Here is a 230,686-nt window from a genome sequence, read left to right as displayed (position 1 = left end):
CCTGCTGGGGATCGCACATATCCAGCGCCGGACGCACATGCAGGACGCCGGCGTCCACATGACCGAACATGCCGTAGGCAAGATTGTGGCTATCGAGCAACGCGCGGAATTCGGCGATGTAATCCGCCAGATGCTGCGGCGGTACGCAGGTATCCTCGGCGAACGGGATCGGCTTGGCCTGACCTTTACTGTTTCCCAGCAGGCCGACCGCTTTTTTGCGCATACCGTAAATGCGTTCAATTCCGTCCAGATCGTTACAGGTCTGATAACCGATAACGCCCGTTTGCCCCTCGGCCATCAATACATCCAGCCGTTCACACAGCGTACTCACCTGCTCGTTGATCAAGGCCTCGTCATTGCCGGCGAACTCGACAATGTTCAGCCCCAGCATATCCCGATCGGGTACATCGGTAATCAGCTCGCTGACCGAATGCCAGACAATATCCTCGCGCGCCAGATTCAATACCCGTGAGTCGACGGTTTCGACCGACAGCGCCTGCGCTTCCACCATAAACGGCGCATTGCGCAAGGCGGAATTGAACGAGTCGTACTTAACGTTCACCAAACGCCGCACTTTCGGCAGCGGCGTGATGTCGAGTTTGGCTTCGGTAATAAACGCCAGCGTCCCTTCGGCGCCGGTCAGAATACGCGTCAGGTCGAAAGTTTGCAGATCGTCGCTGAATACATGACGCAAATCATAACCGGTCAGAAAACGGTTAAGTTTCGGGAAATGGTCAATAATCAACTGTCGCTGCTCGCGACAACGGTTTAGCACCGTCTGGTAAATTCGCCCGACCGTGGATTCTTCCTGCGCCATCCGCTCCGCCAACGCCACGGGCATAGCCTGAGTATCCAGCATCTCGCCGCCGATCAGCAGCGCGCGCAGGCCCAGTACGTGATCGGAGGTTTTGCCGTATACCAGCGAGCCCTGCCCTGAGGCGTCGGTGTTGATCATGCCGCCCAGCGTCGCGCGATTGCTGGTGGACAATTCAGGCGCGAAAAAATAGCCGAAGGGCTTAAGGTACTGGTTCAGTTGATCTTTGATCACGCCGGCCTCGACCCTGACCCAGCCCTGTTCCGGATTGATTTCCAGAATACGGTTCATATAGCGGGACATATCAACCACAATGCCCCGATTCAGCGCCTGACCGTTAGTACCGGTGCCGCCGCCTCGAGGCGTGAATGTCAGGCTGTTAAACTGTTCGTTCGCGGCCAGGCGAGTCAAAATCGCCACATCCGCGGTGGAACGGGGGAAAACGACGGCATCCGGCAATAGCTGATAAATGCTGTTATCTGTCGCCATCGTCAGACGATCGGCGTAGTTTGTCGCCGTATCGCCCGTAAAACCATGTTGTTTTAATGCTTCCAAAAAATTAAGCACCGGCTGAACGAGGCCGGGTGACTGAGAGATCTGTGGGATCATTATGTTTTGACCCTGTATGTACAAGATGTGTTTGCCAATATCAATATGACGTCAGGTGTCTGTGAGTGAAGGGATTTATGCCCTATACCTTGAAATATATGGCGAATAATTCATCAGTTTTCCGTTTATCCAACCATCAGACTCATCACGTTTTATCACATTTTCCGCGACCGTGCCGCCGAATCGGGAAAAAACGCATTGAGTATGGGCTTTACGCGGTTTACGCCAACAAAATGTTTAACAGGCTGTCAAAAACCACAGAAATATCTCATGATAAATCATCGCCGTTTCATCGCCTTGCTAAAACGGCGCAGCTTTCCGACAAGGTGTCTACTGATATAGAGGTAATCTTCGTTGATAAAAAAAATCCAACAACAGCATTTTGACCCGGCCAGAACATTATTCAGCCTGCTGTTCATCATCATAATGATCATCGCCTGTTTTTGGGTAGTTCAGCCTTTTATTCTGGGATTCGCCTGGGCCAGCATGGTTGTGATCGCGACCTGGCCTTTGTTGATCAAGATTCAGCATTTGTTGTGGGGACGCCGTTCACTGGCCGTGCTCGCCATGACGCTGCTGCTGATCCTGCTATTCGTCATGCCGATCGCCATACTGGTCAGCAGCGCCATTGATAACAGCTCGGCGTTAATGAGTTGGGGAGCCAGTCAGGAGAATTTCTCTCCGCCCAGACTGGAATGGTTAACGTCTATTCCGGTCGTCGGAGACAAATTATTCAACAGTTGGCAAACCCTGCTGCAAAGCGGCGGCAGCGGTCTGTTCGCCAAAGTTCAACCCTACGTGGGGAAAACCGCGACCTGGCTGGTGGCGCAGGCGGCGCACGTTGGGCGCTTCCTGATGCACTGCGCCTTGATGCTGGTATTCAGCGCGCTGCTCTACTACAAGGGCGAATCGGTCGCTAAAGCGGTGCGTCATTTCGCTATCCGTCTCGGTCGTGAACGCGGCGATACCGCCGTCATTCTGGCGGCGCAATCCATTCGGGCGGTGGCGCTGGGCGTGGTGGTGACCGCCATCGTTCAGTCGCTGCTGGGCGGCATCGGCCTGTTCATTTCCGGCATCCCCTACACCACTTTATTGACGGTGCTGATGTTTTTGTGCTGCCTGGTGCAATTGGGGCCGCTTCCTGTGTTGATCCCCGCCATTATCTGGCTTTACTGGACTGGCGACACCACCTGGGGAACGGTGCTGGTGGTGTTCAGCTGCGTAGCGGGAACGCTGGATAACTTCATCCGTCCCGTCCTGATCCGTTTAGGCGCCGATCTGCCGCTGCTGCTCATTCTGTGCGGCGTTATCGGCGGATTGCTGGCTTTCGGCATGATCGGCCTGTTTATCGGGCCGGTCGTGCTGGCGGTATCCTATCGCCTGCTTTTTGCCTGGATGGAAGAAATTCCTGAGCCGCAGGCCATCACGGAAGACCCTTTAAACCCGCAGGCGGGCAAAGACTGATCGCCGTCAAGCGCAATCATCGCCGCGGGAGAAACGTCTCGCGGCAATCAAATGATAAACAATGCTAATGTTTGGTTTCACTTTTGAGGGATTATTCCTAAAAAATCTGCTTATTTAAGTTTATTTGGTTAATTTCATTGAAACCCCGATTGCTTTCGCCAATAAACTCTTTAAAAACAATTAACTATTAGGATGATTCCTAATGACTGTCCGCGGCGTTCTCTTTAGCATGTGTCACGGAGCTAGTTTTAACCTTCTGTTAGTCAACAAGGTTTCCTCCTCGTCAGAGTTAGTAACGAATTGCTGTGTGTAGTCTTTGCCCATCCCCTGAGATGGGCTTTTTTTTAGTTTCCCCGCCATAAATTGCGGTCGGCCATGTTTTTGTTAATCTCCTGTTTGTATTTCTTCTGCTTTGCTTTATATCTTTCTTCTTTCAGATTTCAGCCGGTCGAATGCCCCGCCCGTTGAAATCTATTGATTATATTGGCTTCATTCTCAGGAGTTTTTCATGGCTAATCTCGCCAGGGGATTAATAGTTGGTTTATTGTTCAGCCTGCTTACAGGTTGTGATAACGCTCCCCACACCGACCTTCGTCCGCTGATGGCCATCGAGGGAAAAACGATGGGGACGTTTTACAGCGTAAAAATCAGCGGTGAACAGCAAGAAAGCAAAGAACGGCTTCAGCAGGAGATTGATGCTCTGCTGGAGCAGGCGAACAACGAGATTTCAACCTATCGTCAAGACTCAACGCTATCGAGGTTCAACCAATACCGCGGCAATGAACCGCAACCCATCGGCAATGGCATGGCGGATATCATACTGGCGGCGCAGCGTATCGGGCGGGCCACCGGCGGCGCGATGGACATCACCGTGGGGCCGCTGGTCAATCTGTGGGGATTCGGTCCGCAGAAACAGCCGACGCAAATCCCCAGCCAGCAGCAAATTGACGCCGTGCGGCAAAAAATCGGGCTCAGCCATCTGAAATTGCTGAGCGACGATCGGGGGGAATGGATTCAGAAAGACTTGCCCGACCTGTATGTCGACCTGTCGACCCTCGGCGAAGGTTATGGCGCCGACCTGCTGGCGCAACTGATGGCGCGCAAGGGCATCACCAACTATCTGGTTTCGGTCGGCGGCGCGATATCCAGTCGGGGGGTAAATGCGCAAGGGATACCGTGGCGCGTGGCGATCCAGAAGCCGACCGATCGGGAAAACGCCATGCAGACGGCGGTCAATTTGCAGGGATACGCCATCAGCACCTCCGGCAGCTACCGCAACTACTTTGAACAAAACGGTCAACGCTATTCCCATGTGATCGACCCCGCGACCGGAAAACCCATCACGCACCAGTTGGTTTCGGCCACCGTTATCGCGCCTACCGCGCTTGAGGCCGACGGCTGGGACACCGGGTTAATGGTGCTGGGACGTGAAAAAGCCTTAGAACTGGCGCAACAGCAGGGGTTGGCCGTTTACCTGATTAGCAAGACCGAGAATGGCTTTCAGGCGGAGATGACGCCGCAGTTTAGCGCCTTCCTGATTGCGCAGTGAAGCATGCCGTCGGGCGTCAGAGCATCAATAACGTCGCCTTCGTAATATCAAACCCAAATCGGCCATTCCCGCGTTGGCGGGAATGGCCGATGACTATGTGCGGTTTCAGCCAGCGATCCCCGCCTACTGACGCGGGGATGACAGTGTAAGCTGCGGGGATGACGATGTAAGCAGCGGGGATGACGGTGTCGGCTGCGGGGATAACGATGGAAATGTGAGGCTACTGATGTTCAGCCAGATTCAACCAGGTTTGCACCACGGTATCCGGATTGAGCGACAAACTATCAATCCCCTGCTCCATCAGCCAGAGCGCGAAATCCTCATGGTCCGACGGCCCCTGACCGCAGATGCCGACGTATTTCCCCTGTTTTTTGGCGGCCTTGATCGCCATAGAGAGTAATGCTTTCACGGCATCATTGCGCTCATCGAACAGTTCGGAAACCACGCCGGAATCCCGATCCAGCCCCAACGCCAACTGCGTCATATCATTCGAGCCGATGGAGAAACCGTCGAAGTACGCCAAAAACTCCTCCGCCAGCAGGGCATTCGAAGGGATCTCGCACATCATGATGATTTTCAGGCCGTCTTCGCCGCGCCGCAGCCCCTGACGAGCCAGCTCATCAATCACCGCCTTCGCCTGCGCGACGGTACGAACGAACGGGATCATAATCTCGACATTCTTCAGTCCCATGTCGTTACGAACACGTTTAATCGCCTCGCACTCCAAAGCGAAACACGCTTTAAAGTCCGGGGAGACGTAACGCCCCGCGCCGCGGAAGCCCAGCATCGGATTTTCTTCATCCGGTTCGTAACGCTCGCCGCCCACCAGATTGGCGTACTCGTTAGATTTAAAATCGGATAAGCGGACAATGACCCGCTTGGGTGAGAAAGCCGCCCCCAGCGTGGCGATGCCTTCCGTCAATCGGCCGATATAGAACTCGACCGGATCGTCATACCCTTGCATCAACGCCTTGATTTCGCGCTGTAGCGCCGGCGTTTGCTGCTCAAACTCCAGCAACGCGCGCGGATGAACGCCGATCATGCGGTTGATGATAAACTCCAACCGGGCCAGTCCGACGCCATCGTTCGGCAGGCAGGCGAAATCGAAAGCGCGATCGGGATTGCCGACATTCATCATGATCTTCAGCGGCAACCCCGGCATGGCGTCAATCTGCGAGCTTTTTACCGTGAAATCCAGCAGGTCATGATAGACATAGCCGGTGTCGCCTTCGGCGCAGGATACCGTCACCTTCTGTCCGTTATGCAGACGTTCCGTGGCATCGCCGCAGCCGACCACGGCGGGGATGCCCAACTCGCGGGCGATAATCGCCGCGTGACAGGTGCGGCCGCCGCGATTCGTCACGATGGCGGCCGCTTTTTTCATGATCGGCTCCCAGTCAGGGTCAGTCATGTCGGTCACCAGCACGTCGCCCGCGTTAATCAGGTGCATTTCGCTGATATCCTGAATCACTTTCACTTCGCCCGCGCCGATACGATGACCGATGGATCGGCCTTCAACCAGCACTTCTCCGCGCGACGGCAGATGATAGCGCTCCATAACCTGACCGTTGGAGCGAACGGTTTCCGGACGCGCCTGCACGATGTACAGTTTGCCGTTGTGGCCGTCTTTCGCCCATTCGATATCCATCGGCCGGCCGTAGTGTTTTTCAATCAGCAGCGCCTGACGAGCCAGCGCCTGCACTTCATCATCGCTCAGGCTGAAACGCGCGCGCTGCTCTTCCGGCACATCCTCAATCTGAACCTGCTTACCGTGCTCCTGGCTGGCCGCGTACACCATGCGGATTTTTTTCGATCCCATATTGCGACGCACGATCGCCGGCTTATCGGCGAGCAAGGTGGGTTTGTGTACATAAAACTCGTCGGGGTTTACCGCGCCCTGCACCACCATCTCGCCCAACCCGTACGCCGAGGTAATGAACACCACCTGATCAAAACCGGATTCCGTATCGATGGTAAACATCACGCCGGCCGCCGCCAGATCGGAACGCACCATGCGCTGCACCCCGGCCGACAACGCGACGCCGCGGTGGTCGTATCCCTGATGGACGCGATAGGAAATGGCGCGATCGTTGAACAGGGAGGCAAACACGTGTTTCACCGCCACCATCACCGCCTCGATGCCCTGAACATTCAGGAAAGTTTCCTGTTGCCCGGCAAACGACGCATCCGGCATATCTTCGGCGGTAGCGGAAGAGCGCACGGCGAAGGAGGCATCTTTCTCGCCGTCGGCCAGTTGTTGATACGCTTCGCGGATCGCCTGTTCCAGCGCGGGCTGGAAGGGGGTATCGATAATCCACTGGCGGATTTGCGCCCCGGCTTGCGCCAGTTGGTTCACATCATCAATATCGGTGCGATCCAACAAATCATAGATACGCTGGTTGATACCGCTTTGATTAAGAAAATCATTAAACGCCTGTGCCGTCGTCGCAAAACCATTCGGTACCGCTACGCCCAGTTCCGACAGGTTGGTGATCATCTCGCCCAGAGAGGCGTTTTTGCCTCCCACCCGTTCAACGTCGTGCATACCAAGCTGGTTATACCAGAGGACATTCCGCAAATCAGAGCCGTTATTGGACATCGAAAAAAATCCTTTCTGCATACAAGATACAAGTAGGGTATGGAAATAGCCGGTTGAGAATTCATCTCAACATAATCAGCGTAGCATAGCGTTTTATAAAGTATGGAAAGGTGAATCGATCAACCTATGAAAAAAAACTCATTTCACCGGGCAAAATCGATAAATGCGGTAAAAATAAAATATTGCGGAAGATTATTATCGTTATCATATTGATAATGAAATCGCGTTTTAATAAAAGTATTCATTAAATCCATTTTTTGATGAAGTTAATGCATTTTTGCTGAAAAAAACGATAAGGGGCGGATGTGGAAAGAAGCGTATTTTATGTCTCGGATGGGACGGCAATCACGGCTGAAGTGCTGGGCCACGCGGTGCTGTCGCAATTTCCTGTCAGCACGGTGAGCTATACGCTGCCCTTCGTCGAAAATGAAGCGCGCGCCAAAGCCGTCTGCGAGCAGATCAATACCGCCTACCGGCACAGCGGACTGCGTCCGCTGGTTTTTTATTCCATCGTGACGCCAACCGTGCGCGATATCATCATCAGCAGCGAGGGATTTTGTCAGGATATCGTGCAGGCGCTGGTGGCGCCGTTACAGCAGGAGCTCAACATTTCCCCCGCGCCGATCGCCAATCGCACGCACGGGCTGACCGCCAACAATCTGGGTAAATATGACGCGCGTATTGCCGCCATCGACTATACGCTGGCGCACGACGACGGCATTTCGCTGCGTAATCTCGATCAGGCTCAGGTCATCCTGCTTGGCGTTTCGCGCTGCGGCAAAACCCCGACCAGCCTCTATCTGGCGATGCAATTCGGGATTCGCGCCGCCAACTACCCCTTCATCGCGGACGATATGGATAACCTGCGTTTGCCTGACGCGTTAAAACCTTTCCAGCACAAGTTATTCGGGCTGACCATTGATGCGGAACGGCTGGCCGCCATCCGCGAAGAGCGCAGAGGGAATAGCCGCTATGCGTCTCTGCGCCAATGCCGTATGGAACTGAACGAGGTTGAAGCGCTGTTCCGTAAACACCAGATCAAATACATCAACACCACCAACTACTCGGTGGAGGAGATCTCCGCCAAGATCATTGACATTCTCGGCATGAGTCGACGCATGTACTAGTACATGATAGATTTTTTAACGCCGGACGATTGAAATACGCCGGGTTTGGTTTATGGTAATCGCCATCACTTCCCGGCAATTCGCCGTTGCGAAGAAAATCCTTTGGCTGAGGAACATTCTCCGACAGAGATAGAGAGGCGTTCTTAGCCGACAGCACTCAGAGACACATTATGCATCAAACAGATGAACTGCGAAGTACGCGCATCGACAGCCTGGCCGCCCCCCAAACGCTGATGGACGAATTACCGGTTTCACCCGCCGTTGCCGAGACGGTGACGGCGTCACGAAAAAATTGCGAACAGATTCTTAGCGGCCAAAACCGCCGTCTGTTGGTGGTTATCGGCCCCTGCTCCCTCCACGACACGGCCGCTGCGATCGAGTATGCCGACCGTTTGGCGGCATTGCGAACTCAGTATCGGGAACGGCTGGAAATCGTTATGCGCGCCTATTTTGAAAAGCCGCGCACCGTCGTGGGCTGGAAGGGGTTGATTTCGGATCCGCGACTGGATGGCTCGTACCGGGTAAATGAAGGGCTGGCGCTGGCGCGTCGTTTACTGCTGGACATCAATAGCACTGGCTTACCCACCGCCACGGAATTTCTGGATATGGTGGTCGGTCAGTACATCGCCGACCTGATTAGCTGGGGAGCCATCGGCGCGCGCACCACCGAAAGCCAGATCCATCGTGAAATGGCGTCGGCGCTCTCCTGCCCGGTCGGTTTTAAAAACGGGACGGACGGCAACACGCGCATCGCCATCGACGCCATTCGCGCCGCCCGCGCGCAGCACATGTTTCTCTCCCCCGATAAACAGGGACGCATGACGGTTTATCAAACGCACGGCAACCCGTTCGGCCATATTATTATGCGCGGCGGCAAGCAGCCGAACTATTATGCCGACGATATTGCCGCGGCCTGCGCGCAGTTGCGCGAACACCACTTGCCTGAACGGCTGGTGGTCGATTTCAGCCATGGTAACTGTCAGAAACAGCACCGCCGCCAACTGGACGTCGCTGATGATATCTGCCGGCAAATACGCGCGGGGTCATCGGCCATTGCCGGCGTGATGGTGGAAAGTTTTCTGCTGGAAGGCAATCAGCCGGCGCGCAACCCGCAAACGCTGACCTATGGGCAGTCAATCACCGATCCCTGCCTGGGCTGGCAGGACACGGAAAACCTGCTCGCCCGCCTGGCCGACGCGGTCGATAGCCGCTTCTGAGCGGCCAGCCTTCGCCGGTTAAACATGAGATAGCGGCAAAACGGCTATCTCATGTTTGCCGCAGTCCGCGCGACATTGAGCATCTGCCATCCCGCCATCCGCGTAAGCCGCGATCGTCTATAACGTGAGTTTATTGCGCTGCATATAAAAGCTCACCTGATAGTCATGGGCATTGATCATGATGGAAAAATCAATATATTCACCCCCGGTCGTCTTCGCCAGCGATGTCATCTGCAACAGCGGCGTGCCTTCATTCACCTTCAATAAGCCGGCAACGACGCTATCCGCCAGTATCGGGGAAAAGATCTCATAACAGCCGGCAATCTCGACGTGCTTTTCATCTTCGATGTAGGCGAACTTCGAGCCCTGCAAATGCTGAATGGAGAGATCGGGAAAAGGCGCGATGGGCAGATAACTGTCTTCCAGCATGCAGGCTTTGCCATCCACGTAGCGTATACGGCGGGCGAAGTAAATTCTTTCGTCGGCGCGCAGCCGCAGTTGGCGGGCAATCGCCGGCGGCGCGGGAATGGTTCGAAAATCAATCACCTCATTGTTGGACGTGCGGCCAATCAGACGCATATGCTCGGCGAAACTGTTCAACGCATGCCCCTCGTGCTGAACATCCTTCTGCAAGATATAGGTTCCGCTGCCGTGGCGGCGTTGCAGCAATCCCTCCTTAATCAACTGCTCGATGGCGCGACGGATGGTCATGCGCGAAACGGAAAATTCAGCCACCAGACTTTTTTCCGACGGCAAGGTTTCGCCAATGCGAAATTCGGCGGAATTGATACGCGAACGGATCTGTTCCGCGATAGATTTGTAGATCACTTTCAGACCTCCCGCCCGGCGTAAATCCGTCTCATTTCCACCCCCGCGTCGTTTGAATTTCATTAGTTATCATCATATTACCGTGGTTCCTGCCCGACGGCGGCGACCGCCTGCGCCAAGACGTCTGTGAAAAGCCCAAAAGGTATACCTCTTTAGCGATCGCTAAATCATGATTCACTTCACACATCTCAGGTTAAATGACGACCTGCCTTATTCAATCTTTATATTCTCGCTGCACAAGAAAATATTAGACGTACAAAAAAAAAGCCTCTCCCTACAAAATTTAAAATGAAGGAAAACACGATGCTAAGTCAAATCCAACGATTTGGTGGAGCGATGTTTACTCCCGTACTGTTATTCCCATTCTCAGGAATTATCGTCGGCATCGCAATTATGCTGACCAATCCCATGTTTGTCGGCGAATTAGCGAATCCGGATAGTTTATTTTTTCAGATTATTAATATTATTGAAGAAGGCGGCTGGACCCTATTTCGCAATATGCCGTTAGTCTTCGCCGTCAGCCTGCCGATAGGCCTGGCGCATCAGGCGCCGGCTCGGGCCTGCCTGGCCTCACTGGTGTCTTACCTGACGTTCAATTACCTTATTCAGGCTATGGCGACGCAATGGGGCGGATATTTTAATGTTGATTTCACCGCCGATGCCGGGGGCGTAAGCGGATTAGCCATAATTGCCGGAATAAAAACGCTGGATACCAGTATTATTGGCGCCATTGCGATTGCCGGTTTGGTTACCGCGATTCATAACCGTTTTTACGATAAAACCTTGCCGGTTTATATTGGTATATTTCAGGGAACGGCCTATGTCGTTATCATCAGCTTTTTCATTATGCTGCCCGCCGCCTGGTTAACGCTGCTTATTTGGCCGAAAATTCAAATGGGCATTTCTTCGCTGCAAGATTTAATGTTGGCATCCGGCGCATTAGGCGTATGGATCTATACCTTTTTGGAACGCATTCTGATCCCAACGGGTTTGCACCATTTTATTTACGGACCGTTCATCTTCGGCCCGGTTGCGGTGGAAGGCGGGATTCAGGTGAACTGGATTGAGAATATTCAGGCCTTCAGCCAGTCAACCCTGCCGTTAAAAGAGCTGTTTCCCCAGGGCGGTTTCGCGCTGTTCGGCAATACCAAAATGTTCGGCTCCATCGGTATTGCCGCCGCCATGTACGCCACCGCCAACGCGGAAAATAAACGCAAGGTGGCCGGCCTGCTCATCCCGGCCGTGATGACCGCGGTGCTGGTGGGAATAACCGAACCGCTGGAGTTTACCTTCCTGTTCATCGCGCCATTCCTGTTCGCCGTTCACGCCCTGCTGTCCGCCACCATGGCGACGGTGATGTACGCGCTGGGCGTGGTCGGCAACATGGGCGGCGGGCTGATTGAAATCGCCACGCAAAACTGGATGCCGATGTTTCACCACCACGCGATGAACATGGTGATCCAGATCGGCGTCGGCACCGCGTTTTCATTCATCTACTTCTTTGTTTTCCGCGCCCTGATTTTACGCTTCGACGTCAAAACGCCGGGCCGGGAAAACAGCGAGATCAGGCTGTACACCAAAACAGACCTGCGCGGCAAGCCAGCCGAGCAGCCGACAGGCCAGTTGGAACAGGCTCAGGCCTATCTGGATGCCCTGGGCGGCACGGCGAATATCGTCAACCTGACTAACTGCGCCACACGTTTACGTATCACGCTCGCCGATCCGGCGCTGATGCAGCCGGACGACATATTCCGTCAGCTCGGCGCTCACGGCGTGGTGCATAACGACAACGCGATTCAAATCATCGTCGGCCTGTCGGTTCCGCAGGTTCGCGATCGTCTGGAAAATTTGATGCAACACTCACGCTACACGGAGATTCACCCATGAAAAAATTCTCAATCGTCATTGCCGGCGGCGGCAGCACCTTCACCCCGGGAATCGTTCTGATGCTGTTACAAAACCGCGATCGTTTCCCGATCGGCACGCTGAAGTTTTATGACAACGACAGCGCAAGGCAGGAAACCATCGCCGAGGCTTGTAAAATCCTGCTGAAGGAGCAGGCGCCGGAAATCGCGTTCAGCTATACCACCGACCCGGAAGAGGCGTTCACCGACGTGGACTTTGTGATGGCGCATATCCGCGTCGGCAAATATCCGATGCGCGAACTGGATGAAAAAATTCCGTTGCGCCACGGCGTGGTGGGGCAGGAAACCTGCGGCCCCGGCGGTATCGCTTACGGCATGCGCTCTATCGGCGGGGTGCTGGAACTGGTGGATTTCATGGAGCGATATTCGCCGCAGGCCTGGATGCTGAACTATTCCAACCCGGCGGCGATTGTCGCGGAAGCCACGCGCAAATTGCGCCCGCAGGCAAAAATTCTCAATATCTGCGATATGCCTATCGGTATCGAAGGGCGGATGGCGGAAATCATCGGCCTGACATCACGCAAAGAGATGAAAGTCCGCTACTACGGGCTGAACCACTTTGGCTGGTGGACCTCGATTCAGGACAAAGACGGCAACGAACTGCTGCCGACCATTCGTGAACATGTGGCGAAATACGGCTATATTCCGCAAACGAACGAGACCAACGTCGAACCGAGCTGGAATGATACCTTCGCCAAGGCCAAAGACGTGTGCGCGCTCGACCCGCAAACGCTGCCGAATACTTACCTGAAATACTATTTCTTCCCGGACTATGTGGTGGCGCATTCCAACCCGGAATATACCCGCGCTAATGAGGTGATGGCCGGTCGCGAGAAACACGTATTCGGTTCCTGTCACGCCATTATCAACGCCAAATCCGGCGCGGCCGGCGATCTGGAAATCGATGAACATGCCTCCTATATCGTCGACCTGGCGCGGGCCATCGCCTTTAATACGCAGGAAAGGATGTTGCTGATCGTAGAAAACAACGGCGCAATCAATAACTTTGATGACGATGCGATGGTGGAGATTCCCTGTCTGGTGGGCAGTCATGGGCCGGAACCGTTGCAGGTCGGCAATATTCCGACCTTCCAGAAAGGCTTGATGAGTCAGCAGGTGGCGGTGGAAAAACTGGTGGTTGAAGCCTGGACGGAACACTCCTACCAGAAGCTGTGGCAAGCCATCAGCTTGTCTAAAACCGTGCCCAGCGCCAGCGTGGCGAAAGCCATTCTTGATGATTTGATCGAGGCGAACCGCGACTACTGGCCTGAATTGAAATAATCGCCGCATCCCTCCTCTGCCTAGTCTTCGGGCCGCCATGGTTGATAGCGACCCGAAGACAGTATCGTTTCCCCGCCGCGCCCGTGGCTCCGATCTAATGGATTAAGAAAATTTCACTTGATGTAACTTTTTTGTTACATGAAAATGATTCTCATTAGATTCTGGCTAGGCTGTGACGATGACAAAGAATAAGGAAGCGACAATGCAGACTGCAATATATCAACAATACCTTCAGGCGAAAATCGCGCACCCGCGTAAATATGCCCGCGATCTGGCCGACCTGCTCGGCATTAGCGAAGCCGAATTGACGCGCGCGCGCGTTGGCCACGATGCCCGCCGCCTACAGGGCGATGCCAAAAGCTGGCTGACCGCCCTGGAACGGGTGGGCAATACCAAGTCCATCACCCGCAATCACTATGCCGTTCACGAGCACGTCGGTTACTACCGCAACCAGCACCTGGACGGTCATGCCGGTTTGATTCTCAATCCGCGCGAGCTGGATCTGCGCCTGTTCCTGCATCAATGGGCGTCCGCCTTCTCGCTGGTGGAAAGCACGCCGCGCGGCGAACGCCAGAGCATTCAGTTTTTCGACCATCAGGGCGATGCCATTCTGAAGGTGTATGCGACCGACGCCACCGATATGCCGGCCTGGCAACAGGTCGTCGCCCAATTCGCCGACAGCGAAAATCCGGCGTTGTCCCTCCGTCCGCAAGCCGCCGTCCTCGCCGAAGCCGTAGAAGCGGAACATAACCCGGTGCTGGAAGCCGAGTGGCGCGCCATGACCGATGTTCATCAGTTTTTCATTCTGCTGAAGCGTTACAACCTCACCCGCCAGCAGGCTTTCCGCGCCGTCAGCGACGATCTGGCCTATCAGGTTGATAACGCGGCGCTATCGCAGATTCTGTTCGCCGCCAAAGACGCGCAAAATGAAATCATGGTATTCGTCGGCAACCGCGGCTGCGTGCAGATTTTTACCGGCCAAATCGAACGCGTGGAACGCATAGCGCAGCATGCCGAATGGATCAATATTTTTAATCCGGACTTTACGCTGCATCTGATTGAAAACGCCATCGCCGAAAGTTGGATCACGCGCAAACCGACGGCCGACGGCATCGTCACCAGTCTGGAGCTGTACGCCGCGGACGGCACGCAAATTGCGCAGTTATTCGGGCAGCGCACCGAAGGCACGCCTGAACAACAGCAATGGCGCGACCAGATCGGCGCGCTGAAACCGCTTAAGGATCTTGCCGCATGAAAAACTGGCTCATTCCATTAGTGTTGGTTCTGCCGTTGGGCGTTTCGGCCGCGGAGCGCATTGTCTCCATCGGCGGTGATGTTACGGAAATCATCTATGCGTTGGGCGCGGAGAAAGATCTGGTGGCCAGAGACAGCACCAGTCTTCATCCCGACGCCGCGACCAAACTGCCCGATGTGGGTTACATGCGCCAGCTCAATGCCGAAGGCATTCTGGCGATGAAACCTTCGCTGGTGATCGCCAGCGACCTGTCGCAACCGTCGTTGGTATTGCAACAGGTCGCGGACAGCGGCACCAAAGTTATCAACGTGCCGGCCAAACCGACGCCGGAAACCGTCGCGCAAAAGATCGGCGTGATTTCTCAGGCGCTGCATAAAGAAGCGGAAGGCAAGAAACTGACGGAAACCTACCAGCAACAGTTAGCCGGCGTCGCCGGCTCGCCGTTGCCGGTGAAGGCGCTGTTCGTACTCAGCCACGGCGGTATGACCGCAATGGCCGCCGGCAAGCATACCCCGGCAGATACCATCCTCCGCCGGGTCGGCCTGACTAACGCCATGCAGGATATTGAGCGCTATCAGCCCTTGTCGCAGGAAGGGGTGGTCGCCAGCGCGCCGGATCTGGTGCTGATCTCCACTCAGGGACTAAAGAGCCTGGGCGGCGAAGCGCAAATCTGGCAATTGCCGGGCCTGGCGTTGACCCCGGCGGGGAAAAACCAGCGCCTGCTGGTGGTTGATGATATGGCGATGCTCGGCTTTACGCTGGAGACGCCGGCCCTGATGGCCGCCATCCGTCAGGCCGCAGAACAAATAAAATGACGCGACGGTTTCATCCACGCTATGTACTGATCGCCCTGCTGTTGTTGCTATTGGCGCTGATGTTATGCGCGGCCAATCTCGGCGCGCTCGCCCTGTCGTTCAAAACGCTGTGGCAGACGCCGTTTACCGATCCGCTGTGGCATATCTGGTTGAATATCCGCCTGCCCCGCGTACTGCTGGCCGTACTGGTCGGCAGCGCGCTGGCCTGTTCCGGCGCCATCATGCAGGGATTATTCCGCAACCCGTTGGCCGATCCCGGCCTGTTGGGGATCAGCAGCGGCGGCGCGCTTTGCGTGGCGCTGACGATTGTGCTGCCGCTCGGCCTGCCCCCGCTGCTATCTCTCTATAGCCCGATGCTGGCGGCTTTTGTCGGCAGTCTGGCGATTACCGCGGTGATTTTTATGCTGAGTCGCGCCGAACAAGGGGGATTGACCCGGCTGCTATTGGCGGGCATTGCGCTTAACGCCCTGTGCATGGCCGCTGTCGGCGTGCTGACCTACGTCAGCACCGACCAGCAACTGCGTCAGTTTTCCCTCTGGGGTATGGGAAGCTTAGGTCAGGCGCAGTGGCCGATGCTGATCGGCGCCGCCACGCTGGCGCTGCCGGCGATTATCGTGACTCTGTATCAGGCCCGTCGTTTGAATCTGCTGCAACTGGGCGACGAAGAGGCCCATTATCTGGGAGTCAACGTCAAGCGCACCAAACACACCCTTTTGCTGCTCAGCGCGCTGCTGGTGGGCGTCGCCGTCGCCGTCAGCGGCGTAATCGGTTTTATCGGACTGGTGATCCCCCATTTGATCCGTATGCATCTGGGAGCCGACCACCGCTTGCTTATTCCCGGCGCGGCGCTGGGCGGCGCCTGTCTGCTGTTGATCGCCGATACGCTGGCGCGCACGCTGTTATCGCCGGCCGAGATGCCCGTCGGGCTGTTGACCAGCCTGATCGGCGGTCCCTATTTCTTATGGCTGATCGTGCAGCATAAAGGACGTGGAAATGAGTAACGCCGTTGCGAATAACGCGCTGGTGGCCCGCAACCTGCGTTTCCACACCGGCGGACGCGACCTGACGCAGGATGTCTCGCTGGAGGTGCATTGCGGCGAGATCGTGGCGATTATCGGCCCCAACGGCGCGGGAAAATCCACGCTGTTGCGCCTGCTGACCGGCTACCTGACGCCGAATCAGGGAGAATGCTGGTTGGCCGGTAAGCCATTCGCCCAATGGGCGCCGACCGCGCTGGCGAAAACGCGGGCGGTGATGCGTCAGCACAGCGGACTGGCTTTCGCTTTCAGCGTGCAGGAGGTTGTGGCGATGGGCCGCGCCCCTTATGGACGCGACCGGCAAAACGACGACATCGTCCGGCGGGTGATGGCGCAAACCGGCTGTTCAGATCTGGCGCAGCGCGATTATCGGCACCTCTCCGGCGGCGAACAGCAGCGCGTGCAGTTAGCCCGCGTGCTGGCCCAGCTCTGGCATCCGCAGCCGACGCCGGGATGGCTGTTTCTCGACGAACCCACCTCGGCGCTGGATCTCTATCATCAGCAGCATTTGTTGCGGCTGCTGAAACAACTGACCCGCCAGCAGCCGCTGGCCGTGTGTTGCGTCCTGCACGATCTCAATCTGGCCGCCCTGTATGCCGACCGGATTTTGCTGTTGCACGCCGGAAAGCTGGTGGCGCAAGGCACGCCGGAACAGGTGTTGCAGGCGGATATTCTTACCCGCTGGTATCAGGCCGACCTGAGCGTCGGCCCGCATCCCGAATACCCGATCCCACAGGTCTATCTGCGCCGCTGAAACGCTTCAACTGGAGCAGGATACGGTCAGATGCTTACCCCATTCCGGCGGCAGCGCCGCCAGTTCCTCCCTCTCCGGCTGGTCGGCGTAAGGCTGGCAAAGCGTCTGATGCAGCCGGCTCAATGCGCCGATATCATCCTTTCCCGCCTGCTCGATGGCCTGCTGCGCCAGATAGTTGCGCAGCACATATTTCGGATTGGCCGCGTTCATGTACCGCCGACGTTCGGCATCGTCCTGCGGTTCCTGCAACAGACGTCGACGATAGGCGTTAAACCAGCGGTCGAATGCCGGTCGATCGATAAACTCATCGCGCAGCGGGCTGACGGGGTCGTTTTTCTCGACCGCGGACAACAGGCGAAACGTTCGGGTATAGTCGCGGCGCTCCCGCCGCATCAGGTCTAACAGACCGACCAGAATATCGTTATCGGCGGCGTCGGCGGTGAACAGCCCCAGCCTGGCGCGCATCAGCTCGCCGAATTGCCGCATCAGCGCCGGCTCATAGCGGGCCAACGCGCTCTCCAGCTCATCCGTGGTCATCAGTCCCGACAGCGACTGCGCCAGACGATGTAAATTCCACAGCCCGACCGCGGGTTGGTTATCAAAGGCGTAACGCCCCTGATGATCGGAATGATTACAGATGTAGTCCGGCTGATAATCATCCATAAAACCGAACGGCCCGTAATCAATGGTTAACCCGAGGATCGACATATTGTCGGTATTCATCACGCCGTGCGAAAAACCGACGGCCTGCCAGCGGGCGATCAGCCGCGCGGTTCGTTCAACCACATCGCCGAACCACAGCGTGTAGCGCCGCTCCTCATCCTGCCACTGAGGCCAGTGACGGGCGATGACGAAATCCGCCAATTGACGCACCTTTTCCGGCTCTCGGCGATAATAAAAATGTTCAAAGTGGCCGAACCGCACATGGCTTTCCGCCACGCGCAGCAACATTGCGCCGGGTTCTTCCCGTTCGCGCCGGATCAGTTGCTCGCTGGTGACCACCGTCAACGCCCGCGTCGTCGGGATGCCCAGATGATGCATCGCCTCGGAAGCCAGAAACTCGCGGATCGCCGAGCGCAGCACCGCCCGCCCGTCGCCCATGCGGGAATAAGGCGTCAGGCCCGCGCCTTTAAGATGCCAATCCATGCTGCGGCCGTCCGCCAACTGCTGCTCGCCCAGCAGAATGCCGCGGCCATCGCCCAGTTGTCCGGCCCACGCGCCGAACTGATGGCCGCTGTACACCTGCGCCAACGGCGCCATGCCGGGCAGCAGCGCTTCGCCGCGCCAAACCGCGTCATGCGGGCGCGTAAACCACGCGGGCGACAGACCGAGCTCATCCGCCAGCCCCTGACTGTGATAAAGCAGGCGCGCGCCCTGAAGCGGCGTCGGTTTCAGCTCGGTATAAAAACCCGGCAACTGTTGATGGTAGTGATTGATGAACGATAGTTTCTGCGGCATGTTGTCTCCCCTGTAAGGGAAAGTGTAGAACGGCTGCCATAAAACTAACACGGAGCGAGTATGGGGGTATTACGCCGTAGACCGGCAAGCGGGAAGGAAAGGGAAAGAATCGTTATCTTATATCCCATAAAAAATCGGTTTGTGTTTCCAGTTCATCAAAATGAACCGCCGGACAAAGCCCGCCTTGCAACGCATCGATATTTAGCTTTCTGGCTTTTTCCAGATGTTCAAGGGTATCGATGCCTTTTGCGATAATCCTGACGCCTTGATAATTATTCCTGATAACCCGCAACAGCGGATCCATAATCGAGCTTTGCGTCGGTCGGGATAAAAGATACCAGACCAGATTCTGATCCATCTTCACCGCGCTGATGCATCCGTCATTCAACGGCTTCAGATTCACTTTTCCCGAACCAAAATTATCCAGCCATAAGTTAAACGACTCGCTCAGTTTAAGAATACGTTCGTTTCCTCTGCCCTGGGATAAGTTTGGAAAGAGTTCATTAATCTCCAATTCAATGAAAAGCAGACTTTTAATTTCATTATATAATGATGTCGATTCCAGTAAAAAATCCGCTATTTCATGATCGACTTTCAGCAGCAGACGCACATCATGTTGGGTAAACCAGGGGGCAATTCGCTTAATGAAATCGACCTGCTCCCTAATTAAATCATGCTGTTGAGTTTTTGTTAACATACTGAAAATGATATCCGGTAAAATACTCGCATTGCCAAACAAACTATTAAAACGGATTACCATTTCAGCAGCCAATAACTTCCCTTCCATGCTATAAACTGGCCAGAAAACAGAATCACTCACATAGTCCACATCTAACCGAATAAGCATGTTATATCATCTACTTCAGGTGATAATTAATCACCATTTGCTTGTGTTTTATACTAAATACGTAAAAAACAATCCGTATCCAGCGCTGTTTTCCAAACGCCATCCGCTATCCTGGTCAGAGGGTCAGATTAATCACTAATGGCAGGCTGTATAAAGCGATCGGATTGCAGCCCATAAAAAAGCACGCTACTAGCTTTATTTATAGAGCAGAACACTGCATTTTTCATATGAACACAATAAGAATAGGCCGATTCGGATATTGGCGGGCGCTTTCAGATAAAAAACGGCGTCGGAACAAGAAAACATTATCAAATCGTATTCTTTCTCTCGTAGCACTTTTTATACTCTCGAGGGCTGATGCCGTAATGATGGCGGAATAGCCGAGAAAAATAGCGCGAGTCCGGATAACCGACCGCCTGCGCGATCTGCGCGATGGGCAAAGAGGTGCTTTGCAGCAGGCTTCTTGCCCGGCTGATACGCTGTTTCTCGCGCCAGGCGAAAACCGTCTGATTCATCTCTCGCTTAAATAGATGGGCCACGCGCGAAGGGGAAAGGAAGATCTGTCTGGCCAGCGTCTCTATATTGATATCCTCGGCGATATGCTGATCAATGTACTTGCATAGCGCATTAATGCGCGGATCCAAGGCGTGGCGGTTGCTGATTGGTTGAGCCTGGAAACAGGTTAAAATCACCCTTTCGAGCGCGTTCATGGCCATCGCCTCCGCCAGCGGTTCGGTGGCGGCATGGTGATGAATCACTTCAGAGAACAGGGATTGCATATTCTCGATGGCAGCGGGCGCGTCAAGCCGCATTTTGCCGATTTCCTTGTCGGTGACGTCCCAGCGCAGCCAATCCACCCAGTAGGGCCTGGGGATAAAATAAATCCACAAATGATCCCAGAATTCACTACTCTCCGCGCGCCCATAGTGATGCGGCACGCCCGGCGGAAAAAGCACCAGTTCGTTTTCCTGACAATGAATATCGTGCTCCCCGGCCTTCACCCGCCCTTCCCCTCGCAGCGTCAGGTTGATGATGTAGCCTTTCATTCCTTGTGGACGGTTGATGTAATAATCCAGTTTACTGCCTCGCGAAATCGGGGTGAAGCCGGCGACCAGATAGGCATTGAAGGTGAAACTTTTTATCAGCGGCGAAAAGTTCACCATCTCATCGGAATTAAACGCCATTGTCCTCTCTCTCCGGTGCCGGAAGGATAAATCAATCATCCTGCAATATGCGTAATCCCCAGGGTTCCAGCGTCACTTCCGACGCCGCAGGCAACGCCTGGTCGTTTATCAGGCAATGAGACGGAACCGGGATTCGGATGGGATGCGCCGTTGCCGAGTAGTTAAACATAAAGCGAATGGTGTTCCCCGCCCGATTTTTTCCGCGGCGCACGATCAGCGGAAAAACGCTATCCGCCGTGCGCGACGCCAACTGACAATCCCGGCATAAATAATTGAATAATTTGCTGATAAAAGATTTCTGCGGCAGAAACCCCACATACATCGCCCGCCCGTCGCCGTAATCCGTTTCAGTTACGGCGGCATATTTTTGCCAGACCGGATGTTGATATTTAGCGACGACGCGCGTTCCCTCGCCATCCGGCGTTAACAGTTCCATCCATAATTCAGCGGGTTCATCCGCCAGAGCGGCGACGTCCTCAACCAGCGACTCGATGGCGACCGACTCCGGTAAGACAAATTGGCTATAGGAGACCCCGCAACTCTGACTCAAGATGCCGGGTTGTTTTGCGCTGCGCACTTTCACATTTTCGTCGCAAAAACCTGATTTAAAACCGATCAGCGCGCGACCGCCGTTTTCGATATAGCGGTTGATGCGGGCCAGCAGCGCATCGTCGGCCGCATACAACGCCGGGATGATGATGGCCTGATATTGGTGACAGCCATCATCGACGTCATTGATGATATCCAGCGCAATGTTGTGGTCGTACAACGCGTCATAAAAGCGCCGCACAATATCGTTATAGACATTGCCTTGCGTTTCTCCGGGCTTAAACCAGTTCAGCGCTTCCATCGCTTCATTGTTCACCAGCAGCGCGACGTCATGCTGAAAAGCCAGATCGGCCAGCGCATCGGAAAGGCGGGCAAAATCAGCGCCGATAGTCTGCGCTTCACGATAAGTCGCGTTAGGCAGGAAATCGTGACTCAACAAGCCTTTCCAATAGGTTTCAAACGCGTTATGGATCGAGTGCCAGTGCCAGTACGACACCATTTTAGCGCCGTGGGCGACATGGCTGAAAGCCTGAAGACGCAACTGTCCCGGATAAGGCGTCCACTGCGCAAACCCCTGCGCCTGCGTTTCCAGCACAAAATAGTTAGCGCCCTGTTTCAGATTGCGGGCGATATCGCCGCCAAACGCGATCTCCCGCCCGGTGAGATGATCCTGTGAGGGGTGATAAATATCTACGCCGGCGACCGTCAGCGCTTGCGCGGCGGCGAAATGGTTCACGCGCGGCTGTATGCCGTAAGAGTGACCGCGCCACTCAAAATCGAAATTATGGGTAATAAACTGATCGTCCCGGACATATTCAGCGACGAGACCGGCCTGCCACATCAGATATTCAGTCACCATCTGGCGCTGAAATTTGGCGAACGCGCTGCCCAGGCTGGCATTAATGGTGCTCTCCACCGGGGGAAAATCGTCCCAGTCGTCAATCCGGTTGCTCCAGTAATCCAGTCCGAAATCACGGTTCATCCGCCTGATATCCGGGTAACGGGACTTCAGCGCATCAACAAAACGCCGCTGCATATCCGGCCCGACGTTATCGTAATGCTTGGTTTCGTTATCCAGTTGATAGCCAATGACGGCCGGGTGACGGGATACATGCGTCATCAGTACGCGAATGATATTTTCGGCATAATGCAGAAACGTCGGATTTACAATATCCATGATCTGACGGCGGCCGTATTTTTCCCGCCCCTGCGCCGTCGTCACCATCACCTCCGGGTGTTTTCTCGCCAGCCAGCCGGGAATGGCGTAGGTCGGCGTACCGATAATGACGGCTATCCCGGCGGCATGCATGGCATCCAGCACGCGGTCCAAATGGGTGAAATTATACTCGCCCTCCTGCGGCTCCAGCGTACTCCAGGTCGATTCAGCGATACGAACCACATTAATGCCCGCGGACAACATCAATTCAATATCTTCTCCCAGCCTGTCCGCCGGCATATATTCATCATAATAAGCGACGCCATAATATAAATCAGTCATTGTATCTCCCAGATTTATTTTTCCAACACGGTGCGATTGAGTAATACACGAGATGAGTCAAGTGTAATAAATGAAATAACGGTAAAGAATAATGCGATACTTCCCAGCACCAGATAACTTTCAACAAACCCCATATGTTGGTACATATAGCCAATTCCGCCGGACAGGAAAATGGTGCTAAAACTTTTTGAGAACTGGAATCCAATTAAATAAACCGTTGCCGACAGCCACGGATTAAAATTAGCAGCGATATATTTTAAGCCGGCGACTAAGAGAATTGAACTTTCAAAACCATGAAGCATCTTGATGGCGCTGATTGAAATCGGTCCGACGGCCCAGGCCGAACCAATAATACGGAAGCTCATGATTAACCCGCAATACAACAGGGCATTCTTCGGTCCGATTTTATTGACAAACCAGGGCGCCATAAACATGACCGCCGCATCCAGAAATATTTGCGCCGTCGTCAGATAACCAAATACTTCCGCGCCGCGCGCTTTACTGGCAAAGAAATGGCTATAATAAATGGCGAATTGCTGATCATAAGTTTCATAGATCGCCCCCACGCCCACCATATACATGGCAAAGAACCAGAACTTCTTCAATTTTATCAGGCTTCGCACATCGGCCAAGGAGATAGGTGCCGTTTTAGGCAAACGTTCCTTTGACGCCGTCGCGGAGCCGGGATGCGTTTTCCACACGATAAACAACAAGGCGATCCCCGCCAGACTGGCCAGCCAGAAAATATAATCCTGATTGATGCCGTAAAGTTTGCCGGCGACGAAAGTACCGATCGCCGCCCCAATCCCCCCGAACATGCGCGCCCGGCCGAATTCAAATCCCGACAGGCGGCTGACTTTATCGATATAGGCTTCACACACGCCGCAGCCCGCGCCAAATGCCATGCCGATATAAAATCCGCCGGCCAGCGCCCCCAGAATAACATTGAATCGCAATAGCGGCGCGAATACATAGATCCAGTACGGCGCAAAGAGCGTAATAATAATGGCCAGCATCCACATAAGGTGTTTTCTGAAAATCAACTTATCGGAAATAAAGCCAAATAGAGGCTGTACGCAAACGGAAAAAACAGCGGTAAAAGAATAAACCAGGCCGACATCCGCATAATCAATGCCGATGGTTTCCGTCAGCCATAATGAAAGATAGGGATAACAACATCCCCAGCCGATAAAGAAGAAGAGAAAGAACAGACAGCACATTAAGTAGTTTTTTTCTGTATGAGACATATACCTTGCCCCGCTGAAAGTTGATATTCATGCATTTCCATGAGGCAACTAACTTAACGCCAAATTTATATCTCGATCAGGAATGTCCTGCTGTCAAAGGGTAGAAATCTGCTGCGCGAATGCTATTTGTGAGCAACTTCACGCATCGGCTTTATTGCGTGCCGATACGCGATAACGTGATGAAATAATAGGGGAAGACCGGATTAGGCCGCAGGCGATTAATCAGCGGATGCTTTGCGCCAGCCAGGCGGCCATTTGCTGTAGTTCATTTTGCTGTTGCGGGAATGTCGCTATCAGTTGCCCACAGACGACGGCCATGCTTTCCGGCCGATAGGGCGTATTACTCAGGGCGAGGGCCAGCGCCTCCAGCGGCGCGGGATTCAGGCTATCGGTAAAGACCTGTGTGCGGGTAATGACGCCATGCTCAACGTCAAAATGCAACTCAACGCCTCCCCAGGCAAAGCGGTTATCCAAAAGATGAGTGAAAGCCGGCGCCTGGCCGAAATTCCACTCCCAACTGCTCTGGCGGGCAAACTGTTCGCTGAAGCCCGGCAAATCCGGAAAGGCGGCGGGGGAAATGATTTCCGGCTCGCAGCGTTCGCCGTAATATTCAAAAAAGGCCTGCGTCGCCGACTGACAGATTTGCTGATGATCGATAGCGGGCAATAACTCAACCAGATTCGCGACCCGGGAGCGTACCGACGTAATGCCCTTGGCCTGCAATTTTTTCACATCGGGGTTGAGATAATCCGCTAACCGGCTCAGATCGGCGTTTAATAGCAACGTGCCGTGATGGAAACCGCGATCTTTGGTTTCCCGGTATGCGGAACCCGATATTTTTCGGCTGCCGTCAGGCGTATCAATCACCAGATCGTTACGGCCGGAAGCGCTGGCGTTAATCCCGAGCTGCGCCAGCGCGTCGAGGATAATTTGGGTTGAAACGCTTTTATCGTATTCAGGCTTTCCCGCCATAAAGGTAAAGCAGGTATTGCCGAGATCGTGAAACACCGCGCCGCCGCCGCTGCTGCGTCGAGCCAGTTTGATGCCGTCTTCTTCCATCCGACGCGTATTACACTCTTTCCACGGATTCTGCGCCCGACCGATGACCACCGTTTCGGCGTTGCGCCACAAAAACAATACCCGTTGCGTGGTCGGCATTTGCCGAAATATGCACTCCTCAACGGCCAGGTTGAACCAGGGGTCGAAAGAGTCGGAGAGTAACAGACGCAGCGAAGACATAAGGCTCCATAGACGCGCAAAGGCGCATCAGATACGGCGGGCCTGCCAGTAAGCCCGCTTCCAATAGACGTTATCCAGCGATGAGCGAATCACGCCCTGACTGGTGGAGGCGTGGATAAACTTGTCGTCTTTATCGTAGATTCCCACGTGCAGCCCGTTGCCGCCGCTGCCGGTTTTGAAAAACACCAGATCGCCCGGCATCAGGCTGTCGCGATCCACGCGTTCGCCCAATTCCGTTTGCGCATCGGTGCTGCGCGGTAAACGAATGCCGAAACGGTCGCGAAAGGTCAGATAGACAAAGCCGGAACAATCAATACCGTTGCGATCCAGACCGCCATAGCGGTATGGCGTACGATGCCATTGATGCAGTTGATCGTTTAATTGCGCCACCACCATTATCGAATCGCTCAGGCGCGCATCCGGCGGTGGATTGCGGTGACTGCTGCACCCCGCCAAGATCAGGCTTGCCAACACCAACACATGTTTTAAACGCATCATGTTTTTTTACCCGAAATCGCCGGTTAATCGCTATCAGAATGATATATCTGCTTAATCTAGCGTTGAAAGGGTATGGCTGGCAAGTAAAGCCGATTCTTCCTAATTTTCGTCGCCGCGGCGGGTTATCAGCCAGTCGCGGCCGTCGACGCGACAACGCTGGAAATCGACGCCGAAAACCGGTGATAAGATTTCAGGCTGCATCACGTCGGCGGTATCGCCATGCGCCGCCAGTCGTCCGCCGGACATCAGCCAGACGCCGTCGGCGTGTTGCAGGCTGTGGTTCAGATCATGAGCGCAGACGATAACCGTTACGCCGGACCGACATAGCGTATGAAGCAATTCATCCAGCGCCGCCTGTTGCGCGACATCCAGACTGTTGGCCGGTTCATCCAGCAGCAGTAAACGACCATAGGGATTGGCCGCCGGCCAAATCTGCAACAGCGCGGCGGCAAGCCTGACCCGTTGCCACTCCCCGCCGGACAATCGGGTTAACGCGCGCGATAGCTTGTCGGCCAGCATCAGCTTTTGCGCCAGAAAACCGACGACATCGTCGTTTATCGCCTCGCCGGCCGCCGGCGGCTGATGCAAACGCAAATACTGAAACACCGGCATCATCGCCGTCGGGGGCTGTTGCTGCGCCAGATACGCCCGATGCCACGCCAACTCCCGCGCGGGCCAGTCCGCCAGCCGTCGGCCGGACAGACAGACATCGCCCTCGCCGTCCAGCATGCCGGCGATTCTGGCCAGCAGGGTGCTTTTCCCCGCGCCATTCGGGCCGATGACATGCAACAGCCGACCGCTCCCGCACGCGACGTTGACCGGAGACAAGCGGGGCGAAACGCCGGCCTGCCTCAGTTGCAACAAGGGAGAGGATTGCCGCGCCAATTACTTCGCCAGCGCCGCTTTGACGGCGTCGACCACCGCCGGATCGTCGGGGGTAAAATCGGGGGCGAAACGCTGAATCACCTGACCCTCGCGGGAAATCAGGAACTTCTCAAAATTCCACAAGATATCTTCCGGGTGAGCGGGCTTACGTCCTTTGTTGACCAGCCGGGCGTAAAACCCGCTCAGCAAAGAACCGGTTGCTTTAGGCTGCTCGCGGATCAATAGCTGGTACAACGGGTGACGGTTCGCGCCGTTGACTTCGATCTTGCTGAACAGCGGAAACTGAACGCCAAACGTGGTGCGGCAAAATTCCTGGATCTCCGCCTCGCTGCCCGGCTCCTGTCCGGCAAACTCATTCGATGGAAATCCGAGCACCACAAAACCCTTATCGCGATAGGTTTCGTAGATTTTTTCCAATGCATCATACTGCTTGGTCAGGCCGCATTTCGACGCCACATTGACGATTAACGCCACCTTACCCTGATAGGGTTCGAGCGTGGTGTCTTGTCCGTCGATGGTTTTCAGGGGAATGCTATAGATTTCATTACTCATCGTCTTGATCCTTTTTATCCTGTGGGGATGATGGCCGTCAGCCATTGCTGGCTACGCGGTGAGCTAAATCCTGTTACGTAACAACAACCAGATAAACCAGGGTGCGCCCAGCGTAGCGGTAACGACGCCAATCGGCAACTCGGACGACGCTAACGCCACCCGGGCCAGCGTATCGGCCAGCATCAGAATCGAGCCGCCGGCCAACGCGCAACCGGTTAATAAATAACGATGATCGGTTAGGCCGCCCAGCCGCAGCATATGCGGAATAATCAAGCCGACAAAACCGATCACGCCCGCCAGCGCCACGCTTACCCCGACCAACACGCCGACCACCAGCACCAGCACATTGCGCCAGACGTAAACCGATACGCCCAGTTGGCGGGCCTGGATCTCCCCCAGCGCCAGCCGGTTCAACACATGCCCCTGCGCGCTCAGCCACAGAATAAACGGCGCCAGCGCCAGCATCAGCCAGCCATAGCGCCAGTCGATTCCGCTGAATCCGCCCATCATCCAGTACATCAACTGGCGCAAATCCAGACTGGTGCTGAAATAGACCGCCCAGGTCATGACCGCGCTACAGATAATCCCCAGCGATACGCCGATCAGCAGCAGACGCGCGTTGGAAACCTGTTTGCGGGCAAAGCGCAGCAGCAGAAAGGTGATCAACAGCGCGCCGGCGATGGCGCTCAGGCTTAAAACCCAGACGGGCAGCGCGCCCTGCCCGATTAACACCGTGAGCACCAGCGCGACGCCCGCGCCGTTGGCGACGCCCAGCAGTCCCGGTTCGGCCAGCGGGTTATCAAATATCGACTGCATCACCGCGCCGCACATCGCCAGGCTGGCGCCCACCAGCAGCACCGCCAGGGTTCTGGGGAAACGCAACTGCCAGACAAAGATGCGCTGCGCGTCGTCCAGCCAATGTAGCGGCCAAATCCAGCGGTCGCCCGCGCACAGCCCTATCGTCAGCGCCGTCAGGGTCAGAAGAAACAGCAGAGCCAACCGCTGACGATCCCGCACGCGCCGCCGCTGTTTTAACTGGGTATATCCCGAATTCAAAGGCTGCATAATCCAATCCGCGAAAAAAGGAAAGGCGCCTGTCCCGACAGGCGCTGGCGCTATGGTAACCGATTTTGGCCGTCGCTTCCGCGCCCGCTGCGATGAATATAAGTTCTGCCTCTTTAATCACGCGGCGATGTTCGCCGTTGATCAGATCAATGAATGTGCGGATGGTACAGCGGCGCAACCCTCCCCTTCTCAGGGGAAGGCGCAAAGACGGGATTATTAATTTACCGGGATGACCGCGCCGGCATATTTCTGGTTGATAAAGTCCTGGATCGCCTTGGAGTGCAGAACCTCAACCAGCGCTTTAATCTCCGGTTTGTTTTCATCGCCGCGACGAACGGTGATGATGTTGGCATACGGATTATCTTCGCCGCTCTCTACCGCAATCGGATCTTTAGTCGGATTCAGACCGGCATCGATGGCGTAGTTGGCGTTGATCACCACCGCATCCCCTTCGTTATTGGCATAAACCTGCGGCAACAGGCCGCGCTCTACGCTCGGCAGGAATTGCAGCTTTTTCGGGTTTTCGACGATATCGCTGATACGGGCGTCAACGCGCTTGACCTCCGGTTTCAGTTTAATGACGCCGGCCTTTTCGAAAATGGACAGGATACGCCCCTCTTCTGCCACCGCGTCGCCGAGAATGATCTTGCCGTTTTCCGGCAAATCTTGCAGGCTCTTGTGCTTTTTGGAGTAAATGCCGATCGGTTCGATATGGATCGCCCCTGCATTGACGAAATCATAACTCTTATCGCCGGCGTGATCTTTCAGCACGCTTTCCAGATAGGGAACATGCTGGAAATAGTTGGCGTCGATATCACGGCTGGCTAACGCCGTATTGGGCAGAATATAGTCCTGAAAGCGCTGGATCTGGAGGTCAACGCCCTCTTTCGCCAGAATCGGTTTCGCCTGCTCAAGAATTTCGGCGTGCGGAACGTTCGACGCCCCCACCACCAGTTTGCTGTCCGCGACCGCAGAAAACGCGGTCAGACTCAGTGCGGTCAGAGAGGCATAAGCCAGCATTAAAATTTTACGCGTCTTCATCATCATCATTCCTTTATCATATTAACGTTTATCAAGAATTGCCGTAACGGTATCGCCAATAAACTGGATAATGAAAACCAGCAGCAGGATCATTATCGTCGCCACCAGCGTCACATCGCCGTGATTGCGTTGAAAACCTTCCAGATAGGCCAGATTGCCCAGCCCTCCGGCCCCAATGACGCCCGCCATAGCGGTATAACTCACCAGCGCGATTAGCGTGACCGTAATCCCGGAAACCAGCGCCGGTGAAGACTCGGGCAATAGCACCCTGAAAATGATGGTACTGATTCTGGCCCCCATCGAGCGGGCCGCCTCAATCACCCCTTTATCCACTTCGCGCAGGCCGATTTCCACCAGCCGGGCGTAAAACGGCGCCGCGCCGATAATCAACGCCGGCAGGGCCGCATTGGCGCCTAAGATGGTGCCGACGATGACCCGGGTAAACGGGATCAGCAGCACGATCAAAATAATAAACGGAATGGAGCGGAAGACGTTGACCACTACCGAAACCAGCGTATACACCAGCCGGTTTTGCAATAGCTGCCCGCGGGAGGTGAGAAATAACAGCACGCCCAGTATCACCCCCAGCACAAAAGTCGCCAGCCCGGCGATGGCCGTCATGTAAATCGTTTCATAGGTCGCATCAAGCAGACGGTCGACCTGTAGGTGAGGGAACAGTGTCTCAAGCATGTTTAATCACCTCGGCCGTAATGTTCTTTTCCTGTACCAATGCCAGCATGTCTGCCAACTGCCGTTCATTTCCCTCTACGTGAACATAGATCTCGCCAAATGCGCCATTTAACGTCTGGGTTATTTTGCCGTGCAAAATATTGATGGTCAGACCGTAACGCTGGATTAATTCCGAAATCACCGGCTGCTGGGTCTGTACGCCGACAAAGGTCAGTTTGACCACCGCGCCGGACAGCGACTCGACCAGCAGCGGATTGAAGCTCTCCTGCGTCTCTTCATACTGCGTCACCTGCCTGACAAACTGCTGGGTAATCGCCTGCTGAGGATGGGTAAAGACATCCAGCACCGCGCCCTCCTCGACGATGCGGCCGTTTTCCATCACCGCCACGCGCTGACAAATTTTGCGCACCACGTGCATCTCATGGGTGATCAGCACGATGGTCAGATTCAGCTTGCGGTTGATATCCAGCAGCAAATCAAGAATAGCGTCGGTGGTTTGCGGATCGAGCGCGGACGTCGCTTCGTCGCACAGCAACACCACCGGATTGTTCGCCAATGCGCGGGCGATCCCCACCCGCTGCTTTTGTCCGCCGCTTAGCTGGGAAGGATAGGCGTTTTCCCGTCCCTGCAACCCCACCAGCGCGATCAGTTCCGCCACTCTGGTCTTGATATGCGCTTTTTTGACCCCGGCGATCTGCATCGAAAAGGCTATATTTTCACTCACCGTTCGCGACCACAGCAAATTGAAGTGCTGGAAAACCATGCTGATGCGCAAACGCGCCGCGCGCAGCTGTGCGCCGTTGGCTTTGGCGATATCCTGCCCGTCAACCACAATCGAACCGCTGGTAGGGGTTTCAAGGCCGTTCAACAGGCGGATCAGGGTACTTTTCCCGGCGCCGCTGTAACCGATGATGCCGTAAATCTGCCCGGTTTCAACACTCAGGCTAACGTCTTCAACCGCGCGAATAGAGCCAGAGGAACTATCGAATACTTTCGAGACATTCGAGAGAGTAATCATTATGAAGCACATCCCATTATTATCTTTTATTCCTTAATTATTAAGGAGTTAAATCACGCATTACAATAAACTCGATGCGCCGATATCGTCACATAATCCTATCCGGCCGCAAAAGAATGTGTTAATGACCTGGCTCGGGAGGATCCTACCGAGCCAGTCAATATAAGGAAAGAATATAAAGTTTATTAGTTATTCGCTAATCGAATAAAAAGCGGAGTAACGGTAGAAAAATCATCGACATGACGTTGCCGACAAACTCGCCGGTAGGCGTGCTATACCAAAACGAAGCGCGACAGCCCCTCGCTGCGCGCTACTGGCGAACTGTCTTTGTTAACGGCCTGATCAAAATGCGATATTTTTTCGCCGCGTCAGCCAGGCGCCGACGAATTCGGGTACTACCGCGCCGGCCGGGCCATAGATTTTTTCGTCAAACTGACTTTCCACCTGACTGGGTTCAAGATTCAGTTCGATGGTATAGGCGCCATGCGCATGCGCTTCCTGCACGAAGCCGGCGGCGGGATAAACATGGCCGGAGGTGCCGATGGCGATAAAATAATCGGCCTGTGACAGCGCCTGATAAATTCTATCCATTTCCAGCGGCATTTCGCCGAACCATACGATATGCGGACGTAACGGCGCGGGAAACTGGCAGCAGTGGCAGCGATCTTCAACCGACAGATCGCCTGTCCAGTCGAATACCTGACCGCTGCGGCAACAGCGTACCTTCAGTAATTCGCCGTGCATATGCACAACGCGTTGGCTGCCGGCCCGCTCGTGCAGGTTATCGATATTCTGCGTGATAAGTAAAAAATTGTCGCCCAGCGACGCCTCCAGTTCGGCCAGCGCCAGATGCGCCGCGTTGGGCTTGATTTCAGGCTGCTGCAACTGGCGACGGCGGGCATTATAAAACGCCTGCACCAGTTGCGGGTCGCGCTGGAAACCCTCCGGGGTCGCAACATCTTCGACCCGGTGCTCTTCCCACAGGCCATCGGCGGCACGAAAGGTTCGAATGCCTGACTCCGCGGAAACGCCCGCGCCGGTTAAAACAACAACTCGTGGTTTCTTCACTTCAGTTACCGCCAGATAATCTCTGTGGAAAATACGTGCCCGCAGACGCTGCTGACGCATTCGTTTCCCTTTGTGAAAACGTCCTAACCGTTGATGCGAATGCATAACTGCTCCTGCTATTTGTCCATTAAGTGTAGCAAAGCCGCGCCGCGAATGCCGCCGGCATCGCCATACCGCGCCTTGGCGATACGCGGCAGTTTGGCAATCGGCAATAAACGCGGGGGTAAACGGGTGGGTAATATTTGATAAATTTCATCAAAATTCGACAATCCCCCGCCCAGCACCAGCAGGTGGGGATCGATAAGGGTTAACAGATTGCCCAGGCAGGCCGCCAGCAAATCCATAAAGCGGTCGACGAACGCCAGCGCATTGGCATCGCCTGCGCGATAGTGTCTGATGATGGTGACGGCCGGCAACGTCTGTTGATAAAAATGCGCATACAGCCACTCAAATCCGCGCCCTGAAATGTAATTTTCAATACAGCCGCTTTGTCCGCAGCCGCATTTTACACGGGGAATATCGTCCCCCAGCACAGCCAGCGCGTCGGACGGTAAACGCAGGTGGCCTATCTCGCCCGCCATGCCGTTGCGGCCATCCACCGGGCGGCCGTTAATCACCAGCCCGCCGCCCACGCCGGTGCCGAGGATCATGCCCAGCACCACCGGGTAACGGCGGAACTCCGCATTCCAGGCTTCCGACAGAACAAAACAGTTAGCGTCGTTGTTGATACGGATTTCGCGATGCAGCAACTGCCCCAGATCCTGAGCCAGCGGCCGCCCCATGGTCGCGGGTAAATTCGCGGTAAACAACGCGCCATTCTCCCCCGTCTGGACACCCGGCACGCCGATGCCGATTTTTCCGGCCATCCCCGTCTGCGCATCGGCTTCCCGGGTCAGATCGACCAGCGTGTTCAGCAGCGCCTCATAGCTATTGCGCGGCGTGGGAACCCGCTTCTGCCAGACTTTATTCAGTTCGGCGTCGAATACGCCCAGCTCGATTTTCGTGCCGCCCATATCAAAACCGTAATACATGACCGCCCCTCGATAAATAATCCGCCCATCATTAAAGATAAGCGGAGGGTGAAAAGGTCACTGCCCGCTTAATACGCGCGCAGGGTCAATCCGGCTGGCGCGGCGCGCCGGATACCAACTGGCTATCAGACTCAGCACCAGCGCCGTCGCCAGTACGCTGATGACATCGATCGCATGTAACTCCGATGGCAGAAAATCAATGAAATAAATATCGCCCGATAAAAAACGATGACCGGTTATCGATTCAATGCCGCGAATAATATTGGTCAGTTGCAGGGTGGCTATCACCCCGACGATGACGCCGATCACGCTGCCCAGCAAGCCGGCCAGCAAACCGTACCAGACGAATATCGCGCGGATCAGTCCATCCGTGGCGCCCAACGTACGCAACACCGCAATGTCGCCGCTTTTATCTTTAACCGCCATCACCAGCGTAGAAACAATATTAAAACAGGCCACGCCGATCACCAGTATCATCGCCAGATACATAATAGTGCGCACCATCTGGATATCCCGATACATATAGCCATAGGTGCCGATCCAACTGCGAATGTATACATAGGCGTTGGTCACCTCGCCGGCGCTGCGCACCAGTTTATTGGCGCTGAAGACGTCGGCAGCCTTAATCGCAATTCCCGACACGCTGTCGCCCATATCCAGGTATTGCTGCGCGTCCGCCAGCGGCACCAGCGCCAGACTGTGGTCGAGCTGACCGCTGAGCTGCAAAATACCGCTGACGTGAAGACGGATGCGCTTCGGCTGCATCAGTTTCATCTGCGGATCGTTATTGGGGATCATCACCGTGACCCAATCGCCTTCATTCACGTTCAGCGCTTTTGCCACGCCCTGACCGATAATCACCTGCTGTTCGCCGGCATGAAAATTTTTCCAGCCGTCATTCAGCACAAAACGCGGCAACGCGCTGAGCTCGCTCTCTTGCTGCGGATCGACGCCTTTCATTTGAATGGCCCGCAGATTGGCGCCGTTCTCCAGCAGCCCGGTGAAATTGATATAGGGCGCGGCGGCCGCGACGCCCGGCACCTGCTCAATTTTAGGCAGAATATTGCGCCAGCCGTCAAACGGCTGGTCCACCGGCTCGATTTCCCCGTGGGGAACCACCGCCAGAATGCGATTATTCAACTCGCGTTCAAAACCATTCATCGCGCTTAAGCCGACGATCAGCACCGCGACGCCCAGCGCGATACCCGCCGTCGAGATAACCGAGATCAGTGAAACCATGCCGCCGCGCCGACGGCCGCGACTAAAGCGCAGACCTATCAGCAGGGAGAGCGGAGGAAATCTCATTGCGGCACTCCCGTTAACGTCAGTTCCTGCTGTAACTGACCATCGCGCATTTCCAACTGACGGCTCAGGCGGCCGGCCAGTTGCAAATCATGGGTAACCACCAGAAACGCCGTACCCTGCCGAACATTCAACTCGCCCAGCAGTTCAAAAATCGTATCCGCCGTGCGCTGGTCCAGATTCCCGGTCGGTTCATCCGCCAGCACCAGAGAAGGACTGTTCACCAACGCGCGGGCAATGGCGACGCGCTGGCGCTCCCCGCCGGAAAGCTCCGCCGACCGGTGATGGCTGCGCGTTTCCAGCCCGACCGCCGCCAGCATTTCCCGCGCCTTTTCCTGCGCCTGCGCCGCCGGCACATGGCCGATCAACAGCGGCATAGCGACATTTTCCAGCGCGGTAAAATCCGGCAGCAGATGGTGGAACTGATAAATAAAGCCCAGTTCGCGGTTGCGCAACGCGGATTTATCCGCCGCGGAGAGCCGGCTCATCTGTTGACCTTTAAAGATCACCTCGCCGGAGGTCGGCGAATCCAGACCGCCTAATAAATGCAATAAGGTACTTTTACCCGACCCCGAACTGCCGACAATCGCCATCATTTCCCCGCAGCGCATCTCAAAAGAGACGTTGCGCAGGACATCCGTCGACAATTTGCCTTCCTGATAACGCTTGCACAGGTTATTGCACTGCAATAACAGTAAATCACTCATAACGTAAAGCCTCGGCTGGTTGAACGGCGGCGGCGCGCCATGACGGATACAGCGTGGATAACAGGGCAATCGCCATCGCCGCGACGGCGATGACGATCACCTGCAACGGCGCTATCGCCACCGGCAGCGCGGCGCCGTCAAGCAATAATCCCAACGCCGGCATCAGCGTATTCAACTGACTGGCCAACAGCGTTCCCAATAGCGCGCCCAATAAGGCGCCGATAATCCCGGCGCTTCCGCCCTGCACCATAAACACCGCCATAATCTGACGTTGGGTCAGTCCCTGCGTTTGCAGAATGGCGACCTCGCCCTGTTTCTCCATCACCAGCAGCCCCAGCGACGTAATAATATTGAAGGCCGCAACCGCAACGATCAGGCTCAACAACAGCCCCATCATATTTTTTTCCATCCGCACCGCCTGGAATAACTCGCCCTTGCGCTCGCGCCAGTCTTTCCACACCAGCCCTTCCGGCAGCGTCTGGCCGCTCAGCTCATCGACCGTCAGCGGTTGATCGAGCCACAGGCGCCAGCCGGTGATATTGCCGAGCGGATAACGCATCAGCCGTGAAGCATCCTGCTGATTGACCAACAGCTGGTAGCCGTCAACCTCGCTGTTGGCGGCGAATGTCCCGGCGACGGTGAAGATGCGCTGGCTGGGAATGCGGCCCATCGGCGTGAGCTGGCTGGCGCTGGGCACCATCAGACGCAGCGGATCGCCGCGCTTTACCCCCAGTTGCGAAGCCAGTTGCTCGCCGAGGATGACCTGATATTGTCCCGGCTGAAGCTGCTGCTGGCGCACATTCACCAGATAGCGCGCCAGCGGGTCCGGCTGGTCCGGATTGACCCCCAGCATCACGCCGACCGCGACGCTGCGGGCGCTTTGCAGCACCACCTCGCCGGTGGTCAGCGGCGCCAGGCGGTTAACGCCCTGTAGCGCCTCCAGCGACGAGGCGGGATAAGTTTGCGGATCGAGCGATCCCTGCGTGGTGGCGATCAACGCCTGCGGCATCAGCCCCAGGATATTGTTCTCCAGTTCACGCTCAAAACCGTTCATAACCGACAGTACGGTAACCAGCGCCATCACGCCGAGCGTGATGCCAATAGCCGATAACCAAGAGACAAACCGCCCGAAGCGGTCTGATGCCCGGCCGCGCATATAACGCAAGCCGATGAATAATGCGACAGGTTGATACATGAAATCCGTCTGGATGAGGTTGCCAAAGCAAAGTGTTCAAGGATAATAAAGGGTAGTACCGCTTTATGGAACCCTAACACCCTCACTCTCCGGCTTTTTCTTAGCGGATACCGGGGTCGAGACCTGATAATCAGATTATGCCTGAAAAATATCGTTATTCGTTGCCGCTTAAATCGGGCGAGCAACGCCTGCTGGGAGAATTGACCGGCGCGGCCTGCGCCGTGGAATGTGCGGAGATTATCGACCGCCATGCCGGACTGGTTATTCTTATCGCCCCGGATATGCAGAACGCCTTGCGCCTTCGCGATGAAATTCAGCAATTTACCGAACAACCCGTCACCACATTGTCGGACTGGGAAACGCTGCCTTACGACAGTTTCTCGCCGCATCAGGAAATCATTTCCAACCGGCTCGCGACCCTGTATCAGTTGCCGCTGATGGAACGCGGCGTGTTGATTCTGCCGATCAACACGCTGATGCAGCGCGTCTGTCCGCATAATTTTTTGCACGGCCACGCCCTGATGCTGAAAAAAGGTCAGCGTTTATCGCGCGACAAATTGCGTACCCAACTGGAGCAGGCCGGTTATCGCAGCGTCGATCAGGTCATGGAGCACGGGGAATACGCCACGCGCGGCGCGCTGCTGGACCTGTTCCCCATGGGAAGCGAAGAGCCTTACCGGATCGACTTCTTTGACGATGAAATTGACAGCCTGCGGCTGTTTGACGTGGATACCCAGCGCACGTTAAATGAAGTGCCGCTGATCAATTTGCTGCCCGCCCACGAGTTTCCAACCGATAAAAACGCCATCGAGCTGTTCCGCAGTCAGTGGCGCGAACGCTTTGAAGTCCGACGGGATGCCGAACACCTGTATCAGCAGGTCAGCAAAAGCGCCTGGCCCGCGGGTATTGAATACTGGCAGCCACTGTTTTTTGATCAACCGCTGCCCTCGCTGTTCAGCTATTTTCCCGACCATACGCTGGTGGTGAATACCGGCGATATCGAACAGAGCGCCGAACGTTTCTGGCAGGATATTCAGCAACGCTTCGAGAGCCGCCGGGTCGATCCCATGCGTCCGCTGTTGCCGCCGGAATCGCTATGGCTGCGGGTCGACAGCCTGTTCTCCGAGCTGAAGGCGTGGCCGCGCGTCCAACTGCGCACCGATACCCTGCCGGCAAAGGCCGCCAACAAAAATCTGGGCTACCAGCCGTTGCCCGATCTGGCCGTCCAACCCCAGTTGAAGTCGCCGTTGGATCCCCTGCGCCGTTTTCTCGAACAGTTTGACGGTCAGGTGATTTTTTCCGTCGAAAGCGAAGGCCGGCGCGAAACGCTGCAAGAGTTGCTGGCGCGCATCAAATTGAAGCCGGCGACGATTAACCGTCTGGATCAGGCGCCACAAGGCGCCGCTTGCCTGATGATCGGCGCCAGCGAGCACGGCTTTATCGATACGCTGCGTCAGCGGGCGCTGATTTGCGAAAGCGATTTATTAGGCGAACGCGTAAGCCGGCGGCGACAGGATAACCGGCGGGCGATTAACACCGACACCCTGATTCGTAACCTGGCGGAGCTGCGGCCGGGCCAGCCGGTGGTGCATCTGGAACACGGCGTCGGGCGCTACGCCGGCATGACCACTCTGGAAGCGGGCGGCATCAAAGCCGAGTACCTGATTCTGACCTATGCCGGGGAAGATAAACTTTATGTGCCGGTCTCCTCGCTGCATCTGATCAGCCGTTATGCCGGCGGCGCGGACGAAAGCGCCCCGCTGCACAAATTGGGCGGCGACGCCTGGTCGCGCGCGCGGCAGAAAGCCGCCGAGAAAGTGCGCGATGTGGCGGCCGAACTGCTGGATGTTTATGCGCAGCGCGCCGCCAAAAGCGGCTTCGCCTTCAAACACGACAAAGCGCAGTACCAGCTTTTCTGCGAGAGTTTCCCGTTTGAAACCACGCCCGACCAGGCGCAGGCGATCAACGCCGTGCTGAGCGACATGTGTCAACCGCTGGCGATGGATCGCCTGGTGTGCGGCGACGTGGGCTTTGGTAAAACCGAAGTCGCGATGCGCGCCGCGTTCCTCGCGGTGGAAAACCATAAGCAGGTGGCGGTGCTGGTGCCGACCACCCTGCTGGCGCAGCAGCATTACGACAACTTCCGCGATCGTTTCGCCAACTGGCCGATCAAAATCGAAATGATCTCCCGCTTTCGCAGCGCGCGCGAACAAACGCAGATCATGACGGAAACCCAGGAAGGCAAGATCGATATTCTTATCGGTACGCACAAACTGTTGCAGAGCGATGTGCGCTGGCGCGATCTGGGCCTGCTGATTGTCGATGAAGAGCATCGCTTCGGCGTACGCCATAAAGAGCGGATCAAAGCCATGCGCGCCGACGTGGATATCCTCACCCTGACCGCTACGCCGATCCCGCGCACCTTGAACATGGCGATGAGCGGCATGCGCGACCTGTCGATTATCGCCACGCCGCCCGCCCGCCGTCTGGCGGTGAAAACCTTTGTGCGCGAATATGACGATCTGGTGGTGCGCGAGGCCATCCTGCGTGAAATCCTGCGCGGCGGTCAGGTGTACTATCTCTACAACGATGTGGAAAACATCGAAAAAGCCACCCAGCGACTGGCCGAGCTGGTGCCGGAGGCGCGCTTTACCATCGGCCACGGCCAGATGCGCGAGCGCGATCTGGAACGGGTGATGAATGATTTCCATCACCAGCGTTTCAATGTGCTGGTCTGCACCACCATTATCGAAACCGGCATCGATATTCCCAGCGCCAATACCATCATCATTGAACGGGCCGACCATTTCGGGCTGGCGCAGTTGCACCAGCTGCGCGGCCGCGTCGGGCGCTCGCACCATCAGGCCTACGCCTACCTGCTGACGCCGCATCCCAAAGCGATGAGCGGCGATGCGCACAAACGGCTGGAGGCGATCGCCTCGCTGGAGGATTTAGGCGCGGGCTTTGCGCTGGCCACGCACGATCTGGAAATTCGCGGGGCGGGCGAACTGCTGGGCGAAGACCAGAGCGGACAGATGACCAGCGTAGGTTTCTCGCTGTATATGGAACTGCTGGAAAGCGCGGTGGACGCGCTGAAGGCCGGTCGCGAGCCGTCGCTGGAAGATCTGATCAGCAGCCAGACCGAGGTGGAGTTGCGCCTGCCCGCGCTGCTGCCGGAAGATTTTATTCCCGACGTCAATACCCGCCTCTCTTTCTACAAACGCATCGCCAGCGCTAAGCAGCCGCAGGAGCTGGATGAGCTCAAAGTCGAGCTTATCGATCGTTTCGGCCTGTTGCCGGATGCCACGCGGCATCTGTTGCAGGTGGCGGCGCTGCGCCAGCAGGCGCAATTGCTGGGGATCAAACGCATCGAAGGCCATGAAAAAGGCGGGTTTATCGAATTCAGCGAACAAAACCGCGTCGATCCGACGCATTTGATCGGGCTGCTTCAGCATAACCCCGGCGTTTACCGTCTGGACGGCCCGACGCGGCTGAAATTCATCAAGGATCTCACGTCACGGCCGCAGCGCATCGAGTTTATCCAGACGCTGTTAACCAATATGGCGCAGCATACGCTGGCGGCATAGCCCTCTATCTTCCCTTCTGCGGCATTGGGCGGCGACGCCCAATGCCGACAATCAGATAGTCCTGCTCTGCGGGAAAAATTTGAACTGCGCCTCACTTTTACCGCCGTCAACGGCAAACGCCCTCGCTGACGGACTACGCTTATTCACTCAGCCATTTCCATTGCGCGGTCAGTCCGGCTCGCCGCATGCATTGTTCCGCCTTATCGGCAACGTTCGGGCTTTACCGGTCTTACATAAGGAGATTTGCGCATGTTTTCCGCTTCCCTGCATGGAATAAAAACCTCGCTGGCGCCTCTTGCGCTGGCGTTCAGCCTCGGCATTGCCTTTTCCTCGCTGGCCGCCGCCGCGACGGAACCCGCGACGGCAATCCCCCCGCCCGACACGGCGGTCGCGGCGCCTCAGCCGCCCGATGTATTGCTGGGGCCGCTGTTCACCGACGTGCAAACGGCCAGGCTATTCCCCGACCAGAAAACCTTCGCCGACGCCGTGCCGAAAGAAGATCCGGCCGTTATCCTGGATCGCTATATGCGGCAAAAACCGTCGCCCGGCTTCGATTTGCAGCGCTTCGTCGAGCGCTATTTCACCCTGCCGCAAGAAGGCGAGGCTTACGTCCCTCCCGCCGGACAGACGTTGCGCCAGCATATTGACGGCCTGTGGCCGGTGCTGACGCGCGCCACCGCCCAGGTGTCGCCGTACGACTCGCTGCTGCCGCTGCCCCATAGCTACGTGGTGCCGGGCGGCCGTTTTCGCGAAATTTACTACTGGGACAGCTATTTCACCATGCTGGGTCTGGCGGAAAGCGGCAACTGGACGCTGGTGCGCAATATGACGGATAACTTCGCCCACGAAATCGACCGCTACGGTCATATTCCCAACGGCAACCGCACCTACTACCTCAGTCGTTCGCAGCCGCCCTTCTTCTCGTTTATGGTGGAACTGCTGGCGCAACATCAGGGAGAGAAGATCTATGCGCATTATCTGCCGCAGTTGAAAAAAGAGTACCACTACTGGATGCGCGGCAGCGTGGGACTGCCGAACGGGCAGGCCGGCGATCGCGTGGTGCGCCTTGACGACGGCAGCGTGCTGAACCGTTACTGGGACGAACGCAATACGCCGCGCACCGAATCCTATCTGGAAGATAGGACCACCGCCGCTCAGGCCAACGGTCGAGCTGCCGCCGAGGTGTATCGCGATCTGCGCGCCGGCGCCGCCTCAGGCTGGGATTTCAGTTCGCGCTGGCTGCGCGATCCCCGCGATCTTTCCAGCATCCGCACCACCGACATTATTCCGGTGGACCTGAATTCGTTGCTGTTTCATCTCGAACTGACGCTGGCGCGCGGCGCCGAAGCCGCCGGCAATCAAACGGAAGCGGCGCACTTCCAACGCGTCGCCGATGAACGCAAACAGGCCGTCAACCGCTATCTGTGGAATCAACAGGACGGTTACTATAGCGACTATGACTGGCGTCGGCAGGCGATAACGCAGCCGATCACCGCGGCCGCGGTATTCCCGCTGTATGTCGGCATCGCGCCGCGCGATCGGGCGACGGCCACCGGCGACGCGGTGCGCAGACAGTTGCTGAAAGAAGGCGGGCTGACCACCACCACCATCAACACCGGCCAGCAGTGGGATGCGCCGAACGGTTGGGCGCCGCTGCAATGGGTCGCGGTAGAGGGCTTCAACCGTTACGGTCAGGACGCGCTGGCGCAGGCTATCGGCACCCGCTTCCTGGCCAATGTGCAAAAACTGTATGACGCCGAGCATAAGCTGGTGGAGAAATATGTGGTGGAAGGCGCGGGATTCGGCAGCGGCGGAGGCGGCGGCGAATATGCGCTGCAAGACGGCTTCGGCTGGACCAACGGCGTCACGCTGAAGCTGATGGCGCGCTACTGCGACGCCGTGCCGACCTGCCGGCGCGAGGAACGGGCTGCCGCGCAGTAACCCTGTTCAGATCTGTGGAATAAAAAGGATTACGACGTTATCGTTGTAATCCTTGATGTGTTTATGATTGACGGGGTTTATATAGCTTGAAATATTAATCACTACCGCATAGGTAATTACAGTAACTATCAAATTGATGCATGTATGTGCAACCATATAAACCATTGCATAATCATGCGCACCTATTTTTCTTGAGAATGCTATAAGTACTTGCTGTTGTTCAGTTGTCGATAAATCTGGATAGGGCAGTGTCCATGCCGCAAGAAAAAAGATGGCGATGAATATCACTGCCTTACCTATTTTATACATCACCTGTTTTACCATGCGTAATTACCATAGCCGGACCTCCGCCAGAGGAATCGCGCATGCGCGAAGAACATATGGAAGGTACTGAAATGCGAAAGCGTATACGATCTAATTTCGATACCTTATTTCTTTAGGAACGCAACAATAGTCCGCCTAACAAAGAATACTGATAAAAAGGCCAGTAAAATTGATAACGCACCCAGGAAAATGAGAAGTGAAAGAAGCGGACTGAACAATCCCCCTATGCTTAACGCTTCACTAAGCTGCGCCAAACGCTCAGAAGATATTGAACGAATAATGGCATCAGGAATTATTAGAAAGTAAACAATTGCGATAAGAATGTATATAAGGGCAATTTTTACTCTGAACATGTTTGAGCTTATCCTTTGAGGTCGCTATAATCGATCGCTGTTTTAGTCGAATGATACAAGGAACCGTGCGATTTTCCTCATGGTTTGTTACAGGGACAAATATTTACGCTAACGCTCAGGTAGCGGCAGCTGCAGCAAGAAAACGTCAGTATCAGGATGCTGATTATTACCAGACTCTCTACAAAGAAAACATTGAAATGATCTATTTTCTAATCGAACCTTATATATCTAAAATTATTTATCAAATAAAATTCAGCGATAATAATGAAGAAAAAATCATGGACGCTCTATATGAGATTTTGAAAAAATGAAACGTGTCATATTATGGGTATTGCAATCTTTTATATCTCTAGTTCCTGTTGCATTTATAGTCCTTGGCGCTTATTTTTTTATTAATTTCATTCCTACCTATTCAGCCCCACTTATCATCATCTGGATTATAATTGTTTCTTTTTTTTACATAAAATATAATCGATGGTATTAAAATTTTTGCTTCTATAACGATTGTTTCCTTTCTTTAAATCTGACCGCCGATGGGCGATTGCGCATATTTCCCCTTTACAACCCGGAGAGTAACGCAGTAAAGTCCCCACCCTTTTTTCACGGCGTGGAGTATGCAGGATGTTTATCGGTTTTGACTATGGCACGGCCAACTGTTCCGTCGCGGTGATGAATGCCGGTACGCCGCAGCTCGTGCCGCTGGAAAACGACTCGCCGTATTTATCCTCCCTGCTGTGCGCGCCGGTGCGCGAAGCCGTCAGCGAATGGCTGTGGCGTCACCATCAGGTGGAAGCCGGCGGTGAAAACGCGCTGTTGCTTCGTCGTTCCATCAACTATAACCAGGATGAGGATATCCGCGTTCTGGCAGACAGCGTGAAGTTCGGGCAGTCGGCGTTGCAGCAATATATCGCCGATCCGGAAGAAACCTGGTTCGTGAAATCGCCCAAGTCCTTCCTTGGCGCCGTCGGTCTCCAGCCTCAGCAGATCGCGCTGTTTGAGGATCTGGTCTGCGCCATGATGCTGCATATTCGCAAGCAGGCCGAGCGACAGCTTGCTCAGCCCATCACCCAGGCCGTTATCGGTCGGCCGATTAATTTCCAGAGTATCGGCGGCGAGGAAGCCAACCAGCAGGCTCAGGGCATTCTGGCGCGAGCCGCGGCGCGCGCCGGTTTCCAACGCGTCGCGTTTCAGTTCGAGCCGGTCGCCGCCGGTCTGGACTTTGAAGCGACGCTGGTTAAAGAAACCCGCGTACTGGTGGTGGATATCGGCGGCGGCACCACCGACTGCTCGATGCTGCTGATGGGGCCGGACTGGCATCATCAGCGCGAACGCCAGCAAAGCCTGTTGGGACACAGCGGCTGCCGGGTCGGCGGCAACGATCTGGATATCATTCTGGCTTTCAAACAGTTAATGCCGGTGCTGGGTATGAACGGCATGACGGAAAAAGGCATCACGCTGCCCAGTCAGCCATGGTGGAATGCGGTGGCGATTAACGATATCCCGGCGCAGAAAGCGTTCTACAGCACGGCGTGCCGAACGCTAATCAATGAAATGATACGCGACGCCCAACAGCCCGAAGCGGTAAAACGCCTGCTTACCGTCTGGCGCCAACGGTTGGGCTATCGTCTGGTGCAACTGGCGGAGGCATGCAAAATCACGCTGTCCGATGAAGCGCTCGCCGCGGCGGATCTGCACTTTGTCGAGCCCGGTTTGACGACCGCCGTCAGCCATAGCGAACTGAATGCCGCGATAGAACAGCCGCTGCTGCGTATTCAGCAACAAATCGAGCTGGCGCTGAAAACCAGCCAAACCCTGCCCGACGTCATCTATCTGACCGGCGGCAGCGCCCGCTCTCCGCTGTTGCGTCAGGCCATTGAGCGACTGTTGCCGGACATTCCTATCGCCGGCGGCAATGACTTCGGCTCCGTTACCGCCGGTCTGGCCCGCTGGGCGGATGTTTTATTCCGCGACTGATTCGCGCCAACGCCCTCCGCCCGGTTCCGCCGGGATGATTCACATCCGATCCCGGCGGGCCGCTGACGCACTAAAATAGTGCCTCCCGCCGCCTGTCGTGTTCCATTGCAAAGAGACCGCCGCCGCGCCCTCCCCTCCGACGCCGGTATCGGCTTGCCGACCGCAAGATTCACTGATGGCATCGATATTGCTTGGTATCGGAAGGCGACAAGCGGAATACCCTAATTCCTAATGCTGTTTTTCCGCAGCATCTATACTGACAACGAGTCGGCGCTGGCGTCACTCGCTGTCGCGACAGCTCACAGAACACAACGGAACCCCTGAATGAAAAAACAAACACTTGTCTCAATACTGTTGATTGGCGTGGCCTGCAATGCGGCCAATGCCGAGGATACCGGCGCCGCGCCGGCCGAGACGCTTAAAAAAATACAGCAAACCGGCATTATCGTCGTCGGACACCGCGAATCCTCCGTACCCTTTTCCTATTATGACAATAACCAGAAGGTGGTCGGCTATTCGCAGGAATACTCAAATGCGATCGTCGAGGCAGTGAAAAAGCAGTTGGGAATGCCCAACCTGACGGTAAAATTGCTGCCGATTACCTCACAGGCGCGAATTCCATTATTGCAAAACGGAACCATTGATTTTGAATGCGGCTCCACCACCAATAATGCGGAGCGCCAGCAACAGGTGGCCTTTTCCAACTCTATTTTTATCGTCGGGGGACGATTATTGGTCAAGAAAGGCGGCGGCATTAAAGACTTCGCGGATCTGGCGGGGAAACCGGTCGTCACCACCGCCGGCACCACCAACGAAATTCTGCTTAACCAGTTGAATGATAAAGATAATATGAAGATGCGCATCATCTCCGCCAAAGATCACAGCGATGCCTTCCGCACATTGGAAAGCGGGCGCGCGGTCGCATTCTACATGGACGATCCGCTACTGGCCGGCGAGCGCGCCAAGGCGAAGAAACCGGATCAGTGGGATATCGTCGGCACCCCGCAATCTCACGAAGCCTATGGCTGCATGCTGCGTAAGCACGATCCCGAGTTTAAGCGACTGATGGATAATATCATCGCCCAGGCGCAGACCAGCGGCGAAGCGGAAAAATGGTATCAGCGCTGGTTCACCCAACCGATTCCGCCCAAGAACATCAACATGAATTTTGCCATTTCCGACGATATGCAGGCGCTGTTTAAAGCGCCGAACGATCGTATTCTGTAACCGGCTTACAAGACAGGAAACGCTTAGAGGACGTTGCCCGGCGTACCGGGCAACGTAATGGAGAGCGTTCAGGCTGAAGCGTATCAGCTCTGTTGGTTAAGGATCAGCTGGCCGTTTTTATCGACCGGGATCTGTGTTCCGGGATCGCGGTCCATACGAATTTTCCCCTGCTGGTCGCCGATTTTATAGGTGACGTCATAGCCCAGAACTTTTTGTGATTTGTCATATACCGTCTGGCAGCGTTGCTGCGTCGTGGTGTAAGTGTCGTTCTCCTGCATACTGCCCTGCACTTTATTCCCGGCATAGCCGCCCGCCAGCGCGCCCGCCACCGTCGCCACATCCTGACCGCGACCGCCGCCGATCTGATGGCCTAATACGCCGCCTGCCACCGCGCCCAGTACCGAACCCGCGATTTTATGCTCGTCCTGAACCGGACGACGCTGGGTGACATTAACGCTACGGCACTCCTGACGAGGCGTCTTGATCGTCTCTTTGATGGGTGTTGCCGTCAGCACCTGCGCAAACTGCGGTTTAGATGAAAAAACATCCATACTCGCCACCGTGGCCACGCCCAATGCCGCAGCCACGCCGATACCAACACCCGCTAACATTGATTTGTTCACAGGATACCTCCCGAATATATTGCTACGCATCGCGTCTGCCGCGATGATTCCGCAGGTTTATCTGAATGTGTCACTTCAGAATAGGCGACGTCCTACGTCGCCAATAAACAGTGGGAAGTCTGCACAATGATCGTGATTCCCGCAATAAGACTAATTAACCAAATATGTTATTTTCATAATGTAAAAACACAAATTGGGATTTTTCTTAACGAGAAGCTCTAATGAAACGATATTTTATTCTGAATGATGCGGAAACGGCCGTGCGGAATCACATCGTCGCGCCATGAAATCGGATAACGGAAGACGGGGCAAGGTTCGGCTTCAGGCCGCCTTACCCCGGGGAGAGGCCGGTATCCCGGCGCGGCATTAATGTAGTTTAAGGCGGGGACGAATAACCCGGTTGATACCGCCGACCAACATCATCAGACCGGTTTTTATATAGCCGTGCAGCGCAATCTGGTGCATACGATACAGCGAAATATAAACAAAACGCGCAATGCGCCCTTCCACCATCACCGAGCCGCGCATCAGGTTGCCCATCAAGCTGCCGACCGTACTGAATTTGGATAATGAAACCAGCGAGCCGTGATCTTTATACACATACGGCTTCAACGTCTGTCCGTTCAATAACGCCAGAATGTTGGCGTAGCAGCGTGACGCCATCTGGTGTGCGGCCTGCGCGCGCGGAGGAACAAAACCGCCGCCTTCCTGCGGGCAGGAAGCGCAATCGCCAATCGCGAAAATATTGGCATCGCGAGTGGTCTGCAACGTCGGCTCGACGACCAGTTGGTTAATGCGATTGGTTTCCAGACCGGCAATATCCTTCATGGCATCCGGCGCCTTAATCCCGGCCGCCCACACCATCAGATCGGCTTCAATGAACTCGCCGTCTTTGGTGTTCAAGCCGCCGGCTTCCGCGCTGGTGACCATTGTTTTGGTCAGGACTCTCACGCCGATATTCGTCAGTTCCTGATGCGCCGCGGCAGAAATGCGCGGCGGCAGCGCCGGCAGAATACGCTCGCCGGCTTCAACCAGCGTGACGTTCAACGTCTCATTGTCCAGACCGTCAAAACCGTAGCTGTGCAGCTGTTTCACCGCATTATGCAGTTCCGCCGACAATTCGACTCCGGTGGCGCCGCCGCCGACGATGGCGATATTTACCCGCTCTTTTTCTTCCGTATTGGCGGTGAATTTCAGGAACAGGTTCAGCATTTCGTTATGGAAACGTCGCGCCTGTTTCGGGTTGTCCAGGAATATACAGTGGTCTTTGACCCCTGGCGTACCGAAATCATTGGAGGTGCTGCCAAGCGCGACGACCAGGATGTCATAAGCGACTTTGCGGGCCGCGACCAGCAGTTCGCCTGCCTCATCACGGATTTCGGCCAGTTGAATAGTCTGCTCCTCACGGTTGATATCCGTCAGCATACCCAACTGGAACTGAAAGTGATGGTTACGAGCATGAGCCAGATAGCTCAGCGCATCCATATCGTCATCCAGCGATCCGGTTGCCACTTCATGCAGCAGCGGCTTCCACAGATGGCTGTGATTACGATCCACCAGCGTGATTTCCGCCTTTTTCTTACGACCCAGTTTGTGACCCAGACTGGTTGCCAGTTCAAGTCCACCGGCTCCCCCACCGACAATAACAATTTTTTTAATTGGTGATGTCAAAATGACCCCCCTGAATTGTGAACCGTTAGTTAATATAGGGTTAACTATAATATCCTTATATTACATAGGGTTCGCGTAAGTTAAACTCAATATCTGCGGCAAGAATATCATGTCAGGTCATTTGGTCATACCAAAATTGATATATATCAATTTATTTTCATACTCATGCTGAGAGCGTTAGAATTTTTCTTTTTATTTCAGAGGATTATAAGGATTTACCTGCCGACAAAAAGTGACGCCGTCACCGGCGATAATCTTGTCGCGACGACTAACGGAAGATGACGGTTTGACGGTCAGTCAGGCGATTTAAATGCCTTTATGCGCTGTAAATGCGTCGAGATGCTTTTGAATTTATGCGTTTGTTCATCATCCCACACAATCGGATAATAGTTCCCCAGCAGCTGCGCGCTGCGCTGGCTATCCAGCATTTCATCCTCACGCGACAGCATCACCAGGCAGCGATCGCGATTCTTCTCGCGGAAATCGGCGACGCATTTCGTCGCGATGTCCAGATACTCTTCGGGCCGATCGATCTTACCGTGCATATTCTCATGCGGGAAAAGGTTGGGATTGAAAATCACCTGCCGGATAGCACACAGGAAACCAACCCGTTCGGCCCAAAAACCGCCCAGCCCGACGCCGCATATCAGCGGAGAGTCGTCATCGGCCTGCTGAATCATTTTATCGACCTGTTTCAACAGGTGTTGCATATCATGACGCGGATGCAGCGTGCTGTAGCTTAACAGCCGCACGTCATCATCAATGAACTCAAGCTGCAACACTTTTTCATGGTTGCCGGGACTGGTCGAATCAAAACCATGCAAGTAGATAATCATCTGAATCCTCACCACTATTTTGGCTACACCGCGCCGCGGGCGGTGTAGCGGAAGATCTTATTTCCTCTCGTCCTTGTATGCCTGCCAACGCTCGCTTAGCGCCGTAAGCGTCTGATTGGCCTGCTTCCAGCGCGACGAATCCAACAGTTGTCGACGGGAGAACGAACCCCGATGATATAGGCTGGTCAGTTGCTCCGCTTTGACCGGGGACAGATTATCCAAAACACTTACCGCGCCTTGCCGGTTGTTGCAAGCCAAAATCATGTCGCATCCGGCGTCCAGCGAGGCCTGCGCCCGCTCAGGATAGCTCCCCATCACCGCCGCGCCCTCCATCGACAGGTCATCGGAAAAGATGATGCCGTTAAAGCCCAATTCCTGACGCAATATCTGCTTTAACCAAAACGGCGATCCGCTGGCGGGACGCGGATCGGCGGCGGTATAGATCACATGGGCCGGCATAATCGCATCCAACTGCCGCTGTTGAATCAACGTCTTGAAAATCAGCATATCATGCGACCGGATTTCCTCCAGCGGGCGGGGATCCACCGGCGTCTCTTTATGGGAATCCGCGCTGACCGCGCCATGACCAGGAAAATGTTTACCCGTCGCTTTCATACCGGCGCTGTGCATGCCGCTGATAAAACTGTTCGCCACCGCCAACGCGGTTTCCGGCCGTTCATGAAACGAACGTTCGCCGATGGCGGCGCTGTTGTGGCCGATGTCCAGCACCGGCGCAAAACTGATATCAATATCCATCGAGATCATTTCCGCCGCCATCAACCAGCCGGCCTCCTGCGCCAGCCGGCAGGCTTCGCCTTCGGCGTTCAACGCGGCAAACGCCTGCGCGGCCGGCAACCGGGTAAACCCTTCGCGGAAGCGCTGCACCCGGCCGCCTTCCTGATCGACCGCCACCACCAAGCGCTCGCGCGATGCCGAACGAATCTGGCGCACCAGTTCGCGCAGCTGTTCCGCATCATGAAAATTGCGGGTAAACAGAATCAAACCGCCCACCAGCGGATGGGCTAATATTTCTCTATCTTCCGCATCCAGCTCATAGCTGGCGACATCTAACATTACCGGGCCCACGAAAACCTCATTCATTGTTTACGTCGTTGATACTTGTACGAGCGCGGCTACTCATTTAGCCCCAGTTGTCGACGCAGCGGCACCAGCGCTCGCAGAAATTTGTCCTGTCTGGTTTGCCGCCAGCGTATTTCGTGCCACATCAACACCAGATAATCGACCCACGGCAACCAGCGTTCAGTCTGTCGTTGAAGGTCCGCGAGGGAAAAACCTGGACGCTGTTGGCGGTAGCGTTGTAAAAAACGCCGTTGCGTTGCGGCGTCCAGTTGATTGGCGCGCGCAATAAACGCCAATTCCAGCGCAATATCGCCGTCCGCCGCATACTCCCAGTCGATGAGCATGATTTTTTCACCCGTCAGCAACAGATTTTCCGCGTGAACATCCAGGTGCAACGGCGCAACGCCCAGCGGTTTCGGCGGCGCCTGCCGCTGGAAATGTTGGTGAAGCCGCAACAGCGCCGGTGAACGCCGGCCAGCGTCCATCCTTTGCCAATAAAGGGCGAACAGGGGCGGCAACGTTAACGGATAACCGCTGCGCGGCCGTTGATGAATAACGGCAAGATAACGCGCCAGCTCGCCGTTATTCAGCAATGCGGAAAACTCCGCCGCCGTGGCGACGCGCCCCGGCACCCACTCGACAATTAACCAGCCCTTCTCCCACAGTAGCGGACGAGGCGCTAATCCCGCCGCCGCCATCTGCCGCAACAGGTGAAACTCCCGCTGACGATCGACGCCGGACAGACGACCGGACGCCGACTGCGGTCGCGCCAGTCCATCGAATCCCGGCGCGCTTACTCGCCAGCTTTCACTGCTTAGTCCGCTAATGGGTTCAAAACGAAAACCGGCGGACTCTGCCGCCGGAAAACGTCTGCCAAGAACATCGGCAATCTGCTGTTTACTGTTGTACCGCACCGCTGCCCGACCAAACAATTTCCCCGGTCTGCACCAGCATCAGTTGCATATCCAGCACCGGTGATTTCACATCGCCGCTCACGTCGCTGTACAGCACATACTGCGCGCTAACATAGCGAGCCAGCCCAATCGCCTTACTGCGTGATCCCAGACTGTCGTCAACCGATAGCCCTAAGGTTTGTTTCGCCGTGGCGACCTGCTCCCGCGGCACCAGCGTAAAGGTCTGACTGGACGACAGCGCATTGTACAGCGCATTGGTGGCTTTCGCCGTCTGCAACGCGCCGTTGGTGTTATTTTTCACGCTGTCCAGCAGCAGAATACTGCCCTGCGTCACGCCGTCGGCTTTCAGCATCCGGGCGACCAGCGGCTCGATACTGGCGCCCCAATTCAACGTCTGAATTTTAGGCGGCGTCGGAACCTGTTCGCTCGGCGGCGGCGTCGACGGCGGCGGCGGCTCGACCGGTTCAATCGTCGCTGGCGGCTCCGTGGGTTCCGGCGGTCGGCTAGGACACCCCGTCAGCACCAGCGCAGCCAATATCACCCATAGATACTTTTTCATGTTTCTTCTTTACCCCCTGGCTCCCGGCATCCGTCGGCACGCCCATGTTCAACATGGTCGACGAATATTGGCCTGCCGAATTAGACGCGATCTGAAAGTAATGGCCCTAATACCTGACCGCCGAGCAAATGCATGTGAATATGGTAAACCTCTTGCCCGCCGTGTCGGTTGCAGTTGATGATCAGACGATAACCGTCGTCCGCAATCCCTTCCTGCCGCGCGATTTTCCCGGCCACCGTAATCATCCGTCCCAATGCGGCTTCATGCTCGGCCGTCGTATCGTTAACCGTAGGGATCAAGACATTGGGTACGATCAGAACATGCGTCGGCGTACGCGGCGCGATATCACGAAAAGCGGTGACCAGTTCATCCTGATACAGGATGTCGGCAGGAATTTCCCGGCGGATAATTTTACTAAAAATAGTCTCTTCAGCCATGATTGATTTCCTTTTAAAACAGACTCGGATGAGATTGTACAGGCAGTATGAGTGAGATATTCCGTTTCTTTCAACCTTCTTCGACGATTTCTGTGGCAAATGGATATTTCGCCAGCGACGCCATAAAAAAGGCTCATGAAAGTCATGAACCTTTTTACATACACACTTCGTCGACTCATCGCCCTTAGACGATCGGTATTGGCCGCTTATTTATCGCGATAATATTTACCCAGCGAGTCTGCAATCTTCATGGCGTCATAGACATCGTTCGCCGTGACTTTTTTTACCATGTTGGTCATCGTGTCGCCTTCTGCGCAGGCGACTTCAGCAACGGCGCGCCAATCTTTTTCTTTCCACTGCGTCAGACCAAAATCTTCCAGGCACAGCGGCAGTTTGGCGAGTTTGATAATCTGGATGACTTCTCCCAGCTCCGCTTGCGGCGCATTTTCCAGCACCAACTGCGTTAAAAGACCGAAAACCACTTTTTCGCCGTGCTGCGCCCTATGCAGTTCCGGCACCACGGACATGCCGTTGTTCACCGCATGAGCCGCCGCCAAACCGCCGGACTCCGCGCCCACGCCGCTGTTGTAAATAGTGGCCTCCAGGCAGGCTTCAAAAGCGGGCGAGCTGACTTTATTTTCCACGCAAATCATCGCCTGCTCGACGTTGGCTTTCAGTTGCTCGAAGCACAGTTTGGCGATGGCCATACCGGTTATCGAAGGTTTTCTTAAAATCAGATTCAGACCGTCGGCGGCGTAGCAGGCGCGGGCTTCAAAATAGGTGGCTAACGCATCGCCGATGCCCGCGGAGAAAAAACGCGCCGGCGCTTTCACCAAAACGTTTGGATCGGCTAAGACGGTATCCGGATTTTCCGGCAGGAACAGGTACTTATCAAATTCGCCGTTTTCTTTGTAGAGAACAGACAGGGCGGTACAGGGAGCGTCGGTGGACGCAATGGTTGGAACAATGACGACAGGTTTTTTATGTTGGTAGGCAACGGCTTTCGCCGCATCCAATGTTTTCCCGCCGCCGATGCCGACGATGACGTCGCAACCGTTTTTTTCTCTTATTGCACACAGGCGGTCGACTTCTTTTTGCGTGCATTCGCCCGCGAATTTCTCTATAACGCCGGCGACATCATTTTTTTGCAGGTTAAATTTAGTGGTTGAATTGACCGTCTCCAGAAAAAAAACGTCGCAGATAATAAGGGCCTGATGACCAAAGTCTTTAATATATGCGCTGGGGTCCAACAGCAGATCTTTTGCGATGATGAATTTTTTCGGTGAAGATATTGAGCGATGACTAGACATAAATAATTCCCTTTTTTGTAAAAAATTTTTAAAAAAACTATAGATATTTGAATCCGGTTGAATCAAATGGAAGCTCTCCCTGAATTGATCTGGATCAACCCAGACGAAAACTTAAGTATTATTGATATGAATAGCTGAATGCATATAGCATCATGAAAGGGAATGATCCTGGAACGAGCCGCATTTTCGTTCAACTATCGCGCTATACCGACGATACAGACAGTTCATCGAGCGACTGAGAGGGAATTTTTTCTGCCGGCCGCCATCGAATAACATTAAATAACCTAATAAATCAATCAGGCTTTTCTTCGGTTAAGGCGGAAAATGGCGCGTCTGGAACGGTGAGCGTTGCTGCCGGGTATTCACGCGGCGGCGGGCAGGGAATGATCGCAGAGAAATCAAGGTGGGTGTTCGGCATATCCATTAAAAAAAATGCCGGACACCTTAAGTGACCGGCATTAGCCGTGTTGAATCTCCCCAACTAACTAATTAGCTATTACGGATGAAATCGTCCATATCGGTCTTCAGGTTGTCGGACTTGGTGCCGAAAATGGCCTGAACGCCTGAACCCGCAACAACGACGCCGGCAGCACCCAACTGTTTCAAACCAGCCTGATCGACTTTTGACACATCGGCTACGCTCACACGCAAACGGGTAATACAGGCATCCAGATTGGTGATGTTATCTTTACCGCCGAAGGCGTTAACCAGCGCGCCAGCCATTTCAGAACCGCCTGTCACTACCTGCTCGGCGGAGGTATCTTCGCGACCGGGGGTTTTCAGGTTCAGTTTGACGATCAACAAACGGAAAATCGCATAGTAGACAAGTGCATAACCCAGACCGACGATCGGGAAATACCACAGATTATGACCGTTGCCGCTCAACACGATAAAGTCAATCAGACCGTGAGAGAAACTGGTGCCGTCGCGCATATCCAGCAGGATACAGATCGGGAACGCCAGACCGGCCAGAATCGCATGGATCACATACAGAATCGGCGCAACGAACAGGAACGAGAATTCGATAGGTTCGGTGATACCGGTCAGGAATGCCGTCAGCGCCGCGGAGATCATGATCCCGCCCACTTTGGCGCGATTTTCCGGTTTGGCTGAGTGCCAGATAGCAATAGCCGCGGCAGGTAAGCCATACATTTTGAACAGGAAGCCGCCGGACAATTTACCCGCGGTCGGGTCGCCCGCCATGTAACGCGGGATATCGCCGTGGAACACCTGACCGGCCGCGTTGGTATATTCGCCGATTTGCATCTGGAAAGGCACGTTCCAGATATGGTGCAGACCGAACGGCACCAGGGAACGTTCAACCAGGCCATACAGACCAAACGCCACCACCGGGTTCTGATACGCGCCCCATTGAGAGAACGTCTGGATAGCGCGACCAATCGGCGGCCAGACGAATGACAGGACAACGCCCAGGAAAATCGCCGCCAGACCGGAAATGATCGGAACGAAACGCTTGCCGGCAAAGAAGCCAAGATATTCAGGCAGTTTAATACGGTAGAAACGATTAAACATGTACGCCGCGACCGAGCCCGCGATAATACCGCCTAACACCCCGGTATCAGCAAGGTGCTGAGCCTGAATCTCTTGCGCAGGTAAATGCAGAACCAGCGGCGCGACCACCGCCATGGTTTTCACCATAATGCCGTACGCCACAACGGCAGCCAGAGCAGACACGCCATCATTGTTGGTGAAGCCCAACGCCACGCCGATAGCAAAAATCAACGGCATGTTGGCGAAAACAGACCCGCCGGCCTCCGCCATAACATGAGAAACAATGGCTGGCAGCCAACTAAAATTTGCCGACCCGACGCCCAGCAGAATACCTGCGATAGGCAATACGGATACCGGCAGCATTAGCGACTTACCTACTTTTTGCAGGTTTGCGAATGCATTCTTGAACATAATTGAGTGTGCTCCTGAGTAATGGTGCTTTTACTTCTGATGCTTATATGTACATAAAGGTGGGGAGGATACCCTTTACAAGTGAGGGGTGTCATAGCCCCCTTTTAATTTTTACGCAGAGTAAAATAAATAGCGTGATCAATGTTTGACAGCTATCACGTTTCAACAATCCAACAAGTGAAAACAGGTCACAATTTAAGCGCATACATAACGCTTTACTAAAAAACGCACAATCCTGGCGACGTAAAAGCCAGTCAGATTGTGCATTCGTCTCGATTAATTACACGGTCCAAAAAAACTCGGCTATTCTCAACCACTATCGCGCAGTGGTCAACCTTGCGGGATCAATGTGAAACAGCTGGCAGAAATTCGCGGTAGTGGCTTGCGCCAGTTTTTCCAACTCAACGCCTTTCAATATGGCTAAATACTCCGCCACGTCACGTACGTTGGCGGGCTGATTTTCCTGCCCGCGGAAAGGCACGGGCGCGAGCCAGGGTGAGTCGGTTTCGACCAGCATGCGATCCAACGGCACGTAGCGCGCGACATCACGCAATTCCTCCGCATTACGGAAGGTGACGATACCGGAAAATGAAATATAGAATCCCATATCCAACAGGGTTCTGGCGGTGGCTAAATCTTCGGTAAAACAATGCAGGACGCCGCCGCACCGCTCTACCTGCTCTTCCTTTAAAATAGCCAGCGTGTCGGCGCGCGCAGACCGGGTATGGACAATCACCGGTTTGTTCAACTGGTTGCCGATGCGGATATGTTCACGAAAAGACGCCTGCTGTTGCGCTTTCGTCTCTGCCTGATAGTGATAATCCAGCCCCGTCTCTCCCAGCGCCACAACCTGGCTGGACGCCGCAAGCTGACGTAACTCGGCGTAATCATAGGGCTCATCCTGATTTAACGGATGAACGCCGCACGAAAAAGCGACATTGTCCCGCTCGCCGATCAGATCGGTCATGGCGCGGAAACCTGGCAACGTCGTCGCCACCGCCAAAATGAAGCCGACGTCGCGACGTCTGGCTTTATCCACTACATCAGACACATCTTTATGTAGGGACTGGTAATCCAGTCCGTCAAGATGACAGTGAGAATCAACTAACAACATGATATTTACTCGAAATCAATTAAGCGGAAAATGGATGGAAGTCGCGTTGGCCAGGCGCGGACAGGCTGCGCTCGCCATCAAGCAAGCGTTCCGTCAACAGTAACTCCCGGTTCACGCCCGTGACCGTCAGCAGTTGTTGTCGGCAGGCCAGCCACTGATGCAGCTCATACTGTAACTGAGAATTCTCAACGCCAGTGGCCAAATGCGCCACCAGTTCGGTTTGATCCTGATTGACCAGATACTCGCCCGCCCCTTGCTGCCATTTCATCGCATCCAGCAGCAACGACGTCAGCCAGTGAATACGCTCGGCGGCATCATCATGGTGGAGCTGCGGCAGTAAAGAAAGCAGGTCGCGCGAAGTCAGCGCGGCGGAGAACGTCTGGCACAATACGATTCGCTGCTTCCAACGCTCTGGCTGCAAAAGCTTTTCCGCGGCCAGCGGCGCGCCCGCCTGCAACCTTAATGCGGTTCGCAACGCCTGCGCGTCGTTCTTATGGCGGGAATTCAGCCATAGCACGCTCTGCGTTTCGCCCGGCACATCCAGATAGTGATACAGACAACGGCTGCGCAGCGTCGCCAACAAGCGGGCGGGTTCCCGACAACCAAACAGAAAGTAGGTACCCTGCGGCGGCTCTTCCAGCGTTTTCAGCAACGCATTGGCGGCCGCCTCCGTGAGTTGCTCGGCCGACGGCAGCCAGACCACTTTGGCGCCGCCCTGCCGGGCATGCTGATACAGCTTATCCAGCACGTCGCGCAATGGGTCGACCCCCAGGCTGTGCTTACCCTTCTCCGGATTCAGCACGTACCAGTCTGGATGGGTTCCCGCCATCATTAAATTGCAGGCATGGCACTTACCGCAGCTTTTCATGCCCTCGGGGTGCTGACACATCAGCCAGCGGCTCAGCGCATAAACCAGCGAATCATCCCCCATGCCCGGCAAGGCATGCAGCAAGATGGCATGATGCCCCCTTCCCGCCTGATATTGCCCGATCAGTTGGCGATAAGAGGTATTAAGCCACGGATACCAATCCATCAGTCCTGACCCTGCGTCAACGTCTGCAAAGTCAATCCCTGCCGCTGCAACCAGCGCCGCAACTCGGCCTGTATATCGACGCCGACTTTTTCTATCGGCTGTGATGCGTCAATCGTCACAATGCTGTCGTCCTGTGCGGCCAGCGCCTGATAACGCGCGCGGGTACGTTCAAAAAAGGCGAATGACTCCTGCTCAATGCGATCCAGCTCGCCGCGCTGACGAGCGCGTTGCAAACCGACGGCGGGCGGTAAATCAAGATAAAGCGTCAGATCGGGGCGAAAATCGCCCAATACGGTATCACGCAACGACTGCAACAACAGCCGATCGATCTCGCGCCCGCCGCCCTGGTATGCCTGGGATGAGAGGTCGTGTCGGTCGCCGATCACCCAACTCCCGCGCGCCAACGCCGGCTTAATCACGTTTTCGACCAGTTGGACGCGCGCCGCGTAAAGCATCAGAATTTCCGCTTTATCCGTTACTTTTTCATCCGCAATGCCCTGCTTGATCAATTCACGCAGTTTTTCGGCCAACGGCGTGCCGCCCGGCTCACGCGTGAATACCACGTCATGGACGCCGTATGCGCGCAACGTGTCAACCACGACATTCCTGGCGCTGGTTTTCCCCGCGCCTTCCAGACCTTCCAACACGATAAATTTACTGTTGCTCATTCCGATCCTTTACCGCTGAGCGGTATAGCCTTACAGCGCGATTATGGTCTGCAAGGTTAGTGGTAAAACTATGACCGCCCTTACCATCCGCCACAAAGTAGAGATATGACGTTTTAGCCGGGTGCGCGGCCGCATCCAGAGACGCTTTTCCCGGCATCGCGATCGGCGTTGGCGGTAAACCGGAAATAACGTAGGTATTGTACGGCGTCGGCGTATCCAGCGCCTTGCGGGTAATCACCCCCGTATACGCGTCACCCATGCCATAAATAACGGTTGGATCGGTTTGCAAACGCATGCCGACGCGCAGGCGGTTGATGAAAACAGACGCCACCTGAGTACGCTCTTGCGCGATCGCCGTCTCTTTCTCAACGATCGAAGCCATGGTTAACAGCTCATCCGCCGTTTTATACGGTAATCCTTCCTCACGTCCCTGCCATACTTCATCAACGGTTTTTTTCATGCGCAGGTGAGCGCGTTGCAGCAACGCGAGGTCGGTCGTATTGGCCGTGTACAGATAGGTGTCGGGATAAAACCATCCTTCCGGATTGGGTTTATCTTTCATCCCGAGCTGCTCGGCAATCTCCCGCACGCTCTTATCCGTCAGCGTATGTTTAATATAGGATGACTGATGCAACGTTTCGAGCCATTCCTTCAGGCGCGAGCCCTCCACAAACCGAATGGAGAACTGCGCCTCTTTACCGCTGGACAATAAGGCCAACATTTGCCGAACCGTCATTCCAGCGGTAAAACGGTATGTACCGGCCTTAAATTTCGCTAATTCCGGCTCAGCCTTCAGCAACCATGGCAAAAAGGTACCGTCGGAAATGACTTTCTGATCCAGTAATAATGTTTCCAATCCATCACGACCCGTGCCGGCCGGGAGAGTAAAGATGGTTTCCTGCTTGATAGCGAGCGGCGAGCTGGCGAAATTCCGGACTTTCTGCCACAAAAAGAACAGTGCCAGCAGCAGTGCGACGATCAGCACAGCAATCTTTTTTCTCTTCATAAATCAACCAACGACTAACAGTTAGGGCTCAGGAACCGATAGAGTTCTCTTGAGCGATAACACCAGGACTGCGCCTGGTTTACGGGAATAATCGGCATTAATGCGTTGCTAATGAACACCTCATCCGCATCGGCCAGCGTCTCTACCGGTTCGGTAACAATATGCAGATCAAACTCAGACCCCGCCAGCAGTGAAATGATGTGTTGTCTGGCTACGCCATCCACGCCGGCATAGGACAAATCCGGCGTATAGACGCGCTTCCCCTTACGCCAGAACAAATTAGCCGCGCAGCATTCCACTAGCGACCCGGCGGTATCAAGCACCAAGACCTCATCGGCCGCGCGCCGTTCAAGATCGATACGAATCAGGATCTGTTCCAGGCGATTCAGATGCTTTATACCCGCCAGCAGCCGACTTCGGGCTAATGCGACCGAACTGAGACGCAGGCTGACGCCCTGCTCGCGCCAACGGGCATAATGAGCGGGATAGTCCGCCTGCATCACAATCCGCGTCGGGCTATCGCAGCCCTGAATGCCATATCCTCGTCCGCCCGATCCCCGGGTAAGAATAACTTTAACGATGCCTTCGCTGCGACCTCGCGCCGCCAGATTCATCTCCTGGCGTAATGACGACCAGTCAATGGCGGGCAGCATCAAACGCTCCGCCGCCTGCTGCAACCGAGCCAGATGCCGGTCAAGCCAGACGATCTCGGCATCTCGCACTCTGGCCGTGGTAAAACATCCATCGCCAAACTGGGTGCCGCGATCCGATACCGCGAGTTGTTTCTGCAACTGACCATTTATCCAGAGCATCCGTATCTTCCTTTCAACCACGTTTCATCAGCTTGCCAGCAAACCGCAGGTTCATACAAGTCGCACAATCCGATTTGCGCCGGCCCGCAAGGGTGACGGCCACGGATGGCCCGTCACAAAAAACTTTCAGGAAAAGTTTTTGACGTCGCGACAGCGACGGCCCGCAAGGGTGACGGCCACGGATGGCCCGTCACAAAAAAAAACCCGGAAACCGGGTTTTTTGAGGTTGCAGACAAACCTCGTGGCCAAGCCCCCGCCCCGCCCCTCACAGCGGAGGGAGCAGACTAGCTCCTCCCCCTGCCAAGGGGGAGGCCGGGAGGGGGTCATTTGACGATCACACCTTACGGAATAACAACGAACCGTTGGTGCCGCCGAAACCGAAAGAGTTACACAACGTATACTCAAGGTTGCTGACCTGGCGCGCTTCGTGAGGCACGAAGTCCAGATCGCATTCATCATCCGGATTATCCAGATTGATTGTCGGCGGAACGACCTGGTCGCGCAGCGCAAGGATACTGAAAATCGACTCGATCGCCCCGGCCGCGCCCAATAAGTGTCCGGTCATCGATTTCGTCGAACTGACTAATACACGACCGGCATCCGCGCCAAACACCGACTTCACCGCCTGCGTTTCAGCCCGGTCGCCTGCGGCGGTGGACGTGCCGTGCGCATTGATATAACCGATTTGGGATGCGGAAATACCCGCATCGCGCAGCGTATTTTCCATCGCCAACGCGGCCCCGGCGCCATTTGCCGGCGGCGACGTCATATGGTAGGCATCGCTGCTCATACCAAAACCGACGATTTCCGCATAAATTTTCGCGCCGCGTTTTTTGGCGTGTTCGTACTCTTCCAGCACCATGATACCGGCGCCGTCACCCAGTACGAAACCGTCACGATCCTTATCCCACGGACGACTTGCCGCCTGAGGGTTATCGTTACGGGTTGATAATGCGCGCGCCGCGCCGAAACCGCCGACGCCCAGCGGCGTACTGGCTTTTTCCGCACCGCCGGCAACCATGACGTCGGCATCATTGTAAGCGATGATGCGCGCGGCGTGACCGATGTTATGCACGCCGGACGTACAGGCGGTGGCGATGGAAATACTTGGGCCGCGCAATCCGTACATGATGGTGAGATGCCCGGCAACCATATTAACAATGGTTGAAGGCACGAAGAACGGACTGATTTTACGCGGACCGCCCTTCACCAGCGAACTGTGGTTCTCTTCGATGAGACCCAGACCGCCGATGCCGGAACCGATCGCCGCACCAATACGCGGTGCATTTTCTTCCGTTACTTCAAGACCGGAATCCTGCATGGCTTGAATGCCGGCGACGATCCCGTATTGAATAAAGGCATCCATTTTGCGGGCTTCTTTGCGCGAAATGAATTCCTCACAATTAAAATCCTTTACTAAGCCAGCAAAACGCGTTGCATAGGCACTAGTATCGAAATGGTCGATCAGGCTGATACCACTCTGACCGGCAAGAAGAGCACTCCAGGTAGACTCAACTGTATTGCCGACAGGAGATAACATGCCCAGTCCGGTAACAACTACTCGACGCTTAGACACGCTTGTCCTCCAGGGAGGGAAAAATATGACACTGCGGGACAAAAAAACTTAGGCGGTCGAATGACCGCCTAGATATGTTCGCTTACTGCTGATTAGCCTGAATGAAATCAATGGCTGCCTGAACAGTCGTGATTTTTTCGGCTTCTTCGTCTGGAATCTCAGTATCAAATTCTTCTTCCAGAGCCATTACCAGCTCAACAGTGTCAAGAGAATCAGCGCCGAGGTCGTCAACGAAAGAAGCATTGTTTACGACTTCTTCCTGCTTAACACCAAGCTGTTCAACGATGATTTTCTTAACGCGTTCTTCGATAGTGCTCATACTCTTAAATTTCCTATCAAAACTCGCTTTCGCGATGGTTTTCGTAGTGTATAAAATGTTGAAAAAGATGCAACAAAATCCCGGCTGGTCGAACCACGATTTTGTGCTATTTTGCGGTTATCGCCGCAAATAACGCAAATAGTTTTCGTACTTTTTAGATCATATACATGCCGCCGTTGACATGCAATGTTTCACCGGTAATGTAGCCCGCCTCATCAGAGGCTAAAAATGCAACAGCACTGGCGATTTCTTTCGCATCACCAAGCCGGTTAGCGGGAACCTGGCTCAAAATGCCTGCTCGCTGTTCTTCTGTCAATGCCTGAGTCATATCTGTTTCAATAAAACCCGGCGCGACAACGTTAACCGTAATACCACGGGAAGCCACTTCGCGCGCAAGAGATTTGCTGAAACCAATCAGACCCGCCTTTGCCGCCGCGTAGTTCGCCTGCCCGGCATTACCCATGGTTCCAACCACGGAGCCAATGGTAATGATACGGCCAAAACGTTTTTTCATCATAGCGCGCAGAACGGCTTTGGACAGACGGAATACCGATGTTAGGTTGGTATCCAGAATATCCTGCCATTCATCTTCTTTCATTCTCATCAGCAGATTATCGCGCGTAATGCCGGCGTTATTGATCAAAATATCAATCTCGCCAAACTCGGCGCGAATGTCCGCCAACGTTTTTTCTACTGAAGCCTCATCAGCGACGTTCAGCACATAACCTTTACCGTTTTCGCCCAGCCAGGCGCTAATCGCTTCAGCGCCCTTTTCACTGGTTGCAGTACCAATGACTTTTGCACCGCGGGCAACCAGTTTTTCAGCGATCGCCCGGCCTATTCCGCGGCTTGCGCCGGTTACCAACGCAATTTTTCCTTCAAAGCTCATTGTCTTCTCCGTTTTATTTTTCAAGCGCCACTGACAGAGAAGCAGGATCGTTCACCGCGGCAGCTGTCAGGGTAGCAACGATTCGTTTGGTTAAGCCAGTCAGGACTTTGCCCGGCCCGACTTCCAACAGTGATTCAACCCCTTGCGAGGCAATGAATTCCACACATTCCGTCCAGCGCACCGGACGGTAAAGCTGACGCACCAGCGCGCTGCGGATGGCTTCCGGCGAGGTTTCAATCCGCGCGTCGACGTTATTGACCACGGGGATTTTCGGCTCATTAAAATCAACGGACTCAAGCGCGACCGCCAGTTTTTTCGCCGCCGGCTCCATCAATGCGCAGTGCGAAGGCACACTAACGGGCAGCGGCAGCGCACGTTTGGCGCCCGCCGCTTTACAGGCCGCGCCGGCGCGTTCCACCGCTTCCTTGTTCCCGGCAATCACGACCTGTCCCGGCGAGTTAAAGTTCACCGGCGAGACCACCTGCCCTTGCGCGGATTCTTCGCATGCTTTAGCGATGGCGTCATTATCAAGGCCAATGATGGCATACATGGCGCCAGCGCCTTCCGGCACGGCTTCCTGCATAAGCTTGCCGCGCAATTCAACCAGACGCACCGCCTGCTGGAAATCAATGACGCCGGCGCAAACCAGCGCAGAGTATTCGCCTAGGCTATGACCGGCCATCAGCGCTGGCGTTTTCCCGCCCTGCTGTTGCCAGACGCGCCAGATAGCAACAGACGCCGTCAACAGAGCCGGCTGGGTTTGCCAGGTTTTATTCAGTTCTTCAGCCGGTCCTTGCTGGGCAAGCTGCCACAAGTCATAACCTAAAACGGCGGAAGCCTGAGCAAATGTTTCAGTAACAATCGGATATTCCGCCGCCAGTTCCGCCAGCATACCAACGGATTGCGATCCCTGACCGGGGAATACCATTGCAAATTGCGTCATAGTAAAAATCCTGTTTAATCAAAAACGAACCAGCGCAGAACCCCAGGTAAAGCCGCCGCCGAAAGCTTCAAGCAGTACCAGCTGACCTGGTTTTATCCGTCCGTCGCGCACGGCTTCATCCAAAGCCGAGGGTACGGAGGCCGCGGATGTGTTGCCGTGACGATCCAGCGTCACCACAACTTTGTCCATTCCCATACCTAATTTTTTTGCCGTCGCGCTGATAATACGCAAATTGGCCTGGTGGGGTACCAGCCAATCCAACTCGCTTTTATCCAGTTGCGACGCGCGCAGCGTTTCTTCGACAATGTGCGCCAGTTCGGTCACGGCGACTTTAAACACTTCATTGCCGGCCATGGTCAGGTAGGCCGGTTTTTCAGGATGGTCGCGTTCCGGATGCGGCAACGTCAACAGCTCGCCGTAGCGCCCATCGGCATGCAGATGCGTGGACAGGATGCCGGGTTGTTCTGACGCTGACAGTAAAACGGCGCCGGCGCCGTCGCCGAACAGAATCAGCGTACCGCGATCTTCCGGATCCAGGGTGCGCGACAAGGTATCAGAACCGATAACCAGGGCATAATCCACCGCGCCATTTTTAATGTACTGATCGGCGACGCTAAGCGCATAGGTAAATCCCGCACAGGCCGCAGCCAGATCAAAGGCGATGGTATCTTTAATCTCCAACAAGTGCTGAATCTGGCAGGCGGCGCTGGGAAAAGCATGGCTTGAGGAGGTCGTCGCAACAATCAATAAACCCACCTGCGATTTATCAATGCCCGCCATTTCCAGCGCTTTTTGCGCGGCATGATAGCCCATCGTGGCAACATTTTCATCTGGCGCGGCGATGCGACGTTCACGAATTCCGGTACGCGTGACGATCCATTCGTCAGACGTATCCACCATCTTCTCTAAATCCGCGTTCGTCCTGATTTTCTCAGGCAGAAAACTGCCCGTTCCGATTATTTTTGTATACATGTACGCTTAATCACTCTTGGGTAATACAGCTTCTAGACGGGCGGCAATCCGCTCTGGAAGTTGCCGTTGCACCGCCTGCGTTGCCTGCTCGATAGCGACCGCAAACGCTCGCTGGTTCGCTGCGCCGTGACTTTTGATTACGGATCCCCGTAGTCCCAACAGACACGCGCCATTATATTGGTCAGGATTCAAATGCCCGAAACGTTTGGCCAAACGTTTTTGTAACAAACGTCCCAGCCATCGTAACCACCATGACTGTTTTTGCCTGCGTTCCGTACCGGAAGATGAAGATTTCAGCAACGAAAGGAACATCCTTACCACGCCTTCCATTGTCTTCAACGTGACATTACCCACAAACCCGTCACAGACCATCACATCCGTCTTCCCGGTCAACAATTCGTTACCTTCAAGATAACCAATATAGTTAATCGAAGGCGTATTTCTTAATTTGGCCGCCGCATCGCGGATGTTGTCCAAGCCTTTGCTCTCTTCCTCACCGATATTCAGCAGCGCCACTCGCGGATTTTTCAACCCAAGAACTTCTTCCGCCATCACCGACCCCATGACCGCGAACTGAACCAGCATCGTGCTATCGCATTCGACGTTGGCGCCCAGATCCAGCACCACGGTTTTCCCATGCTGCTGATGAGGCAACACGGAGACCAATGCAGGACGCTCGATGCCATCAAGCGGTTTTATCAGGAGCTTCGCCAGTCCCATCAGCGCACCGGTGTTGCCCGCGCTGACGCAAGCCTGGGCTCTTCCATCTTTAATCAGCTCTAGCGCAATTCGCATTGAGGTTCCGCGACTCGCGCGGATAGCCTGCGACGGTCTTGCATCACTGGCAATAACCGATTCAGCCGGAACAACTTCCAACCGGGACAGTAAATCAGAATCGACTTTGGCTAGTAATGGAGTAATCGCAGCAGGATCGCCAACTAATATCAGGTTGAGACTTGAATTAGAAGCCAGTGCCTGCAATGCAGCAGGCACTGTTACGCAGGGACCGAAGTCCCCGCCCATCGCATCTAACGCCAGAGTTAGGCGTGTCAAAGTATTGCCTTGCTAATAATTCGCGAGAATTACTTGGCAATAACCTTGCGACCGCGGTAGTAACCGTCCGCAGTGATGTGGTGACGCAGGTGAGTTTCGCCGGAAACTTTATCTACGGATACGGAAGACGTGGTCAGCGCATCGTGAGCGCGACGCATACCACGTTTGGAACGAGTGGGTTTGTTCTGTTGTACGGCCATGGACCTTACTCCTTAATTACTTACGCTTTAAACTGGCTAATACGGCAAACGGGTTCGGTTTTTCCGCCTCGGTAGGCAGTTTGCCGAACACCATGTCCGCTTCGGACACTTCACAGTGTTCAGAATCATGTACCGGCGCGATAGGCAGAGTCAGAATAATTTCATCTTCAACCATTGCCAGCAGATCGACCTCGCCAAACTCATCAACTTCGATCGGCTCGTACGCCTCCGGTAAAGCTTCGGCCTGTTCATCATTGATGACCGGGCTAAAACAAAACGTCGCATGAACCTGATGTTCAAATGGCTTTCCGCAGCGCTGGCACATTAATGTGACCGACACATCCGCACTACCGTTAATCACCGCCAGGCGCTGGTTATCGATATTGAAAGACAAAGAAGCCTGAACATCACCGTCCACACTCACCACTGATTCGGCAACTCGCGTTACCTGCTCAGGCGCATAAATACCAATGTAATCTAAACGCTTTTGAGCAGTACGAACCGCATCAAGGGTTAAGGGTAATTTTACCTTTTGCATAGGGCGCGCATATTAACGTCGTAACGACATAGAGTCAAAGAAAAAGGCTGTGAAGCACAACCTTTCACCAATATTCGCTTCCAGAGCGGCACACAGTTTAAAATGCCTTTTATTATTACGCTACGGTTTATAAAAAAATTATGCATCAGATCGTTCTCGCTTCAACGTCGCCCTATCGCAAATCGCTGCTGGAAAAACTTAACCTGCCCTTTACCTGCGCCGCCCCTGACGTGGATGAGACGCCCCTGCCAGGCGAAGAGGCGACGGCATTAGTGGCAAGGCTGGCTGAAAGCAAAGCACGCGCGCTGGCGGCGAGCTATCCCCGACACTTGATTATCGGCGGCGACCAAGTCTGCGTATTGAACGGCGTCATTACCGGGAAACCGCATGATAAGGCAAATGCGGTGCGGCAATTGCGGCAGGCGAGTGGACAATGCGTCACTTTTTTTACCGGTTTGGCGCTGTTTAATAGCGCCAGCCAGCGGCTGCAATGTCTCGTCGAGCCATTCGACGTCCATTTTCGCCAACTGACGCAAGCGGAAATTGAGGGATATCTGGCCAAGGAGCAACCCTGGAACTGCGCCGGCAGTTTTAAAAGCGAGGGATTGGGAATTACGCTATTTGACCGATTGTCCGGGCGGGATCCCAATACGCTGGTCGGTCTGCCTTTAATTGCGCTGGCGCAAATGCTGCGAGCGGAACAAATCAATCCGCTGACGACTATATAATGAAAAGCGGGATACCGGATCCCGCCATCGGCAATCGATTTACCCTTTCGCGTTGCGCAGTATTTTCAGACAATGCCGCAGTTGGTCGTCCAGGGGGGCTTCCACCCGCAGCGTTTCCCCGGTATTGGGGTGGGCGAACCGCAGTGCCTGCGCGTGCAAAAACAGACGATTCAGTCCGGTTTGCGCCAGTTGGCGATCGAAGTCGCGATCGCCGTAGCGGTCGTCAAACGCGATCGGATGGCCGGCATGTAGCGTATGAACACGGATCTGATGCGTTCGACCGGTTACCGGGCTGGCGCGAACCAGCGTCGCCGCCTCAAAACGTTCTTCTACTTTAAAGCGCGTTTCTGAAGGCTTGCCTTCGCTATTTACCCGAACGATGCGCTCGCCGCTCTGCAAAATATTTTTCAGCAACGGCGCTTGCACCGATTTGCAATGCGACGGCCAGTTTCCCCGCACCAGCGCCAGGTAATCTTTCTGCATGCCTTTGAGACGTAATTGCTCATGCAGAGAACGCAGCGCCGAACGTTTCTTGGCCACCAGCAGCACGCCGGACGTATCACGATCGAGGCGATGCACCAGTTCCAGAAAACGCGCTTCAGGCCGCAGCGCGCGCAGCCCTTCGATAACGCCGAAACTCAGTCCGCTGCCGCCGTGAACCGCCGTACCCGAAGGTTTGTTCAGCACCAGAATATAATCGTCTTCATAGATAATGCATTCCGCAAGCGCGGCGACTTTGCCCAGGCTGGCGGAAACCGGCGGCGCATCGCGCTCGGCCTGTCGAACCGGCGGGATACGCACTTCATCATTGTCGAGCAGCTTATATTCCGGCTTTACCCGCTTTTTATTTACCCTTACCTCGCCCTTGCGCAAGATGCGATAAACCAGGCTTTTAGGCACGCCCTTCAATCGGGCATGCAAAAAATTATCAATGCGTTGTCCGGCCTCATCGGCGGAGATTGTTACAAATTGTACTGAAGGATTGTCTGTTTTCATGATGCGCGATTCTAAATAGAGAGGTTGGATAGCGCCACTTCTTTTTCTGTGCTTAACTGTGAGTCTGACTTATGAAGATAGGGTTACACCAACAGGTTTGGTTGAGTTTAGCCTCAATCACCGACAGTTTGGTGAACGGCAGCACAACTATCTTTAGATGACAGGCAAAGTAACCTTGCTATAACAGTGTCAGCAATGGAATAATGCTTTTCGTGTTTTCCGCGCTGATTTCCGTTAAAACAAGGGAAATTGCGGAATTATTAAGTTTGCCTGATGACACACAAACGCAGCAATGGCGTAAGACGTAATGTGATATCAAGCAGTTAGCGGGCTGCGGATTGCAGCTTGGCCGGCAAATGGAATCAGATCTGGCAACATTATTCAGAAGCTGTTCCCTCAGTAAATGCGCTGTTTTCCATCAGGAAACACAGGCTACCGAAACATGCGTCTCTATGCAGGCGACAACCGGGAGGTTGACGTCCCTGCGATAAGCCACGAGGCCATCGGTTCACTCCGGTCATGCGGTTCTTTTGTCCGCAGCTCTATCAATAATGTAAGTAAAAATAACGAGTAAGTTAAAGATGAAGAGAATGTTGATTAACGCGACTCAACAGGAAGAGTTGCGTGTTGCCTTGGTCGATGGTCAACGGCTGTATGATCTGGATATCGAAAGTCCGGGCCATGAGCAGAAGAAAGCAAATATCTACAAAGGTAAAATCACTCGCATTGAACCCAGTCTGGAAGCCGCTTTTGTTGATTATGGCGCTGAAAGACATGGTTTTCTCCCTCTCAAAGAAATCGCTCGCGAATACTTCCCCAGCAACTATTCCTCCCATGGCCGTCCCAACATCAAAGATGTGTTGCGCGAAGGCCAGGAAGTCATTGTTCAGGTTGATAAGGAAGAACGTGGCAATAAAGGCGCAGCGCTGACAACGTTTATCAGTCTGGCCGGCAGTTATCTGGTTCTCATGCCGAACAATCCCCGCGCCGGCGGTATTTCACGCCGTATCGAAGGTGATGATCGAACCGAACTGAAAGAAGCGTTAGCCTCTTTACAGTTGCCCGACGGCATGGGCCTTATTGTCCGCACTGCGGGCGTCGGCAAATCCGCCGAAGCATTGCAGTGGGATTTGGCTTTTCGCCTGAAACACTGGGAAGCCATCAAGAAAGCGGCTGAAGGTCGCCCGGCGCCTTTCCTGATCCATCAGGAAAGCAACGTCATTGTTCGCGCTTTCCGTGATTATTTACGGCCGGATATCGGTGAAATCCTGATCGACAACCCCAAGATCCTCGATCTGGCGAAAGAGCACATCTCCGCGCTCGGCCGCCCGGATTTCAACAGCAAAATCAAACTTTACAGCGGCGAAATTCCCCTGTTCAGTCATTATCAGATTGAATCGCAGATTGAATCCGCCTTCCAACGCGAAGTGCGCCTGCCTTCCGGCGGTTCTATCGTGATTGATACCACGGAAGCCCTGACGGCGATTGATATCAACTCGGCGCGCGCGACCCGCGGCGGCGATATTGAAGAAACCGCGTTCAATACCAACCTGGAAGCGGCCGACGAAATAGCCCGCCAGCTGCGGCTGCGCGATCTGGGCGGCCTGATCGTAATCGATTTTATCGACATGACGCCGGTGCGCCACCAGCGCGAGGTGGAAAACCGACTGCGTGATTCCGTTCGTCAGGATCGCGCCCGCATTCAGATTGGTCGGATTTCTCGTTTCGGCCTGCTGGAAATGTCCCGCCAGCGCCTGAGCCCGTCGCTGGGCGAGTCAAGCCACCATGTTTGCCCTCGCTGCGGCGGCACCGGCACCGTACGCGACAATGAATCGCTTTCGCTGTCTATTCTGCGCCTCATCGAAGAAGAAGCGCTGAAAGAGAACACCAAAGAAGTTCATGCCATCGTTCCTGTTCAGATCGCCTCTTATTTGCTGAACGAAAAACGCGACTCGGTCAATGCCATCGAGACGCGTCAGGGCGGCGTTCGCGCCATCATCGTCCCTCACGACGGAATGCAGACGCCGCACTACTCCGTCGTGCGCGTGCGCAAGGGCGAAGAAAAACCGACGCTCAGCTATCTGTTGCCGCAGATGCTGGAAACCGAAGCCCAGCAATTGCAGGAAGAGCAGGTTGCCGAACGTAAGCAGCCGGAACAGCCCGCGTTAGCCACGTTCAGCATGCCGACCATGCCGACGGAAGACAAAGCGCCGGCAGCGGAAAAAGCGGCGCCGGTCGCCGCGGCGATAGCGGCGCAGCCAGGCCTCGTCAGCCGTTTCCTGGGCGCGCTGAAAGGTATTTTCGCTTCTGAGCCGTCTACCGCGACGGCAGAAACGATAGCGGAAAAGCAAGCCGAGCCTGACAATGCCAGTGAAGGTGAAGCGCAGCGTCAAGAGCGCCGTAATACTCGTCGTCAGAATAACAACCGCCGCGATCGTAATTCACGCGACAATCGGGAAGCGCGTGAAGATCAGCGTCGCAACAAGCGTCAGAATACGGAAGTCGCGCCTGAAATCCGCGTAGTCGAGGATAGCGAAAAAACCGCTGTCGACGACCAACCGCGTCGCGAACCGCGCGCAGAGCGTCAGCGTCGTCGTCAGGACGATAAACGCCAGCCTGCGCAAGAGCCGAAAGCACAAAACACCGTGGTGGCCGAAGCGGAAGACAACGTTGCCGAACAGGAGAAACCGACTCCGGTAACCCAGCGTCGTCAGCGTCGCCAACTGACGCAGAAAGTTCGCGTACAGTCTGAAAGCGCCCAGCAGGACGCCGTTGACGCACAGGCAGCGGTAACGGAAACGACGCCTGCGCGGGTTAAACCGGTGGACGAGGTTGCCCTTGCGCCGGTTGACAATAGCGAAACGGAAAATGCGCAAGCTGCCGATGCAAACAAGGGGGCGAATGGCGAAAATGCCGGTATGCCGCGTCGTTCCCGTCGTTCACCTCGCCATCTGCGCGTTAGCGGTCAGCGCCGTCGCCGCTATCGTGACGAACGTTATCCGTCTCAGTCGCCAATGCCGGTGGAATATGCCGCTGCCGCGCCGGAAATGGCGTCAGGTAAAGTTTGGATAAACTACCCTGTCGCTCAATACCAATCGCTGGAGCAGCTTGAAGAGCAGCAGCAGGCGGAAAACAACGCGGCGATGGCAACACCGAGTCTGCCAGCCGTAGTGGAAGCCGCGCCGGTTATCGCAGCCGCAGCTCAGGATAATGCAGCGACCAGCGTTGCCGAACCCGTACAGCAGGCACCTGCGGCCAATGCGACCATTGTTGCAGAGGAAGTTACCCCGGCGGCGTCTGACGAGATTATCGAGACGAAAACCGATGCTGACGCCATTCCGCCGATCCTCGTAGAGGAAAGAGCCTATGGCGAGGATGATGAGGTTGCCGAAGAAAACAATGACGTAGTTGAAGAAAAGCAGTTCGTTGAAGCAAATGAGCCTGCTAATGAAAACCCGGTCATTGAAGAACACGAACCTGTTAAAGAAAACGAGGTCGTTGCAGCAAGCCAACCTGTTGAAGAAAACGAGGTCGTTGCAGAAAGCCAACCCGTTGAAGAAAACGAGGCGGTTGCAGAAAGCCAACCCGTTGAAGAAAACGAGGTCGTTGCAGAAAGCCAACCCGTTGAAGAAAATGAGGCGGTTGCAGAAAGCCAACCCGTTGAAGAAAACAGGGCCGTTGCAGAAAGCGAACCTGTTGAAGAAAACGAGGCGGTTGTCGAGGAAAGCGAGAAGGCAGTTGAAGAAATCGCCCCTCAACCGGTAAACGCCTCGCCGAGCGCGCCAGTGCAAAAACCGGCAACGCCGGTTCAACCGACAGCAACGGAAGCGGCGGCGCCGACGCGCTATAAGTTCCACGCCACAGCGCCGATGACGAAAGCGCCAGCGCCGGATTACCAACCAGAGCCGGTACGTCAAAGCGACTGGAAGCGTCCTGCCTATCAGTTCGACGGCAAAGGATCCGCCGGCGGCCACGCAGCCGTTAATCAGGCGACGGCGCCGGCCACCAGACCGACGCAGATCAGCGAATAATCTCAGCGCCGTCTGCAACAAAAACACCCGCCAGTTGGCGGGTGTTTTTTTATGGCGGGCTATCCATGCCCGCCCCTTTCCAAGCCGTCGCTAGCGACGTTGAAAATCGCTCCCGGCGATTTTCTATCAGTCCAGATAATTCAGCAATTTGATCGTCGACGCGTCGGTCTTGCCTTCAAGGCTGGAGATCAAACGCTTGAAGTGCGCTGACTGCTCATGTTCCGTCACGGCAGCCTGATTTTTCCAACGCTCGAAAAAAACAAAAGCGCCGGGCTTATCGATTTCTTGGTGCAGATCGTACTGCAAATTTCCCGCTTCCTGACGGCTTGGCGCCACCGCAGCCTTCACCGCAGCAGTCACGTCGTCAATAAATTCAGCTTTTGCCTGTAAGCTGGCAACGATACGAATTTCCATTTTAGTCCTTCTATAATTTACAGTTAAAGATCAAAAGATAAGGCATGGGATGCCAATAATCGTAGTAGCTATACTAGTTAATTTGACGCATTCATCAACTAACGGATGCATTCACAAGGCTTTGCACTTATTCTTATTCCCCGCCGTATTAGTCCCAACCAACAGACAGATGATGTTTTTCTACTGACCGCTGGAGCACATTCAATGACCGCATTGCCAGACATTCTAACTATCCGCCGCCCTGACGATTGGCACATCCATTTACGTGACGATCAGATGCTTGAAACCGTCCTGCCGTACACCAGCCGTTTTTTTGGTCGGGCGATCATCATGCCGAATCTGACGCCGCCGATCACCAGCGTGACAAGCGCGAAGGCTTATCGTCAGCGCATTCTGGCCGCGATCCCCGCAGGGGATGATTTTCAACCGTTGATGACCTGCTATCTGACCGACACGCTGGACGCCGCGGAGATTGTCAGCGGCTTTGAGCAAGGCGTCTTCACGGCCGCCAAGTTATACCCGGCGAATGCGACGACCAACTCCAGCCACGGCGTCACAGACATCGCCAACATCTATCCGGTACTGGAAAAAATGCAGGAAATTGGGATGCCGCTGTTAGTGCATGGCGAAGTGACCAGCCCAGAAATCGATATTTTCGATCGGGAAGCCCGGTTCATTGAGTCGGTTATGGAACCCTTGCGTCAACGGTTCCCCGAACTGAAAGTGGTATTCGAGCACATCACCACCAAAGAGGCGGCGGACTATATTGTATCAGGTAATGAGTATCTTGCTGCGACTATTACCCCACAACATTTAATGTTTAATCGCAATCATATGCTGGTCGGCGGCATTCGTCCGCATTTGTACTGCCTGCCTATCCTCAAAAGGAATATTCATCAGCAGGCGCTGCGCGAGGCGGTTGCCAGCGGCTGTAACCGGCTTTTCCTCGGTACCGACTCAGCACCGCACGTTAAGCACAGAAAAGAATCCGACTGCGGCTGCGCGGGGGTATTTAATGCCCAGGCGGCCTTGAGCGCCTACGCGACGGTATTTGAGGAGTTGGACGCGCTGGATAAACTTGAAGCATTCTGTTCATTAAACGGTCCGCATTTTTATGGCTTGCCGGTTAATGAAGGCCTGATTGAACTGCATCGTACACCGGTGACGTTCCCGCAAGAAATTTCAATGGGTGATGAGTCAGTAATCCCCTTCCTGGCGGGACAACGTCTTAACTGGTCCGTTCGATAACATATCGGCCCATCATAGCCTCTCTTTGTGATGGGCGCCGCTCAGCGGCAAACCGTTCATCGCTGATCCCCCGGACGGAAGTTTTTACACCGTGGCTTCAGGCTGCGATTTTTTCTTCAGCGCTTGTTCTTTTTCATTGATAACTGTATAAATAAACAGTTATCAATGGAGGCAATTATGCGTGTCGAAATTACCATAGCAAAGTCATCCCCTCTCCCCGCGGGCGCACTGGAAGCACTGACCCAGGAGTTGGGTAACCGAATTCACCAACACTATCCGGATACGCCTATCCAGATCCGCTATGCGGCGGCCAATAATCTAACCGTGTTGGGCGGCAATAAAGAGGATAAGGAACGTATCTCCGAAATGCTGCAAGAAACCTGGGAAAGCGCGGACGACTGGTTTATACCCGAATAAAAAATGCCGGGGAAATTTTTTAGCGTCGCTTGCGACGGCTTGAAAAGGAGCGGTCAGGAATAGCCGCCATAAAAAACCGACGGCGTCTTTAACCCCGCTGACGGCGTTCTGAAAAGCGCGCCCATGGACGGGCGAAGAAATTTTGGCTGTAGAAAGGCTTGGCTCAATGATAAATTATAGGCTGTAATGATTCATGTACCGGGCATCTTGCCATCCTGTTATAACCGAGGATACCTATTATGACAGTAGAAAAACCGGAAGAAGCAATGACATTCGGTGAACTGCTGGAGCTAATCGGCGCACAGCAGCGCAAGATTGACGCGTTAGAGCTTGCATTTTCGTCTCTGGTTTTCTGTCTTGATGAAAAAGCAAACCAGCTTTTGATCCACAATCTGAAGTTGGAATCTCAAAATGAGAATCGGGATCCTTCGCTGAAAAAACATCTTGCTCGTTTTGTCGCCACCCTGGAGAAAAATGCCGGTTTAAATACCGAATAGCATTTTCATTTATTCCATTCACCGCAACAGTCCGGGATGAATGTTTTTTCGCTCCGGATTGTTTAATTAGCGTCCAAAAACTTTTTTTGCAGATTTTTTAAAAATATTTCCCATAAATTAAATAAGCGACGATATACTGTTAGTGCTCTTCTAAATAAGGGGCCACCTTAAACCTCGTTAGTCACTCATGTTAGTAACTAGTCAATAAGGGGTATTTATGGATAGAGAAAATGAAGTTATTCAGACACATCCTCTTGTAGGTTGGGACATCAGCACCGTTGACAGTTATGATGCCATGATGATCCGTTTACACTATTTAGCCACTTCGGATCAGGCTCCAGATGAAGCACAGGTTGACCGTACGTTATGGTTAACGACAGATGTAGCCAGGAAGCTGATATACATACTTGAAGCAGGCATTGCAAAAATCGAATCAACAGATTGTCAATCCCTGGATTATAGAAAGCATTAACCATTGATAACGTTTATTATTATTTTGCTACCAGATTTATTGATTCTTGATTCACTCTCCCAATGACAACACCGTCTCGCTGACGGTGTTGTCATTTTAACCGCCAGACCACCTTCTTTTTTTGTTCATCACGCTCAACCGTACGCGAAAGAAAGCGCCCGGCAGGGATTGATTCTTTTTATCCGCCATCTGCATCGGATTGAACAAAATATGAATTTCAATTCAAAAAAATTGTTCAAATTCGCCTATTTGTTAAAAGTTGTGACTTTATATTGCTTTTGTGTTTGGACATGTTTAAGTTTGCAAAATTGTACAGGTTACCTGATAAGGAGTCATAACTATGCTTTGGCGTAATACCTCATCTCGTTATGGTCATGTCAGTATTCTTCTCCACTGGATAGGCGCGTTAACCGTATACGGTATGTTTGCCCTGGGACTCTGGATGGTAACGTTGGGATACTACGATGTGTGGTATCACCGCGCGCCCGAGATCCACAAAAGCATCGGCGTATTGCTTTTCGCCATTATGGTTTTTCGCGTGATCTGGCGTTTTCTTTCCCCTCCGCCTCCGCCATTAAAAAGTTATTCAACGCTGACTCGCATTAGCGCCACCCTGGCGCACATCTCGCTTTACGTGGTGCTGTTTGCAATATTGATCAGCGGCTATCTGATTTCCACTGCCGAGGGGCAACCTATTTCAGTTTTTGGCTGGTTTTCTATTCCAGCCACCTTAAGCGGTTTGACGGACCAAGCCGATGTTGCCGGTACCGTGCATCTCTATCTTGCCTGGGTGGTGGTAGCGTTGTCAGCTCTGCACGGTTTAGCCGCATTAAAGCACCACTTTATAGATGGTGATACGACGTTGAAACGGATGTTGGGTCGCAACATCTCTTAACCTTACGAATTAATGGAGAAATACCGATGCTGAAGAAAACACTACTGGGCCTGACTGCCGCATCCTTGCTAGCCTCTGCCGGATCGGCTTTGGCCGCCGATTACAAGTTTGATAAGGAAGGCCAGCACGCGTTTATCCAGTTTCGCATTAACCATCTGGGCTATAGCTGGATTTATGGCGGCTTTAACGATTTTGATGGCGCCTTCACTTTTGATCCAGCCAACCCGGCCGGCGATAAAGTGAATGTCACCATTAATACCAACAGTGTCGACACCAATCATGCGGAACGTGACAAGCATATCCGCAGTGCGGATTTCCTGAACGTATCCAAATATCCTCAGGCGACATTCACGTCCACGGAAGTGAAAAAAGACGGCGATGAATACGATATCAGCGGTAATCTGACCTTAAACGGCGTAACCAAACCTGTGACGTTAGAGGCAAAACTGATCGGTCAGGGTAATGATCCGTGGGGTAACTATCGCGCCGGATTTGAAGCCGAAGGCACCATCAAGCTGAAAGATTTTAATATTACCCAGGATCTGGGGCCGGCTTCGCAGGAAGTTCAACTGATCATTTCTGTTGAAGGCGTGCGGCAAAAATAAACTCTCGGCGGTAAATGAGCCCTTTCAGTTGATGAAAGGGCTTTTTAATCGCTTATTTCTCTTCATCCCTGGCGGCAGGCGCAGGGATATGCAATGCGGATTGCAACACTTCTCTCGATTTATTAAAGATTTTCATGCCGTTTTCACGGCCGCTGCGCCGGGCGCGTTGCTCCGCCAATGGCAGGCGTCGCTCTTCCTGACAGCTTTCGCTACAGCATCCCTGATATTTTTCCGCACATGCCGGACACTGAATGAACAACAGGTGACAACCTTCATTACGGCAGTTGGTATGGCTGTCGCACGGCGCGCCGCACTGATGACAGTGCGCGATCACTTCATCAGTAATCCGCTCGCCCATCCGCTCGTCAAAGACAAAGTTTTTCCCGATGAACTTTAGCGGCAGGCCTTTGGCTTTTGCCTGACGCGCATATTCAATGATCCCGCCTTCCACATGATAGACGTGCTTAAATCCGTGATGAAGCATATACGCGCTTGCTTTCTCGCAGCGGATCCCGCCGGTGCAATACATGACGATATTTTTATCCTGCTCATGCCTGAGCATCTCTACCGCCATTGGCAGTTGCTCGCGGAACGTGTCCGAAGGCACTTCCAACGCATTTTCAAAGTGGCCGACTTCGTATTCATAGTGATTACGCATATCAACAAAAAGCGTATTGGGATCGTCGGCCATGGCGTTGACCTGTTCGGCCTGTAGATACTGGCCGACATTCGCCGGATTAAACGTCGGGTCATCAATACCATCGGCCACTATCCGATCGCGGACTTTCATCCGCAGCACCCAGAAAGATTTTCCATCATCATCGAGCGCGACGTTCAGCCGAACCCGATCGAGAGCGGGATGCGCGCTGAATAATACCGCTTTAAACGCTGCAAACTGATTATTCGGCACGCTGATTTGCGCATTGATCCCTTCCGTCGCAATATAGACTCGGCCAAAGACCTTCAGTTGCTCAAATTGGATATACAAACGATCGCGGAACGCCTGCGGTTCATCAAGCGTAAAATACTTATAGAAAGAAACTGTGGTTCGCGGCTCGGTTTCAGCAAGCATACGCGCTTTCAGTTCCTCATTGGAAACCCGGTTGTGTAACACTGGCATGGTGTACGTTCCTGTCTTCATTGAGGTTAATCATGGCGATTTTGCGCCAGATTTTTGCCGGCGCTGAATCGCCCGGCATCATACCCGATAGCAGGATTGATGTCAGGGCATGAATATAAAATAAGCGCCTGCCAGAGCGCGGCGAAAATTCAACTCATTAGATAATCAAACGAACGTTTAACGATGGCATCAACGCTTACACTCTGCTGGCGCCAAATGCTATCATTAGCAACACGACTCATTTTTTGTATAAAAATCAGGCTATAGCGCGCCGCAAAATTTTTGCTAATAAAAGTGCCGCTATCATCTATCCTGTTGAGTGAGTATCTCACTTATTTTTTAACGGTATGTGTGCCTACAAGCACCAGAATTCGACACTGAGGCCATGACACAACTCCCCACTTTTAATCGTTCATTACTGCACCCGCGTTATTGGTTAACCTGGCTGGGTATCGGCGCGCTCTACCTTATTGTATTGCTGCCCTACCCTTGGCTTTATCGTATCGGCACCGGACTGGGTCATCTCTCCGTGCGGTTGCTTCCTCGTCGAGTTGAAATCACCACCCGAAATCTTGAATTATGCTTTCCCGATATGCCAACGGCAAAACGAGATGAGCTGGTGAGAAAAAACTTTGAAGCCGTCGGAATGGGCATCATCGAGACCGGCATGGCGTGGTTTTGGCCCGACTGGCGTATAGAACGCTGGTTCACCGTCAAAGGGCTGGAAAACATACGGCCGCTGCGGGCGCAAAAACGCGGCGTCCTGCTGATTGGACTGCATTTTCTGACCCTGGAGCTTGGCGCCCGCATTTTTGGGATAAACAATGCAGGGATTGGCGTCTATCGTCCCAACGATAATAAACTGATTGACTGGTTGCAAACCTGGGGAAGAATGCGCTCGAACAAATCCATGCTCGATCGCAAGGATCTTAAAGGTATGATCCGGGCGCTTAAACAGGGTGAAATAATCTGGTATGCCCCCGACCATGATTACGGCCCCCGCAGCAGCGTGTTCGTCCCTCTTTTTGCGGTGAACAAGGCCGCCACCACGGTGGGAAGCTACATCCTGGCAAAAACCGCCAAGCCCGCTATCGTTCCGTTCGTGCCTCGCCGTTTACCGAAGGGAAAAGGATACGAGCTGCTGATTCAGCCGGCGGAATTAGACGTCCCCCTGGAAAGCGAGGAAGCGACGGCTGCATGGATGAATAAAATCATTGAACACAATATCCTTCTGGCGCCCGACCAATATATGTGGCTCCACCGTCGATTTAAAACCCGTCCGGAAGGCGAACCCTCGCTCTATTGACCCCGAAGACCTTATTCACATCAAATAGGTGTGGATAAGGGTTTCACCTCTCCCCCCGCCAAACCAATTAATGCTTACAGATTAGCGATGAACGTCTTGCTGATAACCATTTAGCGGCACATACTAATAGCCTGCTATCTATTTGATTTCCCCTCACGACTTGGCTCAAGACATGGCGACGTAAGAGTGGAAAACACTAACCCTGTTATCGGAAATTTATGACACCAGAAGTGGAGCCTATTGATTGGAAACGTAATCTTTATGTTGCATGGGTAGGTTGCTTCTTTACTGGCGCTGCATTCAGCCTGGTCATGCCGTTTCTTCCGCTATATGTCGAGCTATTGGGCGTCACCGGTCATCAAGCGTTGAACCTGTGGTCCGGTGTGGTTTTCAGCATCACGTTTCTTTTTTCCGCTATCGCTTCCCCCTTTTGGGGACGTCTGGCCGATCGTAAAGGCCGGAAATTGATGCTGCTGCGCTCAGCGCTGGGGATGTGCATTGTCATGGTGCTCATGGGGCTGGCGCAGAATATATGGCAATTCCTGTTTCTTCGCGCCGCGCTCGGCGTGCTAGGCGGTTTTGTACCTAATGCCAATGCCTTGATCGCCACTCAGGTGCCACGCAATAAAAGTGGATGGGCGCTGGGAACCCTCTCTACCGGCGCAGTCAGCGGCGCGCTTATCGGCCCGTTAATCGGCGGCTATCTGGCGGATACCTATGGATTGCGTCCGGTGTTTTTCGTTACTGCCGCCGTATTGCTCCTCTGTTTTCTGATCACGCTGTTTTATGTGCGGGAGCGTTTTACCGCTATTCGTAAAAAGGACATGCTGAGCGGCCGGCAGGTGATGATATCGTTGAAAAACCCCAAACTGGTTTTAAGCCTGTTTGTCACTACGTTAATTATCCAGGTCGCGACCGGCTCCATCTCCCCAATACTCACCTTATTCGTGCGGGACCTGGCCGGACACACACAGAATTTGGCTTTTATCAGTGGAATGATCGCCGCCATTCCCGGCGTTTCCGCGTTGTTCAGCGCACCGCGGCTTGGCAAACTGGGAGACAGAATCGGCCCGGAACGTATTCTGATCGCCATGCTGATAGTGTCTGTTTTACTGTTAATTCCCATGGCATTTGTTCAGACTCCCTGGCAACTTGGCGTGCTTCGTTTCCTGTTAGGCGCGGCCGACGGCGCGTTACTGCCCGCCGTACAAACATTGCTGATTTACCATTCATCCAATCAGGTCGCCGGACGGATTTTCAGTTATAACCAGTCGTTTCGCGATATCGGTAATGTGACGGGGCCGATAATCGGCGCATCCATTTCGGCGACTTACGGCTTCCGCGCCGTATTCATTGCAACCGCATTGGTTGTCCTGGCGAATGTGATCTACTCCTGGCGCAGTTTACAGCTACGCACCTCCAAACTTGAACTGCCGGGGGATTAGCTCTCGCTATCGCCCAAAAGCATGGCGGTAAATTGCGGTTAAAAAAAAGCAACGGCGCAAACCGTTGCTTTTTATCCTATCCATTCGGCGTACCGGGATGTTATCCCTTAATATACGGCGAGGATAATTTCCGGTAATAATCGGCCCATGACGCATATTGTTCAGGCCGTTGCCAGACCCGGTAATGCAGGCGGGATATCGTCACCGGATCGCTGAGCAGCGCCAGGCGCTGATTATCACTCACCTCTTCCGGTTTGCGACCCAGGGCATCATTAACGTTCTGTTCACGAACATCCTCTATCGCCTGACTGAAACGATGGCGGGCCGTCGCCATGGCGCTGGCGAGAGCGTTAATCGAAGGATCGAATACCGCCTGGATGAAGCCGTTCTCCAGCTTACGCTGACGATTCAACTGCCAGTAATTATCGGTCGCCACCAGTTCTCGCGGCGGATCGTACTCTTCAGGGATCAATAACAGTTTGGCGCGTTTACAGCCCAGCCCCAGTGAGGCGCGGCTGGAATAAACCGAGACAAACGGCGACAGAATCAACGAGAACACGATCGGCGACAGCCACCACAGAAAACGCAGATCCAGCCATGCCATACCAATCGCCCAAACCAGCCCCAACACTAATTGAGAACCATGGCGAATAAAGGCCTCTCCCCAAGGCGTGGCATCATCATCGCGTTGAGGCGAATTCCATTGTACCGACCAGCCCAGAAACGCGCTGACGACGAAGACGGTATGGAATAGCATTCTGACCGGCGCCAGCAGGACGGAAAACACCATTTCCACCAGTAATGAAATCACTACCCGGAACGCCCCGCCATATGCCTTCGCGCCTTTGGCGCAAATCAGGATCACACTCAACAATTTTGGCAAGAACAGTAATACCAGCGTCGTTGAGAATAAAGCGATCGCCAACTCCGGGCGCCATTGCGGCCAGACGGGAAATAGCTGCCGGGGTTGCAGGAAGTACTGAGGCTCCATCAAGGTATGCACGACCTGCAACGCCGTTGATAGCATCAGGAACATAAACCACAGCGGCGCGGACAGATAAGACATCACGCCGGTAAGAAATACGGCACGGTGAACCGGATGCATCCCTTTAACCAGGAACAGGCGGAAATTCATGAGGTTGCCATGACACCAGCGGCGATCGCGTTTCAATTCATCCAGCAGGTTGGGCGGCAACTCTTCATAGCTGCCCGGCAGGTCATAGGCGATCCAAACGCCCCAGCCCGCACGACGCATCAATGCCGCTTCGACGAAGTCATGGGACAAAATAGCCCCGGCAAACGATCCCTCGCCCGGCAATGGCGCCAGGGCGCAGTGTTCAATAAAGGGTTTCACGCGGATAATGGCGTTATGCCCCCAGTAATGGGATTCGCCTAACTGCCAGAAGTGTAAACCGGCGGTAAACAGCGGACCATAAACGCGCGTGGCGAACTGCTGGCAGCGCGCATATAGCGTATCCATGCCAGAGGCTTTCGGCGAAGACTGGATAATACCCGCATTGGGATTCGCATCCATCAGCCGGACCAGCGACGTTAAACATTCGCCGCTCATCACGCTGTCCGCGTCCAGAATCACCATGTAGCTGTATTGACTGCCCCAGCGACGGCAGAAGTCGTCAATGTTGCCGCTCTTACGCTTCACGCGACGGCGACGGCGACGGTAGAAAATTCGCCCTTCCCCGCCCACATCGCGACAAAGCTCCATCCAGGCTTTTTGCTCTGCGACGCAGGTATCCGGATCGTTACTGTCGCTCAGCACATAAATGTCAAAGTGGTCGAGCGCTCCGGTCGCTGCCACGGATTCATACGTAGCCCGCAAACCAGCGAAAACGCGCTCTACATCTTCATTACAGATAGGCATGATCAGCGCGGTACGATGATCCGGATTAAGCGGTTCATTCCCCACCAGCGTGGAAGAAATACTGTACTTATCCCGTCCAATCAGGAGTTGCAGGAATCCCATCAGCGCCGTCCAGAAACCGGCCGAAACCCAGCAAAACAGAACCGCAAACAAAACGAGAATACCGCTTTGCAATACATACGGCAGCAGTTGCAGGAACGAGCGCATCAAAGGCTGATCCGCCATTTCAAACGGATCGACCAGCGCCCAACCTTGATAAGGCAGGATGGTTTTCATATACCATGTGGCGACCGCTGTCTGAAAAAGCGTCAGCACCAGCAGGATGTAGCGCCGCATCGTACCCACCATGCGCCACCTGTTTTCAGCGATGGTCTCTTCCGGGCTGGCATCATGATAATGATGACGAGGCATCGCCGTGCGGCCCAACAGACTTTCCCACCAGCGCACCAGCGGATTCGTCCGCCAGACATCAGGAAACATGGAAGATCGGGTGATCTTGGGCATAGCCTGCAATGCCGTCCGGCCTTCGGTGTCTTCGCCCAATTGCTTATCGTTGTCCAGGCCATCAGACCAGGCCATCTCCAGACGAGACCTAACCGACTTCAACGCGACATCGTCTTCTGAATGAATCTTGACCTGGCTGCCATCCGACAATATCTGATGCAATGCAGACTGATCGATAGACTCTGATTCCGGTAGCTTTTCACGCAGCGCCCTTGCCTGCTCGGCAGACAAGGGTAATTTCTCGATATAATCGAGAGAAGAAGTTGACTTATTCATTGGCAGGTAGCTGATAGCTCCAGGTTTCAGTCAATGTGGTTTCACCATTGACCAACGCAGCCCGCATTTCTGTCGGCTGTTTGTTATCTTTGACGCGTAAACGCAGTGTCAGACGCCAACCATGAGTTACCGGGTTATAGCGGACGCTATTTTCAACAATCTCGCCATTGTCGCCAATACTGGCCTGAGATGTGACCGGCGTTGCTTCGTCCATCTCTTTTAACGATGGTCCGACGAAATCCACGAGGAAAGCGACGGAACCGTCAGGCTGACGAATCAGGTTCGACTGTTTGACATCGCCGGTGGAGCGGCGGGTCTGCTGAACATAGGCAATATCGGGTGAATGCAACTGCTCTTCATCGTTGGTGAAGCGCAGACGGTACTTTATCTCCAAAGGCTTGCCGGTTTCAGGTAAAGCATCCGGCGTCCAGAACGCAACGATGTTATCGTTGGTTTCATCCGCGGTGGGAATTTCAACCAGCTCCACCTTACCTTTGCCCCAGTCGCCTTTCGGCTCGACCCAGCCGCTTGGGCGCAGATCATAACGATCGTCAAGATCTTGATAAGCGGAGAAATCGCGGCCGCGCTGCAACAAACCAAATCCTTTCGGGTTTTCTATCGCATAAGTACTGACGGACAGGTGTCGAGGATTATTCAACGGACGCCAAATCCACTCGCCGTTACCGGCATGAATCGACAACCCATTAGAGTCATGCAACGCAGGACGATAGTTCAGCGTTGGAGACGGCTGATTGGGTCCAAACAGGAACATGCTGGTCAACGGTGCGACGCCCAGCTTACCGACTTTATCCCGCAGGTAGACTTTAGCCTGAACGTCAACAACGCTGTCGCTGCCCGGATAAACCACGAAGCGGTATGCCCCGGCCGCACGCGGCGAATCCAGCAAGGCATAAATCACCAGATGTTTATCGGCCGGTTTAGGACGTTCAATCCAGAATTCACGAAAACGCGGAAACTCCTCGCCGGAAGGCAACGCGGTGTCGATAGCCAAACCGCGGGCAGACAGCCCATATATCTGTCCCTTGCCTACCACACGAAAATAACTGGCGCCCAACATACTGACGATTTCATCATTCTTATCCGCTTTATTAATTGGATAGAGAATTTTAAAACCGGCAAAACCCAAGTTCTTCAGCGTTTCAGGATCATGATTAACGGAGCCGAAATTAAAGTAATCCGCTGAATATTTAATCTCGCTTACCGTCGTGGCAGTCACTTCATTAATTTTCACCGGCGTATCGAAATACATACCCTGATGGTAGAACTGAAGTTTGAAAGGCGTCTGTAGCGTGTTCCAGTATGATTTTTCCTGATTGAATTGGATTTGCTGGTAATCGGCAAATTTCATATCACGAAATTGTGCTGGAAGATTGCTTTTCTGCGCATCAAAACCTTTTGCCGCCAACGCCTCTGCCTGTCGAGCAACGTCATCGATAGAAAATGCCCAAGCCGGCGCTGTACTCAAAGACAGCACGGCTACCGCTGAAAGCCAGCAAAGGCCAGCAGCCCGCTGTTTAGACCCAAGTTTATTAACCAGCACAACTCCCCCTGTGTTCGTGTGCTTCAATCAATTAAAATCCATATTAATGGATAAGTTAGCTTTACGACAACTCGATAACCAGATGATTCATCATAATAGGTCAGCGTTTAGACAATCGGTACGCCGATAAATGATAGTCCTGATGAAAAAAGGAAAACAGAGGGCATTTTCACTTTCCGCACGCAATCCCTTTGCCACCTCGCTTACATCGAAACCGGTTTGCATTGACATAAAAAACGACCTCCTCTCCCTACTTTGACACGTTTTTTGGCTGCCCGAAGCCATTAAAACGCCATTTCCTCATGCGCGGCCAGGAAAAACCTGCTTTCCCAAATGGCTATTTGGGCCACGTCTACTCCACTATATCGGATACCTACGCGCTCTGGCTTCAGGAATATTCCGTTTACTGATCGCCTGCTATGGCAAAAGATAACGCGAATACCGGATGCCATTTCACCCTCCCAAACCGGCATGCAAACATTTACGTAACAAAACCAACATAAATAGGGTACAGTGTCCGCCACTGAATCCGAGACGGTTTTGGCGCCACGTTTATGCTTTTACTTTCGCTGCGGCCGCGAAGTTTCCCGGCCTGGCTCGGTATCTTCGCCGTGTTGACCATCTTCATTGCGCCAGCGCTCTCGCAAATGCTGGCTCATCGCGATCATGGCAACGCCCGGCCCCAGGCGTTAAACGCAGCAACGACTTCAACCGGGCATCACCATCACGCCGGATACGACATGGCCGGCGCTCACGATCGTTCGCCTCCCCAGCCGTCCCTGATGGCGAATCACGAAGCCTGCGGTTACTGCGTCCTGTTCTTCTACACGCCCGCATTATCCGATATAGCCGGTATCGTCATTACGGTGAAGCGCTATCTATCCCCACTGCGCATCGCCGCCGCCCAATCCAGCGTCATTCTGATCGAGAGATTCGCCTCTCCCATTCCGCGCGCGCCGCCTCTCTGAAACTGCGCCGAAATACCTTCGGCTATTTATAAAGAAAATCTGACTGCGATATTCTTGCCGAATATCGTTTCTGGTCTGGTCATTTTTACCAACTGATTTCAGAAGGTTTTATGCCGCATCTTAAAAACCGGGCAGCGCCGACTTCGCCTCAGGAGACGCTAGCGTCCGAACCCTCGTTATCTCAAGGCGTGATATCAGCAGACGCCGTATCGACGCGAGCCGCGATGATCGCCTTATTGATTCGTCTTCATTTTTATATCGGTATTTTTGTCGGCCCCTTCATTTTCGTCGCCGCGCTTACCGGGACGCTGTATGTGCTGACGCCGCAAATTGAAAACCGGCTCTACGCTCATCAGCTTTTTACCGAAAGTCACGGCGTCCCCCACTCGCTGGAAGCGCAAATCGTCGCCGCGCAAACCGAGCTCGGGCATCATCATGACGCTCGATTGGCCGCCATCCGACCGGCCGCCAGACAGGGTGAAACGACAAGAGTGATGTTTGCCTCGCCCGAATTGGCGCCATCGGAGAATCGAGCCATCTTTATTGACCCTGTCACGCTGGCGATCCGTGGCGATGAAACCGTCTATGGCACCAGCGGCATTCTCCCTTTTCGCACCTGGATTGATTATCTGCATCGGGGATTATTGCTCGGTGATTTCGGGCGCAATTATAGCGAACTCGCCGCATCCTGGTTGTGGGTAGCCGCGCTGGGCGGATTGCTCATCTGGGGGGCGACTCGTCGTTCTACCGCTCCCGGCAGGCGACGTAAAAATAAACCTGCCCGAACGCCGGCGGCACAAACGCGACGTCTGCGCCGTCGGCATACGACCATGGGATTGTGCCTGATGGCGGGAATGCTGTTCTTTTCCGCGACCGGTCTGACCTGGTCACAGTGGGCCGGCAACAACATTTCAGTGGTCAGAAACCTATTGGGCTGGCAAACCCCTGCGGTGAAAACACAGCTTACCCGCGATACGACGGCTGAGCATGAACATAGGCATGCGGATGAACACGCGGCGCATCACGAAACCCACTCCCCTGCTCACGGAGTGGAAGCCCCGCCGGAAACATTCGATCGCGTATTAACCGCCGCCAGAAATGCAGGCATTGATGCCAGGAAGATCGAGATAAAACCGGCACGGCAGGCCAATCAGGCCTGGACCGTCGCGGAAATCGATCGCGCCTGGCCGACTCAGGTCGATGCCGTTGCGGTCAATCCCAAGACACTCGAGATCGTCGACAAAACGGATTTCAGTACTTTTCCACTGGCGGCCAAATTAACCCGCTGGGGCGTTGATGCGCATATGGGCGTTTTGTTTGGCTTAGCCAATCAGGTCGTGTTAGCCGTTTTTGGTCTTGGGCTCTGCACGACCATCGTCTGGGGATATCGCATGTGGTGGATTCGACGTCCCAGGCATCGCGGCGAGGGAAATCCGGTTAAAACGCTGACCGGGGCGCTATTACAGATCGGCCGCGTTCCCAGGATGCTATTCATCGCCGTTAGCGCTCTGGTTGCCATCTGTCTGCCCGTTATGGGCGTAAGCTTACTGCTGTTTATCCTGATCGATGTCATGCGCTGGCATTTGCATCGAACCGCTATTCCCCAAACGTTGCGGGAATAGCGTTATCCTATCCGGAAAAAAACCGCCATTGAATGCTTCACTGGCGGCCATCAGCGTCAAGCGATACGGCAGAACGATTTAAAACGTGGTCCAGTCCGCTAGTCCGCCCGAGGTCTTCTCGCTCGTCGTTCCCGCGCTTTTTGTCGGCAACAATACCGGGTCTTTCGCTTTCTTGCTCACGGTTGAGCCGGTATGCGCCGAACCCAGTTTAAATACGCTGACCGTCTGAGTAAGGTTATGCGCCTGATCCTGTAGAGAGAGCGCTGCGGCGGCCGACTCTTCAACCAATGCCGCATTTTGTTGCGTCGTGGTGTCGATTTGTCCGACCGCCAGATTGATTTGGTTGATGCCATCACTCTGTTCACGGCTTGCCTGAGCGATTTCACTGATAATGCTGTTAACGCCCTGCACATTCGTTACCAGAGAATTCATCGTAACGCCGGTTTCCTCCACCAGCCCCATACCGTCCTGAACCTTATTGAATGAATCATCAATCAATTCTTTAATCTCTTTGGCCGCGGTAGCGCTTCTTTGCGCCAAAGCGCGAACTTCACTGGCGACAACAGCGAATCCCCGGCCTTGTTCACCCGCACGAGCCGCCTCTACGGCGGCATTCAGCGCCAGGATATTGGTCTGGAAGGCAATGCCGTCAATCACGCCGATAATTTCAGCCATACGCTGTGAGGAATCCCTGATACCGCGCATTTCTTGCGTCACCATGGTCATCATCTTGCCGCTTTTTTCCACGGTGTCCGAGGTATTCGCGGCAAGTTCCGTCGCCTGGAGGGTGTTATCAGCCGTGTTCTTTATCGTCGAAGTCAGTTGTTCCATTGACGATGCCGTTTCTTCCAGAGAGCTGGCCTGCTCTTCCGTTCTGGCAGACAGATCCTGGTTACCCGCCGCAATCTGAGATGCCGCGCTTGAAATGGTTTCTGCGCCATCCCGAACCTGGGTAACAATTTGCCTCAGGCTGGTATTCATATTCTGCAATGCCGCCAGCAACATCCCGGTTTCATCTTTGCGGTCAGTCTTGATTTCCGACGTTAAGTCCCCTTTGGCGACGTTCTCCGCCACCACCAACGCATCCTGTATCGGACGCGTCACACTACGCGTGATCGACAAAGCAATAACCAACCCCGCGATGATGCTGGCGATAATAACGCCGGCCATGACGATTAGCGTCTCTCTGTAGCTTTCCGCGACATCCTGCGCCGATTCAGACATTTTCGCATCTTGAGAATCAATCAGCTCAGTGACTTTATCCTTATACTTCTGCTGAGCGACATGCGTTACGTTGAAATACTCTTTGGTCGCGCTTTCCACATCTCCGGCAACAATAAAACCTGACAGTTTGTTTGCCGAAGCAAGGAAATCTCTGCGGATATCGCCAATTGAACTCAGAACCGCCATCGACCTTTCATCCACCACATGTTTTTGCAGATAATCCATTAGCTGAGAGATCTTTACTGAGTTTTCCTTACCAAGCTCCAATTGATGATTGATTTCAGCCTGCGTCGTTAATAAAAACAACACTTGCTGATTATTGAGAAAGGCGTTCAGCTCATCGATTAACTGATTGCTTTTTACCGTCAATGGGTAATCCTGCGAAACAATGTCATCCATTTTTTTATTAAAATCAGTCAATTTTGTTACCGCGACGCTGCCGACAATCAAAAGCATTAGCACCAGGAAAGCAAAACCTGCGCCTAATCGAGTTCCTATACGCCAGTTGGACAAGTTCATTGAAATCTCCTTTGTTTATCCATTCGATCTTCATCCGAGAAAATAACCGCCACCTCCGTCGAAAAAGACCAGGTTAAATATGGCGTTCCTCAAATATTATCCTTACATCTTGTTTTTTATACTTGAAAAATGATACGTGCCAGGGCGCAGAGGCCTACGCCAAAGCAGATTGCATACGCATGGGTACTGACATTGAGCCAATTCCAGACCATACAGAATGTCGCTATGCCGGCCTGTTGTAGTCCAAAAAAAACGCACCCGAGATAATGATTAAGGGCGCTTCAATGCGGTAAAAACAACCAAATTTGTATACTCATCCCAATGTCCAAAGTGGTATCGGCGTATTGGCGATAATCTTTATATCTCCTCATGGATATATTTAATGTTTTATATATCTATTTAATCGATCAGTTTTTCATAATTTATTATTTTCACCGATAAGTAAAATCGTTAATTTAAAAAAATGAAAATAATAATTATTTTAAAAACCACAACTAATAAAACAAATAATAAACTCAACCACAAAAATAACCACATAAAATATAAGTGAAATAATTGCGACATTATTAATGCGGGATGCGATAAAGGATGTAATAAATTATCCTTTATCGAATTTATATTTACATCAAGCGACCAAAACGCGGTATGTTTCTTTCCAGTGAGCTTCGCATTCCATACGGGCATTCGGAATATAATGTGATTTCATACGCCAGTACGGATTATCAATGACCCAGGTGACAACAGCCGTATCATTTAATAACACGGTTTTCTGGATATATATAACAGCGAAATATCCACCTTGATGGTCACTCTTGTAGATCTCGTACCGATGGCGTCCCGTGCCATCATCTTGTACAAAAATCAGTGTTTCTTTAAGAGTTCCCATTAACATAATTGCCTCCACGAATGATGTGAATAGCATTTATCGGCAAAAAATAGAGAAACCTTACTGATTTGTATCACATATCTGGATGTTAGCCAGCAGCAGGAAGCAATGCTATATCATCACGCATAGCGTCATAAGCGTGTGGTATAGCATGCCAGAGGACGGGGAAATTATTTTTTCTTTGAAGCGTTTTTCGTTTTATCTTTAAGTAATGCTCTGATTTTCTTGATTTCTTTAGGTGTTAATGGGACATCCTCTCCCTCTTTTATGTCCTGATTATCCACGGCCTCGGCTGAGGATGAGTTAGCTTTTCCATCATCACCGAAGCTTTGTAATAATCTTGCGCTTACCTCAGCGCTGATTGAAACACCTTTTTCCAGTGCGGCAGCTTTAATTTTCTCTTTCAGATCAACTGGGATCTTCAGCGACAGGCTAGATATCTCACTCATTTTATTACCTTTCTGATGGAATAAAACAACAAGCTATGACAGTACTGAGATAATGTCCAGATGGAAACAAAAATTTAATATTATTGTCACATTGGGTTTGTCATTCGCCACGTATTCACGCTACCTCATCTGATTATAGCGCATCATTTTTCGGCCCCGTTTCAGATATTATTCTCAGGGAGAAATTACCGTATTTTCCAACAAGATAATCACTTATTTATTCGCGTAATCCGCATTATTCACTGCCTTTAAGTGATCGCTATTCTGCAACACTTTGCGTTGATATCTCATATTTTTCCCAAATGGGGCATATCCGCAGCGCCGGCGCCGGGCGCTCCTTTTACCGCGCTGGCTGCCGTTACGCGCGAAATGATAAAGATAGGGGGAGTTTCCCGGATAGGCAGAAATTGATTATTGAATAATGCGTTCTTTGACCTGCCCGTCAGAAATTTTGTGTCACTGCGCCATAGTATGAGCAGCTGTACATGGAATCAATGAGTTAAAAAATTGATCATAAAATATTAACAGCTTAGAATGCAGGCGCATCAAGCATAAAAGGAAGCAAACGTGCCACATCAGACTTTGTGGGAATCAATTAAACTCATTTACGTTATCGGTTTCGTTATTTCACTCGTCGTCACTTTTCTGCTGAGCAGAGATAACTCGCTGACTATTCGGTTTCTCACCTCTTTGCTTATAGGCGTCACATGGCCGTTAAGTTTCCCTGTCGTTTTACTCTTCTCTATTTTCTGACGGCACGCTCTTCTGCGAAGAGCGCTTGCGCCTGACATCAACCCGGTTATGATAGCTGTCTTTACGCAATATTCGCCCCATGAGTAAAATCCTGATTAGTGCTTGTCTGTCTGGTTTCCCGGTACGTTATAACGGTTCTGATAAGAAATCGGTTGCGTCATACCTTGATCAATGGCGACAACAATCCCGACTGGTGGCCTTTTGCCCTGAGCTGGCCGCTGGATTCGCCACCCCTCGCCCCGCGGCAGAAATTATTCCTTCCCAAAATGGAAATGCCGTGATCGCACAAGGGGCCAGCGTTATGGAAGCCACCGGCGCCGATGTAACAGAACGCTATATCTTAGGCGCCTGGCTAACCTTGCAAATGGCGGAACAACACGGATGTCGCTTTGCATTACTCACCGAAGGAAGCCCATCTTGCGGCAGCAACGTGATATACAGCGGCCGGTTTGATGGCCAACAGATAGCGGGAAATGGCGTGACGGCGGAACTGCTGAAAGCGCATGGCATAGAGGTATTTTCCGACAGCGATATCGACCAGTTGATTGCTCGCGTCGAATATACCGATCGTCATGAAAATCAGCGTACCTGATGCCGACCATTCCGCCGCGCCAGGCTCTCATTGACAACGTTGGCGTTCACTTTGATCGACACGATTGCCGTTATTACTCTTGAATCGTGCAAAATCTCCCCAATACTAAAACAAGGTTCACTATTCTGTGGAGGTGATTATGGCTAGTGGCTGGTCGAATGACGGGGCGGTTCAGGATCAAATTGATGCGACAGTAGATGATGCCATTGCACATGCCCGTAGTCAGCTAAGTAGCGGGGAAAGCGCGCATTACTGCGATGAGTGCGGTGATGAAATTCCGGATGCCCGCCGAAATGCTTTGCCCGGCGTGCGCTATTGCATAGACTGTCAGGAAAAACTCGATAAGAAAAGAACGCTCAGCAGCGGCTATAACCGTCGCGGCAGTAAAGACAGTCAGCTAAGATAAATCACCGGCTTATCACGCACGACCGGAATAAGCCGGCTAATCCGCCTAGCGCACGACCAATACCGATGTTTTGGCATGGCGTACAATCGCGGCGGCGTTCGATCCCAGCAGGTAGGTTTTTACATCAGGCCGACGCGAACCAACAACGATCAGGTCGGCATCAATCTCCTCGGCCAGTTGCAACACTTCATCTCTGGGCGTCCCGAAACTCACGCTGAACGATAAACGGGAGGCCGGAAGGTCGATAGTCTTGATTAGGGATTCCAGTTTTTCATCAGCCTTGACGACCGCCTCATTCTTGAACTCTTTGATGCCAAAAGAGTACGCGGATAAAAATGCCGAAGCATCGGGCAATGCATGAAAAAGATGCACCGTCGCATCAGACAGTTTTGCCAGCGTTACCACATGGGCAAGCGCATTCCTGGTTAATTCATCTTCTTCGATATCAACCGGTACTAAAATGGTTTTATACATGACAGCCTCTTTCTTGGTTAACCGTTTAGAAAAAGCCTAGTCGCCCTTGCCGTTCAGTACCATGATCGCCTTCACTTTTCTTGGGTAAACGTGATCCATGCCTGACATGGCACAACCTGAGCGCCATGCGTTTATCTATTCATTACGGCACTTCCCTACGCAATCCCCGACGGGCATGCAGAGGGCGACGAACGCCATACTTTGATGATAAGCCTGTAAATCCTGTACATTAACCTCATGCTTTACATGGATAAACAAGGTGAATTGGTGTGGAAAGCACAACGCTGACAATATTAACCCTCTCAGGCGCTATTCTTTTGGGCGCGATGAGCCCCGGTCAAAGTTTCATTTTGGTGGCAAGAACGGCAGTGGCCTCGTCACGTAAAGCAGCAATGGGAACGGCGCTCGGCATGGGAGTGGGATGCCTGATTTTTGCCGCCCTTGCTTTACTGGGCTTTCATTCCATTCTCACATGGGTTCCGTGGCTTTACAGCCTATTGAAAACGGCTGGGGGACTTTATCTGATTTGGCTGGCGATCAAGATGTTCCGCAAGGCAGGGACGCCGCTAGCCGTTGATGCCTCAGACTCAACGGAAATGAATTTCCGCCAAGCATTTATCACCGGACTACTCACTCAGTTGAGTAACCCGAACACGGCGATAGTCTTCGGCAGTATTTTTGCGGCGATACTGAGTCATAAAATTACGCTATTCATGTACCTCGCATTGCCCGCTATCGCATTCCTGATTGATCTTCTATGGTACGGGTTTGTTGCGTATGTGCTGTCAGCCAGCAGGCCGCGTCAAGTTTACCTGAGCTATAAAGCATCGCTGGATCGGATGAGTGGATGCGTCATGGGTCTTCTCGGTTTTCGTCTTATCGTCCGCTGATACCAGAGCATATTTTCATACTGTCTGTTTGACAAAAAGCGCAGCCAAATTGCCTGAGCCAGACAGGTAAATGGGCTGGCGAATATGTAAAAGTTTGCGTGCCAAGTGGATCGCGCCGTATTACGGACTATCCTTTCAGTGTCGCTTATGAGTAAAACGGAGGCAAAGATGCCAACACAAAATTTTGATAACGAAGCCGAAAATATCGTTGATAAGGTCACAAACAAGGCCGATGAGGCTGCGGGCGCCGCTCAGGAAGCATTCGGCGACGCTGTCGATTCGCCGAAGCATAAAATAAAGGGCGCAACCCGCAAATACGCCGCACAAGCATGCGACACGCTCTGCGATGCGACGGATACTGTGGCGAGTAAAGTAAAAGCGTCGCCAATTGCGAGCCTCCTGGCAGCCGGAACGATTGGTCTTTTGATCGGTCTGCTTGCGCGCCGGAAGTAATCCGCGTCAGCCCGCCTTTCAGGCGCTGTCGGCGTTGTTGCATAAATCAGAGCTAAGACCAAAGCAGCGCCGGCAGATAAGAACTCATGCCAGCGCTCGCCTGTCTATGCACGTCTAATCAGACGCTTTGGTCGCCGATTTCCAAGCGTTCCAGCTTGTATATTGAAATTATTGAGCCGGTGAAATTATCATTTCCTTTTTAATTGCAGGAATGCTCAAGTATTGCTCAAAAATATTTTGTATCTCTTCCGGATAAAGACGCTTACCATCAACATTGAAGCTATAGGGAACAATAATCACTATCACTTGCTTATCTTTTTTATTTTGAATACTTACTGAAGCGCCACGTAAAGAATTAAACTTACTTGTTAAAGCGAGATCTTTAATTTTTTCTTTCAAAAATATTTTCAACGTGTCATTACTATCATATGTATATGAAATGTTTTCAATGCACTCTAAAGGGATCTTTTTATTGAGATCTTTAACTGTCACATCTGTATGCGTTAATTTCACAATGGAAATTTTTCCATCGCCCCATTGTTTAAACGTTAATATAAAGAAAAACACGGTAATAACGCTAAAAAGAATGAGCGCGCCTTTACCTGATGAAGCTTCTAAGTATTTAAACAGTAGGACAACAGCAAAACATAACGACAGTAATGCAATCGTTAGCGATTTAAACTTAGCTTTACTAGAACCCGTAAAAGAAATCTCCTCTGGGATACGACTCAAGTATTCACTTAGCTGTTGAAAACTCATTGGTTGATTAGTCAAAATTTTCCCCTCACAATTAAATATATCTTCATTGATAAAAAATGATATATTAATTAATGCTCATATTAAAATCAATATATTCAAGATAATCGTTTTATACCCTCAATCATTAAGGATCCTTGATTTAGCCGGTGGAAAGTCTACTCCGTAAGTATGTCGCCATTTGCTCTCCCCTCCTCGTGAACAGGTATGGGGCATCCGGTTCAGCAATCTCATTAATATAAAGAAAATTAATTTTCTGCTTAAAGAAGAAAGCAACAGCAGAGACAAGCAGCTTTTAGTCGTCATAAAACCTGACGCTGATTTATGACAGGACAACAAAGGCGTACCAGCGGTGAGCGTTTGCTAATCAGGAAAAATATTCTATCGGCACAAAAGAAAAACGGGCCAGCCGAAGCTAGCCCGTTGAATTGGTTGGCGGAGGAGTAGAGATTCGAACTCTAGAACGCTTTCGCGTCGCCGGTTTTCAAGACCGGTGCCTTCAACCACTCGGCCACTCCTCCGCAATGACGCGCACTATAAACAGAGAGCTGAGCCTTGTAAAGCATCATTGTGTTTAATTGCCTGAAAAATAGTCTCTTGCGCTTCAAGTGAACGCAAAATCGCCACAACGCTCATAAACATATCAATTTTAAGCGTAAAGAAGGGTAAAACGGCTTTAATAACGTTAAGAAACTATTTACTCTTTGAGGTTGAATATGGCCCCCTGAAAGAGAGAGTCGTTATATGGATCGTATTGTTGCTTCATCAACCCGCGAAAGCTCATTGCTTAGCACCCATAGGGTATTGCGTAATACCTATTTCCTGCTATCGCTGACATTAGGCTTTTCTGCCGTTACCGCGACTGCCAGTACGGTATTTAACCTGCCTGCGCCTGGCTTGATATTAATGCTGGTTGGTTTTTATGGTCTGATGTTCCTGACTCACAAGCTGGCAAATAGTCCAGCCGGTATTCTGGCGGCCTTTGCGCTGACGGGATTCATGGGATATACGCTGGGCCCATTGTTAAGTACGCTGATTTCCGCCGGCTCGGGCGACATTATCATGCTCGCTCTGGGTGGTACTGCGCTGGTGTTCTTCTGCTGCTCCGCCTATGTATTGACTACCCGGAAGGATATGTCCTTCCTGTCCGGAATGCTGATGGCGGGCTTTGTTGTGCTGGTGGTCGCCTTTATCGCTAATCTGTTCCTGCAAATTCCGGCGCTGCACCTGGCGATCAGCGCACTATTTATTCTGTTCTCCGCCGGTGCGATTCTCTGGGAAACCAGTAATATCATCCACGGTGGCGAAACCAATTACATTCGAGCCACGGTCAGCCTCTATGTCTCGATATACAACCTGTTCGTCAGCCTGTTGAGCATCCTGGGCATTATGCGTAACGATTGATTGCCGACACGGTTTAATAAAGCCCTGCTTTGTGCGGGGCTTTTTGTTTTGTTCTGGGGAAAAGAAATTTTTGTTAAACTGCCGCGATGTCATATTACGTCAGAGGAAGTATGTTGGAGTTTGAAGGCCGCATCATTGAAACGGATGCGCAAGGTTATCTCATGAACAGCGCTGACTGGAGCGAAGATTTGGCGCCGGTATTAGCGGAACAGGAAGATATTGCGCTGACGGAGGCTCACTGGGAGGTCGTCCGGTTTGTTCGCGCGTTCTATCTGGAATTTAACACCTCCCCCGCCATTCGCATGTTGGTTAAAGCGATGGCGCAAAAATACGGCGAAGAAAAAGGCAACAGTCGCTATCTGTATCGCTTATTCCCCAAAGGACCAGCCAAACAGGCGACAAAAATTGCCGGTTTACCCAAGCCGGTCAAATGTATATAGCGCTAATAACGAATGTTGAACCCGTTGTAATCAACGTTAGCATGTGGCTCGGTAATCACCTTTTCAACCCCGGCGCTACGCGGGCCGCCTTGTTTCAACCACTGGACTAATTGTTCGATCGCCTGATGTTCGCCGCAGGCAACAACTTCTACGCTGCCATCGTCGCTGTTGCGTACATAACCATTGAGACCCAACTGTGTGGCCCGGTATTGAGTGCTGTAACGAAAGCCGACGCCCTGAACTCTCCCATAAACGTAAGCCGCGATAGATAAGGTCGACACGATTCTCCCTCCCATTGTTATTAACAGATAACCACTTTCCCGCGATCTGGCGATATCCGACGAAAAATGAATCATACTAATATCATAGTATTCAACCGAAGAGATCTGTGCAAAAAATAAGCTTACGAACTGTTCGCTCTACTTGAAAAAGCTCAAGGCTCCCCCATTTAGAAAGTGTTATAGATTTCTCAGGAGATTATATGATCATCTGTAAATTTGGAATCGGGCAGCAGATTCGTCATAAACTACTGGGGTATCCGGGCGTCATCATTGATATCGACCCCGAATATTCATTAGAAGTCCCCAAGTGGGAAGAGTTAAACGCCAACGATACGTTGCGGGCTGCGCCCTGGTATCATGTGGTAATGGAAGATGATGAAGGGCAGCCTATTCATACTTATCTGGCCGAAGCCCAACTGATAAAAGAAGAACCTTACCAGGATGAACATCCCTCGTTAGAGGAATTGGCCAAAGTCATCCAACGCCGTGCGCCGCAATTGCGCCATTGATAGCAATGGTATGCGACTCTATTAACATTTACCGGTTACGGCGCGAAAACCGGTAAATGTGGTCGACATGTTATTTTTCCAATCCCAGGCGTGGAATTTCAATTTTAGGACAGCGATCCATAACAACGCGCAGTCCCGCGGCGCTCGCCAGACTGGCAGCCTGCTCATTAATAACGCCAAGCTGTAGCCACAATACATTAGCGCCGATATCGATCGCCTCTTGAGCAATCTCATAGGCGGCTTCCGGTTGGCGGAATACATCAACCATATCAACATGCTGTGGGATTTTATCCAAACTGGCGTAAACCTTCTGCCCTTGCAACGTTTGTCCCGCCAATTTCGGACTCACGGGGACGACCTCATAGCCTTGGTCAAGCAGATAGGCCATGACGCCGTAGCTTGGCCGCGTCGCTTTATCACTGGCGCCGACCAGAGCAATGGTTTTTACTGTTTTAAGCACAGATTCAATATCACTGTCATTCATCATGCTCAGAGTACCTTTTATGAGATGTCATACAGAGTATCGTACATTTTTCGATGAAGGGCGGCATTGCCGGATAATCTAAAAAATCTTTCCTGACGGTTGCATGCGTATAACACGGGAAATAGCCGCAGAATAACATCATAAATAATAACATGATGTTGCAAATTGAAATCTTTGACACATTCCGACAATTGCTTAACAATATTCGGATTAATTGAACTCTTGGGGATATGAATGAAAGCAGGCCTTATCACTGCGTGCCTTTTCATTTCGGTTATAAGCGCGCCAGCCATCGCAATCACGCTGAAGTTGGATCAGAACATTGATCTTATCGTGGTGGATGGGCAAAAGGTATCCAGTACGATTTTGAAAGGCGCTGATAGCCTCGAGCTAGACAACGGGCAACATCAACTTCTTTTTAAAGTGGTAAAAGACATTCGCACCATAAACAACGTCCGGACGACGTATACCTCTCCCGCTTTAATTGCGGCGTTCAATGCCCAGAATCTGGCGTCTGTCTCGTTTAAATTACCCTCGCTGGAAACAAGCCAGGAACGCAAAAACTTTGATCAACAGGCTCATTACCAGCTGATAGATGAAAGACAACAAATCATCCCTACTCGGGTCGATATACTGAACGTCACCGATGATGAGTTGACTCAGAAAATAGAAGAGAAGATGTCTGAATATAACTCGGCAAAACATCGTGCCTCGGTGGCGCAATTTGCTGCCATCATGACGTCAACCAACGACGATCTGTTGGAAGATGGGCCGGTAACAGACAAGCTTGACGCGCCAACCGCCTCCAGCACGTTATTTTCAATCATGCAGTATTGGTTCCAGAAGGCGGATAAAGAAACTCAACAACGCTTCCTGCGCTGGGTACACGAAAAAGACACCCATTAACCCGCCAGAGCGGCTATTTTACGCACAGTTACAACAGATTTTTGGCGGGATACCCGCATTTTTTCTTTTTACCTCTTTGCAGTGAAACAGGGTTTCCGTAATCTGTTTTCCTCACACCGATAGCCCTACCATACCGATGAAGGACGAACCATGGAGTACACCACCCGCACCATCGCCGCGCATAAGCATATCGCCCTGGTCGCGCACGATCACTGCAAACAATCCCTACTGGATTGGGTCGGAACCAATAAAGCGGCGCTTGCTGAACATCAACTTTATGCCACGGGGACGACAGGTAATCTGATTCAGTTGAACACCGGTCTGCCTGTCAAAAGCATGCTAAGCGGGCCAATGGGCGGCGACCAACAGGTTGGTGCGTTAATCTCAGAGGGGAAAATAGATTTGATGATTTTCTTTTGGGATCCGCTTAACGCCGTGCCGCATGACCCCGATGTCAAGGCGCTGCTGCGGTTGGCCACGGTGTGGAATATACCGGTCGCAACAAACCGCTCAACGGCGGATTTTCTGATTAACTCGGAACTGTTTCGACAGCCGGTCGAAATCGCCATCCCGGATTATCAGCGCTATCTTCAAGATCGCCTGAAGTAATTCACCTCTTTAATAACAAGCCGACGCGCCGCCGTCGGCTTTTTTACGGCGACCTTCGACCGCATTGAAAACGATTTATTCCCCTTTATCCATCAAGGTTTGCGTTGCGCCGGCACGCCCAGCTTGCGCAATTGTTCGATAAAGACGGACGGATTTTTACTGTCCTGCAATAGCCACACGCGGTGCCTGGCTCTGGTCAATGCGACATACAGTAACCGCCGCTCTTCCGCATCGGGGAAATCTTCAGGTTCAGGTAAAAGCACCTGTTCAAGAATGGATTCGCGCGGCGGCGCGGGGAAACCATCTTTGCCGTCATGCAGACCGACGATAATCACATATTCGGCCTGCTGACCTTTGCTGGCATGAACCGTCATAAAGTCGATATGTAATTTCGGCCATCTGGTTCCCGCCTTCTGTAATACCTGAGGACGTAAATGATGATAGCGGGACAGCACCAGAATCCGCTCATCGGGCTTAACGAAACCGCTGAGTTTATCCAGCAGAGGCTCTAATTGCTCCTGAGGGAGGATCGTTACTGCTTTCTTATCCCCTTTGTTCAGGCTATTAAGCGGTTTTTTCAGTTGATACGGATTCTGCTGGATAAATTGATTGGCAATCTCGCCGATGCGTTGATTAAAGCGATAGGTTGTATCCAACTCGCATTGTTCGCTTACCCCGAAGCTATGCTCAAACGCCGTTGTCAGCGACAGTTCCGCTCCACTGAAGCGGTAGATGGCCTGCCAGTCATCGCCGACCGCAAACAGGCATGTTCTGCTGTTTTGCCTGCGTAATGCGGACAACAGCGCCGCACGCTGGGGCGAAATATCCTGAAACTCATCGACTAAAATATGCTTCCACGGACTGATAAAACGCCCTTTATCCAATATATTGACCGCCTGGTGGATGAGACCGGAAAAATCCACCGCGCCCTCATCTTTCAGGGCTTTTTTCCAGGCTTTCAACAACGGCGCCATCAAACGGACTTTCTGCTGGAATAACGGTCGGATCTCCTCTGGCGCCTGCTCAATCATTTCACTCTGGCTGCCGCCGTGCATGCGCATCAGGCCAACCCAGCGCTCCAACCGCCCCGCCAGGCGTTCGGCGAGTACCTTGTCGTGCCAGAAATCGCCTTCCGGCAGAGACCACGCCAGTTCGTCAGTCAACCATTGGCGCCAGCCTTTGGCCTGCGTTTTTTTCTCTGAGCACTGTTGTTGCCAATTTCGGATCAGCAAGTCGCGTCGTTTCTTACCATCGCTTTCCAACTGGCTTATCATGGGCGCTTTACGGCTTGCCTGTTCAATAATATGCAATGCCAGCGCATGGAACGTTTTCGCCTGAATGTCTTTCGTGTGTAATCGAGCCTGAATGCGTTCATTCATTTCTTCTGCGGCTTTTCGGCCAAACGCCAACAGCAGAATCTGTTCCGGGACAGCCTCCCCGCGGTGCATTAACCAGGCGGCGCGAGCCACCAGCACAGAGGTTTTACCGCTGCCGGCCCCGGCCAGCACCAATACCGCCTCCTCACCATTCATCACCGCTTTACATTGCGCGACATTCAACGCCGTCGATTCCACCGACTGGAAAAAGCTCTGTTCCGCCGTCAACGTGCGCGCCATCCAGCTCTGGTTGCATTCCACCCGCCGTTTGCCGCCGCGATCGAGCCACTCTCGGCAAAGCTGATAGTTATCCCGGCAAATAGCGAATTCGTCCAGTCGCGTCACCGGCAGCGGCAGCGATGCCAACGTATTGCCGATATTTTCCTGTAATTGCAGCAGCGCCTTGCGGTCAAACCAGCCGTCCTGCTGTTCCAGAGCATGAATTTCGTCAGCCTGTTTTTGCAGCACTTCCGCGCTCACCAGGCTCATTTCCTCGCTCCATGATTGCCAGGACTTGAGCAAATAACGGTAAAACGCCTGCGTTTCCTGCCACTCGGTGCCATGTAAACGCACAACTTTGTCAGCCGGGAGTTCAAACTCCAGTTCTCCCCACACCAGCCCTCTTTTGCAATGAATATTTAAAAGCTGGTTGAACGGGATAATATATTCGTGATTATCGCCACTCACTTCGACGCCCGCGTTGAGCAGCCTCACCCGGTTATACGGATGCTGCGCCAAATGCTTACCTAAAGATGTTGATTTAAGCTCCATTATATTTGCGCCATGAATATTGTGAGATTTGGATCGCCGTCATCGTAGTTTACCTGTTATCCGCCTACAGGCTCTAGCCTTAAAAACAGGTTAGGATATCTTGATAGTTAATGTAATAATTCGTTTATCATCATAGAGTTTGGTCATCCTGAGAACACTGGAGAAATTATGCGCACCGTATTGAATATCCTTAATTTCGTGTTAGGTGGTTTTTTCACCACATTATCCTGGCTGCTCGCCACGGTGGTGAGCGCCTTGCTGATATTCACGCTGCCGCTGACCCGGTCATGTTGGGAAATCACCAAGTTATCGTTCCTGCCTTATGGCAACGAAGCGATTCACGTTGATGAACTGCGTCCGGATGGAAAGAATGCCATTTTAAATGCCGGCGGCGCCGTACTGAATATATTCTGGTTCGTTTTCTTCGGCTGGTGGTTATGCCTGTCACATATTCTCACCGGTATTGCGCAATGTATCACCATCATTGGTATTCCCGTCGGCATCGCCAACTTTAAAATCGCCGCCATCGCACTGTGGCCGGTCGGCCGCCGCGTCGTATCGGTTGAGATGGCTCAGGCAGCCAGAGAAGAAAACGCCCGTCGCCACTATCGTTAACTGAGTCAGAGGAAATCGCGTTGTCCGCATTCATCCCAGGGATCCGTCGGTATCTTTATAACAGCAGTTGGCTGTACAACACCCGCATCTTTATTGCTCTTGCCGGTGCGGCAGCCGTCCCCTTGTGGCTGGGTCAGTCGACGTCAACCATACCGCTTACGCTCGGCGTGGTTGCCGCGGCGTTGACCGACCTTGACGATCGGCTGACCGGACGTTTGCGTAATCTGTTCATTACGTTGATCTGTTTTCTGATTGCCTCCGTTTCAATCGAGCTGCTATTTCCCTATCCCTGGCTATTCGGCATCGGGCTGGCGTTATCTACCTGGGGATTTATCTTGCTCGGCGCGCTGGGTCAGCGTTATGCCACCATCGCCTTCGGCGCATTGTTAATCGCGGTTTACACCATGCTGGGGGTTTCGCTATACGACACCTGGTACCAGCAGCCCGTCCTGCTGCTGATTGGCGCATTATGGTACAACCTTCTCACGCTGCTCGGACACCTGCTCTTCCCTATTCGTCCGTTGCAAGACAATCTGGCGCAGTGTTATCAGCAGTTGGCTCGCTACCTTGATGCCAAAGCCAATCTCTTCGATCCCGATCTTGAAGAAGAGTCAGACAAACCGCTGATTGAAGTGACGATGGTCAACAGTCAACTGGTGGCCACGCTGAATCAAGCTAAATCTTCATTACTGACGCGCTTGCGGGGCGATCGCGGTCAGAGAGGCACGCGCCGGACGCTGCATTACTACTTTGTCGCGCAGGATATCCATGAACGAGCCAGTTCCTCTCATATGAATTACGCTCAGTTGCGTGAAAAACTCCGCTATAGCGATGTGCTGTTTCGTTTTCAGCGCTTGCTCTCCATGCAGGCCCGCGCTTGTCAACAGCTTGCGCAGTCAATTTTATTTCATCAAAAATATCAGCACGATAGCCATATCGATCGTGCATTCGTCCATCTTGAACGGGCAATTACGCGCATTGCTGAAAGCAATAGCGCCGCAGCCTCGCAAATCAAACCGCTGCAATACCTGCTGAACAATCTGCGGGCGATTGACGCACAGCTCTCGACCATTGAATCGGAGCAAACCATCGAACAGGAGAACAATCCGGAAAATACCCTGGCCGATGACAAAATCACCGGCTGGAGCGATATCCGTCTGCGATTGAGCCGCCATCTGACGCCTCAATCCGCCCTGTTTCGCCATGCCGTCCGGATGTCGGTATTGCTTTGCAGCGGTTATGCCATTATCCAACTGACAGGCATGCAGCATGGATATTGGATACTGCTAACCAGTTTATTCGTCTGCCAGCCTAACTATAACGCCACGCGGCGTCGCCTGGCTTTACGCATCATCGGCACATTGACGGGGATTTTGCTGGGATTGCCCATTTTGTATTTTGTGCCGTCGATCGAAGGGCAACTGACGCTCATCGTGATTAGCGGCGTGCTGTTTTTTGCTTTTCGGCATGTGCAGTACGCGCACGCCACCATGTTCATTACGTTGCTGGTGCTATTGTGCTTCAATCTACTGGGTGAGGGCTTTGAAGTCGCCATGCCGCGGGTAGTCGATACCTTAATCGGCTGCGCCATCGCCTGGGCGGCGGTCAGTTTTATCTGGCCGGACTGGCGTTTTCGGGAACTGCCGGCGGTTATTGATAAAACCTTGAGTGCGAATTGCCGCTACCTGAATGCGATTATGGCGCAATACCATCAGGGGAAAGACAATAGCCTGACATACCGTATTGCCCGACGCGATGCCCATAACTGCGATGCGGAATTGGCGTCAGTGGTTTCTAATATGTCCTCGGAGCCGCATGCTACCCGGAATAAAATGGACAATGCCTTTCGCCTGATGTGTCTCAATCATACTTTGCTCAGTTACATCTCCACATTAGGCGCTCATCGCGAAAAAATTTCATCTTCGCAAATCCTGCAATTGCTGGATGACGCGGTTCGCTACGTTGAAGATGCGCTGCATCCTCATGAGAAAGACGATCTGAAAATAAATCAGGAATTGAACGCGATAACCAGCCGCATTCAATCCCTATCGGCGGAACCGGATAGCAAAGAACTATTGGTTCTTCAACAGATTGGCCTACTTATCGAACTATTGCCCGAACTGACGCAATTAAAAAACAGTATTGATTAATTTATTGAAACTATTCAGCCAGTCAACCAGTCCGCATCAATGCTTGTGTCTTTTAAACGAAGACACGGCATTGCTTTCATACCATTCCAGCAACTCATTACGCATGCCATTGGGCAAGGCCGCCTGATGCATGCCGCATATCGCGCCGGCAAGCGCCAGTAATATATTCACGCTCAGATTCGCGCTAATAGCCCTTAGTTTCAGATAGCTTTTTTTGGCGCCATATTGCTGTAATTCGTCAACATTCTTTATGCCGACCTTCCATAATAAGCGCTCCAGATCATGATTGAGGTTAGGTAAATCCTTCAGGCGCCCTGCTTTGCTCTTGGCCGCCTTATCCTGCTGCGCGCCCGACAGAGACATTGCGGCGAAGTGCAATAATTGCCCGTGGTTTTCCCATAGCGACTCATCGACCAGATAATAATTTAACGGAACCGGCATCCCTCGCTTGGTATAAATAAGATGGGGCATATTACGATCGTGGAAGTGTCGTTCATCTTTCTTGCTGGCGCGCAGGTAGAGTTCGCCGCCGGAAACCAGGGCAAAAACAATTTTATTTGCGGCGATACTGTAACCGCCAAATTGGGAGCGTGACGTTATGTCCCCTAAAGAGGCAAAACAATGCTTAGACTGCAAAATCCTTTTTTCGCATAAATGTTTCATTACTGTGACCCTTAGTATTGAAATAAACTGTCCCTGTCAGATTGGAACACCCGTAACAAGAACAAGTAATTAATCACAGGGCAAAGACCTCTTCAAACACAAAATGAGCTTGTTGAGCGTTGCATACCGAATATGCGAAGCGCTTTGAAAAAATCAGGTTGATTTTCACCCGCGCCAGATATACTGTATATGCATACAGCAAAACTATGGGGAGAACTCATTATGCGCACTCAACCACACCGTTTTTACACTGCTCAGCAGACAGCCTTTTCGGGTAGCCCATTATCGACGGCGCCTGCAACAGGTTGCGGCGGCGTTATCAGTGAAATCGCTTATAGCGCGGACCAACCCATAGTTGCGCATTTGCTGCTGCCGCTTTTACAACAACTGGGTGCGCAGTCACGCTGGCTGCTTTGGCTATCCCCCCAGCAGAAACTCAGCCGTCCCTGGTTGCAGCAATCCGGTCTGCCGTTAGATAAAAGCGTTCAGTTAAATCACATCAATCCCCTATTCACGGTAGACGCCATGGAGAAAGCACTTCTATCCGGAAACTATAGCGCGGTGCTATGCTGGTTATCGGACGATTTGACTGAGGAAGAGAAGGTAAGATTGCGTCGGGCGGCCCAATCAGGAAATACCTATGGTTTTATTATGAGACCAGAAAATACGAATATCGGCGCGCATAGACTGTTTCCCAGCCTAAAAATTCACTCAACATTGTATCATTGAGTAAATTCAGAATTATCTCACCCGATTAACGGGATAACCAGAATATTTCCCGGCGGCATAAGCCTTATCAAGGCTTTCTCGTGTGTTTCTCGACAGTAGAAAACCGGCGATATCTGTCAAAAGCATCTACTATTTGTTAGTAAGTGTGTATGAATCGTTAATTTATCTAGAATACGAATCACATCATACTTGTAACTTTCCAATCACGTTGTAGACTTTGACTCGCTGGAGTTGCTCTTTTATAACGCCAATACACTTGGCAGTGAGTAATAAATAAGAGCAAAGTCTCCCGTTAAAGGATTTTAACCAAAGGTCTATTAACCTTCCGCGTTAATTGCCGATTTGGATGATAATGAGGCGTAAAATGAAAAAAACAGCTATCGCAATTGCAGTGGCACTGGCTGGCTTCGCTACCGTAGCCCAAGCCGCACCTAAAGATGACACCTGGTACGTCGGTGGTAAGCTGGGTGTATCTCAATTTCATGACACCGGTTTCTACGGAAACGGTTATGAAAATATCAACAACAACCCAATCAAAAGCAAGTTAGGCGCAGGTGCTTTCCTGGGTTACCAGGCCAACCCTTATCTGGGTTTTGAACTGGGTTATGACTGGTTGGGCCGTATTAAATACGCTGGCTCTTCAGCAGACAGAAACGATAGCGCCAGCTTCAAGGCTCAGGGCGTTCAGGTTGCTGCCAAACTCAGCTACCCGGTACTGCCGGACCTGGACGTTTATACACGTTTAGGCGGTCTGATCTGGCGTGCGGATAGCAATGCCGGCGGCACTCGTAACCTGGACAACGATGACACCGGCGTCTCCCCGCTGGCGGCTCTGGGCGTTGAATACGCCATCAACAAAAACTGGGCTACCCGCGTAGACTACCAGTGGGTTAGCAACATTGGCGACGCCGCTACCGTTGGCGCACGTCCTGATAACCTGCTGATGAGCGTTGGTTTGTCTTACCGTTTCGGTCAGGATGACTACGTTGCGCCGGCCGCTCCGGCTCCGGCTCCGGCTCCAGTTGTTGAAACCAAACGTTTCACTCTGAAGTCCGACGTACTGTTCAACTTCAACAAGGCCACGCTGAAATCAGAAGGTCAGCAATCGCTGGATCAGCTGTATTCTCAGTTGAGCTCTCTGGATCCGAAAGATGGTTCCGTTGTTGTTCTGGGCTTCACCGACCGTTTGGGTTCCGAGCAGTACAACCAGGCGCTGTCTGAAAAACGTGCTCAGACCGTTGTTGATTACCTGGTTTCCAAAGGCATCCCGGCAGACAAGATTTCTGCTCGCGGCCAAGGCGAATCCAACCCTGTTACCGGTTCTACCTGTGACAACGTGAAACCTCGTGCTGCGCTGATCAACTGCCTGGCACCGGATCGTCGCGTAGAGATCGAAGTTAAAGGCATCAAAGACGTGGTAACTCAGCCTCAGGCTTAAGTTTTATCCACAAAGAAAAACCTCGCTTCGGCGAGGTTTTTTTATTCATTCATTCCTATCCATCTACTTACCGACTTCGTAACGCCTTAATTACCGCTGCCTTTATTCAAAATCGCTTTAAGATCCTGCTTGAGCAATGACATCTGACTGGCATATTTTTCTTTATGCTCCGCATCTTCAATCAGTTGCACAATGGTGTCCGATAACGTACTTCCACGTCGCTGCGCTAACCCGGCCAGACGCTGCCAGACCAGAAACTCAAGGTCGATAGATTTTTTCCGGGTATGCTGATGCTCTGCATTAAAATGACGTTTGCGCCGCGCACGGATCGTTTGCTTCATGCGATTTTCCAACGCAGGATTCATGCATTGGTCGATCCATTCCAAAACCTTCACCGGCTGGTTTTCCATTTGCAGTAGCGAATTCACCGCCTCTTCTGCCGCACTCAGCTCAAGGAAGCGAGTAATGGCTTCGCCTTCACGGTGTTTTTTCACCAGATACTTCCATTTCCATCCGCACTCAAGATTTTCTAATTGTTGATATTTCATACTAATTCTTCAGTGACCGCGTAACGTTGATCTTAGGATAACAGCTTTTCTCTGACTTTCACTGTTCTCAGCTTGTTTTTAAGACTATTTTTAAGGCTATTTTTTGCACAAAACAAGCGAATTGAGCACGGCGCATTTACATCATATGGACACGCCGCATGTGCAGCCCGCATTATTCTTGTATAATCACGCTTTTCCTTTAGACGACTACATTTGATACTTTGACCAGTAACCGACTTGCGTGGCAGCACTTACTGCCCAACCATACGCCATATCAAACCCTCTTCGCCCAGGCTGCACAGCTTTCTCCTGCTGAGTTTTCTGTTATTCAGCCGCGCTTGGCCGATAGCCTGACTCTTTTTTGCCATCCTCGTTCACCTTCACGTTTTATGTTATTGAAGGCATTGGAGGATAGCGAATACATGGCACTGATTGAGCGTGCCGTAAATGCCATAAAACCTCAAGCAAACGCACTGTTCGGCAGCAAATATACGGTTGAGGGCGCTGTTGTTCGGGTTCAACCTGCAACGCAGTCCACTGACAATTTTGCATCCCAGGACACTTGTCGTTATCAAGAATGGATTGAACCGGAGCAACTGTTTGGCAGTGTCCGTCATTTCCAGGGTGAAGTGACTCTCACGCCTGGGTTAATTCATAAGGTAAATGGCGGAACACTGATTCTCACTGCCAGAACATTATTGGCTCAACCACTCATGTGGCTGCGTTTAAAGCAAACCATTACGGAAGGGGTATATCGCTGGCTGTCTCCCAATGAACGCAAACCCTTACCGATCGATATTCCGCCAATGCCGCTGGATATCCGCTTAATCATCCTCGGGGATCGGGAAAGTTTAGGGGACATTCATGATATAGAGCCGGACTTGAGCGAACGATCCGTGTACGGCGAATTTGAAGCGCAGCTACAGCTGATTGAAACTGAAGATATGTCACGGTGGTGCGCCTATATCAATGCGCTATGTCAGGAAAATCATCTGCCGCGCCTGGCTGCCGATGCCTGGCCTGAACTCTTCAAACAGGCGGTACGTTATAGCGGCGATCAAGGCTGCCTGCCGCTGTGTCCGCTGTGGCTGACCCAGCAGCTTAAATATGCCGCGCTCTATGCGCAAAGCCAGGAAGTCACGGCTCAGACATTGATTGACGCATCCGCCGCCCGTCGTTGGCGGGAAGGCTATCTGCGCGAACGTATGCAGGATGAAATCGAACTGGGTCAAATACTGATTGAAACGGATGGCTATGTCATTGGACAGGTTAACGGCCTTTCCGTGCTGGAGTATCCCGGCTACCCGATTACATTTGGGGAACCTACGCGCATCAGTTGTGTCGTTCATCCCGGTGATGGCGAATTTACCGATGTTGAACGCAAAGCGGAACTTGGCGGGAATCTGCATGCCAAAGGCATGATGATCATGCAGGCATTCCTGATTTCAGAGTTGGAGCTTGACCAACAGCTCCCCTTCTCCGCTTCAATCGTGTTTGAACAATCTTACGGTGAAGTGGACGGGGACAGTGCGTCATTGGCTGAGCTAAGCGCCTTGATCAGCGCCCTCGCCTTACAACCCATTAATCAGCAGATTGCCGTAACGGGTTCTGTCGATCAATTCGGCCACGTTCAACCCATCGGCGGGGTAAATGAGAAGATTGAAGGCTTCTTTGAAGTATGCCAACGTCGGGGACTGACCGGCCAACAGGGCGTGGTTCTGCCGGCGGCGAACCTCCGCCATCTGTGCCTGCATGAAGAGGTCATTGCTGCCGTTCGCGAAGGACAATTTCATCTTTTCCCGGTGGAAACCGCCCCGGAAGCAATATCATTGCTGACAAACCTGGCTTACAACGATGCGCATCAGCCTAATTTGCTGGCTGCGATTCGTGAAAGAATCGGACAATTAATCCCGCAGGAACGCCGCCGCTTTCCGTGGTTTTTCCGTTAAGTAAACTGGTTTAACCAGACGTAACGGGCTTGCTCAGCGTACATCTGTACGCTAACCTGCGTGCTTCACTAAAACAAGGCTTACAGAGAACATGGTAGATAAACGCGAATCCTATACAAAAGAAGACCTTCTTGCCTCCAGCCGCGGCGAACTGTTTGGCCCGCAAGGACCACAGTTACCAGCTCCTAATATGCTGATGATGGACCGGGTCGTGAAAATGACCGAAGACGGTGGTAATCATGGAAAAGGATATGTGGAAGCGGAACTGGATATCAACCCCGACCTATGGTTCTTTGGTTGCCATTTTATCGGCGATCCGGTAATGCCTGGCTGTCTTGGTCTGGATGCCATGTGGCAACTGGTCGGCTTCTATCTGGGCTGGTTAGGCGGTGAAGGCAAAGGCCGCGCGCTGGGCGTAGGTGAAGTTAAGTTCACCGGACAGGTTTTACCTACCGCCAAAAAAATCACCTACCGCATCCATTTCAAACGCGTTATCAACCGCCGCTTAGTCATGGGTATTGCCGATGGTGAAGTGTTGGTGGACGGGCATTTAATCTATACCGCCGATGAGTTGAAAGTCGGTTTATTCAAAGATACAAGCGCCTTCTGATTTCATCAGCGGGCGAAACGCGTTGACCGCTTTCGCCCGCAGTAATCACGACTCATCGCCGATCGACGAACAACGACGCGGTTTATTTCTGATTATTCATTTCGTTCGCTATTGACTGACGTACGTCCTGCGGAATTTTCAATGATGTCGCCAAGGCATCCAGGTAGCTTTTCTCCATGAAATGATCAACGTCAATCACCGCACAACTCAGAAAATAAACTTCCAGCGCCTCCTCCTCGTTTTTCACATCCCTGGCCAGCAGTTCCGGATCCAACGGTTGCGCAATAGCTTCCTGTACCCAACGTTGGGCCTCATCACCCAATTGCAGTTGCTGAATATTTTCATCAATCCGCTGCTTCTCTGAAGCATCGATATGACCATCGCTTTTAGCCGCAAAGACCAGCGCCTGAATCAGACGCTGCGCGCGGGTAGTATCGGAAGAAGATTGCACGCCAAACTGAGGATCGTCCTGATGAGTATCCCGCACGCGTTTCTTATACTGATTCCACAGCACGACGCCGGCAGCGGCACTCCCGCCGATAATCAATGCATTTTTACCCAGCGATCCCACGATTTTTCTGGCGGATTTATTCGACAATAGCACACCGGCAAGCCCGCCGAGCGCGGCCGGTTTCAACATATCCCCCAAATTACCGTTACTACCGCCTTGATGGCTACCCTGCCTGGGTTTGCCAGAGTTCAATAGACCCTGAATCTGTTGTATCCAGTTATTCATTCTTCACCTCGAGGAAATAGCGTTATAGGTAGCGTGATACCTCTTCATAGTAAGACCTGGGAGGCGTTTTTTTGTCAGGTTATGTATATCAATGAAAAGCCCGCAAGCGACTTTTCAGCAGGTTCCGGACATTATGCCGCATTCTTTAATCTGACGATTTGCGCTTTATTCTGGAAACGGTATACTGAACCCAATAAATTGAAATGCGGTTTTAAAAAATTATATTGTTCGTCACAAAAAAGGAACGATCATGAAAATTGCTTTGATTAATGAAAACAGCCAGGCTGCTAAAAACGAACTCATTGCTGCGACTTTGACCAAAGCGGTCGAGCCTCTGGGCCATACTGTTTTCAACTATGGCCAGTATTCCGCTGAAGATAGCGCGTCGCTGACTTATGTACAGAATGGCATTTTGGCGGCTATTCTGCTGAATTCCGGCGCCGCTGATTACGTCGTCACCGGATGTGGCACCGGCGCTGGCGCGATGTTGGCCTGTAACTCTTTCCCGGGCGTCATCTGCGGCCTGGTGGTTGATCCTTCAGATGGCTACATGTTTGCCCAGATTAACGACGGCAACGCCATTTCTCTGCCATTCGCCAAAGGCTTTGGCTGGGGCGCGGAGTTAAATCTGCAATACATATTCGAAAAGCTGTTCGAAGGTGAAAGCGGCCAGGGTTACCCGCGCGATCGCGTGATTCCGGAGCAGCGCAACAAGAAGATTCTGGATGCGGTCAAAGCGGTTGCCTATAAGGATCTGATCACAATTCTGAAAGAGATCGATCAGGATCTGCTGAAAGGGGCTATCAGCGGCCCTAAATTCCAGGAGTACTTCTTCGCCAACAGCAAGGACGAAGCGCTGAGCAGTTATATTAAAAGCCTGCTGGCCTAAAAAGACGAAATCAACGCATGCCGCAGGTCGCGAAGCAACCTGCGGCTTTTTTATGTCAGCGGCAGGCTATTTACCTGACGAACAAAGGTGAATCTCCTTTTACCAGACGTTCTTGGTCATTAGCGTTCAATGCTTAACCAGACACGCTGAAAGCATTAAATACTGCTTGACCGAAGTAAGGTGACTGCCTATAGTAGCGCCCCGTTGTCACTTACGCGACAACCCCCGGTGAGGTGTCCGAGAGGCTGAAGGAGCACGCCTGGAAAGTGTGTATACGTGAAAACGTATCGAGGGTTCGAATCCCTCCCTCACCGCCATATAAAAGAAAACGCCCCTGACGCAAGTCAGGGGCGTTTTCTTTTATACGTTGATGGACTGATAAGAAACCTCGCCAGGGTTCGACAAAACGGCAGGAACGCCGTTTTGGACCGCCAACGGCGGCCCGCAGGGCGAGCGCCACGGAAGGCGCGAGTCAATCCCGCCGCAAGTCAGGGGCGTTTTCTTTTATATGTTGATGGGACTGATAAGAAACCTCGCCAGGGTTCGACAAAACGGCAGGAACGCCGTTTTGGACCGCCAACGGCGGCCCGCAGGGCGAGCGCCACGGAAGGCGCGAGTCAATCCCGCCGCAAGTCAGGGGCGTTTTCTTTTATATGTTGATGGGACTGATAAGAAACCTCGCCAGGGTTCGACAAAACGGCAGGAACGCCGTTTTGGACCGCCAACGGCGGCCCGCAGGGCGAGCGCCACGGAAGGCGCGAGTCAATCCCGACGCAAGTCAGGGGCGTTTTCTTTTATATATTGATGGGACTGATAAGAAGCCTCGTCAGGGTTCGACAAAACGGCAGTAACGCCGTTTTGGACCGCCAACGGCGGCCCGCAGCAGGAGTCTTACCCTTTACCGCCCGTTAAACGACGCTGCAATTGGTCGCGCAGATTCGGCGGCGTGCCTTTAATGGTTAACGTATCGGTCGCCGGATCCCAGAAAATCCGCTCGCCCAGCAATAGCGCGTCAAAATTCAGACTAATGCCGCCGCCGCTGCCGGCAAACTTGGTTAACTGTCGCAATGTACCGCGATCGGCGGGAAAACTTTCTTCCAGGTCATACCCTTGCTCGGTTGAAAATTGCTGGAATGTTTTCTCGCCAAGTGGCGGCAGTTCCTCAGACAGCGCCGACAGCTCAATTTCCTCGCCTGATTGCAACTGCTCATTGCAGTAGCTGTAGACCTGCTGGCGGTAATTCTGACGCTCATTTTTGTCCAACTGCGCATCATCACAGTATTCATCAACAGCTTTCAGCAGACCGCGGTTTTGTGCCTTGGTATCCAATCCTTCCGCAGCAGCCAGGAAATCCATGAAAAAGTCAGCGACTTTACGCCCCACCCGGCCTTTCAGAAAGGTCAGGTAACGAGTTGACTCGGGATTGGTTTCCCACTCGGTCAGGTCAATGCGCGCAACGATATCCGCATGATTGATATCCAGATAGTGCGTGCTACTGATATCGAGCTGTTCATTAACCCGCATACTGTTGCAGCTATTGAGCACCGCGATGAGTAAATATTCCACCGCCAGATAACGATACTGGCAAAACAAAACGATACCGCCCTCGGCGAAGGGGTATTTGGCCAGTTCATCTCGCAGGCGCCCGGTGGCCGCGCGCGTGAACGCCAGAAAGTCCTCATCACCTTTACGACAGGCCCGGAGCGCATCCGCAAGTTCGCTTTGCTCATTAAACAGGCCGTAAGCCTTACTTTTCGCACTATAGATACGATGCAATTCAGCCATCATCTCTTCCACTGTCGCATTGGTCGACAACAATGAATCACGCAACACCATTTCCAGCGTCTGTTCGTCACGTTTAATTAGCTGATGCAGGGCAATCTGGTCGATATCCAGACTCATGATAAACTCTCCTTTTAGCAAGGAACGTATTCAAACACCGAACAGATAGAGCTGCAACCAAAAAGCCGCGCTTCATCGTTTGCCAATACACAACCGGTATAAAATGATAAAAGTGCGGAAAAGGATCGGCCTATACGGTAAGATATCTGACTTTAACAGCTTGAGAAACGCCATTTTATGCCACAATCATCCCGTTACAGCGACGAACACGTTGAACAACTGCTATCCGAACTGGTCAATGTTCTGGAAAAGCATCATGCCCCAACCGACCTTGCTTTAATGGTGCTGGGTAATATGGTGACCAACCTGATTAATACCAGCGTCGCGCCGGCTCAACGTCAGGTTCTGGCGCGTTCTTTTGCCGAAGCATTGCAGGCTTCAATTAAAAAAGCAGATAAAGTTCACTAATTTTTGACCTACTTTATGGTAACCAACAGCCAGCGCTACCGTGAAAAAGTTTCCCAGATGATCAGTTGGGGACACTGGTTCGCATTGTTTAATATTTTGCTCAGTCTGGGGCTGGGTAGCCGCTATCTGTTTGTCGTCGACTGGCCTTCTTCACTCTTTGGCCGCATTTATGCGTTGGTCAGTTGGCTTGGGCATTTCAGCTTTATCGGATTCGCCGCTTACCTGCTGATCATTTTCCCGCTGACATTTATCGTCATGTCGCAGCGATTGCTGCGTTTCCTTTCCGCAGCGCTGGCAACGGCCGGGCTGACTCTGCTGTTGGTCGACATTGAGGTTTTCACTCGTTTCCACCTTCACCTCAACACCACCGTCTGGGAGTTAGTCATAAACCCGGACCAAAGCGAACTCGCCCGTGACTGGCAACTGATGTTCATCGGCATTCCGCTGATCTTTATGGTGGAAATGCTGTTCGGCACCTGGTGCTGGCAAAAGCTGCGCAGCCTGAATCGTCAACGCTTTGGCAAACCTCTGGCCGGTGTTTTTATCTCGGCGTTTGTCGCGTCGCACCTGATGTACATCTGGGCGGATGCGAATTTCTATCGTCCGATCACCATGCAGCGCGCTAACCTGCCGCTGTCTTATCCCATGACTGCGCGCCGTTTTCTGGAAAAACACGGTCTGCTTGACGCGCAGGAATATCAGCGCCGTCTGGAACAACAGGGAAATCCTGAAGCGATGACGGTGGAATATCCGCTCAACGACATTACATTCCGTGATAGCGGCAGCGGATATAATCTGCTGGTAGTTATGATCAACGATGCCCCGCTCGATAGCGTCCGGAACGACATGCCGAACCTGACGCAATTTGCCGAGCAAAATATTCGCTTTGACGATCACTATGACTCAGGCACGCAGCCCAATGCCGGGTTATTCAATCTTTTCTACGGAATATCGACAACGTACATGGATGGCATTCTCAGCGCGCGCAAACCTTCGGCATTGATAAGCGCGCTGGGCCAGCAGGGTTATCAGTTCGGTCTGTTTTCCACCAATGGTTTTGATAATGCGCTTTATCGTCAGGCGTTATTGTCCGATATCTCACTCCCGGCGCCGCAGGAGCAGAGTGACGAGGCGATTACCTCACAATGGCAGCAATGGCTGGATAACGACAATAACAGCGCGCCCTGGTTCTCTTATATTGAGCTGAATGGTTCAAACGCCACACCGAACGCCAAGGTGAACATCCCAAACGTCGATCGGCAGGTTAATCGGATTATCAGTACGCTGCGGGAAAAACAGGTACTGGATAAAACCGTCGTGGTCATCAGCGCCATGCCCAACAGCCTCAGCGATCAGGCGCAAGTTTTCCGTCGTTCACTGTGGCAAACGCCGCTCATCATTCACTGGCCGGACACGCCGGCGCAAGTCATTACTAAAATGACGGACAACAAAGACGTGATGGCCACGCTGATGCAGCGCTTGCTACACGTTAAGAATACGACCGAGGATTACTCTCAGGGAGAAGACCTGTTTTCTGCCCAGCGACGCAATAACTGGCTGGCGAATGGCAACAGCGGAGACTTAATGATCACCACTCCTGAGAATATTATTATGCTGGAAAGCAACGGTAGCTATCGCGCCTACGATCGGGACGGCCGTCGGTTAAGTGATGAAAAACCGCAGCTTGCCCTGCTTTTGCAGGTTCTGACCAATGAAAGACGCTTTATTGCCAACTAACTGCCTAAATCTAAAGCAGTCGTTCGGTTTAGCTATTGCAATCATGACAATAAAAGGTAGTATAAGCGCCCATAGCATCGGCACGTAGCGCAGCCTGGTAGCGCACCGTCATGGGGTGTCGGGGGTCGGAGGTTCAAATCCTCTCGTGCCGACCAAATACATATTCGGTAAGTATCGTTTACTACCGGAAACCCCACAGAAACCCGCATTCTCACTGAGTTTGCGGGTTTTTTGTTGCCTGTTATCCACCGGTATCCCCCGTTTACAGCCGGAAAGTTTGGGACGACATTTGGGACTATGCCGCTATAGTCCCTTAAAAACATAGTCCCAAAGGTCACGATCATGGCAATCCAGGCAAAGCCCCTCACCAATACGGAAGTCAAAGCCGCTAAAGCAATAGACAAAGAATTGTCACTGCAGAGTCACGGCCAAAGGCGGGTTACGCGCGATACTGGTCGATCACTTGTGTCGTAGTCATGCGGGTTGCCGCTGGGCAATCGCCAGCGCCACCGGCTGGCAGCATGGGGCTTACCTGATGCCGGACGGTTCAGTTATCGGCACACCGACAATTTCCGTTTTGTTCAACGGTAAATCGGGGCAGGGCTTGACGCATCGCCACAAACAACTGTAATGCGAAAGCAAACGGTAGAGCACCCGTTCGGGACCATTAAGATGTGGATGGGGGCGACCCACTTCCTGATGCGACGATTTAAAAACGTCAGCACAGAAATCAGTCTGCATGTGCTGGCTTATAACTTGAAAAGGATGATGTCTATCTGGGGTACTGAAGGGCTGGCAGTAAGCTGCGGGAGCAATACAGCTAGCAAAACCGCTTTAGCCCCTGATAACAAACCAACAGCACTCAATGCAACGTCATTAAAGCCCGAGCAGTCTCTGCATACAAATCACAGCAAATACAGTCAACAGCAGGGATATGTTGCGTCCCTGGCCGCGGGATAGTACTCAGATACTGCAAAAAAACGAGTTTTTACACAGCCTGTGCCAAATTCGGACATTGATGGACTAGTGGTAAACCCCATTGTAGTGAGGAGCGTGTATCTGACAGATTCCTATTCGATACGTTTCACATCAGGATGACGCTCTGTTGCTGCTTCATGGAAAATGTCGCCCAGCCAGCCCAGTATCTCGTCTTCTGTCATATTGTCCGGAATAGCAACGTCGTAAAGCCGGGAGAATTTTCGTTCCGTCAGGTCTGCGCGGAATACCAGCCAGCGACCACCTTCACGCTTGACCCCAATATGTCGTCCAAAAACGTTGTAGATAAGCACCATCGGCCCCCTTTCAAGAATTGTGTAACTGGGATGGTATATTCAACTCATGATGATTACTTCGTCAACAGATGCAAAATGTCTACCCTTCGCTCTTAACAGACGCCAGCGGCTAATCCATACCTGTATAGAGAGCAACATCCCAAATACCATTTAGTAGCCGCTTGCCTCTCTTGCTCGCGATAACTACAATGTATACAAAACACACAATGTAGTGAGGTGGCGTATGGGTGTCATGTCCGTTCGATTAAATGATGAAACAACCGCGCAGCTTGATGCGTTGGCTAAAGCCACAGGACGTACTCGCTCTTTTCTGGCCGGACAAGCCATTGAAGACTATCTTGCGCGGGAAGCCTGGCAGATAGCAGAGATCGAGCAAGCCATTAAAGAGGCCGATGCGGGCGATTTTGTCTCATCAGATGAGATGAACAATCTGTTTAAAAAGTTAGGTACGGCAAGACATGGAAATTAAATGGCTGCGTAAAGCCGCAGCCAATTTGGAAGCCGAGTACCTCTATATCGCGCAAGATGATCCACAAGCTGCCAGCCAGTTCGTAAATGAAGTCCAACGGTTAACGGAATTACTACCGCAACAGCCAGCAATCGGAAGACCTGGCCGAGTGCCAGGAACGCGTGAATTGGTGTTAACTCACTATCCCTACATCATTCCCTACCGCGTGAAAGACAATATGCTCCAGATTCTGCGCGTCTTTCATACGCACAAGCGTTTACCATCAAAATGGTGAACAATATGACTTCACAAAAGTAAGCCTAACGCGATCGACGTGCCGATGGGCATACTCCTGGACGGGGTCGTCGCGGCGTGAGCTTTTACCGCAAGATGCTAGCGGCGCTGGCTATGGCGCGATAAACCGCAGGCAAAAAAAGCGGGTTTCCCCGCTCTTGCCATGACGATTTTACGTTACGCGCTCACTGACATGGATACTCGGCTGTTTTTTCGGCGCAAAGCGTGTCGCCATGACAATCAATATCACCACGCCCACGGTCATAATCATCCAGGCCTGCTGCAACCCGGCGGTATGTTGACGAATAAATCCGGCGAGCAGCGGCATCAGACTGGCAAGAATGTATCCCCCGCCCTGCACAAACCCCATCAGCGAGCCAGCTTTATGCGAATCCGTCGCCTGATCCAATGTCACGATCAATGACAAAGGGAACAGGGCTCCGAGACCGATGCCCAACATCAGCGTAATGGCATATGGCAATAGCAACGGCGCGACGATCAAGCCAATCATTCCCACCAGCAGGATTATCAGCACGGGCAGCAATAGCCGGCGGCGATCGGGAAAATAATTGATAAAGGCGGATACCATCAACCCTGAAAAAACCTCCGTCAGCGTCAGTCCGCCCATCATAAAGCCGCTTTGCGTCGGGCTCCACCCCAGTTGGATGTAATAAGGCGGCAACCATGCCAGCATCAGCGTATAAGCGCCGGTGCCGATACCAAAGAACACCATTAACAACCAGTCCGTTAAGGTTCGCCGCGTCGTTGTTACCGAAGCGGCTTTACTCTGCGCCTTATATGCCCGGGGAATGGTTTTCCAGGCAATGGCGGCAACCAGGGCCATCATCCCCCACAAGGCCAGCGCGCTTTCCCAGCCCAGCACGTGCGCCAGCGGGGATACGGAAGAAGCGGCTATGGCGGCGCCGCCCATGATTGCCGTGGTATAAAGCCCCATCAGTAAGCTGCTGTGCTTATTAAAATGCAGTTTGATAAAAGAAGGCACTAACGCCTGAATCAAGGCGATCCCCACCCCCGCTAACGCCGCGGTCAACAATAGCGCCATACCGCCATGGATCCACCAGCGTGCGCCGCACGCGACGGCTATAATCACAATCCCCAGCGCGATGCCACGATACTCGCCGAGGCGCGACTGTATCTGGCCGCCATATAACGCGCACCAGCCCATCGCGAATATCGGCAAGGTCGTCAACAACCCGGCCGTCGTGTCGCTTAACCCGGTAACCGCCTGGATCTGAGCCAATAGCGGTCCGATTGCCGCCAATACCGGCCGTAGGTTAAGCCCCAGCAAGATGACGGTTATAAATATAAACACACGGGTTCGGACCGTGGATGCCACAACCATACAAACCTCAATAACTTGAGCGGTGAATAATGATAAACTACAATATCTTCACACAAAGAATCTTAACGTCAAGATAAAATCTTATGACTGACCGCGCGCAACAGTGCTTTGAAGAGTGGAAAAAGGAGCGACCGGATCTCGATCCATTCCCGATGAAATTAATGGGTCATTTAGGTGAAGTCGTACAGAGAGTTGAACGCGATTATCTTAACCCTTTGTTTTCACGTTTCGGATTACGCCCCGGCGAGTTTGACGTACTGGCTACCTTGCGGCGCTCGGGAACGCCCTACGCATTAACCCCCACCCAGCTTTACGACGCCTTGATGACATCCTCTGGCGGTATGACGAACCGTATTGACCGACTGGAAGCCGCGGGCCTGGTACAACGTCAAAGTAATCCGGCGGATCGCCGCGGTACGCTGGTCGCCCTGACAAAAACAGGTCTGGAGTTAATCGAAACGCTCATTGTGCAGCATGTCGATAACGAACGTCAGCTTTTATCGACGCTGTCCGACGCCGAGCAACGGCAGTTGGATACTCTGCTGGTGAAACTCGCGAACGGTTTGAGAAATAGACGGCCGTAAAAAATCCGCCCCTAAGAGCGGATTTATCAACACGTCAATAACCAGAATTGAGGAAAAATACCTTCAGTTCTGATTAGAAACGGTAACCTACGCCAACAGCCCAGGTACCGACATCAACGCTACGGATACGGCTTTGTTCGTAACCGACATCGAGCGCGACATCCTGGATGGGGTTAAATTGCAGACCGGCGCCATAGCTGAAGCCATAGTCGTCATTTTTGTTGTTATCAGTCCCGTTAGTTGCATTATGGGTATATTTACCGTGACCCAAACCGATAACGCCGTAGATGCTGGCCCAATCATTCAAACGATAAGCAGGACCTGCGGTAACGCCGATATATTGACCTTTATTATAGTAACCAGCATTTGTGCTGCTGCTATCTTCCAGGTAACTGAAAGAGCCAATAACGCCCAGCGGGTTATTATCCCACTCGTAACGATATTTCAGGTTAAAACCTTTGGCCTTGTTAACTACGCCCTGAGCATCGCCCTGAGCATAACCAGCAGAAACAGTACTTTGGCCAGCAAATGCTGAGCCTGCGCCAATACTAAATAAACAAGCCAATGCTGAAAGACACACAATTTTCTTCATTATACAGCCTCGAATTCAACTTAATGAGAGAACACCTTACAATCTAAATATAACAAAGAAAGGATAGACTTACCGCCTGATAAATATTTTTCAATTGTGCTTTAGATGTAACTAATATTGTCAGAGCGTGCTATCACGTTAATTACATTGATTTTTATCCCAAGACACCAAGAATCGAATTTAATTAAAATAAAATATTTAAAACAGAAAATTCTTAAATTCCTGCTCGATTTTCACACTGATTAATTCTAAAAAATAAATCAATTAGATATTACGTAAATAAAAGTCAAAAAACGTAAGCGTTTCTCGGACAAATCATTTACAATTGGTCAATCTGGCGGCACTGGTTTTTTGATATCAGGTGTTTATTACATTATATTAAGGCCGAAAGCATGACCTTATCTTCTCCCCGTTTGTCAGTGTTACTTCCCGTTATCCTCATTATCATATCAATGGCCTCTATCCAGGGCGGCGCCGCCCTGGCCAAAACCTTGTTCCCGCTGATTGGCGCCTCCGGAGTAACGGTTCTGCGCCTGAGCATCGGTACGCTGATCCTTTGCATCATTTTCAAGCCTTGGCGCACGCGCTTCATCGGCAACCGCTGGCCGCTACTGGTTTATGGCGTTACGCTGGGAGCAATGAATTTTTTATTTTATCTCTCGCTGCGCACGGTTCCGCTCGGTATTGCCGTCGCGCTGGAGTTCACCGGCCCACTTGCCGTCGCCATGTTATCATCACGGCGAGTGATTGATTTTTTATGGGTTATTCTGGCGATATTGGGATTGTGGTTCTTATTACCGCTTGGCCGCAATATCGGTAATATTGATTTGCCCGGCGCCTTTTGCGCTCTTGCCGCCGGGTGCTGCTGGGCGTTATATATCCTTTTTGGCCGCAAGGCCGGCGCGAATCACGGCCCCGAGACCGTGGCCATTGGTTCCTTTATCGCCGCAGTAATATTTTGCCCTATCGGTTTGATTTATTCCGATATGACATTATTTTCACTCGAAATATTACCCATTGGTATCGCCGTCGCCATTTTTTCCACCGCACTGCCTTATTCTCTTGAAATGATCGCATTAACCCGACTACCGGCCAAAACATTCAGCACATTAATGAGCCTGGAGCCTGCCGTCGCGGCTATTTCCGGCATGTTATTTCTCAATGAACATTTATCTTTCATCCAGTGGATTGCGCTCATACTTATTATTACCGCCTCTACCGGCGCGACCATCACCATAAAACCAACAGAATCAATTAAGCAGGATAACCATCACTCGGCGGCATAATTGCATACGCGTCGGAAAGCGATGCGCAAAGGCGTCGTTTTCCGTTAGCGCGGGCAGTTTATATATAGAATAATTATCATTTACATTACTATTGACGTAAATCGACGATCGCGGTATTTATATCCAGCTACAAATGATATTCAATCATCCATGCTGCGCGCCCGCGCGTTAACCTTAGCGGCATGGCGAATTAGACCGATAAAAAGCAATGTCCGGAAAAACGATAAAATATAATAAGTTACTTTCAAATATTCTATACCTATGTATTCGATAGGTAATTCTTTCCGATATTCTGTTTGGTTACTGCTATAATTGATCCCGTTGAACAGTACGACTATGAAAAATTAAATAAAGAGGACATTATTATGCGTACCGCTAAATTGGTAAAAACCGCGTCTTCAGAGCTTATTTATACCCGTAACAATGTAGAGGAAGAAGTCAAAACCTCTACCATCAAGCAGTTAAATCAACTGGTAGCCGATTACATCGATCTATCGCTGCTCACTAAACAGGCGCACTGGAACATGCGAGGCGCCAACTTCATCGCCGTACATGAAATGCTGGATGGCTTTCGTACCGCAATCAACGACCATCAGGACACCATTGCAGAACGCATTGTTCAGTTAGGCGGCGTGGCGCTGGGTACAGTGCAGATTGTCAATGAAGCGACTTCGCTGAAAAGCTACCCGGTTGATATCCACAACGTGCAGGATCACCTGAAAGCCTTGGCGGATCGTTATGCCGCCGTGGCTAATGAAACACGTAAAGGCATCTCCACCGTGGAAGATGAAGATACCGCCGATATCCTGACCGCCGCGTCACGCGATCTGGATAAATTCCTGTGGTTCATCGAATCCAACATCGAATAATAGGCTACGTTATCATTGATGGCTGTAGCATCGTCATTGGAGCGTCCCCGATAAGCGAGAAAACGCGCTTTCGGGGATGGGAAGACGCTCGGCAACAACAATAATGACGCTATCAGGGCTGCTTCGGCGGCCCTTTTTTATTGTCCCGCGCGAGGCTAAATAAAATCCCTGCAACGCATAAACCCCCTATCCTGCCAGAATTAGCGCTCAAAAAATTAGCGGTTGTACTCGATAATCGTACATAACGAGAATCAATGGTTGTTTCCCCCGCATAAATTCGTTAATCATAGTTATCGCCTTGTTCAATAACATTGGCAGTACAACCATGTTAATGATAAGGCGGTTAATAATAACGCTAGATACAGTTAAATTAATTGCAAACAACATATTGTTTTAAAAGCTTTTAGGGTTGGTACTGATATTAACATCGCCCGCAAAATCAAAAGCTTCTCACAACCGGTAAAATTAGGAAGGATTGAATGAAATCACTATTGAAAGCTTCTTTGGCGGCATTGACGCTGGCCATGAGTATTTCCAGCCACGCAGCCGAAAAAGAACTCCTTGTTGCGACTGACACCGCCTTTGTCCCCTTTGAATTTAAGCAAGGCGATAAGTACGTTGGTTTTGACATCGATCTTTGGGATGCCATCGCCAAACAACTCAATGTGACCTATAGCCTGAAGCCGATGGATTTCGGCGGCATCATTCCCGCACTGCAAACCCGCAACGTGGATGTCGCGCTGGCCGGCATCACCATCACTGAAGAGCGCAAAAAAGCAATCGATTTCTCTGACGGTTATTACAACAGCGGTCTGCTGGTGATGGTGAAAGCCGACAATAATGAAATCAAGGGCGAGCAGGATTTGAATGGAAAAGTGGTCGCGGTGAAAAGCGGCACCGGTTCCGTTGATTACGCCAAAGCCAATATTAAAACTAAAGATCTACGCCAGTTCCCCAACATCGATAACGCTTACATGGAGTTAGGCACCAACCGCGCCGACGCCGTGCTGCACGATACGCCGAATATCCTGTACTTCATCAAAACCGCCGGCAATGGTCAGTTCAAAGCGGTAGGCGATTCAATCAAAGCACAGCAATACGGCATCGCTTTCCCGAAAGGCAGCGACCTGCGCGATAAAGTGAATGGCGCGCTGAAAACACTGCAAGAAAACGGCACCTATGCTGAGATCTACAAAAAGTGGTTTGGTGTAGAACCTAAGTAATTGCCGATTTTATCTGGAGATATTCCATGCAGTTTGATTGGAGCGCCATTTGGCCTTCTCTGCCCCTTTTGTTAGAAGGGGCGAAAATGACCTTGCTGATCTCGGTATTGGGTCTGCTCGGCGGTTTGGTTATCGGTGTTCTCGCGGGCTTTGCCCGCGCTTACGGCGGCTGGTTTTCCAGCCGCATCGCACTGGTGTTTATTGAAATCATCCGTGGTACGCCGATTGTCGTACAGGTGATGTTTATTTATTTCGCCCTGCCGATGATTTTTACCTCGGTACGCATCGATCCCTTTACCGCCGCGGTGGTCACTATCATGATCAACTCCGGCGCCTATATCGCGGAGATTACGCGCGGATCGGTGCTGTCTATCCATAATGGCTTCCGTGAGGCCGGTTTGGCGCTGGGATTATCACGGCGGGATACGCTGCGTTATGTCATCGCGCCGCTGGCGCTGCGCCGGATGCTGCCGCCGTTGGGTAATCAGTGGATCATCAGCATCAAAGACACGTCATTGTTTATTGTCATTGGGGTGGCGGAACTGACCCGCTCCGGTCAGGAAATCATCGCCGGTAACTTCCGCGCGCTGGAAATCTGGAGTGCGGTAGCGGTGATTTATCTGTGTATCACACTGATTCTCAGCTTCATCCTGCGTCGACTGGAAAGAAGACTTAAGATTATATGATTGAATTTAAGAATGTTTCCAAACACTTTGGTCAGACGAAAGTTTTACATGACATCGATCTGAAAATTAATCAGGGTGAAGTGGTGGTGATTATCGGCCCTTCCGGATCCGGTAAATCCACACTGCTGCGCTGTATCAATAAGCTGGAAGAAATCACCAGCGGCGAGCTGATCGTGGATGGTCTGAAGGTTAACGATCGGCAGGTTGATGAGCGTCTGATCCGTCAGGAAGCCGGGATGGTATTTCAGCAGTTTTACCTGTTTCCGCATTTGACCGCGCTGGAAAACGTGGCGTTCGGCCCCATCCGGGTTCGCGGCGCCAGTAAGTCGGAAGCGGAAAAACTGGCGAAAGCGCTGCTGGGCAAAGTCGGATTGTCCGAGCGCGCGCATCACTATCCTTCCGAGCTTTCCGGCGGTCAGCAGCAGCGTGTGGCGATTGCGCGCGCGTTAGCGGTAAAACCCAAGCTGATGTTGTTTGATGAACCGACCTCGGCGCTGGATCCTGAATTACGTCACGAAGTGCTGACGGTGATGAAAGATTTGGCGGAAGAAGGGATGACCATGGTTATTGTGACGCACGAAGTGGGCTTTGCGCATCAGGTGGCTTCGCGCCTGATCTTTATCGATAAAGGCCGCATCGCTGAAGATGGCGACCCGGAAACGCTGATAAACAACCCGCCGAGCGATCGTTTACGCGAGTTCCTGCAACACGTCTCCTGAGCAATACCTCAAGGGGGCAAAAGCCCCCTTTCATTTAGCGCTTAGCGTGGATATTCCCGTTCGATGAACGCGGCAAAGTCCCGACACATCACATCATCGCCTTGTTCATTATCGGCCAGCACCCGGCTGCCGTCGACCACGCGTATACGCGCGGACAAATCGAAATCGGCCGCGGGCTGAGGACGCCGTAACGCCTGAGCAATCGAAGCCTCGGCCTGTTGCCAGGCTTCGTCCACCGTCAGATTACAGGCCTGCGCCAGATAAGCGGGATTAAACCCCTCGCCCGTCAGACTGCGCAGCGTATCATCATGGCTGACGCTATTGCCCGGCAACCAATAATGCCGCGCCAGATCGGGGCCTATCGCCGCATTATCCGTCAGATAACCGTCGCGTCGCAGGAAGAAATGCCGGGTCTGCTCTACCGCCATTAGCGCCAGCAAATAGCCCTGATAAGAACAGGCGGAATCCATGGATAATAAATGCGGGATCGCCATCGTCGGTCGGGGGCTGCCGCTGATGCCCAGAATACGTTGCTCGGTATCGCGCGCCAGTCTGGTTATCGCCTCCGGCGTACGCTGCGCATCGTCCCAGGAATAGAGCTGCCATTCAAAATATGGCACCAGCAAAATATGTCGCTCGTTGAACGCGCGCATCGGCTGACGCGTACGAATACTGGCCTGAATCAGCGCATCGGGAATCGCCTCCCCCTGCGCGTTTTTCGCATAACGCTTCAGCCAGTCGGCATCCGACAACAGGCTATCGCAGAACATGGATTGCGTTTCCGCATAAGCCATGGATGTCGGCGGAAATTCCTGTGAAAAACACGGCGCATTCTGACGAATATTGGCAAAGTGCGCGGCATGTCCGCCCTCATGAAACAAGGTTTTAATGCCCGTCGCGCCGCTGCCGATCTGATCCGGTTTCGCCAGGCTGGTGAAGTTGATTCGTGCCGGGATCCATTCCCCTTGCTGGAAAAATGGCGGCACCGGGCCGTGCATAAAGCCATTCTCGTACTTACCCTTGCGCACCAGCAGGTCGAGCTGCATTTCCGCGCCGTTAAAACCGATATGCAGACGTTTGAAACTGTTTACCCAACGCGCCAGCGAGGCGGCGAAAGGGAAATAGGGATCGAGCTGACGAGTGACGTCGCCGGCGCTGGCGTAGCGAACGTTCCACGGCGCCAGCGCCTGCGCGCCTTTCTCCGCGGCCAGCGCTTGCAGACTGCGCGCGTTGGCTTCCCGCGTTTGCGCTTCAAACGGATCGAGAATGGCGAACAACTGCTCGGGAGTCATCCGCTCGGTTTTATTCACCTTGTAATCAAAATAGTTACGGTATCCCATCTGACGGGCAAAGCGATTGCGCAGGCTCACCAACTCGGGAAAACCGTTATGCAGCAGCCACTGTTCCAGATCGCACAACGCCTGTTGCGAACTCTGTCGATAGGCTTCGGTATCATTGGTTGCCTGATTGGTCAGCAGTTCGCCTAACGACGCGCTAACCCGTTGGCCTTTTGCATCCAGATGCGTCATTTCATAGGTTTTACGCTTCTCGAATAGCGCGCTTTCCGCTGCAACGATCGCCTCCATCAGCGCCTGTGCTTCAGGATCTTCAATCACATTGCAGTCAAAAAACCGATACCAGCCCTTCAGGCCGTGCAATAACGCCTGCTGAGCGTCATCAACCGGACTCTTTTCCAGCGCGGCGATGTGCCGCCGCAATTCAACCAGCCGCTGCGGCTGGGAAATAAAACGCTTATATGCATTTTCCGCGCGAGAAAACCGGGCCGCTATCTCCTCGTCCCCGGTTCCCATATAAAGCTGCCAGAACAGATCTTCTTTGCTTTGGTGAACGGCCAGATAGTCGCGGTTCAGCGCATTAAAATAATCCACACTCGGTTGCATCATATTCCTTCTCTACCTCTCATCAGCGGTACTGATTGCCTTCACCGGCCTTGTCTGGGGTCGCAACACACCGGGGCCGGATTGTGTCCGGCAGGTTTATCAGCCCAATCGTTTTCTAATCGTCGCCGCGGCCTGCTCCATGGTCGCCGCCTCGCCCGTCGCAACCAGACAGCACGCCAATTGCAGACGGATCGCCTGCGGCAACGCAATCTCCCCCGCCAGACATTGCGCCGTCCAGCGCGCCGTCGTCGCCGCATCTTTGGCTATCGGCAACCCATCCGGCGCCGGCGCGATATCCTGGCGCAGTTGCAGAATCTGCGTATCCTGCTGATGAATAAAATGAATTTCAGGACAGCGCTGGGGATTGGCGTACACTTCCCCTTCGGTACCCTGCATCAGCAGCGCCCTCCCATGGATATCCTTGAAAAAAGTGCCGACGCGGGCAATATATTCCGGGTGCGATACGCTGGCCAGCCGCAGCGCGCCGCTCTCGGCGAAGGGCGTAACCAGTTTGGCCAGGGTATGGCTGCTGTTACGCACGCCCATGCGCCAGCGCAACTGTAATTGCCGGTCGATTGGCGGACACAACAGCGAAATGGGAATAAACAGCGGCTCGCCCTTATCCAGCAGCCGTTGCGCCTGTTCGGCGCTTTCCACCGCGGGGATCCCCAGATTATGCAATATCTCGGCGCTGGTCACGCGGGTGGGATCGTCGCTCACGCCGTGGACCACCACCGGATACCCCAGTTTCGCCAGCAAAAGCGCCAGCAACGGCGTCAGATTGGCTTGTTTCCTCGCGCCATTGTAACTGGGGATCACCACCGGCATCAGCCCTTGTTCCGGCGGCCGCAGGCGCAGAACCCGATCGCTCATGGCCTGATAAAAACCGCGCATCTCGGATTCAGACTCGCCTTTGATGCGAAAGGCTATCAGCAGTCCGCCCAGCTCAAGCTCCGGCACGTCCCCATCCAGCACACGGCGGTAGAGTTCATGGGCGGTTGCCTGATCCAAATCACGGGCATGGTTCTTACCGCGTCCGACCTCTTTAATAACCTTAGTGTAATCCATGCTGGCCTCTCGTTAACGGCGAAATCATTGGTAGCTTATCTCCCGAAAATAGCATGTTTCGCTTTGTTATTAATAATGTAAATACAGAGATAGCGCCTGACCATGCCGGACAAAACAGGCGCCGGCTATCCATGGATGGAGCCTTGATCATTATTCGCCCGCAATGTTGCGGCCCGGCTTTCCAGTATCAGATAGCCGATCGTCGCCAGAAAGAGCGGCAGGAAGAAATAAAGCGCGCGATAAACCAGCAGCGCGGCGATAATCGCGCTCATCACCATCCAGTTGGCGCTGGAAATCGCCAATTGCGCCAGCGCGAATTTCCATGACGGCAACACCAGCCGTTGTCCTTTTATCGTGATATGGCGTCGCTTGGCGCAGGCGCAGGCGCAGGCGCAGGCCCACAAGTAGGCCGCAATGACCAGCAGCGCGGCGACGACCATCAGGAAAAGCCAGGTAAGGATTTTTTTTGCCAGACGCCGGCGCGGATGGGATTTGGACATCAGGGTTTCACTCCTGGGTTTCCGCTTTAACGCGATCCTGGGTTTCAATTTCCGGCTGCGCCGGGGGCGGCACCTGCGCCAGCTTCGGCGTATGGGCGGGCAGCCAGCCGAGCAATGCCGGGAAATAGCGCAGAAAGTGGAACACCACCACGCTTTTCGTCAGGTTCCACCAGGTGCGTTTCGGCACCATCGATTCATCCACGCGCAGGCAGTCATTGGCGATAATATGCTGGAGATTGTCGCGCAGCGTCTGGTTAAAGGCGCGATCGTGAATGATCAGGTTGGCTTCCAGATTGAGCGACAGACTGAGAGGATCGAGATTGCTGGAGCCGACCGTCACCCAGTGCGTATCCATCAGCGCCACTTTGCCGTGCAGCGGGCGGCGGCGATATTCATAAATCTGCACGCCGCCGTTCACCAGATAGCGGTAAAGCAGGCTCGCGCCGACTTTGACGATCGGCATATCCGGCTCGCCCTGCACGATGAGCTTCACCTGCACGCCGCGGCGCGCCGCCTTGCGCAGGGCATGCAAAAAGCGATAGCCGGGGAAGAAATAGGCGTTGGCGACAATCACCTCGCGTCTGGCATTCGCCAGCATCTTCAGATAGTGGCGCTCGATATCATCGCGATGCGCTTCATTATCGCGCCAGACGAACAACGCCTGCGCGTCGCCGGGCTTCAGGTTCTCTTGCGGGCGATGATGACGCGCCCACCAGCGGCGCGCGGCGGCCTGGCCGGACAGATTTTCCAACTCAAACAGTAAAATATCGCGCACTACCGGTCCTTCAACCTGTACGGCGTAATCCTGCTTGGCCTGCGGGCCGTAATCGGACATATGCTCGTCGGAATAGTTAATCCCGCCGACAAACGCCACCGTCTCATCCACCACCACAATTTTACGGTGCAGCCGCCGGAACACATTGGTGCGCATGCCAAACAGGCGAGGACGCGGATCGTAGTAACGAAATACCACGCCGGCCGAGGTGAGTTCATTGATGAATGTTTTGCTCAAGTCCGCCGAACCGTAGCCGTCGAGTAAAACCTCCACCTTCACGCCGCGGCGCGCGGCTCGCAACACCACGTCGTGCAGTTGACGGCCCACGTTATCTTCAAACCAGATAAAGGTTTCAAGGATGACTTTAGTCTGCGCATTACCGATGGCGTTAAACACCGCCGGGTAATAACGATCGCCATTTTCCAATAGCGTGATCCGGTTTCCTTCGCGCCATGAACATTTCATAAGTGTATTTCCGCACTTAAAGGGGCATGGTCGGACAGATGACGCCAGTGGCGCAAAGACAGCGCGCTCGGCCTGCTGGCATGCGCATTTTTCACATAAATCCGATCGAGGCGCAACAGGGGGAAAACCACCGGGAAGGTACGCGCGGGTCTGCCGCGCGTGCGGGTGAAGATCTCCTCAAGTCCGGCCTCGGCCTGCAAAAGAGGGTTGGCGCGCTGGCGCCAGTCGTTGAAATCGCCCGCCACCACCACCGGTTCGCCTGCGGGCAGTGAATTGACCCATTTCGCCATCATCATAAGCTGCGCCCGGCGATGCGATTCCCACAAGCCAAGATGCACCGAGGCGACATGAATGGGAAAAGCCAGCGCCGGCGGCGCAATCCGGCAATACAGCAGCCCGCGTTTCTCGCTTTCTCCCACTGAGACATCGTGATTTTCATCATGCTCAATGGGAAAACGCGACAACACCGCATTACCGTGGTGACCTTCGGGATAGACCGCGTTGCGCCCGTAGGCATAGTCGCGCCATAGGGTGTCGGCAAGGAATTCGTAGTGCGTCGTGTCGGGCCAGTTTTCTATGTGCAAGGAATGAACTTGATGGGCGCCCATCACTTCCTGCAAACAGACGATATCCGCGCGGACGGTACGTATCGCGTCACGCAGCTCCGGCAAAATGAAGCGGCGATTAAACGCCGCGAAGCCTTTATGTGTGTTGATGGTGAGCACTTTCAACGAAAAATGCCGGGGGTTTTGGATCATATTCTCCTGGCCGCGTCACTATCCTGATGAAAACAAAGTGTAGTCGGCATCACAAAAAGAACCGCCCAATCTTGTCGATATTGTGCTAAAAATCGATCGGTCGGCCGTCGCCCCCGCGATGGCGCTGGCGCGGACAAGCCGTTTCCCCCCGCGACATCCCATCAGTCATCATGGCATTCCCCTTTCTTCAATCGGAAACACCGGCAAGGCGGCGAGCAACTGGGCGCCATAGCCTTTGGTCAGCAGACGGCGATCGTAAATAATGATTTCACCGAAACATTCATGGCTGCGGATCAGGCGCCCGACCTGCTGAATGAGGTTGAATGACGCGCTCGGCAAGCTCTGCACCACAAACGGGTGACGCTTCAGGCTTTTCAACCACTCACTTTCCGTCAAGATGACCGGGCTGTCGATCGGCGGGAAGGCGATTTTGTGGATATGCACCTGAGACAACAAATCGCCTTTTAAATCCAACCCTTCGGCAAAGGATTGCAAACCGATCAGTACGCTGGTCCGCCCTTCTTCCACCCGTTGGCGGTGCAGTTCCACCAACCGATAACGCGGTTTATCCCCCTGTACCAGCAGCATCAGCCGCAGATCGGCGACCTGCGTCAGAAACAGCTGCATCGCCCGCTGGCTGGCGAACAGCATCAACAACCCGCGATGTTTCTCCTGTTGCAGCTCGGCGCGGAAAAAGCGGGCCATTTCGGCAATATGCTGTGCCTCATTCGCCATCAACGGTTCATAACGCATTTTCGGGATCACCAGCCGCCCTTGCTCGCGGTGGTTAAACGGCGAACTCAGCGCCAGAAAGCGATCCCCGTCGCGTTCATTCAGGCCGGACAGTTCCTGTAAACGAGAGAAACTGTTTAACGAACGCAGCGTCGCCGAGGTCACCACCACGTGCGACACATTATTCCACAGCAGCTTTTCAAGCTGATCGCTCACGCGGATACCGGCGCAGTGCAGCGACAAATGCGCTTGCCCGTCGCGCACATAGCGGGTAAGCCATTTGGATACCGGCGCATTGGATGATTTCTCCATCGCCGCCAGCCGCCATAGTTTGCTCAACGCCTCCAGATAGCCCAGCAGCCGGCTCATTTTCAACAGCGCATGGTGCAAGCGCACCACATCGTGCTTACCGGTTTTCTCGCTCAGATCGTTGAGCATGAACTCCGTTAACCCGCGCAGGCTATCGGTCAGCTTAAATAACCGGGTACAGCTTTCGCGCATTTCATCCGATAATTTCCCCATCGGGAAACGATATTCGCCTTCGCTGCCGTCTGGCGGTAAAAAACATCCGCACAGCTGCGCAAACGACAACGCCAGCTCACGCATCTCTTCGCAATGACGGGTTAACCGTTCGCCGTGCGCCAGCCGCGGCGGCGATTTCGGCGCGAACTGCGCCATGCATAGCCCGATTTGCTGCACCACCTGTTCCAGTTGCAACGTAATGGCATCCGGCGTGATATCGCCGGACATTTCCAGCGTGTCGCGGGCGACGTCGGGTATATGGTGGCCTTCGTCCAGCACCAGCAGCAGATCTTTGGGATTCGGCAACACCGACTCGCTTTCCATCGCCGCCATGACCAGCGCATGATTGGTGACCACCACATCGGCATTTTCGATTTCACGGCGGGCGATAAAAAACGGACATGCGCGGAAATAGTGACAATTATGCCCCAGACAATTCGCTTTATCGGTGCTGAGTTTGCGCCACAGGCTATCGTCAATCGACTCCTGATAATGGTCGCGCAGGCCGTCCCAGGCATAGCTTTGCAAGGCTTTTTCTATCTTCGCGCATTTCCCCTGCTCCTCCCGGCTGGAGGGAACCCGCTCATCATCCAGAAACAGGGTTAAATCCCCTTGCGCATCGACATCCGTCGCCAGCATCGCCAGATTGCGCGGACAGACATAACGCCCGCGGCCGAATGCCGCGGTGAATTTCAATTCGGGAATAAACTTCTGCAACAGGGGGAGATCCTTGCTGAAAATCTGATCTTGCAACGCCACATTCGCCGTGCTGACCACCAGCGTTTTTTCTTGCGCCCGCCCCACCGCGATGCCGGGAATTAAATAGGAGAGCGTTTTCCCCACCCCGGTCGGCGCTTCGATGGCTAAATGACGCGGATAATCGCCCGCCAGCGTTTTCGCCACTTCGGCTATCATCTGTCGTTGAGGTGTGCGAGGAATAAAATCCGGGATCTGTTGTTGCAGGGCCTTATACCATTGGCCAATCTGCTGTTTTATTGCGGGGGACAGCGTCATGCATTCTCTGTATTCAGTCAATCTGGCGGGTATTGTCCCACAGACTGGCGGCAACGTCAGCCGATATCAGCGCGCCTTTCCTACTCGACAAAGTCGAAACCGCCGGTTAGGGTGATCCAGCCGCCGGGCGTTTAATGCGGCCATCCCATCCGCACGCTGAGAGATAAAGGACATATGTCATCCGTTCATACGGTCAAACAATCCTACTGGTTTTCCGCGCAGCTTCCCTACGTGGAGCTTCGCTCGACCTGGCACAGCGCCCAGGGCTACAAAACGCATAGCCATGCGCAATTCTCCATCGGCGCTATCGAACAGGGCGCGACGATCTGCCATTACCGCGGCGAAAAACATCGGTTACAGAGCGGCGATCTGATTTTTATCGATCCGCAGCAGCCCCACAGTTGCAACCCTTTCCCCGGACAGACCCGCAGCTATCATATGCTGTATCTGGATACGGACTGGTGTTTGAAAAAACTCGCCGAACTGTCCGGTTCGCCCGTCGCCTCGCTGCGCTGCCGCTGCGTCACCCTGCGCAGCCCGGCGCTGTTTGCCGATTATCGGCGCCTGATCGGCCTGTTGCATCAAGGCGAGATCGCCGCCGCCCGGCAAACGCTGAATGAACTGATCGCGCCGATACTCCGGCAATACTGCGTTCCGCTGCCGCAGATCGAACGAACGACGGCGTTTCCAGCGCCGGCCCAATTGACGACGCGCCATGTTCGCCGGCGTTTGCTTACCCAGTTGCAGGAAGCGCCGTCGCTGGCGACGCTGGCCGAAGAGTTGAATCTGCGGCGAGAAACCATCGTGCGGCATTTTCGTCGCCATACCGGTCTCACCCCGATGGCGTTTCTCAACAATGCGCGGGTGGAATACGCCAAAACCTTGCTGAAACAGGGCGTGCCGCTGGTCGATGTGAGCTACCAAAGCGGCTTTTGCGATCAAAGCCACTTCCATAAAATCTTCGTGCAGTATACGGCGGCGACGCCGGGACAGTATCGCCAGGCGCGATCAATATTTGACAATAAATAGCGGGGACGGCGATGGGAGCAGGCGCTGATGACTTTCCCGGCGCCAGATACCCAATAGCCGAAACCCATTCCATGATTACACCTTTAGTTCGTCAGATATTGCCGCAGGCATCTCCTGAACGTCGGGTTGCGCAACCTTGCGGTATTTATCCAGCAGATGGATCTGAATTTTACGCAGTAAATCGCCATTCAGTCTGTAGAAACGGAAATAGAGAATCAGCGTCACCACGAAAAAAATGGTAGGCAACGCAATCATAATGCACTGCATTCCCAGGAGCGTCTCAGCAGATTGAACGGCGTTGGGAACGTATCCAATCAGACCTAGCACCATGGCGATAAAGAACGCGGAAAACGCCGAACCGCCTTTTACCACCATGGTCTGCACTGAATACGCGATGCTCTCGCAGCGCACATTGAGCCGATATTCGCCATAGTCCACCGTGTCCGCCACCATGATCACCTGCAATACCCAGAACAGCGCGGTGCCAATGTTGAAAAACACGCCGGCAAGTGAAATGAGGAAGATGTTGTGATAACCCACCAGCGCCATCGCCAGCAATACAACGCCGCTGAGAACCGGCATAACGGACGCCCCTGCCCATAAAATCCGGCGGGAAAGCGCCTTGGCCAGACGTGGAAAAAAGATCAGGGTCAACAGGTTAGCCGCCCCGGCATAAGACATGTAGTACGGGAAAAGATCGGCATCACCGATAACGTAAGTAAAGTAGTAGATGGCAAAACCAGAAATAATATTGGCGGCGATGTTGTAAGCCAGCGCCATCCCCAACAGACATGAGAGTTGATCGTTTTTGTAGATAAGCTCGATTATCGATTTTAACGTCTGGCGACCGCTGCCGGCGCTCGCCTCATGGTCGGAGGAAAACACCTGATGCACATTACGTAACGTGACAATCATTGAGGCGATGAAAAAAACAATCAGCACCAGCGTAAACATCTGGAAACCAAACCCGCGATCCTCTCCCCCGACATAATTGACAAAAGGCAGCGTCACACCCGCGGTCACAAATCCCGCCAGGCTGGCGAAAAAACGCGGAAACGGCACCAGTTGCTCACGCTCGCGTTTATCCAACGTGATGGTGGGTACCAGAGACCAGAATGGAATATCCATAATCGTGTACGTCATGCCCCACAAAATGTAGGTCACCCACACGAAAACGATTTGCGCCGTACCTTCAAAAAGATGGGCGCTGAAAAGTAAAAACAGCACGACCGAGTTCAATAACGTTCCCAGCAAGATCCAGGGTTTAAATTTTCCCCATCGCGAGCGCGTGGCGTTCACGATCCACCCCATGATGGGATCGTTGAATGCATTCCATATTTTTGCGACCAGAAATAATGTTCCCACTACCCCCATCGATAAACCGACCACATCGGTGTAGTAATACATGAGATACATATAAACAATACCGATCGCGAAATCTTTACCAAACGCCCCGAATCCGTAGCTGAGTTTTGTTGTCAGAGAGATGCTCATAGCGTACCGGGTCGCTGTTGGCAGCGCCCGCCTTCTATAATGTATATGGATACGTTAGTCGTCGGACGCCGGGCTACCGCCGCCCGGCGTAGCCTGTTGTTAGCGGTGTAACCAGGCCGGCAGCCAATTGCCGTGCTCAGCGATCAGGTCGTCCATCAGTGCATATATTTCGTCGATTCCCAGCACAGCCGCGGTGTGCGGATCCATCATTGCGGCGTGATACACGCGATCGCGATTTTCCGTCAGGATAGCTTCCGTCAGGAGCGTTTGTACGTTGATGTTGGTTTGCATCATCGCCGCCAGATGTGACGGCAGCGTCCCGACTTTCGTCGGCTGAATGCCGTTCGCATCAACCAGACAGGCGACTTCAACGCAGCATCCCTGCGGAAGATTATCAATCAGGCCGTCGTTGCGCACATTGCCGTAAATAACGCTCGGTTCGCCGGTCCAGATAGCATTCATGATTGTGCTGGCATATTCCCGCGACGGTTTGATCTCAATCCGCTCCGCCGTTTTGTACTCCTCCAGCTCTTTATGCCAGTTAGCCAGTTGCTCCACGCAACGCTTCGGATACTCATCTAACGGGACGCGGTAACGCGCAATCAGATCCTCGCGACCAGGTTTAATGAACCATGGGGTATATTCAGCAAAGTGTTCGGAAGATTCGGTCACGAAATAGCCGATTTTTTTGAACATTTCATAGCGCACAATATTCTGACAGCGTTCATTGCCGTGGATATTAGGTTTTGGCGCTTGTCCTGACGCATACGCCGCCAGCAATTCCGGATACAGATTGACATAAGCGCCTTCCGCCGTTTTACGTTCCAGCGCCAGATAAAACGCCATGTGGTTGATCCCGGCGCAACGGTAGCGCAAATCTGCCGGATTGACGTTCAGATCGCGTGCCAGCTCTTCCGCCGTCCCTTGCACCGAGTGGCACAAACCGACCTGTTTAATATGCGGATAGCGGGCGTACATCGCCCAGGTATTCATCGCCATCGGGTTGACGTAGTTCAGCATGGTGGCGTTCGGACAGACTTCACTCATATCTTCGCAAATCCGCCATAAATGCGGGATGGTGCGCAGCGCGCGCATAATGCCTCCCGGCCCAAGCGTATCCGCGATAGTCTGCTCCAGGCCGTGGCGTTTACAGACGTCAAAGTCGATCACGGTACAGGGTTCATAGCCGCCGATCTGGAAGGCGACGACCACAAAATCCGCATCCTTCAATGCGGCTTTTTGATCGGTATGGCAGGTGATATGGCCGGAAGCGTTTGCCGAATCCATCAGCTTACGTACGACAATGTGCGACTCTTCGAGGCGGCTGACGTCGATATCCATTAATGCGATATGTGCGGATTTCAAGGCGTCGCGGTGAAAAACATCGCCGAGAATATTTTTCACAAAAATCGTGGAGCCGGCGCCGATAAACGTAATTTTGGGTGTAGACATCATAATTCTCCATGGCATTGTTGGCTAACACCATGCTGGCACGCGGCATCACCGAAAGCCTCCGTCTTGCCCGATAAGCATTCCCGAAAACTCAGATCTGCCATCGCTCGACGTAAGATCTGAGTTTATGGGACAAAATCCGCAAAAAAGCAGAGTATCTGGTTCAATAACGGCACCGTGCGGCTACACACACCGCGCGTTTTGTGTCCCCATTCACGGTCTTGGCCGGCGCAAGAAGGCATCATGCTGATAATTCAGGAAATGGAGTGTCGATGACTATGCTGCCGATATCGCATTTACCGCCCGATCCGCACATGTGCAGTAGCGACGAAAAACAGACACGCAGCCCGCTGTCTCTCTATTCCGAGTATCAGCGAATGGACATTGAACTGCGGCCGCCGTATGTCATGACCAACAGCCACTGGCACGGTCAGGTTGAGGTCAATGTGCCGTTCGACGGCGATGTGGAGTATCTGATCAACAATGAAGTCGTACAGATAAAACAAGGACATATCACACTATTTTGGGCCTGTACGCCGCACCAGCTCACCCGCACCGGCGCATGTCGGCGCATGGCGATTTTCAACCTGCCGATGCATCTGTTTCTCTCCTGGCCGCTTGACCGCGAACTGATTAACCACGTCACCCACGGCATGATCATCAAGTCGCTGGCGACCCAGCAGTTAAGCGTCTTTGAAGTCCGACGCTGGCAGCAAGAGCTGAGCAGCAGGGATGAACAAATTCGTCAACTCGCCATTGATGAAATCGGCCTGATGCTTAAGCGGTTTAGTCTTTCGGGATGGCAACCGATTCTGGGGAACAAGACTTCGCGTACTCACAAGAACAGCGTATCGCGTCACGCTCAGTTTTACGTCAGTCAGATGCTGGCGTTTATTGCCGACAACTACGATCAGGCGCTGACCATTAACGACGTAGCGGAACATGTGAAGCTCAACCCCAACTATGCAATGGGCATCTTCCAGCGCGTGATGCAGCTCACCATGAAACAGTACATTACCGCGATGCGCATTAATCACGTACGCGCACTACTGAGCGACACCGATAAAACCATTACTGATATCGCCTTTACCGCTGGCTTCCGCTCCAGCAGTCGCTTCTACAGCACCTTTAATAAATATGTCGGAATGCCGCCGCATCTATATCGCAAGCTGAGTCAGCAGCGTCGACAGCCGATGACCGGCTAATGACGCAACCTTCATATTGAAAGCGCCAGCAAGGGGACAGTATCGCCAGGCGCGATCAATATTTGACAATAAATAGCGATATCAAATGCCTAGACTGACCTCGATTATTCTCAGAGGTCATCGACATCATGTTTATCAGTTCGCTCTTTCCCGATAATTTTCCCGCGCTGGCGCTGGCTCACTTCGTTGCCTTACTCAGTCCCGGCCCGGATTTTTTCTTACTCGCCGCTTATGCAATCCGCTACCGTTTACGCGGCAGCGCCGGGATTTGTCTGGGCATCGCCCTGGGAAACGGCATCTATATTTTTCTGGCGATAATCGGTTGGGCCGGCATCCAGCATTCGCCGCGCATATTTACCGTTATTGAACTAAGCGGCGCCGCTTATCTGTTGTGGATTGGCTATCAACTGCTAAAAAGCCGCGCATCACACGCGCTGACGCCGGCGCAGCAGGCCGCCGGCCGCCCCGGTTTTATCCGGCAAATACTGCTGGGGCTGGCTTCCGCCCTGCTGAATCCCAAAAACATCCTGTTTTACATTAGCCTGATGACCAGCATTCTCGGTCAGCATGTCACCGTCGGTCAGCAAATTGTCTGCGGCGTCTGGATGTTTTCCATCGTCCTGATCTGGGATTTGCTGGTTGCCATGCTGATCGCGCGGCCGCGCATCCAGCGGCGGCTTCAGCGCTATCTGAACCCGATCGAACGCGCGGCCGGGGCCATTTTAATATTCTTTGGTTTAATACTCCTGTTTCACCGCTGAAGGCTTTATAATTCGGGACGATTAACAAAAGGATAACCTGATGAACTTAAGCAAAGCGGGGATTATCGGGCTGTTTGCCCTATGCGCCCTTGGCGGGATCGGCGGCGTGATGCTGGTGGGTTACATCATCATTGTACACGGCGGCTAACCCTTGCCCAGCGGCGCATTGCCGCCATTATGACGCGCATAAAATTGCGCCCAGTAGGCCGGAATGCGCGAAAACGTCAGCCTGAACCAGGCGGTGAACGCTTCCGGCGTCGCGGCCATCTGCCGGCTGATCTGCTCTAGCGACAGATACTGAAATGCTTCGGCCTCGTCGGGATCCGGCTGGGGAAGATCGTCGGTAAGGCCGAAATAAACATGCCCGAATTCATGCTCGGTCAGGCCGTTATCCAGCGGCAGGCAATAGGTCAGCGTAAACATCGGCGTGAGCGAACAGCGCAGCCCCATTTCCTGATCCAAACGGCGGTGCGCGGCCTGGCGCGTTTCCTCTCCGGGCGTTGGGTGGCTGCAACAGGTATTGCTCCATAAGCCCCCGCTGTGATATTTTCCGCCGGCCCGTTTTTGCAGCAACAGCTGCTGCCGGGAGTTGAAGATATAAACGGTAATGGCGCGATGCAATACGCCCTTCTCGTGCGCTTCCAGCTTTTCCATAACGCCTGTCGGCTTGTCGTTTTCATCAACCAGAATCACTTCCGTCATGGCATCTCCTGTTGCTATGGGGGCAATTTGGCTCAGGTTAAGCCGGCGATGAGCATAAAATGCCGCGGCAAACCAGACTGAGCGTACAGGCTGCGGCCCCGAAGGGCCGAACCTTGCGGGAAGCGAACGCTTCCGCGACTACAAGCATGACGGCGATATTATAACAAAGTGAAACTGCTACTTTGCACACGCTGCGAATCCAGGCCGATGAACACCTCGAATTTACCGGGTTCCGCCACCTGCTGCATACGGGCGTTATAGAATTTCAGCGCATCCCGATCGATGGGGAAACTGACGGTACGCGATTCGCCAGGTTGCAGCATCACTTTGTGGAAACCGCGCAGTTCTTTCACCGGGCGGCTGATGGATGCCACGACATCGTGCAAATAGAGCTGTACGACGGTTTCGCCCGGCCGCTTGCCGGTATTTTTAACCGTGACGCTGGCCGTCACGGTTCCGTCGCGCTTCATCGTCGGGCTGGACATGCGCACATCCGATACGCTGAAAGTGGTATAGCTCAGGCCGTAGCCGAACGGATAGAGCGGGCCGTTCGCTTCATCATAATAATGCGAGGTATACTTGCCCGGGTTTTCCGGCGTATAAGGCCGGCCTGATGGCAAGTGGTTATAATAAATAGGAATTTGACCGACGGAACGCGGGAAGGACATCGGCAGTTTGCCCGAAGGATTATAGTCGCCGAACAGCACATCGGCGATCGCATTGCCGCCTTCGGTTCCGCTGAACCAGGTTTCCAGCAGGGCGTCCGCCTGTTGATCTTCCCGCACCAGCGCCAGCGGCCGGCCGTTCATCAAGACCAGCACCAGCGGTTTGCCGGTGGCTTTCAACGCGGCAATCAGGTCTTTCTGGCTTTGCGGCAGATCGATGTCGGCGCGGCTGGAGGCTTCATGCGCCATCCCCGCCGCTTCGCCCACCACCGCCACGACGACGTCCGCCTGTTTCGCCGCCTGCACCGCTTCGTCAATCATCGCCTGCGGCGAACGTTTATCTACCTGCACCGCCTCTTCATACAGATTCAGGAAATCAATAATCCCCTGATGATTACTGACGTTCGCGCCTTTGGCATACAGGATATGGGCCTTGTCGCCCGCCGCATTTTTGATGCCCTGATAAACGGTGATCGTCTGTCTGACGACCCCCGCCGCAGACCAACTGCCCATGGTATCGCGTTTGCTGTCGGCCAGCGGCCCGACAACGGCAATCGTCCCCTGCTTTTTCAGCGGCAACGTTTGCAAACGATTTTTCAGCAAGACCAGACTTCTGCGCGCAACGTCGCGCGCTTCCAGACGGTGTAAACGACTTTCCGCATTGGTATCGACGGGGTCGGAATCCGCCGACCCCAGATGACGGTAGGGATCCTGGAACAGGCCCATATCATATTTAACGTTCAACACCTGACGGCAGGCTTCATCAACTTCCCGTTCACTGACCGCGCCGCTTTTGACCAAATCGGGCAGATAACGCATGAAATATTCATCGCTCATGCTCATGCCGATACCGGATTTTAACGCCAAACGCGAGGCATCACGCGGATCGCCGGCCACGCCGTGTTTAATCAGCTCTTTAATCGCGCCGTGATCGGTAATCGTGATACCGGTGAATTTCCACTGGTCGCGCAGGATATCTTTCAGTAGCCAACTGTTGGCCGTGGCCGGCGTACCGTTAATCGAATTCAGCGCCACCATCACCCCGCCGCTGCCCGCATCGACAGCGGCTTTATACGGCGGCAAATAATCCTGAAACATACGCTGAGGGCTCATATCCACCGTATTGTAATCCCGGCCGCCTTCCACCGCGCCATACAGCGCGTAGTGCTTCACGCTGGTCATCAATGAATGACGCGCCGTCACGTCCTCTCCCTGGAACGCCTTTACCATCACCCCGGCTATTTTACTGGTCAACCAGGTATCTTCGCCGAAACCTTCCGATACCCGGCCCCAGCGTGGATCGCGGGTGATATCGACCATCGGCGCCCAGGTCATGTTTAAGCCGTCTTCCGTGGCCTCGTAGGCGGAAATCCGGCCGCTCAGCGCGATGGCGTCCATATCCCAACTGGATGCCAGCCCCAGCGCGATCGGGAAAATGGTGCGCTGGCCATGCACCACATCGTAAGCAAAAAACAGCGGAATTTTCAGGCGGCTAAGCTGCATGACCTGATCCTGCATCGCCCGGATATCAGGCCGCGTGACGGTGTTAAAGATCGCGCCGACCTGACCATGTCTGATCATTTCGCGAATGGCTTCCTTCGGATTATCCGCCCCGACGCTGATTAACCTGAGCTGGCCGATTTTTTCATTCAGCGTCATTTTTCTCATTAAATCAGAGACAAACGCATCCCGCTGTTGATGTGACGCCGTAACGGAAGTGGGAATGGATGTGATTTCCTGAGCCATGACCGGATTAACGGCAAGCCCAATCGCCATCGTCAGTGAAGTAAGCCATTTCATTCTTTTATACAGACCCTATCAATCCAGGCGCCAGGACAGGTCACTGAAGCACAAGACAGGTTTGAAAAAATAAGTCAGCCAGGCATGGTGAAGAAACCCATTCACCTACAGCGCCAACATACTCGAAACACAGCGCGTAATCATAGTGTATTTATTTACATTTCATTGAATAAAAACTGTAAGAATAATGCGATACATTGCGCAGAATGAACATTCTTCCGCCTTGGCCCTAACATAACGCCGCGCTTTGGCCCTACTGCGCATGCAAACAGGAAAACGGACACTACGCCGCCCGTGCAAAACCAAACGGCCTTTTCTACTTGCATCATGGCGATTGCGGCTATAATGGCGCAATGATTTCAATTTAATACCCTGACAGGAACGCGGGATGCCTCTTCGTCTGGTCCGTTAATCCTGAGAACCGAGATCCATGCTAGAAGAAACTCGCTTACACCGCATTCGCGCCCTTTTGTCCGTACTCAACCGGGTCAGCACCGAGAAAATTATTCAGCACCTTGGCGTATCAAGGGAAACGGTGCGGCGGGATATTTTGAAGCTGGAAGCGATGGGCGCCTTGCGTCGCGTCCATGGCGGGATAGTGGCGATCGCGCCGTCGCCTGAAACGCCATTATCCGTGCGTAATACGGTACGGGAAAAAGAGAAGCAAGCCATCGCCCGCGCGGCGGTTCAGCAATTAAAAGCGGGCCAAACGTTGTTTATCGATGCGGGCAGCACCACCGCGCAGCTGGCCGACGAACTTTTGTCGATGCCGGGGATGACCATCATCACCAATAGTCTGCATGTCGCGTTTAAGCTGACGGCAAGCGAAGCCACGCTGCATCATGAAGTGATTTTGCTGGGCGGAAGTATCACGCCGTCGGCGCAGGCGACCTGCGGCGACGTCACCCTCGGCGAGCTCCGGCGTTATCGCGCCGACGTCGCCCTTTTATCCCCTGTGGGTATCGCCAGCCAGTCAGGCGCCAGCAGTTTTGCTCACCATGAAGCCGCCGTGGCCGGTTCGATGGCGCAACACGCCGATACCCGCATTATTCTGGCGGATCACAGCAAGATCGGGCTGACCAGCCGAATTATTTACGCCACCCTGGCGGAGATCGATATCATTATTACCGATGCCGCCGCTGCCGATAATCCCGATCTGGCATCGCTCCGGGCGCAATGTCAGCAGACGATCCTCGCCTGATAGCATTCCTCCCGCCCCATCAGGCGCCCCAGCCATACGCGACGTTTAAAGATGATCGACGGCGCTTTCCATGCTAAAGGTATTGTTCCGTTCGCACATGGAGCATCAAAAATGTATCAGCTATACATCGCCAACAAAAACTATTCATCCTGGTCGCTGCGTCCGTGGGTATTGTTAAACGCGCTGTCTATACCGTTCGAGGAAAAGCAGGTGACGTTCGTCTCCGCCGGGGCGAATCCGGCGTTCAAGACGTTCTCGCCCTCAGCCAAGGTTCCCTGCCTGATTGACGGCGATATCACCGTCTGGGACTCGCTGGCGATAACCGAATACCTTGCCGAACGACACAAGGCGGTATGGCCCGCCGATGCCAGGGCTCGCGCCTGGGCGCGTTGCGCCGCGGCAGAAATGCATTCCGGCTTTAACGCGCTGCGTAACGATTGCCCTATGAGCTGCGGCGTGAAGGTCAAGATGAATGCGATTTCGCCGTCATTGAACCACGATTTAACGCGTCTCAACGAACTGTGGCAGGAGGGGTTAACCCGTTTCGGCGGCCCTTTTCTGGCCGGCGACGCGTTTTCAGCGGCGGATGCGTTCTTTGCGCCGGTGGTGTTCCGTATCCGCACCTATCAGTTGCCCGTCTCGCCGGCGGCCGCGGCCTATTGCCGGCATCTGCTGTCCCTGCCGGCCATGCAAAGCTGGCTGGAACAGGCGCTGGCGGAACCCTGGATTGAACAGGAACATGAAGAGGATGTGTTCCAGGCCGGCGCGGTCATTGAAGACCTGAGAGTCCGCGCTTAACCCTCATGCCTGCGCAGGGCGCGGATATCGTTATCGCCGCCCTGCGCCCCCCTGGTTATGCCGGTAATGGTAAAACTGCGGATAACGCTGAACCATATCGGCCGGCGGAAAGCCCTGATTACTCCGTATCCGCGCTCGCCAGCGTCTGCGGCTGACGCGAGGCCAGCGCCTTCTGTTTTTTATAGTTTAACGCCACGGCCGGCACATCGCTGATCTTACCGCTTTCCAGCCATTTTCTCAGGCGGTTGGCATCGGCGAAATGCGTGTATTTGCCAAACGCGTCCAGCACCACCAGCGCGACCGGACGTTGATTAATCACTGTGCGCATGACCAGGCAGTGGCCGGCCTGATTGGTAAAACCCGTTTTGGTTAATTGAATATTCCAGTCGGATTTGCCGACCAAATGGTTGGTGTTACGGAACGGCAAACTGTAAACCGGACGGGAAAACGTCACCGTTTTCTCCTGCGTGGTGCTGAGCTGGCTGAGCAAAGGATACTGCTTGCTGGCGATGAGCAACCTGGTGAGATCGCGCGCGGTCGATACGTTATGAATGGAAAGTCCGGTAGGCTCGACGTAGCGCGTATGCCGCATTCCCAATGCGCGGGCCTTGGCGTTCATGGCGGCGATAAACGCCTGATAACCGCCGGGATAATGGTGGGCAAGGCTGGCCGCGGCGCGGTTTTCCGACGACATCAGCGCCAGCAACAGCATATCGCGACGGCTGATCTCGCTATTCAGCCGCACCCGCGAATAAACGCCCTGCATTTCTTGCGTCTGACTGATATCGACGGAGATAACTTCATCCAAAGGCAGGTTGGCATCCAGCACCACCAGCGCCGTCATCAGCTTGGTCACGGAGGCAATCGGCACCACGACATCCGGATTACTGGAATAAAGAATGTGATCATCGCGTAAATCCACCACCATCGCGCTGCCGGAGGCGATTTCCTGATGAGCGGCAGCCGTTGATTTGACCGGCGTTTTCGCCATGACCAATGGAGCAGACAACATCGCAGTTGACAGCAACAGCATACCAAGCAAAGAAATCTTGTGTTTTTTATTCATTATTCAAATACTTAAACAGTATCCTGTCAAATAAGAGAGAACGGCCGACGCATTATAATTTACCGGCAATCGCTGCGCATCGGCATAGCAGAAAAAGCTTTGTGACAAAATTTAACAAACAGGGCATAAAGGAAAAGGCAATCAGACAAACCGCGTCAGCGGCCGTCTACTGGTGGTGTCTGAGGGAGGATATTGTTGCCGGAAGACACGCCACGGGCGGCGAGCAGCGCAAAGCGCCGAACGCCTGTGACGCGGCGTGCTTAACGGGAAGCGGTATGAGGCGCGCGCATCTGATTTAACAAGCGGAGGGTGATGCCGCTGAATATTCCGCCGGTAATGCCGCCAACGACGCCGGATAGCGCACAGAACACAAGGTTGTCGGCCAAGCCGGGAAACCATGCCAGTTGAACGGAAAAGTAGAAGCGCAGGCAAAAGGTCAACAGCATCAATACCAGCGGCACAGACGAACCGCTGCGCTCAAAACGCTGGATATCGGCGCGATAAACGCCGGCGTTTTTCCCCAACATCCAGCCCAGAATCACCCCGACGACCAAAGCCAGTAAAAAGCCGGCAATAGCCGCTTCCCGTATCGCCAGCGTATGTAAAATCGAGGACGCCCCCCAGTAGAGAAAAACGATCGGCAATATCAACAGACGCAGTAGAGATTGCTGTCTCGGCTGACGGGCTTTTATGCCGGCATAGATTAAATAGGCCAGCAGAACCCATACCCAGGTAGGGGTATGGCGAATGATAATGAGAAAATCTTCCATAAGGTTCATCGTCCTGCGTAAAAAACACTGCCGGGATCATACTCCCCGCCACCCTCCCCGGCAATCAGGCCAATGCAGCAGCCCTACCCGGTTAATCCGGGCAAAAGCGGGATTGGGCGTCGCCATCATCTTATTTATGGATTTATGACCGAACAAAAATGGACGGTTAGCCGATTGGCGATATTGACGCCCTGTCAACCGGATGGAAGGCCGTATCTTCTTCCACCAGCATACACCATCAAAAACGGCGGTCGTGTCAAACCTTCCGCCGCTGGCTGAGTGCGGAAATGGCGGCGGCGGCATGTCATGCCATGGGAATTCAGGCTTGATGACGCATTCCCCTACACCGCCGCGATCGGAGTTTAAAACGGTTTTACCCTTATCAGGGGAATTCAGTGATGGGCGCCCCGCACCAGACTCCCGAGCCTTAAACGATTTACAGCCGTCGTTGTCAGCATCGCAATCAATTCAGATACAAAGCGGCTTTATCAATCGAATTAAACAGCGCCATCTTACCGGCGATAACTTTGCGAGCCGCCTCCATCGGCGCCAGATACAACGCGTTCGGTTCATGCCCCCCCTGTTTCAGTTCTTCTTCCAGCGCGACAAAGAACGCTTTTTTCATCTCACTGGAGATATTGACCTTCCCCACGCCGAAGCGGATCGCTTCCGCCACTTCACTGTCTTTGTTGCCGGATCCGCCATGCAGCACCAAAGGAATCGTCACCACCTGCCGTATCTGCTGCAAGCGCTCAATATCCAATTTTGGCTGTTTTCCCTTGGGATAGAGGCCGTGGGACGTTCCGATCGCGACGGCCAGCGTATCGACGCCGGTTTCCTCCACGAAGGTTTTCGCTTGTTGCGGATCGGTATACAAGATCTCACTGCTGCCGCCTTCCGCGCTGCCTTCGGCAACGCCAATGGTTCCTAATTCCGCTTCTACCGAAATATTCACCGTATGCGCTAATTCAACGATTTTTTTAGTCAGCCGAATATTTTCTTCAAAAGGATGGGCAGAGGCATCAATCATCACTGAGGTAAATCCGGCATAAATCGCCTGCATCACCTCTTGCAGATTGCGTCCGTGATCCAGGTGGATAACCACGGGTACGGCGGCTTTTGTCGCCAGCGCTCTCAGGTAAATAATAAAATCGCTGCCGGTGAAACTCATTTCATCCGGATGAATTTCCAAAATAACGGGCGACGCATGTTTTTCCGCTGTTTCAATTACCGCACGCGCAAACTCGGCGCTGGCGATATTGAACGCACCGACACCGAACTGATGTTGCCGGGCGACGAGGAGCAGGTCTTTCATATTGTAAAGCATAAGAATTATCCCTCATGGGCAGGTTGATGAACGTCTTTTTTGATAAAGAACAGGATCAGCGCGGTTAATAGAGTCCCGGCTGCGATAGCGAACAGATAGGCCAAAACGTTGGTGATTACGTTGGGAATGAACATAACGAACACGCCGCCGTGGGGGGCGCGTGAGGCGCAGCCCAATACCATGGACAACGCGCCGGCCAGACCGGACCCACAGACGATGGCCGGGATCACTCGCAGCGGATCGGCGACGGCGTAAGGAATGGCGCCTTCGGTAATGAACGACAGACCGAGGACATAGGTGACTTTGCCGGTCTCAACTTCCTGATGGGTAAACTTCCTTTTGAACAGGGTCGTCGCCAGCGCGATACCTAACGGAGGCACCATCCCCGCGGCCATACAGGCGGCGATAGGGCCGTAGATACCCGAAGACATCAAGCCGATGGCAAACATGCAGACGGTTTTATTCAACGGACCGCCCATATCGAACGCCACCATCATGCCGAATAGCAAACCGAGTATCGCCGAGTTGGTATGGCCCAGCGAATTGAGGAAATCGGTCAATAAGCCCAGCAACATTTTGATCGGTTCGCCAATCAACAGCGCCATCAACGCACCGGTAATGAACACGCTCAGCAGCGGAACAATAAGGATGGGCTTCAGACTAGCGACCGACTTCGGCAGCTTGATGTAGTTATTGATCAACAAGGTCGCGTAGCCTGCCAGGAATCCGGCCAGCAGCGCCCCCAGAAACCCGGAGCCGGTATGAATCGCCATCATGCCGCCGACAGCGCCCGCCACAATCCCCAGCTTTCCGCTAATCGATTGGCTGATGCCCAGCGACAGTACCGGAAGCATCAAGGCGAAAGCCGAGCCGCCGCCGATGTCGGCAAGCATCTTGGCGATAGGATTAAAACTGGGATCGCCGGGCGTCGCAGCATGGATGCCAAAAGCGAAACTCAGCGCAATCAATATTCCCCCCGCCACAACAAAGGGGATCATATAGTTGACGCCGGTAATCAGATGAACGTAAATCTCGGCGATCGCTGAACGTTTTTCAGCACTTGACGCGCCATCCGTCAGCGTGCGGTCTTCCTTATCCGCAGAGACGAAATGCGGCACCAGCTCGCCGCTGGCGATAGCCTTAAGCAAACCTTCTGCATCCTTAGCGGCGCGAGTAACCGAAACTTCAATCACCTTCTTATTGATAAAGCGTGAGAGTTCAATTTTTTTATCTGCCGCGATCAATACGATATCGGCATTTTTTATATCTTCGTCAGTAAGAATATAATCACTTTCAACGGCGCCCTGTGTTTCCACCAATAAAGGAATGTCCAGTTTTTTCGCCGATTTTTTCAGATTAGCTTCAGCCAGATAAGTATGAGCCACGCCAGTAGGACAAGCGGTTATCGCAATAATGTTCATATGCATTCTCCAATGACAGGAAATACAACATTTTTATAATTATTGACTTTCAGATGTTGACAATAACAATTGATACATTTCGCTACGTGTTTTTAAATTAAGCAAATCATCAACGACGGAATCATCCCCCAGGGCAATGGATATTTTAGCCAGAATTTTAATATGTCGGGAGTCGCTGTCGGTATCTTTAACGGCAAACAAAATCACCAATTTTACCCTTGTGCCGTCGATAGTTTCCCAGGAAATATCGTCTTTAACCCGGCCGATTGCAATTCTGGTTTTAAGAACCGCTGTCGATTTCCCGTGCGGAATGGCGATATGATTTTCAAAACCTGTCGACCCCATCTCTTCACGCAAATAGACATCGCGTAAAAAAACCTCTTTATTCGCCAGCGCCCCGCTGGCATAAAGCACCTCGGTCAACTCATCAATAATTTGCTCTTTTGTTTTTGCCTGAGAATCTAAAACAATACACTCTTGTTGAAGGACATCATTAATAGAGATATTCATAGCCATCGTCTCTTCCCTATTTAACTATTTCATATAATTAGATACCAGGCACTCTGTCACTCGGGTAATATCTTTGGCGGAAAACAGCGCCGAAACATATACCACCGGTTTTTCAACCGGTTCAAGCTTCACCGTTGAAATAATAATATCAACATCCTGGCGTTTGATGTATTCTGCAATTTCTTTTCCGGGAACAATATCCACGATCTCCCAGTCCGGAAATGCCCGAATGACTCGGCCATATAATAACTGGGAGGTACCCAGACCGCTGGAACAAACCAAAAGCACTCGATTTTTTTTGATATTACTCTCTATCGCCGCCTGAATATGCACGGTCAAGTAGCCGATTTCATCATCATTGATTTCGCCAAAACCATATTCATGCGTCATAACGGCCATAGAAGATTTCACGGCTAAAAAAATGCTGCCCAGTTCATTCTTGATATCATGCAGCAACGGATTCTTAATCCTGATACGATACTCCAGGCGATTAAGCATCGGTTTTACATGCGATAGCAGCGACTCCAGCAGATGCGTATCCATCGTGATATCGACTTTTATCCTGGCGGATACCTTATCGATAAGCATCTTCGTAAACGCAGAGGCTCGCTGAGAATCATTGCTCTGCATTTTTACAAGTGAATCAATACCTGTTTTACCTGACGACACCAGATATTGATAAATATATTGTAATTCAACCGTTCCCAATTTGACCTGATAATAATATTCAATCCGTTCTACCGCCGCACGCGAGATTTGATAGATACGGCTTTCCATCGCGCTAAAATCCGGATTAGCGTCAAGGTAAGTTTGTTCCCTGGTATTGATTCTATGTATAAGTACTAAAACATGCGTAAAAAAATTAATATAATAAGGATCGCCAATGCTATATGTTAGTTGTTTTTCTATATAGCTAATCAAACCAACTGTAAATAATACATGCTGCTCGCCAAATCTCTCCGAAAGTTCAAGTATGATGGAATCATCAATACGGCTTTCCATCAAATTCTGCTGGCGATAAATCGATTTTAACACTAATGCCTTCATAGCCACGCGAATATCCTGATCGCTGCCCTCGATACGCGTACCAGAGAGATCTTTGGTTAACGTTAATGAAAAATCACTTAGCCATAGCTCAATTTTCTTTAAATCATTCACAATCGATGCCCGGCTGATAAAATATTTTTTCGCTAATTCACTGATAGATGTCGAACGTGGCGAATTCATCAGCAACTCAGACGCTATTTTTAACAAACGCACATTATTGTTAAAAGAATCAATTTCGTTAATGAATATCTTCCCTGAAGCGATTTCGGCATTGGCATCGCTGAATTTCGTTTTTACGCCGCTGCCACGCTTACTGACAATACGAATTCCGTCAGCAGAAAGCTTGTCGTTAATATCTTTAATATCGCGCCGTAATGTTCTTTTTGAGATAGCGGTCTGGTTCGATATGCTCTCTAAACTTACATAAACATTATGGGTAAACAGGCAGCGCATTATTTTCAATTGTCTCTCTGTTAGAATATTTTTCATTCGCGTTCTCCAAACGTAACATCTGGCCTCCCGCTTATAACATTTAATATAGGCAATGATTTCTTTGGTTGTAAATATTAAATAGTGGCCACAATGGCCCACCGTCATTGACCACTCAAAAAACATTTCGAAATAAAAACAGAGAAAACTTGCACTGACTCACAATCTAATTAAATAGAATTAAGACTACGTCACAAAAAACAACAAGCATCTGCAATATTCAAGGTGAAAAAGAAGGCGTGCGGCGAATAAACGTTTTTTAACGATCGCGTTAAACTGATGATTGGCTGATAAAAAGGAAGAACAGGATATAAGCCAGGCAGGCCGGATATGCAGTAATCCTATAGTCTCCGTTGATACGACAAAAACTCAGACGATGAACATGCGACGAGGAATTATGTAACAACCAGTCTGCGATAGTACCCCATCACAGACTGGTGAGGAGAATGGCTTGCCGATCGATGATTATTTTGCCTGCTCCAGAGCCTGCTTCACGGCGTTAATCACCCCGTTACTTGACAGGGTGGCGCCCGTTACCGCATCCACCTGGTCAGGATCCTGAGTTTCAATCAACTCTGGCACCACGTTATCAATGACGCCCATCATCAGTGCTTCGGTATCTTCATGTTTGACGACTTCGGCGTTGGTGATTTTCCCTCCTTCAACCGTCACAGAAACTTCAACTTCCCCTTCTTTGCCTGCGGCTTTGCCGGTATAAGTACCATCTTTATACTCGGCGGCAGCGGCAAAAGAGAACGAAAGAGCCAATGTGGCCAACACGGCCGGAATGAATTTTTTCATAACTTTCCCATAAGTTAATTACACATAAAACGCCCATCAAAAATCCACCACAAGTAGTGAACCTGTCACCAAGACCAATATAACCACTCAACCATCCTGGACAATGAGCCAGGATGGTTTTTGAGATCAATGCCGCTGATTATTTACCGGCTTTTATCTCTTTTACCGCTTCATCGGCGCCGATGCGGCCATAGGTGACGATATCCGCCAGCGAGTTGCCGCCTAAACGGTTGGCGCCATGCACCCCGCCGGCCGCTTCCCCGGCGGCAAACAGGTTCGGTATCACCTTGCCGTTCACATCCAGCACCTGCGCTTTGTTGTTAATCGCAATCCCGCCCATGGTGTGGTGAATGCCGGGGGTGATTTCAATGGCGTAATACTTGCCGCTATCCAGAGCCAGCTTCATGCTTTCACGGCCGAACTCATCATCTTTGGCGGCTTTGGCATAGTTGCTATAGGCGCTGACGGTCTGCGCCAATTGCTTGCCGTCGACGTTGATGGCTTTGGCCAGCTCCTCTACCGTATTGCCTTCGGCAACCAGTTTTTGCTTGAAGTAAGACTGGGTCGCCTGATTCTGCTTAACCAGATCGTCATTAAAAATCAGATAGGCATGCGCGCCGGGTTGTTTGAGGATACTCTGCGACACCACATCGCGGGTCAGCAGTTCGTTCACAAAACGTTTGCCGCTTTCATTCACCATAATGGCGCCGTCGCCGCGTACCGCCTCCGTAATCAAGATCCCTTTACCGGGAACGGTTGAAGGGTGAATCTGGATATATTCCATATCCACCAGTTTGGCATTCAGCTTGGTGGCCATCTTGATGCCGTCGCCCTGGCTGCCAGGCGCGTTGGTGGTTTTAAAGCCGACCAGTTTGGGATCGTACTGTTTGATCATGTCGAAGTTAGCCCCAAAGCCGCCTGACGTGATCATCACTTTCTTGGCGTCAATGGTGAATTCTTTCCCATCCTTGCCTTTGGCTTTCACGCCGGTGACTTCACCCTTGTCGTTCTGGACGATATCGGTCGCTGAGGTATGGGTGCGCAAATCGATGTCCAGCGCCTTGACCTTTTTGAGCAATGCGGTGGCAATAAAGCTGCCCGCAGGCACCCCGCCGGCGGGGCGGTGGGTACGGTCGACGCTAGCGCCGCCGGTTCGCGTCAGGTCAGCCAGATCGGCGCCGTTCTCTTTCAGGAAGATAACCGAGTCTTTGGCATGTTCCGTCAACGTTTTCACCACTTCCGGATTATTAAGATTTCGTCCTCCTTTCATGGTGTCTTCATAGAAGAGTTCCGGGCTATCCTTGATACCTCTGGATTTTTGCAGTTCCGTGCCGGCGGCATTCAATCCGGCCTCCGCCCGAGCGGTATTCCCGCCGGCAAAAGGCATTTTCTCCAGCAATATCACTTTTGCGCCCTGATTATGCGCTTCAATGGCGGCCGACATACCAGCCCCACCCGCGCCTATAATAACCAAATCAGTCGTTTCACTGTGAACTGCTGAGGATAAGATCAACGCCAGCGCGCTCAATAGCAGGACTTTTTTCTTCATAATATGAACCTATATTTGTTATTTCCAGGAAGGGATTCCCTATCGGAACAAGTCTGATTATCTGTTTACCGCAGAACATACCGCAGAGGTTCCTTATGCTATGCGGCAACCGATTTTCGTTGACGAAAAGCAGGCTTATCCCTAAGGAATTCCAAACGACGATTTCTATTTACGATTCACTCTTTATCAGCCACGGTTTGATGCAGACAGAAAATTAATCATTCCGTTAGCATGCACCCACGGGGTTGATTTAAATCCTACTCTGATTTTTATGCAAAAATTTTAACTCGATCATATATTTAGAAATTTTTTTAATTATAAATCGGCATGATTTTATCCATCGAATGAAAAACGGCGGACAATTTCTCCGACAAGCTACCCTGCCGGGCGAATAGGGAAATAAACACGCGTTCCGAACGCGCTGAAATAGCGGCGGATAATCTGAATTTAACAACGGAATAACATAAAAAACACAGGATGGACATATTCACGGCAAAGGCGACGCAAGATGCAGGAATGGGGAAAACGGACATACCTGCATCTGAAAGATAAAGCGTAAAATCCCGCGCTTAAAAACCCAGCAATTGGCGATAAGAATGGGTTTCAATATTATCCATTAACAACCCGAGGCGAATCGCACATTCGATGCATTGTTCTCTCAGCGGACTCAATTGCGCTTCATCATCCGTCATGACGGATATTTCAACAAAGTGACCGAGGGATTCGATATAATCCAGCGTAATATGGAAAATATCCAGGAAATAGACGCTGCGCGTTTTACCGACTTCATGAATCGCTTTATATCCCAGCGTTTGCAGCATGCTGTCGGCCTTCTCGAACGATTCAATGTTTACCGCCTCACAACGCTCCGCGCCGGGTCCTTTGACGATCCAAAGCTTAATGCCTGACGGCTCCATACGCCGCAACACCATACTGATATTTTGTTTTTGCAGTCCATCGTTCGCATCGTCGTAATAAACATCATGTTCTTTATTTTCGAAAATAAAGGCCTCGGGATGGTGGCCGAAAAGCGTATCGCGAAATATTGCGATATCCTGGATACGAAATTTGAGTTCAACTTCATATTTCCCTGTGAAATGTTCAACCATGCTCTTTTCTCCTTACAGGACTATCTGTAAGCACTATGGGACGCTCAGCTCAACATAGCAACACGCTTTGTCCGAAAGATGTCGACACGTAAAATCGTGACCCGCACCCGCCGCCTGCACACCCAGTCGTCCCAGGACGAACCTCGCCAGCGACAGCGATAGCCATCCGCTCAAATCAGCGCGGGATGAGGTGCGTCGTCACGCCTGAACGGTGCGACACTGCCTTTCTGCCTGTCGCGCATCATACCGGCGTAATAATAACCGAGACGGAAAAATCAGCCAAACACCCGTTAGCTTAGCGCTATCCTTTTGTTAATTCAGTGTTATTGGTAAAAAAGCAGGAAAATGCGCCGCGATCAGCAGGCGGCGTCAGACATTTATCAACGCGAAGAAATGCATAACATGGGAACACGCAATACCGACGATACATATCGATGACCGACAACCGGCGGCGCTCTATTTAATAACGTTATCTCCTGGGAATGAAAACATCACCGTTGCCGGATAATTCCATAGGTATTTATTATATCACCCTGCAATCAGGTTAAATTAATTTAATCACACAGGTAAAAGTAAATCCGAGTACTATTTTCGCCCCCCCGAAAATGGCATAAAACACGAATCTCTCAGTAATATAAGTTGATGCTATGATTAATGGCGAAATCGGTTGCGTATTTTGGACGATGTTATCGGATTTTAGGATATTAAAAGAATGACCGGCTGATAGAATCGAATTGTCATCCAAATAGGCAGGGGAAAATTAAATGATGAAATGGTTAAGATGGTCAGTCATTGTCTCGTTATTAGCCGGCATGCTGGTTGCCTGCGGAGACGAAAATTCTGATAAAAACGCAACGACGGGGTCGAATAAACTGGTGGTCTATACGCCCAACAGCGAGTCAATGATTAATGCGCTGGTGCCGTTATTTGAAAAACAAACCGGTATTACGGTCGAACTGGTTTCAGCCGGCAGCGGCGAACTGGTGAAACGTATCCGTTCAGAGAAGGGCAAAGCCTATGCGGATGTGATGTTCGGCGGCGCTTTTGAACTGTTCACCGCCAATGCCGACCTGTTCGAAAAATATGTCTCGCCCAACGATCAATATCTGTTCGAAGGCCATCGCAACACCAGCGGCATTATGACCGCTTATGTCTCTGACGGCAGCGTCATGCTGGTGAATACCAATCTGGCCGGCGATATCAAAATCAACAGTTATCAGGATCTGCTCAACCCGCAACTCAAAGGTAAAATTGCGATGGCGGACCCCACCAACTCCAGTTCCGCTTTCCATCAGTTGACCAACATGCTGAAAGCCAAAGGAAACGATTATACCTCCGATGCCGGTTGGAACTATGTGGGCGGCTTGATCAAAAATCTGGACGGTAAAATCGCCGGCAGTTCCAGCAAAGCGCATAAAAGCGTGGCCGACGGCGAATATATCGTCGCGCTGACCTATGAAGATCCGGCGGTCAGCTACGTGAAGGACGGCGCGCCGGTGCGCGTGGTTTATCCGACTGAGGGCGCGGTCTTTCTGGATGGCGTGGCGGGGATCGTCAAAGGCGCCCGGCATGAGGAGAACGCCAGGAAATTTATCGATTTCATTATCTCCAAAGAAGCCCAGGAAGCGCTTGGCTCGCAGACAACCAACCGACCGCTGCGCGCCGATGTACAGCCCGGCAAATATATGACGCCGATGACGCAAATTAAAACCATTGAAGAAGATATCTCTTATGTCAGCGAACATAAGAAAGAGATTATCGAAAAATATACCGAACTGTTCACCAGTATTACCCGGTAGTCAGACATTATTAATGAAATAACCCGACTCGCCGATTGGAAATAATCGCGCCGGCAAGTCGGGAATATTCTCCGACATTTAAATATACGATAAATATATTCAGGTTGCAGAAATGCGGCCAGGGTGCATGCAACTTGAAATATGACGCGTATAATCTGTAAAGCGGGTATTTATATGAGCGTTGCAATTTCTTTCCGTAATATCGTCAAAAAATATGGCGATACCACGATCATTCCAAAATTATCTCTCAACATTAAAGAAGGCGAATTTTTTACCTTATTAGGGCCGTCGGGCTGCGGCAAAACCACCCTGCTGCGTATGATTGCCGGATTTAACAGTATTGAAGAGGGTCAGTTGGCGTTTAATGAACGCGTCATGAATCAGGTCGCGCCGGGCAAACGTAATATCGGCATGGTATTCCAGAATTACGCGATATTTCCCCATCTGAATGTGGCGCAAAATGTGGAGTTCGGCTTGCGCAACCGCCCCGTCGACAAAGCGGAAAGAGAGCGGCGGGTGCAGGAAATATTGGAGGTCGTGCAAATCGAATCCTTCAGGGATCGCATGCCGAAAAACCTATCCGGCGGACAACAACAGCGTGTGGCGCTGGCGCGCGCCATCGTTATTCGCCCGGACGTGCTGTTGATGGATGAACCCTTATCCAATCTGGATGCGCAGCTGCGCGTTGATATGCGCAACGCCATCAAGGCCATCCAGCATGAAGTGGGGATCACCACGGTCTACGTCACCCACGATCAGGAAGAGGCGATGGCGGTGTCCGATCGCATCGCGGTCATGAAATCCGGCGTGATTCAACAGGTGGGTTCGCCGCGTGAGATTTATCGGCGTCCGGCGAACCTGTTCGTCGCCACCTTTATCGGCCGCACCAATATTGTCGAGGCGAAACTGAACGTCGGGGAAAATGGCGGCGCGCTGCTGCGCATCGGCGATTACGCCGAGCCCATTGCCGCGCTGCGCCTGGACATACCGCCGGACCGCAGCGTCGAGGTCAAACTGTCCGTACGCCCGGAAGAGTTTATCTTCTCAACGGATGAAAGCGGATTAAGCGGCACGGTGGTAAGCGCTATTTTTCTTGGCTTGAATACCCATCTGAATATCGCGCTGGAAAACGGCCAGCAGGTCGAGATTATTCAACAGTCCGGCGGCAACGGCGATATGGCGCCGGGAGAAAAGGTGCGTCTGAAAGTGAATACCGCGGCGATCAACATCTACGACGCCGCCGGTGAAGTGAATTACACCGGGGAAACACGCTTATGAATGCGAATACGCCGCGCCGGGATATCTGGACCTATATCACTCTGTTTATTTTTCTCGGCTATATTATTTTCCTTGCCCTGCCGCTGTTTACCATTCTGGTCAAAAGTTTTTTCGACAGCGGCAGCGGTGAATTCTCGCTGGCCTATTTCAGCAAATTCTTCGGCAAAGCCTATTATATGAACGCCGTGTGGAACAGCCTGAAGGTGACGGTCTGCGTCACGCTGCTGTCTGTGCTGGTGGCCGGCCCGCTGGCCTGGATCATGTCCACGATTAACATCAAAGGCCGCGGCGCGATTCAGGTTCTGATTTTAATCTCATCCATGTCCGCGCCCTTTATCGGCGCCTATGCGTGGATCCTGCTGCTGGGCAGAAGCGGCGTCGTTACCCGCTTCTTTCAGCAACATCTGGGCGTCGAGCTGCCGGATATTTACGGCTTTTCCGGCATTTTGCTGGTGCTCACCCTGCAACTATCGCCGTTGATATTCATGTATGTCGCGGGGGCGCTGAAGAACGTCGACCATTCTCTGCTGGAAGCGGCGGAAAGCATGAACTGCACGGGCCTGCGTAAAATGTGGATCGTCCTGATGCCGCTGATCACGCCGCCCCTGCTGGCGGGCGGTCTGCTGGTGTTTATGCGCGCGTTTGCCGATTTCGGCACGCCGATGCTGATTGGTGAAGGTTACCGCACCGTGCCGGTTTTGATCTTTAATGAGTTTATCAGCGAAGTCGGCGGCGACGACGGCTTTGCCGCGGCCATCAGCGTCGTGGTGGTGCTGTTCACCATGGCGGTATTTCTGTTGCAGAAATATATCGCCAACCGCAAATCGTATAGCATGAGCGCGCTGAACCCCATCGTGCCGGAGGATAAACGCGGATTGGGCAATATCGCCGCGCATCTCTATGTTTATTTGTTTACGGCGGTGGCGATGATGCCGCAGCTCTATGTCGCCTATACCTCGTTTCTGAAAACCTCAGGCAAGATTTTTGTCGACGGCTATTCGCTGGACAGCTACCGCCTTGCCTTCACCCGGGTGGGCGACGCGATCGCCAATACGTTTTTACTGGCGATCGTGACCATCATCCTGATTACGTTCATCGCCGTGCTGATCGCCTATGCCACGGTAAAACGCAAAGGTATGGTGGCGAACCTGCTGGATACCTTCACCATGATGCCCTACATCGTACCGGGCTCTATTTTGGGTATCGCCCTGCTGTCGACGTTCAATCAGCCCCCGCTGTTGCTCAGCGGCACGGCCGCCATCATGATCGCGGCATTCGTCATTCGACGCCTGCCGTATACCATCCGCTCCAGCGCGGCCGTGCTGCATCAGGTCAATGACAGCATAGAGGAAGCGGCCATCAGTCTTGGCGCCTCACCCATGAAGACCTTCTTTCGCATTACGGTGCCGATGATGATGTCGGGGGTGATTGCCGGCGCCATATTAAGCTGGATCAGCATCATTACCGAGTTAAGCACCTCGATTATTCTCTATACCGGCCAGACGAAAACCATGACGGTGGCGATCTACACTGAAGTGGTTAGAGGCAATTACGGGGTGGCGGCGGCGCTATCGACGCTGCTGACGGTGACCACGGTCATATCGCTGCTGATCTTCTTCAGGCTAACGGGCAAAAAAGAGATCACGCTGTAGGCAGCCAGTCCGGCCGGCGCGGCGTGCCGGCCGGACTGCCTCCGTATCATGGTGTACAATGACGAACGGCATGCAGGAGACGAAACAGTGGCGATATCCCCCAAGCATAATTTCAAAGATTCGATCCGACGGATGTTTCTACTGTATGCTTTTGTTCCTATCTTACTGTTGTTTATCCTGTTTTTGGCTTTCACCGTGGTGAATGCGCGCTTTACGTTAAGCCAGCAGACGCGGGAAGCCGCCCGTTCGATCCGCGCCGCGCTTGACGACACATACCGGGCCTATGAATGGGAGATGACGCGAATGAGCGCCCTTCCCGAAGTGATCGAATTTACCCGTTCCCGGCGCGACGGCCCGCGCGTATTCGAGCAGTTCTACAATTTCAACAATCGCCAGACCATCAGGAGCGTCATGCATCTGTTGAACGCCCAGGGCGATATTCTCGCCTCCTCCGCCAATCTCAGCCCTGAATCGGCGGACAATGCGCTGAAAGCCATTGCGCAACGCATGTACAGAAACGGGCAATCGACGCTGACCGAGACCAACCATATCCGCTTTTCTCATGACCGCTACACCGTATATACCTTCGCCCACGACATCCGTGATAATGGGCAGGTCATCGGTTATTTGCTCTACCAGTTGTACGAGGCGGATATGCAGAAACAGATTTTTGTCCGCAACAATGAAATCGCAATCGTCGCCGATCGGCATAACACCATTATCGCCACCACCAATAACATCGTGCGCGGGCCGCTCAACAAGCTGACGCTGGAGCGGGAAAACGGCGATATCGTCATCGATAACGGACGCTATCGCAGCAGCGAGGCGGTTGTCCCGGCGGCGAACTGGCATATTTATACGCTGAATGCCATCCAGTTGATGAACTCCACCTACCTGTCGCTGATCGTATTTTTCATCGTCGCCAGCCTGCTGCTGCTGTTGCTGATTCAATTTCTGGCGCGGGCGATTGCGGCGCGCCACACCCAGGCTATCGATAAACTGATTTATGCGGTCGGCGAATTACAGGCCGGCAATATGCACTCTTATGTTCATCTCGATACCGGCGATGAATTTGAACTGCTGGCCGACCAGTACAACGCCATGCTCACCCGGCTCAATGACTTGCTGACGCGCAACGAGGAGCTGTCCAGACTGCGCAGAATGACGGAGGTGAAACATCTTCAGTCTCAGTTTCATCCGCACTTTATCTTCAACGTACTGGAAATGCTGCGTTATGCCATCGTCATCGATCGCGATCTGGCGCAGCAAATGGTGTTGCTGATGTCCAGGCTGTTGCGCTACAGCATCAGTACGGAAAGCGACACGGTGATCCTGAAAGACGATCTGAATTACGTTGAGGACTACTTAAAGCTGCAACATATGCGTTTCCGCGATCGCCTGGGCTACGCGATCGACGTCAATAAAGAGGCGATGAATGCCCGCGTGCCGCGGCTGATGTTACAGGCGGTCATCGAGAATTCGATTAAATACGGCTACCAGCAAAAAGAGACGCTTTATATCGCCGTTAACGGTTACAGGGTGGGAACGGATGTGCTGATTGAAGTCACGGACAATGGCGGCGGCATGAGTGAAGAGCGGCTGCGCGCCGTGCGACACATCCTGTCGGAAGCGAATAATCAGACCCCGCATATCGGCCTGCACAATCTGCACCGCCGCCTGACGCTAATCTACGGCGATCGTTACGGCCTTGCCATCAGCAGCCGCGCCGGCGAAAGTACGACCGTCAGAATCACCATTCCCTGTGAAAAGGAGAGCGCGCATGTTTAAAGTGCTGCTGATTGAAGACGAGGAAATCATCCGCAAGGGGCTTCGCTATACCTTCGACTGGCTGGCGGCAGACTGTATCGTGGTGGGCGAAGCGGAAAACGGCGAGTCCGGTCTGCATTATATTCGCACGCTGAAACCGGATATCGTGGTGGTGGATATCAATATGCCGCTGATGAACGGCATTTCGATGATCGAACATAGCGAGCGGGACGCCGCCATTTGCAGCTATATTATTCTGTCCGGCTATGACGAGTTCGGTCTGGCGAAACAGGCTATCCGCCTCGGGGTCACGGAATATTTGCTCAAACCGCTCGATCAGGAACAGCTCGCCGACGCGCTGGAACGGGCGAAACGGCAGGTTGAAATCAAGCAGCGTTATGCCGCCATGCTGGACGCCGCGTCGTCCGGCGATGAAGATATCCAGACTTCATTAATGAAACTGCCGCATCACACCTCGCATTATGTGGCGAAGGCGATTGAATATATCCAGGAAAACTACGCGGCAAAAATCTCCATTAACGATCTGGTGACGCGGCTTAGCATCAGCGCGGCCTACCTGAACCGTAAATTCAAAAGCGAAACCACCTATACGTTCAATGATTTTCTGAACCGCTACCGCATCGGCCGGGCGATGGATTTACTGAAACGCGGCGATCGTAAAATCTACCTTATCGCTTCCGACGTCGGTTTTAAGGATTACAAATATTTTATCGCCATCTTCAGAAAATATGCGGACTGCACCCCCGGCCAGTATCAGGAACGGTTTGGATCGCGGCACGTCAATTAAGCGCAGCGCCTTATTTGTCGTCAGGCGCCGTCGCCAGAATACGCACGTTTTCAAAACCATGATGATGCATAAATTCTCGCAAAATCAGCAATCTGGCGGAGAACGCGTTGTCCAGCGGTATCTCTTCCCAGGAGGCGGGACTGCCCAGCATCACCCGCTCCAGCCGTTTGAAGGTTTGCTCCATATTATCCAGCGGCAATAGCCAGCCGTCGGGGCCTTCCTGCCCGCCGGAAAGCCGGGCGATAACCGCCAGTTCCGGATCGCAGGAAAACAGCGACGAGTCTGGCGGCAGATCGTGACGAATCGCCATCACCTCATCTTCGACGGTCATAATCGCCAGCTCCATTTCATCCGGCGTGGGCGGAAGATGTTTAAAAAAGGCTTCCGCCGTTTTTTTACTGCCCAGCTTCAGACGCAGAATAACGTCCGGCGCCGCCCCGGCGCCGCAGACGGCCGTCGTTTGCCGGTCGTCGATGGACAGCAGCGTCACTGGCGCAGTCTGCCCGCTATGCCGTCTTGCTTGTGCATATTGTTGATGCAGCTCAGCATCGATATCCATCATTACTCTCCTTATCACGCAGACTGACAAAAGCGGGCGATGCCGGCGATATCCGCCGGCGTCGTGCGGCAGCAACCGCCGATCAATTTCGCGCCGGCCGCCCGCCACTGCGCTAAATGCGCCGTCAGGGAACAGGCGTCGTCCGCGTGACGCTCCCAGGTTTTGCTGACCGCATCATAGTGCTCGCCCGAATTCGGATACACCACCAGCGGCAGCGAGGTATTGGCGGATAGCTGCGTTAACGCCGCGGTTACGCTGTCCAGCGCAATGCAGTTGATGCCGACGGCGACAACCTGCGGGCAGCGATTCAGCAATAACAGCACATCCGGCAACGGGGTGCCGTCGCTCAGGTGGTGGCTGTCGCGCAGCGTAAAGGAGAACCAGGCCGACGCCTGGGGAAATTCCGCCAGCAAATCGACCAGCGCCTTGATTTCAGCGAACGACGGCAGCGTTTCACAGGCAAGAATGTCCACGCCGGCGTCAAGCAGCGCCGCGATGCGCGGGCGGTGAAAAGCCATCATCTCCGCCGGCGGCAACGCGTAGTCGCCGCGATACTCCGAGCCGTCCGCCAGATAAGCGCCGTACGGCCCGACCGATCCGGCGATCAGCAACCTGCCGCTTTCAGGATGGTCGCGGCGATAGTCGTCGCGCGCCTGCGCCGCCAGCCGTACGCTTTTTTCAATCAGCGCCAGCGACTGCCGTTCGTCGAGTCCGCGGGCTTTAAACCCCTGCGGGGTCGCCTGATAGCTGGCCGTAATGGCGCACTGCGCTCCCGCGTTAAAATAGTCGAGATGAACCTGATAAATCAGCGCCGGATTTTCGATTAGCACCCTGGCCGACCAGAGGGGATCGGTCAGATCGCAACCGCGCGCTTCCAGCTCCGTGGCCAATGCCCCATCCAGCACAATCGTCGGCGTCGTCGCCAGCATGTCGGCCACCGGATTACTACGCAACATCTTCCGCTCCCTTCGAGAATTCACGTTTCTGAATCAGTTTAGTGAAATAATAAGCGCCATAACATAAAGCGACAAAGGGTATTCCGCACCACAGCGCGATGCGCTGCTCAGGATCAAACGCCAGTCCGATACAGGCCAGTAAACAGAGGGCGAAGCCGAGAATCGGCGTTACCGGAAACCACGGCGCGCGATATTGCAGATCCGCCAGCGGCAGACCGGCGCGCAGGTGACGACGACGAAAAGCATAGTGAGACGCGCAGATACTCAACCAGACCGCCACCACGGCAAAGCCGGAAATGGCGGACAGCGCCACGTATACGGTATCCGGCGCCACTACGCTGGAGAACAGCGCCAGCAGTCCGCCGAGCATGCTGACCGAAATGGCGAACAGCGGGATGCCGCGACGCGTCAGGCGCGAAAAACACGCCGGCAGCGTGCGTTCGTTCGACAACGACCACAACATACGCCCTGAGGCATAGAGCCCGGAGTTGGCGGCGGAGAGGATCGCGGTAAGAATGACGAAGTTAAAAATATCCGCCGCATAAGGAATGCCGATTTTTTCAAACACCATCACAAACGGGCTTTTAATAATCCCCGCCTGATCCATCGGCAACATCGCCGCCAGCACCACCACGGTGCCGATAAAGAAAATCACCAGTCGCGCCACCGTGGTGCGGATAGCGATGGGAACGACTTTCTGCGGATTTTCCGTTTCGCCGGCGGCGATGCCGATCAATTCCGTCCCGGAAAACGCGAAGTTAACCGCCACCATGGTCATCAGTATCGGCAGGCCGCCGTGCGGGAACCAGCCCGATGCGGTGATGTTCTGGAAAAACGGCGCCGGCGATCCGTCTTTCAGCGGAATAAAGCCGAACATCGCGCCCGCGCCCAGAATGATAAACGCCAGAATGGTCACCACTTTGATCAGCGAAAACCAAAACTCGCCTTCAGCAAAGAAACGCGACGAGATGACGTTCAGCAGGAATATCAGCGTGCAGAACAGCAAACACCAGATCCAGACCGGCACGTGGGGAAACCAGTACTGCATGCAGAATCCGGCCGCGGTAAGGCTGGAGCCCAGCGCCACCGTCCAGGTCAGCCAGTACAGCCAGGCGACGGTATAGCCCGTGGCCGGGCCGAGGTATCGCGCGGCATAGACATGAAAAGCGCCGGTTTCCGGCATGGCGACGGACAACTCGCCCAGGCTCAGCATGACCAGATACACCACCAGCGCGCCGATCAGGTAGGCCATCAGCGTCCCCGCCGCCCCCGTGGTCGAAATGATGTAACCGGTATTGAAAAAAAGCCCGGTGCCGATAACGCCGCCGAGCGAAAGCATAACCAAATGACGCGCTTTCATCGTGCGCTTGAATTGCCCTGCCGGGCCGGCCTTGTGCTGTTCCATCATGCCCCTTGCATATACAGACGTCTAAACTTCCAGACAGATGGCGCGTTATACCGCTAAATAAGCCGGAAAGCAAAGGTAGTCCGGGTGGGACGGCGTCGATCAGCCACAATTTGCGCAACGGGGGAAAGCGGGTTAGTCCGGAAGGTTGCCGATCGCGCGCGCGATTTCAGCCGAGGTTTTCAGCGCGCGGATCTCGCTAAACAAGGCTGCGGCCTCGCGATACTCCTTGCGCAGATAGCCCAGCCACTGTTTGATGCGCGCGACGTGATACAGGCCGGTATCGCCCTGTTTTTCCAGTTGGACGTATTTTCGCAGCAACGTCACCACCGCCGCCCACGGCATACGCGGTTCCTGGTATTTGATCACCCGGCTCAGATTCGGCACGTTAAGCGCCCCGCGACCAATCATGATGGCGTCGCAGCCGGTGGCCGCCATACACGCCTGCGCGCTTTGCCAGTCCCAGATTTCGCCGTTGGCGATCACCGGAATGGTCAGCCGCCGACGAATCTCGCCGATGGCCTGCCAGTCAATGCACTCCGCTTTATAGCCCTCTTCTTTGGTGCGTCCGTGTACCGTCAATTCCGTCGCCCCCGCCTGCTGCGCCGCATCGGCGATCTCAAACCGGCGAGACGGCGAATCCCAGCCGAGACGCACTTTCACCGTTACCGGCAGATGCGACGGCACCGCGGCGCGCATCGCTTTAACGCCCTGATAAATCAGTTCGGGATCTTTGAGCAACGTCGCCCCGCCGCCGCTGCCGTTGACCAGTTTGGACGGGCAGCCGCAGTTTAAGTCAACGCCGTGGGAGCCCAACTCGACCGCCCGACAGGCGTTTTCCGCCAGCCAGTGCGGATATTGTCCCAGCAGTTGGACGCGCACCGGCGTGCCGGACGGCGTGCGGCTGGCATGGTGTAATTCCGGGCATAAACGATAGAAGGATTTGACCGGCAGGCAGCGATCGACCACCCGTAAAAATTCGGTGATGCACAGATCGTAATCATTAACGTCGGTCAGCAGTTCCCGCACCAGAGAGTCGAGAACCCCTTCCATCGGAGCAAGCAGAACACGCATAACGTTACTCGGTTACCAACGGGCCAGTAAAAAGCAGGCAATGGTACTGTTCCTTGTCAGGAGCGCGCAACGAAAAAACAGAGGTAGTTAACAAATAACATAATTAGGCTACGATATAAAACAGCCGCAAAATGCAAAAAACAAAGCAGGAAGGATGCGTTATGACCCACAATCTGGCCAGTCAGCTCAGCAAACGCTTTTACCGCTATCTCGCCGTGACCAGCCAAAGCGACGCCGCCTCTTCAACGCTGCCCAGCACGCCGGGACAACACGACATGGCGAAAATGCTGGCGGAAGAGCTGCGTGAACTCGGTCTGAACAATATCGTTATCGATGAGCATGCCACCGTCACCGCGTTAAAACCGGGCAATTGCCCCGACGCGCCGCGCATCGGCTTCATTACGCACATCGATACCGTCGATGTCGGTTTATCCGCGCATATTCATCCGCAAACCCTGCGTTTTACCGGCGCGGATATCTGCCTGAACCGCGAACAGGACATTTGGCTGCGCACGGCAGAACACCCGGAAATTATGCCTTATGTCGGGCAGGATATTATTTTCAGCGACGGCACCAGCGTACTCGGCGCCGATAACAAAGCCGCCGTCACGGTGGTCATGACCTTGCTGGAGAACCTCGCCGACGATACGCCGCATGGCGATATCGTCGTGGCATTCGTGCCGGATGAAGAGATCGGCCTGCGCGGCGCGAAAGCGCTGGATCTCAAACGCTTCGACGTGGATTTCGCCTACACCATCGACTGCTGTGAGCTGGGCGAAGTAGTGTATGAGAACTTCAATGCCGCCGCCGCCGAAATCCGTTTTACCGGCGTGACCGCGCACCCGATGTCGGCGAAAGGCGTGTTGGTCAATCCGCTGCTGATGGCGCACGATTTTATCAGCCATTTCGACCGTCGGCAGACGCCGGAGCACACCGACGGACGTCAGGGCTACGTCTGGTTCAACGATCTGACGGCGAACGCCAATGAGGCGAAGCTGAAGGCCTCCATTCGGGATTTCGATCTGGCCTCGTTTGAACAGCGCAAGCGGCAAATCGCCGAGGTGGCGACGACGATCGCCGAGCGGTATCCCACCGGCAAAGTCAGCTTTACCGTCAGCGATACCTACAGCAACATCAGTAATGCGATTACCGGCGATCGCCGCGCCATCGATCTGCTGTTCGCCGCGCTGGATAAGCTGGCGATCCCGCCGAAAGTCACGCCGATGCGCGGCGGCACCGACGGCGCGGCGCTGTCCGCCAAAGGCTTGCTGACGCCGAATTTCTTTACCGGCGCGCACAATTTTCATTCGCGCTTTGAATTCCTGCCGATTCCCTCGTTTGTGAAATCGTACCAGGTCGCGCTGAATCTGTGTCTGCTGGCGGCCGGCGACGCCTCAGCGCAGCAGTGACCGACGCAGCGCCGAGGGCGTGATGCCGCGCTCGCTTTTGAAACGATGACTGAGGTGGCTGGCGGAACTGAAGCCGCACAGCAGCGCAATCTCGGTGATCGACAGCGCGCTGCGGCGCAGCATCTCCTCCGCCCGCGCCAACCGCCGCGTCAGGATATACTGGTGCGGCGCCATGCCCTCGCTCTGACGGAACATGCGGGCAAAGTGAAATTCGCTTAACCCGGCCTCCGCGGCCAGTTCAGCCAGCGTCAGCGGTTCGCCCAGCCGGTTTTCCATCATCTCTTTCACCCTGCGCTGCACCGCCGGCGCCAGACCGCCCCGCACCTCGGGTAGCGTCCATTGAAGCTGGGTATATTGTCTCAGGATATGCAGCATCAACAGCGTCGCCGCGCTGCTCAGCACCAGTTGGTTCGCCGGATCCGCCCAACTGTTGTTGAGTAAAAACTGTCGGTAAAGCGTAGTGATTTGCGGGTCGTCGCCAAAGATCCGCTCTTCGGTACGGATAACGGCCGGGCTGCGATCCCAGGTTTGTTCCGCCAGCCGGCGAAAATGACCGTCATCGCAGTAAAGGTGAACAAACGAAAGGTCGCCGCGAATGTCCCAGGTTGAGATGCAATCTTTCGGCATCAGGCAGAAGCGGTCGGGACCGCCGCCGTTGCGCCAGCCATTCGCCGTCTGGTGATAGCTCTCGTAACCATCGGCGACGTACAGGCTGATAGTGTGGTGATCGGTATTTTCCATAGTGACGCGATCGTGGCTGTTAGACCATGACGCCAGACGCACGCCGCAACCCAACTCAACGGTATCACGCAGTTTAGTTTTATGATGCTGTAGCGTGTCGAACACTTTATACCGGTGCATTCCCCTCTCCTTACCAATAAACCGCAAGATTATGTTATTGAGCGCAATACGCTGAAAGCCCATGCGGCGGCAAAACCGCATACTGGCAGGCATGAAGAACACCGGAGTCTGCCAATGAATATTTTACTCTACCTTTCCGTGGTGCTGATTTGGGGTACTACCTGGATCGCCATCAGCCTGCAACAGGGAAGCGTGGCCGCCGAAGTCTCCATTTTTTGGCGCTTTCTTCTCTCGTCGGCGATTTTACTGGCCTTTCTGACGCTGACGAAACGCCTGCGGCCGCTGTCGCGCCGGGGACACCTGCTGTGTATGCTTCAGGGGTTGTGCGTATTCGGCATTAACTTTGTTTGTTTTTATCACGCCATCGCCTGGATTTCGAGTGGATTAGAGTCGGTTATTTTTTCCATGGCGGTGTTATTTAATGCTTTCAACAGCCGGCTTTTCTTCGGTCAGCGCCTGACGCGCAACGTGATTTTCGCCGCGCCGCTGGGTTTGTTCGGCATTGCGGCGTTGTTCTGGCACGACCTGACGAATATGGATGCGCAGCCGCATTTGCTCCTGGGCGCCGGGCTCTGTCTGCTGGGTACCTACTGCTTCTCGCTGGGCAATATGATCAGCGCCCAGCATCAGCGACAGGGGCGCGACGTGATGACCACCAACGGCTGGGGCATGTGCTACGGCGCGCTATGGATGGGGTTATTCAGCCTGATTCAGGGATATGATTTTTCACCGGAAATCACCACCCGCTACCTCGGCTCGCTGTTCTATCTGGCGATCTTCGGTTCGGTCATCGCTTTCGGCGCTTACTTCAGCCTGGTAGGCCGCATCGGCGCCAGTCAGACCGCCTATTCCACGCTGCTGTTTCCGCTGGTGGCGCTATCCATTTCCACGATCTATGAAGGCTATCAATGGCAGGTCAATGACGTGTTAGGCTTGCTGCTGATCCTGGCGGGCAACGCGGTGATGTTTTACCGCCCGCGCCGGCGAGGAGCGCCCGCCGCAGCGGTGAAATGAATGTTCATCCCGGATGAGAGTGACGCGTCGGTTCGCTCCCCTTTCTCTCTTGAGGTTGCAGTCTCATATACACAAAGCAGAGGGGCTGACGGGATTGGCCGTTACGCGGCGTAAAAAATTATGCTGAGGAGATAGCTGGCTTAGGATGCGGCGAAAGCTTGGCGCGTGCTACGCCGTAGCATGGAAATGGCGGCATTGCGGCGCATGAAACCGCCTCTGAGTCCGCATAAAAATATGACTAAGAGACAGCCCCTGCAAAGGATTGGGGTGAGTCAATCACGACTATTGCGACGCCTGTCGCTACCCCCACCCGGCCTCCCCCTTGTCAGGGGGAGGCGCGATACTCCCTCCCCTGCGAAGGGGAGGGTCGGGGTGGGGTCAGCCCCGCATTATTTCGCCGCGGGCTTGCTGCGGTTTTGCGGACGCGGCGCGCGGCGCTGCTGCCCTTCGCCGTTGCTCCACGGACCGGCGCTGTTGCCGCCGGACCGACGCGGCTGACGGGCGCCGTCGCTATTCTTGCGTTCGCCCTGAGCGCGCGCAGCGCCGGACTGACCGCGAGGTCCGCCGCTACGGCCGCCCCCGCCGCGATTACCCTGACGGCCGTTGACGATCGGCTCGGCCTTGATTGACGGATCCGGCTCATACCCTGGTACGGCAATGCGCGGGATCTCGCGCTTCAGCAAACGTTCGATATCGCGCAACAGCTTGTGCTCATCCACGCAGACCAGCGATAACGCCTCTCCGGTGGATTCCGCGCGGCCTGTACGGCCGATACGGTGAACATAATCTTCCGGCACGTTCGGCAACTCATAGTTCACCACGTGCGGCAACTGGTCGATATCCAGACCGCGGGCGGCAATGTCGGTCGCCACCAGCACGCGGATGGTACCGTCTTTGAAATTCGCCAACGCGCGGGTACGCGCGCCCTGACTTTTGTTGCCATGGATGGCGGCGGCGCTGATGCCGTCTTTTTCCAACAGTTCGGCCAGGTGGTTGGCGCCGTGTTTGGTGCGGGTAAACACCAGCACCTGCCGCCAGTTATTTTCGCCGATCAGTTGGGATAACAACTCGCGTTTGCGGCGCTTATCGACAAAATGGACATGCTGCGTAACCAGTTCCGACGGCGTATTGCGGCGCACCACTTCGACCGACGCCGGGTTAGTCAGCAACTTGCTCGCCATACTTTTGATTTCATCAGAGAAGGTGGCGGAGAACAGCAGGTTCTGACGTTTAGCCGGCAGCTTGGCCAACACGCGGCGGATATCGTGGATAAAGCCCATATCCAGCATGCGGTCGGCTTCATCCAGCACCAGGATTTCAATCTGCGACAGATCGACGGCGTTCTGATGTTCGAGATCGAGCAAACGGCCCGGCGTCGCCACCAGAATATCCACCCCGCCGCGCAGCTTCATCATCTGCGGGTTGATGCTGACGCCGCCGAACACCACCAGGGAACGCAGGCGCAAATATTTGCTGTAGGCCTGAACGTTTTCGCCAATCTGCGCCGCCAGCTCGCGGGTCGGCGTCAGGATCAGCGCCCGAACCGGACGTCGACCTTTCGGCGCCGGCGCGCTGCTCAGCAATTGCAACAGCGGTAAGGTGAAACCTGCCGTTTTACCGGTGCCGGTTTGCGCGCAGGCCATTAAATCACGACCGGCCAGCACAACAGGGATCGCCTGGCGCTGTACGGGCGTCGGTTCACGATAACCCTGTTCTTCAACAGCACGCAGAATGTCGGCACTCAGGCCGAGAGAATCAAATGACATAATAGAGAACAACTCCAGATCCGCCCTGACCGGATAACATCCGGTGTAGTTTTCAGAGGGATAATAAGGCGGGTTTGCCGGGCCACCATCAACTCAACAATAACGACATAAGCACAACCACGATGAACGGACACAACTACAGTGCGTAACTGGCGCTGATTGTACCAGAGATTCTAAAGGTTAAAAAATTTTTATCTGTGCGTTGCTCAATTTGTTACTCAAACCGATATACGCGCATAAAAGTCATTTTTGTGATCAAGATCGATAAAAATACTCAAAACAGGCCTAAAGTTAATCATCTGATTAACTCGTTTTCCCGAGGCGGCTTATGCCTGATAAATCTCAGTCTTCCGGCCGCAGCGATCAAACGCGGCAGCAACTGATGCAAGCCGCGCTGGAAGTCTTTGGCGAATACGGGCCGCAGGCCGCGACGACCCGTGATATCGCCAATCGCGCCGGGCAGAATATCGCCGCCATCGCCTATCATTTTCAGTCCAAGGAAGGGTTGTACCTGGCGGTCGCCGGTTGGATGTCCGATTACGTGCGTCAGACTTACCGTCCGCTGGTGGCGGAAATCGAAGCCTTTATGCAACGCCCGCCGCAACAGCAGTCGGCGGAGCAGCTTATGGAGTATATCCGCCGCGGCATCCTGACTTTCAGCCGCCTGATGACCCGTTCGGAAACGCTGAATCTGAGCCGGATCGTGTCCCGCGAACAGCTATCGCCAACGGATGCTTATCCGATTATCCATCAGCAGGTTATCGATCCCATGCACCGGTTGCTGACGATGTTGATCGCCCGCTATACCGGGATGGACCAGCATCATCCCAAAGTCATCGTTCATACCCATGCGCTGATCGGCGAGGTGCTTTCCTTTCGCGTTGCCAGGGAAACCATCCTTCTGCGTGCGGGCTGGCAAGACATCGGCAACGAAGAAACGACGCTCATTCAGCAAGTCCTGATGGAACACCTTGACATTCTCCTTAACGGACTGCGGGTCCATCATGCCCGACAGATAAAGGAATAATGCGTGATGAATAAGAAAAAACTGGTTTTTACTCTGGTTATCATCGTCCTGATTGCGGCGGCGATTTATGGCATCGTCCAGTACCGCCAACAGCAGGAAAAACCCCTGACGCTGTACGGCAACGTCGATATTCGCTCGGTCAATCTGGCGTTCCGCGTCGGCGGACGACTGGACGCACTGAACGTGGATGAAGGCGACAGCATCCAGCCGGGCCAGCCGTTGGCCGGTCTGGATAGCGCGCCTTATCAAAACGCGCTGCGGCAGGCGCAGGCTAACGTCGCCAGCGCCAGAGCGCAGTTGAACTTGTTGCAGGAAGGGTATCGCCGCGAAGAGATCGAACAGGTGCGCGCCCAGTTGGCGCAAAGCGAGGCGGCTTATCGCTACGCGAACAGCTTCTATCAGCGCCAGTTGGGGCTGTGGGCCAAACGCACGATTTCCGCCGATACGCTGGAAGATGCCAAAACCACCCGTAATCAGGCGTTGGCGACCCTACAGGGCGCCAAAGATAAACTGAAACAGTATGAAAGCGGCAACCGTCCGCAGGAGATCGCCACCGCGCAGGCAACGCTGGCCCAGGCCGAAGCCGCACAGGCGCAGGCCGAACTGGATCTGAAGGATACCGAACTGGTCTCGCCGTCCGCCGGCGTTATTCTGACCCGGGCGGTGGAAGCCGGCAGTATGCTGAGCGCCGGCGGCACGGTCTTTACCCTGTCGTTGACCCGCCCCGTCTGGGTGCGCGCCTACGTCAGCGAAAAAGATTTGGGTCAGGCCGTGCCGGGCAGCCGCATTCTGGTGTATACCGACGGCAGGCCGGATACGCCGTATCACGGTCAAATCGGCTTCGTCTCTCCCAGCGCCGAATTCACGCCGAAAACAGTGGAAACCGAAGATCTGCGCACCGATCTGGTCTACCGCCTGCGTATTGTGGTGAACGATGCCGATGAGCACCTGCGTCAGGGAATGCCGGTGACGCTGCGTTTCGCTCAGGATGCGTCCCGCCATGAATGATACCGCCGCGCGCATCGAGATAAAGGCGCTGGAAAAGCGCTTTCCGGATCAGGACAAACCCGCGGTGGCCAGTCTCACCGAGCAAATCCGGGCCGGCGCCGTCACCGGGCTGGTCGGCCCGGACGGCGCCGGCAAAACCACCCTGCTGCGAATGCTGGCCGGCTTGTTGACCCCCAGCAGCGGCGACATACAGGTAGCCGGCCTCGACCCCATCAAACAGGATCGGCAACTCCACGCCATTCTGGGGTATATGCCGCAAAGATTCGGGCTGTATGAAGACCTGACGGTGATGGAAAACCTTAACCTGTACGCCGACCTGCGCGGCATCACCGGCGATGCGCGCAAGGAAACCTTCGATCGGCTGCTGTCGTTTACCGACCTCACCCGTTTTACCGGTCGACCGGCCGGCAAGCTCTCCGGCGGGATGAAGCAGAAGCTGGGGCTGGCCTGCACGCTGCTGGGACAACCTCAAGTTCTGTTGCTGGATGAACCGGGCGTCGGCGTCGATCCCATCTCGCGCCGCGAGCTGTGGCGTATGGTGCATGAACTGGCCGATGAAGGCATGCTGATCGTGTGGAGCACATCCTATCTGGATGAGGCCGAACAATGCCGGGACATTCTGCTGCTCAATGAAGGCGTACAGCTTTATCGGGGCGAACCCCGGCGGCTAACGGAAAAAATGACCGGCCGCTGCGTACTGGTCAGCGCGCAGGATGAAAGTCACCGTAAACTTCTGCAACGCGCCCTGCGCCAGCCGCAGGTCAGCGACGGCGTTATTCAGGGACAGTACGTGCGGCTGATTCTGCATCCGCAGGCGGACCGGGCGGCGCTGCTGGCGGCGCTGGAACTTCCCGAAGACAGTATGGAGGACACCGATCCGCGTTTTGAGGATGCGTTTATCGATTTACTGGGCGGCGGCCCGGCCAGCGAATCCTCACTGGCGAAAATCATGCCGGCGATTAACATCAACGGTGAAGAAACGGTGATTGAAGCCCGCCAACTGACGAAAAAATTCGGCGATTTCGCCGCCACCGACCATGTCAGCTTTAAGGTGCGGCGCGGCGAAATTTTTGGCCTGCTCGGCCCTAACGGCGCGGGAAAATCGACTACCTTCAAAATGATGTGCGGCCTGTTGGTGCCGACGGACGGCAAAGCGCTGGTGCTGGATATGGATCTGAAAAGCAGCTCCGGCAAAGCGCGCCAGCATTTGGGCTATATGGCGCAGAAGTTCTCGCTGTATGGCAATCTGACGGTGGAACAAAATCTGCGATTCTTCTCCGGCGTCTACGGTCTGCAAGGCCAGACGCAGCGCAACAAAATGGCCGCCATGGCGAACGCGTTTAATTTTCAGCCGATTTATCACCAAACGCCCGATGCGCTGCCGCTGGGTTTCAAACAGCGTCTGGCGCTGGCCTGCGCGCTGATGCACGAACCGGATATCCTGTTTCTGGACGAGCCGACTTCCGGCGTCGATCCCCTCACCCGCCGGGAATTCTGGATCCATATCAACGGCATGGTGAACAAGGGCGTGACGGTCATGGTGACGACCCACTTTATGGATGAAGCAGAGTATTGCGACCGCATCGGGCTGGTTTATCACGGCAAACTGATCGCCGTCGGCACGCCGGACGATCTAAAGCAAAAGGCCGCTGACGATCAAACGCCTTCCCCCACCATGGAACAGGCCTTTATTACGCTGATCCAGGACTATGACCGGGAGAATAACCATGGATAATCAGCGAAACAGCCCCCGATTTTCCTACCGTCGCCTGCGCGCCTTATGCCTGAAAGAGACCCGGCAAATATTACGCGACCCGAGCAGTTGGCTGATTGCCTTTGTTATCCCGATACTGCTGCTGTTTATCTTCGGCTACGGCATCAACCTTGATTCCAGCCGGCTTCGGGTCGGTATTCTGGTCGAGCAGCAAAGCGAAGATGCGCTGGATCTGGCGGCGGCTTTTAGCGCCTCGCCGTTTATTTCGCCGACCATCAGCGACAATCGTCAGCAGCTTATCCAGAAGATGCAGGCCGGACACATTCGCGGACTGATTGTCATTCCCGTTGATTTCGCCGAACAGATGGCGCGCCCCTCGGTTCAGGCGCCGATTCAGGTCATAACCGACGGTTCCGAACCCAACACCGCCAACTTCGTACAGGCTTATGCGCAGGGAATATGGCTCATCTGGCAGCAACAGCGGGCCAGCGACGACGGCGAATCGTTTAGCCAATTAATCGAGGTACACCAGCGTTACTGGTTCAACCCGGCCGCCATCAGCCAGCACTTTATCGTACCCGGCGCCATCACCATCATCATGACCGTTATCGGCGCGATTTTAACCTCGCTGGTCATTGCCCGCGAATGGGAGCGCGGCACCATGGAGGCGCTATTATCCACGCAGGTGACCCGCAGCGAACTGCTGCTGGCGAAACTGATCCCTTACTACGTTCTCGGCATGATCGCGATGGCGCTGTGCGTCGTCATCGCCCGTTTCGTCATGCAGGTGCCGTACCGCGGCTCGCTGCTGATACTGTTTGGCATCAGCAGTCTGTTTCTCGCCAGCACGCTGGGGATGGGATTGCTGATTTCCACCGTGACGAAAAACCAATTCAACGCCGCCATGATGGCCCTGAACATCGCGTTTTTGCCCGCCGTGATGCTCTCCGGCTTTATTTTTGAAATCGACAGCATGCCGGCGCCGGTGCGGGCCGTCTCCTATCTGATCCCCGCCCGTTATTTCGTCAGTTCGCTGCAAACGCTGTTTCTGGCGGGCAATATCGGCAGCGTGCTGTTTATCAACCTGCTGTTTCTTATCGCCTCCGCCGTGGTATTCATCGGCATCACCGCCTGGAAAACCCAGCGCAGACTGGACTAGGGAGACAATATGTTTCATCGCCTGTGGACACTCATTATCAAGGAACTCCAGTCGCTGCTGCGCGAACCGCAAACGCGCGCCATACTGATGCTGCCCGTGGTAATTCAGGTCGGTCTGTTCCCCTTCGCCGCCACGCTGGACGTGACCAACGCCACCATCGCCATCTACAGCGAGGATAACGGGCAGGCCTCCGTTGAACTCACGCAACGTTTCGCCAAATCCAGGGCGTTTCCCAATGTGCTGTTGCTGCATGCGCCGCAAGAGATCGAACCGACGATGGATAACCAGCGGGCATTGCTCACCATCCGCTTCCCGGCGCAGTTTTCACGCAACATCGCGCGCGGCGAAAGTACCTCCCTGCAAATGATATTGGACGGACGCCACTCCAACAGCGCCCAGATCGCCGCCAATTATGTACAGAAAATCGTGCAGGATTATCAGCGCGAACTGCTGGCCGATAGCCCGACCGGCAACAACAGCGAACTGGTGATCCGCCATTGGTATAACCCGAATCTGGATTACAAATGGTTTGTGGTGCCGTCGCTGATTGCCTTGATCACCACCGTCGGCGTGCTGATCGTCACCGCGCTTTCCGTCGCGCGCGAACGTGAACAGGGTACGCTGGAACAGTTATTGGTTTCGCCGCTGTCGACCTGGCAGATCTTTGTCGGCAAGGCGGTGCCGGCGCTGATCGTCGCCGCCTTCCAGGCGACCATTGTGCTGCTGGCCGGTATCTTCGCCTACCAGATCCCTTTTGCCGGTTCGCTGCTGCTATTCTATCCCACGCTGCTGATTTACGGCCTGTCGCTGGTCGGATTCGGACTGCTGATCTCCTCCGTTTGCGACACCCAGCAACAGGCGTTTATCGGCGTGTTTGTGTTTATGATGCCGGCGATTTTGCTCTCCGGCTACGTTTCGCCGGTGGAAAACATGCCGCAGTGGTTACAGAACGTCACCTGGATCAACCCTATCCGCCATTTCACTGAAATCACCAAACAGATCTACCTGAAAGACGCCGATTTTTCGATTGTCTGGCAAGGAGTGTGGCCGCTGCTGGTGATTATCGTCACCACCGGCTCCGCCGCCTATGCCATATTCCGGCGCAAGATTGCCTGAGGGCTATTTTTCGAGCGGCATTCCACATGCATACATTTGTATTTAGCACCGGCCCTTATTGCCGGGTCATATCGTCATCTTGCTTACCTTGGAAACTGGGCGCTCATGCCGTCGTCCCGCGCTATCAGCGTCCAGTGGATCACCCGGCTTCGCGTCTCGCTATCCTGCCACGGCGGTAAAATATCGCCCTGGCTAAAATGCTGGCGCACAATGCGCCCGGCCTGATAGGTGCTCCAGATACCGCTGCACCGGCACGACTCCCCGCTAACCTGCGTCAGAAACTGGCGGCGCGCCTCCGGATCCGGCTCAGTCTGTTCCGCCGGTTCGGGCACCGGTTCCGCTGGCGGCGCAGCGGGATGATCGAAGCGCGCCAGCCACGCCGCGGTGGAGTTTTCATCAAAGCGGATCTCGCCGGAAATGGAGCCATGATGTATACCGCCGATTTCGGGAGCGCGGATCGGCTTCAGCACATTATTGACCTTCACATACAACTCAGGACAGGGATCGTCCCTGACCCAACCCAACGCCGGCCAGTCCCCCGCCCGGATCATCACCCCGCCGCTATAAGGCAGCAGGGCGATGCGCGGATCGGCCAGTTGCCGCCTTAGCGCCGCCTCCCCGCCCAGTTTTTCCAGCCACTCGGTCTGCACAAAGGTATACCAGTTGACTGAACGAATACCGTCACGCCCGGTTTTCCACGTATGGGAGTTTGGGATATCAATGGCCAAAAATTCTTGCCCAATCTCATATTCCAGATGCTCATATTCTTCACTTTCATAGCACTGCTGTACACCCAACCCCGCCAGACCGTGCATCGGTTTTAAACGCTGGCAGAACTCCAGCAGCAACGCCTCAAAGCGTTTATCGCCGCCATCTTTTAATTCTTCAATCGGGAGATAAAACAGCACGCAAGAGACGGCATGATGAATGTACTCAAACCAGTCGGCGGGCGACTCGATGCTGAATAGATAATCGCTGGCATAGGTGGTCTCCTCTTCCGCGGCCCACCAGAAATCCATATGGTCGCCGTCTTCTGCCAGCATCTGCGCCTGCTTTTGTTGCAACGAACGTTTACGGTAAGGCTCGCCTCTATTGGGGTCTTTGTAAAACCCCCAGCGCAGTTTATCGCCGAATTCACGGTCATAGCGCGCCAGCATATCCGCCATCGCCTGACGCTTCTCGTCCGTATAGCCCTTATCCAGATAAAAATAGGCCACCAGCCCGACCTGCAAGGCATTGTGCGCCTCCGGACTGTCCGGCGCGCCATAGGTAAACTCCCAGCGCGCCTGTTCAAAACGGGTAAAAAAGTCCATAACGCTCCCTATGCCGGAAACTGGGCGCTCATGCCGTCGTCCCGCTCTATCAGCGTCCAGTGGATCACCCGGCTTCGCGTCTCGCTGTCCTGCCACGGCGGTAAAATATCGCCCTGGCTAAAATGCTGGCGCACAATGCGCCCGGCCTGATAGGTGCTCCAGATACCGCTGCACCGGCACGACTCCCCGCTAAGCTGCGTCAGAAACTGGCGGCGCGCCTCCGGATCCGGCTCTGGCTGTTCCGCCGGTTCGGACGCCGGTTTCGCCGACGGCGCAGCAGGACGATCGAAGCGCGCCAGCCACGCCGCGGTGGAATTTTTATCAAAGCGGATCTCGCCGGAAATGGAGCCGTAACCCATCGAACAAATCTCAGGCGCTCGGATAGGCTTCAGCGCATTATTGACCTTCACATACAGCTCAGGATAGGGATCGTCCCTGACCCAACCCAACGCCGGCCAGTCCCCCGCCCGGATCATCACCCCGCCGCTATAAGGCAGCAGGGCGAGGCGCGGATCGGCCAGTTGCCGCCTTAGCGCCGCCTCCCCGCCCAGTTTTTCCAGCCACTCGGTCTGCACAAAGGTATACCAGTTGACTGAACGAATACCGTCACGTTCGCCTTTCCAGGTCTTTGAATTGGTTATATCAATGGCCAGAAATTCCTGCCCAATCCCATATTCCAGATGCTGATACTTATCGCGCTCATAGCACTGCTGTACACCCAACCCCGCCAGACCGTGCATCGGCTTTAAATGCTGGCAGAACTCCAGCAGCAACGCCTCAAAGCGTTTATCGCCGCCATCTTTTAATTCTTCAATCGGGAGATAAAACAGCACGCAAGAGACTCGCCGATGAACATGTTCATACCAGTCGGCGGGCGACTCGATGCTGAATAGATAATCGCTGGCATAGGTGGTCTCCTCTTCCGCGGCCCACCAGAAATCCATATGGTCGCCGTCTTCCGCCAGCATCTGCGCCTGCTTTTGTTGCAGCGGACGTTTACGATAGGATTCGCCTCTCTTGGGGTCTTTGTAAAACCCCCAGTGCAGTTTATCGCCGAACTCACGGTCATAGCGCGCCAGCATATCCGCCATCGCCTGACGCTTCTCGTCCGTATAGCCCTTATCCAGATAAAAATAGGCCACCAGCCCGACCTGCAAGGCATTGTGCGCCTCCGGACTGTCCGGCGCGCCATAGGTAAACTCCCAGCGCGCCTGTTCAAAACGGGTAAAAAAATCCATTCCAAGATTCCTCTGTTTAATCGGGCCAGTAGACGTAATCCTGCTGCCGTTGCGCCGGATTGTCTAAAAAGGTTAACGTCAGCGAGTAAGACACGGTGGCCGCGGGCTGTTCGGCAAAGGCATAACCGCCCGCTCCCACTGCGCCGCCCACCAGCATATTGCGTACATAACTCACCACCTGCCCGGCGGCCCGCCCCAGCAGCAGGCCGTCGCCGCCGCTGGCCGCGCTACCGGTTGCCGCTGTCGCCGCCCCGCCAGCGGCGGTCACTGCGCCCGCGGCGGCAACGCCGGCTGAAATCGCGAACAATGGTCCGCCCAGCGCCATTTCCAACTGCGCCCGTTCGCGCTGACGTTGACGCGCCTGCGCGGCGGTGATTGCCGGGTCGGGCATCGGCTCAAAACGCGGGCCTGCGCTAACCGGCGGAGAATAAGGCGCGAAATAGTCTCTTACCTGCTGGTGCTCACTCGCAATCAATCCTTCCAGCAGCGGATAGGCCTCGATCTCCGGGCGCTGGCACAGCCGGTTACGCGCCCCGGCCAGGCCGACGGGCAGATAGACCGGCTCTTTTTTGGCGTCCCGCAGCCACTTCCGTTTAGTCTTGTCATCCACCTGACAGGTATGAGTTTCCAGCAATCGAAAATTCTCTGCTCCTGCTATATCTTCGTACGCACGCTGTTGATCTGTAGTTAATCTATCCCCCGGAAACTTGATTTCAATCACCGTATGCAGATTGGGTTGGCTAAAGGCCTGCTTGCCAACCAACATGCGGTTTTTCAGCCTCACCACATCCGGAATGCGTAACATCCCCCGTCGCCGTTTTTTCAGCATTTTTTCCAGTTCATCGGGCAACGGCTTGGCCTTACCCGCACTTTGCCGCATTTCCGGCGTCAGGGCGCTTTCCAGCTCATCCAGGCTCATTAACTCGCTCACCACCTCCACGGCGATATCGCTGCCCGCCAGCCCGCGCACACGCCACTGAAGGCCCTCTTTAATCGCCGCGTATTTGGATAAAGGAAAGGTGCTGGGATAGTTGGGCCGTCTGCGGCTCATTACCGGTTTCGGCGGAAATTGCGTCATGTCGTACCCCACTTCGCCGATATAGGGAAAGTGGTAGCTGAACATCTCGTCATCCAGCCGAATCAACTGCGTGACCACCCGCTGATACATCGGCTGGCCGTCCGAGCGGATTTTCGGGTTATTGAGCGCATAGCCCACTTTCTCGCACAGATACCATAAATCCAGCGGATCGGTTACCAGCGCCACGGTGCCGCCCGGCGTTTTCTTCGTCGTGGCCGTCGTGTTTTCCGTGGCCGGCGTGGCGATTTTCTTCCCTGTACTCATTTTGCTTCATCCTTTTTATCCGTGTGGGAAAAATCGATTTTCAGCGACGTTTCATCATCCCGGTAGCTGGCGTTCAGACGCTCCCGGTTAATTTGCTCAATATGCGGTCGGAAGGGGAAAGGCACGGATGTTGTGCAATGATGCTCCATGCGATTTCTTTTTTCATATCCATTGAGAAATTTGAGGAATGCATTATGCCGAAATAGCCAACAAAACGGCAAGGGATTTTGACAGAAAGATATTGAAAAATATCATTAAAAATCAAACCATTAATGAATTAATAATGCCATTGATCATTATTACAAAATAAAGATTTAGGCGAAAAACAAAACATGTCTATTCCGCCTGATTAAAAGAGGATTCGGTGAAAAATACATTCGATGGAGTATTTGATACTACTAATAGATTTCAAGATGTGGGAAGGCGGGAATAGGGAACAACCTTTCTTTTCGGCTGATCCCTATTCCCGCCGAGTTCCCGTCGACGCGGGGACAACAAGCTGGGAGTCAGTTTAACATTAGCGACGATTGCCGAAAATGCGCAACAGCATCAGGAACAGGTTGATAAAGTCCAGATACAGCGTCAGCGCGCCGACAATCGAATATTTGCGGAAGTTATCTTTGTCGTCAACGGCCAGCTGTTCGCCGATGGCTTTCAGTTTCTGCGTGTCATACGCCGTCAGGCCGACAAATACCACCACCCCGATATAGGTGATGGCCCACATCAGCGCATTGCTTTTCAGCCACAGGTTAACCAGCGAGGCCAGTACAATCCCGATCAGCGCCATAAATAGCAGGCTGCCGAATCCGCTTAAGTCGCGTTTGGTGGTGTAGCCATACAGACTCATGGCGCCGAACATACCGGCGGTAATCACAAAGGTGCTGGCGATCGACTCGCCGGAATACAGAATGAAGATGCTGGAGAGCGTCAGCCCGGTCAGCGCCGAATAGAGCATAAACAGGCTGGTCGCCATCCCGCCGCTCAAACGCTGCACCATGCCGGAAATCACGAACACCAGACCCAGTTGGACGATGATCAGACCAAAGAAGGTAATCTGGCTGGAGAAGACGAAATTGAGTACCGCGGGTGTGTTGGCGGCATACCAGGATACAAACGCCGTGAGTAATAATCCGCAGGTCATCCAGCCATAAACCTGCGCCATATAGGCCTGTAGACCGGACTGCGCGCGTTCAACAATCGAACCACCCGAGCGTGGATATCTATCCATGATGTTACCTTTATTTGCAGTAAGTTATACGTAAGAGACAGGGCGTCTCACCTTCCTTTATCCTAACACATAAACGCCGCTTCAGTTGCTTCCGGCCGGCGACCAGCGCTGCGCCGCCAGTTTGTCGCTGTCGCGCGACTCAACCCAGCGTTCGCCTTCCGGCGTGGCTTCACGTTTCCAGAACGGCGCGCGCGTTTTCAGGTAATCCATAATGAACTGCGCCGCATCGAAAGCGACGCCGCGATGCGCGCCGCTGACGCCGACAAAGACGATTTCATCGCCGGGATAGAGCGGCCCGACCCGATGAATAACGCTAACCCGCGACAACGGCCAGCGTTCGCGCGCCAGTTCGACGATTTCATCCAGCGCTTTTTCCGTCATGCCGGGATAATGCTCCAGCGTCAACGCGCTGACGTTCTGCGCCAGATTATGATTGCGCACTTTGCCGGTGAAGGTCACGACCGCGCCGTCTTCATCGCACTGCGCCAGCCACTGGTATTCGTCGCCGGGGTTAAAATTTTCCGCGCCGACCCGAATTCGCGTCTCAGCCATGCTCATCCTCCCGTCACCGGCGGGAAAAAAGCCACTTCGTCGCCATCGCGCAGCGGATGCCGCATCTCCACCAGCGACTGATTTACCGCCGCCAGCAGCTTGCCGGACTCCAGCGCCAGCGCCCAGCGATCTCCACGGCCGCACAATGCCTGGCGCAGTTCTTCCACCGTGGCGTATTGCGCCGGCAGCGTCAGACTGTCCGTCTCGGTCAGTTCACGCACCTGAGCAAAAAACAGCACGTTAATCATGATGTTACCGCCTTAAAATCGCCTGATTTGCCGCCGCTTTTCGCCAGCAGGCGCACCGGGCCGATCACCATATCCTTCTGTACCGCTTTGCACATATCGTAAATGGTCAGCGCCGCGACCGAAGCCGCCGTCAGCGCTTCCATTTCAACCCCGGTCTTGCCGGTCAGACGGCACAGCGCTTCAATACGCACCCGGTTATGCTCGGGCTGGGCCTCAAGTTCGACGGCCACTTTGCTCAACAGCAGCGGATGGCAAAGCGGGATCAGTTCCCAGGTGCGTTTCGCCGCCTGAATGCCGGCGATGCGGGCGGTGGCGAACACATCGCCTTTGTGGTGGCTGCCCTCGATAATCATCGACAGCGTTTGCGGGGCCATTTCAACAAAGGCTTCCGCCCGCGCTTCGCGCACGGTATCCGCTTTGGCGGAGACATCCACCATCATCGCTTCGCCGTCGGCGTTAATATGCGTCAGTTGTGACATCGTTATTTTACTTTTTCAGATGAGGATAAAAATTACAGGGCTTCTGGCGCGCATCCAGCTGTTCCTGAATAATGCGCTCCCAGGCGGTATGGCAGGCGCGGGTGGATCCCGGCATGGCGAAAATCACCGTCTGATTGGCCAAACCGGCAATCGCGCGCGATTGTATCGTGGCGGTGCCGATATCTTCGTACGACACCATGCGGAACAGTTCGCCGAACCCTTCAATCTCACGGTCGAACAGCACGCGAATCGCTTCCGGCGCCACGTCGCCGGCGGTAAATCCCGTTCCGCCGTTAATCAGGATCGCCTGAATCTCGTCGCTGGCGATCCAGGCGGAGACCTGCGCCCTGATCTGATAGATGTTTTCCCGGACGATCCGGCTGGCGATGATCTGATGCCCGGCGGACTGCGCCGCTTCACGCAGATAGTCGCCGGACGTATCGTCGGCCGCGGTACGCTTTTCCGACACCGTAAGCACCGCGATATTCAGCGGGACAAATTCGCTACTAACCTTGCTCATGCCTGACTCCTTAAGAAATACGCCGCACCACCGGGCTTAACCGCCGATAAACGACAGGTTCTGCGTAATGCCGCTATTACCCTGATGCAGAAAATGGGTTTGCTTCTTGGATGATAATCCGCCGGAGATGCGGCTTTTCAACGCATCAAGCTGGCTATCGTCGGCCATCAGATCCCGCAGCGGGATCCCCTGCTCGCCGAACAGACAGAGATGAAGGTTGCCGATGGCGGACACGCGCAGACGGTTACAGCTCTGACAGAAATCTTTCGCATAGGGCATGATCAAACCGATTTCGCCCTGATAATCCGGGTGCCGGAATACGCGCGCCGGGCCGTCGCTGCGGCCGCGGGCCTGTTCGCACCATCCCTGCGACAACAATTGCCGCAGAATCACGTCGCCGGAAATGTGGCGCTGCCGGAAGATTTTACTCCCTTCGCCGGTTTCCATCAGTTCAATAAAGCGCAGTTGAATCGGCCGATCCTTAATCCACTGAAGAAAGGTATGCAGGCTGGCGTGGTTGACATCCCGCATCAGGACGGTATTGATTTTCACCTTGCTGAAACCGCAGGCGAAAGCCGCATCAATGCCCTCCATCACCTGACGGAACTTATCCTGCCCGGTGATCGCCTGAAACTGGCGCGCATCCAGACTATCCACGCTGACATTCAGTCCGGTCAGTCCGGCTTCGCGCCATTGGGCGACATCACGGGCAAGACGGTAGCCGTTGGTGGTCACGGCCAGCGTACGGATAGCCGGATTTTCGCGGATCGCCGCGATAATCTCGGTAAAATCGCGACGCAAAGAGGGTTCCCCGCCGCTGAGACGCACTTTTTCCGTGCCTAATTCGGCAAACGCGCGGCTTACGCGACGGATTTCATCCAAAGACAAAAACTGGTGGGTTTTGACGCCATTCGGCTTATAGCCATCCGGCAGACAATAGGTACAACGGAAATTGCAGACATCAGTAATCGACAGCCGCAAATAGTAAAACTTGCGCGCAAACGCATCAGTCAGTTGACTCACCATAAACACCTTTCCAAATACGGGAGATGCAGGCATTTCTACCTCGCACCCTGGCGACGCTAACGGTCACGGCCAGGGCGCCTTATCATGCGTTGCAACGCATCACTTAGGCGCCAAGGCTAGGAGTTTGATTTATGTCGGCGATTTGGCGATAACCGCCGAATCCCACTGACGCAAATCATAAATTTCGGCTATAAGTCTAGCCCCAAACATGACGCGGAGTCACTTAAAAATACGATATATACTTTGATATACAACGATTTTTCTTTACTACACTCATACAGCATACTGGAAAATCATGCGGGGAAATTGCCGCAGGTCACACCTGCACGATGATCTTTCGCCTTTTCTATCGAAATCAGCTACCTTACCGGCGGCAGTTGTCTTCTCGGTTTAAATGATAGGGTTATTATGTTCAAACGCACGTTGGCCGATCTCGATCGGGTTGTCGCCCTCGGGGGCGGACACGGCTTAGGTCGGGTAATGTCTTCGCTTTCCTCGCTGGGTTCCCGTCTGACCGGCATCGTCACCACCACGGATAACGGCGGCTCGACGGGAAGAATTCGACGCGCCGAGGGCGGCATAGCCTGGGGCGATACCCGTAACTGTCTGAATCAGATGATTACCGCGCCGAGCGTCGCCTCCGCCATGTTTGAATACCGTTTTAACGGCAACGGCGAACTGGCGGGGCATAACCTGGGCAACCTGATGCTGAAAGCGCTCGATAATCTGAGCGTTCGTCCGCTGGAAGCCATTAACCTGCTGCGTAATCTGCTGAAAGTCGACGCGTTGTTGATTCCAATGTCCGAACAGCCGGTCGATTTAATGGCGATTGATGAACAGGGAAATCCGGTATACGGCGAAGTCGAAGTCGATCAGCTTCCCGCCCTGCCGCAGGATTTGATGCTGTTTCCCGCCGTCGCCGCAACGCTTGAAGCGCTGGAAGCCATCGCCAATGCGGACTTGATTCTGATCGGCCCCGGCAGCTTTCTCACCAGTCTGATGCCGCCGCTGCTGCTTGACGATCTCAGCCTCGCCCTGCGCGACACCGCGGCGCCGATTATCTACATCGACAATCTGGGACGCGAGCTTAGCCCCTGCGCGGCCGACATGACGCTGACGCAGAAACTGGCGATGATGGAGAAACACATCGGCGCAGGACGTATCGATATGGTGATCATGCCGCCCGGGCCGGCGAACATAGCCGACGGGCGCATTCTGATCCAGCAGCCGCTGGAAGCGACGGATATCCCCTACCGCCACGACCGGAAATTACTTTACGCCGCCATCGAAAAAGGCTTATCCGCGTTAATGCGAACGGGCGCGCGCCTATAGTCCTGAGGCGCGGCGCCTGCATGGCGGCGGGGAAAACAGCTATCCGAGCACAGTGGAGCCGTTGCTGGAACGCCGCCCGGCACACGCCAGGCGGAAAAGCGCAATAGATCTTAATCGCCGGCGCTTGTTAACGCAGAGGGGAAAACCGTAACGCTCGAACGTCGTTATGCATCGGATTTTCCATCGCGCAGCCAGGGCGTATGGGTTACGCCGACCAGTATCCCCTCGGGACTGAGGAAACGCGTTACCTGCTGCCCCCAGGGTTCCAACCGGTTTTCCACCAATAATCGATAACCCTGTTTTTTGAGCGCCTGGGTGGCCGCGTCCATATCGGCAACGTCGAACTCCAGCCAGCTCTGAGGGGTGGGAAGATTGGTCGGCCACTGCGGTTGTCCGAAACATGACTCGCTGGCTTGTGTTAGCGGCCACAGGGAAAAATGTTTCGCGCCGTCGATTTTATCCGTGAGCAGATAATCCTCGTTCCCCTGCATGGGTTTCAACGGCAGGCGCAGCGTGTTGACGTAAAGCTGACGACTGGCGGAAAGCGACGTCACGATCGGGCCGAAACCGGCGATAAACAGAACCTCGATATCAGGTATGGCGATATCCATTTTAATTCCTCGAAATAATGTCATTCATTCCCTTGTTCAGGATACACCCATAACGGATAAAGGCGACGAAGGTCATGAAACCTCTGCCGCCCTGTGTTTTCATTTTCGGACTCGACGCGGAGACCTTATGCCGCTTTAACGCCGGCCTGGCGTTTTTTATTCAACTCATCGGCGCAGGCAATGCCATAGAGGGTGGCCGCGGTAAGTTGCGCGCCCACGATGTAGTCATCGTAAAACAGGCCGCCAATCGAGTTGCCGATGGCGTAAAGCCCGTGAACGACTTTCCTTTCGCCATTCAGCACTTCGGTTTTGACGTTCACCAGCGGGCCGCCAAAGGTCGCCGTCATCCCGCCCTGGAACGGGAAGGCGTAAAAAGGCGCTTTGGCGATAAGGCGCGGATGTTCCAGCGTCAGCGGCGGATTAAGTTCGCCGGCGCGCTGTTGAGTAATGGCGTCATTGTACTCTTTGATGGTGGCGGTCAACGCCTGCGGATCGATGCCGGCGGCTTTGGCCAGCCCTTCGATGGTGTCGGACTGATAGACCGGCGCCTTGTTTCTCTCATAGCGGGCAAAGCGTTCCCTGACCATCGCCGAGGATTCTTTGGACGACTCATCGACAATAATGAAAGCCAGATTTTCTTTTATCAGCCTGGCGGTTTCCTTGGCAACGCGAACATAGGTATTCACTTCGTCGATATAACGCTTCCCTTCTTTGGTCACCAGCGGGCCGTAGTTCACCAGAATGGACGGATTTGCGCTGCCGTATATCGGGCCGGCATGAAACTGATCGATATTGACCATTTTGGCGTACAGCGGCCGCGTCAGATTCAGGTTTTCCCCGGTGATGATGCGCGATCCCCGGATCGGCATCTGCGCCGCCCATCCCCCCATATAGGCGGTAACGAGATCTTCCGAGGCGTGAAAACCGCCGGTGGCGATAACCACGCCGTATTTCGCCTGAAGATTCTTAATGCCCTCATTATCGACAACCTTAACGCCGGTAACGGAAAATTTGTCATCCGTCAGCAGTTCGAGCGCCTTGGTATTGGTCAACACGGGAATGCCTCGGGCTTTGATCTGTTCAAAAAGCTGTATCACCAGTTGTGAACCGCCGGGCTTGGACGGGCCGTCGACCACATGGCTGCGTCCTCTTGCCGGATAGGCCTCGGTTTCAATCTTCGCCCATTTGATGCCGACCACATCGGTCAGCCACTCCAGCGCGGCGTCGCAGTGCCGGACAAAATAACGCGTCAGTACCGGGTCGCCTTTTCCCTGCGACATCTTGATCATGTCATCATAAAACAGCTGCTCACTATCCTCGGCATTTACCCCCTGTTCCTGTTGAAAGCGGGTTTTTAATCCCAGAAAATGCCCGCCGGCATACAGGGTGTTGCCCGCCGGCCGCGACATTTTTTCGACCAGAATCGGTTTTAGTCCCAGCTCCGCGGCATGAATGGCGCAGACCATGCCCGCGCAACCGGCGCCGAGGATCACGGTATCGAATGCAGACTCGCCGCCCGCCGCCAGCGCGGCTGTCGCCGCATTTCCGGTCTGCGCCGCCTGTGCAATGCCCGCCGCGCCCATCAGTGAAAGCGCCCCTACCCCGGCGGTCGCTATCCCGCCCGTAATGGCCTCGCGCCGGGTGATCTTTTTCTCAAACGTCATCGTCGTTTCCCCTTGCTAATATAGAAGCTTATCAATGCCAGACATCGCACCAATTAATAATTATTTATACGCCTATCATATTCATGCAGGAAATAAACGCCGCTATTGATGATTTTTTTCAATTATTATTTGAATTTATTTTCCTCCTGACATTAATTGCTATGCCGGTCACAGAATTAATCGCCGTTTTATATTTGTCGTATAATAGAAAAGCGCTGACTGAATAATATCCTGCGCCTGTCGCTCCGGATGATATCAATTAACAACATCAGCCGTATAACAAGACGTATTAAATATGCCGGATAATTTTTTCACGCCATTCCGGAAAATAAAACGGAAACAACCATTAGATTTATTTAACGAGGTTATTTACTGATGGAATAAACTGGCCGATATTTAGCGCGTCATCCAAATAATATGCCGGGCGTAACTATCAATATCGCTGATAATACTATTCGGGGATTTTAATCATTAAGCGCTCTTTTATATAAAGGCTGATGATATCCTCCAGCTGATTGACGCGCGCAAAGACGCTGCCGTTATCCATGAAAGACGGGATGGCCCGGTTCCCCGGTCATCCCGTCCGCTCCTACGCCATCATGAGGCGGCGATAAACTGCGCGCGCAAGGCCTGAACCTGATCGCGCAGTTCGGCGGCTTCTTCAAACTCCAGATTCTGCGCATGGGTCATCATTTTACTTTCCAGCTCGCGGATCTTCAGTTCCAGCGCTTTCGGCGTAAGTAACTGATAGCCGGCGGCAGGCTCGGCGGCTTTTTTACCACGGCCTTTACCCTTGTGCGCCGGCTGCCCCAGTTGCAGAATGTCCGCGATTTTCTTGTTCAGACCCTGCGGCACGATGCCGTGTTCGCGGTTGTAAGCCTGCTGTTTCTCACGACGGCGCTCGGTTTCGCTAATCGCCCGTTCCATTGAGGGAGTAATTCTGTCGCCATATAAAATCGCTTTACCATTCAGGTTACGCGCCGCACGGCCGATGGTCTGAATCAGCGAGCGCTCGGAACGCAGGAAACCTTCCTTATCGGCGTCCAGAATCGCCACCAGCGACACTTCCGGCATATCCAGACCTTCACGCAGCAGGTTAATGCCGACCAGCACATCAAACTCGCCCAACCGCAGATCGCGGATAATCTCGACGCGCTCGACGGTATCGATATCGGAGTGCAGATAGCGCACCCGTTCGCCGTGTTCTTCCAGATACTCCGTCAAATCTTCCGCCATACGTTTGGTCAGCGTGGTGACCAGCACCCGTTCGTTCACCGCGGCGCGCAGGCGGATTTCCGACAACAGGTCGTCCACCTGGGTGGCGACCGGCCTGACTTCCAGCACCGGATCCAACAGACCGGTGGGACGAACCACCTGATCGATCACTTCGCCGCCGGATTTTTCCAGCTCATACTTGCCCGGCGTCGCCGAGACATAAATGGTCTGCGGCGCCAGCGCTTCAAATTCCTCAAACTTCATCGGGCGGTTATCCAACGCCGACGGCAGGCGGAAGCCATACTCCACCAGCGTCTCTTTGCGCGCCCGGTCGCCGCGGTACATGCCGCCGATCTGCGGAATGGTGACGTGGGATTCATCGATCACCAGCAGCCCGTCGGCCGGCAGGTAGTCGAACAGCGTCGGCGGCGGCTCGCCGGGGCCGCGCCCGGACAGATAGCGCGAGTAGTTTTCGATGCCGGAGCAATAGCCCAGCTCGTTCATCATTTCCAGATCAAACTGGGTGCGCTGGCTAAGACGCTGCTCCTCCACCAGCTTGTTGTTCGCCAGCAGTATCTTGCGGCGATCGGCCAGTTCGACCTTGATATCCTCCATCGCCTGCAAAATCCGCTCGCGCGGCGTCACATAGTGCGTTTTGGGGTAGATGGTATAACGCGGCACGACATGCAGAATCTGCCCGGTTAAAGGGTCGAACAGCGACAGCCGTTCCACTTCTTCATCAAACAGCTCGACGCGCAGCGCCACATCGTCCGACTCGGCCGGGAAAATATCGATCACTTCGCCGCGCACCCGGAAAGTCCCGCGCTGAAACGCCTGATCGTTGCGGGTATATTGCAGTTCCGCCAGCCGGCGTAAAATCGCCCGCTGATCGATAAGCATCCCCTGCGTCAGATGCAGCATCATTTTCAGATACAGATCGGGATCGCCCAGACCGTAAATGGCGGAAACCGAGGCGACCACCACCACATCACGCCGCTCCAGCATGGCTTTGGTCGCCGAGAGCCGCATCTGTTCGATATGTTCGTTAACCGAGGCATCCTTTTCGATAAAGGTATCGGAGCTCGGCACATAGGCTTCCGGCTGATAGTAGTCGTAATACGAGACGAAATACTCCACCGCATTATCCGGAAAAAACGCTTTCATCTCCCCGTAAAGCTGGGCGGCCAGCGTTTTATTGGGCGCCAGCACCATCGTGGGACGATTCAGATCGGCAATCACGTTGGCGATGGTAAAGGTTTTGCCCGATCCGGTGACCCCCAGCAGCGTCTGATGCGCCAGTCCATCCTCTAATCCTTCCTTTAAGCGGCGAATGGCTTCCGGCTGATCGCCCGCGGGTTTAAATTCGGAATTCAGTTTGAATACTTTACTCATAGTCGAATACGTTTCTCTTGGATGGCTGGCGGATGGCAAACGAGCGGAACCGGACGGCAAGCATTGACACTCACGCTATTATGGGAACCAATCACGGAGTTTGCCACCGCCATGATACTGGATATAAAAACAGCATCAAGGAAATTATTGCCCGCGCGCGCGATTAACCGGCAAATCGTTCGCCGACGCCCTTGTGTTTATCGCGAGCGGCCTGAGCGCCGCAAACGGTTTTCTAATGCAACAATCAGATCCGTCATTATTTATCCCCAGATTAATGATATTGCTAAAGTGTCCGTCTGTTTTTTGCCGCTAATTTATGCAACCACCCGGCATCGGCGCCCAGGGGGCTTGATTTTAAATAACACAATGATTTAAAAAGAATTAGCAAAAAAGCGGAGAATAACGCCAACCTGGCGGAAAGCCGCGTCAGCTCTCGCCTGGCATGGTTTTCCTGTCGCTAATGCACACAGTTATCCACAGAAATAGTGGATAACTCCCACAACCCCGCATCCGCTCTGAGCTGCCGAAATACTACCGTCATCAAACGGCAACACGGATACGGATTTTCTTCACTTTTTTTCTGCAATTTATCTCATAAATATTAGGCTAAAAATGATTATAGCGGGAACGGACAAATCAGCGCGAAGTCAGCGCTGTCAAGGGCTAAGTGAGTTTTTTAGGTTATTTTTTTCTACCGATGAATGATAAATACGAGGCTAATTATCAACAGGGAATAGCGATAAATATTTACCCGCCTGGCTATCCCCTTTTTGTCTCTTATGATTTTACACAGCGCAATGCGCCGCTTTTCATGATTCCAGCCGCATCAGATCGATATAGCGCGCCAGATTCTGCGACTGCGGGTCCGTCAGGTGTGGAATTTCGCCCAGCAGCGGCGCCGGTAAAAACCGCTGCAAGCTGTTCAGATACTCCCGATGCCGTTTCCCCGGCGGCAAAATATCATTGGCGATCCAACCGCTGAGCGTCAGACCGGCCTGCCTGACGGCGCCGGCGGTCAGCATGGCGTGATTAATACAGCCGAGTTTAACTCCGACCACCAGGATCACCGGCAACTGCTCCCGCGCCACCCAGTCGGCGAACGTCTCCTGCTCCGACAGCGGCGTCAGCCAACCGCCGGCGCCTTCCACCAACAGCCAGTCGGCCTGCGCTTCCAACGCCCGTAGCCCGGCGGAAAGCGCGCTCAACGAAATCGGCCGTTGCTCCGCCGCGCTGACGATATGCGGCGACGTCGGCTCGACGAACGCCAGCGGATTGACGCTCTGATAGTCAAGCCGCACGCTGCTGTTGGCCTGAAGCGACAGCGCATCGCCGTTGCGTACCCCTTGCGGGGTGATTTCACAGCCGGAGGCCACCGGCTTATAGCCTGCGGTGCGGTATCCGGCCTGATTGGCGGCCTGCAACAACGCGCTGCTGGCGATCGTCTTGCCGACTTCGGTATCCGTTCCGGTCACGAACCAGCGTTTAATCACGATAAATAACTCCATAAACCAGTTGATAACTTAACGGATAACCATCCTGCTGCGGATACGCCGATGACAACGCCTTGAGTCGCGAGCGGCTGAGCAAGCCCGGCGCACGGTCCTGATGCTGCCAGGTGGCGCCGATGCCCTTCAACGATTTCAGTACGGACAGCACATCAGGGAAACGGCAGGTTACGCGCTCCTGATGGAGCCGGCAGCGATAAGGCCGACAGGCGGCCTCAATCGCCTCGACGGGCAGAAAGCGGTTCACCCGACGCGAGCCGTCCAGACGACGCCAGGCCTGCGCCAGCTCCGTCAGCGAGCCGTCCGCCAGCGTGGAAAAGGCGATCGCGCCGCCTGAACGGGTAACCCGATACAGTTCGGCCAGCGCCGCGGATAAATCATCGCACCACTGCACCGCCAGATTGCTGTAGCTGATGTCCACGCTGCCGGCCGCCAGCGGCAGATTTTCGATATCGCCCAGCAGATAACGCGCGGCGGACTGATTTTCGGCGGCCCGGGCCAGCATTTCGGCGGACAAATCCAGCGCCGTAACCGTCTTCCCCAGTTGTTGCCAGCGGCGGCTGAAATGTCCGGTGCCGCAGCCGGCATCCAGCACCTGCGAACCCGAATGCGGCGCAATCATGTCGAGTAGCCGTTCGCCGCTGGCGCGTTGCAGCGCGGCGAAACGGTCATAACTGCCGGCCGCGCGGCCAAATGCTCTGGCAATGGCCTGCTTGTCATGCGCTTCAGTCAGCATGGCGCAGCACCGTCAGCAGTCGTTCGATATCTTCCGGCCGGTGCGCCGCCGTCAGGGTAATTCTCAGACGGGCGCCGCCGGGAGGAACCGTCGGCGGGCGCATCGCGCTGACCCACAATCCCTGCGCGCGGATACGCGTCATTAATGCCAGCGCGCGCGCATTATCGCCGACCACCAGCGGTTGAATGGCGCAATGGGAATTCATCAACCGGTGCGACTCGCCGTCGCACCCGGCGCGAAATAGCGCGATATTGCGCCGTAACGCCGCACGCAGCGCGTCGCCCTGCCGGATACAATCCAGCGCGGCGCTCAGCGCGCAGGCCTGCGCGGCGGGCATGGCGGTGCTGTAAATCAAATGGCGGGCGAATTGTAAGAAGTATTCCGCCAGCGGCTGCGCGCATAACACGGCCGCGCCGCTGACGCCAAAGGCCTTGCCGAAGGTGACGATCAGCAGCTCGGGCTGAATGCCCTGCCGCCAGCAACTGCCCCGGCCCTCATCGCCCAGCACGCCGATGCCGTGCGCATCATCCACCATCAGCCATGCGCCGCGTTCACGGCATAACGCATGCAGTTGCGGCAGCGGCGCGGCGTCGCCGTCCATGCTGAATATCCCTTCGGTCACCGCCAGCGTTTGCCCGTCGGCGGGCTTTGCCAACAGTCGGCGCAGGGACTCATCATCGTTGTGGGCGAAGCGCCGTAACGTGGCCGGCGAGTGCGCCGCCGCCTCCAGCAGGGAAGCATGGCTCAGCTTATCGGCCAGAATATGGTCGCCCGCCTGCGTTAACGCGGCCACGACCGCCTGGTTGGCCGCATAGCCGGAAATAAACAACAGCGCGCGCGGATAGCCCAGCCAGTCGGCTAACTGTTGTTCCAGCCGCGCATGGGCGTCGGTATAGCCGGTGACGTGGCCGGAGCCGCCGCTGCCGACGCCATAGCGCGCCGCGCCCTGCTGCCAGGCCCGGATAATATCGGGATGACCGCTCAACCCCAGATAATCATTGCTGGAGAAGTTGAGGTAACGCCGCCCGCCTTGCGCCAGCCAACGGCCATTGCCGCCCTGATTCGCCTGACGCGTACGGTAGGCGTCATCCTGGCGCCGCTTTTCCAGCGCCAGCGCGATACGCTGCTGCCAGCTCATGAATCCGTCCGCCGACCGTTGTTATACGGCCGCATTGTAGAACTGCTCCGTATCGGCATGCGTGGTCAACTGCTGCGTCAGCCGTTGCTGTTGCTGGTTATCGCCGTATTCGGTCTCGGTCTGCTGCGGATTCAGACCCAGTTTGCGAAACAGCATCAGATCCTTATCTTCTTTGGGATTCGGCGTAGTGAGAAGTTTGCAGCCATAGAAAATGGAGTTGGCGCCGGCCATAAAGCACATCGCCTGCGTCTGCTCATTCATCTGCTCGCGTCCGGCGGACAAGCGCACGTACGACGTCGGCATCATGATGCGCGCCACGGCGATGGTGCGGATGAAATCAAAGGGATCGACATCGTCGTTATCCGCCAGCGGCGTGCCTTTTACCTTGACCAGCATATTGATCGGCACGCTTTCCGGCGGTTTGGGTAAATTAGCCAGTTGCACCAGCAATCCCGCGCGATCGCGCACCGTTTCTCCCAGACCGACAATGCCGCCGGAGCACACTTTGATACCGGCGTTACGCACCTTATCCAGCGTATCCAGACGTTCCTGATAGCTACGGGTGGTGATGATGCTGCCGTAAAATTCCGGCGAGGTATCCAGATTATGATTATAAAAATCCAGCCCCGCCGACGCCAAACGCTCGGCCTGTTCGCCGTTCAGGGTACCCAGCGTCATGCAGGTTTCCATGCCCAGTTCTTTCACGCCCTGCACCATTTTTTCCAGATACGGCATATCGCGCTCATGCGGATTCTTCCAGGCGGCGCCCATGCAGAAACGGGTCGAGCCGGCCGCTTTCGCCTGACGCGCCGATTCCAGAACCTGCTCCACCTGCATCAGCCGTTCGGTTTCAATTCCCGTGCGATAGCGGGAGCTTTGCGGGCAATATTTACAGTCTTCGGGACAGGCGCCGGTCTTAATCGACAACAGCGTGCTCACCTGCACCTGCCGGGGATCAAAATGCCGGCGGTGAATCTGTTGGGCTTCGAACATCAGTTCAAGAAAAGGTTTATCAAAGAGGGTCTGCGCTTGCTCAAGCGTCCAGTGAATGCGGTCAGCCATGTCGGCATCTCCAAAATAAAAACACTTCGCCAGTTTAAATTAACCCTTTATACTGTCAACCAACTCAATAACATTTTAGTTTACGTATAGCATGATGACCCCGGAAGACCTCGCCTTCGATCAGCGCCATATCTGGCACCCTTACACTTCAATGACCCAGCCGTTGCCCTGTTATCCGGTGGTTGCGGCTAACGGCGCCGAACTTCAGCTTGATGACGGACGCCGCCTGATCGACGGCATGTCCTCCTGGTGGGCGGCGATCCACGGTTATAACCATCCGGTCATCAATCAGGCGCTACAGCAGCAGATGGCGCAGATGTCGCACGTCATGTTCGGCGGCATCACCCACCCGCAGGCGGTGGCGCTCTGCCGTCGGCTGGTGGCCATCACGCCGGACGCGCTGGAGTGCGTTTTTCTGGCGGACTCCGGCTCGGTCGCCGTCGAGGTGGCGCTGAAAATGGCGCTGCAATACTGGCAGGCGCGCGGGGAGCGGCGCCAGCGTTTCCTTACGCTGCGCCACGGCTACCACGGCGATACCTTCGGCGCGATGTCGGTCTGCGACCCGCAGAATTCGATGCACAGCCTGTATCAGGGCTATCTGCCTGACCATCTGTTCGCCGATGCGCCGCAGTGCCGGTTCGACGGCGACTGGCATGAAGAGGATATCGCGCCGCTGCAAGCGCTGCTGGCGGAACATGGACAACAGATAGCGGCGATTGTGCTGGAGCCGATCGTTCAAGGCGCCGGCGGCATGCGCTTCTATCATCCGCGTTATCTACAGCGGGTGCGGGAACTTTGCGACCGGCACAACCTGTTGCTGATTGCCGATGAGATAGCCACCGGCTTCGGCCGCACCGGCAAACTGTTTGCCTGCGAACACGCGGGTATCGCGCCGGATATCATGTGCGTGGGGAAAGCGCTGACCGGCGGTTATCTGACGCTCGCCGCCACGCTGACCACCCGGCAGGTGGCGGAAACCATCAGTAACGGCGCGGCAGGCTGTTTTATGCACGGCCCGACCTTTATGGGCAATCCGCTGGCCTGCGCGGCGGCCAACGCCAGTTTGTCGCTGCTGGCGGAGAACCGCTGGCCGCGGCAGGTGGCGGCCATCGAACAACAATTACGGCAGGGGCTGACGCCGTTAAGCGCCGAGCGGACGGTGGCGGATGTCAGGGTGCTGGGGGCCATTGGCGTGCTGGAAATGCGGCACCCGGTCAATATGGCGCGGCTACAACACTTTTTTGTTGAACGCGGCGTCTGGATTCGCCCATTCGGCAAACTCATTTATCTGATGCCGCCCTTTATTATTCAACCGGCGCAGTTACAGCGGCTTATCAATGCCGTCGGGGAAGCCGTATCTGACCGGCGTTTATTTAACGATTGAGACAAACATTGCAATTTAACGCGGTCAGCAAATTAGTGAGGAAGGAAAACTTGTGAGCGGTGGCACACTAATTCTATTAGCGCTATGATTGCCCCATCAGTTAATCAGGACTTTTCCATGCGTAATACCATCACCCTTTGTTGGCAGTATTTACGCGCTTTCGCATTGATTTATCTCTGTCTGTTCGCAGGCAATGCGATATCCGCGTTACTTCCCATCGTCATTCCGGGCAGCATCATCGGTATGCTGATTTTATTCTCTCTGCTTGCCTCGCAGATCCTGCCGCCTGACTGGGTCAGACCCGGTTGCCATCTGTTTATTCGCCATATGGCCATGTTGTTTGTGCCGATCGGCGTGGGCGTGATGAATTATTACGACCTGCTGAGCCAACAGTTCGGCCCGATTGTCATCTCCTGTCTGACCAGCACCTTTTTCGTCATGCTCGTCGTCGGTTTCAGTACGCAACTTATGCAGCGTGAACACGCTATCGGCGGCGAAACCGAACTGCCTAAGGACAAAGGATAATGCTTGCTTATATATGGTGGTCTTTACCGCTCACGCTGCTGGTCTTTTTTGCCGCCCGCAAGCTGGCCGCCTGGACGAAAATCTCGTTGCTGAATCCCCTGCTGGTGTCGATGGCGATTATTATTCCTTTGTTGCTGCTGCTGAACATCCCTTATGACCACTATTTCAAGGGCAGCGAAGTGCTCAACAACTTGCTGCAACCGGCCGTCGTCGCGCTGGCTTTTCCATTGTATGAACAGCTTCATCAAATCCGGGCGCGCTGGAAATCCATTATCAGCGTCTGCTTTATCGGCAGCATCGCGGCGATCGTTTCCGGCACGCTGGTCGCATTGTGGCTGGGCGCGTCAAATGAAATCGCCGCGTCGGTGCTGCCGAAATCCGTGACGACGCCGATTGCGATGGCGGTCGCCAGCTCAATCGGCGGCATTCCGGCGATTAGCGCCGTTTGCGTGATTTTCGTCGGTATCGTGGGCGCCGTCGTCGGACACGGCATGTTCGATCGCGTCGGCATAAAAACCAAAGCCGCGCGCGGTCTGTCGATGGGTACCGCCTCACATGCCCTGGGTACCGCCCGCTGCGCCGAGGTTGATTTTCAGGAAGGCGCGTTCAGTTCGCTGGCGTTGGTTATCTGCGGGATCATGACCTCGCTGCTCGCGCCGTTTATTTTCCCTGTCCTGCTCGCATTCTTTAAATAAGTCCCCCGCTTACGCCGCTTTCTTCACGGGCCAAAGGACAGCATCCTTTGGCCCGTGAAGCCATACCGAATTCGCCTGATGCAGTATTCCCGCTATGGGAATACTGTGGTTGATGACAAAGTGTGTCGAGCGGTGAAAATGGATAGCTCGTAAAGACGCTGCAAGTACGTCCCTGTAAGCTCGAACCGCGCCGTCCCTGGCGCGGACGCTTTACTCTTCTATTCCATTCTCACCGTTCTGGTTCGGTAGATAGGTTTGTCAACTGTCTGAGTATTCCCGCTATGGGAATACTTTTGCACCTCGATTAAATAGTGATTTACATCACATTTTAATATTATTAATTTCATTGATTACATTGATAATGTGACAACTATCACCATTAGCACCCTATCCATTGCCTATTATGGTATTCACTGACGGGGTCAAAAAGGCAGGCCGATATGCACCCACGATTTAATGATGCTTTTCAACAGTTGCCGGCCCGGTTGCAATCCGCGCTGAAACCGATGTTGGACCGGCAGAACTTTGCCGCTATGTTGAGCGCGGATGACGTGAGGATCTTGCGCGATAGCGCCCAACTCGATAGCGACGCATTGGCCTTTGAACTGTTGCCGCTGGCTGCCGCCTGCGCGCTGACGCCGATTTCTCATTTTCAGGTGGGCGCGCTCGCCCAGGGCGTCAGCGGCAACTTTTATTTCGGCGCCAATATGGAATTCACCGGGGGGCAATTACAGCAGACGGTGCATGCCGAACAAAGCGCCATCAGCCACGCCTGGCTGCGCAATGAACCGGGGTTGAAATCGGTGACGGTGAACTACACGCCGTGCGGCCATTGCCGACAGTTTATGAATGAACTGAACACCGCTTCCGCGCTGCGTATTCAATTACCGGGCCGGCAGCCCGCCGCGCTCAGTCATTATCTGCCTGACTCGTTTGGCCCTGCGGATCTGGATATCGCCGCGCGGTTAATGGATGGCGCCCGCCACGCGTATACGCTGGCGGATGACGACGCTCTGACGCTTGCCGCGCTGGACGCCGCCAATCGCAGCCACGCGCCCTATAGTCAGGCAATCAGCGGCGTCGCCCTGCAAACCGCCGGCGGCCATCTCTATACCGGCCGCTATGCCGAAAATGCGGCATTCAACCCCAGTCTGCCGCCCTTGCAGGTGGCGCTTAACCTGCTGAATCTGGCTGGCGAAAAGCACACGGAAATAGAGCGGGCAGTGATTGTCGAACGCCGTCACGCCGCCATCAGCCAATGGGAAACATCCAGATTCATCTTGAACGAACTCGGCTGTAAAAACGTCGCATTACGCTTGCTCGATTAGCCAGGCGGGACGAGCAATGTTAATTAACTGTAGTTGAATCGATACAGCCTGTTTTTATTTTTTATTGCAAGTTATATGTAACTATTTTAATTAACATTTTCTGTACATATTTTGTGGGTAATTTAAGATCGGCAATACCTTAAGTTTTGCCCTATCACTGAATTCGTTTCTGTTACCCAAAGAGTATAAAAGACATGGAATTAGAATACGAAAGTACCCGCCCCCTCTACATCCCCTATGCTGGCCCCATACTTCTTGAATTTCCCTTGCTAAATAAAGGCAGCGCATTTACAGAAGAAGAACGCGCCAACTTTAATCTGCACGGTTTATTACCGGAAGCCGTCGAAACCATTGAAGAACAGGCTGAACGCGCCTGGCGTCAATGTCGGGAGTTCAAAAACGACATTGAAAAGCACGTCTACCTGCGCAACATACAGGATACCAATGAAACCCTGTTCTATCGCCTGCTGGACGCCCACCTCAGCGAGCTGATGCCGATTATCTACACCCCGACCGTGGGTGAAGCCTGCGAGCACTTCTCCGATATCTACCGTCGGGCGCGCGGCTTGTTTATCGCATATCCGAACCGTGCCAATATCGACGATATGCTGCAAAACGCCACCAAACAGAATGTCAAAGTCATCGTGGTTACCGACGGCGAGCGTATTCTGGGTCTGGGCGATCAGGGCATCGGCGGCATGGGCATTCCCATCGGCAAGCTCTCGTTGTATACCGCCTGCGGCGGCATCAGCCCGGCATATACCCTGCCGGTGGTGTTGGATGTCGGCACCAACAACCCGCAGCGCCTGAACGATCCGCTGTATATGGGCTGGCGCCATCCGCGCATCACCGGCGACGAATATTACGAATTCGTCGATGAGTTTATTCAGGCGGTAAAACGCCGCTGGCCGAATGTCCTGTTGCAGTTTGAAGATTTCGCCCAGAAAAACGCCACCCCGCTGCTGAATCGCTACCGTGATGAAATCTGTAGCTTCAACGACGATATTCAGGGTACCGCCGCCGTGACGCTGGGCAGTCTGATTGCCGCCAGCCGCGCCGCCGGCAGCCAGTTGCGCGACCAAACCGTGGTGTTCCTCGGCGCGGGCTCGGCCGGATGCGGTATCGCGGAACAAATCATCGCCCAGATGAAATCCGAAGGCCTGAGCGAGGAAGAAGCTCGCGCCCGCGTCTTTATGGTTGATCGTTTCGGCCTGTTGACCGACAAACTGCCGAACCTGCTCGACTTCCAAAGTAAGCTGGTGCAGAAAAGCGAATCCTTGACCCGCTGGGACGTGACCAGCGACGCGATCTCTCTGCTGGAAGTGGTGCGTAACGCCAAGCCGACCATTATGATCGGCGTTTCCGGCCAGCCGGGCCTGTTTACCGAAGAAATCATTCGTGAGATGCACAGCCACTGCGCGCGTCCCATCGTGATGCCGCTATCCAATCCGACGTCTCGCGTCGAAGCCCGCCCGGAAGATATCATCCGCTGGACGGAAGGCGCGGCGCTGGTGGCCACCGGCAGCCCGTTCGAGCCGGTGCAGTTCCAGGATAAGGTTTATCCGATCGCCCAGTGCAATAACTCCTTTATCTTCCCCGGTATTGGTTTAGGCGTGCTGGCATCGGGCGCGAAACGCATTACCGACGGCATGCTGATGGCGGCAAGCCGCGCGTTGGCGGACTGTTCGCCGCTGGCAAAAGACGGGCAAGGCGCATTGCTGCCGGATATCGCAGATATTCAGGAAGTATCGAAATACATTGCGCTGGAAGTCGGCAAGGCCGCGCAGTTGCAGGGCGTTGCGGTGGTGACCTCCGCCGATGCGCTGGCAAAAGCCATCTCGCACAACTTCTGGCAGCCGCAATACCGCAGCTACAAACGCACCTCGTTTTAACTCACGCTATAACCCCAGGCAGCGCGGCGACCGTCGCGCTGTTTTTTGCCCTTGCGCGTACCGCTTTACAACCGTGCTTATCGCCGGATCGGGCGTAAAAATGATATTATCCGCTTCATAACGTTAACTTTCTCCCCGTAACGCTATCCTGCCTCAGTGAGAGATATGCGCATTAAAACACTGCCGCGGTTGGAGAATGCTGACGCCGACTCCATCGGCCTATAGAGTGAAAACTATGGATTCAACATTATCTCTCCTACCTCACCTCCCCGGCGGCTGGGAATATGCCGCAGACCTGAAGCAGCAAGCGCTGCAAAATGAGTATGAAACAGAACTTCCGCAGCAGCACTCGCTGTATGGCGTTGATGTTGCGGTGATCGCCTATCGCGAAGGCAACGACGATATTTTGCTGCGGCACACACAGGCAGCCGACCGCGTTTCCGTTGTCCATCTTACCTGGGCAAAATGCACGGAATTCGCCGACTTTCCGCGGGTAGAATTTACCGGCAGCAGCGATGAATTTATTCGCTGGGAATTCGACTTGTATGGCGTTGGTCTGGATGATGACGACAAGTAATAACTATAGCGAAAAATAAAAGAACGCCCCCTGAAATCGAATAATACAACCGACGCGGCTCCGACTCTCCGGCGTAACGATGATTGCGAGATCGAATGACCCGAGCTGACGGATACCGCGCCAAAAATTCACAACTTACCGCCGACGTGGCCGGGGAGTTGTGATTAAACGACAGCCGGCCCGGGTGCGATCGCCTACCCTGCTACCGCCGCTTCATGCCGCACGGCATCCGGCGTCATCGCCGCCAGCACTTCACGGCGCAGGTCGGTAAAGGCATAGCTGGCGCGATCGCGCGGCGTCGGCAGCGTCACCTCCACCACTTTGGCGATCTGCCCCGGATGCGATTGCAGCACCACCACGCGGTGACTCAAATAAAGCGCTTCCTCGATATCGTGGGTCACCAGAATCATGCTGGTGCGCTCATGCCGCCAGATATGCAGCAGTTCATCCTGCAATCGGGTTCGCGTCAGCGCATCCAGCGCGCCCAGCGGTTCGTCGAGCAACAGCACTTCCGGACGCGCCACCAGCCCGCGGGCGATGGCGGCGCGCTGCGCCATACCGCCGGAAAGCTGGTGGGGAAAAGCCTGTTCGTAGCCCGCCAGCCCGACCAGTTCAATATGTTCACGCACCGTGTCGCGTTTGCGGGCCGCCGGCCAGGAGACATTCTCCACCGCCAGCGCGATGTTCTCTTCCAGCGTCAACCACGGCAGCAGGCGATGGTCCTGAAACACAATGCCGCGCTCCGGGCCAGGGCCGCTAATGCGCCGGCTTCCCAGCGTAATCTCGCCCTGATAATCCTGATCCAGCCCGACAATCAGCCGCAACAGGGTACTTTTTCCGCAGCCGCTCGGCCCGACGATACTGACGAACTCGCCGGGCTCCACCGTTAAATCGATGCCGCGCAACACCTCGTGCGATGCGGCGCCGTCGTGCGAATAACGTTTGGTCACGCCGCGCACATGTAATGTCTCGGTCATGGGTTATCCCTCATAGCCCTGCTTCCACACCAGCGCGCGCTTTTGCAACGCCAGCATTAACCGGTCGATTAGAAAACCGACGATGCCGATGGTCGCCATGCAGACCAGCAGTTGGTCGGTCAGCAGCAGCGACTGGGCGCGAAAGATCAGAAAACCAATGCCCACCTGCCCCGCGATGCCCTCGGCCACCACCACCAGCGCCCAGGCCAGCCCGGCGCTGTAACGCAGGCTGACCATCACGTTGGGCAAGGCCGCGGGGATCACGATGCGCCGCAGGGTTTGCCAGCGCGTCAGGCGCAGCACCTCCCCCAGTTCAATGTAGTTGCGATCGACGTTGCGGATCCCTTGCAGCGTATTGAGAAACACCGGGAAAAACACCGATTTGGCGATCACCAGCGTCTTGGCCGGCGCACCCACGCCCAACCACAGAATGATCAGCGGCAGCCAGGCGATGCCGGGGATATGACGGATCGTGTCGAACGTCGGACCGAAGAAGTTTTCCACCTTGCGGGACATGCCGGCGGCGATCCCCAGCAGCAGCGCGGCCAACGCGCCGAGCAGGAATGACTGCGAAACCAGCATGATACTGATAAAAAAATCCTGCTCGAACGACTGTTTGGTCACCAGGTCCCAGAACGAGGCGAGCGTACGCGCCGGCGACGGCAGAAAGACCGGCGGAACCCACTGATAATAGGACGCGGCCTGCCAGCCGGACAGGATCGCCAGCGGCAGAATAAAGCCGAGCCAGTTCCCCGATCGTCGGCGGCGAACGATCTTTGCCGTCGCCACGCCGCTAAGAATGCTATCACTCATCGTTATCGTCCTTTAAGCGAGATCAGTTATAGGCCGAATAAGCGCCACCTTTGAAAAAACGCGCGTCGACCAGCTTATCAACCTGGGTATCGCTCAGATTGCGCTCGCTCAGGATGTCGTCCCCCTGCGCGATATACCAGGCCTGGAAGGTTTTGATATTGTCGCGCACGCTGTCGGCGTCTGCCTCGCCGCGCATAAAGTAGAACTGCGACGGATCGGTAATTTGGAACTTGGCGATATGTTCCGGCACGCGCGTGGCTTTGGCGACGATCGCCGCCGCCTCATCGGGATTCGTGCGCGCCCATTCTTTGGCGCGGTCGACCGCCAGCAGAAACGCCTGAATGGCCTGCGGATAGTTTTCGGCAAACGAGCGCATCGCGAAGTAGGAAACCCGACCGGCGCCGTTGACGTAGACGCCGTCATCCGGCGTACGGCCGATCACTTTCACCTGCCCGGAGGTATAGAGCGCGGCCGCGCCGGAAGTGCCGAGATGCACCGCCGTCGCATCAATGGAGCCGCTTAACAGGGCGGCGGCGACCGCGGCGCTGTTATCCATCGACTGGTAACGCACCCGCCCCTGCTGCTTGCGGGAGTCGAGCGGCAAGCCCGCCTTGGTCAGGATTTCGGTCGGCGCCGTCCAGTAGCAGCTCACCCGGCTGCTGGCGAATTTGCGTCCGTCCAGATCCTGAATCTGATTAATCTCCTTGTTGTCCGCCCGCGCGATGATCGGCGTACGGTATTTGTCGGAAGGCTCAGATTCCCAGACGATAACGGCATCCAGCCCGTTGGCATGATGCACCACCGCCGGATAAATCATGCGCTGCGCCACCGCGATGCCGCCGTGGTTGAGGTGCGCCGCCTCCGCGCCCAGCAGTTCGGCGCTGCCGGAGGCGATCAGGTTGACCTGTTCGATGCCGATCTTGTCGAACTCTTCCTTAAAGAAACCTTTTTCCTGCGCTACCGCCGTGGCGGGATCGAGTTGCAGCGTAATACTTTTAAGCGGTTTCACGGCGCCGGTTTCGGCAATCGCCGACTGAAACCACAGCATAAGCGTCGCGCTCAGCGCCAGCAGCGCGGCGGCATGCCGCTTGTTGTTTACTGACAGATTAGACATGGAAAGATACCTCGCATTAAATACGTCGAATAACTGTAGGATGGCGGCGGCAGGGGTTATCGCAGGATACGCCTGCCGGACATTGCCGCGAATGCGCTCACGATGCGCCGCAACGGCCCATCAATGACAAGCCGGGATTCGATTGGAACCCTCGACGAACGTTGACGAAGACGGTTTTTCCTGCGGCGGCGGTTCCCGCTGCGGCTCCGTTGCCGCCTGCGCCGCTTGCCATCCGCCCAGTATCGCGCTCAAGCCGCATAGCACAGCGAGCGCCTTTTTTCTGCTTACAGTACTCCTTGACATAGTGCTCCTTTATTAATGCAATGTTGTCTTTAGCTACCAAAGGTGAATTTTTTTAACAAATCGCAAGCACATATTTAAAGTCGCAACTATTTTTATCAACCAACAAATATTTATATGGTTACCCATTCATCAGCAATAGTTGGCCGCGCGTCGCCGTCAGGTAGCCAACTGACGGATATCACGGATATTTCCTCACTCTCATTGCGTGTTACGCCGCGCCGCCGCGCAATCAGCCAGTCCGTTTATTAAATAAAAAAACGCCGGGAGCGTTTTTCAACGTCGCCCGCGACGGCCTGAAAGGTGGCGGCAGGGATAGCCCGCCATAAAAAAACGCCGGGAGCGTTTTTCAACGTCGCCCGCGACGGCCTGCAAGGTGGCGGGCAGGGATAGCCCGCCATAAAAAAACCCGCGAGATATCGCGGGTTGCGTGTTATCGACAGGGATATGGCGGGATGTTCAGCCTTTCAGCTTCGGATCCAATGCATCACGCAATCCATCCCCCAACAGATTGAAGGCCAGCACCGTCAGGAAAATCGCCAAACTGGGGAAAATCGCCACATGCGGCGCGATCACCATATCCGAGCGGGCTTCATTGAGCATCGCGCCCCACTCCGGCGTAGGCGGCTGCGCGCCTAATCCCAGAAAGGAGAGGCTGGCCGCCGTAATGATCGACATGCCGATACGCATAGAAAAGTACACGACGATGGAAGACACCGTGCCAGGCAGGATATGGCGAGAAACAATCGTCCAGTCGGACGCGCCGATGCTGCGCGCCGACTCGATGTAGGTCTGCTGCTTTAACACCAGCGTATTGCCTCTCACCAGCCGGGCAAACGCGGGAACGCTGAAGATAGCCACCGCGACAATCACATTCGCCATCCCGCTGCCCATAATCGCCACCACGGCAATCGCCAACAGAATACCGGGAAAAGCGAACAACACGTCGCAAACGCGCATGATCAGCCGATCCCACCAGCCTTCATAGTAACCGGCCAATAGTCCAAACGCGGTGCCGATCAGCATACCGATGGTGACCGAAAGGATGCCGGCGGCCAGAGAAATTCTCGCCCCCAGCAAGATGCGGCTGAAAATATCCCGTCCCAGCGCATCGACCCCGAGCCAGTGCTCGATCGACGGCCCCTCGTTCAGGCGCTCATAATCAAAGTAATTTTCCGCATCGTAAGGCACCAGATAAGGCGCCAACAGGGCAATGATAATCAGCAGCGCCACAAACAAACCGGCCAACATCGCCACATGCTGCTGCCGGAAACGTCGCCAGAACTCATGCCACGGCGTGCGAATTCGATTCTCCTTAATCACCGGCATAGCCGACAACACCGCTTTACGTCGCCAGTTTCTCATTATCTTTCCTTATTTATAACGAATCGCTGGGTTAATCGCGGCATACAGCATATCGACCAACAGATTGATAAGGATGAACTCCAGCGAGAACAGCAAGACTTCCGCCTGAATCACCGGATAATCACGCATCTCCACCGCGTCGACCAATAATCGCCCCAGCCCCGGCCAGTTAAAAACCTTCTCAACCACAATCGAGCCGCCGAGCAAAAAACCAAACTGCAACCCCATCATGGTGATGACCGGGATCAACGCATTGCGTAACCCATGCTTCACCACCACCAACGACTCGCGCACGCCTTTTGCCCGCGCGGTGCGCATGTAATCTTCCTGCATCACCTCGACAAAAGAGGCGCGGGTAAAACGGGCCATCACGGCGGCGACGGCCGCGCCCAGGGTGATCGAGGGTAAAATATAGTGCCGCCAGGTGTCGGCGCCGACGGTGGGCAGCCAGCCCAGCTCCACGGAAAAAACCTGCATCAACAGCATACCGAGCGCGAAGGCCGGAAAGGAGATGCCGGAAACCGCCAGCGTCATACCGATTCTGTCGGGCCAGCCATTACGCCACACGGCGGAAACTACGCCGATCGCCATGCCGAACACCACCGACCACGCCATACTGCTGATGGTCAACCACAGCGTCGGCATAAAACGGGTGGCGATTTCTTCCGTCACCGGTCGTTTGGATACTATCGATGTCCCCAAATCGCCCTGGAGGACGTTGGTAAAAAAATGCCAGAATTGCTGCGGCAGCGGTTTATCCAGCCCTAAATCCTGACGAACCATCTCTATCACCACGGCATCGGCTTCCCGTCCGGCGGCCAAACGCGCCGGGTCGCCCGGCAGCATATGCACGAACAGAAAAACCAACACCATGACGATCAATAAGGTGGGAATTAATCCCAGCAACCGTTTAATAAAATAATTCAGCATGGATAAGTTTCCACGTACATGCGACTCGCTCTCCTGTGAGTGGAATTGCTGAAAATACGGGGCGACCCGTCATCGCCGCCCCGAATTCACTGACGACCGATTTACTCTTTCAGATCCGCTTCATCGAAGCTGAAGGCGGTATCCGGCATGACATAAAATCCCGACAATTTCTTGTTGTTGGCGGAAACCAGCTTTTCAGTCGCCAGGAAAATCCAGGGCGCGTCGGCCCAGATTTTGTCCTGCGCGTCTTTATACAGTTTCTGCTTTTCCGCCCGGTCGGTGGTTTTCAATGCGCCGCTCAGATCGGCATCCACTTGCGGATTGCTGTAGAACGCGGTGTTAAATAGCGCCGGCGGCCAGGATGCGGTGGCGAACAGCGGCGACAGCGCCCAGTCCGCTTCCCCGGTCGAGGCCGACCAGCCGGTATAGAACAGCCGCACGCCCGTCTCTTTCACGCCCTTGCCTTCGACCTCGGCGGCGCGCTGACCCGCATCCATGGCGGTAACCTGAACCTTGACGCCCACCTGCGCCAGTTGCTGCTGGGTAAACTGCAACACTTTCTGCGCCGTGCTGTGGTTATGCGACGACCAGAGCGTGGTGGTAAAACCATCCGGATAGCCGGCCTCTTTCAGCAATTCGCGGGCTTTTGCCGGATCGTAAGGCCACGGCTGATATTTCACCGCATAATCGATGCTCGGCGGCAACGGGCCTTCCGCCGGCGTCGCATAGCCGGAAAACGCCACTTTGATCAACGCCTCTTTGTTAATGGCGTAGTTAAGCGCCTGCCGCACCTTGGGATTATCAAATGGTTTCTGGGTGACGTTGAGGCTGATATAGCGATGCAGAATGGAGGGCGAGGAAACCAACGCCAGCTCTGCGTTTTTCTCCAGCACTTTGGCCTGTTCGAACGGGATCGGATACGCGAACTGCGCTTCGCCGGTTTGCAGCAGCGCCGCGCGGGTGTTGTTATCCACCACCGGACGCCAGGTGATGCTGTCCAGTTTGGGCAGCCCGGATTTCCAGTAACCGGCAAACTTCTCGACCTTGACGTAGTCGGTCTGATTCCAGGTGACAAAACGGTATGGTCCGGTACCCACCGGATGGAAACCGATCTCTTTGCCGTACTGCTGCAACGCCGCCGGCGAGATGATCACCGCGGCCGGATGCGCCAGATTATTGATAAAAGCGGAGAACGGCGTTTTCAGCGTGATTTTCACCGTCTGCGCGTCGACCACTTCCGTTTTATCGATCATTTTGAACAGGTTGTAGCGCTTCAGACGATTCTGCGGATTGCTGGCGCGATCCAGATTCACTTTTACCGCTTCGGCATTAAAATCGGTGCCGTCGTGAAACTTCACGCCCGGATGCAGTTTAATCGTATAAATCAAACCGTCCGGGCTTGCGGTATAGCTCTCCGCCAGCACATTGACCAGCTTCATATCCTTGTCGAAGCCGAATAGTCCCTGATAGAACGATTTGGCCACGCTTTGGGATAATGAGTCATTGGCGTCGTAGGGATCCAGCGTGGTGAAGTTGGATCCGACGGCGATCACCGCATCCTTGGCCGCCCAGGCCGGCGCCGTTGCCATGGCGGCGGCGATACCGGCGGCAAGTAGCCAGTTGCGTTTCAAATGGATAACATTCATCGTATTACGTTCTCCTTGTCATGCCCTGTCAATAAGCGCCGGCAATCGGATGATGAGCGACGAAATGTCGCTCGCCAACCTGCACTAAAGGCGCGGTGGTAGGTTCATCGCCTATTGCCCGGATCGGGCTGGGTACTTCATCAACCAGTAAAACCTGTTCGCGATGGCGCCGCGCGGGATCGGCAACCGGCACCGCCGCCATCAGTTTGCGGGTATAGGGATGTTGCGGATGTTCAAATACCGCGCTGCGCGGCCCGATCTCCACAATTTGCCCCATATACATTACCGCCACCCGATGGCTGATCCGCTCAACAACCGCCATATCATGGGAAATAAACAGAAAAGCGATGCCGAATTCGCGCTGCAATTCCAGCATCAAATTAACGATTTGCGCCTGAATGGAGACATCCAGCGCGGAAACCGATTCGTCGGCAATCACCACTTTGGGATTCAGCGCCAGCGCCCTGGCGATACAGATACGCTGACGCTGACCGCCGGAAAACTCATGGGGATAACGGCGAGCATGTTCCGGTTCCAGTCCGACGCGGGCCAGCAGCCACGCGACCCGTTTTTCCGCGTCCTGGCGACTCGCCGCGCGGTGGACCAGCAACGGCTCCATAATGGAAAAACCGACCGTCATGCGGGGATCCAGCGAAGCGTAAGGGTCCTGAAAGATAAACTGAATATCCCGCCGCAGATGCTGCAATGCCGCGCCCGCCATATGGTCAATCCGTCGTCCGTTAAAGATGATCGTCCCGCTTTGGCTTTCCACCAATCGCAGTAACGCGCGTCCGGTGGTGGATTTGCCGCAGCCCGACTCCCCCACCAGCGCCAGCGTTTCCCCCGGATAGAGATCGAAACTGACGTTTTCCACCGCATGCACCTGTCGCGTCACCCGGTTCAGAATGCCGCTGCGAATCGGGAAGCGGGTGACCAGATCTTTCACTTGAAGAATCGGTTCAGCACGCGGAGGAATGGTATTTTGCGGTTCGCTGTCGGCGGCCGATGAGGTTTCCTGATTCAGCAAGGGGAATTTAGCCGGATAAGGCTGCCCGCGCATCGATCCCAATTTGGGTACCGCCGCCAACAGCGCTTTGGTATAGGGACGCTGCGGCGCCTTGAAAATGTCCTCGGCCGCCGCCGCCTCAACGCTTTCCCCGTGATACATCACCAGCACCCGGTCGGCGACCTCCGCCACCACCCCCATATCATGGGTAATGAAGATCACCGCCATGTCCATTTCCTGCTGCAATACGCGGATAAGTTGCAGGATTTGCGCCTGAATGGTGACGTCCAGCGCCGTTGTCGGCTCATCGGCAATCAACAGCGACGGCTTACAGGAGAGCGCCATCGCGATCATTACCCGCTGACGCATGCCGCCGGAGAGTTGATGCGGATAACGATCCAGCACATTGCGCGCCTCCGGGATGCGCACCAAATCCAGCATGCGCAACGCTTCACGCCTGGCGGCGCGATGATCCATTCCCTGATGCAGTCGAATGGATTCGGCGATCTGCTCGCCGACGGAAAAGACCGGATTCAGCGACGTCATCGGCTCTTGAAAAATCATCGCCAAATCGGCGCCGCGCAGCTTACGCATCAGCGACGGCCCGGCGGCGCTTAAATCCAGCACCTGGCCGTCACGCTTGCGAAACAGCATTTCGCCCTGATGAATCACGCCGCCGGCCTGTTCGACCAGCCGCATCAGCGCCAGCGACGTCACCGATTTGCCCGACCCGGACTCCCCCACTATCGCCAGCGTCTCCCCTCGATCCACCGAAAAGGTTAAATCACGCACCGCATCCGTCCGCTGGCCCTGTTGTTCAAAATAAACGCCCAGATCGCGAACTGACAGCACCCGGTCATCCGGCAGAAAAAAAACCGGCTCAGGGGCGGAAAGCGGCGCATGATGATGCCGTGTTTGTGTCATGAACAGAGAATCTCCATATAAAACGGGGGAGTCGGAACAGCAAAGCAAGCTGGCCGCCGCTCGTATAACCGCTTGTCATCAAACTCTTTTTTTTGACTATATTTAGCGCCATGCAGTATGTAAAGCAGAAAATGCAGCATAATCCTGAGGAAATATCTTTTATAACATTAAGTTAGTTGACCTAAACCAAACGATATATACACCCGATGGGTTTCAACGCGCCGACATCATCCCTGAAAGATGAAGGGAGTGTGGTTCTCTGACATAATATTGGCATACGATGCGCATTTTTGCCTGCCGGCCGTCGGCAACGACGCAATGAATAACATGATGGAGTTCTGATGGAAAGCGTTAGCCCAGGTTTATTGACTCTCGAACAAGCACAGGAAAAACTGTTTTCCCGGCTTGAAGCGATAGCGGAAACGGAAACCGTCTCACTGTATGATGCCACGGGCCGCATCACCGCCAGCGCGATAACCTCGCCCATAAATGTTCCCCCCTTTGCCAATGCCGCGATGGACGGTTACGCCATTCGCCGCGCCGATTTGTCCGCCGCCCCGCTCCCGATCGCCGGTAAGGCCTTCGCCGGCGCGCCCTTTGACGGCGTGTGGCCGTCAGGAACCTGTATTCGGATTATGACCGGCGCCCCGGTTCCCGCAGGCGCGGATGCGGTTGTCATGCAGGAGCAGACGGAGGTCAGCGCAGCAGGCGTCCGTTTTCTTCACCCAGTAAGCGCCGGGCAGAATATCCGTCTGCCTGGCGAAGATATCCGTGAAGGCGCCTGCGTGCTACCCGCCGGAACCAGGCTGAGCGTGGCGGAGTTGCCCTTGCTGGCATCGTTGGGGATCGCGCAGGTTGATGTGTTCCGTCGCCTGAAGGTCGCCATTTTCTCAACCGGCGATGAGCTTCAACCCGTCGGCCAACCGCTGCAAGCCGGACAAATATACGACACCAACCGCTTCGCCGTGCGTTTAATGCTGGAACAGCTTGGTTGCGATGTCGACGATCTGGGCATCGTCCGAGACGATCCGCGCGCGCTGCGCGACGCGTTCCAACAAGCCGACAGCGGCGCCGATTTGGTGATCAGCAGCGGCGGCGTCTCCGTCGGCGAGGCGGATTACACCAAACAGATATTGGAAGAGCTGGGTAATATCGATTTTTGGCAGCTCGCCATCAAGCCCGGCAAACCGTTCGCCTTCGGCAAACTGCAAAACGCCTGGTTCTGCGGCCTGCCGGGAAACCCGGTTTCTTCCGTCGTCACATTTTATCAACTGGTGCAGCCGTTGCTGGCCCGTCTTTCGGGTCATTCTCAATGGCGCCCGCCAACGCGCCTGCGGGTGAAAACCACCAGCGCGCTGAAAAAAACGCCGGGCCGCATCGATTTTCAGCGGGGTATTGTTAGCCGTAACGCCCAGGGCGAATGGGAAGTCGAAACCACCGGCCATCAGGGTTCTCACGTATTCAGTTCTTTTAGTCAGGCTAACTGCTTTATCGTGCTGGAAGCCGAACGCGGCCGCGTTGCCGCCGGCGAATGGGTCGAGATTGAACCTTTCAATGCGCTGTTGGGGAATTAGCCATGCTGCCGGAACTCAGTGATGAAGAAGCGCTGCGCTATAATCGCCAGATCGTGCTGCGCGGCTTTGATTTTGACGGGCAGGAAAAATTGAAAGCCGCACGCATCCTGGTTGTCGGACTCGGCGGGCTGGGTTGCGCGTCTTCGCAGTATCTGGCGGCGGCCGGCGTCGGCCACCTGACGCTGCTGGACTTCGATACCGTTTCGCTCTCCAATCTTCAGCGACAGATACTGCATCATGATGCCCGGATCGGCATGACCAAGGTTGCATCAGCGCGGATTGCGCTCGCGGAAATTAACCCTCACCTGTCCCTTGATGCCATTAACGCCGATCTGGATGATGAGGCGTTGAGCAAACTGGTGGAGAAACACGATGCGGTGCTCGATTGCACCGATAACGTATCTATCCGCGATCGCCTGAATCGCATCGGCTTTCATCTGAAAAAACCGCTGATTTCCGGCGCCGCCATCCGTATGGAAGGTCAGCTCAGCGTATTCACCTACCAGCAAGATGAGCCTTGCTATCGTTGCCTCAGCCGCCTGTTCGGCGAAAACGCGCTAACCTGCGTGGAAGCCGGCGTGATGGCGCCGCTGGTGGGTACCATCGGCAGTTTGCAGGCGATGGAAGCCATCAAGTTAGTGACGGGATTCGGCAAGGTTATCACCGGCCGTTTGCTGATATTCGACGCCGGCGCCATGCAGTTCCGGGAAATAAAATTACCTAAAAATCCAGGCTGCGAAGTCTGCGGCGCTTGAGTAATAATATCCCCTGAATACCTCAGGTTGCCTGAGCGTTGGCCTTCCCGCGACGCGAAGTATTCAGGGTATATCCACGCGATACAATAAAAAATAAGCAATCAGGTTAGTTTATTAACTTTATTAAATGGCGCGGCGCAATGCGGCGCGGCCTCGGTAATTATCTGTTCAACATCAGACACGCCGGTCCAAATTGAAAGCACGGTCGTCGTGGTCCACCAAAGATCGGATTGAACCTTGTCAATAATTTTCGGCGTCTCTGATTTTAAACATGAAAATACCTGCTGCGCGGTTTCTTTCGACATATTGATAGATTCCGCATAGCGATTTAATTCATTTTCAAGTGGCTCAAACAAAAAGAAAGCCAGTATCGCAGAAATAATAGTTTGCATCGTCAGCACTTATATTAGTTTAATTAACCATCTCGATTTTGGGGGAAAAGACCTGAATGACTTTTTCCCTCAACGTAAATGTCGCCGGCGTTTTTCCAATCAGTTCGCCGTCGGCATTAATATCATGCGGCTTTGCCGTATGCACCGTTAAACCGGTCGCGGAGAAAGCGCGTACTTTGCGCCATCGCCCGTGCGTTCCCCGGCGCAGAAAAGGCAGCAGCGCCAGCATTTCCCACCAATGGGAGATCTCCAGACTATAAACATCCAGTCGGCCATCGTCAGGCGCGGCCGTCTGTTCCACCGTCATGCCGCCGCCGTAAAAACGGCCATTGCCCACGGAAACCTGAACGGTTCTGACGCTTTCCTTGATGCCGTCATGCTCGATTTCGACCCTGAACGGACGACTCTGCTTAAGCAATTTAAACGCCGCAAGCGCGTAGCCCAGCGTTCCCCAACGTTTTTTCGACTTGGCCGATAGCCCGCGCGCCAGCGCAGCCGAAAATCCGATACTGGAGACATTAAAGAACAGATGACCGTTCACTTCCCCCAGATCGATGGTCCTTAAATTTCCAGCCGCGATAATTTGTATCGCCAGCTTCAAATCTTTTGGTATCCCCAGCGTGCGGGCAAAATCATTCGCCGTGCCTAACGGCAGGACGCCCAGCGGCAAGCCGGTATCAACCAGCGCTTGAGCCGCCGAGTTCAACGTGCCATCGCCGCCGCCGATAATAACAAAGTCCACATCATGCGCATGGGCGCGGATAATATCGCCGCAGGAATCGGAATGCTGTTCGCCGGGATCAATAACCTTAATATTATGCGATTGTAATAATTGAACCACAGATGACTTCGATGAATCGCCATTTCTCGCGTTTTGATTAATAAATAACAGCGCCGTCGAGCGCCCCTGTTTATCTTCTCGTCTTTCTGCCGCCATTGTCTATCCGACTTCATTACCGTGACCAACGTTAATTGATACCACTATTTCATCGGTTTTCACAAGTTACATTGAGTAAGACCACAATAAAATACAAATCATTACATTATTGCCGGCGATAGCGCTTATTCACGATAGTCCATTAAAATATCGTCCGCCGGGGCATTATTTTATTTTCCGTTACCGTCAATAACCCGTCCAAAAGTAAACGCGTCCTATCCTTTGATCCGCCGCCTTCTTTCTCCCTCGCCTGCAAGGTTGATTCGAACGCATTCAGGCTGACGTTATGTTGCTGTTTCCGGCTACGCCTGCTTAACTTCAATAAGGAAGTTGACCGGCAGCCGTGATGCTCAGAAATGATTTTCCGTCTGCTACCTCATTGATGACACCGGGAGTACCGTTTTGCTGACTGGATTGATAACAAACTCACGTTGGCTGAATAAAACGCGCGCAATTATAATATTCGCCGTCATGTTGCTCACCGCATTTCTGATTATCAGTTGGACCAGCTATGAAGTAGCCAAAAAATCGCTGGAGGAAGAAATAAAAGAACATACGCTGCCGTTGACCAGCGATAACGTGTACTCCGAAATTCAGCAGGACTTGCTGAAACCGATCTTTATCTCATCGCTAATGGCGCACGACACCTTTGTTCGCGACTGGGTTCTTGCTGATGAACGCGATTCGCAGGCCATGATTCGCTATCTGAAAGAGATTGACCGCCGCTTCGATACCCTGTTTTCCTTTTTTGCCTCGGACAAAACGAAACGTTTTTACGATCCTCAACGCGTTCACCACACTATCTCGGCGCAATCCCTCGACGATCGATGGTTTTTTCAAGCCCGAAATCTGTCGGATGACACCCCTTACTTCATTGATGTCCGCGTCGATCCCGAAGACCGTACCCATCTGGATATTTTTATTAACCATAAAGTCCTGGATTATGACGGCGACTTCATCGGCGTCACCGGTATTGGCATTCCCATCGAGCGGGTCAAACTGCTGATTGAAAAATATGAGCAGCGCTACAACCGCACGATTTACTTCATTGATAAAACCGGCAACGTCGCATTGCACGGAAAAACCTACGATCGTGCTCTGAAAATTCAACAGCAACCCGGACTGGCAACCCTCGCCACCTCGATTCTGACGGTGCCGGGCGGCGCCTATGAATACCACGCTCAGGATACGCAAATCTTTCTCAATACCCGCCTGATCCCCGAGTTTGGCTGGTATTTAATGGTCGAGCAAACCAGCCATCCCAGCGAACGGCGGCTGTTCGCTACGCTGATGAAAAATCTGGGGGTCAGCATCGCCGTCAGCACGCTGTTTCTGTTCCTGCTTTGGCTGACCATCGGCGGCTATCAGCGCCGCCTGGAGCTGATGGCGACAACCGACAAGCTGACCGGGATTATGAACCGGCAGGCGTTCGATTATGCCTTTGAACGGCTGAGCGGCAAACGACAGGCAAAACATCAACCTATCGCCATCGTGCTGCTGGATATCGACCACTTCAAAATAGTCAACGATCGCTACGGACACGGCGCCGGTGATTTGGTGTTGCAGAAAATCGCGCAGATATTGCAACAGTCCATCCGCAACAGCGATCGAATTTGCCGTTGGGGAGGAGAAGAGTTCGTGGTGCTACTGGACAACTGCGATATCGACAATGCGCTGACGCGCGCCGAAACGCTGCGTCATGACGTTGAAGCGATGGTCGTGCCGTTCCGTAACGAGACGATTCAGGTCACCATCAGCTGCGGCGTGGCGGAATATCGGGCAAAGGAAACGCTGGATGCGCTAATCAACCGGGCGGATATCGCGCTATACCAGGCCAAGCAGCAAGGGCGTAATCGGGTCATCAAATCGGACGACTAGCCAGCCGGACAGCGCCGCTTTAATGGCGCTGTCCGACGGCATCAGCCCTGGCGTTTACCATAAGCGTATTTCACTTCCGCAATTCGCAACTCATAATGCTGGTACCACTCGGCAATACCGAACTCCTGCGCGATACGATGTTCTGAATGACGCTTCCACTGTTTGATCGCGTCAAGAGAATCCCAGTAAGAAACGGTTATCCCGAACCCCTGCTGGTCGCGCGCGCTTTCCGCGCCAAGGTATCCGGGTTGCGTCATGGCCAGCTCAGCCATTCTGGATGACATCTCATCATATCCGCGATCCCCTGGCGTACGTTGTGATGAAAAAACCACGGCGAAATACGGCGGTTCAGGCAGTCGGGCAAAACCGGCATGACTCATTCAGCGCTCCATAAAAATATTATTAATAACATCACTGCTATATCGCGCTCTTTTATGATTGCATCAGCGTCAGCAGCGTCGTCATGATGGTAATACTGATGATGACCGATAGCGAATTGGTAAAGCTGGAAACCGAGGCGAACATCCCGCTGAACCTTGAAGTGAACAAAGGCGCCAGCGACGATACCGGCGAAAACACCACCACGGCCAGTACCTGACGGATTTCCAGCGGCAACGGCGTGTAATAATAAAACAACACGGCGAATGCGCAGGCTACGCCGTAGCGAAGCGCCAGTACCTTTAATACATTCGCCAGCGCCGCCCGGTTGATATTGATTTCCAGCATCATGCCGATAATCATCATGGCGAGAAACGGGTTGGCGTTGCCGATGGTCGATGTCACCAAAGTGACCTGACTGGGAAGATGCAGACCGAATAGCGCGGCAATCAGCAACAACATATAGACATCAAACGGCACAGAGGAGAACAGCCGCCGAATCGTGCTTTTCAGACCGGCGCTGCGGCCGGTGGCGTGTGATGCGGCAACGTAGCTGCCGCCGGTACAGATAATGGAGTTTCCGGCATCAAACAGACAGGTCGCAACGATGCCGGCCGGACCAAGAAAACTCTGCACATAAGGCAAGGTAAAGCAACCGATGTTATAGCCCGGCGAATTGATGATATAAAAGGCTTTCATTTCATCCGGGCCTTTGCGGGCAATCAAATACCCCGCCCCCATCAGTAAAAGATTACACCCCAACCCCAGTACCACCAGAATCAATAAAGAGTGATCGACTTTAAAGCTGGCAAACCCGGTGATGACCGCCGCAGGCAGGGTAATATTCATCATGATCCTGGACAGCGCCAGGCTGTCGGATCGTTGTAATACGCCATACTGTTTCAGCAGATATCCGATAATGATGACAAAAATAAATGAGAAGGCTTTGATAAGCACATCAACCATCTTGATTCCCCGATACGACAAAGATAACTGCTACATCCGCATTTTGAACGACCAGACGGCAAGAGATAATCGCCTTATAGATTATGCGGTTATATAATTTAACGTATAAAAGAGCAACTGCTGGCCACCACCAACGGCAAAAGATGAAAATCGATGATGCAACAGGTAGTTTTACGGCATGGAAGATAGAAAAAACGTGTGATCAGAATAACATTTTTGCTTGCAGACTGAACAGTCGCAAACGTGTTATATCCGGCAGAAAGATGCAGGGTGTACGGGTGACGCCGCCGGCGTCGCCCGTTTAACTAAATACAACTGCGCTGAAGAAGCGGCGTCGATATCATCCGGCTCAGATACCGTCGTTTTTCGTCTGTACCCAAAATGCGTGAATCAGGCCGGGGAAATACCCCAACAGCGTCAGAATGATATTCAGGATAAACGCCCAACCAATCCCTTTCCCAAGCAACACGCCCAGTGGGGGTAAAATAATGGTAAAAACGATGCGCCAAAAACCCATATTTATCTCCGTAACGTAATGATTAACTATCAACCTAGCTCACGCGGAGCAATCCGACAAATTTATCGCCGACTATCGCGCGTCTAGCAGGACAGCAAAACACGCCGTGAGCGATCTTTAACCTGGCTTGCGGCGGCACGGAACATCCGCCATAAAAAATGCCGATCAGCCTTGCCGACCGGCATTCATCCTGAGCATGACTTAACGTAAAATATTATTCATTGGACACAACGGCATAGCCGCCTGTCCCCATAATCAGGCCTGATGTTCTATCGCCTTGCCGCGATTTTCGATCGCGATCTTTTGCGGTTTTTCGCTTTCAGGGATTTCCTGATACAACTCAATGGTCAACAGCCCGTTTTCCAGCGCCGCCCCCTGAACTTTCACATGCTCGGGCAACGCATAGCTGATGCTAAAGTCGGCGCGGCTAATCCCCTGATGCAGCCAACCTTCATCTTCAGCTTCGCTTTTCTCTTCGCGTTTACCGGTTACGCTTAGTCGACCGCCGGTGGTTTTTATTTCCAATTCATCTTCTTTCCAGCCGGGTACGCTCAGCGTGATCCCATAGCGGTTGTCGCCTAATAAACGGATATCGTACGACGGCGTCGCCGACAGCGGCGTGTCGCCGGTCAGTTGGCTAAATAGCCGGTCAATACGGTTAAAACGATCGGAAAACAGCGAACCGGAAATATCGGGGAACAATGACAAGGTTCTCAGTGCCATAATTAACCTCCTGAATATCTTGATACATTCAAAAGCTCAACCTATGAGGCAAGCATCGCTTGTCCGCTTAATAAGATGGTAGCATTGGTGAAAAATTCAAGTGTGTTTCTGTCGGGAAAATCACATTTTTGCTATGTGCAAAAGTTTGAGGCCTACCGATAAAAGAAACCGCCGCGCCCGGTCGTCATCCGGCCATTCGTTGCGACTTTATTCACGCTGACAAGGAAAATCCAGACCATGGAGATCATACTGATGCGGCACGGCAAACCCAGTCTGGGCGTAAGCCGGAAAGTCTCGCCATATGAAATGATATCCTGGATCGAGCGGTACAATCAGGCCGAAATTGGCGATGATTCGCCGCCCGATGCCGGCAGAGAACTGGCGGCGCGCGCGACCCGCATCGTCGCAAGCTCGTCTCCCCGGGCGCTTGCTTCTTTGCAAGCCCTGGGATATCGACCTGACGTCATCGACGCCCTGTTTTGCGAAGCCGAACTACCGGTTACGCATTGGCGTTGGCCGCGGCTTTCTCCGTTTTACTGGGGCTTTATTTTTCGTCTGGCCTGGCTATGCGGCTACAGACGACATGTTGAATCCAAACACCAGGCCAGACAACGGGCATACCTGGCGGCAAATCAGCTCATAGCCCTGGCGGAATCCGGATCCGTACTGCTGCTGGGACATGGAATGATGAATCATCTGATTGCGAAGCAGCTTCAACGACAGGGATGGAGTGAGGAACGCAAACAAGGTCATGGCTACTGGCGCGCCGCGATCTATAAACGCGGATAACAAAGTACGCGATGATGTTATGAGAAAAAGGCTGACGCTATGCAAATCGCGCCATCGCGGCGGCTAAAAGCAACGCATTCCACTGGATAAGGAAGCGATACTGCGATCTTGTGATGATTTTCCCCGACGAGCTAATCGTCACAGAATAGAATCACTGTAAGTGATTGAATAGTGGCGGAGAGAGGGGGATTTGAACCCCCGGTGGAGTTGCCCCCACTCCGGTTTTCGAGACCGGTCCGTTCAGCCGCTCCGGCATCTCTCCGTTTAAGCGGTTGCTATAATGCCCTCTTTTGAGGCATTTTAACAGCCTTAGCTATCGTCTTTGAATTCAAGTGATGACTTAGCGAGCAACAGCGATGATAAAGTGGCCGTGGAAAACAAATGAACCTCAGGTTGATGTGCAGGATCGCTGGCAGTCTGCGATGGCAATCCCCCTGCTCGCGCCGTTAAGCGATCGGGAACGGACGCGGCTGGTGAATATTGCGGATCAGTTCCTGAAGCTAAAACGCGTCCTTCCATTACAAGGACTGGCGCTGACCGACATTATGCAGCAGCGCATCGCACTACTGTTTGCTTTGCCGATCCTGGAACTGGGCATTGAGAACCTGGATGGTTTTCACGACGTGCTGATTTATCCCGCGCCTTTCACGGTAGATGACGAATGGCAGGATGAGTACGGACTGGTTCACACCGGCAAAGTGGTGCAATCCGGACAAAGTTGGGATCAGGGGCCTATCATACTGAACTGGCAGGAGATCCAGGACTCGTTCGATCTATCCGGATTCAACCTCGTTATTCATGAAGTCGCGCATAAGCTGGATCTCCGCGGCGGGGGCATGGCGACCGGGGTTCCGCTGATTGCCCTGCGCGATGTCGCCCTGTGGGAGCAGCGACTCCACGCCGCCATGGAGTCCTTACAGGAAGAAATCGATTTAGTCGGAGAAGACGCAGCCAGTATGGATCCCTACGCGGCCCAGGATCCTGTTGAATGCTTTGCCGTACTTTCCGAGTATTTCTTCAGCGCGCCGGCCCTATTACAGGAGCGATTCCCACTTCTATATCAGTGCTTTACAGGATTCTATCGTCAGGACCCGTTAACCAGACTGAAAGCGTGGCAAAACAGCACGGACTATCAGGCGCCTGTTGCTTATTAGCCCGCGTGAAGAAAGAACTGTACACAGCCTAAACAGTCAGACAATTACTCTCGACTTTGCCATTGACAGTACATCTGACGCCGGATATCATGCGCCCCGTTCACACGATTCCTCTGTAGTTCAGTCGGTAGAACGGCGGACTGTTAATCCGTATGTCACTGGTTCGAGTCCAGTCAGAGGAGCCAGATTTTAGTTTCATGACTTCCCTATAAGTCCTGAAGCGTTTAAAAAACAAGAAGTTATCTTTACCCGGTTATCCTGAGAAGGACTGCCGGGTTTCTTGACATCCATAGTTTTTGGGGGCTTAATCGGGGGCCTCACGGTTCGTTGAGAAAATGGAGCCCCCCGCTATGGCATTAACCGATACCGCTATCCGCAAGATCAAGCCCGCCGATAAATCCTTCAAACTGGCAGACAGTTCAGGACTGTACCTGCTGATCAAACCCAACGGCTCAAAACTCTGGTACATGAAGTACCGCATCTATGGCAAAGAAAAAAAGCTGGCCTTTGGTCCCTACCCGGATGTTTCCCTGTTTAAGGCGCGTCAGCTACGCGATGCCGCACGCGCTAAAGTGCGTGAAGGTGCCGATCCTGCTGTTGATAAGAAAATCGCGCAGCAGAAAAGGAAAAACGGGCAGACATTTCGCCAGATAGCCATGAACTGGCACGTCGATCACAGGCGCTGGTCTGCTCATTACGCAAAAACCATCCAGCGCAGGCTGGAAATGTATGTTTTCCCGGATATCGGGGACAGTCTTATCGATCAGATTACGACAGCGGATCTGTTACTCACGCTGCGTAAGGTGGAGAGTAAAGGCTTTCTGGAAATCACCGCACGGCTAAAAAACTACGTAACGGAGATCATGCGCTATGCGGTGAAAAAGCAGCTAATCAAGTCGAACCCGGCGCTGGATTTGGACGGTGAGTTTACGCCGCCGGAAACCAATCATTACCCTGCCCTGCCGCTTGAGAAGCTGCCTGAATTGTTATCCCGGACGGATAGTTACTCCGGCAGGTTGCTGACCCAATATGCCCTTAAGCTGTCGCTGCTGTTTTTCGTGCGCTCCAGCGAACTGCGCTTTGCCCGCTGGCGTGAAATCGACTGGCAGCAGAAATTATGGATAATCCCGGAAACGCGGGAACCGATCGAAAACGTGCGTTTTTCTCACCGTGGTACAAAAATGAAAACGCAGCACATCGTTCCTTTATCCGAACAGGCCATCAAGCTCTTAAAGCAAATTGAACCGCTTTCCGGTCATCTGGCGTTTATTTTCCCCGGCGAATACGATCAGGATAAATGCATGAGCGACAATACCGTTAACAAGGCGTTGCGCGTAATGGGCTACGACACCCAAAAAGACGTCTGCGGCCACGGTTTCCGGGCGATGGCGTGTGCTGCGCTGAGTGAGTCGGGATTGTGGACGAAAGAAGCCATTGAGAAGCAAATGAGCCATCAGGAAAGAAACAGCGTCCGCGCAGCCTATGTTCACAAGGCTGAGTATCTGGAAGAGCGGATAAAAATGATGCAGTGGTGGGCGGATTATCTGGATGCGAATCTCGACGGGTATATTGGCTGAGTATCTGGAAGAGCGGATAAAAATGATGCAGTGGTGGGCGGATTATCTGGATGCGAATCTCGACGGGTATATTTCACCTTATCAGTACGCCGCGCCCCTGAAAAACGCATCGTAATAAAGATAGAGTCCTTTGTTTTCCTGATAATAAATGGGAAACCTGCCCTTTGCCCCCGTATAGGGGCAAAGTTAATTACATGACCCATATCACTGTGGTTTCACAAATACAATTGAGCCAGAATGATTCTTTCTGTACTGGTGATATTGAAGGATCATTGTCGCCAAATCATCATCCACAGCGTAAAAGTAAGCCTCTGGTATATCGAGCACTGCCGCAAATTTACACACTAACCCAAAATCTGGTGCATGAACCTCGTTTTCATAGGAACTGATTCGAGAGCTTGCCGATTCTTCATCAAGACCTGCGCGAACGCCCAATTCTGTTTGAGTCAGACCGGCATTGACTCTGGCAATTTTTAGCCTTTTCCCAATCATGATTGGACACCCGCCGTTTTCCTTAGATACGCGAATTATCGCTCTTATGGGCGAAGGCTCTCTTCATGCTTTACCTTAATTAATCATGTAATACTTGAATTTTGTTCTATAAATAATCAATATTAAGGAATTACAGAATTTATCGCGGTTAAATATGGAGAGAGATATTATGCAACTGAAAGAAAAGGGTCTGGACTGGCACCCGGCAGATATCATCGCCGGGTTAAGAAAGAAAGGCACAACGCTTGCCGCCGTTTCCCGTCAGGCGGGGCTGGCGTCATCCACATTGGCAAATGCATTAACAAGACACTGGCCCAAAGGGGAAAAGCTGATCGCCGAAGAGTTGGGCGTTACGCCCGAGCAAATCTGGCCATCCCGTTACCGTAAGCCGGAACATCGCTAAAGCTAAACCGGCTCTCCCGATCTTCCGTCAGCTTTGCTGGCGGAAGATCGGGAGACGACAAGCGAAGCGCGGCAGCGTGATGTTACTTTCTGAGACGTTTTATGCACATATTTAATCCACCCCATCCGGGTGAAGTACTCCGCGATTACCTTGAAGGCGTGAGCATCACACAGGCAGCTTTCGCGCTGCAAATATCACGTTCCCGGTTATCCCGTATCCTCAACGGTCATGCACCCATTACGGCAGATATGGCACTGCGTCTGGGCGCGCTAGTGAATACCTGTGCTGAAATGTGGGCGGATATGCAGTCTGAATATGCCCTCTGGCAGGCTTTGCAGCAGCCCCGTCCTACCATCCGTCCACTGCGCCACCGTCGGGATAACATGCAAAGCGGAGAATAGCTGGCTAATGCGGCAGTCTTTCATTCACAAATTCACGATAACTTCAAGGGGAAACTCTTTTTCCAAAAAAACGAGTTTCCCCTTTCTGCGCCATAAATAACGGCGTAATCTCCCTCCTGCAACTTGTTGTCGTAGACAACGCCCAGCTTCACGGTCTGAAAGAAGCGCCTGTTAACAGGATGACCAACCCTTTTACCGGTACGTACCTCTGCAATACCGGGACGCAAAATCCTCTGCGTCTGAGGCTGAAAGATATACACGAGACAAATTCACAGCCACCACCTCACGCCGCTGGCCTTTACTGGCTGATACCTCAACATTGCCGAAAATATCCGACTAACTCACTCCTGTTGACGATCAGCGCCTTTAACTTTTACGGGCTGCGGCCTGCATTGCCGCCAGGCTTTGCTGCCGCGTGACCGTAAAACTGCGCCAGCATCGCCGATGTTCCAGAGCACTGTAGCCCGCTGGTGCGTCACTTTCGTCGCGCAAAGCGACAAAGTGACGCACAACCACCACACCGCGCCATGCCTGTATTTTCGCGGCTTCTGCGTTCATTCCCCAATCCGACATGCCTTTTTGGGGCCGCTGTCGGCAAGAAAAGAGGAGAAAAAGATCGATACCGAGGGGGGCATGACGCCCCGGAGAATTCCTGCTTCGGCAGGCAGCCCGTACCGCGTACTGGCTGAAACTCCCTATACCTCAACAAGCTGCCACTCCGGCGTGAAGGTATCGTTCTGGCGCAGCCAAAAAGCATACGCCGGAGACCGTTTGTTTTTTAATCATGGGGGATGTATGAGCAAATTAGGCGGAGAGATGAAGGCACTGGCGAAAAACGGCGGCGGTAGCTACAAAACGGTGAACGATCGCATCCAGATCGTGCAACGTTTCAGCTACCATTTACGGGCGCTGAATATCCAGATCCAGCGGGTGGCGCAGATCAAGGTTCGCCACATTGAAAGCTACATTCATGAAAGGCTGGCGCAGGGGATCGGCAAACGCACGCTACAGAATGAAATGGCTTCACTGCGCGCCGTGCTGCAACAGGCCGGGCGCAGACAACTGGCAGAAAATGAACGGTTGACCAATAATTCATTAGGACTGTCCGGCACATCACGCAACGGCACCCGACAGGCCATTACGATGGAGCATTACCGGCAGACGCTGGAAACCGCTCGCGCAAAAGACGCGGGCATGGCGGCGGTTCTGGAACTGGCGCGGGTAATGGGCCTTCGTTCACAGGAAGCGGTGCAAAGCGCTCAGTCGCTGAAAACATGGAAACAGGCCGTTGAACGTGGTGACACGCGCTTAACCGTGGTTTTCGGCACCAAAGGTGGACGCCCCCGTGAAACGGTGATTCTGGATGCTGGCGCAGTCAGAAAAGTGCTGGATAATGCGTTAGCGGTGGCAGAAAGCCGTAACAACAGGCTGATTGACAAACCAGATCTGAAAAGCGCGATGAACTACTGGCACGGTCAGGCGTCACGTATCGGCTTGACCGGCGCATATTCCCCGCATTCTCTACGCTACGCATGGGCGCAGGATGCTATTCGCCATTATCTAGCACAGGGGTTTAGCTGGAAAGAGGCGCTGGCAATGGTGGCGATGGATTTGGGGCATGGCGACGGGCGCGGGCGGTATGTGGCGCAGGTTTATGGACCGCGGAATTAGGGATAGTTTCAGTTGCAGGGGCTGTTTTAACCTGAGTTATTGCGCAACGATCATGAGATTGTTGCACCATAAAAAGGCAAAAGGTAACGACACCAGACTAGAGAGGGCCAAAGGACTTAAAGCGCCAGAACTGGTACAGATTAATGTTGATTTAATTAGTGCCAGTCACAAAGAAAGCAGACCTATAGAATCAAGGATCTGCTCTCTGATTTGACTCTTTAACTGCTTACGACGAAATCGCCTCTGCATTATTTATACATATTCACAATGCCTGTTTCAAATACAGTTAGCTATAACATGGTCTGCAAGCTTGTCATGTTCGGCATCCATCTTATCCATTAAGTCAATTTGGTTTTTAGCCCATTGTCCGCGAACTAAAACTTGCCGCGTTGGGCGTACAGTTTTGAGATATTTAAGTGGAACACTTTGAATAATACTGTCAGGTGCCATCACGTTTAAATCCTCAACCTTAGCGATAGGGTCATTAGTTACAAAGTTAGATACTGCGCTATACGAAGTAATTGTGCTAAGACTTGGAATCAATGAATCCCTCACGGCATTGCTAATGATATTTCTATGTGCAAGGTCTGCCCCTACCTCTGTTGCAACAGCCGCACCTTGCTTTTTTCTCATATCGAAACCATTGAATACCCATCCTGCAAACTTAGGTTGTCCTTTTGTGGGAAGCAAAGCATCATGCGGATTTCCCCCTAAGTATCTAGCAACCCCTTGCTGCCAGTCAGTAGCAAATTTAGGAAGCATTTCACCAATTAAGCCAATACAGTAGGCTGAAAACATATCGGCGGTACAAGGGACGATAAAATAATCAGAACAATAAAGGGCAGATCGAACTAGCGTATTAAATGACGGAGGAAGGTCAATCAGTACATAGTCATAACGTTTATCAGTGTCCTTCTCCGCAGTAGCTGAAATTAAATACGGCATAAGGAAGCGATAGATACTTGTACCAGCTATGAGATCTGTACCAACGTTTAAAGTATCCGAAAGGTTGTTAAGCCAAAAATCCCCAGCAACTATGTCAAGGTGGCCTGATCCTTGGGGCATGGAGAATTTTGGTTTACTAACAACTACTTCCGGTGGCCTATTTTGCTGAATGTAAGGCTGGCCATATGCTCTAATTGTTTTTCCGAAAGGAATTTGTGCGCTGATTTGTAGCAGGCGAGCAAATCGTGAATCACCTAGTGTTGCTATTGATAAATTGCACTGAGGATCGAAGTCAATCAGTAAAACTGACTTACCTTTAGCTGCCAACGAGACACTAAGATTCCAAGTTAAGGTAGTTTTGCCTACACCACCTTTGTTATTAAAAAGTGATAAAGTAACCATAACTATCTGCCATCCTAGGTTATTTTGTTTAGGAATAATTTTATCATAAGGGAAGGTCACATGTGCCAAGGTAGTAATGATAAATAATCATTATAAATTTGATCCAGAAAGTAACTTTATTATATCTCTTTGTTTTGTATGCTATTTTTAAAATTCTTGATATCAAACTATTGGATATAACAATACATTCTTGGTTACTGTTTTCAGCTTCCTTCAGTGAGTAGCCCTACAAAACGATGATTTTGGATGCTGATGCAGTCAGAAAGATGCAATACATTAACTATCGTAAAACAGGGTATAGATCACATTTTTAACTAACAATAGCGATTGGGGCCTTAATGAGGGCCTTGTTTTAAATTTAAAAAATAAATTGAATAGAATTCAAACAGATAGGTAATGTTATGCATCCAGTCAGAGGAGCCATTTACTTGTTTTCATGCATCCTTGCGAACCCCAATTTGTACATTGATTCAACAGGTTAGCGTGAAAACCCTTCCCGATGCGTTTCTAGTTTTCCCTCCGCATCGGGGAAAAATGGTGGTCAGATTTGGGGTCAGGTTGGTTCGATAATGAAGTGACCCCCAAATGTCTCTTAACGACTCAAAAATCCGCAACTTAAAATCATCCGCTAATCCCTTCAACGTTTCCGATTCGCTGATATAGAACTCATATTAGAAAAACAGACTACCGTTATCGTTGGACGAAACAATAGTGGAAAAACGTCGCGCACAGAGATAATACGTAGATTTTTGCGACTCATACGACAACGCGATGGCGGAAAAGCATCAACGGGCTTTACAAAGCGAGGTGATGCACCGTAAAAGCGGAAAATCCGGTCAGCGGTGGAACTGGCTACGCTGGCGCAGGTGGACCAGACGGAGTCTCTCAATTACATAATCTTTTGAGAAAAAACCGGATGAGCTAATCTTCTTCCTGGGACAATTGCGATAAATACTCAACCATACGGTGAATGTGACGCCCGGCCAATAAAGCAAACACAAAGACGGCCAATACTCCACAAGTAAGCCCGCTTAACATCAAAGAGTACCCTCCTGTATCTAACAATAATCCAGCCCCGAGGGGAAACGTCAGGCGAGTTATGACAAAAAGGCTTGCCTGCAAACCGTAATCCGAGGCTCTGCGCTGATGGCGGGTAAAAAACATCATTAAACCAAACATCAGAGAGGAGATAGCCCCCATCGAAATCGCCACTAATAAGATGCTGATAATAACCCATGTCTGGTCCAGCTTAAGTGAAACAGATAGCGTCAAAGCAATAAGCGTCAGCAATGCGCAAAATAAATAGCAGGGAATGGCTTTAGCCACGCCCAGATATTGGACAAGTCGACCACTCAACAGACTGGAAACTGCGCCAACCATCCCCCCACCGACGCCGACGATCCAGGCGACGTGCTGAGCCGCTACACCTAAATCGAGTAGCATTGGTTTGAGATATAGCCATGCAGCGCCAATAAAAGGAAAACTGGTCATCAGCAAGCAAGTCCAAAGTTTAGCGGCTGGTTGGCGAAAATAACCGGACAAATCCATTATTGGCTGTTTACTGGGTTGAAGCGCAGATTTACTATTCTGACTCTCTTCCTTAAGCATCCTCATGAGTAGCAGACCAATCAATAAGCTGACCAACATAATATAGAATGGAGCCTGCCAGCCCCACAGTCCCTGAAGAACCAACATAAAACCACTGCCGACAATCGCGCCCAGGAACAACGCCATTGCCCGGATACTACCGGCTCGCATCTGTTCTGAACGAGGAAGCAGTTTAATCGTAAGCGCATTAAGCGGAATATCCGCCCAGGTCGAGAGAAAGCTGATAGCCAACGCGAGCAGGAATAACGGCATTCGGCGCGCCAGCATACCCGGATCGCTAATCAGATAGAGTAATCCTGCTAATGCCAGCACCAGCAGTGATACCCAATAGCTATAATGACGAGTTCCGAGACGAAAACGTTGAACCGGCAGAGCGAGCAATAATTTAAATACGGCCGGTAATCCCGCCAACTGGAAAAAGCCGATGTCAGTGCCAGACCAACCGTATTCGCGCATAGTCAATGGCAGTCCGAGTAACAAATAAATACCAGGAACAACTAAAACAAAATTCATCCAGCCGAAAATCACTTGATATAGACCAAATCGTTGGGAAGGGATCTGATTCATACGGCCTCTTTTCTGCCAACGATAACGGAAACCGGCGCAACGGGAAATGCGATATCGTCATATTGTTCGATATGAACAAAGCCGGATGCGGCCATAGCCAAAGACAGCTCGCCCTTCTGTGTGACATGGCACTGTTTCATCTGTATTGAGAGGTAATAGGGAAGGACTTTTCTTGCCTCTGCGGCGGTTAAAGGCACCTCCGCATGTGCGCTAATGAGCACGCCGCCAGGTTTTAACGCTGTCCATATTTTGGCTAAAATGGCATTGATATCCGGTACAAAGTGCAATACGGAAGAGCACCAAATTAAATCAAAGTTTTTACCAATCGGGTCAATAACCAGATCGCCACCTTTGACCTTTAAACGATCGCTCAACCCTGCCTGACTAATGTTGCCTTGCGCCACCTTTACCGTCTCAGGAAAATCAAACAATTCACCAGAAAGCGCCGGGCAGGCCTGAAGCATGGCAATCGCGATCAATCCCGGCCCGCAACCTAAATCCAGCAACCGGCCACCAGACTCAAATTCTGGAATATTCGGCATTAACGCCGTCACGACATCCGCCGTGACGGCCCGTTGCTCCTGCGCAATTTGTAAACCGGCGGCTTTCGCCCAATTTTCTTGCATCGTGCGCGCATCCACCGCCGGGCTGTGAATCATGCCGGATCGAACCTGCTCCCCAAGCTGGTTGCCAACGCGGCGTAACCCCTTCAGTCGAAAAAGGAAAGCATCCCCCAGATACTGAGCCGCGTCGGAGCAAAAATATCTACGTGCGATCTCTTGATTGGCATAACGGGGGGGATTGCCTGCTTCGCGGGACAATAACGCCATACTCCAGAGCATATCCAAGAGATAACCCGTATTAACCGGATCTAATTGAAGCTGCATTGCGATATCGGCAGCGTCCCTTGGCCTATCAAGATGACGAAATAAATCCCATTCGATTGCCACACGCATTGCGTCAGCACTGACATTCGCCAGGACTAAATCCCAATAAGGTTGTAGTGCCGTCCTATGTTCAGAATTCATAGCTTACCCTCATTCCCAATTCTCGAGGCGGGTTGTAGACCGTTACATTGCCATTCATATATCCAACCGCGTCGTAATGCTTGTCGGTCACATTTTGGCCATAAGCGCTCAATGTGAGGTGTTGGTTAACCGGATAGCTTGCTGAAAGATTCAGGAGTTGATAGCTTGCGCGGCGATACTGATTAGCAGGGTCCAGATAGATATCCCCTACGCCATCCAGAGAGGCATCGGCATACCAGCTATCCGCGTCATAGCGAACGCCAATATGCCAGGTCAGGTCCGGCGCATAAGGATTTTTATTACCATCGTAATTATTATCGCCGTCCTGATAGTGTTTAAAGCGAGTTCTATTCAGGCCGACTGCGCCATCAACGCTCCACTGTTCATTCAGCCAATAATCAAAGGAGGCTTCAAGGCCGCTGGAATATGCCGTTGCGGCATTCGTAATGGAGGTCACGCCCGGCCCGATATATTGCTGAACCTGCATATCATTAATCTGCATGTAATAAGCCGCGACCGAATATCGCAGATTTTTGACAGATCCTTTAACACCCGCCTCGTAAGAACGTACTTTTTCTGGTGAATAAGCAGGATAGTTAACCGAGGGTAAAAACGGATTGAATCCCCCGGCTCTAACGCCTTCCGAATAGCTCAGATACAGATTTTGTTCCGGGCGCCATTGGTACTGAAGCGAGGCTTTTGGGGAGAATTGCTGCCAATGCCGACTCTGTGTCGAGGCGTTTTCCGGTTTAATTTCAGCCCGATCCTGCTCAATACGCCCCCCTAATGTGAAAGACCACTGAGAGGGTAATCCCCCCATTTTTAACGGATGCCATAAGTAGAGTTATGCAGCACGTAACACATGCTGTTTTGGGGTATATCCGCCCAACGCCATATTCGGCCTTTCGTGATTATAAAACCACTGCCATTCTGTTGCGTACCGTTGTAATTCGTCCAGTGAGGAAAATATATATTGCCCCAGCCAGTCATAACGCACTGTCCGGTTATAACGCTCGATATAGG

216 protein-coding genes, 5 tRNA genes, 1 other RNA gene, 3 pseudogenes and 1 riboswitch (1 of these 226 cut by a window edge) are annotated in these 230,686 nt (G+C 53.5%); of the genes and pseudogenes, 95 read left to right on the top strand and 130 right to left on the bottom strand.

Annotated elements, in window-relative coordinates:
* Positions 1–1,423, bottom strand: partial view of a D-2-hydroxyglutarate dehydrogenase YdiJ gene (gene ydiJ, locus ABRZ28_RS08450; protein WP_330520003.1) — the beginning only. Its footprint begins 1,631 nt before the window's first position; 1,423 of the gene's 3,054 nt are visible here — the first part of the coding sequence; the start codon lies at positions 1,421–1,423; its stop codon lies off the left edge, out of view.
* A 65-nt stretch (positions 1,424–1,488) separates the two neighbouring features.
* On the opposite strand from ydiJ, the gene ABRZ28_RS08445 reads away from it, so the two are divergent.
* The 4 genes from ABRZ28_RS08445 to apbE all read left to right on the top strand — a co-directional run bounded on the left by ABRZ28_RS08445 (position 1,489) and on the right by apbE (position 4,436).
* Positions 1,489–1,809, top strand: coding sequence for a hypothetical protein (locus ABRZ28_RS08445; RefSeq protein WP_330520002.1), 321 nt, complete (start codon positions 1,489–1,491; stop codon positions 1,807–1,809).
* A complete protein-coding gene (gene ydiK / locus ABRZ28_RS08440; protein ID WP_319603098.1) occupies positions 1,778–2,887 on the top strand; it encodes an AI-2E family transporter YdiK in 1,110 nt (369 codons plus the stop codon). Before ABRZ28_RS08445 ends, ydiK begins: the two co-directional genes overlap by 32 nt.
* A 236-nt stretch (positions 2,888–3,123) precedes the next feature.
* Positions 3,124–3,235, top strand: an RNA gene (gene rprA, locus ABRZ28_RS08435) — antisense sRNA RprA.
* Positions 3,236–3,395: 160 nt separating this feature from the next.
* Entirely contained in the window at positions 3,396–4,436 is a 1,041-nt protein-coding gene (gene apbE, locus ABRZ28_RS08430; RefSeq protein ID WP_319603099.1) for an FAD:protein FMN transferase ApbE, read from the top strand.
* A gap of 220 nt (positions 4,437–4,656) precedes the next feature.
* Here the strand turns inward: apbE and ppsA are convergent, their stop codons facing one another.
* Positions 4,657–7,035 (bottom strand): phosphoenolpyruvate synthase, encoded by a 2,379-nt coding sequence (ppsA, locus tag ABRZ28_RS08425; protein WP_319603100.1) that lies wholly within the window; start codon positions 7,033–7,035, stop codon positions 4,657–4,659.
* Positions 7,036–7,340: 305 nt separating this feature from the next.
* Between ppsA and ppsR the strand changes: the two genes are divergently transcribed.
* Positions 7,341–8,162 (top strand): posphoenolpyruvate synthetase regulatory kinase/phosphorylase PpsR, encoded by an 822-nt coding sequence (gene ppsR, locus ABRZ28_RS08420; protein ID WP_319603101.1) that lies wholly within the window; start codon positions 7,341–7,343, stop codon positions 8,160–8,162.
* A 170-nt stretch (positions 8,163–8,332) separates the two neighbouring features.
* Positions 8,333–9,379 carry a 3-deoxy-7-phosphoheptulonate synthase gene (locus tag ABRZ28_RS08415; RefSeq protein WP_330520001.1) on the top strand — a complete coding sequence of 349 codons (1,047 nt, stop codon included), beginning with the start codon at positions 8,333–8,335 and terminating at the stop codon, positions 9,377–9,379.
* A gap of 117 nt (positions 9,380–9,496) precedes the next feature.
* Here the strand turns inward: ABRZ28_RS08415 and ABRZ28_RS08410 are convergent, their stop codons facing one another.
* A complete protein-coding gene (locus ABRZ28_RS08410; RefSeq protein WP_330520000.1) occupies positions 9,497–10,207 on the bottom strand; it encodes a GntR family transcriptional regulator in 711 nt (236 codons plus the stop codon).
* A 303-nt stretch (positions 10,208–10,510) separates the two neighbouring features.
* Between ABRZ28_RS08410 and ABRZ28_RS08405 the strand changes: the two genes are divergently transcribed.
* The 6 genes from ABRZ28_RS08405 to ABRZ28_RS08380 all read left to right on the top strand — a co-directional run bounded on the left by ABRZ28_RS08405 (position 10,511) and on the right by ABRZ28_RS08380 (position 17,274).
* On the top strand, positions 10,511–12,094 hold the full coding sequence (locus tag ABRZ28_RS08405) for an alpha-glucoside-specific PTS transporter subunit IIBC (RefSeq protein WP_330519999.1): 1,584 nt from the start codon (positions 10,511–10,513) through the stop codon (positions 12,092–12,094).
* Positions 12,091–13,413: a 6-phospho-alpha-glucosidase gene (locus tag ABRZ28_RS08400; protein WP_330519998.1), complete on the top strand. Its 1,323-nt coding sequence runs from the start codon at positions 12,091–12,093 to the stop codon at positions 13,411–13,413. The genes ABRZ28_RS08405 and ABRZ28_RS08400 overlap by 4 nt, the downstream gene beginning before the upstream one ends.
* Before the next feature lie 202 nt (positions 13,414–13,615).
* Entirely contained in the window at positions 13,616–14,668 is a 1,053-nt protein-coding gene (locus tag ABRZ28_RS08395; protein WP_330519997.1) for a hemin-degrading factor, read from the top strand.
* On the top strand, positions 14,665–15,483 hold the full coding sequence (locus tag ABRZ28_RS08390; RefSeq protein ID WP_319603107.1) for a heme/hemin ABC transporter substrate-binding protein: 819 nt from the start codon (positions 14,665–14,667) through the stop codon (positions 15,481–15,483). The genes ABRZ28_RS08395 and ABRZ28_RS08390 overlap by 4 nt, the downstream gene beginning before the upstream one ends.
* The gene (locus ABRZ28_RS08385; protein WP_330519996.1) at positions 15,480–16,484 is read left to right on the top strand and encodes a FecCD family ABC transporter permease; all 1,005 of its coding nucleotides are present in this window, start codon (positions 15,480–15,482) and stop codon (positions 16,482–16,484) included. Before ABRZ28_RS08390 ends, ABRZ28_RS08385 begins: the two co-directional genes overlap by 4 nt.
* Positions 16,477–17,274 carry a heme ABC transporter ATP-binding protein gene (locus ABRZ28_RS08380; protein WP_330519995.1) on the top strand — a complete coding sequence of 266 codons (798 nt, stop codon included), beginning with the start codon at positions 16,477–16,479 and terminating at the stop codon, positions 17,272–17,274. The genes ABRZ28_RS08385 and ABRZ28_RS08380 overlap by 8 nt, the downstream gene beginning before the upstream one ends.
* Positions 17,275–17,280: 6 nt before the next feature.
* On the opposite strand, the gene ABRZ28_RS08375 is transcribed toward ABRZ28_RS08380, so the two are convergent.
* The 18 genes from ABRZ28_RS08375 to lolC all read right to left on the bottom strand — a co-directional run bounded on the left by ABRZ28_RS08375 (position 17,281) and on the right by lolC (position 36,348).
* Positions 17,281–18,732, bottom strand: coding sequence for a protein adenylyltransferase SelO (locus tag ABRZ28_RS08375; protein WP_330519994.1), 1,452 nt, complete (start codon positions 18,730–18,732; stop codon positions 17,281–17,283).
* A 112-nt stretch (positions 18,733–18,844) separates the two neighbouring features.
* Entirely contained in the window at positions 18,845–19,579 is a 735-nt protein-coding gene (locus tag ABRZ28_RS08370) for an EAL domain-containing protein (protein WP_330519993.1), read from the bottom strand.
* A 308-nt stretch (positions 19,580–19,887) separates the two neighbouring features.
* Positions 19,888–20,763, bottom strand: coding sequence for an arabinose operon transcriptional regulator AraC (gene araC, locus ABRZ28_RS08365; RefSeq protein ID WP_319603112.1), 876 nt, complete (start codon positions 20,761–20,763; stop codon positions 19,888–19,890).
* 31 nt (positions 20,764–20,794) lie between these two features.
* On the bottom strand, positions 20,795–22,810 hold the full coding sequence (locus tag ABRZ28_RS08360; RefSeq protein WP_330519992.1) for a beta-galactosidase: 2,016 nt from the start codon (positions 22,808–22,810) through the stop codon (positions 20,795–20,797).
* A gap of 14 nt (positions 22,811–22,824) precedes the next feature.
* Entirely contained in the window at positions 22,825–24,057 is a 1,233-nt protein-coding gene (locus tag ABRZ28_RS08355) for an oligosaccharide MFS transporter (protein ID WP_330519991.1), read from the bottom strand.
* Positions 24,058–24,279: 222 nt separating this feature from the next.
* Complete coding sequence (gene lplA, locus ABRZ28_RS08350) at positions 24,280–25,296, bottom strand: lipoate--protein ligase (RefSeq protein WP_330519990.1); 1,017 nt, start codon at positions 25,294–25,296, stop codon at positions 24,280–24,282.
* A 27-nt stretch (positions 25,297–25,323) separates the two neighbouring features.
* Positions 25,324–25,794, bottom strand: coding sequence for a C40 family peptidase (locus ABRZ28_RS08345; RefSeq protein ID WP_413556097.1), 471 nt, complete (start codon positions 25,792–25,794; stop codon positions 25,324–25,326).
* A gap of 99 nt (positions 25,795–25,893) precedes the next feature.
* The gene (gene btuD, locus ABRZ28_RS08340) at positions 25,894–26,679 is read right to left on the bottom strand and encodes a vitamin B12 ABC transporter ATP-binding protein BtuD (protein WP_330519989.1); all 786 of its coding nucleotides are present in this window, start codon (positions 26,677–26,679) and stop codon (positions 25,894–25,896) included.
* Positions 26,680–27,231, bottom strand: coding sequence for a glutathione peroxidase (locus tag ABRZ28_RS08335; RefSeq protein ID WP_319603117.1), 552 nt, complete (start codon positions 27,229–27,231; stop codon positions 26,680–26,682).
* A 63-nt stretch (positions 27,232–27,294) separates the two neighbouring features.
* Positions 27,295–28,296 (bottom strand): vitamin B12 ABC transporter permease BtuC, encoded by a 1,002-nt coding sequence (gene btuC / locus ABRZ28_RS08330; RefSeq protein ID WP_319603118.1) that lies wholly within the window; start codon positions 28,294–28,296, stop codon positions 27,295–27,297.
* Positions 28,297–28,512: 216 nt separating this feature from the next.
* Positions 28,513–29,316 carry a MetQ/NlpA family ABC transporter substrate-binding protein gene (locus tag ABRZ28_RS08325; protein ID WP_413556119.1) on the bottom strand — a complete coding sequence of 268 codons (804 nt, stop codon included), beginning with the start codon at positions 29,314–29,316 and terminating at the stop codon, positions 28,513–28,515.
* A gap of 42 nt (positions 29,317–29,358) precedes the next feature.
* Positions 29,359–30,027: a methionine ABC transporter permease gene (locus ABRZ28_RS08320; RefSeq protein WP_009112368.1), complete on the bottom strand. Its 669-nt coding sequence runs from the start codon at positions 30,025–30,027 to the stop codon at positions 29,359–29,361.
* Positions 30,020–31,045, bottom strand: coding sequence for a methionine ABC transporter ATP-binding protein (locus ABRZ28_RS08315; protein WP_319603120.1), 1,026 nt, complete (start codon positions 31,043–31,045; stop codon positions 30,020–30,022). The genes ABRZ28_RS08320 and ABRZ28_RS08315 overlap by 8 nt, the downstream gene beginning before the upstream one ends.
* 342 nt (positions 31,046–31,387) lie before the next feature.
* On the bottom strand, positions 31,388–32,218 hold the full coding sequence (gene cobB / locus ABRZ28_RS08310) for a Sir2 family NAD+-dependent deacetylase (protein ID WP_330519988.1): 831 nt from the start codon (positions 32,216–32,218) through the stop codon (positions 31,388–31,390).
* 11 nt (positions 32,219–32,229) lie between these two features.
* On the bottom strand, positions 32,230–33,144 hold the full coding sequence (gene nagK / locus ABRZ28_RS08305; RefSeq protein WP_319603122.1) for an N-acetylglucosamine kinase: 915 nt from the start codon (positions 33,142–33,144) through the stop codon (positions 32,230–32,232).
* A gap of 57 nt (positions 33,145–33,201) precedes the next feature.
* Complete coding sequence (lolE, locus tag ABRZ28_RS08300; protein WP_319603123.1) at positions 33,202–34,449, bottom strand: lipoprotein-releasing ABC transporter permease subunit LolE; 1,248 nt, start codon at positions 34,447–34,449, stop codon at positions 33,202–33,204.
* Positions 34,446–35,153, bottom strand: a complete 708-nt coding sequence (gene lolD, locus ABRZ28_RS08295; RefSeq protein ID WP_319603124.1) for a lipoprotein-releasing ABC transporter ATP-binding protein LolD — start codon at positions 35,151–35,153, stop codon at positions 34,446–34,448. The genes lolE and lolD overlap by 4 nt, the downstream gene beginning before the upstream one ends.
* Entirely contained in the window at positions 35,146–36,348 is a 1,203-nt protein-coding gene (lolC, locus tag ABRZ28_RS08290; protein WP_330519987.1) for a lipoprotein-releasing ABC transporter permease subunit LolC, read from the bottom strand. The genes lolD and lolC overlap by 8 nt, the downstream gene beginning before the upstream one ends.
* A gap of 137 nt (positions 36,349–36,485) precedes the next feature.
* On the opposite strand from lolC, the gene mfd reads away from it, so the two are divergent.
* The gene (mfd, locus tag ABRZ28_RS08285; protein ID WP_330519986.1) at positions 36,486–39,935 is read left to right on the top strand and encodes a transcription-repair coupling factor; all 3,450 of its coding nucleotides are present in this window, start codon (positions 36,486–36,488) and stop codon (positions 39,933–39,935) included.
* A gap of 249 nt (positions 39,936–40,184) precedes the next feature.
* Positions 40,185–41,876 carry an alpha,alpha-trehalase TreA gene (treA, locus tag ABRZ28_RS08280; RefSeq protein ID WP_330519985.1) on the top strand — a complete coding sequence of 564 codons (1,692 nt, stop codon included), beginning with the start codon at positions 40,185–40,187 and terminating at the stop codon, positions 41,874–41,876.
* Positions 41,877–41,882: 6 nt separating this feature from the next.
* On the opposite strand, the gene ABRZ28_RS08275 is transcribed toward treA, so the two are convergent.
* Together ABRZ28_RS08275 and ABRZ28_RS08270 are read right to left on the bottom strand one after the other, a co-directional pair.
* Positions 41,883–42,200: a hypothetical protein gene (locus tag ABRZ28_RS08275; protein WP_330519984.1), complete on the bottom strand. Its 318-nt coding sequence runs from the start codon at positions 42,198–42,200 to the stop codon at positions 41,883–41,885.
* 104 nt (positions 42,201–42,304) lie between these two features.
* The gene (locus ABRZ28_RS08270) at positions 42,305–42,553 is read right to left on the bottom strand and encodes a hypothetical protein (protein WP_319603129.1); all 249 of its coding nucleotides are present in this window, start codon (positions 42,551–42,553) and stop codon (positions 42,305–42,307) included.
* A gap of 50 nt (positions 42,554–42,603) precedes the next feature.
* Between ABRZ28_RS08270 and ABRZ28_RS08265 the strand changes: the two genes are divergently transcribed.
* The 3 genes from ABRZ28_RS08265 (at position 42,604) to ABRZ28_RS08255 (ending at position 45,754) form a co-directional block, all read left to right on the top strand.
* Positions 42,604–42,864, top strand: coding sequence for a hypothetical protein (locus ABRZ28_RS08265; RefSeq protein WP_330519983.1), 261 nt, complete (start codon positions 42,604–42,606; stop codon positions 42,862–42,864).
* Positions 42,865–43,174: 310 nt separating this feature from the next.
* On the top strand, positions 43,175–44,527 hold the full coding sequence (gene yegD / locus ABRZ28_RS08260) for a molecular chaperone (protein WP_330519982.1): 1,353 nt from the start codon (positions 43,175–43,177) through the stop codon (positions 44,525–44,527).
* Positions 44,528–44,851: 324 nt separating this feature from the next.
* The gene (locus ABRZ28_RS08255; protein ID WP_330519981.1) at positions 44,852–45,754 is read left to right on the top strand and encodes a glutamate/aspartate ABC transporter substrate-binding protein; all 903 of its coding nucleotides are present in this window, start codon (positions 44,852–44,854) and stop codon (positions 45,752–45,754) included.
* A gap of 83 nt (positions 45,755–45,837) precedes the next feature.
* On the opposite strand, the gene ABRZ28_RS08250 is transcribed toward ABRZ28_RS08255, so the two are convergent.
* The 22 genes from ABRZ28_RS08250 to yceD all read right to left on the bottom strand — a co-directional run bounded on the left by ABRZ28_RS08250 (position 45,838) and on the right by yceD (position 66,230).
* Entirely contained in the window at positions 45,838–46,377 is a 540-nt protein-coding gene (locus tag ABRZ28_RS08250; RefSeq protein WP_319603133.1) for a glycine zipper 2TM domain-containing protein, read from the bottom strand.
* 366 nt (positions 46,378–46,743) lie between these two features.
* Positions 46,744–48,048 (bottom strand): NAD(P)/FAD-dependent oxidoreductase, encoded by a 1,305-nt coding sequence (locus tag ABRZ28_RS08245; protein ID WP_319603134.1) that lies wholly within the window; start codon positions 48,046–48,048, stop codon positions 46,744–46,746.
* Between the two features lie 293 nt (positions 48,049–48,341).
* A complete protein-coding gene (ycfP, locus tag ABRZ28_RS08240) occupies positions 48,342–48,884 on the bottom strand; it encodes an alpha/beta hydrolase YcfP (RefSeq protein ID WP_319603135.1) in 543 nt (180 codons plus the stop codon).
* Positions 48,885–48,941: 57 nt separating this feature from the next.
* On the bottom strand, positions 48,942–49,970 hold the full coding sequence (gene nagZ, locus ABRZ28_RS08235; protein WP_319603136.1) for a beta-N-acetylhexosaminidase: 1,029 nt from the start codon (positions 49,968–49,970) through the stop codon (positions 48,942–48,944).
* A gap of 47 nt (positions 49,971–50,017) precedes the next feature.
* Entirely contained in the window at positions 50,018–50,878 is an 861-nt protein-coding gene (locus tag ABRZ28_RS08230) for a phosphotransferase (protein WP_330519980.1), read from the bottom strand.
* Positions 50,862–51,437, bottom strand: coding sequence for a penicillin-binding protein activator LpoB (gene lpoB, locus ABRZ28_RS08225; protein ID WP_319603138.1), 576 nt, complete (start codon positions 51,435–51,437; stop codon positions 50,862–50,864). Before lpoB ends, ABRZ28_RS08230 begins: the two co-directional genes overlap by 17 nt.
* A gap of 80 nt (positions 51,438–51,517) precedes the next feature.
* Positions 51,518–51,874, bottom strand: a complete 357-nt coding sequence (gene hinT / locus ABRZ28_RS08220) for a purine nucleoside phosphoramidase (RefSeq protein ID WP_319603139.1) — start codon at positions 51,872–51,874, stop codon at positions 51,518–51,520.
* A 206-nt stretch (positions 51,875–52,080) separates the two neighbouring features.
* Positions 52,081–53,184, bottom strand: a complete 1,104-nt coding sequence (locus tag ABRZ28_RS08215) for a glycerol dehydrogenase (protein ID WP_330519979.1) — start codon at positions 53,182–53,184, stop codon at positions 52,081–52,083.
* Between the two features lie 489 nt (positions 53,185–53,673).
* Positions 53,674–55,107 carry a PTS glucose transporter subunit IIBC gene (gene ptsG / locus ABRZ28_RS08210; protein WP_319603141.1) on the bottom strand — a complete coding sequence of 478 codons (1,434 nt, stop codon included), beginning with the start codon at positions 55,105–55,107 and terminating at the stop codon, positions 53,674–53,676.
* Between the two features lie 316 nt (positions 55,108–55,423).
* Positions 55,424–56,221: a metal-dependent hydrolase gene (locus ABRZ28_RS08205; protein ID WP_319603142.1), complete on the bottom strand. Its 798-nt coding sequence runs from the start codon at positions 56,219–56,221 to the stop codon at positions 55,424–55,426.
* Positions 56,222–56,240: 19 nt separating this feature from the next.
* Complete coding sequence (gene holB / locus ABRZ28_RS08200) at positions 56,241–57,254, bottom strand: DNA polymerase III subunit delta' (RefSeq protein WP_319603143.1); 1,014 nt, start codon at positions 57,252–57,254, stop codon at positions 56,241–56,243.
* Positions 57,254–57,922, bottom strand: a complete 669-nt coding sequence (gene tmk / locus ABRZ28_RS08195) for a dTMP kinase (RefSeq protein ID WP_330519978.1) — start codon at positions 57,920–57,922, stop codon at positions 57,254–57,256. The genes holB and tmk overlap by 1 nt, the downstream gene beginning before the upstream one ends.
* Complete coding sequence (gene mltG / locus ABRZ28_RS08190) at positions 57,909–58,928, bottom strand: endolytic transglycosylase MltG (protein WP_319603145.1); 1,020 nt, start codon at positions 58,926–58,928, stop codon at positions 57,909–57,911. The genes tmk and mltG overlap by 14 nt, the downstream gene beginning before the upstream one ends.
* Positions 58,929–58,942: 14 nt before the next feature.
* Positions 58,943–59,740 (bottom strand): aminodeoxychorismate lyase, encoded by a 798-nt coding sequence (gene pabC / locus ABRZ28_RS08185; RefSeq protein WP_319603146.1) that lies wholly within the window; start codon positions 59,738–59,740, stop codon positions 58,943–58,945.
* A gap of 334 nt (positions 59,741–60,074) precedes the next feature.
* The gene (fabF, locus tag ABRZ28_RS08180) at positions 60,075–61,316 is read right to left on the bottom strand and encodes a beta-ketoacyl-ACP synthase II (protein WP_319603147.1); all 1,242 of its coding nucleotides are present in this window, start codon (positions 61,314–61,316) and stop codon (positions 60,075–60,077) included.
* Positions 61,317–61,398: 82 nt separating this feature from the next.
* A complete protein-coding gene (gene acpP, locus ABRZ28_RS08175) occupies positions 61,399–61,635 on the bottom strand; it encodes an acyl carrier protein (protein WP_005970506.1) in 237 nt (78 codons plus the stop codon).
* 154 nt (positions 61,636–61,789) lie between these two features.
* Positions 61,790–62,524 (bottom strand): 3-oxoacyl-ACP reductase FabG, encoded by a 735-nt coding sequence (fabG, locus tag ABRZ28_RS08170; protein ID WP_319603379.1) that lies wholly within the window; start codon positions 62,522–62,524, stop codon positions 61,790–61,792.
* Between the two features lie 13 nt (positions 62,525–62,537).
* Positions 62,538–63,467 carry an ACP S-malonyltransferase gene (fabD, locus tag ABRZ28_RS08165; protein WP_319603148.1) on the bottom strand — a complete coding sequence of 310 codons (930 nt, stop codon included), beginning with the start codon at positions 63,465–63,467 and terminating at the stop codon, positions 62,538–62,540.
* 18 nt (positions 63,468–63,485) lie between these two features.
* Entirely contained in the window at positions 63,486–64,439 is a 954-nt protein-coding gene (locus ABRZ28_RS08160; protein WP_319603149.1) for a beta-ketoacyl-ACP synthase III, read from the bottom strand.
* Positions 64,440–64,445: 6 nt separating this feature from the next.
* Positions 64,446–65,492 carry a phosphate acyltransferase PlsX gene (plsX, locus tag ABRZ28_RS08155; RefSeq protein ID WP_319603150.1) on the bottom strand — a complete coding sequence of 349 codons (1,047 nt, stop codon included), beginning with the start codon at positions 65,490–65,492 and terminating at the stop codon, positions 64,446–64,448.
* 29 nt (positions 65,493–65,521) lie between these two features.
* A complete protein-coding gene (rpmF, locus tag ABRZ28_RS08150; protein ID WP_239784843.1) occupies positions 65,522–65,692 on the bottom strand; it encodes a 50S ribosomal protein L32 in 171 nt (56 codons plus the stop codon).
* Positions 65,693–65,708: 16 nt separating this feature from the next.
* The gene (gene yceD, locus ABRZ28_RS08145; RefSeq protein ID WP_319603151.1) at positions 65,709–66,230 is read right to left on the bottom strand and encodes a 23S rRNA accumulation protein YceD; all 522 of its coding nucleotides are present in this window, start codon (positions 66,228–66,230) and stop codon (positions 65,709–65,711) included.
* Between the two features lie 140 nt (positions 66,231–66,370).
* On the opposite strand from yceD, the gene ABRZ28_RS08140 reads away from it, so the two are divergent.
* Positions 66,371–66,958, top strand: a complete 588-nt coding sequence (locus ABRZ28_RS08140; protein ID WP_319603152.1) for a Maf family protein — start codon at positions 66,371–66,373, stop codon at positions 66,956–66,958.
* Between the two features lie 39 nt (positions 66,959–66,997).
* On the opposite strand, the gene rluC is transcribed toward ABRZ28_RS08140, so the two are convergent.
* On the bottom strand, positions 66,998–67,954 hold the full coding sequence (gene rluC, locus ABRZ28_RS08135; RefSeq protein WP_319603153.1) for a 23S rRNA pseudouridine(955/2504/2580) synthase RluC: 957 nt from the start codon (positions 67,952–67,954) through the stop codon (positions 66,998–67,000).
* A 581-nt stretch (positions 67,955–68,535) separates the two neighbouring features.
* On the opposite strand from rluC, the gene rne reads away from it, so the two are divergent.
* Positions 68,536–71,985, top strand: coding sequence for a ribonuclease E (rne, locus tag ABRZ28_RS08130; RefSeq protein ID WP_330519976.1), 3,450 nt, complete (start codon positions 68,536–68,538; stop codon positions 71,983–71,985).
* Between the two features lie 126 nt (positions 71,986–72,111).
* On the opposite strand, the gene ABRZ28_RS08125 is transcribed toward rne, so the two are convergent.
* Complete coding sequence (locus ABRZ28_RS08125) at positions 72,112–72,399, bottom strand: putative quinol monooxygenase (RefSeq protein ID WP_319603155.1); 288 nt, start codon at positions 72,397–72,399, stop codon at positions 72,112–72,114.
* A gap of 204 nt (positions 72,400–72,603) precedes the next feature.
* Here ABRZ28_RS08125 and pyrC point away from each other — a divergent pair, with 204 nt between their 5' ends.
* The 6 genes from pyrC (at position 72,604) to ABRZ28_RS08095 (ending at position 76,533) form a co-directional block, all read left to right on the top strand.
* The gene (gene pyrC / locus ABRZ28_RS08120; RefSeq protein ID WP_330519974.1) at positions 72,604–73,647 is read left to right on the top strand and encodes a dihydroorotase; all 1,044 of its coding nucleotides are present in this window, start codon (positions 72,604–72,606) and stop codon (positions 73,645–73,647) included.
* A 177-nt stretch (positions 73,648–73,824) separates the two neighbouring features.
* Positions 73,825–74,064 carry a DNA damage-inducible protein I gene (gene dinI, locus ABRZ28_RS08115; protein ID WP_319603157.1) on the top strand — a complete coding sequence of 80 codons (240 nt, stop codon included), beginning with the start codon at positions 73,825–73,827 and terminating at the stop codon, positions 74,062–74,064.
* A 239-nt stretch (positions 74,065–74,303) separates the two neighbouring features.
* Positions 74,304–74,561, top strand: a complete 258-nt coding sequence (locus tag ABRZ28_RS08110; protein ID WP_319603158.1) for a hypothetical protein — start codon at positions 74,304–74,306, stop codon at positions 74,559–74,561.
* Between the two features lie 217 nt (positions 74,562–74,778).
* The gene (gene bssS / locus ABRZ28_RS08105; protein WP_319603159.1) at positions 74,779–75,033 is read left to right on the top strand and encodes a biofilm formation regulator BssS; all 255 of its coding nucleotides are present in this window, start codon (positions 74,779–74,781) and stop codon (positions 75,031–75,033) included.
* Between the two features lie 340 nt (positions 75,034–75,373).
* Positions 75,374–75,928, top strand: a complete 555-nt coding sequence (locus ABRZ28_RS08100) for a cytochrome b (RefSeq protein ID WP_319603160.1) — start codon at positions 75,374–75,376, stop codon at positions 75,926–75,928.
* A 29-nt stretch (positions 75,929–75,957) separates the two neighbouring features.
* Complete coding sequence (locus ABRZ28_RS08095) at positions 75,958–76,533, top strand: YceI family protein (protein WP_319603380.1); 576 nt, start codon at positions 75,958–75,960, stop codon at positions 76,531–76,533.
* 52 nt (positions 76,534–76,585) lie between these two features.
* On the opposite strand, the gene trhO is transcribed toward ABRZ28_RS08095, so the two are convergent.
* Positions 76,586–77,653, bottom strand: coding sequence for an oxygen-dependent tRNA uridine(34) hydroxylase TrhO (gene trhO / locus ABRZ28_RS08090; protein ID WP_319603161.1), 1,068 nt, complete (start codon positions 77,651–77,653; stop codon positions 76,586–76,588).
* A 385-nt stretch (positions 77,654–78,038) separates the two neighbouring features.
* On the opposite strand from trhO, the gene ABRZ28_RS08085 reads away from it, so the two are divergent.
* Both ABRZ28_RS08085 and mdtG read left to right on the top strand, forming a co-directional pair.
* Positions 78,039–78,959, top strand: coding sequence for a Kdo(2)-lipid IV(A) acyltransferase (locus tag ABRZ28_RS08085; protein ID WP_319603162.1), 921 nt, complete (start codon positions 78,039–78,041; stop codon positions 78,957–78,959).
* Positions 78,960–79,177: 218 nt separating this feature from the next.
* A complete protein-coding gene (gene mdtG / locus ABRZ28_RS08080; RefSeq protein WP_330519972.1) occupies positions 79,178–80,404 on the top strand; it encodes a multidrug efflux MFS transporter MdtG in 1,227 nt (408 codons plus the stop codon).
* 100 nt (positions 80,405–80,504) lie between these two features.
* Here the strand turns inward: mdtG and mdoH are convergent, their stop codons facing one another.
* Both mdoH and ABRZ28_RS08070 read right to left on the bottom strand, forming a co-directional pair.
* Positions 80,505–83,063: a glucans biosynthesis glucosyltransferase MdoH gene (gene mdoH, locus ABRZ28_RS08075; protein ID WP_330519970.1), complete on the bottom strand. Its 2,559-nt coding sequence runs from the start codon at positions 83,061–83,063 to the stop codon at positions 80,505–80,507.
* Positions 83,056–84,624, bottom strand: coding sequence for a glucan biosynthesis protein G (locus ABRZ28_RS08070; protein WP_319603165.1), 1,569 nt, complete (start codon positions 84,622–84,624; stop codon positions 83,056–83,058). Before ABRZ28_RS08070 ends, mdoH begins: the two co-directional genes overlap by 8 nt.
* A 554-nt stretch (positions 84,625–85,178) precedes the next feature.
* On the opposite strand from ABRZ28_RS08070, the gene ABRZ28_RS08065 reads away from it, so the two are divergent.
* Complete coding sequence (locus ABRZ28_RS08065) at positions 85,179–85,592, top strand: DUF2946 domain-containing protein (protein ID WP_330519969.1); 414 nt, start codon at positions 85,179–85,181, stop codon at positions 85,590–85,592.
* 110 nt (positions 85,593–85,702) lie between these two features.
* The gene (locus tag ABRZ28_RS08060; RefSeq protein WP_330519967.1) at positions 85,703–87,214 is read left to right on the top strand and encodes a PepSY-associated TM helix domain-containing protein; all 1,512 of its coding nucleotides are present in this window, start codon (positions 85,703–85,705) and stop codon (positions 87,212–87,214) included.
* A 78-nt stretch (positions 87,215–87,292) separates the two neighbouring features.
* Here the strand turns inward: ABRZ28_RS08060 and ABRZ28_RS08055 are convergent, their stop codons facing one another.
* The 3 genes from ABRZ28_RS08055 to ABRZ28_RS08045 all read right to left on the bottom strand — a co-directional run bounded on the left by ABRZ28_RS08055 (position 87,293) and on the right by ABRZ28_RS08045 (position 90,292).
* On the bottom strand, positions 87,293–88,957 hold the full coding sequence (locus tag ABRZ28_RS08055; protein ID WP_319603168.1) for a methyl-accepting chemotaxis protein: 1,665 nt from the start codon (positions 88,955–88,957) through the stop codon (positions 87,293–87,295).
* 625 nt (positions 88,958–89,582) lie between these two features.
* A complete protein-coding gene (locus ABRZ28_RS08050) occupies positions 89,583–89,849 on the bottom strand; it encodes a hypothetical protein (RefSeq protein ID WP_319603169.1) in 267 nt (88 codons plus the stop codon).
* A 164-nt stretch (positions 89,850–90,013) separates the two neighbouring features.
* Positions 90,014–90,292 carry a hypothetical protein gene (locus ABRZ28_RS08045; RefSeq protein ID WP_319603170.1) on the bottom strand — a complete coding sequence of 93 codons (279 nt, stop codon included), beginning with the start codon at positions 90,290–90,292 and terminating at the stop codon, positions 90,014–90,016.
* 567 nt (positions 90,293–90,859) lie between these two features.
* Between ABRZ28_RS08045 and ABRZ28_RS08040 the strand changes: the two genes are divergently transcribed.
* The 3 genes from ABRZ28_RS08040 to ABRZ28_RS08030 all read left to right on the top strand — a co-directional run bounded on the left by ABRZ28_RS08040 (position 90,860) and on the right by ABRZ28_RS08030 (position 92,043).
* A complete protein-coding gene (locus tag ABRZ28_RS08040) occupies positions 90,860–91,045 on the top strand; it encodes a GhoT/OrtT family toxin (RefSeq protein WP_319603171.1) in 186 nt (61 codons plus the stop codon).
* Between the two features lie 79 nt (positions 91,046–91,124).
* Entirely contained in the window at positions 91,125–91,637 is a 513-nt protein-coding gene (locus ABRZ28_RS08035) for a 2-thiouracil desulfurase family protein (protein WP_330519963.1), read from the top strand.
* 139 nt (positions 91,638–91,776) lie between these two features.
* The gene (locus tag ABRZ28_RS08030) at positions 91,777–92,043 is read left to right on the top strand and encodes a DksA/TraR family C4-type zinc finger protein (protein WP_330519961.1); all 267 of its coding nucleotides are present in this window, start codon (positions 91,777–91,779) and stop codon (positions 92,041–92,043) included.
* A 45-nt stretch (positions 92,044–92,088) separates the two neighbouring features.
* On the opposite strand, the gene ABRZ28_RS08025 is transcribed toward ABRZ28_RS08030, so the two are convergent.
* Positions 92,089–92,517: a universal stress protein gene (locus ABRZ28_RS08025; RefSeq protein ID WP_319603174.1), complete on the bottom strand. Its 429-nt coding sequence runs from the start codon at positions 92,515–92,517 to the stop codon at positions 92,089–92,091.
* Positions 92,518–92,786: 269 nt separating this feature from the next.
* On the opposite strand from ABRZ28_RS08025, the gene ABRZ28_RS08020 reads away from it, so the two are divergent.
* The gene (locus tag ABRZ28_RS08020; protein WP_319603175.1) at positions 92,787–93,407 is read left to right on the top strand and encodes a LysE family translocator; all 621 of its coding nucleotides are present in this window, start codon (positions 92,787–92,789) and stop codon (positions 93,405–93,407) included.
* 168 nt (positions 93,408–93,575) lie between these two features.
* Complete coding sequence (locus ABRZ28_RS08015; RefSeq protein WP_319603176.1) at positions 93,576–93,860, top strand: CsbD family protein; 285 nt, start codon at positions 93,576–93,578, stop codon at positions 93,858–93,860.
* Between the two features lie 168 nt (positions 93,861–94,028).
* Here the strand turns inward: ABRZ28_RS08015 and ABRZ28_RS08010 are convergent, their stop codons facing one another.
* Both ABRZ28_RS08010 and ABRZ28_RS08005 read right to left on the bottom strand, forming a co-directional pair.
* Entirely contained in the window at positions 94,029–94,634 is a 606-nt protein-coding gene (locus ABRZ28_RS08010) for a hypothetical protein (RefSeq protein WP_319603177.1), read from the bottom strand.
* Between the two features lie 415 nt (positions 94,635–95,049).
* A tRNA-Ser gene (locus ABRZ28_RS08005) sits at positions 95,050–95,137 on the bottom strand.
* Between the two features lie 223 nt (positions 95,138–95,360).
* Here ABRZ28_RS08005 and yccA point away from each other — a divergent pair.
* Entirely contained in the window at positions 95,361–96,020 is a 660-nt protein-coding gene (gene yccA, locus ABRZ28_RS08000; RefSeq protein ID WP_330519956.1) for an FtsH protease modulator YccA, read from the top strand.
* 110 nt (positions 96,021–96,130) lie between these two features.
* Entirely contained in the window at positions 96,131–96,460 is a 330-nt protein-coding gene (gene tusE, locus ABRZ28_RS07995; RefSeq protein WP_319603179.1) for a sulfurtransferase TusE, read from the top strand.
* Positions 96,461–96,462: 2 nt separating this feature from the next.
* Here the strand turns inward: tusE and yccX are convergent, their stop codons facing one another.
* Positions 96,463–96,741, bottom strand: a complete 279-nt coding sequence (yccX, locus tag ABRZ28_RS07990) for an acylphosphatase (protein ID WP_319603180.1) — start codon at positions 96,739–96,741, stop codon at positions 96,463–96,465.
* A 200-nt stretch (positions 96,742–96,941) separates the two neighbouring features.
* Here yccX and hspQ point away from each other — a divergent pair, with 200 nt between their 5' ends.
* Entirely contained in the window at positions 96,942–97,250 is a 309-nt protein-coding gene (gene hspQ, locus ABRZ28_RS07985) for a heat shock protein HspQ (RefSeq protein ID WP_330519953.1), read from the top strand.
* A gap of 70 nt (positions 97,251–97,320) precedes the next feature.
* Here the strand turns inward: hspQ and ABRZ28_RS07980 are convergent, their stop codons facing one another.
* Positions 97,321–97,734: a CoA-binding protein gene (locus tag ABRZ28_RS07980; RefSeq protein ID WP_319603381.1), complete on the bottom strand. Its 414-nt coding sequence runs from the start codon at positions 97,732–97,734 to the stop codon at positions 97,321–97,323.
* A 234-nt stretch (positions 97,735–97,968) separates the two neighbouring features.
* Between ABRZ28_RS07980 and ABRZ28_RS07975 the strand changes: the two genes are divergently transcribed.
* Both ABRZ28_RS07975 and ABRZ28_RS07970 read left to right on the top strand, forming a co-directional pair.
* Positions 97,969–98,640, top strand: a complete 672-nt coding sequence (locus ABRZ28_RS07975; RefSeq protein WP_319603182.1) for a DUF2057 family protein — start codon at positions 97,969–97,971, stop codon at positions 98,638–98,640.
* Between the two features lie 150 nt (positions 98,641–98,790).
* Positions 98,791–99,249 carry a methylglyoxal synthase gene (locus tag ABRZ28_RS07970; protein ID WP_319603183.1) on the top strand — a complete coding sequence of 153 codons (459 nt, stop codon included), beginning with the start codon at positions 98,791–98,793 and terminating at the stop codon, positions 99,247–99,249.
* A gap of 92 nt (positions 99,250–99,341) precedes the next feature.
* On the opposite strand, the gene helD is transcribed toward ABRZ28_RS07970, so the two are convergent.
* Positions 99,342–101,396, bottom strand: a complete 2,055-nt coding sequence (gene helD, locus ABRZ28_RS07965) for a DNA helicase IV (protein ID WP_330519951.1) — start codon at positions 101,394–101,396, stop codon at positions 99,342–99,344.
* Positions 101,397–101,564: 168 nt separating this feature from the next.
* Between helD and ABRZ28_RS07960 the strand changes: the two genes are divergently transcribed.
* Positions 101,565–102,011: a YccF domain-containing protein gene (locus ABRZ28_RS07960; protein WP_319603185.1), complete on the top strand. Its 447-nt coding sequence runs from the start codon at positions 101,565–101,567 to the stop codon at positions 102,009–102,011.
* Positions 102,012–102,031: 20 nt separating this feature from the next.
* Positions 102,032–104,161 carry a YccS family putative transporter gene (gene yccS, locus ABRZ28_RS07955; protein WP_319603186.1) on the top strand — a complete coding sequence of 710 codons (2,130 nt, stop codon included), beginning with the start codon at positions 102,032–102,034 and terminating at the stop codon, positions 104,159–104,161.
* A gap of 36 nt (positions 104,162–104,197) precedes the next feature.
* Here the strand turns inward: yccS and ABRZ28_RS07950 are convergent, their stop codons facing one another.
* Positions 104,198–104,824 (bottom strand): TfoX/Sxy family DNA transformation protein, encoded by a 627-nt coding sequence (locus ABRZ28_RS07950; protein ID WP_319603187.1) that lies wholly within the window; start codon positions 104,822–104,824, stop codon positions 104,198–104,200.
* A gap of 222 nt (positions 104,825–105,046) precedes the next feature.
* On the opposite strand from ABRZ28_RS07950, the gene sulA reads away from it, so the two are divergent.
* The gene (gene sulA, locus ABRZ28_RS07945) at positions 105,047–105,553 is read left to right on the top strand and encodes an SOS-induced cell division inhibitor SulA (protein WP_330519948.1); all 507 of its coding nucleotides are present in this window, start codon (positions 105,047–105,049) and stop codon (positions 105,551–105,553) included.
* 364 nt (positions 105,554–105,917) lie between these two features.
* The gene (gene ompA / locus ABRZ28_RS07940; protein WP_319603189.1) at positions 105,918–106,991 is read left to right on the top strand and encodes a porin OmpA; all 1,074 of its coding nucleotides are present in this window, start codon (positions 105,918–105,920) and stop codon (positions 106,989–106,991) included.
* A gap of 86 nt (positions 106,992–107,077) precedes the next feature.
* On the opposite strand, the gene matP is transcribed toward ompA, so the two are convergent.
* Positions 107,078–107,539: a macrodomain Ter protein MatP gene (gene matP, locus ABRZ28_RS07935; protein WP_319603190.1), complete on the bottom strand. Its 462-nt coding sequence runs from the start codon at positions 107,537–107,539 to the stop codon at positions 107,078–107,080.
* A gap of 221 nt (positions 107,540–107,760) precedes the next feature.
* Here matP and ABRZ28_RS07930 point away from each other — a divergent pair, with 221 nt between their 5' ends.
* Positions 107,761–109,488, top strand: a complete 1,728-nt coding sequence (locus ABRZ28_RS07930) for an AAA family ATPase (protein ID WP_319603191.1) — start codon at positions 107,761–107,763, stop codon at positions 109,486–109,488.
* 91 nt (positions 109,489–109,579) lie between these two features.
* Positions 109,580–110,098, top strand: coding sequence for a bifunctional 3-hydroxydecanoyl-ACP dehydratase/trans-2-decenoyl-ACP isomerase (gene fabA / locus ABRZ28_RS07925; RefSeq protein WP_319603192.1), 519 nt, complete (start codon positions 109,580–109,582; stop codon positions 110,096–110,098).
* A gap of 82 nt (positions 110,099–110,180) precedes the next feature.
* Here the strand turns inward: fabA and ABRZ28_RS07920 are convergent, their stop codons facing one another.
* On the bottom strand, positions 110,181–110,834 hold the full coding sequence (locus tag ABRZ28_RS07920; RefSeq protein ID WP_319603193.1) for a tellurite resistance TerB family protein: 654 nt from the start codon (positions 110,832–110,834) through the stop codon (positions 110,181–110,183).
* Between the two features lie 250 nt (positions 110,835–111,084).
* On the opposite strand from ABRZ28_RS07920, the gene ABRZ28_RS07915 reads away from it, so the two are divergent.
* On the top strand, positions 111,085–111,723 hold the full coding sequence (locus tag ABRZ28_RS07915; protein WP_319603194.1) for an RpiB/LacA/LacB family sugar-phosphate isomerase: 639 nt from the start codon (positions 111,085–111,087) through the stop codon (positions 111,721–111,723).
* Between the two features lie 227 nt (positions 111,724–111,950).
* A tRNA-Ser gene (locus tag ABRZ28_RS07910) sits at positions 111,951–112,040 on the top strand.
* A 574-nt stretch (positions 112,041–112,614) separates the two neighbouring features.
* Here ABRZ28_RS07910 and yejK read toward each other — a convergent pair.
* A complete protein-coding gene (yejK, locus tag ABRZ28_RS07905; RefSeq protein ID WP_319603195.1) occupies positions 112,615–113,625 on the bottom strand; it encodes a nucleoid-associated protein YejK in 1,011 nt (336 codons plus the stop codon).
* Positions 113,626–113,802: 177 nt separating this feature from the next.
* Here yejK and ABRZ28_RS07900 point away from each other — a divergent pair, with 177 nt between their 5' ends.
* The 4 genes and pseudogenes from ABRZ28_RS07900 to ABRZ28_RS07885 form a co-directional block, all read left to right on the top strand.
* Positions 113,803–114,033, top strand: coding sequence for a YejL family protein (locus tag ABRZ28_RS07900; protein ID WP_330519941.1), 231 nt, complete (start codon positions 113,803–113,805; stop codon positions 114,031–114,033).
* Between the two features lie 15 nt (positions 114,034–114,048).
* A complete protein-coding gene (yejM, locus tag ABRZ28_RS07895) occupies positions 114,049–115,770 on the top strand; it encodes an LPS biosynthesis-modulating metalloenzyme YejM (protein WP_330519940.1) in 1,722 nt (573 codons plus the stop codon).
* Positions 115,771–115,848: 78 nt separating this feature from the next.
* Positions 115,849–115,925 (top strand) — tRNA-Pro (locus ABRZ28_RS07890).
* 451 nt (positions 115,926–116,376) lie between these two features.
* Positions 116,377–116,565 (top strand): annotated as a pseudogene (locus ABRZ28_RS07885) (transposase); the annotation flags it as partial.
* A gap of 275 nt (positions 116,566–116,840) precedes the next feature.
* On the opposite strand, the gene ABRZ28_RS07880 reads toward ABRZ28_RS07885, so the two are convergent.
* Positions 116,841–117,059, bottom strand: a complete 219-nt coding sequence (locus ABRZ28_RS07880; RefSeq protein WP_319603382.1) for a DUF7661 family protein — start codon at positions 117,057–117,059, stop codon at positions 116,841–116,843.
* Positions 117,060–117,285: 226 nt separating this feature from the next.
* On the opposite strand from ABRZ28_RS07880, the gene relB reads away from it, so the two are divergent.
* Together relB and ABRZ28_RS07870 are read left to right on the top strand one after the other, a co-directional pair.
* Positions 117,286–117,531, top strand: a complete 246-nt coding sequence (gene relB, locus ABRZ28_RS07875) for a type II toxin-antitoxin system RelB family antitoxin (RefSeq protein WP_010286544.1) — start codon at positions 117,286–117,288, stop codon at positions 117,529–117,531.
* Positions 117,521–117,805 carry a type II toxin-antitoxin system RelE/ParE family toxin gene (locus ABRZ28_RS07870; RefSeq protein ID WP_319603213.1) on the top strand — a complete coding sequence of 95 codons (285 nt, stop codon included), beginning with the start codon at positions 117,521–117,523 and terminating at the stop codon, positions 117,803–117,805. The genes relB and ABRZ28_RS07870 overlap by 11 nt, the downstream gene beginning before the upstream one ends.
* 171 nt (positions 117,806–117,976) lie before the next feature.
* Here ABRZ28_RS07870 and ABRZ28_RS07865 read toward each other — a convergent pair whose 3' ends face one another.
* Positions 117,977–119,167, bottom strand: coding sequence for an MFS transporter (locus ABRZ28_RS07865; protein WP_330519933.1), 1,191 nt, complete (start codon positions 119,165–119,167; stop codon positions 117,977–117,979).
* A gap of 83 nt (positions 119,168–119,250) precedes the next feature.
* On the opposite strand from ABRZ28_RS07865, the gene ABRZ28_RS07860 reads away from it, so the two are divergent.
* A complete protein-coding gene (locus tag ABRZ28_RS07860) occupies positions 119,251–119,751 on the top strand; it encodes a MarR family winged helix-turn-helix transcriptional regulator (protein WP_319603215.1) in 501 nt (166 codons plus the stop codon).
* A gap of 73 nt (positions 119,752–119,824) precedes the next feature.
* Here ABRZ28_RS07860 and ompX read toward each other — a convergent pair whose 3' ends face one another.
* Positions 119,825–120,343 carry an outer membrane protein OmpX gene (gene ompX, locus ABRZ28_RS07855; protein WP_319603216.1) on the bottom strand — a complete coding sequence of 173 codons (519 nt, stop codon included), beginning with the start codon at positions 120,341–120,343 and terminating at the stop codon, positions 119,825–119,827.
* A gap of 392 nt (positions 120,344–120,735) precedes the next feature.
* Here ompX and rhtA point away from each other — a divergent pair, with 392 nt between their 5' ends.
* The 5 genes from rhtA to glnQ all read left to right on the top strand — a co-directional run bounded on the left by rhtA (position 120,736) and on the right by glnQ (position 125,126).
* Positions 120,736–121,629 carry a threonine/homoserine exporter RhtA gene (rhtA, locus tag ABRZ28_RS07850; RefSeq protein ID WP_330519932.1) on the top strand — a complete coding sequence of 298 codons (894 nt, stop codon included), beginning with the start codon at positions 120,736–120,738 and terminating at the stop codon, positions 121,627–121,629.
* Between the two features lie 365 nt (positions 121,630–121,994).
* Positions 121,995–122,498 carry a DNA starvation/stationary phase protection protein Dps gene (dps, locus tag ABRZ28_RS07845; protein ID WP_319603218.1) on the top strand — a complete coding sequence of 168 codons (504 nt, stop codon included), beginning with the start codon at positions 121,995–121,997 and terminating at the stop codon, positions 122,496–122,498.
* 479 nt (positions 122,499–122,977) lie between these two features.
* Positions 122,978–123,721 carry a glutamine ABC transporter substrate-binding protein GlnH gene (gene glnH, locus ABRZ28_RS07840; RefSeq protein ID WP_319603219.1) on the top strand — a complete coding sequence of 248 codons (744 nt, stop codon included), beginning with the start codon at positions 122,978–122,980 and terminating at the stop codon, positions 123,719–123,721.
* A gap of 26 nt (positions 123,722–123,747) precedes the next feature.
* Positions 123,748–124,407, top strand: a complete 660-nt coding sequence (gene glnP, locus ABRZ28_RS07835) for a glutamine ABC transporter permease GlnP (protein ID WP_319603220.1) — start codon at positions 123,748–123,750, stop codon at positions 124,405–124,407.
* Positions 124,404–125,126, top strand: a complete 723-nt coding sequence (gene glnQ, locus ABRZ28_RS07830) for a glutamine ABC transporter ATP-binding protein GlnQ (protein ID WP_319603221.1) — start codon at positions 124,404–124,406, stop codon at positions 125,124–125,126. Before glnP ends, glnQ begins: the two co-directional genes overlap by 4 nt.
* Before the next feature lie 41 nt (positions 125,127–125,167).
* Here the strand turns inward: glnQ and ABRZ28_RS07825 are convergent, their stop codons facing one another.
* The 6 genes and pseudogenes from ABRZ28_RS07825 to dinG all read right to left on the bottom strand — a co-directional run bounded on the left by ABRZ28_RS07825 (position 125,168) and on the right by dinG (position 132,861).
* On the bottom strand, positions 125,168–127,027 hold the full coding sequence (locus ABRZ28_RS07825; protein WP_319603383.1) for a M3 family metallopeptidase: 1,860 nt from the start codon (positions 127,025–127,027) through the stop codon (positions 125,168–125,170).
* 99 nt (positions 127,028–127,126) lie between these two features.
* Entirely contained in the window at positions 127,127–128,095 is a 969-nt protein-coding gene (gene ybiB / locus ABRZ28_RS07820; RefSeq protein WP_330519931.1) for a DNA-binding protein YbiB, read from the bottom strand.
* A gap of 125 nt (positions 128,096–128,220) precedes the next feature.
* Positions 128,221–128,544: pseudogene (locus ABRZ28_RS07815) on the bottom strand (UPF0104 family protein); the annotation flags it as partial.
* A 50-nt stretch (positions 128,545–128,594) separates the two neighbouring features.
* Positions 128,595–129,835, bottom strand: a pseudogene (gene clsB, locus ABRZ28_RS07810) (cardiolipin synthase ClsB).
* The gene (locus tag ABRZ28_RS07805; protein ID WP_330519929.1) at positions 129,832–130,593 is read right to left on the bottom strand and encodes an endonuclease/exonuclease/phosphatase family protein; all 762 of its coding nucleotides are present in this window, start codon (positions 130,591–130,593) and stop codon (positions 129,832–129,834) included. Before ABRZ28_RS07805 ends, clsB begins: the two are co-directional and overlap by 4 nt.
* A 168-nt stretch (positions 130,594–130,761) precedes the next feature.
* On the bottom strand, positions 130,762–132,861 hold the full coding sequence (dinG, locus tag ABRZ28_RS07800) for an ATP-dependent DNA helicase DinG (RefSeq protein WP_319603226.1): 2,100 nt from the start codon (positions 132,859–132,861) through the stop codon (positions 130,762–130,764).
* A 174-nt stretch (positions 132,862–133,035) separates the two neighbouring features.
* Between dinG and ABRZ28_RS07795 the strand changes: the two genes are divergently transcribed.
* A complete protein-coding gene (locus ABRZ28_RS07795; RefSeq protein ID WP_330519928.1) occupies positions 133,036–133,890 on the top strand; it encodes an AraC family transcriptional regulator in 855 nt (284 codons plus the stop codon).
* 75 nt (positions 133,891–133,965) lie between these two features.
* Here the strand turns inward: ABRZ28_RS07795 and melB are convergent, their stop codons facing one another.
* Together melB and ABRZ28_RS07785 are read right to left on the bottom strand one after the other, a co-directional pair.
* Positions 133,966–135,384 carry a melibiose:sodium transporter MelB gene (melB, locus tag ABRZ28_RS07790; RefSeq protein ID WP_330519927.1) on the bottom strand — a complete coding sequence of 473 codons (1,419 nt, stop codon included), beginning with the start codon at positions 135,382–135,384 and terminating at the stop codon, positions 133,966–133,968.
* Between the two features lie 99 nt (positions 135,385–135,483).
* Positions 135,484–136,839 carry an alpha-glucosidase/alpha-galactosidase gene (locus tag ABRZ28_RS07785; protein WP_330519926.1) on the bottom strand — a complete coding sequence of 452 codons (1,356 nt, stop codon included), beginning with the start codon at positions 136,837–136,839 and terminating at the stop codon, positions 135,484–135,486.
* Between the two features lie 269 nt (positions 136,840–137,108).
* Here ABRZ28_RS07785 and melR point away from each other — a divergent pair, with 269 nt between their 5' ends.
* The 3 genes from melR (at position 137,109) to ABRZ28_RS07770 (ending at position 138,950) form a co-directional block, all read left to right on the top strand.
* The gene (gene melR, locus ABRZ28_RS07780; protein WP_319603384.1) at positions 137,109–138,041 is read left to right on the top strand and encodes a transcriptional regulator MelR; all 933 of its coding nucleotides are present in this window, start codon (positions 137,109–137,111) and stop codon (positions 138,039–138,041) included.
* Positions 138,042–138,169: 128 nt separating this feature from the next.
* Entirely contained in the window at positions 138,170–138,802 is a 633-nt protein-coding gene (locus tag ABRZ28_RS07775; protein WP_319603230.1) for a LysE family translocator, read from the top strand.
* Between the two features lie 40 nt (positions 138,803–138,842).
* Positions 138,843–138,950, top strand: coding sequence for a YohO family small membrane protein (locus tag ABRZ28_RS07770; protein ID WP_246494498.1), 108 nt, complete (start codon positions 138,843–138,845; stop codon positions 138,948–138,950).
* On the opposite strand, the gene idi is transcribed toward ABRZ28_RS07770, so the two are convergent.
* Both idi and bglX read right to left on the bottom strand, forming a co-directional pair.
* On the bottom strand, positions 138,947–139,504 hold the full coding sequence (gene idi, locus ABRZ28_RS07765) for an isopentenyl-diphosphate Delta-isomerase (protein ID WP_319603231.1): 558 nt from the start codon (positions 139,502–139,504) through the stop codon (positions 138,947–138,949). The genes ABRZ28_RS07770 and idi overlap by 4 nt on opposite strands.
* Positions 139,505–139,662: 158 nt before the next feature.
* The gene (bglX, locus tag ABRZ28_RS07760; RefSeq protein WP_330519925.1) at positions 139,663–141,969 is read right to left on the bottom strand and encodes a beta-glucosidase BglX; all 2,307 of its coding nucleotides are present in this window, start codon (positions 141,967–141,969) and stop codon (positions 139,663–139,665) included.
* A 430-nt stretch (positions 141,970–142,399) separates the two neighbouring features.
* Between bglX and ABRZ28_RS07755 the strand changes: the two genes are divergently transcribed.
* Entirely contained in the window at positions 142,400–143,170 is a 771-nt protein-coding gene (locus ABRZ28_RS07755) for a DeoR/GlpR family DNA-binding transcription regulator (RefSeq protein ID WP_330519924.1), read from the top strand.
* 111 nt (positions 143,171–143,281) lie between these two features.
* A complete protein-coding gene (locus ABRZ28_RS07750) occupies positions 143,282–143,968 on the top strand; it encodes a glutathione S-transferase (protein WP_319603234.1) in 687 nt (228 codons plus the stop codon).
* A gap of 118 nt (positions 143,969–144,086) precedes the next feature.
* Here the strand turns inward: ABRZ28_RS07750 and pbpG are convergent, their stop codons facing one another.
* From pbpG to cyaB, 9 genes are all read right to left on the bottom strand, one after another.
* Positions 144,087–145,034, bottom strand: a complete 948-nt coding sequence (gene pbpG / locus ABRZ28_RS07745; protein ID WP_330519923.1) for a D-alanyl-D-alanine endopeptidase — start codon at positions 145,032–145,034, stop codon at positions 144,087–144,089.
* Positions 145,035–145,294: 260 nt separating this feature from the next.
* Entirely contained in the window at positions 145,295–145,804 is a 510-nt protein-coding gene (locus ABRZ28_RS07740; protein ID WP_330519922.1) for a DUF6622 family protein, read from the bottom strand.
* Positions 145,805–146,267: 463 nt separating this feature from the next.
* Positions 146,268–147,131 (bottom strand): ketose-bisphosphate aldolase, encoded by an 864-nt coding sequence (locus ABRZ28_RS07735; protein WP_319603237.1) that lies wholly within the window; start codon positions 147,129–147,131, stop codon positions 146,268–146,270.
* Positions 147,132–147,136: 5 nt separating this feature from the next.
* Positions 147,137–148,552, bottom strand: coding sequence for a PTS fructose transporter subunit IIC (locus tag ABRZ28_RS07730; RefSeq protein ID WP_330519921.1), 1,416 nt, complete (start codon positions 148,550–148,552; stop codon positions 147,137–147,139).
* Positions 148,553–148,591: 39 nt separating this feature from the next.
* Complete coding sequence (locus ABRZ28_RS07725) at positions 148,592–149,068, bottom strand: PTS sugar transporter subunit IIA (RefSeq protein WP_319603239.1); 477 nt, start codon at positions 149,066–149,068, stop codon at positions 148,592–148,594.
* Between the two features lie 18 nt (positions 149,069–149,086).
* Positions 149,087–150,598, bottom strand: a complete 1,512-nt coding sequence (locus ABRZ28_RS07720; RefSeq protein ID WP_330519920.1) for a BglG family transcription antiterminator — start codon at positions 150,596–150,598, stop codon at positions 149,087–149,089.
* 465 nt (positions 150,599–151,063) lie between these two features.
* Entirely contained in the window at positions 151,064–151,399 is a 336-nt protein-coding gene (locus ABRZ28_RS07715) for an FMN-binding protein (RefSeq protein ID WP_319603241.1), read from the bottom strand.
* A 139-nt stretch (positions 151,400–151,538) separates the two neighbouring features.
* Positions 151,539–152,948 carry a flavocytochrome c gene (locus tag ABRZ28_RS07710; protein WP_330519919.1) on the bottom strand — a complete coding sequence of 470 codons (1,410 nt, stop codon included), beginning with the start codon at positions 152,946–152,948 and terminating at the stop codon, positions 151,539–151,541.
* A 569-nt stretch (positions 152,949–153,517) separates the two neighbouring features.
* A complete protein-coding gene (gene cyaB / locus ABRZ28_RS07705) occupies positions 153,518–154,057 on the bottom strand; it encodes a class IV adenylate cyclase (protein WP_319603243.1) in 540 nt (179 codons plus the stop codon).
* 764 nt (positions 154,058–154,821) lie between these two features.
* Between cyaB and ABRZ28_RS07700 the strand changes: the two genes are divergently transcribed.
* From ABRZ28_RS07700 to ABRZ28_RS07680, 5 genes are all read left to right on the top strand, one after another.
* Positions 154,822–155,856, top strand: a complete 1,035-nt coding sequence (locus tag ABRZ28_RS07700) for an ABC transporter substrate-binding protein (RefSeq protein WP_319603244.1) — start codon at positions 154,822–154,824, stop codon at positions 155,854–155,856.
* Between the two features lie 174 nt (positions 155,857–156,030).
* Complete coding sequence (locus ABRZ28_RS07695; RefSeq protein WP_330519918.1) at positions 156,031–157,134, top strand: ABC transporter ATP-binding protein; 1,104 nt, start codon at positions 156,031–156,033, stop codon at positions 157,132–157,134.
* On the top strand, positions 157,131–158,786 hold the full coding sequence (locus ABRZ28_RS07690; RefSeq protein WP_330519917.1) for an ABC transporter permease: 1,656 nt from the start codon (positions 157,131–157,133) through the stop codon (positions 158,784–158,786). Before ABRZ28_RS07695 ends, ABRZ28_RS07690 begins: the two co-directional genes overlap by 4 nt.
* Before the next feature lie 87 nt (positions 158,787–158,873).
* Positions 158,874–160,574 carry a cache domain-containing sensor histidine kinase gene (locus ABRZ28_RS07685; RefSeq protein ID WP_330519916.1) on the top strand — a complete coding sequence of 567 codons (1,701 nt, stop codon included), beginning with the start codon at positions 158,874–158,876 and terminating at the stop codon, positions 160,572–160,574.
* Entirely contained in the window at positions 160,567–161,361 is a 795-nt protein-coding gene (locus ABRZ28_RS07680) for a response regulator transcription factor (protein ID WP_319603248.1), read from the top strand. Before ABRZ28_RS07685 ends, ABRZ28_RS07680 begins: the two co-directional genes overlap by 8 nt.
* Positions 161,362–161,371: 10 nt before the next feature.
* Here ABRZ28_RS07680 and ABRZ28_RS07675 read toward each other — a convergent pair whose 3' ends face one another.
* The 4 genes from ABRZ28_RS07675 to dusC all read right to left on the bottom strand — a co-directional run bounded on the left by ABRZ28_RS07675 (position 161,372) and on the right by dusC (position 165,355).
* Positions 161,372–161,923 carry a hypothetical protein gene (locus ABRZ28_RS07675; RefSeq protein ID WP_330519915.1) on the bottom strand — a complete coding sequence of 184 codons (552 nt, stop codon included), beginning with the start codon at positions 161,921–161,923 and terminating at the stop codon, positions 161,372–161,374.
* 11 nt (positions 161,924–161,934) lie between these two features.
* On the bottom strand, positions 161,935–162,876 hold the full coding sequence (gene mmuM / locus ABRZ28_RS07670; RefSeq protein WP_330519913.1) for a homocysteine S-methyltransferase: 942 nt from the start codon (positions 162,874–162,876) through the stop codon (positions 161,935–161,937).
* Complete coding sequence (gene mmuP / locus ABRZ28_RS07665) at positions 162,866–164,281, bottom strand: S-methylmethionine permease (protein ID WP_330519912.1); 1,416 nt, start codon at positions 164,279–164,281, stop codon at positions 162,866–162,868. Before mmuP ends, mmuM begins: the two co-directional genes overlap by 11 nt.
* 135 nt (positions 164,282–164,416) lie before the next feature.
* Positions 164,417–165,355, bottom strand: a complete 939-nt coding sequence (dusC, locus tag ABRZ28_RS07660) for a tRNA dihydrouridine(16) synthase DusC (RefSeq protein ID WP_330519911.1) — start codon at positions 165,353–165,355, stop codon at positions 164,417–164,419.
* Positions 165,356–165,516: 161 nt separating this feature from the next.
* Here dusC and pepT point away from each other — a divergent pair, with 161 nt between their 5' ends.
* Positions 165,517–166,764, top strand: a complete 1,248-nt coding sequence (gene pepT, locus ABRZ28_RS07655; RefSeq protein ID WP_330519910.1) for a peptidase T — start codon at positions 165,517–165,519, stop codon at positions 166,762–166,764.
* On the opposite strand, the gene ABRZ28_RS07650 is transcribed toward pepT, so the two are convergent.
* Positions 166,750–167,625 (bottom strand): helix-turn-helix domain-containing protein, encoded by an 876-nt coding sequence (locus ABRZ28_RS07650; RefSeq protein ID WP_319603253.1) that lies wholly within the window; start codon positions 167,623–167,625, stop codon positions 166,750–166,752. The genes pepT and ABRZ28_RS07650 overlap by 15 nt on opposite strands.
* A gap of 114 nt (positions 167,626–167,739) precedes the next feature.
* Between ABRZ28_RS07650 and ABRZ28_RS07645 the strand changes: the two genes are divergently transcribed.
* Positions 167,740–168,639, top strand: a complete 900-nt coding sequence (locus tag ABRZ28_RS07645) for a DMT family transporter (RefSeq protein WP_330519909.1) — start codon at positions 167,740–167,742, stop codon at positions 168,637–168,639.
* 389 nt (positions 168,640–169,028) lie between these two features.
* Here the strand turns inward: ABRZ28_RS07645 and rhlE are convergent, their stop codons facing one another.
* The gene (gene rhlE / locus ABRZ28_RS07640; protein ID WP_330519908.1) at positions 169,029–170,405 is read right to left on the bottom strand and encodes an ATP-dependent RNA helicase RhlE; all 1,377 of its coding nucleotides are present in this window, start codon (positions 170,403–170,405) and stop codon (positions 169,029–169,031) included.
* Between the two features lie 328 nt (positions 170,406–170,733).
* Between rhlE and ABRZ28_RS07635 the strand changes: the two genes are divergently transcribed.
* Genes ABRZ28_RS07635 through ABRZ28_RS07615 form a run of 5 tightly spaced genes read left to right on the top strand, consistent with a single transcriptional unit; the run spans position 170,734 to position 176,429 of the window.
* Entirely contained in the window at positions 170,734–171,432 is a 699-nt protein-coding gene (locus tag ABRZ28_RS07635; protein ID WP_319603256.1) for a CerR family C-terminal domain-containing protein, read from the top strand.
* Positions 171,433–171,438: 6 nt separating this feature from the next.
* Positions 171,439–172,440, top strand: a complete 1,002-nt coding sequence (hlyD, locus tag ABRZ28_RS07630; RefSeq protein ID WP_319603257.1) for a secretion protein HlyD — start codon at positions 171,439–171,441, stop codon at positions 172,438–172,440.
* Complete coding sequence (locus ABRZ28_RS07625) at positions 172,433–174,175, top strand: ATP-binding cassette domain-containing protein (protein ID WP_330519907.1); 1,743 nt, start codon at positions 172,433–172,435, stop codon at positions 174,173–174,175. Before hlyD ends, ABRZ28_RS07625 begins: the two co-directional genes overlap by 8 nt.
* Complete coding sequence (locus ABRZ28_RS07620) at positions 174,168–175,313, top strand: ABC transporter permease (RefSeq protein WP_319603259.1); 1,146 nt, start codon at positions 174,168–174,170, stop codon at positions 175,311–175,313. Before ABRZ28_RS07625 ends, ABRZ28_RS07620 begins: the two co-directional genes overlap by 8 nt.
* A gap of 9 nt (positions 175,314–175,322) precedes the next feature.
* Positions 175,323–176,429 carry an ABC transporter permease gene (locus ABRZ28_RS07615; RefSeq protein WP_330519906.1) on the top strand — a complete coding sequence of 369 codons (1,107 nt, stop codon included), beginning with the start codon at positions 175,323–175,325 and terminating at the stop codon, positions 176,427–176,429.
* 83 nt (positions 176,430–176,512) lie between these two features.
* On the opposite strand, the gene ABRZ28_RS07610 is transcribed toward ABRZ28_RS07615, so the two are convergent.
* From ABRZ28_RS07610 to moaA, 10 genes are all read right to left on the bottom strand, one after another.
* Positions 176,513–177,742, bottom strand: a complete 1,230-nt coding sequence (locus ABRZ28_RS07610; protein WP_330519905.1) for a type VI immunity family protein — start codon at positions 177,740–177,742, stop codon at positions 176,513–176,515.
* 8 nt (positions 177,743–177,750) lie between these two features.
* Positions 177,751–178,980 (bottom strand): type VI immunity family protein, encoded by a 1,230-nt coding sequence (locus ABRZ28_RS07605; RefSeq protein WP_330519904.1) that lies wholly within the window; start codon positions 178,978–178,980, stop codon positions 177,751–177,753.
* 16 nt (positions 178,981–178,996) lie between these two features.
* A complete protein-coding gene (locus ABRZ28_RS07600; RefSeq protein ID WP_330519903.1) occupies positions 178,997–180,322 on the bottom strand; it encodes a VRR-NUC domain-containing protein in 1,326 nt (441 codons plus the stop codon).
* Positions 180,319–180,471 (bottom strand): hypothetical protein, encoded by a 153-nt coding sequence (locus tag ABRZ28_RS07595; protein WP_330519902.1) that lies wholly within the window; start codon positions 180,469–180,471, stop codon positions 180,319–180,321. Before ABRZ28_RS07595 ends, ABRZ28_RS07600 begins: the two co-directional genes overlap by 4 nt.
* Positions 180,472–180,839: 368 nt before the next feature.
* Positions 180,840–181,550, bottom strand: a complete 711-nt coding sequence (locus tag ABRZ28_RS07590) for a Bax inhibitor-1/YccA family protein (protein ID WP_319603261.1) — start codon at positions 181,548–181,550, stop codon at positions 180,840–180,842.
* Positions 181,551–181,631: 81 nt separating this feature from the next.
* A complete protein-coding gene (moaE, locus tag ABRZ28_RS07585) occupies positions 181,632–182,102 on the bottom strand; it encodes a molybdopterin synthase catalytic subunit MoaE (RefSeq protein WP_319603262.1) in 471 nt (156 codons plus the stop codon).
* Positions 182,103–182,104: 2 nt separating this feature from the next.
* Positions 182,105–182,350: a molybdopterin synthase sulfur carrier subunit gene (gene moaD, locus ABRZ28_RS07580; RefSeq protein ID WP_330519901.1), complete on the bottom strand. Its 246-nt coding sequence runs from the start codon at positions 182,348–182,350 to the stop codon at positions 182,105–182,107.
* Positions 182,347–182,829 (bottom strand): cyclic pyranopterin monophosphate synthase MoaC, encoded by a 483-nt coding sequence (moaC, locus tag ABRZ28_RS07575; RefSeq protein ID WP_319603264.1) that lies wholly within the window; start codon positions 182,827–182,829, stop codon positions 182,347–182,349. The genes moaD and moaC overlap by 4 nt, the downstream gene beginning before the upstream one ends.
* Positions 182,830–182,836: 7 nt before the next feature.
* Positions 182,837–183,349 (bottom strand): molybdenum cofactor biosynthesis protein B, encoded by a 513-nt coding sequence (moaB, locus tag ABRZ28_RS07570; protein ID WP_319603265.1) that lies wholly within the window; start codon positions 183,347–183,349, stop codon positions 182,837–182,839.
* Between the two features lie 36 nt (positions 183,350–183,385).
* Positions 183,386–184,375 carry a GTP 3',8-cyclase MoaA gene (gene moaA / locus ABRZ28_RS07565; protein ID WP_319603266.1) on the bottom strand — a complete coding sequence of 330 codons (990 nt, stop codon included), beginning with the start codon at positions 184,373–184,375 and terminating at the stop codon, positions 183,386–183,388.
* A riboswitch (molybdenum cofactor riboswitch) is annotated at positions 184,363–184,510 on the bottom strand. (Overlaps the previous gene by 13 nt.)
* A gap of 273 nt (positions 184,511–184,783) precedes the next feature.
* Between moaA and ABRZ28_RS07560 the strand changes: the two genes are divergently transcribed.
* Positions 184,784–185,707 (top strand): gluconeogenesis factor YvcK family protein, encoded by a 924-nt coding sequence (locus tag ABRZ28_RS07560; RefSeq protein ID WP_319603267.1) that lies wholly within the window; start codon positions 184,784–184,786, stop codon positions 185,705–185,707.
* A gap of 164 nt (positions 185,708–185,871) precedes the next feature.
* On the opposite strand, the gene ABRZ28_RS07555 is transcribed toward ABRZ28_RS07560, so the two are convergent.
* From ABRZ28_RS07555 to bioB, 7 genes are all read right to left on the bottom strand, one after another.
* Entirely contained in the window at positions 185,872–186,318 is a 447-nt protein-coding gene (locus ABRZ28_RS07555) for a VOC family protein (RefSeq protein WP_330519900.1), read from the bottom strand.
* Between the two features lie 125 nt (positions 186,319–186,443).
* Positions 186,444–187,982, bottom strand: a complete 1,539-nt coding sequence (locus tag ABRZ28_RS07550) for an FAD-dependent oxidoreductase (RefSeq protein WP_319603269.1) — start codon at positions 187,980–187,982, stop codon at positions 186,444–186,446.
* Positions 187,983–188,579: 597 nt separating this feature from the next.
* On the bottom strand, positions 188,580–190,589 hold the full coding sequence (gene uvrB / locus ABRZ28_RS07545; RefSeq protein WP_330519899.1) for an excinuclease ABC subunit UvrB: 2,010 nt from the start codon (positions 190,587–190,589) through the stop codon (positions 188,580–188,582).
* 809 nt (positions 190,590–191,398) lie between these two features.
* Entirely contained in the window at positions 191,399–192,079 is a 681-nt protein-coding gene (bioD, locus tag ABRZ28_RS07540) for a dethiobiotin synthase (protein ID WP_330519898.1), read from the bottom strand.
* Positions 192,072–192,830: a malonyl-ACP O-methyltransferase BioC gene (gene bioC / locus ABRZ28_RS07535; protein WP_330519897.1), complete on the bottom strand. Its 759-nt coding sequence runs from the start codon at positions 192,828–192,830 to the stop codon at positions 192,072–192,074. The genes bioD and bioC overlap by 8 nt, the downstream gene beginning before the upstream one ends.
* Positions 192,820–193,968, bottom strand: a complete 1,149-nt coding sequence (bioF, locus tag ABRZ28_RS07530) for an 8-amino-7-oxononanoate synthase (RefSeq protein ID WP_319603273.1) — start codon at positions 193,966–193,968, stop codon at positions 192,820–192,822. Before bioF ends, bioC begins: the two co-directional genes overlap by 11 nt.
* A gap of 21 nt (positions 193,969–193,989) precedes the next feature.
* Positions 193,990–195,030 carry a biotin synthase BioB gene (gene bioB, locus ABRZ28_RS07525; RefSeq protein WP_319603274.1) on the bottom strand — a complete coding sequence of 347 codons (1,041 nt, stop codon included), beginning with the start codon at positions 195,028–195,030 and terminating at the stop codon, positions 193,990–193,992.
* A gap of 94 nt (positions 195,031–195,124) precedes the next feature.
* Here bioB and bioA point away from each other — a divergent pair, with 94 nt between their 5' ends.
* The 6 genes from bioA (at position 195,125) to ABRZ28_RS07495 (ending at position 201,431) form a co-directional block, all read left to right on the top strand.
* Positions 195,125–196,414 (top strand): adenosylmethionine--8-amino-7-oxononanoate transaminase, encoded by a 1,290-nt coding sequence (gene bioA, locus ABRZ28_RS07520; RefSeq protein ID WP_330520115.1) that lies wholly within the window; start codon positions 195,125–195,127, stop codon positions 196,412–196,414.
* 117 nt (positions 196,415–196,531) lie between these two features.
* Complete coding sequence (locus tag ABRZ28_RS07515; RefSeq protein ID WP_319603275.1) at positions 196,532–196,939, top strand: CidA/LrgA family protein; 408 nt, start codon at positions 196,532–196,534, stop codon at positions 196,937–196,939.
* Positions 196,939–197,634 carry a CidB/LrgB family autolysis modulator gene (locus ABRZ28_RS07510; RefSeq protein ID WP_319603276.1) on the top strand — a complete coding sequence of 232 codons (696 nt, stop codon included), beginning with the start codon at positions 196,939–196,941 and terminating at the stop codon, positions 197,632–197,634. The genes ABRZ28_RS07515 and ABRZ28_RS07510 overlap by 1 nt, the downstream gene beginning before the upstream one ends.
* Before the next feature lie 440 nt (positions 197,635–198,074).
* A complete protein-coding gene (cdd, locus tag ABRZ28_RS07505; protein ID WP_319603277.1) occupies positions 198,075–198,962 on the top strand; it encodes a cytidine deaminase in 888 nt (295 codons plus the stop codon).
* Between the two features lie 194 nt (positions 198,963–199,156).
* Positions 199,157–200,854 carry an NAD-dependent malic enzyme gene (locus ABRZ28_RS07500; RefSeq protein WP_319603278.1) on the top strand — a complete coding sequence of 566 codons (1,698 nt, stop codon included), beginning with the start codon at positions 199,157–199,159 and terminating at the stop codon, positions 200,852–200,854.
* 235 nt (positions 200,855–201,089) lie between these two features.
* The gene (locus ABRZ28_RS07495) at positions 201,090–201,431 is read left to right on the top strand and encodes a hypothetical protein (protein ID WP_330519896.1); all 342 of its coding nucleotides are present in this window, start codon (positions 201,090–201,092) and stop codon (positions 201,429–201,431) included.
* A 194-nt stretch (positions 201,432–201,625) separates the two neighbouring features.
* On the opposite strand, the gene ABRZ28_RS07490 is transcribed toward ABRZ28_RS07495, so the two are convergent.
* From ABRZ28_RS07490 to gsiA, 8 genes are all read right to left on the bottom strand, one after another.
* Positions 201,626–202,408, bottom strand: coding sequence for an ABC transporter ATP-binding protein (locus ABRZ28_RS07490; protein WP_319603279.1), 783 nt, complete (start codon positions 202,406–202,408; stop codon positions 201,626–201,628).
* 3 nt (positions 202,409–202,411) lie between these two features.
* The gene (locus tag ABRZ28_RS07485) at positions 202,412–203,221 is read right to left on the bottom strand and encodes an ABC transporter permease (RefSeq protein ID WP_319603280.1); all 810 of its coding nucleotides are present in this window, start codon (positions 203,219–203,221) and stop codon (positions 202,412–202,414) included.
* Positions 203,222–203,243: 22 nt separating this feature from the next.
* Complete coding sequence (locus ABRZ28_RS07480) at positions 203,244–204,335, bottom strand: ABC transporter substrate-binding protein (RefSeq protein ID WP_319603281.1); 1,092 nt, start codon at positions 204,333–204,335, stop codon at positions 203,244–203,246.
* Positions 204,336–204,455: 120 nt separating this feature from the next.
* Positions 204,456–204,638 carry a hypothetical protein gene (locus ABRZ28_RS07475; protein WP_319603282.1) on the bottom strand — a complete coding sequence of 61 codons (183 nt, stop codon included), beginning with the start codon at positions 204,636–204,638 and terminating at the stop codon, positions 204,456–204,458.
* A gap of 456 nt (positions 204,639–205,094) precedes the next feature.
* Complete coding sequence (gene gsiD, locus ABRZ28_RS07470) at positions 205,095–206,000, bottom strand: glutathione ABC transporter permease GsiD (RefSeq protein ID WP_330519895.1); 906 nt, start codon at positions 205,998–206,000, stop codon at positions 205,095–205,097.
* A 9-nt stretch (positions 206,001–206,009) separates the two neighbouring features.
* On the bottom strand, positions 206,010–206,930 hold the full coding sequence (gene gsiC, locus ABRZ28_RS07465; RefSeq protein WP_319603285.1) for a glutathione ABC transporter permease GsiC: 921 nt from the start codon (positions 206,928–206,930) through the stop codon (positions 206,010–206,012).
* Positions 206,931–207,031: 101 nt separating this feature from the next.
* Entirely contained in the window at positions 207,032–208,576 is a 1,545-nt protein-coding gene (gene gsiB, locus ABRZ28_RS07460; protein ID WP_330519894.1) for a glutathione ABC transporter substrate-binding protein GsiB, read from the bottom strand.
* A 28-nt stretch (positions 208,577–208,604) separates the two neighbouring features.
* Complete coding sequence (gene gsiA, locus ABRZ28_RS07455; RefSeq protein WP_330519893.1) at positions 208,605–210,506, bottom strand: glutathione ABC transporter ATP-binding protein GsiA; 1,902 nt, start codon at positions 210,504–210,506, stop codon at positions 208,605–208,607.
* Between the two features lie 341 nt (positions 210,507–210,847).
* On the opposite strand from gsiA, the gene moeA reads away from it, so the two are divergent.
* Together moeA and moeB are read left to right on the top strand one after the other, a co-directional pair.
* Positions 210,848–212,080, top strand: coding sequence for a molybdopterin molybdotransferase MoeA (gene moeA / locus ABRZ28_RS07450; RefSeq protein WP_330519892.1), 1,233 nt, complete (start codon positions 210,848–210,850; stop codon positions 212,078–212,080).
* Between the two features lie 2 nt (positions 212,081–212,082).
* A complete protein-coding gene (gene moeB, locus ABRZ28_RS07445; protein WP_330519891.1) occupies positions 212,083–212,835 on the top strand; it encodes a molybdopterin-synthase adenylyltransferase MoeB in 753 nt (250 codons plus the stop codon).
* A gap of 101 nt (positions 212,836–212,936) precedes the next feature.
* Here moeB and ABRZ28_RS07440 read toward each other — a convergent pair whose 3' ends face one another.
* Together ABRZ28_RS07440 and ABRZ28_RS07435 are read right to left on the bottom strand one after the other, a co-directional pair.
* Positions 212,937–213,227 (bottom strand): hypothetical protein, encoded by a 291-nt coding sequence (locus ABRZ28_RS07440; RefSeq protein WP_319603290.1) that lies wholly within the window; start codon positions 213,225–213,227, stop codon positions 212,937–212,939.
* Between the two features lie 19 nt (positions 213,228–213,246).
* Positions 213,247–214,164, bottom strand: coding sequence for a lipid kinase (locus ABRZ28_RS07435; RefSeq protein WP_319603291.1), 918 nt, complete (start codon positions 214,162–214,164; stop codon positions 213,247–213,249).
* Positions 214,165–214,566: 402 nt separating this feature from the next.
* Between ABRZ28_RS07435 and ABRZ28_RS07430 the strand changes: the two genes are divergently transcribed.
* Complete coding sequence (locus tag ABRZ28_RS07430; protein ID WP_319603292.1) at positions 214,567–216,042, top strand: sensor domain-containing diguanylate cyclase; 1,476 nt, start codon at positions 214,567–214,569, stop codon at positions 216,040–216,042.
* Between the two features lie 41 nt (positions 216,043–216,083).
* On the opposite strand, the gene ABRZ28_RS07425 is transcribed toward ABRZ28_RS07430, so the two are convergent.
* The 4 genes from ABRZ28_RS07425 to ABRZ28_RS07410 all read right to left on the bottom strand — a co-directional run bounded on the left by ABRZ28_RS07425 (position 216,084) and on the right by ABRZ28_RS07410 (position 218,626).
* Positions 216,084–216,422: an antibiotic biosynthesis monooxygenase family protein gene (locus ABRZ28_RS07425; protein WP_319603293.1), complete on the bottom strand. Its 339-nt coding sequence runs from the start codon at positions 216,420–216,422 to the stop codon at positions 216,084–216,086.
* Between the two features lie 52 nt (positions 216,423–216,474).
* Entirely contained in the window at positions 216,475–217,386 is a 912-nt protein-coding gene (locus tag ABRZ28_RS07420; protein ID WP_319603294.1) for an AEC family transporter, read from the bottom strand.
* Positions 217,387–217,735: 349 nt separating this feature from the next.
* Complete coding sequence (locus ABRZ28_RS07415; RefSeq protein ID WP_319603295.1) at positions 217,736–217,903, bottom strand: YqaE/Pmp3 family membrane protein; 168 nt, start codon at positions 217,901–217,903, stop codon at positions 217,736–217,738.
* Positions 217,904–218,158: 255 nt separating this feature from the next.
* Positions 218,159–218,626 carry an Hsp20 family protein gene (locus tag ABRZ28_RS07410; protein ID WP_319603296.1) on the bottom strand — a complete coding sequence of 156 codons (468 nt, stop codon included), beginning with the start codon at positions 218,624–218,626 and terminating at the stop codon, positions 218,159–218,161.
* Between the two features lie 237 nt (positions 218,627–218,863).
* On the opposite strand from ABRZ28_RS07410, the gene ABRZ28_RS07405 reads away from it, so the two are divergent.
* Positions 218,864–219,415, top strand: coding sequence for a histidine phosphatase family protein (locus ABRZ28_RS07405; protein WP_330519890.1), 552 nt, complete (start codon positions 218,864–218,866; stop codon positions 219,413–219,415).
* A gap of 172 nt (positions 219,416–219,587) precedes the next feature.
* Here ABRZ28_RS07405 and ABRZ28_RS07400 read toward each other — a convergent pair.
* A tRNA-Ser gene (locus tag ABRZ28_RS07400) sits at positions 219,588–219,677 on the bottom strand.
* Between the two features lie 94 nt (positions 219,678–219,771).
* Here ABRZ28_RS07400 and mtfA point away from each other — a divergent pair.
* The 4 genes from mtfA to ABRZ28_RS07380 all read left to right on the top strand — a co-directional run bounded on the left by mtfA (position 219,772) and on the right by ABRZ28_RS07380 (position 222,261).
* A complete protein-coding gene (gene mtfA, locus ABRZ28_RS07395) occupies positions 219,772–220,569 on the top strand; it encodes a DgsA anti-repressor MtfA (protein WP_330519889.1) in 798 nt (265 codons plus the stop codon).
* Between the two features lie 109 nt (positions 220,570–220,678).
* Positions 220,679–220,754, top strand: a tRNA-Asn gene (locus tag ABRZ28_RS07390).
* Between the two features lie 165 nt (positions 220,755–220,919).
* Complete coding sequence (locus tag ABRZ28_RS07385) at positions 220,920–222,146, top strand: tyrosine-type recombinase/integrase (RefSeq protein ID WP_330519888.1); 1,227 nt, start codon at positions 220,920–220,922, stop codon at positions 222,144–222,146.
* On the top strand, positions 222,118–222,261 hold the full coding sequence (locus ABRZ28_RS07380) for a hypothetical protein (RefSeq protein ID WP_330519887.1): 144 nt from the start codon (positions 222,118–222,120) through the stop codon (positions 222,259–222,261). The genes ABRZ28_RS07385 and ABRZ28_RS07380 overlap by 29 nt, the downstream gene beginning before the upstream one ends.
* Before the next feature lie 89 nt (positions 222,262–222,350).
* Here the strand turns inward: ABRZ28_RS07380 and ABRZ28_RS07375 are convergent, their stop codons facing one another.
* A complete protein-coding gene (locus ABRZ28_RS07375) occupies positions 222,351–222,638 on the bottom strand; it encodes a helix-turn-helix domain-containing protein (RefSeq protein ID WP_049776295.1) in 288 nt (95 codons plus the stop codon).
* Positions 222,639–222,807: 169 nt separating this feature from the next.
* On the opposite strand from ABRZ28_RS07375, the gene ABRZ28_RS07370 reads away from it, so the two are divergent.
* Both ABRZ28_RS07370 and ABRZ28_RS07365 read left to right on the top strand, forming a co-directional pair.
* Positions 222,808–223,041 carry a helix-turn-helix domain-containing protein gene (locus tag ABRZ28_RS07370; protein ID WP_010308638.1) on the top strand — a complete coding sequence of 78 codons (234 nt, stop codon included), beginning with the start codon at positions 222,808–222,810 and terminating at the stop codon, positions 223,039–223,041.
* Between the two features lie 101 nt (positions 223,042–223,142).
* Positions 223,143–223,442 carry a HigA family addiction module antitoxin gene (locus ABRZ28_RS07365; RefSeq protein WP_330519886.1) on the top strand — a complete coding sequence of 100 codons (300 nt, stop codon included), beginning with the start codon at positions 223,143–223,145 and terminating at the stop codon, positions 223,440–223,442.
* 366 nt (positions 223,443–223,808) lie between these two features.
* On the opposite strand, the gene ABRZ28_RS07360 is transcribed toward ABRZ28_RS07365, so the two are convergent.
* Positions 223,809–224,000, bottom strand: a complete 192-nt coding sequence (locus tag ABRZ28_RS07360) for a hypothetical protein (RefSeq protein WP_330519885.1) — start codon at positions 223,998–224,000, stop codon at positions 223,809–223,811.
* Between the two features lie 237 nt (positions 224,001–224,237).
* On the opposite strand from ABRZ28_RS07360, the gene ABRZ28_RS07355 reads away from it, so the two are divergent.
* Complete coding sequence (locus ABRZ28_RS07355) at positions 224,238–225,113, top strand: integrase domain-containing protein (protein WP_330519884.1); 876 nt, start codon at positions 224,238–224,240, stop codon at positions 225,111–225,113.
* 276 nt (positions 225,114–225,389) lie between these two features.
* Here ABRZ28_RS07355 and ABRZ28_RS07350 read toward each other — a convergent pair whose 3' ends face one another.
* From ABRZ28_RS07350 to ABRZ28_RS07330, 5 genes are all read right to left on the bottom strand, one after another.
* Positions 225,390–226,460 (bottom strand): ParA family protein, encoded by a 1,071-nt coding sequence (locus tag ABRZ28_RS07350; protein ID WP_330519883.1) that lies wholly within the window; start codon positions 226,458–226,460, stop codon positions 225,390–225,392.
* Positions 226,461–227,381: 921 nt separating this feature from the next.
* On the bottom strand, positions 227,382–228,635 hold the full coding sequence (locus tag ABRZ28_RS07345; RefSeq protein ID WP_330519882.1) for an MFS transporter: 1,254 nt from the start codon (positions 228,633–228,635) through the stop codon (positions 227,382–227,384).
* On the bottom strand, positions 228,632–229,663 hold the full coding sequence (locus tag ABRZ28_RS07340; RefSeq protein WP_319603305.1) for a methyltransferase domain-containing protein: 1,032 nt from the start codon (positions 229,661–229,663) through the stop codon (positions 228,632–228,634). Before ABRZ28_RS07340 ends, ABRZ28_RS07345 begins: the two co-directional genes overlap by 4 nt.
* Entirely contained in the window at positions 229,653–230,483 is an 831-nt protein-coding gene (locus ABRZ28_RS07335) for a TonB-dependent receptor (RefSeq protein ID WP_330519881.1), read from the bottom strand. Before ABRZ28_RS07335 ends, ABRZ28_RS07340 begins: the two co-directional genes overlap by 11 nt.
* 24 nt (positions 230,484–230,507) lie before the next feature.
* On the bottom strand, positions 230,508–230,686 hold a 179-nt coding region (locus ABRZ28_RS07330), incomplete at its 5' end, for an integrase core domain-containing protein (protein WP_330520114.1).

This window comes from Brenneria sp. g21c3, from assembly GCF_040240345.1.
Taxonomy (GTDB): Bacteria; Pseudomonadota; Gammaproteobacteria; order Enterobacterales; family Enterobacteriaceae; genus Brenneria.
Note: the sequence above shows the minus strand (reverse complement) of the source record. Positions and strands in the feature narration are given on the sequence as shown.

Bases quoted from the DNA above. Each gene is read 5' to 3' on its own strand.
- apbE (WP_319603099.1), top strand. From the start codon at position 3,396: ATGGCTAATCTCGCCAGGGGATTAATAGTTGGTTTATTGTTCAGCCTG.
- ppsA (WP_319603100.1), bottom strand. From the start codon at position 7,035: ATGTCCAATAACGGCTCTGATTTGCGGAATGTCCTCTGGTATAACCAG.
- ABRZ28_RS08415 (WP_330520001.1), top strand. From the start codon at position 8,333: ATGCATCAAACAGATGAACTGCGAAGTACGCGCATCGACAGCCTGGCC.
- ABRZ28_RS08405 (WP_330519999.1), top strand. From the start codon at position 10,511: ATGCTAAGTCAAATCCAACGATTTGGTGGAGCGATGTTTACTCCCGTA.
- ABRZ28_RS08400 (WP_330519998.1), top strand. From the start codon at position 12,091: ATGAAAAAATTCTCAATCGTCATTGCCGGCGGCGGCAGCACCTTCACC.
- ABRZ28_RS08395 (WP_330519997.1), top strand. From the start codon at position 13,616: ATGCAGACTGCAATATATCAACAATACCTTCAGGCGAAAATCGCGCAC.
- ABRZ28_RS08390 (WP_319603107.1), top strand. From the start codon at position 14,665: ATGAAAAACTGGCTCATTCCATTAGTGTTGGTTCTGCCGTTGGGCGTT.
- ABRZ28_RS08385 (WP_330519996.1), top strand. From the start codon at position 15,480: ATGACGCGACGGTTTCATCCACGCTATGTACTGATCGCCCTGCTGTTG.
- ABRZ28_RS08380 (WP_330519995.1), top strand. From the start codon at position 16,477: ATGAGTAACGCCGTTGCGAATAACGCGCTGGTGGCCCGCAACCTGCGT.
- ABRZ28_RS08375 (WP_330519994.1), bottom strand. From the start codon at position 18,732: ATGCCGCAGAAACTATCGTTCATCAATCACTACCATCAACAGTTGCCG.
- ABRZ28_RS08370 (WP_330519993.1), bottom strand. From the start codon at position 19,579: ATGCTTATTCGGTTAGATGTGGACTATGTGAGTGATTCTGTTTTCTGG.
- araC (WP_319603112.1), bottom strand. From the start codon at position 20,763: ATGGCGTTTAATTCCGATGAGATGGTGAACTTTTCGCCGCTGATAAAA.
- ABRZ28_RS08360 (WP_330519992.1), bottom strand. From the start codon at position 22,810: ATGACTGATTTATATTATGGCGTCGCTTATTATGATGAATATATGCCG.
- ABRZ28_RS08355 (WP_330519991.1), bottom strand. From the start codon at position 24,057: ATGTCTCATACAGAAAAAAACTACTTAATGTGCTGTCTGTTCTTTCTC.
- lplA (WP_330519990.1), bottom strand. From the start codon at position 25,296: ATGTCTTCGCTGCGTCTGTTACTCTCCGACTCTTTCGACCCCTGGTTC.
- ABRZ28_RS08345 (WP_413556097.1), bottom strand. From the start codon at position 25,794: ATGATGCGTTTAAAACATGTGTTGGTGTTGGCAAGCCTGATCTTGGCG.
- ABRZ28_RS08335 (WP_319603117.1), bottom strand. From the start codon at position 27,231: ATGAGTAATGAAATCTATAGCATTCCCCTGAAAACCATCGACGGACAA.
- btuC (WP_319603118.1), bottom strand. From the start codon at position 28,296: ATGCAGCCTTTGAATTCGGGATATACCCAGTTAAAACAGCGGCGGCGC.
- ABRZ28_RS08325 (WP_413556119.1), bottom strand. From the start codon at position 29,316: ATGCTGGCTTATGCCTCTCTGACCGCACTGAGTCTGACCGCGTTTTCT.
- ABRZ28_RS08320 (WP_009112368.1), bottom strand. From the start codon at position 30,027: ATGCTTGAGACACTGTTCCCTCACCTACAGGTCGACCGTCTGCTTGAT.
- ABRZ28_RS08315 (WP_319603120.1), bottom strand. From the start codon at position 31,045: ATGATTACTCTCTCGAATGTCTCGAAAGTATTCGATAGTTCCTCTGGC.
- cobB (WP_330519988.1), bottom strand. From the start codon at position 32,218: ATGCATTCGCATCAACGGTTAGGACGTTTTCACAAAGGGAAACGAATG.
- nagK (WP_319603122.1), bottom strand. From the start codon at position 33,144: ATGTATTACGGTTTTGATATGGGCGGCACGAAAATCGAGCTGGGCGTA.
- lolE (WP_319603123.1), bottom strand. From the start codon at position 34,449: ATGAGATTTCCTCCGCTCTCCCTGCTGATAGGTCTGCGCTTTAGTCGC.
- lolD (WP_319603124.1), bottom strand. From the start codon at position 35,153: ATGAGTGATTTACTGTTATTGCAGTGCAATAACCTGTGCAAGCGTTAT.
- lolC (WP_330519987.1), bottom strand. From the start codon at position 36,348: ATGTATCAACCTGTCGCATTATTCATCGGCTTGCGTTATATGCGCGGC.
- mfd (WP_330519986.1), top strand. From the start codon at position 36,486: ATGCCTGAAAAATATCGTTATTCGTTGCCGCTTAAATCGGGCGAGCAA.
- treA (WP_330519985.1), top strand. From the start codon at position 40,185: ATGTTTTCCGCTTCCCTGCATGGAATAAAAACCTCGCTGGCGCCTCTT.
- ABRZ28_RS08275 (WP_330519984.1), bottom strand. From the start codon at position 42,200: ATGGTAAAACAGGTGATGTATAAAATAGGTAAGGCAGTGATATTCATC.
- ABRZ28_RS08270 (WP_319603129.1), bottom strand. From the start codon at position 42,553: ATGTTCAGAGTAAAAATTGCCCTTATATACATTCTTATCGCAATTGTT.
- ABRZ28_RS08265 (WP_330519983.1), top strand. From the start codon at position 42,604: ATGATACAAGGAACCGTGCGATTTTCCTCATGGTTTGTTACAGGGACA.
- yegD (WP_330519982.1), top strand. From the start codon at position 43,175: ATGTTTATCGGTTTTGACTATGGCACGGCCAACTGTTCCGTCGCGGTG.
- ABRZ28_RS08255 (WP_330519981.1), top strand. From the start codon at position 44,852: ATGAAAAAACAAACACTTGTCTCAATACTGTTGATTGGCGTGGCCTGC.
- ycfP (WP_319603135.1), bottom strand. From the start codon at position 48,884: ATGATTATCTACTTGCATGGTTTTGATTCGACCAGTCCCGGCAACCAT.
- lpoB (WP_319603138.1), bottom strand. From the start codon at position 51,437: ATGAAAAAGTATCTATGGGTGATATTGGCTGCGCTGGTGCTGACGGGG.
- hinT (WP_319603139.1), bottom strand. From the start codon at position 51,874: ATGGCTGAAGAGACTATTTTTAGTAAAATTATCCGCCGGGAAATTCCT.
- ABRZ28_RS08215 (WP_330519979.1), bottom strand. From the start codon at position 53,184: ATGTCTAGTCATCGCTCAATATCTTCACCGAAAAAATTCATCATCGCA.
- ptsG (WP_319603141.1), bottom strand. From the start codon at position 55,107: ATGTTCAAGAATGCATTCGCAAACCTGCAAAAAGTAGGTAAGTCGCTA.
- ABRZ28_RS08205 (WP_319603142.1), bottom strand. From the start codon at position 56,221: ATGTTGTTAGTTGATTCTCACTGTCATCTTGACGGACTGGATTACCAG.
- holB (WP_319603143.1), bottom strand. From the start codon at position 57,254: ATGGATTGGTATCCGTGGCTTAATACCTCTTATCGCCAACTGATCGGG.
- tmk (WP_330519978.1), bottom strand. From the start codon at position 57,922: ATGAGCAACAGTAAATTTATCGTGTTGGAAGGTCTGGAAGGCGCGGGG.
- mltG (WP_319603145.1), bottom strand. From the start codon at position 58,928: ATGAAGAGAAAAAAGATTGCTGTGCTGATCGTCGCACTGCTGCTGGCA.
- pabC (WP_319603146.1), bottom strand. From the start codon at position 59,740: ATGCTCTGGATAAATGGTCAGTTGCAGAAACAACTCGCGGTATCGGAT.
- acpP (WP_005970506.1), bottom strand. From the start codon at position 61,635: ATGAGCACTATCGAAGAACGCGTTAAGAAAATCATCGTTGAACAGCTT.
- fabG (WP_319603379.1), bottom strand. From the start codon at position 62,524: ATGAGCTTTGAAGGAAAAATTGCGTTGGTAACCGGCGCAAGCCGCGGA.
- fabD (WP_319603148.1), bottom strand. From the start codon at position 63,467: ATGACGCAATTTGCAATGGTATTCCCCGGTCAGGGATCGCAATCCGTT.
- ABRZ28_RS08160 (WP_319603149.1), bottom strand. From the start codon at position 64,439: ATGTATACAAAAATAATCGGAACGGGCAGTTTTCTGCCTGAGAAAATC.
- rpmF (WP_239784843.1), bottom strand. From the start codon at position 65,692: ATGGCCGTACAACAGAACAAACCCACTCGTTCCAAACGTGGTATGCGT.
- yceD (WP_319603151.1), bottom strand. From the start codon at position 66,230: ATGCAAAAGGTAAAATTACCCTTAACCCTTGATGCGGTTCGTACTGCT.
- ABRZ28_RS08140 (WP_319603152.1), top strand. From the start codon at position 66,371: ATGCATCAGATCGTTCTCGCTTCAACGTCGCCCTATCGCAAATCGCTG.
- rluC (WP_319603153.1), bottom strand. From the start codon at position 67,954: ATGAAAACAGACAATCCTTCAGTACAATTTGTAACAATCTCCGCCGAT.
- rne (WP_330519976.1), top strand. From the start codon at position 68,536: ATGAAGAGAATGTTGATTAACGCGACTCAACAGGAAGAGTTGCGTGTT.
- ABRZ28_RS08125 (WP_319603155.1), bottom strand. From the start codon at position 72,399: ATGGAAATTCGTATCGTTGCCAGCTTACAGGCAAAAGCTGAATTTATT.
- pyrC (WP_330519974.1), top strand. From the start codon at position 72,604: ATGACCGCATTGCCAGACATTCTAACTATCCGCCGCCCTGACGATTGG.
- dinI (WP_319603157.1), top strand. From the start codon at position 73,825: ATGCGTGTCGAAATTACCATAGCAAAGTCATCCCCTCTCCCCGCGGGC.
- ABRZ28_RS08110 (WP_319603158.1), top strand. From the start codon at position 74,304: ATGACAGTAGAAAAACCGGAAGAAGCAATGACATTCGGTGAACTGCTG.
- bssS (WP_319603159.1), top strand. From the start codon at position 74,779: ATGGATAGAGAAAATGAAGTTATTCAGACACATCCTCTTGTAGGTTGG.
- ABRZ28_RS08100 (WP_319603160.1), top strand. From the start codon at position 75,374: ATGCTTTGGCGTAATACCTCATCTCGTTATGGTCATGTCAGTATTCTT.
- trhO (WP_319603161.1), bottom strand. From the start codon at position 77,653: ATGCCAGTGTTACACAACCGGGTTTCCAATGAGGAACTGAAAGCGCGT.
- ABRZ28_RS08085 (WP_319603162.1), top strand. From the start codon at position 78,039: ATGACACAACTCCCCACTTTTAATCGTTCATTACTGCACCCGCGTTAT.
- mdtG (WP_330519972.1), top strand. From the start codon at position 79,178: ATGACACCAGAAGTGGAGCCTATTGATTGGAAACGTAATCTTTATGTT.
- mdoH (WP_330519970.1), bottom strand. From the start codon at position 83,063: ATGAATAAGTCAACTTCTTCTCTCGATTATATCGAGAAATTACCCTTG.
- ABRZ28_RS08065 (WP_330519969.1), top strand. From the start codon at position 85,179: ATGCTTTTACTTTCGCTGCGGCCGCGAAGTTTCCCGGCCTGGCTCGGT.
- ABRZ28_RS08060 (WP_330519967.1), top strand. From the start codon at position 85,703: ATGCCGCATCTTAAAAACCGGGCAGCGCCGACTTCGCCTCAGGAGACG.
- ABRZ28_RS08055 (WP_319603168.1), bottom strand. From the start codon at position 88,957: ATGAACTTGTCCAACTGGCGTATAGGAACTCGATTAGGCGCAGGTTTT.
- ABRZ28_RS08050 (WP_319603169.1), bottom strand. From the start codon at position 89,849: ATGTTAATGGGAACTCTTAAAGAAACACTGATTTTTGTACAAGATGAT.
- ABRZ28_RS08045 (WP_319603170.1), bottom strand. From the start codon at position 90,292: ATGAGTGAGATATCTAGCCTGTCGCTGAAGATCCCAGTTGATCTGAAA.
- ABRZ28_RS08035 (WP_330519963.1), top strand. From the start codon at position 91,125: ATGAGTAAAATCCTGATTAGTGCTTGTCTGTCTGGTTTCCCGGTACGT.
- ABRZ28_RS08030 (WP_330519961.1), top strand. From the start codon at position 91,777: ATGGCTAGTGGCTGGTCGAATGACGGGGCGGTTCAGGATCAAATTGAT.
- ABRZ28_RS08025 (WP_319603174.1), bottom strand. From the start codon at position 92,517: ATGTATAAAACCATTTTAGTACCGGTTGATATCGAAGAAGATGAATTA.
- ABRZ28_RS08015 (WP_319603176.1), top strand. From the start codon at position 93,576: ATGCCAACACAAAATTTTGATAACGAAGCCGAAAATATCGTTGATAAG.
- yccA (WP_330519956.1), top strand. From the start codon at position 95,361: ATGGATCGTATTGTTGCTTCATCAACCCGCGAAAGCTCATTGCTTAGC.
- tusE (WP_319603179.1), top strand. From the start codon at position 96,131: ATGTTGGAGTTTGAAGGCCGCATCATTGAAACGGATGCGCAAGGTTAT.
- hspQ (WP_330519953.1), top strand. From the start codon at position 96,942: ATGATCATCTGTAAATTTGGAATCGGGCAGCAGATTCGTCATAAACTA.
- ABRZ28_RS07980 (WP_319603381.1), bottom strand. From the start codon at position 97,734: ATGAATGACAGTGATATTGAATCTGTGCTTAAAACAGTAAAAACCATT.
- ABRZ28_RS07975 (WP_319603182.1), top strand. From the start codon at position 97,969: ATGAAAGCAGGCCTTATCACTGCGTGCCTTTTCATTTCGGTTATAAGC.
- ABRZ28_RS07970 (WP_319603183.1), top strand. From the start codon at position 98,791: ATGGAGTACACCACCCGCACCATCGCCGCGCATAAGCATATCGCCCTG.
- helD (WP_330519951.1), bottom strand. From the start codon at position 101,396: ATGGAGCTTAAATCAACATCTTTAGGTAAGCATTTGGCGCAGCATCCG.
- ABRZ28_RS07960 (WP_319603185.1), top strand. From the start codon at position 101,565: ATGCGCACCGTATTGAATATCCTTAATTTCGTGTTAGGTGGTTTTTTC.
- ABRZ28_RS07950 (WP_319603187.1), bottom strand. From the start codon at position 104,824: ATGAAACATTTATGCGAAAAAAGGATTTTGCAGTCTAAGCATTGTTTT.
- sulA (WP_330519948.1), top strand. From the start codon at position 105,047: ATGCGCACTCAACCACACCGTTTTTACACTGCTCAGCAGACAGCCTTT.
- ompA (WP_319603189.1), top strand. From the start codon at position 105,918: ATGAAAAAAACAGCTATCGCAATTGCAGTGGCACTGGCTGGCTTCGCT.
- matP (WP_319603190.1), bottom strand. From the start codon at position 107,539: ATGAAATATCAACAATTAGAAAATCTTGAGTGCGGATGGAAATGGAAG.
- fabA (WP_319603192.1), top strand. From the start codon at position 109,580: ATGGTAGATAAACGCGAATCCTATACAAAAGAAGACCTTCTTGCCTCC.
- ABRZ28_RS07920 (WP_319603193.1), bottom strand. From the start codon at position 110,834: ATGAATAACTGGATACAACAGATTCAGGGTCTATTGAACTCTGGCAAA.
- ABRZ28_RS07915 (WP_319603194.1), top strand. From the start codon at position 111,085: ATGAAAATTGCTTTGATTAATGAAAACAGCCAGGCTGCTAAAAACGAA.
- yejK (WP_319603195.1), bottom strand. From the start codon at position 113,625: ATGAGTCTGGATATCGACCAGATTGCCCTGCATCAGCTAATTAAACGT.
- ABRZ28_RS07900 (WP_330519941.1), top strand. From the start codon at position 113,803: ATGCCACAATCATCCCGTTACAGCGACGAACACGTTGAACAACTGCTA.
- yejM (WP_330519940.1), top strand. From the start codon at position 114,049: ATGGTAACCAACAGCCAGCGCTACCGTGAAAAAGTTTCCCAGATGATC.
- relB (WP_010286544.1), top strand. From the start codon at position 117,286: ATGGGTGTCATGTCCGTTCGATTAAATGATGAAACAACCGCGCAGCTT.
- ABRZ28_RS07870 (WP_319603213.1), top strand. From the start codon at position 117,521: ATGGAAATTAAATGGCTGCGTAAAGCCGCAGCCAATTTGGAAGCCGAG.
- ABRZ28_RS07865 (WP_330519933.1), bottom strand. From the start codon at position 119,167: ATGGTTGTGGCATCCACGGTCCGAACCCGTGTGTTTATATTTATAACC.
- ABRZ28_RS07860 (WP_319603215.1), top strand. From the start codon at position 119,251: ATGACTGACCGCGCGCAACAGTGCTTTGAAGAGTGGAAAAAGGAGCGA.
- ompX (WP_319603216.1), bottom strand. From the start codon at position 120,343: ATGAAGAAAATTGTGTGTCTTTCAGCATTGGCTTGTTTATTTAGTATT.
- rhtA (WP_330519932.1), top strand. From the start codon at position 120,736: ATGACCTTATCTTCTCCCCGTTTGTCAGTGTTACTTCCCGTTATCCTC.
- dps (WP_319603218.1), top strand. From the start codon at position 121,995: ATGCGTACCGCTAAATTGGTAAAAACCGCGTCTTCAGAGCTTATTTAT.
- glnH (WP_319603219.1), top strand. From the start codon at position 122,978: ATGAAATCACTATTGAAAGCTTCTTTGGCGGCATTGACGCTGGCCATG.
- glnP (WP_319603220.1), top strand. From the start codon at position 123,748: ATGCAGTTTGATTGGAGCGCCATTTGGCCTTCTCTGCCCCTTTTGTTA.
- glnQ (WP_319603221.1), top strand. From the start codon at position 124,404: ATGATTGAATTTAAGAATGTTTCCAAACACTTTGGTCAGACGAAAGTT.
- ABRZ28_RS07825 (WP_319603383.1), bottom strand. From the start codon at position 127,027: ATGCAACCGAGTGTGGATTATTTTAATGCGCTGAACCGCGACTATCTG.
- ybiB (WP_330519931.1), bottom strand. From the start codon at position 128,095: ATGGATTACACTAAGGTTATTAAAGAGGTCGGACGCGGTAAGAACCAT.
- ABRZ28_RS07805 (WP_330519929.1), bottom strand. From the start codon at position 130,593: ATGATCCAAAACCCCCGGCATTTTTCGTTGAAAGTGCTCACCATCAAC.
- dinG (WP_319603226.1), bottom strand. From the start codon at position 132,861: ATGACGCTGTCCCCCGCAATAAAACAGCAGATTGGCCAATGGTATAAG.
- ABRZ28_RS07795 (WP_330519928.1), top strand. From the start codon at position 133,036: ATGTCATCCGTTCATACGGTCAAACAATCCTACTGGTTTTCCGCGCAG.
- melB (WP_330519927.1), bottom strand. From the start codon at position 135,384: ATGAGCATCTCTCTGACAACAAAACTCAGCTACGGATTCGGGGCGTTT.
- ABRZ28_RS07785 (WP_330519926.1), bottom strand. From the start codon at position 136,839: ATGATGTCTACACCCAAAATTACGTTTATCGGCGCCGGCTCCACGATT.
- melR (WP_319603384.1), top strand. From the start codon at position 137,109: ATGACTATGCTGCCGATATCGCATTTACCGCCCGATCCGCACATGTGC.
- ABRZ28_RS07775 (WP_319603230.1), top strand. From the start codon at position 138,170: ATGTTTATCAGTTCGCTCTTTCCCGATAATTTTCCCGCGCTGGCGCTG.
- ABRZ28_RS07770 (WP_246494498.1), top strand. From the start codon at position 138,843: ATGAACTTAAGCAAAGCGGGGATTATCGGGCTGTTTGCCCTATGCGCC.
- idi (WP_319603231.1), bottom strand. From the start codon at position 139,504: ATGACGGAAGTGATTCTGGTTGATGAAAACGACAAGCCGACAGGCGTT.
- bglX (WP_330519925.1), bottom strand. From the start codon at position 141,969: ATGAAATGGCTTACTTCACTGACGATGGCGATTGGGCTTGCCGTTAAT.
- ABRZ28_RS07755 (WP_330519924.1), top strand. From the start codon at position 142,400: ATGCTAGAAGAAACTCGCTTACACCGCATTCGCGCCCTTTTGTCCGTA.
- ABRZ28_RS07750 (WP_319603234.1), top strand. From the start codon at position 143,282: ATGTATCAGCTATACATCGCCAACAAAAACTATTCATCCTGGTCGCTG.
- pbpG (WP_330519923.1), bottom strand. From the start codon at position 145,034: ATGAATAAAAAACACAAGATTTCTTTGCTTGGTATGCTGTTGCTGTCA.
- ABRZ28_RS07740 (WP_330519922.1), bottom strand. From the start codon at position 145,804: ATGGAAGATTTTCTCATTATCATTCGCCATACCCCTACCTGGGTATGG.
- ABRZ28_RS07735 (WP_319603237.1), bottom strand. From the start codon at position 147,131: ATGCTTTACAATATGAAAGACCTGCTCCTCGTCGCCCGGCAACATCAG.
- ABRZ28_RS07730 (WP_330519921.1), bottom strand. From the start codon at position 148,552: ATGAACATTATTGCGATAACCGCTTGTCCTACTGGCGTGGCTCATACT.
- ABRZ28_RS07725 (WP_319603239.1), bottom strand. From the start codon at position 149,068: ATGGCTATGAATATCTCTATTAATGATGTCCTTCAACAAGAGTGTATT.
- ABRZ28_RS07720 (WP_330519920.1), bottom strand. From the start codon at position 150,598: ATGAAAAATATTCTAACAGAGAGACAATTGAAAATAATGCGCTGCCTG.
- ABRZ28_RS07715 (WP_319603241.1), bottom strand. From the start codon at position 151,399: ATGAAAAAATTCATTCCGGCCGTGTTGGCCACATTGGCTCTTTCGTTC.
- ABRZ28_RS07710 (WP_330519919.1), bottom strand. From the start codon at position 152,948: ATGAAGAAAAAAGTCCTGCTATTGAGCGCGCTGGCGTTGATCTTATCC.
- cyaB (WP_319603243.1), bottom strand. From the start codon at position 154,057: ATGGTTGAACATTTCACAGGGAAATATGAAGTTGAACTCAAATTTCGT.
- ABRZ28_RS07700 (WP_319603244.1), top strand. From the start codon at position 154,822: ATGATGAAATGGTTAAGATGGTCAGTCATTGTCTCGTTATTAGCCGGC.
- ABRZ28_RS07695 (WP_330519918.1), top strand. From the start codon at position 156,031: ATGAGCGTTGCAATTTCTTTCCGTAATATCGTCAAAAAATATGGCGAT.
- ABRZ28_RS07690 (WP_330519917.1), top strand. From the start codon at position 157,131: ATGAATGCGAATACGCCGCGCCGGGATATCTGGACCTATATCACTCTG.
- ABRZ28_RS07680 (WP_319603248.1), top strand. From the start codon at position 160,567: ATGTTTAAAGTGCTGCTGATTGAAGACGAGGAAATCATCCGCAAGGGG.
- ABRZ28_RS07675 (WP_330519915.1), bottom strand. From the start codon at position 161,923: ATGATGGATATCGATGCTGAGCTGCATCAACAATATGCACAAGCAAGA.
- mmuM (WP_330519913.1), bottom strand. From the start codon at position 162,876: ATGTTGCGTAGTAATCCGGTGGCCGACATGCTGGCGACGACGCCGACG.
- mmuP (WP_330519912.1), bottom strand. From the start codon at position 164,281: ATGGAACAGCACAAGGCCGGCCCGGCAGGGCAATTCAAGCGCACGATG.
- dusC (WP_330519911.1), bottom strand. From the start codon at position 165,355: ATGCGTGTTCTGCTTGCTCCGATGGAAGGGGTTCTCGACTCTCTGGTG.
- pepT (WP_330519910.1), top strand. From the start codon at position 165,517: ATGACCCACAATCTGGCCAGTCAGCTCAGCAAACGCTTTTACCGCTAT.
- ABRZ28_RS07650 (WP_319603253.1), bottom strand. From the start codon at position 167,625: ATGCACCGGTATAAAGTGTTCGACACGCTACAGCATCATAAAACTAAA.
- ABRZ28_RS07645 (WP_330519909.1), top strand. From the start codon at position 167,740: ATGAATATTTTACTCTACCTTTCCGTGGTGCTGATTTGGGGTACTACC.
- rhlE (WP_330519908.1), bottom strand. From the start codon at position 170,405: ATGTCATTTGATTCTCTCGGCCTGAGTGCCGACATTCTGCGTGCTGTT.
- ABRZ28_RS07635 (WP_319603256.1), top strand. From the start codon at position 170,734: ATGCCTGATAAATCTCAGTCTTCCGGCCGCAGCGATCAAACGCGGCAG.
- hlyD (WP_319603257.1), top strand. From the start codon at position 171,439: ATGAATAAGAAAAAACTGGTTTTTACTCTGGTTATCATCGTCCTGATT.
- ABRZ28_RS07625 (WP_330519907.1), top strand. From the start codon at position 172,433: ATGAATGATACCGCCGCGCGCATCGAGATAAAGGCGCTGGAAAAGCGC.
- ABRZ28_RS07620 (WP_319603259.1), top strand. From the start codon at position 174,168: ATGGATAATCAGCGAAACAGCCCCCGATTTTCCTACCGTCGCCTGCGC.
- ABRZ28_RS07615 (WP_330519906.1), top strand. From the start codon at position 175,323: ATGTTTCATCGCCTGTGGACACTCATTATCAAGGAACTCCAGTCGCTG.
- ABRZ28_RS07610 (WP_330519905.1), bottom strand. From the start codon at position 177,742: ATGGACTTTTTTACCCGTTTTGAACAGGCGCGCTGGGAGTTTACCTAT.
- ABRZ28_RS07605 (WP_330519904.1), bottom strand. From the start codon at position 178,980: ATGGATTTTTTTACCCGTTTTGAACAGGCGCGCTGGGAGTTTACCTAT.
- ABRZ28_RS07600 (WP_330519903.1), bottom strand. From the start codon at position 180,322: ATGAGTACAGGGAAGAAAATCGCCACGCCGGCCACGGAAAACACGACG.
- ABRZ28_RS07595 (WP_330519902.1), bottom strand. From the start codon at position 180,471: ATGGAGCATCATTGCACAACATCCGTGCCTTTCCCCTTCCGACCGCAT.
- ABRZ28_RS07590 (WP_319603261.1), bottom strand. From the start codon at position 181,550: ATGGATAGATATCCACGCTCGGGTGGTTCGATTGTTGAACGCGCGCAG.
- moaE (WP_319603262.1), bottom strand. From the start codon at position 182,102: ATGGCTGAGACGCGAATTCGGGTCGGCGCGGAAAATTTTAACCCCGGC.
- moaD (WP_330519901.1), bottom strand. From the start codon at position 182,350: ATGATTAACGTGCTGTTTTTTGCTCAGGTGCGTGAACTGACCGAGACG.
- moaC (WP_319603264.1), bottom strand. From the start codon at position 182,829: ATGTCACAACTGACGCATATTAACGCCGACGGCGAAGCGATGATGGTG.
- moaB (WP_319603265.1), bottom strand. From the start codon at position 183,349: ATGAGCAAGGTTAGTAGCGAATTTGTCCCGCTGAATATCGCGGTGCTT.
- moaA (WP_319603266.1), bottom strand. From the start codon at position 184,375: ATGGTGAGTCAACTGACTGATGCGTTTGCGCGCAAGTTTTACTATTTG.
- ABRZ28_RS07560 (WP_319603267.1), top strand. From the start codon at position 184,784: ATGTTCAAACGCACGTTGGCCGATCTCGATCGGGTTGTCGCCCTCGGG.
- ABRZ28_RS07555 (WP_330519900.1), bottom strand. From the start codon at position 186,318: ATGGATATCGCCATACCTGATATCGAGGTTCTGTTTATCGCCGGTTTC.
- ABRZ28_RS07550 (WP_319603269.1), bottom strand. From the start codon at position 187,982: ATGACGTTTGAGAAAAAGATCACCCGGCGCGAGGCCATTACGGGCGGG.
- uvrB (WP_330519899.1), bottom strand. From the start codon at position 190,589: ATGAGTAAAGTATTCAAACTGAATTCCGAATTTAAACCCGCGGGCGAT.
- bioC (WP_330519897.1), bottom strand. From the start codon at position 192,830: ATGCTGACTGAAGCGCATGACAAGCAGGCCATTGCCAGAGCATTTGGC.
- bioF (WP_319603273.1), bottom strand. From the start codon at position 193,968: ATGAGCTGGCAGCAGCGTATCGCGCTGGCGCTGGAAAAGCGGCGCCAG.
- bioB (WP_319603274.1), bottom strand. From the start codon at position 195,030: ATGGCTGACCGCATTCACTGGACGCTTGAGCAAGCGCAGACCCTCTTT.
- bioA (WP_330520115.1), top strand. From the start codon at position 195,125: ATGACCCCGGAAGACCTCGCCTTCGATCAGCGCCATATCTGGCACCCT.
- ABRZ28_RS07515 (WP_319603275.1), top strand. From the start codon at position 196,532: ATGCGTAATACCATCACCCTTTGTTGGCAGTATTTACGCGCTTTCGCA.
- ABRZ28_RS07510 (WP_319603276.1), top strand. From the start codon at position 196,939: ATGCTTGCTTATATATGGTGGTCTTTACCGCTCACGCTGCTGGTCTTT.
- cdd (WP_319603277.1), top strand. From the start codon at position 198,075: ATGCACCCACGATTTAATGATGCTTTTCAACAGTTGCCGGCCCGGTTG.
- ABRZ28_RS07500 (WP_319603278.1), top strand. From the start codon at position 199,157: ATGGAATTAGAATACGAAAGTACCCGCCCCCTCTACATCCCCTATGCT.
- ABRZ28_RS07495 (WP_330519896.1), top strand. From the start codon at position 201,090: ATGGATTCAACATTATCTCTCCTACCTCACCTCCCCGGCGGCTGGGAA.
- ABRZ28_RS07490 (WP_319603279.1), bottom strand. From the start codon at position 202,408: ATGACCGAGACATTACATGTGCGCGGCGTGACCAAACGTTATTCGCAC.
- ABRZ28_RS07485 (WP_319603280.1), bottom strand. From the start codon at position 203,221: ATGAGTGATAGCATTCTTAGCGGCGTGGCGACGGCAAAGATCGTTCGC.
- ABRZ28_RS07480 (WP_319603281.1), bottom strand. From the start codon at position 204,335: ATGTCTAATCTGTCAGTAAACAACAAGCGGCATGCCGCCGCGCTGCTG.
- ABRZ28_RS07475 (WP_319603282.1), bottom strand. From the start codon at position 204,638: ATGTCAAGGAGTACTGTAAGCAGAAAAAAGGCGCTCGCTGTGCTATGC.
- gsiD (WP_330519895.1), bottom strand. From the start codon at position 206,000: ATGAGAAACTGGCGACGTAAAGCGGTGTTGTCGGCTATGCCGGTGATT.
- gsiC (WP_319603285.1), bottom strand. From the start codon at position 206,930: ATGCTGAATTATTTTATTAAACGGTTGCTGGGATTAATTCCCACCTTA.
- gsiB (WP_330519894.1), bottom strand. From the start codon at position 208,576: ATGAATGTTATCCATTTGAAACGCAACTGGCTACTTGCCGCCGGTATC.
- gsiA (WP_330519893.1), bottom strand. From the start codon at position 210,506: ATGACACAAACACGGCATCATCATGCGCCGCTTTCCGCCCCTGAGCCG.
- moeA (WP_330519892.1), top strand. From the start codon at position 210,848: ATGGAAAGCGTTAGCCCAGGTTTATTGACTCTCGAACAAGCACAGGAA.
- moeB (WP_330519891.1), top strand. From the start codon at position 212,083: ATGCTGCCGGAACTCAGTGATGAAGAAGCGCTGCGCTATAATCGCCAG.
- ABRZ28_RS07440 (WP_319603290.1), bottom strand. From the start codon at position 213,227: ATGCAAACTATTATTTCTGCGATACTGGCTTTCTTTTTGTTTGAGCCA.
- ABRZ28_RS07435 (WP_319603291.1), bottom strand. From the start codon at position 214,164: ATGGCGGCAGAAAGACGAGAAGATAAACAGGGGCGCTCGACGGCGCTG.
- ABRZ28_RS07425 (WP_319603293.1), bottom strand. From the start codon at position 216,422: ATGAGTCATGCCGGTTTTGCCCGACTGCCTGAACCGCCGTATTTCGCC.
- ABRZ28_RS07420 (WP_319603294.1), bottom strand. From the start codon at position 217,386: ATGGTTGATGTGCTTATCAAAGCCTTCTCATTTATTTTTGTCATCATT.
- ABRZ28_RS07415 (WP_319603295.1), bottom strand. From the start codon at position 217,903: ATGGGTTTTTGGCGCATCGTTTTTACCATTATTTTACCCCCACTGGGC.
- ABRZ28_RS07410 (WP_319603296.1), bottom strand. From the start codon at position 218,626: ATGGCACTGAGAACCTTGTCATTGTTCCCCGATATTTCCGGTTCGCTG.
- ABRZ28_RS07405 (WP_330519890.1), top strand. From the start codon at position 218,864: ATGGAGATCATACTGATGCGGCACGGCAAACCCAGTCTGGGCGTAAGC.
- mtfA (WP_330519889.1), top strand. From the start codon at position 219,772: ATGATAAAGTGGCCGTGGAAAACAAATGAACCTCAGGTTGATGTGCAG.
- ABRZ28_RS07385 (WP_330519888.1), top strand. From the start codon at position 220,920: ATGGCATTAACCGATACCGCTATCCGCAAGATCAAGCCCGCCGATAAA.
- ABRZ28_RS07380 (WP_330519887.1), top strand. From the start codon at position 222,118: ATGCGAATCTCGACGGGTATATTGGCTGAGTATCTGGAAGAGCGGATA.
- ABRZ28_RS07375 (WP_049776295.1), bottom strand. From the start codon at position 222,638: ATGATTGGGAAAAGGCTAAAAATTGCCAGAGTCAATGCCGGTCTGACT.
- ABRZ28_RS07370 (WP_010308638.1), top strand. From the start codon at position 222,808: ATGCAACTGAAAGAAAAGGGTCTGGACTGGCACCCGGCAGATATCATC.
- ABRZ28_RS07365 (WP_330519886.1), top strand. From the start codon at position 223,143: ATGCACATATTTAATCCACCCCATCCGGGTGAAGTACTCCGCGATTAC.
- ABRZ28_RS07360 (WP_330519885.1), bottom strand. From the start codon at position 224,000: ATGAACGCAGAAGCCGCGAAAATACAGGCATGGCGCGGTGTGGTGGTT.
- ABRZ28_RS07355 (WP_330519884.1), top strand. From the start codon at position 224,238: ATGAGCAAATTAGGCGGAGAGATGAAGGCACTGGCGAAAAACGGCGGC.
- ABRZ28_RS07350 (WP_330519883.1), bottom strand. From the start codon at position 226,460: ATGGTTACTTTATCACTTTTTAATAACAAAGGTGGTGTAGGCAAAACT.
- ABRZ28_RS07345 (WP_330519882.1), bottom strand. From the start codon at position 228,635: ATGAATCAGATCCCTTCCCAACGATTTGGTCTATATCAAGTGATTTTC.
- ABRZ28_RS07340 (WP_319603305.1), bottom strand. From the start codon at position 229,663: ATGAATTCTGAACATAGGACGGCACTACAACCTTATTGGGATTTAGTC.
- ABRZ28_RS07335 (WP_330519881.1), bottom strand. From the start codon at position 230,483: ATGGGGGGATTACCCTCTCAGTGGTCTTTCACATTAGGGGGGCGTATT.